At 58.2% G+C, this 230,686-nt stretch carries 204 protein-coding genes and 1 riboswitch (2 of these 205 cut by a window edge); of the genes, 113 read left to right on the top strand and 91 right to left on the bottom strand.

The window, feature by feature from the left end:
* The 3 genes from hutU to ENTCL_RS15160 form a co-directional block, all read left to right on the top strand.
* Positions 1-793: the 3' portion of a urocanate hydratase gene (hutU, locus tag ENTCL_RS15170; RefSeq protein WP_013367031.1), read on the top strand. 896 nt of this gene lie to the left of the window's left edge; the window shows 793 of its 1,689 coding nt (coding positions 897-1,689); the start codon falls outside the window, past its left edge; it ends in the stop codon at positions 791-793.
* The gene (gene hutH, locus ENTCL_RS15165; RefSeq protein WP_013367030.1) at positions 790-2,322 is read left to right on the top strand and encodes a histidine ammonia-lyase; all 1,533 of its coding nucleotides are present in this window, start codon (positions 790-792) and stop codon (positions 2,320-2,322) included. The genes hutU and hutH overlap by 4 nt, the downstream gene beginning before the upstream one ends.
* Before the next feature lie 98 nt (positions 2,323-2,420).
* Entirely contained in the window at positions 2,421-3,812 is a 1,392-nt protein-coding gene (locus ENTCL_RS15160; RefSeq protein WP_013367029.1) for an amino acid permease, read from the top strand.
* A 41-nt stretch (positions 3,813-3,853) separates the two neighbouring features.
* On the opposite strand, the gene ENTCL_RS15155 is transcribed toward ENTCL_RS15160, so the two are convergent.
* Both ENTCL_RS15155 and bioA read right to left on the bottom strand, forming a co-directional pair.
* Positions 3,854-4,330 carry a kinase inhibitor gene (locus tag ENTCL_RS15155; RefSeq protein WP_013367028.1) on the bottom strand — a complete coding sequence of 159 codons (477 nt, stop codon included), beginning with the start codon at positions 4,328-4,330 and terminating at the stop codon, positions 3,854-3,856.
* A gap of 43 nt (positions 4,331-4,373) precedes the next feature.
* On the bottom strand, positions 4,374-5,663 hold the full coding sequence (bioA, locus tag ENTCL_RS15150; protein ID WP_420805073.1) for an adenosylmethionine--8-amino-7-oxononanoate transaminase: 1,290 nt from the start codon (positions 5,661-5,663) through the stop codon (positions 4,374-4,376).
* An 86-nt stretch (positions 5,664-5,749) separates the two neighbouring features.
* Between bioA and bioB the strand changes: the two genes are divergently transcribed.
* The 5 genes from bioB (at position 5,750) to uvrB (ending at position 11,994) form a co-directional block, all read left to right on the top strand.
* Positions 5,750-6,790 (top strand): biotin synthase BioB, encoded by a 1,041-nt coding sequence (bioB, locus tag ENTCL_RS15145; protein WP_013367026.1) that lies wholly within the window; start codon positions 5,750-5,752, stop codon positions 6,788-6,790.
* Positions 6,787-7,941: an 8-amino-7-oxononanoate synthase gene (gene bioF, locus ENTCL_RS15140; RefSeq protein ID WP_013367025.1), complete on the top strand. Its 1,155-nt coding sequence runs from the start codon at positions 6,787-6,789 to the stop codon at positions 7,939-7,941. Before bioB ends, bioF begins: the two co-directional genes overlap by 4 nt.
* Positions 7,925-8,680 carry a malonyl-ACP O-methyltransferase BioC gene (bioC, locus tag ENTCL_RS15135; protein WP_013367024.1) on the top strand — a complete coding sequence of 252 codons (756 nt, stop codon included), beginning with the start codon at positions 7,925-7,927 and terminating at the stop codon, positions 8,678-8,680. The genes bioF and bioC overlap by 17 nt, the downstream gene beginning before the upstream one ends.
* A complete protein-coding gene (bioD, locus tag ENTCL_RS15130; protein ID WP_013367023.1) occupies positions 8,673-9,362 on the top strand; it encodes a dethiobiotin synthase in 690 nt (229 codons plus the stop codon). Before bioC ends, bioD begins: the two co-directional genes overlap by 8 nt.
* Before the next feature lie 610 nt (positions 9,363-9,972).
* Entirely contained in the window at positions 9,973-11,994 is a 2,022-nt protein-coding gene (gene uvrB / locus ENTCL_RS15125) for an excinuclease ABC subunit UvrB (protein ID WP_013367021.1), read from the top strand.
* A gap of 62 nt (positions 11,995-12,056) precedes the next feature.
* On the opposite strand, the gene pmrB is transcribed toward uvrB, so the two are convergent.
* From pmrB to yvcK, 4 genes are all read right to left on the bottom strand, one after another.
* Positions 12,057-13,124 carry a two-component system sensor histidine kinase PmrB gene (gene pmrB, locus ENTCL_RS15120; RefSeq protein ID WP_275249008.1) on the bottom strand — a complete coding sequence of 356 codons (1,068 nt, stop codon included), beginning with the start codon at positions 13,122-13,124 and terminating at the stop codon, positions 12,057-12,059.
* Between the two features lie 6 nt (positions 13,125-13,130).
* Positions 13,131-13,802: a two-component system response regulator PmrA gene (pmrA, locus tag ENTCL_RS15115; protein ID WP_013367019.1), complete on the bottom strand. Its 672-nt coding sequence runs from the start codon at positions 13,800-13,802 to the stop codon at positions 13,131-13,133.
* Between the two features lie 6 nt (positions 13,803-13,808).
* Complete coding sequence (gene eptA, locus ENTCL_RS15110) at positions 13,809-15,446, bottom strand: phosphoethanolamine transferase EptA (RefSeq protein ID WP_013367018.1); 1,638 nt, start codon at positions 15,444-15,446, stop codon at positions 13,809-13,811.
* 109 nt (positions 15,447-15,555) lie between these two features.
* Positions 15,556-16,464, bottom strand: coding sequence for a uridine diphosphate-N-acetylglucosamine-binding protein YvcK (yvcK, locus tag ENTCL_RS15105; protein ID WP_013367017.1), 909 nt, complete (start codon positions 16,462-16,464; stop codon positions 15,556-15,558).
* 217 nt (positions 16,465-16,681) lie between these two features.
* A riboswitch (molybdenum cofactor riboswitch) is annotated at positions 16,682-16,822 on the top strand.
* Here yvcK and moaA point away from each other — a divergent pair.
* The 7 genes from moaA (at position 16,810) to ENTCL_RS15070 (ending at position 20,878) form a co-directional block, all read left to right on the top strand.
* Positions 16,810-17,799, top strand: a complete 990-nt coding sequence (gene moaA, locus ENTCL_RS15100; RefSeq protein WP_013367016.1) for a GTP 3',8-cyclase MoaA — start codon at positions 16,810-16,812, stop codon at positions 17,797-17,799. It overlaps the preceding riboswitch by 13 nt.
* A gap of 26 nt (positions 17,800-17,825) precedes the next feature.
* Positions 17,826-18,338 carry a molybdenum cofactor biosynthesis protein B gene (gene moaB, locus ENTCL_RS15095; protein ID WP_013367015.1) on the top strand — a complete coding sequence of 171 codons (513 nt, stop codon included), beginning with the start codon at positions 17,826-17,828 and terminating at the stop codon, positions 18,336-18,338.
* A 3-nt stretch (positions 18,339-18,341) separates the two neighbouring features.
* A complete protein-coding gene (gene moaC, locus ENTCL_RS15090) occupies positions 18,342-18,827 on the top strand; it encodes a cyclic pyranopterin monophosphate synthase MoaC (protein WP_013367014.1) in 486 nt (161 codons plus the stop codon).
* Entirely contained in the window at positions 18,820-19,068 is a 249-nt protein-coding gene (moaD, locus tag ENTCL_RS15085) for a molybdopterin synthase sulfur carrier subunit (protein WP_013367013.1), read from the top strand. The genes moaC and moaD overlap by 8 nt, the downstream gene beginning before the upstream one ends.
* Position 19,069: 1 nt before the next feature.
* A complete protein-coding gene (gene moaE / locus ENTCL_RS15080) occupies positions 19,070-19,525 on the top strand; it encodes a molybdopterin synthase catalytic subunit MoaE (protein WP_013367012.1) in 456 nt (151 codons plus the stop codon).
* Positions 19,526-19,585: 60 nt separating this feature from the next.
* Positions 19,586-20,290: a Bax inhibitor-1/YccA family protein gene (locus ENTCL_RS15075; RefSeq protein WP_013367011.1), complete on the top strand. Its 705-nt coding sequence runs from the start codon at positions 19,586-19,588 to the stop codon at positions 20,288-20,290.
* Between the two features lie 177 nt (positions 20,291-20,467).
* Positions 20,468-20,878: a YbhQ family protein gene (locus ENTCL_RS15070; protein ID WP_013367010.1), complete on the top strand. Its 411-nt coding sequence runs from the start codon at positions 20,468-20,470 to the stop codon at positions 20,876-20,878.
* Here the strand turns inward: ENTCL_RS15070 and ENTCL_RS15065 are convergent.
* From ENTCL_RS15065 to cecR, 5 genes are read right to left on the bottom strand one after another with little or no spacing between them, the layout of a single operon-like run.
* Complete coding sequence (locus tag ENTCL_RS15065; protein ID WP_013367009.1) at positions 20,840-21,946, bottom strand: ABC transporter permease; 1,107 nt, start codon at positions 21,944-21,946, stop codon at positions 20,840-20,842. The two genes, ENTCL_RS15070 and ENTCL_RS15065, sit on opposite strands and share 39 nt — an antisense overlap.
* Positions 21,947-21,955: 9 nt before the next feature.
* Positions 21,956-23,089 carry an ABC transporter permease gene (locus ENTCL_RS15060; protein WP_013367008.1) on the bottom strand — a complete coding sequence of 378 codons (1,134 nt, stop codon included), beginning with the start codon at positions 23,087-23,089 and terminating at the stop codon, positions 21,956-21,958.
* A complete protein-coding gene (locus tag ENTCL_RS15055; RefSeq protein ID WP_013367007.1) occupies positions 23,079-24,818 on the bottom strand; it encodes an ATP-binding cassette domain-containing protein in 1,740 nt (579 codons plus the stop codon). The genes ENTCL_RS15060 and ENTCL_RS15055 overlap by 11 nt, the downstream gene beginning before the upstream one ends.
* Entirely contained in the window at positions 24,811-25,806 is a 996-nt protein-coding gene (gene hlyD, locus ENTCL_RS15050) for a secretion protein HlyD (protein WP_013367006.1), read from the bottom strand. The genes ENTCL_RS15055 and hlyD overlap by 8 nt, the downstream gene beginning before the upstream one ends.
* A 4-nt stretch (positions 25,807-25,810) precedes the next feature.
* Positions 25,811-26,479: a transcriptional regulator CecR gene (gene cecR / locus ENTCL_RS15045; RefSeq protein WP_013367005.1), complete on the bottom strand. Its 669-nt coding sequence runs from the start codon at positions 26,477-26,479 to the stop codon at positions 25,811-25,813.
* A 231-nt stretch (positions 26,480-26,710) separates the two neighbouring features.
* On the opposite strand from cecR, the gene rhlE reads away from it, so the two are divergent.
* On the top strand, positions 26,711-28,051 hold the full coding sequence (rhlE, locus tag ENTCL_RS15040) for an ATP-dependent RNA helicase RhlE (RefSeq protein ID WP_013367004.1): 1,341 nt from the start codon (positions 26,711-26,713) through the stop codon (positions 28,049-28,051).
* A gap of 95 nt (positions 28,052-28,146) precedes the next feature.
* Complete coding sequence (gene dinG, locus ENTCL_RS15035) at positions 28,147-30,309, top strand: ATP-dependent DNA helicase DinG (protein ID WP_013367003.1); 2,163 nt, start codon at positions 28,147-28,149, stop codon at positions 30,307-30,309.
* Positions 30,310-30,577: 268 nt separating this feature from the next.
* Here the strand turns inward: dinG and ENTCL_RS15030 are convergent, their stop codons facing one another.
* The 5 genes from ENTCL_RS15030 to ENTCL_RS15010 all read right to left on the bottom strand — a co-directional run bounded on the left by ENTCL_RS15030 (position 30,578) and on the right by ENTCL_RS15010 (position 35,922).
* Positions 30,578-31,066: a fimbrial protein gene (locus ENTCL_RS15030; protein ID WP_013367002.1), complete on the bottom strand. Its 489-nt coding sequence runs from the start codon at positions 31,064-31,066 to the stop codon at positions 30,578-30,580.
* 19 nt (positions 31,067-31,085) lie between these two features.
* Complete coding sequence (locus ENTCL_RS15025) at positions 31,086-32,066, bottom strand: fimbrial protein (protein ID WP_013367001.1); 981 nt, start codon at positions 32,064-32,066, stop codon at positions 31,086-31,088.
* Positions 32,067-32,078: 12 nt separating this feature from the next.
* Positions 32,079-34,610 (bottom strand): fimbria/pilus outer membrane usher protein, encoded by a 2,532-nt coding sequence (locus tag ENTCL_RS15020; RefSeq protein WP_013367000.1) that lies wholly within the window; start codon positions 34,608-34,610, stop codon positions 32,079-32,081.
* A gap of 36 nt (positions 34,611-34,646) precedes the next feature.
* Positions 34,647-35,321 (bottom strand): fimbrial biogenesis chaperone, encoded by a 675-nt coding sequence (locus tag ENTCL_RS15015; RefSeq protein ID WP_013366999.1) that lies wholly within the window; start codon positions 35,319-35,321, stop codon positions 34,647-34,649.
* Between the two features lie 64 nt (positions 35,322-35,385).
* Complete coding sequence (locus ENTCL_RS15010) at positions 35,386-35,922, bottom strand: fimbrial protein (protein ID WP_013366998.1); 537 nt, start codon at positions 35,920-35,922, stop codon at positions 35,386-35,388.
* A 255-nt stretch (positions 35,923-36,177) separates the two neighbouring features.
* On the opposite strand from ENTCL_RS15010, the gene ybiB reads away from it, so the two are divergent.
* Positions 36,178-37,140: a DNA-binding protein YbiB gene (gene ybiB / locus ENTCL_RS15005; protein WP_013366997.1), complete on the top strand. Its 963-nt coding sequence runs from the start codon at positions 36,178-36,180 to the stop codon at positions 37,138-37,140.
* Between the two features lie 42 nt (positions 37,141-37,182).
* On the opposite strand, the gene adeD is transcribed toward ybiB, so the two are convergent.
* The gene (adeD, locus tag ENTCL_RS15000) at positions 37,183-38,949 is read right to left on the bottom strand and encodes an adenine deaminase (protein WP_013366996.1); all 1,767 of its coding nucleotides are present in this window, start codon (positions 38,947-38,949) and stop codon (positions 37,183-37,185) included.
* A gap of 178 nt (positions 38,950-39,127) precedes the next feature.
* Here adeD and ENTCL_RS14995 point away from each other — a divergent pair, with 178 nt between their 5' ends.
* Positions 39,128-40,450: an NCS2 family permease gene (locus tag ENTCL_RS14995; protein WP_013366995.1), complete on the top strand. Its 1,323-nt coding sequence runs from the start codon at positions 39,128-39,130 to the stop codon at positions 40,448-40,450.
* 77 nt (positions 40,451-40,527) lie between these two features.
* On the opposite strand, the gene ybiJ is transcribed toward ENTCL_RS14995, so the two are convergent.
* From ybiJ to ENTCL_RS14980, 3 genes are all read right to left on the bottom strand, one after another.
* Entirely contained in the window at positions 40,528-40,788 is a 261-nt protein-coding gene (gene ybiJ / locus ENTCL_RS14990) for a DUF1471 family protein YbiJ (RefSeq protein ID WP_013366994.1), read from the bottom strand.
* A gap of 442 nt (positions 40,789-41,230) precedes the next feature.
* A complete protein-coding gene (gene mcbA, locus ENTCL_RS14985; protein WP_013366993.1) occupies positions 41,231-41,494 on the bottom strand; it encodes a DUF1471 family periplasmic protein McbA in 264 nt (87 codons plus the stop codon).
* Between the two features lie 154 nt (positions 41,495-41,648).
* Positions 41,649-42,263: a flavin reductase family protein gene (locus tag ENTCL_RS14980; RefSeq protein ID WP_013366992.1), complete on the bottom strand. Its 615-nt coding sequence runs from the start codon at positions 42,261-42,263 to the stop codon at positions 41,649-41,651.
* A 96-nt stretch (positions 42,264-42,359) separates the two neighbouring features.
* Here ENTCL_RS14980 and rlmF point away from each other — a divergent pair, with 96 nt between their 5' ends.
* On the top strand, positions 42,360-43,286 hold the full coding sequence (gene rlmF, locus ENTCL_RS14975) for a 23S rRNA (adenine(1618)-N(6))-methyltransferase RlmF (RefSeq protein ID WP_013366991.1): 927 nt from the start codon (positions 42,360-42,362) through the stop codon (positions 43,284-43,286).
* Between the two features lie 48 nt (positions 43,287-43,334).
* On the opposite strand, the gene glnQ is transcribed toward rlmF, so the two are convergent.
* The 5 genes from glnQ to rhtA form a co-directional block, all read right to left on the bottom strand.
* A complete protein-coding gene (glnQ, locus tag ENTCL_RS14970) occupies positions 43,335-44,057 on the bottom strand; it encodes a glutamine ABC transporter ATP-binding protein GlnQ (RefSeq protein WP_013366990.1) in 723 nt (240 codons plus the stop codon).
* Positions 44,054-44,713 carry a glutamine ABC transporter permease GlnP gene (gene glnP / locus ENTCL_RS14965; RefSeq protein WP_013366989.1) on the bottom strand — a complete coding sequence of 220 codons (660 nt, stop codon included), beginning with the start codon at positions 44,711-44,713 and terminating at the stop codon, positions 44,054-44,056. The genes glnQ and glnP overlap by 4 nt, the downstream gene beginning before the upstream one ends.
* A 78-nt stretch (positions 44,714-44,791) precedes the next feature.
* Positions 44,792-45,538, bottom strand: a complete 747-nt coding sequence (gene glnH, locus ENTCL_RS14960; protein ID WP_013366988.1) for a glutamine ABC transporter substrate-binding protein GlnH — start codon at positions 45,536-45,538, stop codon at positions 44,792-44,794.
* Between the two features lie 361 nt (positions 45,539-45,899).
* Positions 45,900-46,403, bottom strand: a complete 504-nt coding sequence (dps, locus tag ENTCL_RS14955; protein WP_013366987.1) for a DNA starvation/stationary phase protection protein Dps — start codon at positions 46,401-46,403, stop codon at positions 45,900-45,902.
* Between the two features lie 139 nt (positions 46,404-46,542).
* Positions 46,543-47,430 (bottom strand): threonine/homoserine exporter RhtA, encoded by an 888-nt coding sequence (gene rhtA, locus ENTCL_RS14950; RefSeq protein ID WP_013366986.1) that lies wholly within the window; start codon positions 47,428-47,430, stop codon positions 46,543-46,545.
* Between the two features lie 354 nt (positions 47,431-47,784).
* Between rhtA and ompX the strand changes: the two genes are divergently transcribed.
* Positions 47,785-48,297, top strand: coding sequence for an outer membrane protein OmpX (gene ompX, locus ENTCL_RS14945; protein WP_013366985.1), 513 nt, complete (start codon positions 47,785-47,787; stop codon positions 48,295-48,297).
* Between the two features lie 65 nt (positions 48,298-48,362).
* Here ompX and ENTCL_RS14940 read toward each other — a convergent pair whose 3' ends face one another.
* Positions 48,363-49,946, bottom strand: coding sequence for a phosphoethanolamine transferase (locus ENTCL_RS14940; protein ID WP_013366984.1), 1,584 nt, complete (start codon positions 49,944-49,946; stop codon positions 48,363-48,365).
* Positions 49,947-50,216: 270 nt separating this feature from the next.
* Positions 50,217-50,342, bottom strand: coding sequence for a manganase accumulation protein MntS (gene mntS / locus ENTCL_RS14935; protein WP_013366983.1), 126 nt, complete (start codon positions 50,340-50,342; stop codon positions 50,217-50,219).
* A gap of 186 nt (positions 50,343-50,528) precedes the next feature.
* Between mntS and mntR the strand changes: the two genes are divergently transcribed.
* The 4 genes from mntR (at position 50,529) to ENTCL_RS14915 (ending at position 54,520) form a co-directional block, all read left to right on the top strand.
* Positions 50,529-50,993: a manganese-binding transcriptional regulator MntR gene (mntR, locus tag ENTCL_RS14930; protein ID WP_013366982.1), complete on the top strand. Its 465-nt coding sequence runs from the start codon at positions 50,529-50,531 to the stop codon at positions 50,991-50,993.
* Between the two features lie 5 nt (positions 50,994-50,998).
* Positions 50,999-52,111, top strand: coding sequence for an SLC13 family permease (locus ENTCL_RS14925; protein ID WP_013366981.1), 1,113 nt, complete (start codon positions 50,999-51,001; stop codon positions 52,109-52,111).
* A gap of 161 nt (positions 52,112-52,272) precedes the next feature.
* Positions 52,273-53,646 (top strand): glycoside hydrolase family 1 protein, encoded by a 1,374-nt coding sequence (locus ENTCL_RS14920; protein ID WP_013366980.1) that lies wholly within the window; start codon positions 52,273-52,275, stop codon positions 53,644-53,646.
* Positions 53,647-53,803: 157 nt separating this feature from the next.
* The gene (locus tag ENTCL_RS14915; RefSeq protein WP_013366979.1) at positions 53,804-54,520 is read left to right on the top strand and encodes a GntR family transcriptional regulator; all 717 of its coding nucleotides are present in this window, start codon (positions 53,804-53,806) and stop codon (positions 54,518-54,520) included.
* A gap of 3 nt (positions 54,521-54,523) precedes the next feature.
* On the opposite strand, the gene ENTCL_RS22435 is transcribed toward ENTCL_RS14915, so the two are convergent.
* Both ENTCL_RS22435 and ldtB read right to left on the bottom strand, forming a co-directional pair.
* Positions 54,524-55,339 carry a glycosyltransferase gene (locus ENTCL_RS22435; RefSeq protein WP_013366978.1) on the bottom strand — a complete coding sequence of 272 codons (816 nt, stop codon included), beginning with the start codon at positions 55,337-55,339 and terminating at the stop codon, positions 54,524-54,526.
* 282 nt (positions 55,340-55,621) lie between these two features.
* A complete protein-coding gene (ldtB, locus tag ENTCL_RS14905; RefSeq protein ID WP_125451939.1) occupies positions 55,622-56,542 on the bottom strand; it encodes a L,D-transpeptidase in 921 nt (306 codons plus the stop codon).
* 218 nt (positions 56,543-56,760) lie between these two features.
* On the opposite strand from ldtB, the gene ENTCL_RS14900 reads away from it, so the two are divergent.
* On the top strand, positions 56,761-58,356 hold the full coding sequence (locus ENTCL_RS14900; RefSeq protein WP_013366976.1) for an ABC-F family ATPase: 1,596 nt from the start codon (positions 56,761-56,763) through the stop codon (positions 58,354-58,356).
* Positions 58,357-58,445: 89 nt separating this feature from the next.
* On the opposite strand, the gene ENTCL_RS14895 is transcribed toward ENTCL_RS14900, so the two are convergent.
* The gene (locus tag ENTCL_RS14895; RefSeq protein WP_013366975.1) at positions 58,446-60,809 is read right to left on the bottom strand and encodes a glycoside hydrolase family 31 protein; all 2,364 of its coding nucleotides are present in this window, start codon (positions 60,807-60,809) and stop codon (positions 58,446-58,448) included.
* A gap of 15 nt (positions 60,810-60,824) precedes the next feature.
* Entirely contained in the window at positions 60,825-62,126 is a 1,302-nt protein-coding gene (locus tag ENTCL_RS14890; RefSeq protein WP_013366974.1) for an MFS transporter, read from the bottom strand.
* Between the two features lie 286 nt (positions 62,127-62,412).
* Between ENTCL_RS14890 and ENTCL_RS14885 the strand changes: the two genes are divergently transcribed.
* On the top strand, positions 62,413-63,504 hold the full coding sequence (locus ENTCL_RS14885; RefSeq protein WP_013366973.1) for a LacI family DNA-binding transcriptional regulator: 1,092 nt from the start codon (positions 62,413-62,415) through the stop codon (positions 63,502-63,504).
* Here the strand turns inward: ENTCL_RS14885 and ENTCL_RS14880 are convergent.
* From ENTCL_RS14880 to ENTCL_RS14865, 4 genes are all read right to left on the bottom strand, one after another.
* Positions 63,501-64,766, bottom strand: coding sequence for a DUF1479 domain-containing protein (locus ENTCL_RS14880; protein WP_013366972.1), 1,266 nt, complete (start codon positions 64,764-64,766; stop codon positions 63,501-63,503). The genes ENTCL_RS14885 and ENTCL_RS14880 overlap by 4 nt on opposite strands.
* A 149-nt stretch (positions 64,767-64,915) precedes the next feature.
* Positions 64,916-65,731, bottom strand: a complete 816-nt coding sequence (locus tag ENTCL_RS14875) for a Cof-type HAD-IIB family hydrolase (protein ID WP_013366971.1) — start codon at positions 65,729-65,731, stop codon at positions 64,916-64,918.
* Between the two features lie 170 nt (positions 65,732-65,901).
* Positions 65,902-68,334 carry a formate C-acetyltransferase/glycerol dehydratase family glycyl radical enzyme gene (locus ENTCL_RS14870; RefSeq protein WP_013366970.1) on the bottom strand — a complete coding sequence of 811 codons (2,433 nt, stop codon included), beginning with the start codon at positions 68,332-68,334 and terminating at the stop codon, positions 65,902-65,904.
* A 4-nt stretch (positions 68,335-68,338) separates the two neighbouring features.
* Positions 68,339-69,238: a glycyl-radical enzyme activating protein gene (locus ENTCL_RS14865; protein WP_013366969.1), complete on the bottom strand. Its 900-nt coding sequence runs from the start codon at positions 69,236-69,238 to the stop codon at positions 68,339-68,341.
* 134 nt (positions 69,239-69,372) lie between these two features.
* Between ENTCL_RS14865 and fsa the strand changes: the two genes are divergently transcribed.
* Positions 69,373-70,035: a fructose-6-phosphate aldolase gene (gene fsa / locus ENTCL_RS14860; RefSeq protein ID WP_013366968.1), complete on the top strand. Its 663-nt coding sequence runs from the start codon at positions 69,373-69,375 to the stop codon at positions 70,033-70,035.
* Positions 70,036-70,073: 38 nt separating this feature from the next.
* Here fsa and moeB read toward each other — a convergent pair whose 3' ends face one another.
* Together moeB and moeA are read right to left on the bottom strand one after the other, a co-directional pair.
* The gene (moeB, locus tag ENTCL_RS14855; RefSeq protein WP_013366967.1) at positions 70,074-70,826 is read right to left on the bottom strand and encodes a molybdopterin-synthase adenylyltransferase MoeB; all 753 of its coding nucleotides are present in this window, start codon (positions 70,824-70,826) and stop codon (positions 70,074-70,076) included.
* The gene (gene moeA / locus ENTCL_RS14850) at positions 70,826-72,061 is read right to left on the bottom strand and encodes a molybdopterin molybdotransferase MoeA (protein ID WP_013366966.1); all 1,236 of its coding nucleotides are present in this window, start codon (positions 72,059-72,061) and stop codon (positions 70,826-70,828) included. Before moeA ends, moeB begins: the two co-directional genes overlap by 1 nt.
* Before the next feature lie 191 nt (positions 72,062-72,252).
* Between moeA and iaaA the strand changes: the two genes are divergently transcribed.
* Genes iaaA through gsiD form a run of 5 tightly spaced genes read left to right on the top strand, consistent with a single transcriptional unit; the run spans position 72,253 to position 78,461 of the window.
* Positions 72,253-73,200, top strand: a complete 948-nt coding sequence (gene iaaA / locus ENTCL_RS14845) for a beta-aspartyl-peptidase (RefSeq protein WP_013366965.1) — start codon at positions 72,253-72,255, stop codon at positions 73,198-73,200.
* Positions 73,201-73,205: 5 nt separating this feature from the next.
* Complete coding sequence (gene gsiA / locus ENTCL_RS14840; protein WP_013366964.1) at positions 73,206-75,074, top strand: glutathione ABC transporter ATP-binding protein GsiA; 1,869 nt, start codon at positions 73,206-73,208, stop codon at positions 75,072-75,074.
* Between the two features lie 15 nt (positions 75,075-75,089).
* Complete coding sequence (gene gsiB / locus ENTCL_RS14835; RefSeq protein ID WP_013366963.1) at positions 75,090-76,628, top strand: glutathione ABC transporter substrate-binding protein GsiB; 1,539 nt, start codon at positions 75,090-75,092, stop codon at positions 76,626-76,628.
* A complete protein-coding gene (gene gsiC / locus ENTCL_RS14830; protein ID WP_013366962.1) occupies positions 76,628-77,548 on the top strand; it encodes a glutathione ABC transporter permease GsiC in 921 nt (306 codons plus the stop codon). The genes gsiB and gsiC overlap by 1 nt, the downstream gene beginning before the upstream one ends.
* A 1-nt stretch (position 77,549) precedes the next feature.
* Positions 77,550-78,461: a glutathione ABC transporter permease GsiD gene (gene gsiD, locus ENTCL_RS14825; protein WP_013366961.1), complete on the top strand. Its 912-nt coding sequence runs from the start codon at positions 77,550-77,552 to the stop codon at positions 78,459-78,461.
* A gap of 40 nt (positions 78,462-78,501) precedes the next feature.
* On the opposite strand, the gene rimO is transcribed toward gsiD, so the two are convergent.
* Positions 78,502-79,827 carry a 30S ribosomal protein S12 methylthiotransferase RimO gene (rimO, locus tag ENTCL_RS14820; protein ID WP_013366960.1) on the bottom strand — a complete coding sequence of 442 codons (1,326 nt, stop codon included), beginning with the start codon at positions 79,825-79,827 and terminating at the stop codon, positions 78,502-78,504.
* A gap of 208 nt (positions 79,828-80,035) precedes the next feature.
* Between rimO and ENTCL_RS23760 the strand changes: the two genes are divergently transcribed.
* Positions 80,036-80,206: a hypothetical protein gene (locus tag ENTCL_RS23760; protein ID WP_013366959.1), complete on the top strand. Its 171-nt coding sequence runs from the start codon at positions 80,036-80,038 to the stop codon at positions 80,204-80,206.
* Between the two features lie 39 nt (positions 80,207-80,245).
* Here ENTCL_RS23760 and ENTCL_RS14815 read toward each other — a convergent pair whose 3' ends face one another.
* On the bottom strand, positions 80,246-81,166 hold the full coding sequence (locus ENTCL_RS14815) for a LysR family transcriptional regulator (protein ID WP_013366958.1): 921 nt from the start codon (positions 81,164-81,166) through the stop codon (positions 80,246-80,248).
* A 227-nt stretch (positions 81,167-81,393) separates the two neighbouring features.
* Between ENTCL_RS14815 and ampC the strand changes: the two genes are divergently transcribed.
* Positions 81,394-82,554 carry a class C beta-lactamase gene (ampC, locus tag ENTCL_RS14810; protein WP_044612151.1) on the top strand — a complete coding sequence of 387 codons (1,161 nt, stop codon included), beginning with the start codon at positions 81,394-81,396 and terminating at the stop codon, positions 82,552-82,554.
* Between the two features lie 29 nt (positions 82,555-82,583).
* Here ampC and ENTCL_RS14805 read toward each other — a convergent pair whose 3' ends face one another.
* Positions 82,584-82,814: a DUF2554 family protein gene (locus ENTCL_RS14805; RefSeq protein WP_013366956.1), complete on the bottom strand. Its 231-nt coding sequence runs from the start codon at positions 82,812-82,814 to the stop codon at positions 82,584-82,586.
* A gap of 244 nt (positions 82,815-83,058) precedes the next feature.
* On the opposite strand from ENTCL_RS14805, the gene ENTCL_RS14800 reads away from it, so the two are divergent.
* Complete coding sequence (locus tag ENTCL_RS14800) at positions 83,059-83,442, top strand: biofilm formation regulator BssR (RefSeq protein ID WP_013366955.1); 384 nt, start codon at positions 83,059-83,061, stop codon at positions 83,440-83,442.
* Positions 83,443-83,498: 56 nt separating this feature from the next.
* Here ENTCL_RS14800 and ENTCL_RS14795 read toward each other — a convergent pair whose 3' ends face one another.
* Positions 83,499-84,125: a glutathione S-transferase family protein gene (locus ENTCL_RS14795; RefSeq protein ID WP_013366954.1), complete on the bottom strand. Its 627-nt coding sequence runs from the start codon at positions 84,123-84,125 to the stop codon at positions 83,499-83,501.
* A 245-nt stretch (positions 84,126-84,370) separates the two neighbouring features.
* Here ENTCL_RS14795 and dacC point away from each other — a divergent pair, with 245 nt between their 5' ends.
* Entirely contained in the window at positions 84,371-85,579 is a 1,209-nt protein-coding gene (gene dacC / locus ENTCL_RS14790) for a serine-type D-Ala-D-Ala carboxypeptidase (protein WP_013366953.1), read from the top strand.
* On the opposite strand, the gene deoR is transcribed toward dacC, so the two are convergent.
* Positions 85,574-86,341 carry a DNA-binding transcriptional repressor DeoR gene (deoR, locus tag ENTCL_RS14785; protein WP_013366952.1) on the bottom strand — a complete coding sequence of 256 codons (768 nt, stop codon included), beginning with the start codon at positions 86,339-86,341 and terminating at the stop codon, positions 85,574-85,576. The genes dacC and deoR overlap by 6 nt on opposite strands.
* Positions 86,342-86,413: 72 nt before the next feature.
* Entirely contained in the window at positions 86,414-87,022 is a 609-nt protein-coding gene (ybjG, locus tag ENTCL_RS14780) for an undecaprenyl-diphosphate phosphatase (RefSeq protein ID WP_013366951.1), read from the bottom strand.
* 224 nt (positions 87,023-87,246) lie between these two features.
* Here ybjG and ENTCL_RS14775 point away from each other — a divergent pair, with 224 nt between their 5' ends.
* Complete coding sequence (locus tag ENTCL_RS14775; protein WP_013366950.1) at positions 87,247-88,476, top strand: MFS transporter; 1,230 nt, start codon at positions 87,247-87,249, stop codon at positions 88,474-88,476.
* Positions 88,477-88,506: 30 nt separating this feature from the next.
* On the opposite strand, the gene ENTCL_RS14770 is transcribed toward ENTCL_RS14775, so the two are convergent.
* A complete protein-coding gene (locus ENTCL_RS14770) occupies positions 88,507-89,319 on the bottom strand; it encodes a Cof-type HAD-IIB family hydrolase (protein ID WP_044612150.1) in 813 nt (270 codons plus the stop codon).
* Positions 89,319-90,521 (bottom strand): MFS transporter, encoded by a 1,203-nt coding sequence (locus tag ENTCL_RS14765; protein ID WP_013366948.1) that lies wholly within the window; start codon positions 90,519-90,521, stop codon positions 89,319-89,321. The genes ENTCL_RS14770 and ENTCL_RS14765 overlap by 1 nt, the downstream gene beginning before the upstream one ends.
* 207 nt (positions 90,522-90,728) lie before the next feature.
* Between ENTCL_RS14765 and ENTCL_RS14760 the strand changes: the two genes are divergently transcribed.
* Positions 90,729-91,295: a TetR/AcrR family transcriptional regulator gene (locus ENTCL_RS14760; protein ID WP_013366947.1), complete on the top strand. Its 567-nt coding sequence runs from the start codon at positions 90,729-90,731 to the stop codon at positions 91,293-91,295.
* Positions 91,296-91,430: 135 nt separating this feature from the next.
* Here ENTCL_RS14760 and ENTCL_RS14755 read toward each other — a convergent pair whose 3' ends face one another.
* Positions 91,431-93,116 (bottom strand): aspartate:alanine antiporter, encoded by a 1,686-nt coding sequence (locus ENTCL_RS14755; protein ID WP_013366946.1) that lies wholly within the window; start codon positions 93,114-93,116, stop codon positions 91,431-91,433.
* Between the two features lie 264 nt (positions 93,117-93,380).
* Between ENTCL_RS14755 and ENTCL_RS14750 the strand changes: the two genes are divergently transcribed.
* Positions 93,381-93,755, top strand: a complete 375-nt coding sequence (locus ENTCL_RS14750; RefSeq protein ID WP_013366945.1) for an inner membrane protein YbjM — start codon at positions 93,381-93,383, stop codon at positions 93,753-93,755.
* Between the two features lie 15 nt (positions 93,756-93,770).
* Here the strand turns inward: ENTCL_RS14750 and ENTCL_RS14745 are convergent, their stop codons facing one another.
* Entirely contained in the window at positions 93,771-94,034 is a 264-nt protein-coding gene (locus ENTCL_RS14745) for a GrxA family glutaredoxin (protein WP_013366944.1), read from the bottom strand.
* 175 nt (positions 94,035-94,209) lie between these two features.
* Here ENTCL_RS14745 and ENTCL_RS14740 point away from each other — a divergent pair, with 175 nt between their 5' ends.
* From ENTCL_RS14740 to rlmC, 10 genes are all read left to right on the top strand, one after another.
* Positions 94,210-94,500, top strand: a complete 291-nt coding sequence (locus ENTCL_RS14740) for a DUF1418 family protein (RefSeq protein WP_013366943.1) — start codon at positions 94,210-94,212, stop codon at positions 94,498-94,500.
* Entirely contained in the window at positions 94,484-95,206 is a 723-nt protein-coding gene (gene nfsA / locus ENTCL_RS14735) for an oxygen-insensitive NADPH nitroreductase (RefSeq protein ID WP_013366942.1), read from the top strand. Before ENTCL_RS14740 ends, nfsA begins: the two co-directional genes overlap by 17 nt.
* A gap of 69 nt (positions 95,207-95,275) precedes the next feature.
* Complete coding sequence (gene rimK / locus ENTCL_RS14730; protein ID WP_013366941.1) at positions 95,276-96,178, top strand: 30S ribosomal protein S6--L-glutamate ligase; 903 nt, start codon at positions 95,276-95,278, stop codon at positions 96,176-96,178.
* An 88-nt stretch (positions 96,179-96,266) separates the two neighbouring features.
* Positions 96,267-96,746, top strand: a complete 480-nt coding sequence (locus tag ENTCL_RS14725) for a type III secretion system chaperone family protein (RefSeq protein WP_013366940.1) — start codon at positions 96,267-96,269, stop codon at positions 96,744-96,746.
* Between the two features lie 407 nt (positions 96,747-97,153).
* Positions 97,154-98,266, top strand: coding sequence for a spermidine/putrescine ABC transporter substrate-binding protein PotF (gene potF / locus ENTCL_RS14720; RefSeq protein WP_013366939.1), 1,113 nt, complete (start codon positions 97,154-97,156; stop codon positions 98,264-98,266).
* A 111-nt stretch (positions 98,267-98,377) separates the two neighbouring features.
* Positions 98,378-99,511, top strand: coding sequence for a putrescine ABC transporter ATP-binding subunit PotG (potG, locus tag ENTCL_RS14715; protein ID WP_013366938.1), 1,134 nt, complete (start codon positions 98,378-98,380; stop codon positions 99,509-99,511).
* A gap of 11 nt (positions 99,512-99,522) precedes the next feature.
* Entirely contained in the window at positions 99,523-100,476 is a 954-nt protein-coding gene (gene potH, locus ENTCL_RS14710) for a putrescine ABC transporter permease PotH (protein ID WP_013366937.1), read from the top strand.
* A complete protein-coding gene (gene potI, locus ENTCL_RS14705; protein ID WP_013366936.1) occupies positions 100,473-101,318 on the top strand; it encodes a putrescine ABC transporter permease PotI in 846 nt (281 codons plus the stop codon). The genes potH and potI overlap by 4 nt, the downstream gene beginning before the upstream one ends.
* A gap of 65 nt (positions 101,319-101,383) precedes the next feature.
* The gene (locus ENTCL_RS14700) at positions 101,384-101,857 is read left to right on the top strand and encodes a YbjO family protein (RefSeq protein WP_013366935.1); all 474 of its coding nucleotides are present in this window, start codon (positions 101,384-101,386) and stop codon (positions 101,855-101,857) included.
* A 42-nt stretch (positions 101,858-101,899) separates the two neighbouring features.
* Positions 101,900-103,030, top strand: coding sequence for a 23S rRNA (uracil(747)-C(5))-methyltransferase RlmC (rlmC, locus tag ENTCL_RS14695; RefSeq protein ID WP_013366934.1), 1,131 nt, complete (start codon positions 101,900-101,902; stop codon positions 103,028-103,030).
* A gap of 46 nt (positions 103,031-103,076) precedes the next feature.
* On the opposite strand, the gene ENTCL_RS14690 is transcribed toward rlmC, so the two are convergent.
* The 3 genes from ENTCL_RS14690 to ENTCL_RS14680 are packed head-to-tail and all read right to left on the bottom strand — an operon-like array spanning position 103,077 to position 104,741.
* Positions 103,077-103,331, bottom strand: a complete 255-nt coding sequence (locus ENTCL_RS14690) for a hypothetical protein (protein WP_013366933.1) — start codon at positions 103,329-103,331, stop codon at positions 103,077-103,079.
* A 29-nt stretch (positions 103,332-103,360) separates the two neighbouring features.
* Complete coding sequence (locus ENTCL_RS14685; RefSeq protein ID WP_013366932.1) at positions 103,361-104,131, bottom strand: molybdopterin-dependent oxidoreductase; 771 nt, start codon at positions 104,129-104,131, stop codon at positions 103,361-103,363.
* A gap of 10 nt (positions 104,132-104,141) precedes the next feature.
* Positions 104,142-104,741, bottom strand: coding sequence for a cytochrome b/b6 domain-containing protein (locus ENTCL_RS14680; protein ID WP_013366931.1), 600 nt, complete (start codon positions 104,739-104,741; stop codon positions 104,142-104,144).
* A gap of 141 nt (positions 104,742-104,882) precedes the next feature.
* Here ENTCL_RS14680 and ENTCL_RS14675 point away from each other — a divergent pair, with 141 nt between their 5' ends.
* Positions 104,883-105,605, top strand: a complete 723-nt coding sequence (locus ENTCL_RS14675; RefSeq protein WP_013366930.1) for a response regulator transcription factor — start codon at positions 104,883-104,885, stop codon at positions 105,603-105,605.
* Positions 105,602-107,074 carry a sensor histidine kinase gene (locus tag ENTCL_RS14670; protein ID WP_013366929.1) on the top strand — a complete coding sequence of 491 codons (1,473 nt, stop codon included), beginning with the start codon at positions 105,602-105,604 and terminating at the stop codon, positions 107,072-107,074. The genes ENTCL_RS14675 and ENTCL_RS14670 overlap by 4 nt, the downstream gene beginning before the upstream one ends.
* Before the next feature lie 7 nt (positions 107,075-107,081).
* On the opposite strand, the gene ENTCL_RS14665 is transcribed toward ENTCL_RS14670, so the two are convergent.
* The 8 genes from ENTCL_RS14665 to ENTCL_RS14630 form a co-directional block, all read right to left on the bottom strand.
* The gene (locus tag ENTCL_RS14665) at positions 107,082-107,393 is read right to left on the bottom strand and encodes a helix-turn-helix domain-containing protein (RefSeq protein WP_013366928.1); all 312 of its coding nucleotides are present in this window, start codon (positions 107,391-107,393) and stop codon (positions 107,082-107,084) included.
* Positions 107,393-107,728, bottom strand: a complete 336-nt coding sequence (locus ENTCL_RS14660; protein WP_013366927.1) for a hypothetical protein — start codon at positions 107,726-107,728, stop codon at positions 107,393-107,395. The genes ENTCL_RS14665 and ENTCL_RS14660 overlap by 1 nt, the downstream gene beginning before the upstream one ends.
* 127 nt (positions 107,729-107,855) lie before the next feature.
* Positions 107,856-108,587: an arginine ABC transporter substrate-binding protein ArtJ gene (gene artJ / locus ENTCL_RS14655; RefSeq protein WP_013366926.1), complete on the bottom strand. Its 732-nt coding sequence runs from the start codon at positions 108,585-108,587 to the stop codon at positions 107,856-107,858.
* Between the two features lie 172 nt (positions 108,588-108,759).
* Entirely contained in the window at positions 108,760-109,428 is a 669-nt protein-coding gene (gene artM / locus ENTCL_RS14650; RefSeq protein ID WP_013366925.1) for an arginine ABC transporter permease ArtM, read from the bottom strand.
* Positions 109,428-110,144, bottom strand: a complete 717-nt coding sequence (gene artQ / locus ENTCL_RS14645) for an arginine ABC transporter permease ArtQ (RefSeq protein ID WP_013366924.1) — start codon at positions 110,142-110,144, stop codon at positions 109,428-109,430. Before artQ ends, artM begins: the two co-directional genes overlap by 1 nt.
* 6 nt (positions 110,145-110,150) lie before the next feature.
* Positions 110,151-110,882: an arginine ABC transporter substrate-binding protein ArtI gene (gene artI, locus ENTCL_RS14640; RefSeq protein WP_013366923.1), complete on the bottom strand. Its 732-nt coding sequence runs from the start codon at positions 110,880-110,882 to the stop codon at positions 110,151-110,153.
* Positions 110,883-110,899: 17 nt separating this feature from the next.
* A complete protein-coding gene (gene artP, locus ENTCL_RS14635) occupies positions 110,900-111,628 on the bottom strand; it encodes an arginine ABC transporter ATP-binding protein ArtP (protein ID WP_013366922.1) in 729 nt (242 codons plus the stop codon).
* A 200-nt stretch (positions 111,629-111,828) separates the two neighbouring features.
* Complete coding sequence (locus tag ENTCL_RS14630) at positions 111,829-112,344, bottom strand: lipoprotein (RefSeq protein ID WP_013366921.1); 516 nt, start codon at positions 112,342-112,344, stop codon at positions 111,829-111,831.
* Between the two features lie 107 nt (positions 112,345-112,451).
* On the opposite strand from ENTCL_RS14630, the gene ENTCL_RS14625 reads away from it, so the two are divergent.
* The 3 genes from ENTCL_RS14625 to ENTCL_RS14615 all read left to right on the top strand — a co-directional run bounded on the left by ENTCL_RS14625 (position 112,452) and on the right by ENTCL_RS14615 (position 114,493).
* The gene (locus ENTCL_RS14625; RefSeq protein WP_013366920.1) at positions 112,452-112,775 is read left to right on the top strand and encodes a heavy metal-binding domain-containing protein; all 324 of its coding nucleotides are present in this window, start codon (positions 112,452-112,454) and stop codon (positions 112,773-112,775) included.
* Positions 112,772-113,596, top strand: coding sequence for an N-acetylmuramoyl-L-alanine amidase (locus ENTCL_RS14620; protein WP_013366919.1), 825 nt, complete (start codon positions 112,772-112,774; stop codon positions 113,594-113,596). Before ENTCL_RS14625 ends, ENTCL_RS14620 begins: the two co-directional genes overlap by 4 nt.
* Positions 113,597-113,869: 273 nt before the next feature.
* A complete protein-coding gene (locus tag ENTCL_RS14615; protein ID WP_013366918.1) occupies positions 113,870-114,493 on the top strand; it encodes a helix-turn-helix domain-containing protein in 624 nt (207 codons plus the stop codon).
* A 48-nt stretch (positions 114,494-114,541) separates the two neighbouring features.
* On the opposite strand, the gene ENTCL_RS14610 is transcribed toward ENTCL_RS14615, so the two are convergent.
* Both ENTCL_RS14610 and ENTCL_RS14605 read right to left on the bottom strand, forming a co-directional pair.
* Positions 114,542-115,075 carry a hypothetical protein gene (locus ENTCL_RS14610; RefSeq protein WP_013366917.1) on the bottom strand — a complete coding sequence of 178 codons (534 nt, stop codon included), beginning with the start codon at positions 115,073-115,075 and terminating at the stop codon, positions 114,542-114,544.
* Positions 115,075-116,628 carry an ExeA family protein gene (locus ENTCL_RS14605; RefSeq protein ID WP_013366916.1) on the bottom strand — a complete coding sequence of 518 codons (1,554 nt, stop codon included), beginning with the start codon at positions 116,626-116,628 and terminating at the stop codon, positions 115,075-115,077. Before ENTCL_RS14605 ends, ENTCL_RS14610 begins: the two co-directional genes overlap by 1 nt.
* Before the next feature lie 334 nt (positions 116,629-116,962).
* Between ENTCL_RS14605 and gspC the strand changes: the two genes are divergently transcribed.
* The 16 genes from gspC (at position 116,963) to ENTCL_RS14525 (ending at position 135,093) form a co-directional block, all read left to right on the top strand.
* On the top strand, positions 116,963-117,736 hold the full coding sequence (gspC, locus tag ENTCL_RS14600) for a type II secretion system protein GspC (protein ID WP_013366915.1): 774 nt from the start codon (positions 116,963-116,965) through the stop codon (positions 117,734-117,736).
* Positions 117,737-117,749: 13 nt separating this feature from the next.
* Entirely contained in the window at positions 117,750-119,693 is a 1,944-nt protein-coding gene (gene gspD, locus ENTCL_RS14595; RefSeq protein WP_013366914.1) for a type II secretion system secretin GspD, read from the top strand.
* Positions 119,694-119,704: 11 nt separating this feature from the next.
* Positions 119,705-121,183 carry a type II secretion system ATPase GspE gene (gene gspE, locus ENTCL_RS14590; RefSeq protein WP_013366913.1) on the top strand — a complete coding sequence of 493 codons (1,479 nt, stop codon included), beginning with the start codon at positions 119,705-119,707 and terminating at the stop codon, positions 121,181-121,183.
* A complete protein-coding gene (gene gspF / locus ENTCL_RS14585; protein WP_013366912.1) occupies positions 121,183-122,385 on the top strand; it encodes a type II secretion system inner membrane protein GspF in 1,203 nt (400 codons plus the stop codon). Before gspE ends, gspF begins: the two co-directional genes overlap by 1 nt.
* A gap of 7 nt (positions 122,386-122,392) precedes the next feature.
* The gene (gene gspG, locus ENTCL_RS14580; RefSeq protein WP_013366911.1) at positions 122,393-122,845 is read left to right on the top strand and encodes a type II secretion system major pseudopilin GspG; all 453 of its coding nucleotides are present in this window, start codon (positions 122,393-122,395) and stop codon (positions 122,843-122,845) included.
* Positions 122,842-123,327, top strand: coding sequence for a type II secretion system minor pseudopilin GspH (gene gspH / locus ENTCL_RS14575; protein WP_157865598.1), 486 nt, complete (start codon positions 122,842-122,844; stop codon positions 123,325-123,327). The genes gspG and gspH overlap by 4 nt, the downstream gene beginning before the upstream one ends.
* Positions 123,320-123,700, top strand: a complete 381-nt coding sequence (gene gspI / locus ENTCL_RS14570; protein WP_013366909.1) for a type II secretion system minor pseudopilin GspI — start codon at positions 123,320-123,322, stop codon at positions 123,698-123,700. Before gspH ends, gspI begins: the two co-directional genes overlap by 8 nt.
* A complete protein-coding gene (locus tag ENTCL_RS14565; protein WP_013366908.1) occupies positions 123,697-124,311 on the top strand; it encodes a type II secretion system protein GspJ in 615 nt (204 codons plus the stop codon). Before gspI ends, ENTCL_RS14565 begins: the two co-directional genes overlap by 4 nt.
* Positions 124,304-125,299, top strand: a complete 996-nt coding sequence (gspK, locus tag ENTCL_RS14560; RefSeq protein ID WP_013366907.1) for a type II secretion system minor pseudopilin GspK — start codon at positions 124,304-124,306, stop codon at positions 125,297-125,299. Before ENTCL_RS14565 ends, gspK begins: the two co-directional genes overlap by 8 nt.
* Before the next feature lie 14 nt (positions 125,300-125,313).
* Positions 125,314-126,459, top strand: a complete 1,146-nt coding sequence (gspL, locus tag ENTCL_RS14555; protein ID WP_013366906.1) for a type II secretion system protein GspL — start codon at positions 125,314-125,316, stop codon at positions 126,457-126,459.
* Positions 126,456-126,938: a type II secretion system protein GspM gene (gene gspM, locus ENTCL_RS14550; RefSeq protein WP_013366905.1), complete on the top strand. Its 483-nt coding sequence runs from the start codon at positions 126,456-126,458 to the stop codon at positions 126,936-126,938. The genes gspL and gspM overlap by 4 nt, the downstream gene beginning before the upstream one ends.
* Positions 126,938-127,729, top strand: a complete 792-nt coding sequence (locus ENTCL_RS14545; RefSeq protein ID WP_013366904.1) for a prepilin peptidase — start codon at positions 126,938-126,940, stop codon at positions 127,727-127,729. The genes gspM and ENTCL_RS14545 overlap by 1 nt, the downstream gene beginning before the upstream one ends.
* Before the next feature lie 203 nt (positions 127,730-127,932).
* Positions 127,933-130,629, top strand: coding sequence for a glycosyl hydrolase family 18 protein (locus ENTCL_RS14540; protein WP_013366903.1), 2,697 nt, complete (start codon positions 127,933-127,935; stop codon positions 130,627-130,629).
* Positions 130,630-130,699: 70 nt separating this feature from the next.
* A complete protein-coding gene (iagB, locus tag ENTCL_RS14535) occupies positions 130,700-131,137 on the top strand; it encodes a type III secretion system invasion protein IagB (protein ID WP_044612149.1) in 438 nt (145 codons plus the stop codon).
* 116 nt (positions 131,138-131,253) lie between these two features.
* On the top strand, positions 131,254-133,077 hold the full coding sequence (locus ENTCL_RS14530; RefSeq protein WP_013366901.1) for a glycoside hydrolase family 19 protein: 1,824 nt from the start codon (positions 131,254-131,256) through the stop codon (positions 133,075-133,077).
* A 141-nt stretch (positions 133,078-133,218) separates the two neighbouring features.
* The gene (locus ENTCL_RS14525; protein WP_013366900.1) at positions 133,219-135,093 is read left to right on the top strand and encodes a potassium transporter Kup; all 1,875 of its coding nucleotides are present in this window, start codon (positions 133,219-133,221) and stop codon (positions 135,091-135,093) included.
* A gap of 12 nt (positions 135,094-135,105) precedes the next feature.
* On the opposite strand, the gene ENTCL_RS14520 is transcribed toward ENTCL_RS14525, so the two are convergent.
* From ENTCL_RS14520 to aqpZ, 8 genes are all read right to left on the bottom strand, one after another.
* Complete coding sequence (locus ENTCL_RS14520; RefSeq protein WP_013366899.1) at positions 135,106-136,119, bottom strand: NAD-dependent epimerase/dehydratase family protein; 1,014 nt, start codon at positions 136,117-136,119, stop codon at positions 135,106-135,108.
* A 93-nt stretch (positions 136,120-136,212) separates the two neighbouring features.
* Positions 136,213-137,649 (bottom strand): SDR family oxidoreductase, encoded by a 1,437-nt coding sequence (locus ENTCL_RS14515; RefSeq protein ID WP_013366898.1) that lies wholly within the window; start codon positions 137,647-137,649, stop codon positions 136,213-136,215.
* Between the two features lie 9 nt (positions 137,650-137,658).
* Positions 137,659-138,660, bottom strand: coding sequence for a low-specificity L-threonine aldolase (gene ltaE / locus ENTCL_RS14510; protein ID WP_013366897.1), 1,002 nt, complete (start codon positions 138,658-138,660; stop codon positions 137,659-137,661).
* 37 nt (positions 138,661-138,697) lie between these two features.
* On the bottom strand, positions 138,698-140,416 hold the full coding sequence (gene poxB / locus ENTCL_RS14505; RefSeq protein WP_013366896.1) for a ubiquinone-dependent pyruvate dehydrogenase: 1,719 nt from the start codon (positions 140,414-140,416) through the stop codon (positions 138,698-138,700).
* A gap of 147 nt (positions 140,417-140,563) precedes the next feature.
* Positions 140,564-141,535, bottom strand: a complete 972-nt coding sequence (hcr, locus tag ENTCL_RS14500) for an NADH oxidoreductase (protein WP_013366895.1) — start codon at positions 141,533-141,535, stop codon at positions 140,564-140,566.
* Between the two features lie 10 nt (positions 141,536-141,545).
* On the bottom strand, positions 141,546-143,198 hold the full coding sequence (gene hcp / locus ENTCL_RS14495; RefSeq protein ID WP_013366894.1) for a hydroxylamine reductase: 1,653 nt from the start codon (positions 143,196-143,198) through the stop codon (positions 141,546-141,548).
* Positions 143,199-143,341: 143 nt separating this feature from the next.
* On the bottom strand, positions 143,342-144,241 hold the full coding sequence (locus tag ENTCL_RS14490) for a LysO family transporter (protein ID WP_013366893.1): 900 nt from the start codon (positions 144,239-144,241) through the stop codon (positions 143,342-143,344).
* 130 nt (positions 144,242-144,371) lie between these two features.
* Positions 144,372-145,067, bottom strand: coding sequence for an aquaporin Z (gene aqpZ, locus ENTCL_RS14485; RefSeq protein ID WP_013366892.1), 696 nt, complete (start codon positions 145,065-145,067; stop codon positions 144,372-144,374).
* Between the two features lie 397 nt (positions 145,068-145,464).
* On the opposite strand from aqpZ, the gene ENTCL_RS14480 reads away from it, so the two are divergent.
* Positions 145,465-147,123, top strand: coding sequence for an ATP-dependent endonuclease (locus ENTCL_RS14480; protein ID WP_013366891.1), 1,659 nt, complete (start codon positions 145,465-145,467; stop codon positions 147,121-147,123).
* A gap of 251 nt (positions 147,124-147,374) precedes the next feature.
* Here the strand turns inward: ENTCL_RS14480 and ENTCL_RS14475 are convergent, their stop codons facing one another.
* Positions 147,375-148,352 carry a VirK/YbjX family protein gene (locus ENTCL_RS14475; protein ID WP_013366890.1) on the bottom strand — a complete coding sequence of 326 codons (978 nt, stop codon included), beginning with the start codon at positions 148,350-148,352 and terminating at the stop codon, positions 147,375-147,377.
* Between the two features lie 157 nt (positions 148,353-148,509).
* Between ENTCL_RS14475 and macA the strand changes: the two genes are divergently transcribed.
* Together macA and macB are read left to right on the top strand one after the other, a co-directional pair.
* Positions 148,510-149,625: a macrolide transporter subunit MacA gene (gene macA / locus ENTCL_RS14470; RefSeq protein ID WP_013366889.1), complete on the top strand. Its 1,116-nt coding sequence runs from the start codon at positions 148,510-148,512 to the stop codon at positions 149,623-149,625.
* Positions 149,622-151,565 carry a macrolide ABC transporter ATP-binding protein/permease MacB gene (macB, locus tag ENTCL_RS14465; protein ID WP_013366888.1) on the top strand — a complete coding sequence of 648 codons (1,944 nt, stop codon included), beginning with the start codon at positions 149,622-149,624 and terminating at the stop codon, positions 151,563-151,565. Before macA ends, macB begins: the two co-directional genes overlap by 4 nt.
* 69 nt (positions 151,566-151,634) lie before the next feature.
* Here the strand turns inward: macB and cspD are convergent, their stop codons facing one another.
* Positions 151,635-151,856 carry a cold shock-like protein CspD gene (gene cspD / locus ENTCL_RS14460; protein WP_013366887.1) on the bottom strand — a complete coding sequence of 74 codons (222 nt, stop codon included), beginning with the start codon at positions 151,854-151,856 and terminating at the stop codon, positions 151,635-151,637.
* 322 nt (positions 151,857-152,178) lie between these two features.
* Here cspD and clpS point away from each other — a divergent pair, with 322 nt between their 5' ends.
* Both clpS and clpA read left to right on the top strand, forming a co-directional pair.
* On the top strand, positions 152,179-152,499 hold the full coding sequence (clpS, locus tag ENTCL_RS14455; RefSeq protein ID WP_013366886.1) for an ATP-dependent Clp protease adapter ClpS: 321 nt from the start codon (positions 152,179-152,181) through the stop codon (positions 152,497-152,499).
* Between the two features lie 30 nt (positions 152,500-152,529).
* Positions 152,530-154,806 carry an ATP-dependent Clp protease ATP-binding subunit ClpA gene (gene clpA / locus ENTCL_RS14450; protein WP_013366885.1) on the top strand — a complete coding sequence of 759 codons (2,277 nt, stop codon included), beginning with the start codon at positions 152,530-152,532 and terminating at the stop codon, positions 154,804-154,806.
* A gap of 284 nt (positions 154,807-155,090) precedes the next feature.
* Here clpA and ENTCL_RS14445 read toward each other — a convergent pair whose 3' ends face one another.
* From ENTCL_RS14445 to trxB, 6 genes are all read right to left on the bottom strand, one after another.
* Positions 155,091-155,864: a bestrophin-like domain gene (locus ENTCL_RS14445; RefSeq protein ID WP_013366884.1), complete on the bottom strand. Its 774-nt coding sequence runs from the start codon at positions 155,862-155,864 to the stop codon at positions 155,091-155,093.
* A gap of 163 nt (positions 155,865-156,027) precedes the next feature.
* A complete protein-coding gene (gene infA / locus ENTCL_RS14440) occupies positions 156,028-156,246 on the bottom strand; it encodes a translation initiation factor IF-1 (RefSeq protein ID WP_001040187.1) in 219 nt (72 codons plus the stop codon).
* A 284-nt stretch (positions 156,247-156,530) separates the two neighbouring features.
* Entirely contained in the window at positions 156,531-157,235 is a 705-nt protein-coding gene (aat, locus tag ENTCL_RS14435) for a leucyl/phenylalanyl-tRNA--protein transferase (protein WP_013366883.1), read from the bottom strand.
* A 120-nt stretch (positions 157,236-157,355) separates the two neighbouring features.
* A complete protein-coding gene (gene cydC / locus ENTCL_RS14430; RefSeq protein ID WP_013366882.1) occupies positions 157,356-159,077 on the bottom strand; it encodes a heme ABC transporter ATP-binding protein/permease CydC in 1,722 nt (573 codons plus the stop codon).
* Positions 159,078-160,844 carry a heme ABC transporter permease/ATP-binding protein CydD gene (gene cydD / locus ENTCL_RS14425; RefSeq protein ID WP_013366881.1) on the bottom strand — a complete coding sequence of 589 codons (1,767 nt, stop codon included), beginning with the start codon at positions 160,842-160,844 and terminating at the stop codon, positions 159,078-159,080.
* A 114-nt stretch (positions 160,845-160,958) separates the two neighbouring features.
* Positions 160,959-161,927: a thioredoxin-disulfide reductase gene (gene trxB / locus ENTCL_RS14420; protein WP_044611980.1), complete on the bottom strand. Its 969-nt coding sequence runs from the start codon at positions 161,925-161,927 to the stop codon at positions 160,959-160,961.
* Positions 161,928-162,475: 548 nt separating this feature from the next.
* Here trxB and lrp point away from each other — a divergent pair.
* The 13 genes from lrp to ENTCL_RS14355 all read left to right on the top strand — a co-directional run bounded on the left by lrp (position 162,476) and on the right by ENTCL_RS14355 (position 181,774).
* On the top strand, positions 162,476-162,970 hold the full coding sequence (gene lrp / locus ENTCL_RS14415) for a leucine-responsive transcriptional regulator Lrp (protein WP_000228469.1): 495 nt from the start codon (positions 162,476-162,478) through the stop codon (positions 162,968-162,970).
* 135 nt (positions 162,971-163,105) lie between these two features.
* The gene (locus ENTCL_RS14410) at positions 163,106-166,894 is read left to right on the top strand and encodes a DNA translocase FtsK 4TM domain-containing protein (protein WP_013366879.1); all 3,789 of its coding nucleotides are present in this window, start codon (positions 163,106-163,108) and stop codon (positions 166,892-166,894) included.
* Between the two features lie 120 nt (positions 166,895-167,014).
* Entirely contained in the window at positions 167,015-167,626 is a 612-nt protein-coding gene (gene lolA, locus ENTCL_RS14405; RefSeq protein WP_013366878.1) for an outer membrane lipoprotein periplasmic chaperone LolA, read from the top strand.
* Positions 167,627-167,635: 9 nt separating this feature from the next.
* Positions 167,636-168,979, top strand: a complete 1,344-nt coding sequence (rarA, locus tag ENTCL_RS14400; protein WP_013366877.1) for a replication-associated recombination protein RarA — start codon at positions 167,636-167,638, stop codon at positions 168,977-168,979.
* 95 nt (positions 168,980-169,074) lie between these two features.
* Complete coding sequence (gene serS / locus ENTCL_RS14395) at positions 169,075-170,367, top strand: serine--tRNA ligase (RefSeq protein ID WP_013366876.1); 1,293 nt, start codon at positions 169,075-169,077, stop codon at positions 170,365-170,367.
* Positions 170,368-170,578: 211 nt separating this feature from the next.
* The gene (gene dmsA / locus ENTCL_RS14390; RefSeq protein WP_013366875.1) at positions 170,579-173,023 is read left to right on the top strand and encodes a dimethylsulfoxide reductase subunit A; all 2,445 of its coding nucleotides are present in this window, start codon (positions 170,579-170,581) and stop codon (positions 173,021-173,023) included.
* Positions 173,024-173,033: 10 nt separating this feature from the next.
* Entirely contained in the window at positions 173,034-173,651 is a 618-nt protein-coding gene (locus ENTCL_RS14385) for a DMSO/selenate family reductase complex B subunit (protein WP_013366872.1), read from the top strand.
* Position 173,652: 1 nt separating this feature from the next.
* Positions 173,653-174,516, top strand: a complete 864-nt coding sequence (locus ENTCL_RS14380; RefSeq protein WP_013366874.1) for a dimethyl sulfoxide reductase anchor subunit family protein — start codon at positions 173,653-173,655, stop codon at positions 174,514-174,516.
* Positions 174,517-174,777: 261 nt separating this feature from the next.
* Complete coding sequence (gene ynfF, locus ENTCL_RS14375; protein WP_013366873.1) at positions 174,778-177,207, top strand: selenate/tellurate reductase subunit YnfF; 2,430 nt, start codon at positions 174,778-174,780, stop codon at positions 177,205-177,207.
* A gap of 10 nt (positions 177,208-177,217) precedes the next feature.
* A complete protein-coding gene (locus tag ENTCL_RS14370; protein WP_013366872.1) occupies positions 177,218-177,835 on the top strand; it encodes a DMSO/selenate family reductase complex B subunit in 618 nt (205 codons plus the stop codon).
* 1 nt (position 177,836) lies between these two features.
* Entirely contained in the window at positions 177,837-178,700 is an 864-nt protein-coding gene (locus ENTCL_RS14365; protein ID WP_013366871.1) for a dimethyl sulfoxide reductase anchor subunit family protein, read from the top strand.
* 276 nt (positions 178,701-178,976) lie between these two features.
* On the top strand, positions 178,977-180,125 hold the full coding sequence (locus tag ENTCL_RS14360; RefSeq protein WP_013366870.1) for an MFS transporter: 1,149 nt from the start codon (positions 178,977-178,979) through the stop codon (positions 180,123-180,125).
* 227 nt (positions 180,126-180,352) lie between these two features.
* Positions 180,353-181,774, top strand: a complete 1,422-nt coding sequence (locus ENTCL_RS14355) for an APC family permease (protein ID WP_013366869.1) — start codon at positions 180,353-180,355, stop codon at positions 181,772-181,774.
* Here the strand turns inward: ENTCL_RS14355 and ENTCL_RS14350 are convergent.
* Genes ENTCL_RS14350 through ENTCL_RS14330 form a run of 5 tightly spaced genes read right to left on the bottom strand, consistent with a single transcriptional unit; the run spans position 181,740 to position 185,548 of the window.
* Positions 181,740-182,219: a PTS sugar transporter subunit IIA gene (locus ENTCL_RS14350; protein ID WP_013366868.1), complete on the bottom strand. Its 480-nt coding sequence runs from the start codon at positions 182,217-182,219 to the stop codon at positions 181,740-181,742. The genes ENTCL_RS14355 and ENTCL_RS14350 overlap by 35 nt on opposite strands.
* A 49-nt stretch (positions 182,220-182,268) precedes the next feature.
* On the bottom strand, positions 182,269-183,180 hold the full coding sequence (locus ENTCL_RS14345) for a transketolase family protein (RefSeq protein ID WP_013366867.1): 912 nt from the start codon (positions 183,178-183,180) through the stop codon (positions 182,269-182,271).
* The gene (locus tag ENTCL_RS14340; protein ID WP_013366866.1) at positions 183,180-183,977 is read right to left on the bottom strand and encodes a transketolase; all 798 of its coding nucleotides are present in this window, start codon (positions 183,975-183,977) and stop codon (positions 183,180-183,182) included. Before ENTCL_RS14340 ends, ENTCL_RS14345 begins: the two co-directional genes overlap by 1 nt.
* Before the next feature lie 12 nt (positions 183,978-183,989).
* Positions 183,990-185,255: a PTS ascorbate transporter subunit IIC gene (locus tag ENTCL_RS14335; protein WP_013366865.1), complete on the bottom strand. Its 1,266-nt coding sequence runs from the start codon at positions 185,253-185,255 to the stop codon at positions 183,990-183,992.
* Between the two features lie 17 nt (positions 185,256-185,272).
* Entirely contained in the window at positions 185,273-185,548 is a 276-nt protein-coding gene (locus tag ENTCL_RS14330) for a PTS sugar transporter subunit IIB (protein WP_013366864.1), read from the bottom strand.
* Positions 185,549-185,671: 123 nt separating this feature from the next.
* On the opposite strand from ENTCL_RS14330, the gene ENTCL_RS14325 reads away from it, so the two are divergent.
* Positions 185,672-186,520: a MurR/RpiR family transcriptional regulator gene (locus ENTCL_RS14325; RefSeq protein WP_013366863.1), complete on the top strand. Its 849-nt coding sequence runs from the start codon at positions 185,672-185,674 to the stop codon at positions 186,518-186,520.
* A gap of 50 nt (positions 186,521-186,570) precedes the next feature.
* Here the strand turns inward: ENTCL_RS14325 and pflA are convergent, their stop codons facing one another.
* From pflA to ycaO, 4 genes are all read right to left on the bottom strand, one after another.
* A complete protein-coding gene (pflA, locus tag ENTCL_RS14320) occupies positions 186,571-187,311 on the bottom strand; it encodes a pyruvate formate lyase 1-activating protein (protein WP_013366862.1) in 741 nt (246 codons plus the stop codon).
* A 185-nt stretch (positions 187,312-187,496) separates the two neighbouring features.
* The gene (pflB, locus tag ENTCL_RS14315; RefSeq protein WP_013366861.1) at positions 187,497-189,779 is read right to left on the bottom strand and encodes a formate C-acetyltransferase; all 2,283 of its coding nucleotides are present in this window, start codon (positions 189,777-189,779) and stop codon (positions 187,497-187,499) included.
* 54 nt (positions 189,780-189,833) lie between these two features.
* On the bottom strand, positions 189,834-190,691 hold the full coding sequence (gene focA, locus ENTCL_RS14310) for a formate transporter FocA (RefSeq protein ID WP_013366860.1): 858 nt from the start codon (positions 190,689-190,691) through the stop codon (positions 189,834-189,836).
* Between the two features lie 399 nt (positions 190,692-191,090).
* A complete protein-coding gene (ycaO, locus tag ENTCL_RS14305; protein WP_013366859.1) occupies positions 191,091-192,857 on the bottom strand; it encodes a 30S ribosomal protein S12 methylthiotransferase accessory factor YcaO in 1,767 nt (588 codons plus the stop codon).
* Positions 192,858-193,143: 286 nt separating this feature from the next.
* On the opposite strand from ycaO, the gene serC reads away from it, so the two are divergent.
* From serC to ENTCL_RS14245, 12 genes are all read left to right on the top strand, one after another.
* The gene (gene serC / locus ENTCL_RS14300) at positions 193,144-194,232 is read left to right on the top strand and encodes a 3-phosphoserine/phosphohydroxythreonine transaminase (RefSeq protein ID WP_013366858.1); all 1,089 of its coding nucleotides are present in this window, start codon (positions 193,144-193,146) and stop codon (positions 194,230-194,232) included.
* A 69-nt stretch (positions 194,233-194,301) separates the two neighbouring features.
* A complete protein-coding gene (gene aroA / locus ENTCL_RS14295; RefSeq protein WP_013366857.1) occupies positions 194,302-195,585 on the top strand; it encodes a 3-phosphoshikimate 1-carboxyvinyltransferase in 1,284 nt (427 codons plus the stop codon).
* 177 nt (positions 195,586-195,762) lie between these two features.
* Positions 195,763-196,446, top strand: a complete 684-nt coding sequence (gene cmk, locus ENTCL_RS14290; RefSeq protein WP_013366856.1) for a (d)CMP kinase — start codon at positions 195,763-195,765, stop codon at positions 196,444-196,446.
* 124 nt (positions 196,447-196,570) lie between these two features.
* Positions 196,571-198,244: a 30S ribosomal protein S1 gene (gene rpsA, locus ENTCL_RS14285; protein WP_013366855.1), complete on the top strand. Its 1,674-nt coding sequence runs from the start codon at positions 196,571-196,573 to the stop codon at positions 198,242-198,244.
* A gap of 153 nt (positions 198,245-198,397) precedes the next feature.
* Positions 198,398-198,682 (top strand): integration host factor subunit beta, encoded by a 285-nt coding sequence (gene ihfB, locus ENTCL_RS14280; protein WP_013366854.1) that lies wholly within the window; start codon positions 198,398-198,400, stop codon positions 198,680-198,682.
* 227 nt (positions 198,683-198,909) lie between these two features.
* A complete protein-coding gene (locus ENTCL_RS14275) occupies positions 198,910-201,165 on the top strand; it encodes a ComEC family protein (protein WP_013366853.1) in 2,256 nt (751 codons plus the stop codon).
* A 36-nt stretch (positions 201,166-201,201) separates the two neighbouring features.
* Positions 201,202-202,950, top strand: a complete 1,749-nt coding sequence (msbA, locus tag ENTCL_RS14270) for a lipid A ABC transporter ATP-binding protein/permease MsbA (protein WP_013366852.1) — start codon at positions 201,202-201,204, stop codon at positions 202,948-202,950.
* The gene (lpxK, locus tag ENTCL_RS14265) at positions 202,947-203,927 is read left to right on the top strand and encodes a tetraacyldisaccharide 4'-kinase (RefSeq protein WP_013366851.1); all 981 of its coding nucleotides are present in this window, start codon (positions 202,947-202,949) and stop codon (positions 203,925-203,927) included. Before msbA ends, lpxK begins: the two co-directional genes overlap by 4 nt.
* Before the next feature lie 39 nt (positions 203,928-203,966).
* Positions 203,967-205,196, top strand: a complete 1,230-nt coding sequence (locus ENTCL_RS14260) for a winged helix-turn-helix domain-containing protein (RefSeq protein WP_013366850.1) — start codon at positions 203,967-203,969, stop codon at positions 205,194-205,196.
* A gap of 53 nt (positions 205,197-205,249) precedes the next feature.
* Positions 205,250-205,432: a Trm112 family protein gene (locus tag ENTCL_RS14255; protein WP_013366849.1), complete on the top strand. Its 183-nt coding sequence runs from the start codon at positions 205,250-205,252 to the stop codon at positions 205,430-205,432.
* Positions 205,429-206,175, top strand: a complete 747-nt coding sequence (gene kdsB / locus ENTCL_RS14250; protein ID WP_013366848.1) for a 3-deoxy-manno-octulosonate cytidylyltransferase — start codon at positions 205,429-205,431, stop codon at positions 206,173-206,175. The genes ENTCL_RS14255 and kdsB overlap by 4 nt, the downstream gene beginning before the upstream one ends.
* Positions 206,176-206,306: 131 nt before the next feature.
* Positions 206,307-207,200, top strand: a complete 894-nt coding sequence (locus ENTCL_RS14245) for a YcbJ family phosphotransferase (protein ID WP_013366847.1) — start codon at positions 206,307-206,309, stop codon at positions 207,198-207,200.
* Here the strand turns inward: ENTCL_RS14245 and elyC are convergent.
* Positions 207,177-207,956 (bottom strand): envelope biogenesis factor ElyC, encoded by a 780-nt coding sequence (elyC, locus tag ENTCL_RS14240; RefSeq protein ID WP_013366846.1) that lies wholly within the window; start codon positions 207,954-207,956, stop codon positions 207,177-207,179. The two genes, ENTCL_RS14245 and elyC, sit on opposite strands and share 24 nt — an antisense overlap.
* 122 nt (positions 207,957-208,078) lie before the next feature.
* Between elyC and cmoM the strand changes: the two genes are divergently transcribed.
* The 7 genes from cmoM (at position 208,079) to ENTCL_RS14205 (ending at position 218,701) form a co-directional block, all read left to right on the top strand.
* On the top strand, positions 208,079-208,873 hold the full coding sequence (gene cmoM, locus ENTCL_RS14235; protein ID WP_013366845.1) for a tRNA uridine 5-oxyacetic acid(34) methyltransferase CmoM: 795 nt from the start codon (positions 208,079-208,081) through the stop codon (positions 208,871-208,873).
* Positions 208,866-210,188, top strand: a complete 1,323-nt coding sequence (gene mukF / locus ENTCL_RS14230) for a chromosome partition protein MukF (RefSeq protein WP_013366844.1) — start codon at positions 208,866-208,868, stop codon at positions 210,186-210,188. Before cmoM ends, mukF begins: the two co-directional genes overlap by 8 nt.
* Positions 210,169-210,873, top strand: coding sequence for a chromosome partition protein MukE (mukE, locus tag ENTCL_RS14225; RefSeq protein ID WP_013366843.1), 705 nt, complete (start codon positions 210,169-210,171; stop codon positions 210,871-210,873). The genes mukF and mukE overlap by 20 nt, the downstream gene beginning before the upstream one ends.
* Positions 210,873-215,321, top strand: a complete 4,449-nt coding sequence (gene mukB, locus ENTCL_RS14220; RefSeq protein WP_013366842.1) for a chromosome partition protein MukB — start codon at positions 210,873-210,875, stop codon at positions 215,319-215,321. Before mukE ends, mukB begins: the two co-directional genes overlap by 1 nt.
* A 177-nt stretch (positions 215,322-215,498) precedes the next feature.
* Positions 215,499-217,307 (top strand): L,D-transpeptidase, encoded by a 1,809-nt coding sequence (gene ldtD / locus ENTCL_RS14215; protein WP_013366841.1) that lies wholly within the window; start codon positions 215,499-215,501, stop codon positions 217,305-217,307.
* A 179-nt stretch (positions 217,308-217,486) separates the two neighbouring features.
* A complete protein-coding gene (mepK, locus tag ENTCL_RS14210) occupies positions 217,487-218,038 on the top strand; it encodes a peptidoglycan L,D-endopeptidase MepK (RefSeq protein WP_044612148.1) in 552 nt (183 codons plus the stop codon).
* A 15-nt stretch (positions 218,039-218,053) separates the two neighbouring features.
* On the top strand, positions 218,054-218,701 hold the full coding sequence (locus ENTCL_RS14205) for an MBL fold metallo-hydrolase (protein ID WP_013366839.1): 648 nt from the start codon (positions 218,054-218,056) through the stop codon (positions 218,699-218,701).
* Positions 218,702-218,746: 45 nt separating this feature from the next.
* Here ENTCL_RS14205 and ENTCL_RS14200 read toward each other — a convergent pair whose 3' ends face one another.
* The 4 genes from ENTCL_RS14200 to pncB all read right to left on the bottom strand — a co-directional run bounded on the left by ENTCL_RS14200 (position 218,747) and on the right by pncB (position 224,610).
* Positions 218,747-219,937, bottom strand: a complete 1,191-nt coding sequence (locus ENTCL_RS14200) for an amino acid aminotransferase (RefSeq protein WP_013366838.1) — start codon at positions 219,935-219,937, stop codon at positions 218,747-218,749.
* A gap of 185 nt (positions 219,938-220,122) precedes the next feature.
* Entirely contained in the window at positions 220,123-221,232 is a 1,110-nt protein-coding gene (locus ENTCL_RS14195; protein ID WP_013366837.1) for a porin, read from the bottom strand.
* A 609-nt stretch (positions 221,233-221,841) separates the two neighbouring features.
* Positions 221,842-223,242 (bottom strand): asparagine--tRNA ligase, encoded by a 1,401-nt coding sequence (gene asnS, locus ENTCL_RS14190; RefSeq protein WP_013366836.1) that lies wholly within the window; start codon positions 223,240-223,242, stop codon positions 221,842-221,844.
* Between the two features lie 165 nt (positions 223,243-223,407).
* The gene (pncB, locus tag ENTCL_RS14185) at positions 223,408-224,610 is read right to left on the bottom strand and encodes a nicotinate phosphoribosyltransferase (RefSeq protein ID WP_013366835.1); all 1,203 of its coding nucleotides are present in this window, start codon (positions 224,608-224,610) and stop codon (positions 223,408-223,410) included.
* 266 nt (positions 224,611-224,876) lie between these two features.
* Here pncB and pepN point away from each other — a divergent pair, with 266 nt between their 5' ends.
* The 3 genes from pepN to zapC all read left to right on the top strand — a co-directional run bounded on the left by pepN (position 224,877) and on the right by zapC (position 229,386).
* On the top strand, positions 224,877-227,489 hold the full coding sequence (gene pepN, locus ENTCL_RS14180; protein WP_013366834.1) for an aminopeptidase N: 2,613 nt from the start codon (positions 224,877-224,879) through the stop codon (positions 227,487-227,489).
* A gap of 178 nt (positions 227,490-227,667) precedes the next feature.
* Complete coding sequence (gene pyrD / locus ENTCL_RS14175; protein WP_013366833.1) at positions 227,668-228,678, top strand: quinone-dependent dihydroorotate dehydrogenase; 1,011 nt, start codon at positions 227,668-227,670, stop codon at positions 228,676-228,678.
* Positions 228,679-228,843: 165 nt separating this feature from the next.
* Positions 228,844-229,386, top strand: coding sequence for a cell division protein ZapC (gene zapC / locus ENTCL_RS14170; RefSeq protein WP_013366832.1), 543 nt, complete (start codon positions 228,844-228,846; stop codon positions 229,384-229,386).
* Here zapC and ENTCL_RS14165 read toward each other — a convergent pair.
* Entirely contained in the window at positions 229,383-230,492 is a 1,110-nt protein-coding gene (locus ENTCL_RS14165; protein WP_013366831.1) for a YcbX family protein, read from the bottom strand. The two genes, zapC and ENTCL_RS14165, sit on opposite strands and share 4 nt — an antisense overlap.
* A 103-nt stretch (positions 230,493-230,595) precedes the next feature.
* Between ENTCL_RS14165 and rlmKL the strand changes: the two genes are divergently transcribed.
* Positions 230,596-230,686 carry the start of a bifunctional 23S rRNA (guanine(2069)-N(7))-methyltransferase RlmK/23S rRNA (guanine(2445)-N(2))-methyltransferase RlmL gene (gene rlmKL / locus ENTCL_RS14160; RefSeq protein ID WP_013366830.1) on the top strand. The gene runs 2,015 nt beyond the window's last position, so 91 of the gene's 2,106 nt are visible here — the first part of the coding sequence; it begins with the start codon at positions 230,596-230,598; its stop codon lies off the right edge, out of view.

Below are 230,686 nucleotides of genomic sequence, written 5' to 3'. Positions count from 1 at the left end.
ACGTTCTATGGCCGAGCACGTTCAGGCGATGCTGGCCTTCAGCGAGATGGGCGTGCCGACGTTTGACTACGGCAACAACATCCGCCAGATGGCGAAGGAGATGGGCGTCGACAACGCGTTCGACTTCCCGGGCTTCGTACCGGCCTATATTCGCCCGCTGTTCTGCCGCGGTATCGGCCCGTTCCGCTGGGTCGCGCTCTCCGGCGATCCGCAGGATATTTATAAGACCGACGCTAAGGTCAAAGAGATAATCAAAGACGACAAGCATCTGCATCACTGGCTGGATATGGCCCGCGAGCGCATCAGCTTCCAGGGCCTGCCGGCGCGTATCTGCTGGGTGGGGCTGGAGTGGCGTCAAAAGCTGGGCCTGGCGTTTAACGAAATGGTGCGCAGCGGCGAAGTCTCCGCGCCGATCGTAATCGGTCGCGACCACCTTGACTCCGGCTCGGTCGCCAGCCCGAACCGTGAAACTGAAGCCATGCGCGACGGTTCTGACGCGGTCTCCGACTGGCCGCTGCTTAACGCCCTGCTGAACACCGCCAGCGGCGCGACCTGGGTGTCGCTGCATCACGGCGGCGGCGTAGGGATGGGCTTCTCCCAGCACTCTGGTATGGTTATCGTCTGCGACGGCACCGATGAGGCCGCGGCGCGTATCGCCCGCGTGCTGCATAACGACCCGGCGACCGGCGTCATGCGCCACGCCGATGCGGGTTATGAGATTGCGATTGAGTGCGCAGCAGAGCAGGGACTGAATCTTCCGATGGTAGCAGCAACGCAAGGGCACGCTAAATGAAAAACGTTACACTGATTCCTGGTCAACTGAGCCTGGCGCAGCTGCGCGAGATCTACAGCCATCCGGCGCAGATCACGCTTGATGAGTGCGCGTTCGCCGCCATCGATGAGAGCGTTGCCTGCGTCAACGCCATTCTCGCCGAAGGGCGTACCGCGTACGGCATCAATACCGGTTTTGGCCTGCTGGCGCAAACCCGTATTTCGACGGAAGATCTGGAAAACCTGCAGCGTTCGCTGGTGCTGTCCCACGCGGCGGGCGTTGGCGAACCGCTGGATGACGATATGGCGCGGCTGATCATGGTGCTGAAGATCAACAGCCTCGCCCGCGGTTTCTCCGGCATTCGTCTGAGCGTGATACAGGCGCTGATCCAGCTGGTGAACAAAGGCGTTACGCCGTGGATCCCGGCCAAAGGCTCCGTCGGCGCGTCCGGCGACCTGGCGCCGCTGGCGCATATGTCGCTGACGCTGCTGGGTGAAGGAAAGGCGCGTTTTGACGGCAAGTGGATGCCGGCGACCGAGGCGCTGAGTAAGGCCGGTCTGCAGCCGATCACGCTGGCGGCAAAAGAGGGTCTGGCGCTGCTGAACGGCACCCAGGCGTCCACTGCGTTTGCCCTGCGTGGCCTGTTTGAAGGCGAAGATCTGTTCGCCTCGGCGGTGGTGTGCGGCGCGCTGACGACCGAAGCCGCCCTTGGCTCGCGCCGTCCGTTCGATGCGCGCATTCATGACGCGCGCGGCCAGCGCGGGCAGATTGACGCCGCGGCGCTCTATCGCCATGTGCTGACCGACGACAGCGCGATTTCACAGTCGCACCACAACTGCAATAAGGTGCAGGATCCGTACTCCCTGCGCTGTCAGCCGCAGGTGATGGGCGCCTGCCTGACGCAGCTGCGCCAGGCGGCAGAAGTGCTGCTGGCGGAAGCGAACGCGGTCTCCGACAATCCGCTGGTGTTCGCCAGCGAAAATGAGGTGATTTCCGGCGGTAACTTCCACGCGGAGCCGGTGGCGATGGCGGCGGATAACATCGCGCTGGCGATTGCCGAAATCGGCTCGCTGTCCGAGCGTCGTATCGCGCTGATGATGGACAGCCATATGTCGCAGCTGCCGCCGTTCCTCGTGAAAAACGGCGGCGTGAACTCCGGCTTTATGATAGCCCAGGTGACCGCGGCGGCGCTGGCGAGCGAAAACAAAGCGCTGGCGCACCCGCACAGCGTCGACAGCCTGCCGACGTCGGCAAACCAGGAAGACCACGTCTCGATGGCGCCCGCCGCCGGACGTCGCCTGTGGGCGATGGCCGACAACACCCGCGGAGTGCTGGCGGTGGAGTGGCTGGCGGCCGCGCAGGGGCTGGATATGCGTGAAGGCCTCGCCTCCAGCCCGCTGCTGGAAGAGGCGCGCCATCTGCTGCGTGAGCGCGTGTCCCACTACACCCAGGACCGCTTCTTCGCGCCGGATATCGATAACGCCATCGAGCTTCTGGCGGCGCGTCATCTGACGCGACTGCTGCCTGCCGTACTGCCAAGCCAGATCTAATCACTGTTGTTTTCTGTACCCGCGCCGGGTGGAGTCTCTCCGCCCGGCCGTTCTACGCGCATATTGTCGTCATATAAAAACTATCAGGACACTTCTGTATGCAACAACAACCACAATCGCAACAAAAGCCTCACCTGCTGCGCGGGCTTAACGCCCGGCACATCCGCTTTATCGCGCTCGGTTCCGCCATCGGCACCGGGCTGTTTTACGGCTCGGCGGCCGCAATTCAGGCCGCAGGCCCGGCGGTGCTGCTGGCCTATCTCATCGGTGGCGCGGCGGTTTTTATCGTCATGCGCGCGCTGGGGGAAATGGCGGTACGCAACCCCGTTTCCGGTTCGTTCGGCAGCTACGCCCGGCAGTATCTCGGGCCGCTGGCGGGCTTTATCACCGGCTGGACCTATACCTTTGAGATGGTGATCGTCGCGCTTGCCGATGTCACCGCCTTCGGCATTTACATGGGGCTATGGTATCCCGATGTGCCGCGCTGGATCTGGGTGATGAGCATCATCTGCTTTATCGCCGCCATGAACCTGTGCCACGTGCGCTTTTTCGGCGAGATGGAGTTCTGGCTGTCGTTAATTAAGGTGGTGGCGATTATCGCCATGATGATTGCCGGGGCCGGTATTATCTTCTTCGGCTTTGGCCACGCGTTCCCGGCGACGGGCCTTGAGAACCTGTGGAGCCACGGCGGTTTTGCGCCGAACGGCTGGCAGGGCGTGGTGGCGTCGCTTGGCATCGTGATGTTCGCCTTTGGCGGCGTGGAGATTATCGGCGTGACGGCGGCCGAAGCGCAGAACCCGAAGAAGGTGATCCCGCAGGCGATTAACACCATCCCGCTGCGTATCGTGCTGTTCTACGTCTGCACGCTGGCGGTGCTGATGGCGATTTTTCCGTGGAACAGCTTTGGCCAGCAGGGCAGTCCGTTTGTGCTGATCTTCAGCGGCCTTGGCATTCCGTCGGCGGCCAATGTTCTCAATCTCATCGTCATCAGCGCCAGCATTTCGGCCATCAACAGCGACATCTTTGGCGCGGGCCGCATGATGTACGGCATGGCGAAAGAGGGGATGGCGCCGAAAAGCTTCCAGCGCATCGCCAGCAACGGCGTGCCGTGGATGACGGTGGTGGTAATGGGCGCAGCGCTGATGGCGGCAGTGGTGCTGAACTATCTGATGCCGGAGCAGATCTTCGTGCTGATCGCCTCGCTGGCGGCGTTTGCCACCGTGTGGGTGTGGATTATGATCCTGCTGGCGCATTTCTCCATGCGCCGCGGCCTGTCGGCGCAAGCGCGCCAGACGATTGAATTCCCGGTGCCGCTGTGGCCGGTGGCGCCGCTGCTGACCCTGCTGTTTATGGGCGTGGTGATCGCGGTGATGGGCATGTTTGAAGAGACGCGGATAGCGCTTATCGCCGGGCTGGTCTGGCTGGCGCTGCTGACGGTGGTGTGGTACGCGCGGGTGAAGAAAAACGTGACCGTTGCGGTGACGGAGTGAGGTAAATATCCCCGCCGTTTCAGGCGGGGATTGACGGCGTCTTAGTTAAACAGCGCGGTTATCGACGCGCTGTCCAGCGAATGGAAATGCACGTTGAAGCCGACCATCGCGCCGCTGGCGTCTTCGTCAACGTCCAGCTTCGCCACATCCAGCGCATGCACCGTAAAGATATAGCGGTGCCTTTCGCCTTTGGGCGGGGCGGAACCGCCGTAGCCGGCCTGACCAAAATCGGTGCGCGTCTGTAGCGCCCCCGCGGGCAGCGGCGCAATCCCTGAGCCCGCGCCTTCCGGCAGCTCGCGGGTATCCGCCGGCAGATTCACCACCACCCAGTGCCACCAGCCGGAGCCGGTCGGCGCATCGGGATCGTAACAGGTGACGACAAAGCTTTTGGTGCCGGCAGGCACCTCGTCCCAGGCGAGATGCGGGGAAATATTGTCGCCGCTGTAGCCCATGCCGTTGAACACCTGGCGGTTGGGCAGCGTGGCGCCGTCCTGTATATCATGACTGCTGATTTTCATCGTTTCACCTCATTCAATGCCCTGAATAACCTCGAAGTGTAGCTCAGACGGCGAAATGCGTGTTGTCGTTCAGAGCGGCTTTCACCGCATCGGTGAGCCGGGCGAGCTGTTCGGGGGTTATCAGATACGGCGGCATCAGGTAAATCAGCCGACCGAACGGGCGGATCCACACCCCTTGCGCAACAAAGAACTTCTGCAGCCGGGCCATATCGACCGGCTCGCGGGTTTCCACCACGCCGATAGCGCCGAGCACGCGCACGTCCGCCACCTGCGGCGCCGCTTTCAGCGGCATCAGCGCGGCGCGCAGCTGGGCTTCAATTGCCGCGACCTGGGCCTGCCACTCGCCGCTTTCCAGCAGCGCCAGGCTGGCCCCCGCCACCGCGCAGGCCAGCGGGTTGCCCATAAACGTCGGGCCGTGCATAAAGCAGCCCGCTTCGCCGTCGCTGATGGTGTCGGCGACGGTGCGGGTGGTCAGAGTGGCGGAGAGGGTCATGGTGCCGCCGGTCAGCGCTTTGCCGAGGCAGAGAATGTCAGGGGCGATGCCCGCATGCTCGCAGGCGAACAGCCTGCCGGTGCGCCCAAAGCCGGTGGCGATTTCATCGGCAATCAGCAGGATGCCTTCGCGGTCGCACATCCTGCGGATGCGTCTGAGCCACTCAGGATGATACATGCGCATCCCGCCCGCGCCCTGGACGATAGGTTCGAGGATAACCGCCGCGATTTCATGGCGATGCGCGGCCATCAGGCGGGCAAACGCCACCATATCGTGTTCGTCCCATGTGCCGTCGAAGCGGCTCTGCGGCGCTGGCGCGAACAGGTTTTCCGGCAGGTAGCCCTTCCACAGGCTGTGCATTGAGCTGTCGGGATCGCAGGCCGACATCGCACCGAAGGTATCGCCATGGTAGCCGTTGCGAAAGGTCAGGAAACGGCGTCGCGGTTCGCCTTTGGCATGCCAGTACTGCAGCGCCATTTTCATCGCCACTTCCACCGCCACCGACCCGGAGTCGGCGAGAAACACGCACTCCAGCGGCGCGGGCGTCATCGCTACCAGCCGACGGCACAGCGCGATTGCGGGCGCATGGGTGATCCCGCCGAACATGACATGGGACATCTGGTCAATCTGCGCTTTCATCGCCGCATTCAGCTGCGGGTGGTTGTAGCCGTGAATAGCCGCCCACCAGGAGGACATACCGTCCACCAGGCGCTCGCCGGTGGCCAGCGTCAGCTCGCAGCCGTGGGCGGCGGCGACCGGGTATACCGGCAGCGGAGACGTCATTGACGTATAGGGGTGCCAGATGTGGCGTTGATCGAAAGCGAGATCGTCCTGCGTCATAATCGACTTGTAAACCATTTTGAAAAGTTTTAGGTTTACGAGCTTACACGGAACCCAGAAATAAACAAAACACTTTGGAGAGGCCAATGGCTCACCACACTCGCTGGACAATGTCGCAGGTTACTGAATTATTTGAAAAGCCGCTGCTGGAACTGCTGTTTGAAGCCCAGCAGGTGCATCGTCAGCACTTCGACCCGCGGCAGGTTCAGGTCAGCACGCTGCTGTCGATTAAGACCGGCGCCTGCCCGGAGGACTGCAAATATTGCCCGCAAAGCGCCCGCTACAAAACCGGGCTGGAGACGGAGCGCCTGATGGAAGTAGAGCAGGTGCTGGATTCGGCGCGTAAAGCGAAAAACGCCGGTTCAACCCGCTTCTGCATGGGCGCCGCGTGGAAAAACCCGCACGAGCGCGACATGCCGTACCTCGAGCAAATGGTCAAAGGCGTGAAGGAGATGGGGCTGGAAGCCTGTATGACCCTGGGCACGTTGTCGGACGATCAGGCGCAGCGCCTGGCCTCTGCGGGGCTCGATTACTACAACCATAACCTGGATACGTCGCCGGAATTCTACGGCAACATCATTACCACCCGCACCTATCAGGAGCGTCTGGATACGCTCGATAAGGTGCGCGACGCCGGGATTAAGGTCTGCTCGGGCGGCATTGTGGGCCTCGGCGAGACGGTGAAGGATCGCGCCGGTCTGCTGCTGCAGCTGGCCAACCTGCCGACCCCGCCGGAAAGCGTGCCGATCAACATGCTGGTGAAGGTGAAGGGCACGCCGCTTGAGGACAACGACGATGTCGATGCGTTTGATTTTATCCGCACCATCGCCGTGGCGCGCATCATGATGCCGACCTCGCACGTCCGCCTTTCCGCCGGACGCGAGAAGATGAATGAGCAGACGCAGGCGATGTGCTTCATGGCCGGGGCGAACTCCATCTTCTACGGCTGCAAGCTGCTGACCACGCCGAACCCGGAGGAGGACAACGATCTGCTGCTGTTCCGCAAGCTCGGCATTAACCCGCAGCAAACGCAGGTGCTGGCGGGAGACAACGAGCAGCAGCAGCGTCTTGAGCAGTCGCTGATGACGCCGGATACCAGTACGTACTACAACGCGGCGGCGGTATGAGCTGGCAGCAGAAGATTGACGACAGCCTGATGCAGCGGCGCGCGGCGCAGGCGCTGCGCGTACGTCTGCCGGTAAGCCAGGGGGCAGGACGCTGGCTGCGCCAGGGCGACGCGCGCTGGCTAAATTTTTCCAGCAACGATTATCTCGGGCTCAGCCAGCATCCGCAGATCGTGGCGGCCTGGCAGCAAGGCGCGTCGCAGTACGGTACGGGCAGCGGCGGCTCCGGGCACGTGACCGGCTACAGCGTGGCGCACCAGGCGCTGGAGGCGGCGCTTGCCGACCGGCTGGGGTACCCGCGGGCGCTGCTGTTTATTTCCGGTTTTGCCGCCAACCAGGCGACGATCGCCGCATTGCTGCACAAGGGCGACCGGATTATCGCCGACAGGCTGAGCCATGCCTCGCTACTTGAAGCCGCAAGCCTCAGCCCGGCCGAACTGCGGCGGTTTACGCATAACGACGGCGAACATCTGCAGACGCTGCTGGCGAAACCGGTAGCGGGGCAGCAGCTGGTGGTGACCGAAGGTATTTTCAGCATGGACGGCGACAGCGCGCCGCTGGCCGACATCGCCGCCCGTACGCGGTCGGCGAACGGCTGGCTGATGGTGGATGACGCGCACGGCATCGGCGTTTGTGGCGACGGGCGCGGCAGCTGCGCGGCGCAGGGGGTGAAGCCCGAACTGCTGGTCGTCACCTTCGGCAAGGCGTTCGGCCTGAGCGGAGCGGCGGTGCTGTGCAGCGACAGCGTCGCCGAGTATCTGCTGCAGTTTGCCCGGCATCTGATCTACAGCACCGCGATGCCGCCCGCCCAGGCGGTGGCGCTGCAGACAGCGCTGGCGGTGGTGATGAGCGAGGAGGGCGATGCGCGCCGCGAAACGCTGCGCCAGCACATCGGTCGTTTTCGCCAGGGAGCGCAGCAGCTCGGCTGGCGGCTAACCTCCTCCGAAAGCGCGATCCAGCCGCTTATTGTCGGCGAAAATGCGCCGACGCTGGCGCTGGCAGAACGTCTTCGCCAGCAGGGCTGCTGGCTCAGCGCCATTCGTCCGCCGACGGTGCCCGCCGGTACGGCGCGCCTGCGCATTACCCTTACGGCGGCGCATTTGCAGGACGACATCGATCGGTTGCTGGAGGTGCTGGATGCCGCCGGTCGATAAACAGGCCGTCGCCGCCGCCTTTGGCCGCGCCGCGCCGCACTATCAGCAGCATAACGAGCTGCAGCGCCGCAGCGCCGACGCGCTGATGGCCCGCCTCCCGGCCCGCCGTTTTGCGCGGGTGCTGGATGCCGGCTGCGGGCCGGGCGGCATCAGCCGCTACTGGCGCGACAACGGCTGTGAGGTGACCGCGCTCGATCTCTCCGCGCAGATGCTGGCCGAAGCCCGGCGGCAGCAGGCCGCCGATCATTACGTGCAGGCGGATATTGAAGCTATTCCGCTGGCGTCGGCGCAGTTCGATCTGGTGTGGAGCAATCTGGCGGTGCAGTGGTGCGATTCGCTTCAGGATGCGGTGCAGGAGCTCTACCGCATGCTGCGCCCCGGCGGCGTGCTGGCGTTTACCACCCTGGCGGCGGATTCGCTGCCGGAACTCCGCCAGGCCTGGCGGGCGATCGACGAAAAGCCGCACGCCAATCGCTTTTTATCCCGCGAGGCGCTCGACAGCGCGCTGAGCGGGCTGCGCGGCGAATTTGCGCTACAGACGCTGAGCGTGCCGTTTGCCGATGCGCTGAGCGCCATGCGCTCGCTCAAAGGCATTGGCGCCACCCATCTGCACGAAGGACGCGCCAGCCGGACGTTGACCCGCAGCCGTTTGCAGCAGCTGCAGCTTGCCTGGCCGAAACAGCAGGGCGCCTGCCCGCTGACGTACCATATTTTTACAGGAGTGATGACACGTGACTGAACGTTATTTTGTCACCGGCACCGACACCGAGGTGGGGAAAACCGTCGCCAGCTGCGCGCTGCTGCAGGCGGCGAACCGCGCCGGAAAACGGACCGCGGGCTACAAACCGGTAGCCTCCGGCAGCGAAATGACCGCCGAGGGGCTACGCAATAGCGACGCGCTGGCGCTCCAGCGCAACAGCCGCCTGCCGCTCAGCTATGAGCAGGTGAACCCGTATACCTTTGCTGAACCCACCTCGCCGCACATCGTCGCCGCCGACGAACAGCGTCCTATCGAGGCGGCACGGCTCTCAGCCGGTTTACAGACGCTGAGCTCGCAGGCGGAGTGGGTGCTGGTGGAGGGCGCCGGGGGCTGGTTTACGCCGCTGTCGCCGACGTTGAGCTTTGCCGACTGGGTGGCGCAGGAGCGGCTGCCGGTTATCCTGGTGGTCGGCGTGAAGCTTGGCTGCATCAACCACGCGCTGCTGACCGCGCAGGCGGTGCGGCAGGCCGGGCTGCGGCTGGCCGGATGGGTCGCCAACGACGTGCAGGCGCCGGGCAAACGCCATGCGGAATACATGGCCACGCTGCAGCAGCTGATACCGGCGCCGCTGCTGGGGGAGATCCCCTGGCTGGGCGCGGAGGCTGAACGGCAGGATCTGGGGCAGTATCTGGATCTTGCAGTACTTAATACCAGCCTCTGACGTTTCTCTGATGCCGGGTGTTGTGCGCCTGGCATCATGCTTATGGATTGAAATGTGAGCAATATTCCATAACTGACCCCTTTCGCTTAGCTGATAAAAGTCAAAAAATAGCGATAAAAAATTTTTTGTCCTCATTCTTTCGGGTGAGTTTCGATTTGTGCGAGGGGCAGGGGATATGGGCTGCAGACAGTTATCCACTATTCCTGTGGATAACCTTGTGTATTAGAGTTAGAAAACACGTGGCATACGAGAGAATACGCGGCCTGCGACTAAATTGGTGCGAAACGCGGCTTTTAGGTATTTTATTTATTTATTAGTAAGTTAAATAAAAGCAATGCCTGTCAGAAAAGTGTCACCCGCTGACGCAAAAGATGCATCGCACGTCTTGACAAATGTTAAAGACGAAAAAAATTCTGGGGATAACCGCAAAGGGCTGGCGTTTTATCTTGCCGCAGCGAAAATTTCCCCGGCTTCTACGGGTCTCCTTTTCGGGTAACACGGATACCATAATACGCTACTGTTTTTTTATCCAGTATAATTTGTTGGCAAAATAGCGTCTGGCGAGTAGAATTAATCACCTGCTCGCTTATCCTTCATCAGGCCGCCATCCATGAGTAAACCGTTTACATTGCATTCCGCTTTCCGTCCTTCAGGCGATCAGCCTGAGGCTATTCGCCGCCTGGAAGAGGGGCTTGAAGACGGCCTCGCGCACCAGACGCTGCTTGGCGTGACGGGGTCGGGGAAGACGTTTACCATCGCCAATGTCATTAATAACCTGCAGCGGCCGACCATGGTGCTGGCGCCCAACAAAACGCTGGCGGCGCAGCTGTATGGCGAAATGAAGGAGTTTTTCCCTGAAAACGCGGTGGAGTACTTCGTTTCCTACTACGACTACTACCAGCCGGAAGCGTACGTGCCAAGCTCCGATACCTTCATCGAGAAGGACGCGTCGGTAAACGAGCACATCGAACAGATGCGCCTTTCGGCGACGAAAGCGCTGCTCGAGCGGCGGGACGTCGTGGTTGTGGCGTCGGTGTCCGCCATTTACGGCCTGGGCGACCCGGATCTGTACCTGAAAATGATGCTGCACATGACGGTCGGGATGATCATCGATCAGCGCGCTATTCTGCGTCGGCTGGCGGAGCTGCAGTACACCCGCAACGATCAGGCCTTCCAGCGCGGCACCTTCCGCGTGCGCGGCGAGGTGATCGATATTTTCCCGGCGGAATCGGACGATATCGCGCTGCGCGTTGAGCTGTTCGACGAGGAGGTTGAGCGCCTGTCGCTGTTCGACCCGCTCACCGGACATGTAGAGTCAACCATTCAGCGTTATACCATCTATCCGAAAACGCACTACGTGACCCCGCGTGAACGCATTCTGCAGGCGATGGAGGAGATCAAAGAGGAGCTGGTCGACCGGCGCAAAGTGCTGCTGGCGAACAACAAGCTGCTTGAAGAGCAGCGCCTGAGCCAGCGCACCCAGTTTGACCTTGAAATGATGAACGAGCTGGGCTACTGCTCGGGCATTGAAAACTACTCGCGCTTTCTGTCCGGCCGCGGCCCGGGCGAGCCGCCGCCGACGCTGTTCGACTACCTGCCTGCAGATGGCCTGCTGGTGATCGACGAATCGCATGTGACGATCCCGCAGATCGGCGGAATGTTCCGCGGCGACCGGGCGCGTAAAGAGACGCTGGTGGAGTACGGCTTTCGTCTGCCTTCGGCGCTGGATAACCGTCCGCTGAAATTTGAAGAGTTTGAAGCGCTGGCGCCGCAAACCATTTATGTTTCCGCGACGCCTGGCAACTATGAGCTGGAGAAATCCGGCGGCGAGGTGATTGACCAGGTGGTGCGTCCTACCGGTCTGCTCGATCCGATTATCGAAGTTCGCCCGGTTTCCACCCAGGTGGATGACCTGCTGTCCGAAATTCGCCTGCGCGCCGCCATCAACGAGCGCGTGCTGGTGACGACGCTGACCAAGCGCATGGCGGAAGATTTAACGGAATATCTTGAGGAGCACGGCGAGCGGGTTCGTTACCTGCACTCGGATATCGACACCGTTGAGCGGATGGAGATCATTCGCGACCTGCGCCTCGGCGAGTTTGACGTGCTGGTGGGCATCAACCTGCTGCGAGAAGGGCTGGATATGCCGGAAGTTTCGCTGGTGGCGATTCTGGATGCCGATAAAGAGGGCTTCCTGCGCTCCGAGCGCTCGCTGATTCAGACCATTGGACGCGCGGCGCGCAACGTCAACGGGAAGGCGATTCTGTACGGCGATAAAATTACGCCGTCGATGGCGAAAGCGATCGGCGAGACCGAGCGTCGTCGCGAGAAGCAGTCGCAGTACAATGAAGAACACGGCATCGTGCCGCAGGGTCTGAATAAGAAGGTGGTCGATATTCTGGCGCTCGGCGAGGGGCTGGCGAAAACGCGCGGCAAGGGCCGCGGGAAATCCCGTACGGCCGCGCAGACCGAGGCGGTGGAAAAAGCGCTGACGCCGAAAGCGCTGCAGCAAAAAATCCACGAGCTGGAAGGGCAGATGATGCAGCATGCGCAGAACCTCGAATTCGAGGAAGCCGCGCAGATCCGCGACCAGCTGCACCAGCTACGGGAGCTGTTTATCGTCGCATCCTGAAACGAAAAGAGCCTGTAATGACAGGCTCTTTCGGTTGACGGACTTTCACGCCGCGAGGGGTTTTAACGTAACCGCCGCGGAAATTTCACCCACGCGCGTGCGCCCGGCTCCGGCTTGCGGTTGTTCAAAAAGAACTGCGCATCGTGCAACTGGGCGATACGGGTCACAATGCTTAAGCCGAGCCCAATGCCGCCGTAGCGGCTGTCCATACGCACAAAGGCTTTGCTGAGCTCCCCGCTTTTGGCCTCGTCGATTCCCGGACCTTCGTCTTCGACGGCAAGCGATCCCGGCGAGACGCCGATCGTAATCACCGAGTTTTCCGGGCTGTAGCGATGGGCGTTTTCCACCAGATTGCGCAGCAGCACCCGCAGCAGCGTCGCGTCGCCGGACACCGTGACGTCGTTTACTCCGTCAGGCACCCGCAGCGTTTGCCCGCGATGGGCCAGCATCGTTTCCAGCTCGCCCTGAATCGGTAAAACGACGTCGGCGATTAGCATGACCTGCTGATAGCTTCCCGCGGAAAAGGATTGTCCAACCCGCGCCAGCTGCAGCAGCTGCGTAATGCTGTCGGTCATCTGGTCGAGACGTTGCAGCAACGGCTCGACCTTCACGCCGTGCACTTTAGCCATCAGCTCCAGATGCAGCTTCAGGCCCGCCAGCGGGGTGCGCAGCTCGTGCGCCACGTCGGCGGTAAACATGCGCTCGCGGTCCAGCGTCAGATTAAGCCGCTCAACCAGCTGGTTGATGGCGGCGGTCACCGCGTCCACTTCGCTGACCGACTCCGGCAGGGTGATGGGCTGCAGGTTGTCCGGCGTGCGGCTGTTCAGCTCCTGCTGGAGATCGTAGAGCGGGCGGGTGATGCGCTTGACCGCCTGCAGGCTTATCCACAGCGCCAGGCCGATAATCAGCAGGCTGGGAATCAGCAGGCTCGCCACCGCTTCACGCACCTCATGCTCAATGTGCTTGCGGTTGTTGTGCCCGTGGATAGCGCTTTCGACCAGCAGCTGGATCTGCTCTTTGCTCTCATGCCACAGCCAGAACACGCTGATAAGCTGGCAGACCAGCAGGATAGTCGCGATGGTCAGCAGAAGCTGGCGACGCATCGTCCATTTTTCACGGGCAGAAGGCAGCTTCACTTACTCAACGTCTCCGGATTTCACCAGCATATAGCCAAACCCGCGTACGGTGCGGATCCGCGATTTGCCAATCTTATCGCGCAGGTTATGGATATGGACTTCCAGGGTGTTGGTGGACGGTTCGTTATCCCAGCTATAAATATCGTTGTAGAGGATTTCCCGGTGTACCGGACTGCCGGCCTTGGCCATCAGGCGCGACAGCAGGGCGTACTCCTTCGGCGTCAGCTCAAGCTGGGTCTCCTCCAGCCAGACCTGGCGACGGGTGACGTTGATGCGGATATTGCCGACGCTGATTTCGTTATCGCCCTGATTGTTGTGACGGCGCAGCAGCGCGCGGACGCGGGCGTTGAGTTCTTCCAGAGCGAACGGTTTCACCAGATAGTCGTCAGCGCCGGTGTCGAGGCCCTCAATACGGTCATTGACGGTATCCCGGGCGGTCAGGATCAGAACCGGCAGGGAGAATTTCTCCCGGCGAATACGGCTGAGAAAATCCAGCCCGTCTTCGTCCGGCAGCCCGAGATCCAGCACCATCAGGCTGTAGTGGCTGTTCGCCAGGCACAGCGCCGCCTCGTGCGCGGTGGTGACGCCATCGCACACATACCCTTCGCTCTGCATCGCCAGAATGAGTCCTTGCAGCAGTAGCGAATCGTCTTCAACAACCAGCACTTTCATTTCTATTTATGCTCCTCTGCACGGCGCGATAATGTCATCGCTCGCCTGATATTCCCGGGTGCTGACCCCCAGTATACCTAACATGGTTGAGAAAAGATTATCCTGAGAGTACGCATTCTCGGCGGCGCGCTTCTTCAGGCACGAGTAATTAACGCCGTAGCGCTGCTGGTAATCGTCAGACAGCCAGATAAGCATCGGCACGTGTTTTTGCGTGTCCGGCGCGATTGACCACGGCAGGCCGTGCAGATAGACGCCGTTTTCCCCCAGCGACTCGCCGTGATCCGAGAGGTACACCAGGCTTGTGGTGAACTGCGCCTGCCGTGACTGCAGCAGCTTAATGGCCTTATCGACAACGTAATCGACGTTGACAATGGTGTTGTCGTAGGTGTTGACCAGCTGCTGCTGCGTACAGGTCTGGATTTCATTGCTGTCGCAGGTTGGGGTAAAGGTCTGCTGTTCCGGGCGATAGCGGTTGTAGTAGGTCGGGCCGTGGCTGCCGATGGTGTGCAGGACGATAACGCCGTCGCCTTTCAGGTTGTCGATGTACGTTTCCAGACCGTGGAACAGCACGTCGTCGTGGCATTCGCCGTCGATACACATGCCGGGCAGATTGAGGGCCGTCATATCCTGATGCGGTACGCGGTCGCAGGCGCCTTTGCAGCCGCCGTCGTTTTCGTTCCACAGCACCTTAACGCCGGCGCGCTGGATGACGTCCAGCAGCCCTTCCTGATGCTGCGCCAGCTCTTCGTCGTAGCGGGCGCGCGGCATGTTGGAGAACATGCAGGGAACGGAGACCGCCGTGGCGGTGCCGCAGGAGGTGGTTTTCGGGAAGTAAACCACGTTGTCCTTGGCCAGCCGCGGGGTGGTGTTGCGGGAATAGCCGCCGAGCGAGAAGTTTTCCGCCCGCGTGGTTTCCCCCACCACCAGAATCGTCAGGTTGCGGCGCGGGCCGCTCTTCATTTCGGGGCGCTGGGTAGCGTCTTCACCGATTCGGATCAGCGGCTGGTTCGCCATCTGGTGGTGCGAATACCAGGAGTTAGCGGCGACGATGCTGTTCGACGGGTTCAGGGATTTCACCAGCTCTTTGTTGTTGCGAAACAGCGAGGCGTAATCTTTATAAAACAGCAGGGCGACAACCACGATGAGCAGCGCAGAAACGCCGATGCTTCCCGCGCGAAAGGCGATGCTGCGCCAGGCCCGCGCCGGCTTCTTCATTTTGATCCACCAGGCAAGAGCGACCGCCAGCATGCCGGAAAGCAGGATGACGACGACCATTTTGGTCGACATCAGCGCAAAGCTTTCGGCCGGGGTGGTGTCGATGATGTTGGTTATCATCCCGCGATCGATAATCACGCCGAAGGTTAAGATAAAGTACTGCGCGGCGGCGCTTACCAGGATGAACAGGGTGATCAGCAGGCGATCGAGCCAGAAAAATGAGGCCAGGGTGATAAGAATATTGATGACGCTGAAGGCCACGACCGGCATCGAGAGAAAGACCAGCGCGTTATGCAGCGAGTCCACCGGCAGCAGCGCGAAGGCCTGTTTGTAAAACGCGATATTCAGAAAGAGTGCGATATAAAGGGCAAAAAGAACCAAATAGGTCAAACGCCCAAGCGCCGGACGGCGCAGGCAAAATAGAGACATCACATGAGTCCTGCATAAAATGATGCCGGTATGATGACGGCCGTTTTTTAAGACAACCTTAAGATTTTAAGCTGAGCCATCGTCCGTCACCTTCGGCAGGAAACTGCGTTTACCCCAGCAACTGAATCGCGTCTTCCAGCGCCTTGCGCAGCAGGTGGCGATCGTGGCGGTAGCGAATATCGCGGGCCTCGAGCGGCCGCTGGATGACCACGCGGTCTTCCATGCCGCGGATATCCTCATGCGGGCCGACGACCACCGCGTCGATCGCCGGTTTGCCGACGTAGTGCTCCATGGTGCTCACTCGTTCCCGTAGCGTCAGGCTGGCGGCCGCCGGGCTGAGTTCCCGCCCGAGGTTGGCGATATAGACCATCGGCGCCGGGGTGCGGCGCAGGGCCTGCGCCATCTCCGGCAGCAGCAGAATCGGCATCAGGCTGGTGTAAAAACTGCCCGGCCCAATCAGTATCAGGTCGGCCTGGGCAATGGCCTGCACCGCTTCCCGGGTCGTGGCGACGGCGGGGTAGAGCGAGAGCTCTTTTGGCGGCACCGCGAGCTGGTCGATGTTGACTTCGCCGTACACCTCGTGGCCTTCAGCATCGATAGCCATCAGATCGACGGCCATTTCCGACATCGGGATCAGCGAGGCGTCAACCTTCAGCAGGTTTTTGATTAAATTGATCGCCTCAAGAGGGCGCACGCTCAGGTGATCCAGCGCCTTTAGCATCAAATTTCCGAGGTTATGGCCGGAAAGTTCGCCATTACCGCTAAAACGGTACTCAAACATCGCCGACGCCACGCTGGGTTCGGTAATCAGCTGGTTCAGGCAATTGCGCATATCTCCCCAGGCGATACCGCCCTCCGAGCGGCGAATGCGTCCGGTGGATCCGCCGTTATCCGTGGTCGTAACAATCCCGGTTAAACGAGATCCCAGCGAAGAGAGGGAGGACATCACGCGTCCCAGACCGTGCCCGCCGCCCAGCGCGACGACGCGATCGAGATCCGCAAAAGTACGATTGCGCATAAAATTCCTTATGACTTAAACAACCTAAGAGTATCCGAACTACCCCTAAAAGACGATGCCCGGAGCCCGGCAAAATGATGCATATCAATGCAAAAGCGTGATTTATGCGTATTCTGTAGTGAAAGTGCACGATCATGTCGCTATATACAAGTTTATATAGCGTAAACGTTGAATGGCGAAAGCGCTATTTACACGCTACTATCGGCATTACCTGCTTCTGATGAAGCTACACTCTAGCCTTTGCACCTGGGTCTGCGGATACGGTGTTCTGGCCGTGGCGACGGCGACGTCGCCACCAGGGTACAGGAAGAAATGACTGTGCCTCCCGTATCTGGAAAGGTGTATATGGCCTCACAACTCACTGATGCTTTCGCACGCAAGTTTTACTATTTGCGTCTGTCGATAACCGATGTGTGCAATTTTCGTTGCACCTACTGCCTGCCGGATGGCTACAAGCCCGGCAGCGTCAGCAATAACGGTTTTCTTACCGTCGATGAAATTCGTCGCGTGACCCGCGCCTTCTCCGCGCTCGGCACGGAAAAAGTGCGCCTGACCGGCGGGGAACCGTCGCTGCGCCGCGACTTTGTCGACATTATCGCGGCGGTGCGGGAAAACCCGGTGATTCGCCAGATTGCGGTGACCACCAACGGTTATCGCCTGGCGCGCGATGCCGCGCTCTGGCGCGATGCCGGCCTGACGCACGTCAACGTCAGCGTCGACAGCCTGGATGCCCGTCAGTTTCACGCCATCACCGGGCAGGACAAGTTCCGGCAGGTGATGGACGGTATTGATGCCGCATTCGCCGCGGGCTTTGATAAAGTGAAGGTCAACACCGTGCTGATGCGCGATGTCAACCACCACCAGCTCGACACCTTTCTGGCCTGGATCAAACCGCGCCGCATTCAGTTACGCTTCATTGAGCTAATGGAAACCGGCGAGGGCAGTGACCTGTTCCGCAAGCACCATATCTCAGGCATGGTGCTGCGTGATGAACTGCTTAAGCGTGGCTGGATCCATCAACTCCGACAGCGCAGCGACGGCCCGGCGCAGGTCTTTTGTCATCCGGATTACGCCGGAGAGATCGGCTTAATCATGCCGTATGAAAAAGACTTTTGCGCCAGCTGTAACCGTCTGCGCGTCTCCTCGACGGGAAAACTGCACCTGTGCCTGTTTGGCGACGGCGGCATCAGTCTGCGCGATCTGATGGCTGACGATACCCAGCAGCAGGCGCTGGAGGCGCGGATCTCAAGCGCGCTGACCGCGAAAAAGCAGACCCATTTCCTGCATCAGGGCAATACCGGAATTACCCAGAACCTCTCATATATCGGCGGTTAACGCCGTAACGAACAAGGAGTTTTTCCATGAGTCAGGTGAGCGCTGAATTTATCCCGACCCGCATTGCGGTTCTTACCGTGTCCAGCCGCCGCGGCGAAGAAGACGATACCTCCGGCCACTATCTGCGCGATGTGGCGCATGAGGCCGGGCATCAGGTGGTCGATAAAGCCATCGTGAAAGAAAACCGCTACGCCATTCGCGCGCAGGTTTCCGCGTGGATAGCCCGCGATGACGTTCAGGTGGTGCTGATTAACGGCGGCACCGGTTTTACCGACGGCGACCAGGCGCCGGAAGCGCTGCTGCCGCTGTTCGATCGCGAAATCGAAGGTTTCGGCGAAGTGTTCCGGATGCTGTCGTTTGAAGAAATTGGCACCTCGACGCTGCAGTCCCGCGCGGTCGCGGGGGTGGCGAACCGCACGCTGATTTTCGCGATGCCGGGCTCGACCAAAGCCTGCCGCACCGCCTGGGAAAATATTATCGCGCCGCAGCTCGATGCGCGTACGCGCCCGTGTAACTTTCATCCTCATTTAAAGAAATAAGCTATGTCGCAACTGACCCACATTAACGCCGCAGGCGAAGCGCATATGGTCGACGTCTCGGCAAAGGCCGAGACGGTTCGCGAAGCCAGCGCTGAAGCCTTCGTCACCATGCTGCCGGAAACCCTCGCGATGATCGTCGACGGGCGCCATCACAAGGGCGACGTTTTCGCCACCGCGCGCATCGCCGGGATCCAGGCGGCGAAACGCACCTGGGAGCTTATCCCGCTGTGCCATCCGCTGATGCTCAGCAAGGTGGAGGTCAATCTGCAGGCGCAGCCCGAGCATAGCCGGGTGCGTGTTGAGGCGCTGTGCCGCCTGACCGGGAAAACCGGCGTCGAAATGGAAGCCTTGACCGCCGCGTCCGTGGCGGCGCTGACCATCTATGACATGTGCAAAGCGGTACAAAAGGATATGGTGATTGGCCCGGTTCGCCTGCTGGCGAAAAGCGGCGGTAAATCCGGAGATTTTAGGGCGCAACCGAATGATTAACGTACTTTTTTTCGCGCAGGTGCGCGAACTGGTCGGCACCGACAGGCTGACGTTTGAGACGCTCGCGGCGGACAATGTTGAAACCCTGCGCCAGCAGCTGGCGAGCCGCGGCGACCGCTGGGCGCTGGCGCTGGAGGAAGGCAAGCTGCTGGCCGCCGTCAATCAGACGCTGGTGGCATTCGATCATCCCCTCGCCGACGGCGATGAGGTGGCCTTCTTTCCGCCGGTGACGGGAGGCTGAAATGAGCGAAACCCGTATTATCGTCGATACCGCCGCGTTTGACGTCGGCGCGGAATACCGCTGGCTTGCCGGGCGCGACGAGGACGGCGCGGTGGTGACGTTCACCGGCAAGGTGCGTAACCACAACCTGGGCGACAGCGTAAAAGCGCTGACCCTGGAGCACTATCCCGGCATGACGGAGAAGGCGCTGGCGGAGATTGTTGAAGAAGCCCGCAGCCGCTGGCCGCTCGGGCGGGTAACGCTTATCCACCGCATCGGCGAAATGTGGCCGGGCGAAGAGATTGTCTTCGTCGGCGTGACCAGCGCGCACCGCAGCAGCGCGTTTGCCGCTGGCGAGTTTGTGATGGACTACCTGAAAACCCGGGCGCCCTTCTGGAAACGGGAAGCCACGCCGGAAGGCGAACGCTGGGTGGACGCGCGCGACAGCGATCGTGAAGCGGCAGAGCGTTGGCAGTAGAATGTGATACGCTTAGTTTTATTATCCCCTCGCGGGCGATCGTTTAATCAGGAGACCATCATGGACCGATTTCCTCGTTCCGATACTATCGTGCAGGCGCGCTCTGGCCTGCAAACCTATATGGCGCAGGTTTATGGCTGGATGACGTGCGGGCTGCTGCTGACGGCCTTTGTCGCTTGGTATGCGGCGAACACGCCGGAGGTGATGATGTTCGTCTTCTCCAGCAAAATCACCTTCTTCGGGCTGGTTATCGCTCAGCTGGCGCTGGTATTCGTACTGTCAGGCATGGTCCAGCGCTTGAGCGCGGGTCTCGCCACCACGCTGTTCATGCTCTATTCGGCGCTGACCGGGCTCACGCTCGCCAGCATTTTTCTCGTCTACACCTACAGCTCGATCGCCAGCACCTTTGTGGTTACCGCCGGGATGTTCGGCGCGATGAGCCTCTACGGCTATACCACCAAACGCGACCTGAGCGGTGTTGGCAAAATGCTGTTTATGGCGCTGATTGGCATCGTTCTGGCGTCGCTGGTCAATATCTGGCTGAAGAGCACGCCGCTGATGTGGGCCGTGACCTATATCGGCGTGCTGGTGTTTGTCGGCCTGACGGCGTACGACACCCAGAAGCTGAAGGCGATCGGCGAGCAGATTGATACCCGCGACAGCAGCACGATGCGCAAATACGCCATTCTTGGCGCGCTGACGCTGTACCTCGACTTTATCAACCTGTTCCTGATGCTGCTGCGTATTTTCGGCAACCGTCGCTGATTTCGGGCTCCGGGCGCGCCTGCGCCCGGGGCCTTTTCCGCTGCAAAATTCCTTTCTGCTGCTCTCATTTCTGCACGAAATAATGTAGTAGCCATCACAAAAAGATGCGGTATTACGGAATTTTCCGTAAAGTCCGGTACTCTGAATACGAGTCAAAAATGCTGCAGGAGAGATGCCATGAAGTGGCAACAACATGTTCGTGTCGTAACCGGCCTGAGCTGCTGGCAGATTATATTGCATCTGCTGGTGGTCGCTGTCCTGGTCATGGGATGGATGAGCGGCCTGCTGGTGCACGTCGGTCTGGGCCTGTGCGCACTATACGGCGCGACGCTGCTGACCATGCTTTTTTTGCAGCGCCATCAGGAAGCGCGTCTGCGCGATATTGGTGATTTCCTTGAAGAGCTCACCACCACCTGGTATTTCGGCAACGCGGTGATCGTGCTGTGGCTGCTGTCGCGCGTGCTGCATAACAATTTTCTGCTGGCCCTGGCCGGCGTGGTTATCCTGGCCGGGCCAGCGGTGGTTTCGCTGCTGGTGAAGGACAAAAAGTTAAGCAATCTTCCGGCGGAACATCGCGTACGCCACTGATCCCGTCGTGGCCGCTATCACCAGCAGCGGCCACAAACTTTGCCAGACGATGTCAAAGCTGGCGTCCTTGAGGTAAATCTGCTTGGTAATATCGGTAAAGTGACGAATCGGGTTAATCCACGTCACGTCCTGTAGCCATACGGGCATATTCTCCACCGGGGAAACATACCCTGACAGCAGAATGGCCGGCATCATAAAGACGAAAACGCCGATAAACGCCTGCTGCTGCGTTGAGCACAGCGACGAAATCAGCAGGCCGAAACCGACCAGCGACAGGCCGTAGACCACCATCGTGAAGTAAAACAGCAGCAGCGATCCGGCAAAGGGGATCTGATAGGCCCAGATGCCGACGCCCAGCACGATAGTGGCCTGAAAGGTGGCGACTATCAGCGCCGGAACGGCTTTGCCGACGAAAATCTGCCAGGTGGCGAGCGGAGAGACCAGCAGCTGATCCAGCGTCCCCTGTTCGCGCTCGCGCGCCACGGACAGCGAGGTCACAATCATCACGCCGATGGTGGTTATCATGGCGATAAGCGACGGCACCACGAACCACTTATAGTCCAGATTCGGGTTATACCAGTTGCGGACAACCAGCTCGCTGTTGTTGGGTTTGGCTTTCCCCTCCAGCAGCTCCTGCTGGTAGTTCTCAACGATTTGCTGCAAATAATTCGCCGCGATCTGCGCGCTGTTGGAGTTGCGCCCGTCGAGAATCAGCTGCATCGGCGCCGTTTCGAAGCGGTCGAGATTGCGCGAGAAATCCGCCGGGAAACGCACCAGCAGGAGCGCTTTTTGCGTGTCGATAGTCGGCTGGATCTCCTGCGGGCTTTTCAGCAGCAGCACGTGGGTAAACGCTTTGGCGCGGGCGAAGCGCTGGGTCAGCTCCACGGAGTGCTGGCCGTTATCTTCGTCGTAGATGGCGATGGTGGCGTTGGTCACCTCAAGGGTGGCGGCAAACGGGAACAGCAGCACCTGAATCAGCACCGGCATAATCAGAATGGCGCGGGTCTGCGGTTCGCGCAGCAGCGACTGCAGCTCTTTGCGAATTAGCGTCAGTAGTCGATAAAACATTGTCGCTCCTTAGTCCAGCCGCCGTTTGGTTTTAAGCCACGTCAGGCCAATAAACATCACCGCCGAGGCAATCAAAAACAGCGTATTGACGAAAAGCACCACCGGAATGTTGCCGGCGAGAAACAGGCTTTGCAGGGTGCTGACGAAATAGCGCGCCGGAATGATATAGGTCACTGCGCGAATCGCGGCGGGCATACTGTCTATCTGGAAAATAAAGCCGGACAGCATGATCGACGGCAAAAACGCCGCGTTCAGCGCCACCTGGGCGGCGTTAAACTGGTTGCGGGTGATGGTGGAAATAAGCAGCCCCATCCCCAGCGTGCTCAGTAAAAACAGGCTGGTTATCAGAAACAGGATAACCAGCGAGCCGCGGTACGGCACGCCGAGGATAAACACCGCCACCAGCATGCAGAGCAGCATCGCCAGCATGCCGAGAAAGTAGTAGGGGATAAGCTTGCACAACAGCAGCTCGACGCGGGTCACCTCCGTTGACAGCAGCGCCTCCATGGTGCCGCGCTCCCATTCGCGGGCGATCACCAGCGAGGTCAGGATCGCGCCGATCACCGTCATGATAATGGTTACCGCGCCGGGGATAATAAAATGCTGGCTGATGGCCGCCGGGTTGAACCAGTAGCGCAGCTGCACGTCGATCAGCGGCTCCAGGGTTTCGCCGTTGTCCTGCGCGCGCTGCTGTTGCCAGATCTGCCAGATGCCCTGGACGTAGCCCTGCACAAAGTTGGCGGTATTCGGCTCGCTGCCGTCGGTGATAACCTGGATGGGCGCGGTATCTCCGGGGCGCGCCATCTGGCTGTCGAAGTTGACCGGCACCACCACCAGGCCGCGAATGCGCCCGGCCTGCATTTTTTGAATCAGCGCCTGGCGGCTGTCGCTGATGGTGGCGTCAATATAGGGCGAGCCGGTGAGGGCGTGGGCGAAATCCAGCGCCTCCTGGCTTTGCTGCTCAAGCAGGATCCCGACCCGCAGCTTACTGGAGTCGAGGTTAATACCGTAGCCGAAGATAAACAGCAGCATCAGCGGGATCACCACCGCGATCAGCCAGCTGCTGGGGTCGCGGACAATCTGCCGGGTCTCTTTGACGCACAGGGCGCGCACCCGCCGCCAGGAGAAAAGGCTATTGCGCATCGGTATGCTCCTTATCCCAGTCGTGGATAAGCGTGATAAACGCCTGCTCCATGGTCGGGTCCGGGGTTGCGGCATCGGCCGCCTGCGCCTTTAGCGCATCGGGCGTGCCGCTGGCGATAAGCTTGCCGCGGTACACCAGCCCTATGCGGTCGCAGTATTCCGCCTCATCCATAAAGTGGGTGGTGACCATCACCGTTACCCCTTTTTCCACCATGCTGTTGATATGCAGCCAGAATTCGCGGCGGGTGAGAGGGTCGACGCCTGACGTCGGCTCATCGAGGAACAGAATATCCGGTTCGTGCATCAGCGAGCAGGCCAGCGCCAGGCGCTGCTTATAGCCGAGCGGCAGGTCGTCGGTGGCGTGGCTGGCAATGCTCTTTAAGGCGAAGGCCTCGCTCATGCGGGCGATTTTTTCGCTCTGTGCGCGGCCGCGCAGGCCGTACACGCCGGAGAAAAAGCGCAGGTTCTGCTCGACCGTCAGGTTGCCGTAGAGCGAGAATTTTTGCGCCATATAGCCCAGGTGCTGACGGGCCTTCCCGGAGCTCACTTTGAGGTCCATATCCAGCACCAGCGCCTGGCCGGAGGTGGGGACCAGCAGGCCACACATCATCTTAAAGGTGGTGGATTTCCCCGCGCCGTTGGGCCCGAGCAGGCCGAAGATCTCCCCGCGTTTTACGCTGAAGTCGACGCGATCGGTGGCGGCAAAATCGCCAAACTTTTTGGTCAGCGCTCTGGCTTCAATGACCGTCTCGTCTTTCGCGCCCTCCACGGTATGCAAAATGGCGCCCAGCGGCGATTCCGAGGTCCCGGCCCCGCCGAGCAGGTCAATAAACGCATCCTCGAAGCGCGGCGCCGTTTCGTCGAGGGTTATCTCAGGCATCGCGTCAGCGCGGCAAATATCGTCGGCGCGGGCCTCTTTCTTCAGGATCAGGCGTACCGAGCGCCCCTGGATCATCCCGTCGCTCACCTGCGGCAGCTTCAGCACCTGCTGGAGCAGGCGGCGGTTATTGACCGTCGGGCTGCTCATCAAAAAGCTGCGGCCGCGCATGGTGTCGGTCAGCGCCCTGGGCTCGCCCTGGTACAGCAGCTCGCCTTCGTTCATCAGCAGCACGTCGCGGCACTGTTCGGCTTCGTCGAGGTAGGAGGTGCTCCAGAGGATGAGCATCCCTTCGCCCGCCAGCTCGTGCACCATTTGCCACAGCTCGCGGCGTGAGATAGGGTCGACGCCGACGCCGGGCTCATCGAGCAGCAGCACCTTCGGTTCGCCCACCAGCGTACAGGCGAGCCCCAGCTTCTGCTTCATGCCGCCGGAAAGCTTCCCGGCTAAGCGACCGGTGAAGGGGCCGAGCGAGGTGAATTCCAGCAGCCGGGCGAAGGTTTTTTTCCGCGCCTCTCCGGTGACGCTGCGTAGATCGGCATAGAGATTGAGGTTTTCCATCACCGTCAGATCTTCATACAGGCCAAATTTCTGCGGCATATAGCCCAGCGCCGCGTGCAGGGCGCTGTTGTCATGGATAGGGTCGAAACCGATGACGCTGGCGCGGCCTTCGTCCGGCTTGAGCAGCCCGGCGAGCATCCGCATCAGGGTGGTTTTCCCCGCGCCGTCCGGCCCGACCAGCCCGGTGACATAGCCGGAGCGAATCGTACAGTCGAGCTTCGCGACCGCCGGTTTGTCCATACCGGCGAAGCGTTTTACAAGCCCGTCGAGCGCGATCGTCGACTCACTCATGCGCCGCTCCGCCCGTGAACTTCACCGTGACCGGCATTCCCTGGCGCAGGGCATCGTCGGCATCGGTGACGACGATGCGCAGGCGATAGACGAGGTCGGTGCGCAGATCCGGCGTTTCTACCGTTTTCGGCGTGAACTCCGCCGTTGGCGAGACAAAACCGATTTTACCGTGATACGGCGTGTTCGGACGGCCGTCGGTGTACAGCAGCAGCTCGCGGCCCGGCTGCGCCTGACCCAGGTTTTTCTCATCCACATAGGCGCGTATCCACACCGGACGCGTCAGAGAGAGCGTCAGTACGGTGCTGCCGGCGCTGAGCATGCTGCCCGGCTCCACGGCGCGGGTGAGGATCGTGCCGTCGGAGGGGGCGAGCAGGGTGGTATCCTGCAGGTCGAGCTGCGATTGCGCCAGCTGCGCCTGGGCCTGTTCCAGACCGGCTCTCGCTTCCTCAATTTCCTGCGGGCGGTTGCCGGCGTGATACTGGTTTAGCTTATCCTGTGCGGATTTCAGGCTGGCCAGCGACTGATCCCGCGAGGAGCGCGCATTCTCCAGGTCGTTGGCGGAGATGGTGCGGCTGGCCCACAGACCCTGCTGACGCTGATAAAAATTCTGCGCGTAGTCATAGGCGGCCTGCGCCTGACGCACGGCGGCCGCGGCCTGCGCTATCTCTTCATCGCGGTACCCGGCGACGGTGAGATCGTATTTCGCCTGCGCCGCCGCTACGTTGGCTTTCGCCTGCATCAGGGCGTTTTCATACGGCGCGCGATCGATTTCGCCAACGGTTTGTCCGGCCTTGACCGCATCGCCTTCATCCACCTGCAGGGCCTGCAGGCGTCCCCCTACGCGAAAGCTCATGTTCACGGTGCGAATATCCACGTTGCCGTACAGCGTCAGCCCGTTATTCTGGCGACTCTCATACCACAGCGCGCCGCCAGCGACGGCCGCGACGACCAGCACAACCGCCAGGATAACAATGACGGGTTTCTTCATGACTTCAGCTCCTTTGCGTTAAGCCCTGCAGCAGTAAATCGATATGACAGGTGATAACCTGAATAATGTGCTCCGCGTTGTCGTCGTCAAACGTCGTCCAGCCGGTGCGCAGCAAAATGGTTTCCCGACCCAGGCGAAAAGCGAGGATCTCGCCGAGGATAGCGTGGGTGTGCAGAATCATCCGGGTATCGTCGGGGTTTTGCCCGGTATAGGCGGCAATCAGCCGGGTCAGATAGCGGTGCAGCGGCGCGATCACCTGGCCGTGGATGAGCTGGTACGCGGACGTCGGCGACAGCTGCTCGCGGGAGATGAATTTGCTGAGATTGACCGTTTCATCCTGGGTGAGCAGCAGGATCATGCTGCGGCTGGCCTGCAAAATCAGCGCGCGGACGGCGGCGCGGTCGCTCGTTGGCTGCTGTAAAATCTCTTCCGCCTGTTGGGCCAGCGGCTGAAAGTTGCGGCCGATGAAATCGGCGATCCACTGGGCGCAGGCGAGGTACAGATCCTCTTTTGAGCCAAAATAGTAGGTGATGGCGGCGATGTTCTGCCCGGCCTGCGCGGCGATATCGCGCGTAGTCGCGTGAAGCCCGTATTCGCCAAACTGCGCGATGGCGGCGCTGATAAGCTGGCTCTTCGCCTGTTCGCCTTTGCTGGTGATCGGTGTCGTATTCATAGGGAGAACAGAATTAATCAATCGATTGATTAAGATTATGACCGAACGCGCAGCTTGTCCACCTCTGGCGGTAAAATGTTTTGTTGAGAAACAGCGGTGGGATATTTTATGCGGTCCGTCACAAAAACTGCTACACTCCGCTTCTTGCTGACATTGTGGTTTTTGTCCTTCTAATTGTAACTGTCACCCTGAAAACTACACCTGTCATGGTCGGGGCGGTTCGGAGTTGTTATGTCGTTTGATACCCTTGGCCTGAATCCTGAAATTCTGCGCGCCGTTGCTGAGCAGGGCTACCGCGAACCTACCCCTATTCAAAAGCAGGCGATCCCTGCCGTACTGGAAGGCCGTGACCTGATGGCCAGCGCCCAGACCGGCACCGGTAAAACCGCGGGCTTTACCCTGCCTCTGCTGCAGCGTCTGGTTCAGAACGAGCCGCATGCGAAAGGCCGTCGCCCGATCCGCGCGCTGATCCTCACCCCAACCCGCGAACTGGCGGCGCAGGTGGGCGAAAACGTGCGTGAGTACAGTAAATATCTCAACATCCGCTCGCTGGTGGTGTTTGGCGGCGTCAGCATCAACCCGCAGATGATGAAGCTGCGCGGCGGCGTGGATATTCTGGTGGCGACGCCGGGCCGTCTGCTGGATCTGGAGCATCAGAATGCCCTGAAGCTCGACAGCGTCGAGGTCCTGGTGCTGGACGAAGCCGACCGCATGCTGGATATGGGCTTCATTCACGATATCCGCCGCGTGCTGGCGAAGCTCCCGGCGAAGCGTCAGAACCTGCTGTTCTCCGCAACCTTCTCCGACGACATCAAAGCGCTTGCGGAAAAACTGCTGCGCAACCCGCTGGAAATCGAAGTTGCGCGCCGGAATACCGCCTCCGAGCAGGTGACGCAGCACGTTCACTTCGTGGACAAAAAGCGCAAGCGGGAGCTGCTGTCGCAGATGATCGGCGAGGGCAACTGGCAGCAGGTGCTGGTGTTCACCCGCACCAAGCACGGGGCCAACCATCTGGCGGAACAGCTGAATAAAGACGGCATCCGCAGCGCCGCCATCCACGGCAACAAGAGCCAGGGAGCGCGTACCCGCGCGCTGGCCGATTTTAAATCCGGCGATATCCGCGTGCTGGTCGCCACCGACATTGCCGCGCGCGGTCTGGATATTGAAGAGCTGCCGCACGTGGTGAACTACGAGCTGCCGAACGTGCCGGAAGACTACGTGCACCGTATCGGCCGTACCGGCCGCGCGGCGGCGACCGGCGAAGCGCTGTCGCTGGTGTGCGTCGATGAGCACAAGCTGCTGCGCGATATCGAACGCCTGCTGAAAAAAGAGATCCCGCGTATCGCCATTGCGGGCTATGAGCCGGACCCGAGCATCAAGGCCGAGCCGATTCAGAACGGTCGCCAGAGCCGCGGCGGCGGCGGCGGTCGCGGGCAGCAGCAGCCGCGTCGTAACGACGGTGGTCAGCAGCCGCGCCGTAGCGATAAACCGGCAGGCGGCGGCGAGCCGCGCAAATCCGGGGAAAACGCGTCGCGCCGTCGTCGTCCCCGCAAGCCGCAGGCAGCCCAGTAAACTGCGAGAATGGCCGCGAATGCGGCCATTTTTTTTGCGACTGGCGCAGTAAAATGCCAGAATAGTGGCTGTTTATACAGTATTCAGGTTTTTTCATGGCACTCACCGCCGCGCTGAAGGCGCAAATTGCGGCCTGGTATAAGGCGCTACAGGAACAGATCCCCGACTTCATTCCCCGTGCTCCGCAGCGGCAGATGATTGCCGATGTGGCGAAAACGCTCGCCGGGGAGGAGGGACGTCACCTGGCGATTGAAGCGCCGACCGGGGTAGGGAAAACGCTCTCCTATCTGATCCCCGGCATCGCCATTGCCCGTGAAGAACAAAAAACGCTGGTGGTCAGTACCGCCAACGTCGCGTTGCAGGATCAGATCTACAGTAAAGATCTGCCGCTGCTCAAAAAAATCATCCCCGATCTCCGCTTCACCGCCGCCTTTGGCCGCGGACGCTACGTTTGTCCGCGCAACCTGGCGGCGCTGGCCAGCAGCGAGCCGAACCAGCAGGATCTGCTGGCGTTTCTTGACGACGAGCTGACGCCGAATAGCCAGGAAGAGCAGAAGCGCTGCGCGAAGCTCAAGGCCGCCCTCGACGGCTATAAATGGGACGGGCTTCGCGATCACACCGATCTGGCGATTGACGACGATCTGTGGCGGCGGCTCAGCACCGACAAAGCCAGCTGCCTTAACCGCAACTGCCACTACTACCGCGAGTGTCCGTTTTTTGTCGCCCGGCGGGAAATCCAGGAGGCCGAAGTGGTCGTGGCGAACCACGCGCTGGTGATGGCGGCGCTTGAGAGCGAGGCGGTACTGCCGGAACCGAAAAACCTGCTGCTGGTGCTTGATGAAGGTCATCATCTGCCGGACGTCGCCCGCGATGCGCTGGAGATGAGCGCGGAAATCACCGCGCCCTGGTACCGCCTGCAACTGGACCTGTTCAGCAAGCTGGTGGCGACCTGCATGGAGCAGTTTCGGCCCAAAACCCTTCCGCCGCTGGCGGTGCCGGAGCGGCTTACGGAACACTGCGACGAGCTGTATGAGCTTATCGCGTCGCTGAATAACATCCTCAATCTCTATATGCCCGCCGCCCAGGAGGCGGAGCATCGCTTCGCGATGGGCGAGCTGCCTGACGAAGTGATGGTGATTTGCCAGCGTCTGGCGAAACTCACCGAGCAGCTGCGCGGCCTGGCGGAGCTGTTTCTCGGCGACCTTAGCGAGAAAACCGGCAGCCACGATATCGTGCGTCTGCACCGCGTGCTGCTGCAGATGAACCGGGCGCTGGGGATGTTTGAAGCCCAAAGCAAGCTGTGGCGGCTGGCGTCGATGGCGCAGGCCTCCGGCGCGCCGGTCAGCAAATGGGCGACCCGCGATAACCGCGACGGCCAGCCGCACGTCTGGTTTCACTGCGTCGGCATTCGCGTCAGCGATCAGCTGGAAAAACTGCTGTGGCGCAGCGTGCCGCACATCGTCGTCACCTCCGCCACGCTGCGCTCGCTGAACAGCTTTTCCCGCCTGCAGGAGCTGAGCGGGCTGAAAGAGAAAGCGGGCGATCGCTTCGTCGCGCTCGACTCGCCGTTTAACCACGTGGAGCAGGGCAAAATCGTCATCCCGCGGATGCGCTATGAGCCGCTGATTGACAACGAAGAGCAGCATATCGCCGAAATGGCGGCATTTTTCCGCCTGGCGCTGGCCGAGGAGCGGCACCGCGGCATGCTGGTGCTGTTTGCAAGCGGCAGAGCGATGCAGCGTTTCCTGGAGCATGTGACCGACCTGCGTCTGATGCTGCTGGTGCAGGGAGATCAGCCGCGCTACCGGCTGGTAGAGCTGCACCGCAAGCGGGTGGAGGGCGGCGAGCGCAGCGTGCTGGTCGGCCTGCAGTCGTTCGCGGAGGGGCTTGACCTGAAGGGCGAGCTGCTAAGCCAGGTGCATATCCATAAAATCGCCTTCCCGCCAATCGACAGCCCGGTGGTCATTACCGAAGGCGAGTGGCTGAAAAGCCTGAACCGCTATCCGTTTGAGGTGCAGAGCCTGCCGAGCGCGTCATTTAACCTGATTCAACAGGTCGGGCGCCTTATTCGCAGCCACGGCTGCTGGGGCGAGGTGGTTATCTATGACAGGCGGCTGTTGACCAAAAATTACGGTCAGCGTCTGCTTAACGCGCTGCCGGTTTTCCCGATTGAGCAGCCGGAGGCGCCGGAGGGGAAAACGCCGCCGGCGGCGAAAAAGACCGGGCGTCGGCGGGCCGCCCCGGCGAAAAAGCGCTAGGCTGTGTCCCGTAATTGCACGTGGATGGCGCTGGTGGTCATTTTTGTGCAGGACAAGGCACGAACGTTGAGGTTTGGTGGGCCAAATGCAACGTGAGTAACGCAGTTCTGCACAAAAAGGACCCCAGCCCTTCGGGACGCGTGCCAAACGCCCGTTCTCCGCGTTGTCGGATTTGGACATAGGCCCACTATGACCTGCATCCTCCGCCTTGATAACGGGCGTTTGGCTCAGCGTCGCCGCCACGGTCAATTGCGGGTCACAGCCTGGTTCACTGGTAGGTAAACGTCACCTGTACGGTGGCGCTAAACGTCCCGGCGGTGACCGGTTCGCTGGTGGCGTAATAGCGGGCGGAAAGCGGAAAATCGGCGGTGTGGTCGCTCTGGTTCACCAGCACGCTAAAGCTTGCCTGCGGCGCGAGCAATATTTTGTCCTGCCGGTCCGCAAGCTCCAGCGCCAGCCCGCCCGCTGTACCGGTATTAGCAAACTTATTGGGATGCTTGCCGTCGGCCTGGCCTTTGAACTGCGCGGTGGCCAGCGTGACGGTGGCGGGACACTGGGACAGCGTCAGGTCGAAATCCTTCCATTCGCCGGTATCGCCAATGCTGCTGAAATTGCTGGCGGAGTCCTGGCCGAGATCGACGGTGAGGCTCTGGCTGGCGCCGTCGACCGCGCAGGTGTTAGCGTAGATATTCCCCGTCATCTGTACGTCAATTGCGCTGGCTGATGCGCAAAGCAGCAGCGTACAAACCGTCAACATATTGCGTAAGATATTCATCTTATTGATAGGCCAGCGTCAGAGTGGCGACGCCGTTGGCCGGGCCCGGCGTCACGGTACCCGCGGTCTGGTAGTAGCGCGCGGTAAATGGAATCTGCAGCATCTGGTTGCTGTAGGCAAGACCTGCCGTTTTCTCGTACCGATCAAACGTGGCAACCATGCCGTCAAACGTCATCTCAATCCCCACTCCGCCTGCCGCGCCGTTTTCCGGCGTCAGCTTGACGACGCCGGGATAGCTGCTTTCATAGCCGTTGGCGCTGGAGATCATCACCTCCGGCTGGACGGTATCATTACACAATAGACTGATATCAAATTCCTTTGCCGCGGTGGTGGCGCCAACGTGGGTGAAGTCGCTTACCGGGAAGTCGCCGAGCGTGATGCTCAGGCTTTGCGGGGTGACGGCGCAGGTTACCTGGCTGAACGTGACGTTCCCCGCGTAAGAAACATGGTTCGGCGAGCCGATGCCTTCATGATCAAATACGCCGAGGCCAAATACCGTTTGCGCCTGATCTAACGCGCCGCTCCCCACCTGTGCCGATGTTTTTACCAGCGCCAGCGTTAGCGTAAAGTTGAAGCTTTTGGCGCCGTCCGTGGAGATATAACCTAATGGCGTACCGCGCGTATCGCATTTGATCCCGCTGCCGCGGATACGCTGGCCCTGAGCGTTAATCAGCGTAATACCGATACCCGCCACGCCGGTGTCATACACCCCAGGAAACCCCGCGCTTTCGGCGCCGGAGCCATAATAGCAGGCGATGACCGGCAATCCGTCGTCGGCGCTATCGCACGAACCATGCACCGTCACGGTCTGTTCGGTGCCCGGGATGGTGCTGCCGGGGGCGAGCAGGCTGGAAACCCGAATATCGGGGAGCTGGATCTGAGAGGGAATATTGGGCGATGTACAGCTCGCCCGGGCCTGCGGCATAAGCAGCCAGCTTGCGCATAGCACGATGAGCATACTGAGCAATTTTACGATCTTCATGGGTCACTCTCATTAGCGGCACAGTGCCGACAGGTTGATTATCTGGTTGCGCACGGTTGACGGCAGCGAGTATTCCGCCGTGCAGCGGCTGCGGCTGTCGGTCCCCCAGTTCGCCGTCAGGTGACCGTGGGGAGGAAGGCCGGTGATATAGGCCTGCCCGTCGTCGCCGACGATAAACTCGCTGTCCCGGTCGTCGGTGGTGACGGTCGCGCCAAAGGGCAGCGGCGTGCCGTTGCGGGTCAGGCGAATAAGCACCCGGTTGCCGATGCGCGGGTGGAAGCGGGCGCGAACCACCGCGCCCCGGGTGGGGGTGACAATCTGGTCGGCCTGGGTCACATCGACGTCGTCCGGCAGCGTTTCGGTATCCAGCGCGATGGTGGTATGACGCCAGGCGCTGACGTAGGGTACGACGGTATAGCCGCGGAAATCCGTCGCCACGCCGGTCTGGTTGGCGATGTGCGTACCGTGCGTGCCGGGCGCCTGCACCAGCGCAATGGTTTCGCCAAGCGGTTGACTCAACGTGACGCCGTGAGCGTGCACCACTACGCCGCCCTGCAGGCCGTAGTTGATGCTGCGCTGATAGCCGTCCCGGCTGTAGCCTGCGTTCACTTCGCCATAGGTGCCCTTGTAGTCGGCGTTCAGGTTCGTGGTGTTGCCCGCTCCGCTGTGGCTTATTCCCTGCTGAACGCTCCAGTTCAGGTTGTTGTCGCGCAGCGCGGTGCCGCTCAGGCCGATGTTCTGTGTGGTGCCGCTTTTACCATTATTCAGGCTATAGCTCGCCCAGGTTTTCGGCATCCACTGGTCGAGCGGTATGGAAACGTTAAGCGCCAGGACGCGATCGTCGCCGCTGCTGTCGTTATCCTCTGCGGTATTTTTATTGACGCTGTAGTTCACGCTGTAGCTGATGTTGTGCCAGCTGTTGTTGTAGCTAAAGGCGACCGAGGTCATCGGCGGCGAGCCGTCCCAGTAGCGCTCTTTCACCAGGCTCAGGGTCAGGGTTCCCCATTTGTCCCCCAGCGTCTGATCGATAGTCGCTTCTGAACGGGAGCGGCGCTGCGGCGGCGCCGACGCGTCGTTGCTATGGGTCCATGAGTCGAGGGTGTCGCCGAGGGTATAGAACCCCTGGCTGTTGTAGCGGTAGCCTGCCAGCGAGAGGTTGGTCCCGGTGGTGGCGATATCTTTGCTGTAGCGCGCCCGCCAGGCGTTCCCTCTGCTGCTGCGGCGGTTTTTTAGCAGCGCGCGGGCGCGGGTGACGTCCACGGAGAATGCCCCTAATCCGCCGAAATTCTTGCCCACGCCGAGCGCCTGCGACTGATAATGCTGGCTCTGCTGGAAGCCGCCGTAGGCGGTAAAGCCCCTGGACAGGCCGTAAATGACGCTGCTTTGCATAAAGGGCGCCTGTTCAACGCTGTCGTCATAGGCGCGATAGCGGCCTGCGGCTATCTGGTACTTCAGGTGTCCTTCACGCTGTAAAACCGGGACGGAAGCATAAGGCACCACGAAATGCTGCTCGCTGCCGTCGGTCTCCTTCACCGTGACGTTGAGGTCGCCGCTGCCGCCGGTCGGGTAGAGATCGTTAATCTCAAACGCGCCGGGGGCGATGGTATTCTGGTAGATGATATAGCCATTTTGTCGCACCACCACCTGCGCGTTACTGTGCGCGATGCCGCGTACGATGGGGGCATAGCCTTTTTCACTGTCCGGCAGCATATCGTCATCGGAAGCCATCGCGGCGCCGGTGTAGGGGACGCTGTCAAAAACGTCGGCAGGGGTGCTGCTCTGGCCAAGCGTAAGCTGGCTTTTCAGCGTAATAATGTCGCGCCGGGCGTAGGTGTAAACCGAGGAGAAATCGCTCTGGCTGCTGTTGCCGCTGGTGGTGCGGCTCCAGGTCGAATAGTTACGCAGCCGCCATGCGCCAATATTGAGCCCCGGGCGCAGGTTGACGTACTGGCTGCTGCTCTGCGCTATACCGGCCTGCAGGGCATGGCTGCGGCTTACGCTGACGCTATAGTTAAGCAGGCCGGCGTTGATTCCCTCGTCGAACTCTTCGGGAGGGATATAGCCGCGCGGGATCTGCCCGAGCGCCGACTGCGGGATACTCAACAGAAGCTGCTGCTCGCTGACGCGGAACGTGGCCGTGGCATTGGGGATCGCCTGCAGAGAGGCGCACCGGCCGCCGCGCGCCAGCGCCGGAAACTTCTCCGTCAGGACGCCAAGCTGCTTCAGGCGGTCGACGGAAAAGCAGGGCTGTAGCGATGAGTGACCATCGCCGGAGGCGACGAGCTTAAAATCAACCTGCAGGCTGTCTGTTTTTTTGTTATTGATAAACAGCGTGACACGATATTTACCCGGCGCCTGCCCCGGGCCGTTTTCGTAAACAGATAAATCGGTTTTGCTCTGACCCGGGGTATCAATATCCAGCAATGCGGGGTTGAAATAATCAGCCGCCCACGCCCGCGCGCCCGACAGCAGGGCTATCAGGCATAAAATCGCGGGCAGGAGAGAACGGGGTTTCAGCAACCGTTGAGGGTTAGCGATACGCATGATTATCTCAACAATTTTCTATGTTACGGCGTGCGATTAGTGCAGCGACGAGCTCCAGGTTTTACTGACGCTGCCGTAATCGGTAATTACCGACCAGGATACGCGGGAGCCGGAAATAGAAGAGGGCAGGGCAAACTGCGTTTCCCCCTTTGGCTTAGCCCAGGTGATGCCGCTGAGGTTTTTGCCATTCACGGCAATGGTCTGGAAGTTCATATAAAAGGGCGTAGGGTTATCGACGATCAGCATCCGGCCCTGCTGACGCCACGTCAGCCTGTGGGCCTCATCTTCCGGCTTTCCTATGACGCTCTGCGGGCGGAAAATGAGCTTGATTCGGGTTTTAATCGCAATTTGCAGCGTATTCACGCCTGCCTGACGCGTGGAGGATGGAATCGCTTTAACATTCAGCCAGAATAAGGACTCGCGGTCGGTCGGCAGGTTGCCGCCGGTGCGCACCACGCGCAGGGTGTTTTGCTGGCGGGCATCAAGGCGAAACAGCGGCGGCGTGACCAGAAACGGCGGCTTAGCGGCGCTATTATCGCTGCTGTCGGTCCAGGACTGAATAAGATAGTCCAGCGAATCTGGGTTTGTTATGCCAATGGACGCTTCTTTTTTTTCTCCCTGATAAACCAGACGGGTCCCCCCAATAATAACGCCTGCGTGTGCGGTCGCTGCTGCCAGTAAAAGCGATGTCAGAAGTAAACCGTGTCGCATAATAATTTCTCCAAAAAAGGAAGATATTAATCAGGGGTAATGATTAATATCTTCAGGTTAATATTCAGTTATAAACAACGGTAAATGTCGATACCGCGTTTGCCGGACCTGCGCTAATAGTGGACTGGGTTTGAATATAGCGGGCGGCAAATTCGAGATTATTGGTCGCGGTGCCTGACTGTAGCGTATAGGGCTGCGATGCGGTGTAGAGACTCAGCGGCTGCTGCGACGAGTCCAGCAGCTGAATACCGACGCCTGCCGCCACGCCGGTCCCGGCGGTGAGCGCCAGCACGTTATTGTTATCCGTATCCGGCGTACCGCCGAAGGTGATAGCCGCCGTACTGACGGTCTCAGGACAGTTTTTTAACTGGATGGCGAATTGGGTCGTGTCGGCCGTTGAACCAATACCGCTAAATGCGGTTTTAGAGACCTTACCTAAATTCACATTCAGCGGATTGCTCAGGTTATTAACCACTTCGCAGGCGGAATCGAGAATTTCGCCGGTAAAATTAACCTGGCCTTCGCCGTTGGTTGCTGCGAATACCGAAACGGAGCCGCATAATGATGAGGCGATCAATGCGCCAATGACTATTTTTTTCATACAAGTACCTTGCAACTATTCCATTGAACTATGACATCCATGAGAGAAACTCAATCCGCTGACTATTTAAGCAAACCCGGGAATAGAGATAATCTGTTTTGCAGATCATTAGTAATAGAATTAAGGCTTGCAAAAAAAAATTATACTGAATACAGGTGGATATATTTTAATCAGCGGCGGGCAGGGGCAAAAAAGTCATCCGCAGCCGATTCATCGGCGTTATAGTGTTTACAGGAAGTCAGAAGGAGACATCGTGTGGATTACCGCAAAATCATCAAAGAAATCGGTCGGGGAAAAAATCATGCCCGGGATCTGGATTTCGACACTGCCCGTGGCCTCTACGCGCGAATGCTTGAGGGCGATGTACCGGATCTTGAGATGGGCGGTATCCTGATTGCCCTGCGTATTAAGGGGGAAGGCGAGGCGGAAATGCGGGGCTTTTACGAGGCCATGCAGCACCACGTTATGCGCCTGACGCCGCCGCCGGGGAAGCCGATGCCGGTCGTGATCCCCAGCTATAACGGCGCGCGCAGGCAGGCCAACCTGACGCCGCTGCTGGCGATGCTGCTGCATAAGCTCGGCTTTCCGGTGATAGTCCATGGCGTCAGTGAGGACCCGACCCGCGTGCTGACCGAAACCGTGTTTGGGCTGCTGGGCGTTGAGGCGACGCGCCACGCCGGGCAGGCGCAGGCGAAGCTTGACGGCCATCAACCGGTGTACGTGCCGGTAGGGGCGCTGTGCCCGCCGCTGGAAAAGCAGCTGGCGCACCGCTGGCAGATGGGGGTGCGCAACAGCGCCCATACGCTGGCGAAGCTGGCGACGCCGTTTGCTGAAGATGCCGCCCTCCGGCTGGCCAGCGTGTCGCATCCGGAGTACCTCCCGCGGGTGGCGAAATTCTTTGCCGATATCGGCGGCAGGGCGCTGCTGATGCATGGCACCGAAGGCGAGGTTTACGCTAACCCGTCGCGCTGTCCGCAGATCAATCTGATCGACGCCACCGGAGAGCGCGTGCTGTTTGTCCGCCAGCAGGAAGATCAAAACGCCGTGCTGCCGGAATCGAAAGATCCGCTGCTGACGGCGAAGTGGATTGAGCGCTGCGTAGCTGGCGTTGAGCCGGTTCCGGCGTCGCTGAAAATCCAGCTGGCCTGCTGTCTGGTCGCCGCGGGCGAGGCCCCGACGGTGAGCGCGGGGCTGGAACGCGTGGCCGAGTGCTGGTAACGCGATAAGATAATGCGGCCGCTGTCGCAGGCCGCACAGACCTTAGCGTTCGATTTCCAGCGAGGTGAAGCAGAAACCGCGGCTGTCAAAAAGCCCCTTGCTGGTGAGCTTAAGCTCCGGGATCACCGGCAGCGACAGGAACGCCATCTGGATAAACGGCTCATCAAGCGTAATGCCGCACTCCCGGCAGGCCGCTTTCAAATCGCCAATTTGTCGGGCCAGCGTATCCGCGGACTGGTCGCTCATCAGCCCGGCGACGGGCAACGGCAGATGGCTGACGACCTCCCCGCCGCGCGCGACGCAAAGCCCGCCGCCGTCGTTAATCACCTGATTGACCGCCAGCGCCATCTCCTCGGGACTGCGGCCTGTCACCACGATATTGTGGCTGTCATGGCTGACGGTGGCGGCCACGGCGCCGTGGCGCAGGCCAAAACCGCGCAGCAGGCCGCAGGCCGCGGGGAGCTGGCGCCCGTAGCGTTCAAGCACGGCGATAAAACAGATATCGTTGTCCATCAGCCCCTGCGGCGTGTGGACATATTCCGAGGCCGGGGTAATAAGCTCGCCGGGGATAATATTCATCACCCGGTAGCGACGGCCCGGCGTCAGCGCAAAAGGGAAATCGGCCGCGCTGACCGGACGTCGGGAGACGGTATTGCCGTAGGGCGGCTGGCTGCGCTGCAGCCTGTTGCGTTCATCGGCCTGGAGCGCGGGCAGCGAAAGCGGCTCGCCTTTGATAAATACCTGCTGGATATCGACGTTGCGGACGTCGCGCAGCAGCACAATATCCGCCTGCTTGCCCGGCGCCAGCAGCCCAAGATGTTTCAGCCCAAAATGGCGGGCAGGGGACCAGCTGGCGAGTCGCCAGGCGACGTGGACCGGCACGTTGTGACGGTTGATGAGCTTGCGTACCAGCGCATCGATATGCCCTTCATGAGCAATCTCCCACGGGTTTCTGTCGTCGGTGCACAGCATGCACTGGGGGCTGTTCATCGCGGTTATCAGCGGCGCCAGGGTGTCGAGATTGCGGGCGGCGGAGCCTTCGCGGATCATCAGCGCCATGCCCGCGCGCAGCTTTTCGCGCCCCTCCTGGAGAGTCCAGGCTTCGTGGCAGTTTTCGATACCGGCGGCAATGTAGGCGCCGAGCTCCTTACCGCTGAGCCCCGGGCAGTGGCCGTCAAGCGTAAGGTGGCGAAAGGCATCCAGCTTATCCAGCAGATCGGGATTGCCGGCGATGACGCCCGGGTAGTCCATTACCTCCGCAAGCCCGGTTACGTGCGGGTGATCGCGCCATTTCAGCATGGCGGCCAGCGGAAACTCCGCGCCGTTGACGTCGCTGCCGCTCAGCGCCGGTACGCAGGAGCTGATCTGAATGTACTGATTCTGCCGCGCCTGCTCCGCGCAGCGGATGAACCACGCAAGCCCCTCTTCGCCCATGACGTTGACGATTTCGTGCGGGTCGCAGATGAGGGTCGTTAGCCCGTGCGGCAGCGTGGCGGTCTCGAAAGTCACCGGCGTCATCATGCTGGATTCAATATGCAGGTGGGCGTCGATAAACCCCGGCGCGGCGACGGCACCGGCGGCATCCACGCGATGTCTGGCCTGCGCATCGGACCACGCAGGCCCAATACCGGCGATATGCCGACCCTTAATGACAATAGGGCCCGGGATCTCCTCTCCGTTGATGACATCGAGGACGGTGACATTATCAATAATATAATCAGCGATAGCCTCACCGCGCGCGACAGCCAGTAATTCAAGATACTGCTTTCGGCTAATATCATGATATTTTACATTAATGTTTTCATCCATATTTTTCTCATTTTGATTTTATCAAATTGATTCTGTCATTATCGTCTTTATTATTTTTAGTGTAATGTCGGGGCATCGTTCATGATGTGATAAAACTCACTGAACTGATTGATGAATATACTTTAAAAGTAGGCGAGATTTATGGTTCTGGACGTGTCTCTTTATATGGATGGCAAAAATGAATAGTAACCTTGCTGAAAGTAAAAGTGATGGCACAGACTTTTTTAAGCTCAGCCAGCACGGTACGACGATACGCACTGAGGTCATCGCGGGAATGACGACCTTTCTGACGATGGTATACATCGTTTTCGTTAACCCACAGATTCTCGGCGCGGCGCATATGGATGCAAAAGTGGTGTTTGTCACCACCTGCCTGATAGCCGGTATCGGCAGTATTGCCATGGGGATGCTGGCGAACCTGCCCGTCGCCCTGGCCCCGGCGATGGGGCTTAACGCCTTTTTTGCCTTTGTCGTCGTCGGGGCGATGGGGATTAGCTGGCAGACCGGCATGGGCGCTATTTTTTGGGGGGCGGTCGGGCTGTTTTTATTAACCCTGTTCCGGATACGCTACTGGATGATCTCTAATATTCCGATAAGCCTGCGAATCGGTATTACCAGCGGCATTGGTTTATTTATTGCGATGATGGGGCTGAAAAATGCGGGGGTTATCGTTGCGAATAAGGATACGTTAGTGGCGATTGGCGATTTGACATCGCACAGCGTATTATTAGGTATCGCCGGGTTCTTTATTATCGCAGTATTATCCTCGCGCCATTTCCATGCCTCGGTGCTGGTTTCTATTGTCGTTACGTCACTTGCTGGGCTTTATTTTGGCGACGTTAAGTTTAGCGGAGTTTATTCGACGCCGCCGAACGTCTTTAGCGTGATTGGCGAAGTCGATATCTCCGGCGCGCTGTCGCTCAATTTAGCCGGGATTATTTTCTCCTTTATGCTGATAAATTTATTTGATTCATCAGGAACGCTCATTGGCGTGGCGGATAAAGCGGGATTGATCGATCGGGAAGGGCGCTTTCCGAACATGCATAAGGCGCTGTATGTCGACAGCCTGAGCTCGGTTGCCGGAGCATTTATCGGTACGTCGTCAGTGACGGCCTATATCGAGAGCACCTCCGGCGTGTCCGTTGGCGGGCGTACGGGCTTAACGGCGGTGGTCGTGGGGCTGCTGTTTTTGCTGGTGATGTTTTTCTCGCCGCTGGCGGAAATGGTGCCCGGCTATGCGACCGCAGGCGCACTGGTCTTTGTCGGGGTATTAATGACCGCGAGCCTGGCCCGCGTTGACTGGCAGGATTTTACCGAGTCGGTCCCCACCTTTATCACCGCGGTGATGATGCCGTTTACCTTCTCCATTACCGAGGGGATCGCGCTGGGATTTATGAGCTACTGCGTCATGAAGGTGTTTACCGGGCGCTGGCGGGAGCTGAACCTGTGCGTGGTCGTAGTGGCGCTGCTGTTTGTGCTGAAAATCGCGTTTGTTGATTAAAAAAAAGCCCGTCCAGCGGCGGACGGGCAAACAAAGGGCAATAAACAGGGTCAATGAGGGTAGTTCTGTCGTGGCAATTACTTATAGATAACCGCAGTACCGCTGATTTTGTTGTTGGTGTTGGCAGAGGTAATGCTGTAGCCGGTCGCGCCCGCGGCAGCCGCTTTCTCAGCAAGCTGCGCTTCCAGGCCGTCGAGGGTGCTCGCGCCTTCAGCGGAAACGGTACCGATTTTGTTCATGTCCTGAGCCTGAGACGGGGAGACCGGCTGGGCGGCAAATACGCCGAATGACAGGGCGGACAGGGTGATGGCGATAGCAGTAGCGTTAATCGTTTTCATGGTTAATCTCTCGCAGGTTATTTTGTAGGGGACGTTTTCCGTCGATGTGATGAGTATCACGTTTTTCTGCGGCAGAGAAAATCGAAGAGAATTAACAGTCTCCATCTAAAAAATTGAATGATTAATAATTTATTGATTATTAATAAATTATTGCTGATACCGCTCCGACGGCAGGCGACCTGGCGCCAGACGTCGCCAGGAAGGCACATTCTGCTACTTTATTCATCAATTTTCGTGGTCGTAAAGACAAGCGATTGCGCTGTATTTAAACGTGTTTTTTTGTCAATGCGGCTGTTTCAGGCGTCAATTTTGCATTTTTATACCCTATAAATAGAGATTGCCAGATGTTCATGACGCATTGCATCAGAGGTGTTATTGGCCTGACTAAGACAAGGCGCCCACGAGGCGTGGGCGCGTAAGGAAGGAGAAAAAATTAAACAGATTATTTGTAGATGGTGGCGGTGCCAAACATCTTGTTCTCGCCGCTTGCGGATTCAACAACATAGCCTTTCGCACCTTGTTCCCGGGCTTTTTCTGCCAGTTTGGCCTGCAAATCGTCAAGATTGTCGGCACCGGTGGCAGAAACTGTTCCTGCCGGGCGTAGCTGTCCGGTCTCACCGTTAGTCATCTGCTGAGGTGCGCCGGCGACGGAGAAAGAAAGCGTTGCCAGGACACCGATGGCGATTGCGATCAACGTTTTTTTCATATGCACATCCTCTCAGTTACAGCGGGGGCACTTAAAGTGTAGGTGGGGATGCAAAGCGAAATGCGGCAAAAAATCGCGGATGTTCTGTCTGTTTTTTGAACGAAAGCCGCAGGGAGAGCACATCGGCCAGCGCGTTCTGGCCGATGCGGCAGCGCTAGCGCGCGTCCGGGCGAATCATATCAAAGCGCTGGGCTTCTTCGATGGTGTAGTAGGCCGAAGGCCCGCCCGCGCGCAATATCGGGTTGGCTTTTGCGGTTTGGTACACGCCGTTTTCCAGCAGCATCTCATCAATATGGACGGCAACCACCTCGCCGAGCACCAGCCAGCTTTCGACTGGGCTGCCGTCCGCGGTCGTTAGCTGAATGCACTGCGACAGGCGGCATTCGAAGTTAACCGGGCTTTCCGCTACCCGGGGCGCGCGCACCAGCTGGCTTTCGGCGGGCGTCAACCCGGCGCGGACAAACTCATCCTCGCCGTGAGGCAATGAGGCCGAGGTTTCATTCATGGCGTCGGCGAGCTCGCGAGTGGCAAGGTTCCAGACGAATTCCCCGGTTTCGACAATATTGCGTACGCTGTCTTTCCAGCCGCTGCTGGCAAATCCGATAATCGGCGGGCGATAGTTAAAGCAGTTGAAAAAACTGTAGGGGGCCAGATTTCGTCTTCCGGCGGCATCCTGAGAGGCAATCCAGCCAATCGGGCGCGGGCCGATGATGGCGTTAAGCGGGTCGTGCGGTAATCCATGTCCGGCGGAGGGCTGATAAAAATACATAGCGTACCTGAAACAATGAGAAGGTTTATCCAGCCTCCCTTATTTACCTCGCCGCCGTCAACGGGTATCTTACGCCGCTGCTGACAGGAGGATGCCATGAAAACTCAAAAGCCGGGTCTGCACCCGCGTAACCGCCACCACCAACGCTACGATTTACCGGCGTTGTGCCAGATCTGCCCGGAACTTTCGGCATTTCTCCTGCTTAACCCGGCGGGGGAACAGACCGTCGATTTCTCTCGTCCGGAGGCAGTAAAAGCGCTCAACAAGGCGCTGTTGGCCTTTTTCTACGATGTTAAACAGTGGGATATCCCCGACGGTTTTCTCTGCCCGCCGGTGCCGGGGCGCGCTGACTATATCCACCATCTGGCCGATCTGCTGGCGGAAACCTGCGGCGAGATCCCCCATCAGGCGAATATCCTCGATATCGGCACCGGCGCCAACTGCATTTACCCGCTGATTGGCAGCCATGAGTACGGCTGGCGCTTTACCGGCAGCGAAGTGCATTCCCAGGCGCTCAGCAGCGCGCAGGCGATAGTCAACGCCAACCCGGGCTTAAGCCGCCAGATTCGCCTGCGTCGGCAGAAAGATCCGAAAGCGATTCTCTGCGGGATCGTGCATAAGAATGAGGTGTATGACGCCACGCTGTGCAACCCGCCGTTTCACGACTCCGCCGCCAGCGCGCAGCAGGGAAGCGAACGTAAGCGGCGTAATCTGGGGCTTGGCGATCGCGATGCACTCAATTTTGGCGGCCAGCAGCAGGAGCTCTGGTGCGAGGGGGGCGAGGTGGCGTTTATCAGCCAGATGATTGCCGAAAGCGCCCAGTTCGCGCAGCAGGTGATGTGGTTTACCTCGCTGGTCTCCCGCGGCGACAATCTGCCGGAACTTTATCGCGCGTTGACCCGCGTCGGAGCGGTAAAGGTGGTGAAAAAAGAGATGGCCCAGGGACAAAAGCAGAGCCGTTTCATCGCCTGGACCTTCCTTGACGACGACAAGCGCCGTCGTTTTGCCGCCCGCGCCCGCTAACCGGCGGCGCGTTTGTCTGGCCTCGCGGGCGAGGCCAGACGTACAGCATCAGGAGACGTGCTGCAGGAATTCCTGCAAACGCTGACTTGGCGGGTTCTGGATAAGATCGTGCGGATTACCGTCTTCCGCAATGCGCCCTTTGTCGATGAAGATCAGGCGCGACGCGACTTTCTCGGCAAAGCCGACTTCGTGCGTAACGATAACCATCGTCATCCCTTCTTCCGCCAGATCCTGCATGACCTTCAGCACCTCGTGGCGCAGCTCCGGGTCAAGCGCCGAGGTTGGCTCATCAAACAGCATCATTTTCGGTTTTACCGCCAGCGCGCGGGCGATGGCGACGCGCTGCTGCTGGCCGCCGGAAAGTTCAGACGGATAGTGGTGCGCGCGCTCGGCAAGCCCCACTTTTGCCAGCAGCTCTTTCGCCAGTTTTTCCGCCGCCTCTTTTGACGCGCCGCGCACGCGCTGCGGGCCAAACATGACGTTTTCCAGCGCCGTCAGATGCGGGAACAGATAAAACTGCTGAAACACCATACCGGCTTCCTGGCGGATCAGGCGCTCGTCCACTTTCGGGTCGTTAACCTTCAGACCGTCGACGATAAGATCGCCGCTGGTTATCTCTTCGAGCTTGTTGATACAGCGCAGCAGGGTGGATTTCCCGGAACCTGACGGCCCGATAATGACCACCACCTCACCCTTGGTGATGTGCAAATCAATATTGTGCAGCACCTGGGTTTTGCCAAAGTGCTTGGAGACGTTTTTAAATTCAATCACAGGATTTTCATCCTTCTTTCAAGACGGCGCAGAACAAAGCTCAGAACCAGAGTGATGAGGAGATAAATAACCGCAACGGCGCTCCAGATTTCCAGCGCGCGGAAGTTACCGGCGATGATCTCTTGCCCCTGACGGGTCAGCTCGGCGACGCCGATCACGATGAACAGCGAGGTGTCCTTGATGCTGATGATCCACTGGTTGCCCAGCGGCGGCAGCATACGGCGCAGCGCCAGCGGCAGGATCACGTGGCGAATGGTTTCACGACGCGACAACCCTAACGCCAGTCCGGCTTCGCTGAATCCCTTATGGATAGACAGCACCGCGCCGCGGGTGATTTCCGCGATATAGGCGCCGGAGTTGATCATGATGGTGACGACTGCCGCAGAGAAGGGGTCAATGCGCAGATCGGGCAATGCCATCGGCAGGGCGAAGTAGATGAACATCACCTGCACCACAATCGGGGTGCCGCGAATGACTTCGATGAAAACCAGTGCGATGTGGTTTGCAATCCAGCCGCCGTAGGTGCGGGCAAAACCGGCGACGAGGCCGATAATCAACCCGCCAACCAGACCGAGGACCGAAATCCACAGGGTCATTTTGGCGCCTTCAAGCAAGATAGGAATGGCAGGCCAGATGGCGCTCCAGTCAAACTGCATGATAATTTCCTGTTACCGTGGTTCAAAATAACAGGGGCGAAAGGTCGCCCCTTAGTTAACGATCGTTTTTAAGAATTATTATTTCGGTTCAGTACCGAACCACTTCTTATAGATTTCGTTATAGGTGCCGTTTTCACGCAGGGTTTTCAGCGCGCCGTTCACTTTTTCACGCAGCTCGTCGCTGCCTTTCGGGAAGGCGATACCGTACTGCTGCGCTTCCAGAGACTCGCCTACCGCTTTGAACTGACCGTTGCCGGCAGTTTTGATGAAGTAAAGAATGTTCGGCGTGTCGTGCAGGACGGCATCAGCGCGGTTGGTGCCCAGCTCCATATAGGCGTTATCGATGTTCGGGAACTGACGCAGGTCTTTCGTTTTGATGTTGGCTTTTGCGTAGTCGACAGAACCGGTGCCGCTCTTCACTGCAACGACTTTACCGTCGAGATCCTTCACGCTTTTGATGTCGTTATTGTTGGCTTTCACCATCACCAGCAGGCCGCTTTTGTAGTAGCCGTCAGAGAAGTCGATCGCTTTTTTACGTTCGTCGGTAATGGTGATGCCTGCCAGCGCGACGTCAACGTTTTTGGTCTGCAGCGCAGGGATGATGCCGCTGAAATCCATCGGCTTCATGGTGTAGTCGAGTTTCAGCTCTTTGGCGATAGCGGCCCACAGATCCACGTCGAAGCCGACGTATTTGTCGCCTTGTTTGAATTCGAAGGGAACGAACGCAGTATCGGTCGCGACCACCAGTTGCTTATTCGCGGCCTGGGACGATACCGCAAATGCCAGGGTAAGTGCAGCCAGTGAAACTTTTAATACAGACTTCATAGCATTTCCTTTTTTATCGATGGGGCGATCCCCTGCGGGAACGAATCGCATATGAAAGAATCGTGCCAGTTTTACAACCTGTTGTTTTTGCAAGGAAGTGGTTGTCAGGTGTTGCACATAAATTGTAGCAGGGCACAGGCGATGCACCACGATGGAGCACCAAAATGGTGCGCAAAGGGGACGGCGCCTTCTTCCCCGCTATTAAGCGCGCAATGTGCTGATAAAACAACCTTCCGTTAACGATTGTGTGAGGTGATTATTACAATTGTTTTACTTATTTTGGATTTTGGCGGAGTACGGGGCGCACCAGAAAAGTGCAAAGCCCCTCTGGAGAGGGGCCAGGGGGAACGCTAAGCTCAAATCACTCGATGTTGGCTTCGATAAACCACAGGAACTTATCAAGGTCCCGGGATGCCGCAGTGAAAATGTCGGCGGTGTCTTCGTCTTTTGCTTCGCTAATGGCTTTGCGGACATCGTTAGCGACGATGGCGTAGCGTTCCGCCAGTTCTTTCAGGTGATCCTGTACGCTGTGAATATCCAGCGGATAGCTTTTCAGCGGCGTTTTGCTGTTGATGACCTGGGTGGTGCCGAGGGCAACGCCGCCCAGCTGTACGGCGCGTTCTGCCATGGTGTCCAGGTGGTCGGTCAGCGCGGTGCGAAACCCATCCAGCATTTCATGGACGGCGATAAAGTTTGCGCCGCGCATATTCCAGTGAGCCTGCTTGGTGATAAGGGACAGATCGATGAACTGGATAACCTGGCGGTTCAGCAGCTCCACGGTCGCCTTCTTGTCGCTATCAGAGACATCGTTGCGGGTATAAAGCAGATTTGATGTTTTCGTTTTTACCAGTTTAGCGGTGGCCATAATCCATCTCCTCTCGATGTTATTAGTCCAGATATTTTCCGGGATTAAGTATAACAGCGCAGAGAAGGCCCGAGGCGCAGAAGGTACCTATCAATCCGATAGCGCAATTAACATCGCTCATTGCGCTAAAAATGGGCGTTTAGCCAATATCCACGTGCTCAATTTTGCTCTCCCGCCGCTGGGTCAGGGTCGAGCCCATTGACGCGGCGATGATGGCGCCAAGCGCCAGTGTTTGCGAAAAGGTCAGCACTTCGCCGAGAAAAATCATGCCGGAAATCGCCGCCAGCGCGGGCTCCATGCTCATTAATGTGCCGAACGTGCGGGTGGGCAAACGGGTGAGAGCGATCATTTCCAGCGAGTAGGGCAGCGCCGTCGACAAAATAGCGATAGCCAGCCCTAACGGCAGTATTGACCAGTGCCACAGGGCGTCGCCCGCCTGCAGCGCGCCGATGGGGACGAAAACCAGCGCCGCGATCAGCGAGCCCATGGCGACCGTCGCCGGGCCGTGCTCCTCCCCGGCGCGTTGGCCTGCCAGAATATAGACGGCCCAGCAGGCGCCTGCCGCCAGCGCTAACGCGGCCCCGGCCAGGTCCACGTGCGCGACGTTCTGGCCGAGCGGCAGCAAAAACCATAGCCCCAGCACCGCCAGCGCGACCCAGATAAAATCGACCAGTCGCCGCGAGGCGAACAGGGCGACCGCCAGCGGACCGGTAAACTCAAGGGCAACGGCTATCCCTAACGGAATACGCTGAATCGACAGGTAGAACAGATAGTTCATGGCGCCAAGCGACAGGCCGTAAAACAGCAGCGGCAGGCGCTGTTCACGGGCAAAGCGCAGACGCCAGGGTTTAAAGATGCAGACCAGGATAAGGGTGCCGAGCGCCAGGCGCAGTGCGGTTACGCCGGGCGCGCCGACAACCGGAAAGAGCGATTTAGCAAGCGATGCGCCGCTCTGAATTGACGCCATGGCGATCAGTAAAACAAGGACTGGTAACCACGCAGGCACCTTACGAGACAACCCTGGCATCCTTTCTCCTGTCAGATTTTGTCAAAAGAGGTAAAACCCGCAGTGTAAATGAATTACCCCTCTCCGGTTTAGCGTTTGTTGAAAAAAAAGCGCCGGGAAGCTCGTAGAATGTTTGACCGTTAGTGGAATATTTCACTACCAGATTAGGATTAATCTGGATGAGCGTGTCGTTCCTTAGGCGCCATAATGGCGAATCATGCGTGAAAGTGGCTGATATTTGAAAGGGATAGTCAATCATGGAAACATTTAGTTACACGAAAGCCCCCCTTAGACAACATCAATCACAAAGAGTTTCTTAACAATTTTTGATATATTTAAAACTTAGGATTTACTTGAAGCACATTTGAGGTGGTTATGAAAAAAATTGCATGTCTTTCAGCACTGGCCGCAGTTCTGGCTGTTTCCGCAGGTTCCGCAGTAGCAGGCACTTCTACCGTTACCGGCGGTTACGCTCAGAGCGATATGCAGGGCGTTGTTAACAAAGCGAACGGTTTCAACCTGAAATACCGCTACGAGCAGGACAACAGCCCGCTTGGCGTGATCGGTTCCTTCACCTACACCGAGAAAAACAACACCGACGGCGGCTCTTACAACAAGTCTCAGTACTACGGCATCACTGCGGGTCCGGCTTATCGCATCAACGATTGGGCGAGCATCTACGGCGTAGTGGGTCTGGGCTACGGTAAATTCCAGTCCACCGACTTCCCGACTGCAAAAGCTGACACCAGCGACTACGGTTTCTCCTACGGCGCGGGCGTTCAGTTCAACCCGATCGAAAACGTTGCTCTGGACTTCTCCTACGAGCAGTCTCGCATTCGTAGCGTTGACGTTGGCACCTGGATCGCAGGCGTTGGTTACCGTTTCTAATCACTTCGGTGATAATAAAAAATCCGCCCGTTGGGCGGATTTTTTTTGCCTGTAAAACCGGAGCGTTACCGGCTTTTGGTGGAGAAAGGGTCGGTGCCGAGATGGTTAAAGTCCACTTTCTGCAGCTGGAAGTTGGTGATATAGACCGGGCTGGCCTTCTGCTCTGAGATGAAACGGTACGGGCTCGCGATTTCTTTTGCCTGAATGCCGGTCCACTGCGAGAAAAAGCGCAGGAAATCATTCGCCGAACGGCGCGCCTTGATGACGCGGTGGGTTTTATCATCGCTGGAGAGCACCATAAACGGCACCTGGAAGTTCTGCTGGAACTTGTCGTCGTGCGCCAGATACTGCACCTCTTTACCGCGTTCTTTGAACGCCAGACCATGGTCGGAGAAGTAGACCATGGAGAAACTTTCGCCGGTATTACGCAGCTGCTCATACAGTTTGCTGAGCAGATCGTCGGTTTGCGTCATGCTGTACAAGTAACAGGATGTTTCTTTCGACTGTACGAAAACGTCATACTTTCCCTGGGTGCGATCGCAGGCCTGAGGGTGCGAACCCATCAGGTGTAAAACGATCATCTGCGGCTGCGTACGCGGCGTCGACAGCACCTGGGCGGTCATTTTCAACAGGTCCTCATCACGGGTATTTTTATCCGCTTCGAAATCGCCGCTTTTCAGAAAATGGGCCTCATCGGCGCGCTTGGCGATGCTGGCTATCGCCGTATCGTACTGGCCGATTTGCCCCTGGTTGGAGAACCACCAGGTCTGGAAACCGGCGCGGTTGGCGAGGGTGACAAAGTTATCCTGATACTGCGGCTTGCCGTCCACGACCCGGTTGAGGGTCAGGCCCAGCGATTTTTGCGTTGAGCCGCTGGCGGCAATGTAGTCGGTAAACAGCGTGCCGTTGACGTGGCTGGCAAACGGCGTGTTGTCCCAGTGACCGCCGAACGCGCCGAGCGCATCGCGGCGCGCGCTTTCGCCGATGACCACGACATAGGTGTGATACTTCGGTTTTACCGCCACCACGTTCCAGGTATCTTTTTGGTTGGCAAACTGCGCCAGGCGCGCCTGTTCGTCCAGCACCTGCCGGTTGCTGGTAACAACGTCATGCGCAAAGCGCACGACCGGATAGCCAATTTTGCTGATCCGAAAAACGCCATCCCACGCGATTTCCTGCACCGGTCTGACAAAGGCGACGCCAATACAAAACGCCAGGCACAGTAGTTCGATTTTGCTCCATGCCCGTTTTTCTTCGTGCTTGCGGCGAAAGGCAATGACGCCAAGGACGAAAATAAAGACCGCAATAAAATAGCTGTACCACGGAAATATTGTCAGGATCTCGGTGGATTCTTCAACGTTTGTGGAATGCAGCGCCAGCAGCGTATTAAAGTTAGGCGCGCCGTAGGCCTGAGCAAACGGGTAATAAAAGGCGGCAATCAGGGAGACGGCAGCGAGCAGAACTTTCTGCGCGCGCGGGGCCGCACGCCACAGCAGGTGCAGTACGCAGGCAAAAGCGACGGTATACAGCAGGCTGAAAGGGTACCCTAATGCCAGATTAATCAATAAGGACTGTAAAACGTAAAATCCGGTCCACGGGCTTAACGCCAGGCCACGCGCAGCCAGCGATTCTTTCAGCGTAATATTCATAGGTCACAATCAAAAAAACCGCCATGTGCGTCCCCTGGCGTCAAGGGATTAAAAACTGCCGGGTAGTGCGTGTAGAAGGGGTTCAACGAGGCGCAGAAGCAGCAGGTTGCAAGAAGATAGATTTGATAGAAGAGAAGATCAACTGTCTATAACAAATTGTTTTGCGAGGAAGATTGCAAATCCAGAAAAAAAGAGGGGTTTTGTGGGAAAAACGGTCAGTATTTCACGTTCAGATGACAGAAAAATGAAGCGGCGTACCGCGACGCCGCATTAGTGGGATGGCTTATTTTGCTGCGGTTTGCCGTTGATGATGTCGCACAGCATGTTGACCAGCATCAGGCGTACCTTAAAGGGAGAATGGCTAAACACGCGTAAGCACCTCTTCAGTTCGTTCATAGGGCCTCCTGAACCTTTCTGCTCCTTCGTTCCGTGAAGGAATGTTCGTATTACATACAGATATAGCATAGGCTATATTATATAGCTATGGCTAAAACGTTAAATTTTTGTGCTCTGAGCCCAATCCTTTACAATGGGGGTACCTTTATAAGATGCTTTGACGCGTCACCATGATGAGGAAGCATAATGAGCCGTCGCCCGGGCACGCCAGGAATAAAAAAAGTGACGCAATTAGTGAATGTCGAAGAGCATGTCGAAGGTTTTCGCCAGGTGCGCGAAGCGCATCGCCGCGAACTGATTGATGATTACGTTGAGCTGATTTCCGATCTTATCCGCGAAGTGGGTGAAGCGCGCCAGGTGGATATGGCGGCGCGTTTAGGCGTTTCGCAGCCTACCGTCGCCAAAATGCTCAAGCGACTTGCCGGCGTAGGGCTTATCGAGCAGATTCCCTGGCGCGGCGTCTTCCTGACCCCGGAAGGCGAAAAGCTGGCGCAGGAAAGCCGCGAGCGTCATCAGATAGTGGAAAACTTCTTACTGGCGATCGGCGTGAGCCCGGAGATTGCCCGCCGGGACGCCGAGGGGATGGAGCACCACGTCAGCGGAGAGACGCTTGAGCGTTTTCGCCAGTTCACCCTCGCCGCTGACCAATAATCGCCATGACGCTGCCGTTTGTGCGGTCGTTACTCCATGACCGCTTTTTGCATCTGCTGGTGCTGACGGGCGTACTGCTCAGCGTCTGGCAGCCGTTTCATCCCGCTGCATGGCTGACCGCCATCGACTGGCATACCATCGTGACCCTGAGCGGCCTGATGCTGCTCACCAAAGGCGTTGAGCTGAGCGGCTATTTTGACGTCGTGGGACGGAAAATGGTGCGGCGTTTCGTTACCGAACGCCAGCTGGCGCTGTTTCTGCTGCTCGCCGCGGCGCTGTTGTCGACGTTTCTGACCAACGACGTGGCGCTGTTTATCGTGGTGCCGTTAACCATTACCCTCAAGAAATGGTGTGCGATACCGATCAACCGGCTGATTATCTTTGAAGCCCTGGCCGTGAATGCCGGATCGCTGCTGACGCCGATCGGCAACCCGCAAAACATTTTACTCTGGGGACGCTCCGGGCTGTCGTTTACCGCCTTCAGCTGGCAGATGGCGCCGCTGGCGCTGGCGATGGTGCTGACCCTGGTCGCGCTGTGTTGGCTTTGCTTTCCGGCAAAAGCGCTGCACTACCAGAGCGCCGACCGTACGCCGCCCTGGCAGCCGAAGCTGGTAGGGTGCTGTCTGGCTTTCTACCTTATTTTTCTGCTGGCGCTGGAGCTCCGCCTGGAGCTTTGGGGGCTGGCTCTGCTGGTGGCAGGCTTCCTGGCGCTGGAAAGAAAAGTGGTGTTCAGCGTCGACTGGACGCTGCTGCTGGTCTTTATGGCGATGTTCATTGATGTCTATCTGCTCACCCGGCTTTCCCTGCTGCAGACGCTGCTGGGCGGTATCGGCCAGTATGGCGACGTCCGGCTGTGGCTGACGGCGATTGGGCTGTCGCAGGTGATAAGCAATGTGCCATCAACTATCCTGCTGCTGAACTATGTTTCTCCTTCCCTGCTGCTGGCATGGGCGGTCAACGTTGGCGGGTTCGGCCTGCTGCCGGGGTCGCTTGCGAACCTGATAGCGCTTCGCATGGCTAACGACCGCCGCATCTGGTGGCGTTTTCACCTCTATTCGTTACCGATGCTGCTGTGGGCTGCCACGGTAGGGTATCTGCTGCTCGTCTGCCTTCGTTAGGGCCAGGCTCGCCCTGCCGCGAGCCTGAATATCGGCAAAACCGGCTTTCTCTTTTCGAAACTGCTCACACATCCCGCACAATGTCTTTGCCTGCGCCGTCATTTTTGTTTATATGACTAGTCATTAAATGCAGATGACTAGTCATATGGAGGGGCGACAGAATGAACGCATTGCCAGCAGGATTTTTATGGGGCAACTCGGTTTCCAGTATGCAGACCGAAGGCGCGTGGAATGAGGGAGGAAAGGGAATGTCGGTCTACGATATTCGCGAACCCGGCGAGTTTACCTCCGACTGGAAGGTGGCCACCGATTCGTACCACCGCTATCAGCAGGATTTCGACCTGATGAAAGATCTCGGGATGAACTGCTACCGCTTTCAGATATCCTGGAGCCGCGTCTGTCCGACCGGCGACGGTGAGTTCAATGAAGAGGGTATCGCATTTTATCACCGCTTCATCGACGACCTGATCGCCCGCGGCATTGAACCGATGATCTGCCTGTACCACTTCGATATGCCGCTGCACCTTGCACAAACCTACAACGGTTTTACCGATCGCCGGGTCATGGAGGCGTTTGTCCGCTACGGCCAGAAGATGATCGACTGCTACGGCGACAAAGTGAAATGGTGGCTGACCTTTAACGAACAGAACCTTTACCACATGCCGGAGGCGTTTCGTATTTCCGGTTATATGCGCGGAGAACAAACCCTGCGCGACCTTTACGCCATCCAGCACCACGTGATGATGGCCCACGCCCATCTGACCGATTATCTGCATCAGCACAAGCCGGGACAGCTGATGGGCGGCATGCTGGCGCATGCGCTGGTCTACCCGGCGACCTGTAAGCCGCGGGACATCTTTTGCGCCCAGCAGGTCGATGAATTCTTTAACCAGAACCTGCTGCGGGTATTCGCTGGCGAAGGATACAGCCCAGAGGTCATGGCGCTGGTCGAGCGCGAAGGTTTCCGCTGCCTGTATCGCGATGAGGATCTGGCGCTACTGGCGCAGATCAAAAACGACTATCTTGCGTTTAGCTACTATGCCAGCAGATCTCTCGACAGCGACGCGATTCCACCCGATACCGCAGTCAACAACTACATGCTGTATGGCGATAAACGCAACCCGTATCTGCAGGCGACCGAATGGAGCTGGCAGATAGATCCGCTGGGTTTTCGCACCATTATCACCCGCTATTACAACGACTGGCGGCTGCCGGTGTTCCCCATCGAGAACGGCATCGGGGTGATTGAGCGCTGGGATGGCGTTAATCCGGTGGAGGATGATTACCGCATTGCGTACCACCGCGATCATATCAACGCCATGAAGGACGCCATGTTTGAGGATGGCGCTCAGGTTATCGGCTATCTCGGCTGGGGGCTTATCGACATTCTCAGCTCACAGGGCGATATGCGTAAGCGCTACGGCGTGGTTTACGTTAACCGCGAAAACCATGACCTGAAAGATCTTAAGCGCGTGCCGAAGAAGAGCTACGCGTGGTTAAAACGGGCGATTCACAGCAACGGCGAAGCGCTGTAAGGTGCCGCTGTCGAACCGCGTTCAGCTGGGTTCGCGGTCCGGCGGCTCAGTTGATAATCATCCTCTTTGGTGTATTCTTCTACCTGCCTTTTCGCCACGTTTCTGCGAGACAGGCATTAAAAACAATGGGATAACCAAGTAAAAGAAGGAAGGGGCAATGGCGGCGAAGTATCTGACGATTGCGCGCGAAATTAAGAAACGCATTATCAGCCAGCGGTATCCCGCAACCGAGCCATTGCCCGACCAGTTTGCGCTGGCGGCCGAGTTTCAGACCAGCAGGATGACCATCCAGCAGGCGATGCGCCAGCTTATCGTTGAAGGGCTGATTTACACCCGCCAGGGGCAGGGCACTTTTGTGCGCAAGAATTTTCTGCAGCTCTCACAGTGGGATCTTGCCGGCAGCGACTACTTCGGCGCGACCAAAACCTGGGAGCATCTGGGGACGGTCGCCAGCCGGGTTATCCGCTTTGAGCTGCGTTTCCCCAGCGAAAAAGAGCAGTCGTCGCTGCTTATCAATGCGGATGCGCCGGTGTACGACTTCGTGCGCCTGCGGTTATTAAACGACGAGCCGGTGTCGCTGGATGCCACCGTCATGCCGGTCAATCTGGTGCCGGGCCTGAATAAAAGCCACCTCGAAAGCTCGGTGTTCCGCTACGTGCAGGAGAGCGTGGGGCTGAAAATTATGGGCTCTTATCGGGTGGTGCGCGCAATCAAACCGGATGCGCTGGACCAGCAGCATCTTATCTGCAGCGACAGTGACCCGGTACTGGAGGTGGAGCAGGTGATTTATCTGGAGGACGGCACGCCGCTGGAGTATGCGCACTGCCATTACCGTTACGATCACGGCGGCATTGTGATTGTGAATAACGGCTGAGGTTTATACCTCAGTCAGAATCTCAAAATAGCTGTCCGTTTCTTTTATATAGAAATCGTTCAGGCAGCGCGCCGCAATTTTATTGCTGCGAAACAGCGAGCCTAATTTACGGATAGGTGAATATTTTATTTTACTGGTATTCACTCGCGACAGACCATAGTCGTGCTCGAGCTCGCGAACATATTGAATAGTTTGCGCTGAAACGTAGACAGAGGCTTGAGATAGCAGGAAAAGCTTACTGATCCAAATATCATCGGCACGTGGACATACCGTCAGGTAATCTTCGTTATTAAGATAAGTCTGCTTAATATGCGACTTTTTTAATACCACACCGCCGAGGCCCGTAATAATATAGTCGCTATCTACCACACCAGATGTACGAATCAGTGGAAACTTGCGATAGGTATCAAGAAGGTTATTTTTCTTCTTTACTATTTTTCTTACGCGCGCGGCGACAACGTACTGCTGGTTGTGCTGATAAAAATCATTCAGCAGACTTTCGGTCCACTGTTCATTATAAATTGCGTCGTCATCGGCATAGATCAGAATGTCATCCGGCATTGCCGCATGCAGCGCGGGGAAAAGCTTGCGGTAGGGGCCGGTATTTTTGACCCATTCAAAAACCACGTTGGTACCCGATTTGCGGATTTTTTCAGCCCAGGCGGGTTCTTCACGAATGCCTTCATCGCTGAGGTAGGCTTCCCGGGAAACCCATACGACGATTTTATCTACAGGCACAGACTGATTAGCCAGAGACCAGACGGTTTGCGAGCACAGATACAGGCGCGATTTTGTGGTGGTTAAATTAATGCTGATCATCTCGTACCTGCCTGCTGCCCTGAAACCTGACATAATCCGCAAAAGTGGATTTTTCCTCTTGTATTAGATCGTAAGACTATCATTTACATTGTAGATTGTAACCGAAGCACCGCACGAAGTGTTCCTTTATAATGTGCACCAGGTTGAGAATTTACCTATCTTTGCGTTAGCGTGCAAAGCACCTGTTTATTTGTTATTTATTCTTACAATTAAATATAAATAAACAAAAAAATACCCCGGAAAAATCCGAGGTATTTAATATTACGTTACATATATTGAGTATTAATTCAGACGTACCGGCATACCGGAGCGGTTCTGGACGGCCTGATTCAGCACGTTCTGGTCAACGTCGGCCTGACCGGTCACGGCCTGCACCGTCTTGTTCAGCGTTACCGGCACGGTTTCACCGCCGGTGAACTGGGCTTCAGTGGTGGACAGCGGGTTGTGAACTTCAATATAGCGACTGCCGTCCGGCTCCGTGGTGGCTTTCACCGCTTCATCAATAAACTGTACGCGGGTGCCGACCGGCACGTTCTGGAACAGGAATTTGATGTCATCGTTACGCAGGCGCACGCAGCCGTGGCTTACGCGCAGACCGATACCGAAGTTGGCGTTGGTGCCGTGAATAGCGTACAGACGGCCAATGTACAGCGCGTACAGGCCCATCGGGTTATCCGGGCCGGCAGGAACAACGGACGGCAGCGGATTGCCTGCGGCAATATATTCCGCATGCATTTTCGCCGTCGGCGTCCAGGTCGGGCCTGCTTTCTTACGCTCTACTGCGGTTGTCCAGTTGATCGGCGTATCTTTGCCCAACTGGCCGATACCGATCGGCAGCACGATTACCGTGTTGGTGCCTTTCGGGTAGTAGTACAGGCGCATTTCGGCGCTGTTGATGACGATACCTTCATGCGGCGTGTCCGGCAGGATCAGCTGCTGCGGAATGTTCAGCACGCTACCGCCCTTCGGCAGATACACATCGATGCCCGGATTGGCTTCGGTCATGTTGGACAGACCCATCTGATACTCGGCAGCAAAGTACTCCAGCGGCTGCTTGTTATCTTCCGGGATGGTGATCACCTGGTTCTGACCAATCAGACGACTGCCATCTGTCGGTAGCGGGTAAGTGACGGCTGATGCACTATTGCAAAAGCCCACTACGGCGAACGCCGCCGCAAAAAACATCGATAGTTTCATTTTCATGTTAAGTGAAGTATCAGAGCCTTACAGGCTGTTGGTGGTTAAATCGGGCGTTAGATGGGAGCGCATTATATGTGCATTCCTTCCAACAGGGAAATCAGATGTGGATTAAATCACACTTTTTTCGCGTTACTGTCAGTATAGCCGCGCGAAAGGCGGGGCGATTTTAATTCAGAACTGTGGCAAAATACGGCGTTTGTCACATCTTTCAGGATATGCCCGTGTTAGTTACCAGCAACGTTACCATGCAATTCGGCAGTAAGCCGCTGTTTGAAAACATCTCCGTTAAATTTGGCGGCGGCAACCGTTACGGCCTGATTGGCGCCAACGGCAGCGGTAAATCCACCTTTATGAAAATCCTCGGCGGCGATTTAGAACCGACGCTGGGCAACGTTTCCCTCGATCCTAATGAGCGCATCGGCAAGCTGCGTCAGGATCAGTTCGCGTTCGAAGCCTTCACCGTTCTGGATACCGTGATTATGGGCCACGGCGAACTGTGGGAAGTGAAGCAGGAGCGCGACCGCATTTACGGCCTCGCCGAAATGAGCGAAGAGGATGGCTACAAGGTGGCCGATCTGGAAGTGAAATACGGTGAAATGGACGGTTATTCCGCCGAAGCGCGCGCCGGCGAACTGCTGCTGGGCGTGGGGATTCCGGTTGAACAACACTACGGCCCGATGAGCGAAGTGGCGCCAGGCTGGAAACTGCGCGTGCTTCTGGCGCAGGCGCTGTTCTCGAACCCGGACATTCTGCTGCTCGATGAACCAACCAACAACCTGGATATCGACACCATCCGCTGGCTGGAGCAGACGCTGAACGATCGTGACAGCACCATGATCATCATTTCGCACGACCGCCACTTCCTGAATATGGTCTGCACCCACATGGCGGATCTCGACTACGGCGAGCTGCGCGTCTATCCGGGCAACTACGATGAGTACATGACCGCCGCGACCCAGGCGCGCGAACGCCTGCTGGCCGATAACGCCAAGAAAAAGGCGCAGATTGCCGACCTGCAGTCGTTCGTCAGCCGCTTTAGCGCCAACGCCTCGAAATCCCGTCAGGCAACCTCGCGCGCCCGTCAGATTGACAAGATTAAGCTCGAAGAGGTGAAAGCCTCCAGCCGCCAGAACCCGTTCATCCGCTTTGAGCAGGACAAAAAGCTGTTCCGCAACGCGCTGGAAGTGGAGGCGCTGGCCAAAGGGTTCGATGAAGGCCCGCTGTTCAAAAACTTCAACCTGCTGCTGGAAGTGGGCGAAAAGATTGCCATTCTCGGCGCTAACGGCGTGGGTAAATCCACCATGCTGAAAACGCTGGTGGGCGAGCTGACGCCGGATAACGGTACCGTGAAATGGTCTGAAAACGCACAGATTGGCTACTATGCGCAGGATCATGAGTACGAATTCGAAAATGACCTGACCGTTTTCGACTGGATGAGCCAGTGGAAGCAGGAAGGCGACGACGAGCAGGCGGTACGCAGCATCCTTGGCCGTCTGCTGTTCAGCCAGGACGATATCAAGAAACCGGCGAAAGTGCTTTCCGGCGGTGAGAAGGGCCGTATGCTGTTCGGCAAGCTGATGATGGAAAAACCGAACATTCTGGTGATGGACGAACCGACCAACCACCTGGATATGGAATCCATTGAATCGCTGAACATGGCGCTGGAGCTGTATCAGGGTACGCTGGTCTTCGTTTCTCACGACCGTGAGTTCGTTTCATCGCTGGCGACCCGCGTCATTGAGATTACGCCAGAGCGCGTGGTGGACTTCAGCGGCAACTACGAAGATTATCTGCGCAGCAAAGGTATCGACAATTAAAAAAGCCGGGTGGCGGCTTCGCCTTACCCGGCCTACGTTCTATCCCCTCTCCCGGTGGGAGAGGGTTAGGGTGAGGGCATCAGGCCGCACTAAATCACCCACTCGCCCCCTTCAATCCCGTTCACCAGCAGCCTGCGTTTTTCCCCCGCCGGTAATGACACCTTCAGGGCTTTCCACGCCGGACGATAGTCCCCGCGCGCGTTGACCTTCAGGTTGATGGTGGCGCTGTCACACACCATTTCCCATTCCACCCACAGCGCATTGCCGTGCTGATAACCCCAGCTTTCGCCGTCATCCTCAAACAGCAGGCCGGACGTACGGCCGACGCCTTTCACCGGGAACAGTTGCAGCGCGCGGGTATCGTCTTTTTCAGCGGACACGTGGGTAATACGCTCGCTCTGCGGCAGACCGGCCCCCGCGCGCACCAGCAGCGGCAGTTTTTCCAGCGGCGCATCGACGGTTATCCACTGGCCGCCGGAGTGCCACGCGTGCGTATAAAAATCGTACCAGCCGGTTTCGTTATCCGGCAGCCAGACCCGGCGCCGGCGCTGTCCTGGTTCCACTACGCTTGCCACCAGGATATCGCGCCCCAGCAGGAAGTCGTCGCACTCCTCGAAGGTTTGCGCATCATGCTCATGATCGAGGAACGTCGGGCGCAGCATTGGCTCATCGTCGGCGTGCGCCTGCCACAGCAGGGTGTACAGATACGGCAGCAGGCGGTAGCGCAGTTCAATGGCGCTGCGAATCGCCGGGGTGATGGCCGGATACATCCACGGCTCGTTGACGGTCTGGTCGTCGTTCCAGGAGTGAATGGTAAAGCGCGGATGCATTACGCCGTTTTGCACCCAGCGTACGAACAGCTCGGCGTCCGGCTTATCGCCGGAAAACCCGCCGACATCGTGACCGACGTTAAACAGCCCAGACAGACTCATGCCGACGCCCATGCGGGTGTTATAGCGCAAGGTATCCCAACTGGTGCGGTTATCGCCGCTCCAGGTCTGCACGTAGCGCTGCATCCCGGCGCAGCCGGAACGGGAGATCAGGTACGGGCGTTTGTCCGGCGCAAAGCGCTGCTGCGCCTCCATCGAGGCCCGCATCATCAGCAGCGGCATTACCGGGCGAATATGCTTGATGGCGATCGCGTTGCCGAATCCATGGCAGCGCGCCTCGCCGTCCCACACTTCGAACTCGTTGTTGTCGTTCCAGGTCGCGTCGATGCCCATTTCCAGCAGCTGGCTGGTGACGCCGTCCTGCCACCAGGCCACGGTCTCCGGGTTGGTGAAGTCGAGGTGCGAACCTTCGTCATCCCAGAAGCTGGAACGTTCCGGCGCATCGGATTCGGAATCGCGAATGAATAGCCCGCGGCTGGCCACGTCCTGATAGCGCGGATGGTCCTGCAGCAGGCACGGCTTAATATTGGCGGCCAGCTTCAGCCCCGCGTCGTGAAATGCCTGGCTCATCACCTTCGGCTGCGGCACCTTGTCGTAGTTCCAGTTAAAGACGTAGCGCTTGCCGTTAATCGAGGTGTAGCCGGAGGAGAGCTGGAACGAGTCGCACGGAATCGCGTGTTCCTGGCACAGGCGAATAAAGTGCATCAGCTGGTTCTGGGCGTCCGGCGCGTCGGTGTAGTGCATGGTCGAGCCGCTGTAGCCGAGGCTCCATTTCGGTCCGAACAGCGTCTTGCCGGTCAGGCGGACAAACGCTTTGGTGACGTCCAGCACCCGTTTGCCGGTGAAGATGTAGTAATCGATATCGCCCGCTTCCGCCTGCCAGCGACGGTAGGCGGTGTGGTAGTTATCGATCTCGTTACCCAGGTCCAGCCAGCTGCTGCTGAGGTTATCGTAGAACAGACCGTAGCTCACCTCATCGCAGCGGGCGATGGTGAACGGAATATGCTTGTACAGCGGGTCGGTGCTGACGGCGTTATAGCCCATGGCGTCGAGGTTGCGCATCTCGTAGCGCTTACCGGTACGCTGCAGGTCGCCTGCTTTCTCGCCCAGGCCGTAGAAGCGCTCATCCCTGCGGCGGCTCATATAGTGCGCGACGCCGTCGCCGTGCGCGTTTTGCAGATAGGCGCTGGTCGGGCGGTCGCGGGTCAGGAACTGCCATTCGCCCGCCGCGTCGCGGTAGTGCCATTCCAGCCATAGCGGCTGGTGGACGGTGACCCGCAGCTGCGAGGTGGCGATACTCAGACCGTCATCCCGCTTTTCCAGCGTCCAGCCTGGCAGGGTGAAACCGCTGAGATCGTCGCGGGAGCGGCCTTGCCACGGCACGTCCTGCGCGGGCGCAATGCTCCAGGTTCTGTCCAGCGCCAGCCCGCCTTTGCGTTTGAGCAGCACGCGGAACAGGTTGTCTTCGAGCACATACAGGCACAGCGTGTGCTGCACGTCGACCAGCAGCTCGACGTGATGAGCCGACTGTTTTTCAAAACTCCAGTGTTTAAGCGTCTTCATTTTCTACTTCCACTCTCAGGCGCGCGTGGCGCGGCGTTCAGCGATAAATGCAACCAGGAAAAAGGCGCCAATCAGGTCAAAGAAGCCCATGGCGATAAACAGCGGGTTGAAGCCTATCTTGTCGGCGGTCACCCCGATTAACAGCGAAAACAGGAAGCTGGCGATCCACGCCGCCGAGCCGCGCATACCGTTAACCGTCGCCATCTGGCCTTTATCGAAGGACTCCACCACCAGCGCGCTCAGCATGCAGGAGATGATCTGGTGGCCAAAACCGCCGATGGAGATAAGGATGATGGTGATGTACGGATCGCGGGTAATGGCGACGATGGCCAGCGAGATCATCAGGAATGCGCCTGTGACGGAGCTGGCGATAACCGAATTCACGCGCGAGCAGCCGAACAGGCGGGTATAGAGTTTGGTCAAATAGCCGCTGGCGATGCTGCCGAGATCGGCGGCGAGAAACGGCAGCCAGGCGAACATGGCGATCTGCTTCAGATCCATGCCGTGCTCTTTTGCCAGATACAGCGGCACCCAGAAGCTCAGCACGGCCCAGGCGGGTTCGGCCATAAATGCCGGGATGGCGATACCGTAGAAGCGTTTATTTTTCGAGACGGTTTTCAGCGCGGTCAGGAAGGGCAGCTTCACCGCAGGCGGTTCGTGGTCCTGCTTGATATAGCTCAGCTCGTCCTCGCTCAGGTTCGGGTGTTTTTCCGGATTGTGGTAAAACGCCCACCACAGGACGACCCACACCAGCGCCAGCACGCCGGTAAACATAAACGCGCCCTGCCAGCCGAAAGAGGCGTGGGCAAAATAGATAATTGGCGGCGCCAGCATCGCGCCGATGGAAAAGCCAACGCCCGCCCAGCCCGCAGCGACAGGGCGTTCTGATTTCGGGAACCACTCGCCTATCGTTTTGGCGTTAGCGGGCGTTGCGGCGGCTTCCGCGCCGCCCATAAAGAAGCGCAGGAGGGCCAGATGCAGCCAGTTTCCCGCCCCGGCATGGGCGATACAGGCGATGGCCCACAGTACCGCGCAAATCATAAAGCCGAGCTTCAGACCGATGACGTCAATCAGCCATCCGCAAAGCGGCTGGAAGAGGGTATAGGCGAGCTGAAACGCGCCGACGATCCACGAATACTGCTCGGTGGTGATGCCAAGGCTGGTTTTCAGCTCCGGCGCCAGAATACCCAGCGAGTTGCGCGTGATGTAGTTAACGGTCACCCCGAGTAAGAAAAGAATAAGCACCCACCAGCGCAGGTTTTTCACTACCCGACGGGTTTTGCTGACCGTCATATTGTTGTTAACGCCTTGGCTCATAGAAATCTCCAGAAGACGGTTTGTAGGAGGTAATAATGACCAACCCGATCCAGAAGTTGTCACACCAGTTTTTTTATTTCATTGAAACTTATTGGTTTTATTTTAATTATCTTCCAGATAACTAGTATGGAAGCTGTCAGGCCAATTCAGGTTAAGACAGAAAAAAGGCGGGCAGTAGTCCAATTTATGTAATTTTTTTCATAGTGTGGCGATATGCTGCGGTAATATTGTTTTGCAGGCCGTATTAACAGCCAAAATTTGCTGTGAAAATTCTTTCATTTTCAAAATGGAGACAGATCACAATTTGGACAAAAAGCTAAAAATCGCCGAAATCGCCGGGCGTACCGGGCTGTCGGCCAGCACCGTATCGCGCGTGCTGGCGGGGAAAGCGAATACCAGCGAAAGGGCGCGCAAACGGGTGTTGGCGTGCGCGCGCGAACTGGGCGTAATGGACGGCATGGCGGCGGGGCGCATGCTGCTCAACAGCCTGGTGGTCTTTGCGCCGCAGCGGGCCTTCGACGAGCGGTCCGACATCTTTTACTATCGCGTGATCCAGAGCATCAACAAAGCGCTCTCGGCTCATGAGGTGCGGTTGCGCTACTGCGCGCTGGAGGAAAACGACAGCGACGCGAACCTGTTTCTGGCGCGAATGAACGAGGCGGAGACCCAGGCGGCGGTGCTGCTCGGCATCGACGACCCCCATATCCACACGCTGGCCGCTGATTTCGCCAAGCCCTGCGTGCTGATCAACTGTCGCGATGAACACATGCGCCTGCCGTCGATTGCGCCGGATCACCGGCTGATCGGCCAGTGCGCCGCCCGCTACCTGTTTGCGATGGGGCACCGGGCGGTGATGAACGTGATGTGCCTGCGTCGCTACACCATGGATCTTCGGCTGGTGGGGATTAAAGAGGCCTGGCGCGCGCAGAACCTGCGCTTTCTGGACGCCCGGGATCTCATTACCGTGCCGAGCTTCAGCGCCCGGGAAACGGAAGAAAGCGTCGGTCACTGGCTGGACGCGCAAAAGGGCAAGCCGCTGCCGACCGCATTTCTGGTCGGCGGCGATTTTATGGCGGCGGGGACGATTAACGCCCTGCAGCAGCGCGGCCTGCGGGTACCGCAGGATGTGTCGGTCATGAGCATCGACGGCTTTAACCTCGCGGCCATCCAGGATGTGCCGCTGACGGCGGTGCATGTCCCGCGCGACGAGCTGGGAACCGAAGCGGTGCATATGCTGCAGCAGCGGCTGATCCGCCCGCAGGCGCCGTGCGGTTCGCTGCTGCTGCACGGCGAGTTGGCGGTGAGGGATTCGGTGCGGCGGATACGCCCGGGCAACCGACGCACCGCCGTTCAGGGGGAAGGGCTTTACGACGACTAAGCGTCCATACCTAACGCACGTTTGCCGTGGTGGTTAAGGTCGGCAAGGGTGAATCGCCCCTGCCAGTCAGCCTCATAGTCCTCGCGCGGGAAGTCGCCAGGAGACGCGCCTTTTTCCAGCGCGGCCCTGACCTTGTGGGCATAGGCCCGGTTTTTATCGCACATCGGGGCGGCCGGAATGTACATCACATTCCCCCAGCCCTGCTGGTCGGCGACCGGCGCCACGGAATGAATCACGTCGCAATGCCACCAGACCGAGTCCCCCGCCTCCAGCGCCGGAATGGAGGTTAGCGCGCGGATAAGCAGCGGGTGCCACTGCTCGGAAACCGGCAGAACGCGGCCCGGCGCCACGCCGCAAAGTTCGTCCTCCGGCACATCGTCCAGCAGAGGGCGCAGCAGGATATAAGCCATCGCTTCCGGGATAGGCACCACGTGCAGCAATCCCTGATGTGGGATCATATCCGACAGCGCTGTCCAGCCCTGGAAGGTGCGGAATACCGAACATTTGGTGGTGTTATCCACGGTGTACTCTTCGACGTCCGTGCGGTGGGCGGCATCCCACGGATCGTAGCGGGCGATATCGCCGTTAAAGACGTTTTTGAACACCTGCTGATAGGCTGGCAGCAGCCAGCGTTCCAGCGCGCCGGAGTCGGTGTGCGCGCCCAGTCCTTTCGAGGTGGTTCCCGGCGGGCGGCGGCGGATGCGGTCCGGGTAAATCACGCTGACGTCCGGGTCAAACCACCGTTTACCGTCGGCCTCGAAGCGCCACAGGCGGTTGAGGAATGACTGCACCGTCGCCATCTCGTCGCTTTGTCGCGCCTGCATCTGCGCCTGGGACCAGTAGATCGGATAGATTTCCGGGCGGGATGCCGTCAGGGTACCGAAAAAGTTATCACCAGGCCCTTTATAGACATCGTCAAAATGGTTGTCATCGAGATACTGCAGCATAGCGCTGTCCCAACCCAGCGCCTGTTCGCGGGGAAAGTGGCCTTTGATAACCGCGCATCCGCGACGTTTTACCGCCTCGCGCTGCGCTTCGGTGACGTGGCCACCGGCGAGGTCGGCAAACGGAATCACCGGCCATACCGGGTCACCCGCCGCTTTCAGGCGGTCGATTTCTGCCAGCCGGGATTCGATATGGGTTGTCAGCTTGTCAAATACCGCCTGTACGTCGCCAATCTGCGCGCGCAGGATCGTTTTCATTTCACGGATCGCCGCTTTGTGATCGGCGGGCAGGGTGTCGTGGGTAAAGGTAAGCGCCATGATGACCTCTCAATCTTTCATTCGAAAGTGATTTAACTTGCAAATGCTACTTTAAGTTAAAATTAGGTTAATGCAAGTTAAAAGATCTGATGAAAGCACAATCGCGAGAAATAAGGAGGCTGCCGGAGCGTAAGCCCCGGCGGGCAGGGTCAGATGTCGAACGGAGAGGCGTTATCCAGTACGGCCTGAATGACGTTCAGCGCGCCGTCGTGGTTGTTGTCATCGGTCTGGTAGCGGGCGATATCCTTAATGCTTTGCCCCGCGTTGCCCATGGCGAACGCGTATTTCACCAGCCTGAGCATCTCCGCGTCGTTGCCGCTGTCGCCAATCGCCACGCACTGCTGCGGCGACAGCTGCCAGCGCTTGAGCAGGCGGCTGATGCCGTTGGCCTTATGCAGGCCGGGGATAATCAGGTCGACGAAGCCGAAACCGCTGGTCACCGGCTTCATAATGCCGTCGAGCGAGACGTGGAGTTTATCGATAAGCTGCGGAATATCGCTGTCCGGCAGGTTCAGCGAGAATTTAAACAGCTTGTCGTTAATCTCGCCGTAGCTGGCGACGCGCTGCAGGCGGTGGTAGTGCTTTGCCATCAGCGCCACGAACGCTTCCGGCGCGCGGTCGCTGATGTACGCGCTTTCCAGACCGCAGGCCACGAAGTTGAGCTGCGGGTCTTTCAGCAGTTCGCCGATGACAATCTGGGATTCATGGCGCGTCAGCTCGCCGTGGAACAGCTCCTGCCCGTGCATGTACACCAGCGCGCCGTTCTCCGCCACAAAGGAGATGCGATCGCGGATGTCGGGAAAGAAGGAGATAAGCTGGTAGTACTGGTTGCCGCTGGCGACGACGAATTCAATGCCGCGCTGCGTTAACTGTTCGAACTGCGCCAAAAAGCGTTCACGGTGGTACTGCTTGGCATCATTAAGAAAAGTTCCGTCCATGTCGGTGACGATAACTTTAACGGTCATACGAAGGCTCCTGGCTGTGACTGCGACCAGCAACATTCTAATTACAAGGTGATGGGATTCACAAATTTATTTCGAATGAAAGTACGAAAGCCAGGAGGCGATTGCGCCTTACCCGGCCTACAGAAGGACTTAACGATCGGCCCGGCAAGCGTGGCTGCCGGGCCGACGGACTACAGCGTGTGCTCCGTACGGGCGATGATATCGTCCTGCGCATCCGGGGACAGCGCGGTGAAGAAGGCCGAGTATCCCGCCACGCGCACCACCAGATCGCGATACTGGTCCGGATGTTTTTTCGCGTCCAGCAGCGTTTCGCGCGAGACGATGTTGTACTGGATATGCCAGCCCTTATGCACCTCAAAGAAGGTGCGCAGCAGCGCCATCAGCTTCTGGCGGTCGCTGTCGTTATCCAGCGTCGCCGGGTTCAGCTTCTGGTTGAGCAGCACGCCGCCGAGGATAGCCGACGTCGGCAGCTTACCGACAGAGCCAATAACCGCCGTCGGCCCCAGGTGGTCGGTGCCGGAGGCCGGGCTTGCGCCTTCCGCCAGCGGCGTTCTGGCCTTACGGCCGTCCGGCGTGGCCATGGTGGCGGCGCCAAACGGCACGTTTGCGGAAATGGACGAGGTCCCGGCGTAGTAATTGCCGCCAATCGGGCCGCGACCGTAGCGCGGGTTGTGGTACTGCCTGAGCTCATCGATATAGGTCTGATAGGCGCGAACCAGCAGAGCGTCAACGCTGTCATCGTCGTTGCCGTACTTCGGCGCGCCGTTGATCAGGCGCTGGCGCAGCTGTTCGTGGGTCAGGCCGTCAAAATCATCGGCCAGCGCCGCCGCCAGCTGCTGCTGGCCGATAGCGCCCTGTTCGAAGACCAGTTTTTTTACCGCCGCGAGGCTGTTGCCGAGGTTGGCGATCCCGACCTGCAGGCCGGAAACCCAGTCGTACTTCGCGCCGCCCTGCTTGATGCTCTTCGCCCGCTCGATGCAGTCGTCGACCAGCGCCGAGCAGAGAATATCGTGCACGTTCTCCTCCAGCATGGTGTCGACCACATATTCAATCTCAATCGACTTACGGGTGTAGTAGCGGATCTGCGTGTCCCACGCCGCCATCACCTCGTCGAAGCCCGTGAAGTTGCCCGCCGACAGCGCTTTCGCCTGCGGCAGGAAAATCTCGCCGCTGGTGGCGTCGCGTCCGCCTTCCAGCGCCGCCAGCATCACGCGGGCGAAGTTGATAAAGCTCATCCCGGTGCAGCGATAGCCCCATTTACCGCCGACGGCGGTTTCGATACAGCCGATAGCCGCGTAGTCGTAAGCGTCCTGCGGCTCAACGCCCAGCTTGATGAATTCCGGAATGACGATTTCATCGTTGTTGAAGGCCGGCATGCCGAAGCCGCAGCGGATCACCTGCACGCAGGCGTCGAGGAAGTCGTTGCTCATCCCGGCATGGTAGCGCACGCTCAGGTTCGGCTGGGTCGAGCGCAGGCGGCCGCAGGACTCCAGAATAGCGTAAGAAAGCGGGTTGACGGCGTCCTGCGGCTTGCCGTCCACCAGCCGCTGGCCGCCGATAGTGACGTTCTGGTACAGCGGGCTGCCGGCGGAGGCTTTCGAGTGCGAGCCGGAGCGAATTTTGTTCACCTCCAGCAGCTTCAGCCAGCAGCTGTGCAGCAGCTCGATGGCGTGTTCGCGATCGAGCGATTGATCGAGCTCGACGTCGCGGCGGTAGTACGGATACAGGTACTGATCCATTCGGCCAAACGACACCGAGTGGCCGTTGGATTCAATCTGCAGAATCAGCTGGATGAAGTAGCACAGCTGCAGCGCCTGCCAGAAGGTTTTCGGCGGCTCGTGGGCGATGATGTCGCAGTTTTCCACCATCGCCAGCAGCTCATCGCGGCGGGCTTTGCGCGCTTCGTCGGCGGCCATCGCGCGGGCGAGGTCGGCAAAGCGGGTGATGTGCAGGCTGACGGCCTCCAGTACGATATCAATGCCCTTCAGGAACTGCTCGCCGTGCAGATCGTCCAGCACCGTCAGGTTAATGCGCGAGCGGCGCTCGGCGACTTTCTCGCGCAGGCCGTCGAGCCCTTTCTCCAGCAGCAGCGGGAAGTTCACCGCCAGGTGCGCATCGCCGGAGGTCATATTGCCTTCGGCTTTGATGATGCCGGTCGCCAGCAGCGCCTTTTGCTCGTCGGTAAACATGCCGTAGCAGCGGTCCTGTACGGTTTGTCCGCGCCACCATGGGCATACCTCATGCAGCACGCGCTTATTTTCCTCACTGACGGAGAAACCGGCGCCCGGGCGATCGGCGAGATCGTCAATCTCTTTTTCTATCCAGCTGACGGTGTATTCCGGGAAGATGGGCGCGGCGCGCACTTCGCTTGCCTGGTTGCCGATGATGAGCTCGTCATGCTTGATCCAGATGGTTCGCTCGGCCAGGTGATGCGCCAGCGCCAGCGCGCGGCGTACCGGGACAGGCTTGTCCATGTGCTGCTGATACATGTCGGTATAGTGCTTTGCGCGCTCGGTGCACACCGGCGGTTTTACAATATGCACCAGCGCGTTTTTATGCGCCTTAATGCGGTCGGTCAGTTTATCAAGAATCAGCGTGGTCATGATGTTATCCTCGTAAGGTCGCGGTCAGCCCTTTTTCCCGGGCGATGCGCTGGGCAGCGTCCAGCAGTTCCGGGGCATTGAGCGGCTTGTCAGGGGCGGAATAGGGAAGGCCGAGCAGGTTGTATTTATTCATGCCCAGCGTGTGATACGGTAAAAAGTGAATATCCTGCGCGTGCAGTTCATCGGCGGCGAACGCGGTAATGGCGCGGATCGACGCTTCATCGGCGTTAAATCCCTGAATCAGCGGCACGCGGATGGTCATTGGCTTACCGGCAGCGGCGATGCGCCGGAGGTTATCGAGCACCCGCTTCGCTGAACCGTCCGTCCATTGCCGGAACACCGCGGGATCGACGTGCTTAAGGTCGGCAAGAAACAGGTCGATATAGGGTAGCGCCGGTTCAATATAGCGCCACGGCACGTGCAGGCAGGTCTCCACGGCGGTATGAATACCTGCGTCGTGGCTGGCTTTTAGCAGCGCAATGGCAAGCGTGGGGTTCATGAACGGCTCGCCGCCGGAGAGGGTCAGACCGCCGCCGCTGCGATCGTAGAACGGCTTATCGCGCAGCACGGTCGCCATTATTTCATCGACGCTTTTTTCTTCGCCGCAGACGGTCAACGCCTGGGTTGGGCAGCACTCTCTGAGCGCGGTAATATGCGTTTCGTTTAGCTTTTCGCGGTGGATGATGACCCCATTCAGCGCGCGCTCGATAACGCCGGGCGCCGCCTTCTGGCACAGACTGCAGCCGTCGAGGCACAGGCGCGGGTCGAGGAGCACATCCTCCGTTCGGGCGCGGCTTTCCGGGTTCTGGCACCAGCGGCAGCCCAGCGAGCAGCCTTTCATGAAGACCACGGTGCGAATACCGGGGCCGTCATGGGTGGAGTAGCGCTGAATATTGAAGATCATAGCTCACCTCATTTCTTTCGTATAAAGATTAAATTACTTTCGAATGAAAGTTATCTTGACGTGAGTCAACTAAGTGAGAGGTTTTGCTATGGTAGGGTTAAAGCATGCAGAATCTCACAGTTTGAGGAATGACCATGGAACTCTATCTTGATACGTCCGACGTGGCGGCAGTGAAAACATTGGCGCGCGTGTTCCCGCTGGCGGGGGTGACGACCAACCCCAGCATTGTCGCGGCAGGTAAAAAGCCGCTGGATGTCCTGTTGCCGGAGCTTCATGAGGCGCTGGGCGGTAAGGGCCGTCTGTTTGCCCAGGTGATGGCAACGACCGCCGAAGGGATGGTTGAGGACGCGCGTAAGCTGCGGGCTATCGTCAGTAATCTGGTGGTGAAAGTGCCCGTCACCGCAGAAGGGCTGGCGGCAATCAAAATGCTGAAGGCCGAAGGGATCCCGACGCTGGGCACCGCGGTGTACGGCGCGGCGCAGGGCATGCTTTCGGCGCTGGCCGGGGCGGAGTACGTAGCGCCTTACGTTAACCGCGTGGATGCGCAGGGCGGCGATGGTATTCAGACGGTGATGGAGCTGCAGCAACTGCTGACGCTGCATGCGCCGCAGTCGAAGGTGCTGGCCGCGAGCTTCAAGACGCCGCGTCAGGCGCTGGATTGTCTGCTGGCGGGCTGCGAGTCGATCACGCTGCCGCTGGATGTGGCGCAGCAGTTTATGACTTCACCGGCGGTAGATGCGGCGGTCGCGAAGTTTGAGCAGGACTGGCTGGGGGCATTTGGCAGAACGTCGATTTAACGCTGTTGCCGGGTAAGCGTAAGCGCCACCCGGCTTTTTTATTGGCCGCAGATGTCGCAATTTGGATTGCGCATCAGCTTCATCTCCCGGAACTGACAGGTCATCGCGTCATACATCACGATTTTTCCCGCCGCCGGGGTGCCGTACCCGCTCAGCAGCTTGATAGCTTCCATCGCCTGCAGCGAACCTATCACCCCGACCAGCGGCGCCATCACGCCCGCTTCGACGCAGGTCAGCGCATTCTCGCCGAACAGGCGGCTCAGACAGCGGTAGCACGGCTCGCCGTCGGCGTAGCGGAAGACGCTGATCTGACCCTCCATGCGGATCGCGGCGCCGGAAACCAGCGGCGTCTTGTGCTGAAAACAGCCGGCGTTGAGCTGGTTGCGGATCTGCACGTTGTCGGTACAGTCGAGCACCAGATCGTGGGCGGCGATTTCCGCCGCCAGCCCGTCGTCGTCTAACAGCGCGTTGATGCAGGTAAGCTTCACGTGCGGGTTGATGGCGCTGAGCGCCGCGCGCGCCGAGTCGACTTTCGGCTGGCCGAGGGTCGCTTCGCTGTGCAGCGTCTGGCGCTGCAGGTTAGAGAGCGAGACGGTGTCGAAGTCGAGCAGCGTCATGGCGCCGACGCCCGCCGCCGCCAGATACTGCGCGGCGGCGCAGCCGAGCCCGCCGAGCCCGACCACCAGAACGCGCGCGGCCTTGAGCGCCTCCTGACCGTCAAAATCAAACCCCCGCAGGATGATTTGCCGGTTGTAGCGCAGCATCTCCTGGTCGCTCAGCGCCTCCGTCATCACAGGCCTCCGAACAGCGGATTAAACGGCTCCACTTCGACCCATTCGCCCACTTCAACGTTGCCGCGGTCGCGCTCCAGCACGATAAAGCAGTTGCCCTGGCTAAAGGAGCTGAAAATGTGCGAGCCCTGATGACCGGTCGTCGAGACGCTCAGGTCGCCTTCGGCGTTGCGCGCGAGAATGCCGCGCTGGAAGTCGAGACGCCCCGGCGATTTTTTCAGCCGCGTGGCGGCGCGCACCCGCAGTCGCGGCGCCACGCCGGAGGCCGGATTGCCGCTCAGCGTCGCCAGCAGCGGCTGCACCAGCTGATAAAACGTCAGCGCCGCAGAGACCGGGTTGCCCGGCAGGCCGCAGAACCAGCTGTGCCTGAGCCTGCCGAAAGCGAACGGCTTGCCGGGCTTGATGGCCAGCTTCCAGAAGGCGATTTCCCCCAGCTCTTCCAGAATCGCTTTGGTGTAATCCGCTTCGCCCACCGAAACGCCGCCGGAGCTTATCACCACATCGGCCTGCGCATCGGCGCGGATAAACGCCTCGCGCAGCTGTTCCGGGGAGTCGGGGATAATGCCGAGATTAATCACCTCGCAGCCGAGCTGCTCCAGCATCAGGTGTACGGCAAGGCGGTTGGTATCGTAAATCTGTCCGGCTGCCAGCGGCCTGCCCGGCAGCTGCAGCTCGTCGCCGGTCGAGAACACCGCCACGCGGGTTTTGCGTACCACCTCGACGTCGGCGATGCCGAGCGAGGCCAGCACCGGCAGCTCCGCTACGGTCAGGCGGGTGCCGCGCGGGAAGACCACGCTGTCGGCGGCAATATCCTCACCGCGCAGGCGAATGTTTTGTCCTGGCTGGACGCTGGCGGTAAAGCGCACGCCGGCGTCGCTCTGTTCAGTCTCTTCCTGCATCACGACGGCGTCGCAGCCGACGGGCACCGGCGCGCCGGTCATGATGCGCACGCAGGTGCCTGCCGGCCACTCGCCGGAGAAGGGCTGTCCGGCGAAGGCTTTACCGGCGACCGGCAGCGGCTTATCGCTCTGCGCATCGGCCAGGCGTACCGCGTAACCGTCCATCGCCGAGTTATCAAAACCCGGCACGTCCAGCGGCGAAACGACCTCCCGGGCCGTGACGCGGCCAAAGGCCTGCGCCAGCGGCAGGGTTTCCGTATCGGTCAGCGGCGCGACCCGCGCAAGCATCTCCGCGAGCGCCGTTTCAAGCGGCATCAGTCCGGCATTAAAATCCATCAAATTTACTCCTGCGACCATTCGTCTAATCCGCCCATTATGGCAGAAAAAACCGCCGGACTGTATGCCACCTGCGGCGTAACCTTTACATCAGCAACGGCTCTTTCTATATTCAAAAATCGTCTAGGAGTGTCCGCACAATAATGATATTCATAGAAAAATGCGGGCCGGGATCTGAAGGGAATACGACGATGATAAAAGCGGTGATTGCGATTCATGGGGGGGCTGGCGCCATTAGCCGGGCGATGCTGACGCCCGCGCGCGAACAGGAATATGTGCAGGCGCTGTTTACGATTGTCCGCGCCGGGCAGTCAATGCTGGAAAACGGCGCCAGCGCGCTGGACTGCGTGACCGAAGCGGTGCGGCTGCTGGAGGAGTGTCCGCTGTTCAACGCCGGAATCGGATCCGTTTTTACCGCCGATGAAACCCACGAACTTGACGCCTGCGTGATGGACGGTTACTCCCTGCAGGCGGGCGCGGTGGCCGGGATCCAGCATTTGCGTAACCCGGTGCTGGCGGCGCGGCTGGTGCTGGAAAAGAGCCCGCACGTGCTGCTGATCGGCGCAGGCGCGGAAACGTTCGCCATCCGTCACGGCATGGCGCGCGTCGACAATGCGCTGTTTTCCACGGACGCGCGCTATGCTCAGCTGCTACAGGCCCGCGAGGCGCAGCAGGTGGCGCTCGACCACAGCGGCGCACCGCTCGACGAGCGCAGCAAAATGGGGACCGTCGGCGCGGTGGCGCTGGATTATGCCGGTAATCTGGCCGCCGCGACTTCGACCGGCGGCATGACCAACAAGCTGCCGGGACGGGTGGGCGACAGCCCAATCGTCGGCGCGGGCTGCTATGCCAACAACGCTAGCGTGGCGGTCTCCTGTACCGGCACGGGGGAGGTGTTTATGCGTACGCTGGCGGCGTATGACCTCTCCGCTCTGATGGAGTACGGCAATCTGAGCTTGCAGGAGGCCTGCGAGCGGGTGATTCTGGAAAAACTTCCGGCCCTTGGCGGCAGCGGTGGCGCTATCGCCATCGATCGCGAAGGCAATGTGGCGCTGCCGTTTAACAGCGAAGGTATGTACCGCGCATACGCTTACGCGGGCGACACGCCTTCCGTCGGCATTTACCGGGACCAGGAGTAGCCGCTGTGCCGCACAGTCATGAAATCGATGCCAGCGATGTGCTGGTGGTGCGCGATCTCAGTATCCGCTTTCAGCAGGAGCGGCAGGCCGTGTCCGCGGTCCGTCATCTCTCTTTTTCGCTTAAACGCGGCGAAACGCTGGCGATTGTCGGCGAGTCGGGGTCGGGCAAATCGGTCACCGCGCTGGCGCTGATGCGCCTGCTGGATAACACCGCGGCGGACGTCGACTGCGAGAGCGTGCTGCTGCGGCGGCGCAATCGCGAGGTGATTGAGCTCAACGCGCAGTCGCCTTCGCAAATGCGCCGCGTACGCGGAGCCGATATCGCCATGGTGTTTCAGGAGCCGATGACGTCGCTAAACCCGGTGTTTACCGTCGGCGCGCAGATTGCGGAATCCGTCCGGCTGCACCAGGGGCTCGGGCGGGACGAGGCCCTGAAGGAAGCGAAAAAGATGCTCGACCTGGTGCGTATTCCGGAGGCGGAAACCGTACTTTCCCGCTACCCGCACCAGCTCTCCGGCGGGATGCGCCAGCGGGTGATGATCGCCATGGCGCTCTCGTGCCGCCCGGCGGTGCTGATCGCCGATGAGCCGACCACGGCGCTGGATGTCACCATTCAGGCGCAGATCCTCCAGCTTATCGATGTGCTGCAAAAAGAGATGTCGATGGGGGTGATTTTTATCACCCACGATATGGGCGTGGTGGCGGATATTGCCGATCGCGTGCTGGTGATGTACCAGGGCGAGGCGGTGGAAACCGGCAGCGTGGAGCAGATCTTCAGCGCGCCGCAGCATCCCTATACCCGCGACCTGCTGGCGGCGGTGCCGCGGCTGGGGGCGATGCGGGGCTGCGACCTGCCGCGCCGATTCCCGCTTATCAATGCGGCGACGCACGCGCCCGAGCGCGAGCCGGAGCAGAATACCGTTATCCCCGGCGAGCCTGTCCTGCAGGTGCGCGACCTTGTGACCCGCTTTCCCCTGCGCAGCGGGCTGTTAAACCGCATTACCCGCGAAGTTCATGCGGTGGAGAAGGTGAGCTTCGATCTCTGGCCCGGGGAAACGCTGTCGCTGGTGGGCGAGTCCGGGTGCGGTAAATCCACCACCGGGCGCGCGCTGCTGCGGCTGGTGGACTCGCAGAGCGGCACGATAGTCTTCAACGGCGAGCGCATCGATACGCTGAAAGCCGGACAGCTTCAGCCGCTGCGCCGCGATATTCAGTTTATTTTCCAGGACCCGTGGGCGTCGCTCGACCCGCGCCAGACGGTGGGCTACTCGGTGATGGAGCCGCTGCGGGTGCACGGGGTGATGTCGCAGGAAGATGCCCAGCGGCGGGTGGCGTGGCTGCTGGAGCGCGTCGGCCTGCTGCCGGAGCATGCCTGGCGCTATCCGCACGAGTTTTCCGGTGGCCAGCGTCAGCGGATTTGCATTGCCAGAGCGCTGGCGCTCAACCCGAAGGTGGTGATCGCCGACGAGGCCGTTTCGGCGCTGGACGTGTCGATTCGCGCGCAAATCATCAACCTGCTGCTGGATTTGCAGCGGGAGATGGGCATGGCGTACCTGTTTATTTCCCACGATATGGCGGTGGTCGAACGCATCAGCCATCGCGTGGCGGTGATGTACCGCGGGCGGATCGTGGAGATGGGGCCGCGCCGCGCCGTATTTGAGAACCCGCAGCACCCGTATACCCGCAAACTGATGGCGGCCGTTCCGGTGGCCGACCCGACGCACCAGCGTCCGCAGCGCGTGCTGCTGTCGGACGAGCTGCCCGGAAACATCTATCGGCGGGGGGAAGAGATTGCCAGCGTTCCGCTGCAGCAGGTCAGCCCCGGCCACTTTGTGGCGCGTGAGGATGCCGTCAGCGCGCTGTCGCGCTTATAACTTCAGGAGAACAACATGACACAACGCGTTTCTGGTAAATGGCTGCTGGCGCTCGGCGCACTCTCCGCGCTGGCGGCATCCCCGGCGTTTGCGGCCAAAGATGTGGTGGTGGCGGTGGGCTCGAACTTCACCACCCTGGACCCATATGACGCCAACGATACGCTGTCGCAGGCGGTGGCCAAATCGTTCTATCAGGGGCTGTTTGGTCTCGATAAAGACATGAAGCTGATTAACGTGCTGGCCGACAGCTACACCGTATCGGCGGATGGCCTGGTGTATACCATCAGGCTGCGTCAGGGGGTGAAGTTCCAGGACGGCACCGATTTTAACGCCGGGGCGGTGAAGGCGAACCTCGATCGCGCCAGCAATCCGGACAGCCACCTTAAGCGCTACAACCTGTACAAAGACATCGCCAGCACTGAGGCGGTCGACCCGTCGACGGTAAAAGTGACCCTTAAGCAGCCGTTCTCCGCGTTTATCAATATTCTTGCCCATCCGGCAACGGCGATGATCTCACCGGCGGCGCTGAAGAAATATGGCAATGAAATCGGCTTTCATCCGGTCGGCACCGGGCCCTATCAGCTCGACACCTGGAACCAGACCGATTTTGTGAAGGTGAAGAAATTCCCCGGCTACTGGCAGCAGGGGCTGCCGAAGCTGGACACCATCACCTGGCGTCCGGTTGTCGATAACAATACCCGCGCGGCGATGCTGCAGACCGGCGAGGCGCAGTTTGCCTTCCCCATCCCTTATGAGCAGGCGGCGCTGCTGGCGAACAACAGCAAACTGGAGCTGGTGGCGAGCCCCTCTATCATGCAGCGCTATATCAGCATGAACGTGACGCAAAAGCCGTTTGATAATCCGAAGGTGCGCGAGGCCATCAACTACGCCATCAACCGCCAGGCGCTGGTGAAAGTCGCCTTCGCCGGTTACGCCACGCCGGCGACCGGCGTGGTGCCGCCGTCGATTGCCTACGCCCAGCAGTATCAGCCGTGGCCGTACGATCCGGCGAAAGCGCGGGCGCTGCTGAAAGAGGCGGGCTACCCGGACGGCTTTAGCACCACGCTGTGGTCGTCGCATAACCACAGCACCGCGCAGAAGGTGCTGCAGTTTACCCAGCAGCAGCTGGCGCAGGTGGGGATTAAGGCGCAGGTGACCGCAATGGATGCCGGCCAGCGCGCGGCGCAGGTTGAGGGTAAGGACCAGAAAGAGAGCGGCGTCAGGATGTTCTATACCGGCTGGTCGGCCTCCACCGGAGAGGCAGACTGGGCGCTGTCGCCGCTGTTCGCCTCGCAAAACTGGCCGCCGACGCTGTTTAACACCGCGTTTTACAGCAATCCGCAGGTGGATAAAGACCTGACCGACGCGCTGAAAACCAGCGATCCGCAGGCGAAGGCGCAACTGTATAAAGCCGCTCAGGATATCATCTGGAAAGAATCGCCGTGGGTGCCGCTGGTGGTGGAGAAACTGGTGTCCGCGCACAGTAAAAACCTCACCGGCTTTTACATTATGCCGGATACCGGGTTTAGCTTTGAGGAGGCCGACCTGAAGTAATGCTCAACTATGTCATTAAGCGACTGCTGGGGCTGATCCCGACCCTGCTGATTGTGGCGGTGCTGGTGTTTTTGTTTGTGCACATGCTGCCGGGCGATCCGGCGCGGCTGGCGGCCGGGCCGGAGGCTGACGCCCAGGTGGTAGCACTGGTGCGGCACCAGCTGGGGCTGGATCAGCCGCTGCACGTCCAGTTCTGGAACTATATCGGCAACGTTCTGCAGGGGGATTTCGGCATTTCGATGGTCTCGCGCAGGCCCGTTTCCGAAGAGATAGCCAGCCGCTTTCTGCCGACGCTCTGGCTGACGCTGACCAGTATGGCGTGGGCGGTGATTTTCGGCATGGCGATGGGGGTGGCCGCTGCGGTCTGGCGCAACCGCTGGCCCGATCGTCTGGGCATGGCGATCGCGGTCACCGGCATCTCTTTCCCGGCCTTTGCGCTCGGCATGCTGCTGATGCAGGTGTTTTCGGTCGAGCTGGGCTGGCTGCCGACGGTCGGCGCCGACGGCTGGCGGCACTACATCCTCCCCTCCATTACGCTCGGCGCAGCGGTCGCGGCGGTAATGGCGCGCTTTACCCGCGCGTCGTTCGTTGAGGTGCTGAATGAGGACTATATGCGCACCGCCCGGGCGAAAGGGGTGAGCGAAACGCGGGTGGTGCTCAAACATGGCCTGCGCAATGCGATGATTCCGGTGGTGACGATGATGGGGCTGCAGTTCGGTTTTCTGCTCGGCGGCTCTATCGTGGTGGAAAAGGTGTTTAACTGGCCGGGACTCGGGCGTTTGCTGGTGGACTCGGTGGAAATGCGCGATTATCCGGTGATCCAGGCGGAAGTGCTGCTGTTTTCGCTGGAGTTTATTCTTATTAATCTGGTGGTGGACGTGCTCTATGCGGCCATCAACCCGACGATCAGGTACAAGTAAGGTGCGACTGTTTAACTGGCGGCGCCAGGCGGTAATGAACGCGATGCCGATGCTGACATCGGGCCAGGTGCGAACGCCGTGGCATGAGTTCTGGCGGCGTTTTCGCCGCCAGCCCGTGGCGATGGCGGCGGGGATCTTTGTCCTGCTGCTGATTGTGGTGGCGATCATCGCCCCGTGGATAGCGCCGTTCGATGCCGAAAACTATTTTGACTATGACCGTCTGAACGAAGGGCCGTCGCTGCTGCACTGGTTCGGCGTCGATTCGCTGGGGCGGGATATCTTCAGCCGGGTGCTGGTCGGCGCGCAGATCTCGCTGGCCGCCGGGGTGTTTGCGGTGCTGATCGGCGCGGCGATAGGTACGGTGCTGGGGCTGGTGGCCGGATACTACGAGGGCTGGTGGGATCGCATTATCATGCGTCTGTGCGACGTGCTGTTCGCCTTTCCCGGCATTCTGCTGGCGATTGCGGTGGTGGCCGTGATGGGCAGCGGCATGGCGAACGTGATCGTCGCGGTGGCGATTTTCTCGGTACCGGCCTTTGCCCGCCTGGTGCGCGGCAACACGCTGGTGCTTAAGCAGCAGACGTTTATCGAGTCAGCGCGCAGCATCGGCGCCAGCGACGGCGTCATTCTGTTCCACCATATTCTGCCCGGAACGGTGTCGTCGATTGTGGTCTATTTCACCATGCGCATCGGGGTGTCGATTATCTCCGCCGCCAGCCTGTCGTTTCTCGGGCTGGGCGCGCAACCGCCGACGCCGGAGTGGGGCGCGATGCTGAACGAGGCGCGGGCCGATATGGTGATTGCGCCGCACGTTGCGCTGTTTCCGGCGCTGGCGATTTTTCTGACGGTGCTGGCGTTCAATTTGCTGGGGGATGGGCTGCGCGACGCGCTGGACCCGAAGATTAAGGGGTAGGGTGTAAACCCTCTCCGGGGGAGAGGGTTTACAGAGGGGGTCAGGCCCGGCTACCCCACAGATCGTACTCGTCGGCGTGTTCGACCTTAACGCGCAGCACGTCGCCCGGCTTGACGCGCGTTTCACCGTTCAGGTACACCGCGCCGTCGATTTCCGGGGCATCCGCCATGCTGCGGCCGATGGCGCCTTCTTCGTCGACTTCATCAATGATAACCATGATTTCGCGACCGATCTTCTCCTGCAGGCGCTCGGCGGAAATTTGCTGCTGCAGCTGCATGAAGCGGTTCCAGCGTTCCTCTTTTACCTCTTCCGGCACCTGGTCGGCCAGCTCGTTCGCGGCGGCGCCTTCGACCGGGCTGTACTTAAAGCAGCCGACGCGGTCCAGGCGCGCTTCTTTGAGGAAATCGAGCAGCATCTGGAAATCGTCTTCCGTTTCGCCCGGGAAGCCGACGATAAAGGTCGAGCGCAGGGTCAGTTCCGGGCAGATTTCGCGCCACTGCTTAATGCGCGCGAGCTGACGGTCAACGGAGCCCGGGCGCTTCATCAGCTTCAGGATACGCGGGCTGGCGTGCTGCAGCGGGATGTCGAGGTACGGCAGGATTTTGCCTTCGGCCATCAGCGGGATCACGTCGTCCACGTGCGGGTACGGATAGACGTAGTGCAGACGCACCCAGACGCCGAGTTTCGCCAGCTGCTCACACAGGCTGACCATGCTGGTTTTCACCGGCTCGCCGTTGTAAAAGCCGGTACGGTGCTTCACGTCGACGCCGTAGGCTGAAGTATCCTGAGAGATGACCAGCAGCTCTTTGACGCCAGCGTCCGCCAGGCGTTTGGCTTCGGCCAGCACATCGCCGATCGGGCGGCTGTCGAGGTCGCCGCGCATGGACGGAATGATGCAGAAGGTGCAGCGATGGTTGCAGCCTTCGGAAATCTTAAGATAAGCGTAGTGACGCGGCGTCAGCTTCACGCCCTGTTCCGGCACCAGGCTCAGGAACGGGTTGTGCTGCGGCTTCGGCACGTAGTGATGCACGTGCTGCAGTACCTGCTCGTAGCTGTGCGGCCCGGTTATCTCCAGCACTTTCGGATGCACTTCGCGGATTTGATCCTCTTTGGCGCCCAGGCAGCCGGTGACGATCACTTTGCCGTTCTCTTTCAGCGCTTCGCCGATAGCCTCCAGGGACTCCTGCACCGCGCTGTCGATAAAGCCGCAGGTGTTAACGATAACCATATCGGCGTTATCGTAGCTTGGCACCACGTCGTAGCCTTCGGTACGCAGCTCGGTGAGGATGCGCTCAGAGTCGACGAGGTTTTTGGGACAGCCCAGGGAGACGAAGCCGATCTTCGGCTGCTGCGTTACATTGCTCATAGCTTAAAAAATGTTCAATTATTGGAATGGTCAGGGCAGGGATTGTACAGATTTCCTCGTCGGATTTATACAGGATCTGTGTGCTTGCGGACGGTGCCTGTCCCGCATAGCCCATTAGTGTTACTAATCCCAGCTTTAAGCGCTGCTTATTGGATGGAGTGGTCAAATATTGTACTATTGTTGCTCATTAACTATCATGAGGCACCCAATGAGAGATATTTATTTACAGTCAAAGTTGCAAATGGCAAAAACGCTGCATGCAAACGGCGTTGATTTACTTTGTATCGTTGTCGCCACCGGACTGACTCGTCCGAAACTTATCGCCGAGTTAAACATCGTCAACAAGACAAACAAACCGCAGAAAATAAAGATGTACTAAGCGTTACACCACCATACTCAGTTATTTTACCCAACGACATCATCCGGGTACCGCCGCCAGCATATCGACCAGCACTGAAAAGAGCAGTTTATTTATTTCCTTCCTTGATGCGGCATAAATACTGAATTGTGGTAATGGAAAAGGTGGCTCTAATTTCTTTAAGTGGTACATGTCAGCATAGGTCGCAAACGCTTTTTCGGGAATGATACCTAAACAATTGGTTTTCGAGACGATCATTAAAATAGAGGCAAAGGACGTCGTGAGCAGGCAACGCTCATTGGAACGGAATTTTTTATCAAAGAGAGTCCTATAATAAATGATCTTCTCATTTTTCGTATTATAACCCACCAGACAGGCATCTCTGATCATCGCTTCGGTGATGGTATCGTCATAGAGCGTATTGTGTTGAGAGGCGACCAGCACCAGCTTGATGTTGCTGACCTTCTGGCAGCTGATATTGCCGTTCTCAATGTCAAAAATTGAAAAAACAACGTCCGCCTGTCGCATATTGAGCAGCTCGATAATCCGCGCTTCGCTCAGGTCATCGGTGCGGTGCAGCAGGCTGATATTGGCATCCATCGAGATAATCTTTTCGGTCAATTCAGGGACAATAAGCGGAGAGATAAAGGATTCTGTATATAATGTCAGCCTTTTCTTTGGGGCCAGTGAAGATATCGGTAATACAGCAGATAATTCGTCAATGAGCGGGATGATATTATCATAAAGCTCATCAGAGAATACGGTAGGTAAAAGAATATTACCGCGGCGGACAAATAAATTATCACCCATCATTTCACGCAGCTTTCGCAATGACTGGCTGATCGCAGAGGGGGAAATCTCCAGCATATCGGCCACCTTGCTAATGCTTCCTGCGCTATATATCAGGCAAAAAATAGTCAGCAAATTCAGATCAATTTTGCTCAGTGAACAAATTTTTTCCGAAACGGGAATCGTAGACATAAAACCCCTGAGCGTCAGCATAGCCACCGTGAGCGTCTATCAAAAATAGCATGCAGCAGACGCTTATGCGTACCGCCCCACAGCGCGTGGGCGGGGCGCGGGGCAATCAGCAGGAAAATTTCACGTAAGAATTGCGCCCGGGCGGGCTTTTCGGCTTAATGGCGCAGGCAACATGCGTTCACATGAGAATTCGAGGAGAAAAGATGACGAACACACAGGGCAGCGCTATGTGGAGTACACGACCTGTCGCCCCGCTGGTGATGGCCGCCGCGCTGCTGATGGCGTCAAACACCGCGATGGCGGAAAAGACGCAAAACCTCGATGAGCTGGTGAACAGCACCATTACGCCGCTGATGAAACAGCAGGACATCCCGGGGATGGCGGTTGCCGTGATCGTGGACGGTAAAACGCACATTTACCATTACGGACTGGCCGACGTGAAAAACCAGCGTCCGGTCACGGACGATACGCTGTTTGAGCTGGGGTCGGTCAGTAAAACCTTTACCGGCATTGCCGGCGGTTACGCCGTACAAAGCGGTATTCTGCGTCTCAATGACCCCGTCGCCCGCTATGCGCCGCAGCTGACCTCGCCGCAGTGGCGGAAGATAACCATGCTGCAGCTGGCCACCTATACCGCAGGCGGTCTGCCGCTTCAGGTGCCGGATGATGTCGATAATACCGACGCGCTATGGCTCTACTACCAGCACTGGCGACCCCAGTGGACGCCAGGAACCCAGCGCCAGTATTCCAATGCCAGTATCGGCCTGTTTGGCGCTCTGGCGGTGAAGAACAGCGGTCTGTCGTTTGACGCGTTCATGAAGCAGCACGTTTTCACGCCGCTGCAGCTGAACCATACCTGGATAAACGTACCGGCAGAGGCGGAAAAAGACTATGCCTGGGGATATCGTAACGGCCAGCCTGTGCGGGTGAGCCCGGGCATGCTTGACGCGGAGGCCTACGGCGTCAAAACCACCGTGAAGGATATGGCGGCGTTTATGCAGGCGAATATCGACCCTGAGGCGCTGGCGGCGAAAGAAGCGGGGCTGGCGAAGGCTATCGCTATTGCGCAAACGGGGTACTACAAAATTGGCGATATGTACCAGGGACTGGGCTGGGAAATGTATCCGTGGCCTGCCGATGCCGAAAAGGTGATTACCGCCAGCGGTAACGATTTGGCGCTCAAAGCGCGCCCGGCGAAACGGCTGTCGCCGTCGCGTCCGGTAACGGCGGCGACCTGGCTGCACAAAACCGGCAGTACCAACGGTTTTGGCGCCTACATCGTTTTCATCCCGGAAAAGAAAGTCGGTATTGTGATGCTGGCGAATAAGAATTATCCGAATCCGGCGCGGGTGAGCGCCGCCTGGCAGATCCTGCAAAAGCTGCCGTAAGACGACGCCTCCCGGCATCGGGGGGCGGGTCAGAGAGAGTGCGTTTCTGGTTTGCGGGATTTGACCCAGTGATGATTCTCCCGCAGATCGTCGGCGACCTCCTGAGCGCGGGCGCGAATATCATCGCTGTCCGCGCTGTGCCGCAGCTGATGGTCGGCATTCTGAATTTTGTAATACTCATGCCCCTGGCGATTCGCCAGCACTTGCCCGGAGAACAGCGCGCCCAGCAGCAGCATGACCGATAACCCTTTCTTGAACATTTCAGCACCGTCGGAACAGGAGACGGGGGCACTATACCAATAGTTTCGTAAAGTAACTATTCAACTACCCAAATGAATCCTCAACGAATGTTGATAATATCGACAGGTCGTTAATAACTTACTCTGTAATAAAGACTTTTTATAAAATTGTTAATCAATGATTAAATATTGACCTTGCGCATCATTCTGTTCAGAAAATGACCATACTATAACAGTGGTAATGGACAACACAGGAGGGAAATGCATGAACGTTGACAGACTGAAACGCAACCTCATGGACAAGCTGGTGAACGCCCGTATCGATATTGCAGCGTACCTCCAGCTCCGGCGTGCGAAAGGATATATGTCAGTCAGCGAGAATGACCATCTGCGTGATAACTTGTTTGAGCTCTGTGCTGAACTGCGCGATAAACGCGCGCTCATTGCACCCTCGGTAACGCCGCAGCAGCAAGAGGCGTTACATATGGCCGGAGAGGCCATGGCGTCTGCCGCCGTTTGTCTGATGACCGGGCACCATGATTGCCCTTTGTATATTGCTGTTAACGTAGAGACACTCGGGCGCTGCCTGACCACATTGGATAACAGCATTCAGGATATGAATGCTCCCGCGCCGATGGTGCGGGTGTAACGTCAAGGGGGAGCGAGCTCCCCCTTGTTTTGTCGTATTGATGCTTAACGCACGCCTCAGGATACCGGGATCATCACGACGTTCTGGTAAGCCGGGCGGCGGGCCAACTGCTGGTACCAGCGCTGCAGGTTAGGGTGCGGCTGCCAGCGGTGAACGGTTTCCAGCAGGTTGTAGATAAAGGGCGCGACGGCGAGGTCGCCGAGACCGAATTCGCGACCGGAGAGCCATGGCGATTGCGCCAGCGCATCATCCAGCATGACGAACAGCGATTCACACTGCGCGATGGCGGCGTCAATTGCGGCCATGTCGCGTTTTTCCGGCGGAGTTCTGACCAGCCCCATCAGAATCACCCTGTGCGCAGGCGACAGCGTCTGATTCGCCCAGTCCATCCACTTTTCACCTTCGGCGCGCTGTGCCGGAGACTCCACCCACAGGCGATTTTGCCCGTACTGAGCGGCGAGATAGCGGACGATGGTATTTGATTCCCACAGGGTTATCTGCGTTTCGTCATCCACCAGCAGCGGCACCAGGCCGTTGGGGTTTTTGGATAAAAACGCCGGGTCATGATTGAGACCAAACTGACCTCCCGCCAGGATCTGGTTATACGGCAGTTCCAGCTCTTCCAGAATCCAGCGCACCTTTTTGACGTTCGTCGAATTGTTTCTGCCCCACAGCGTAATCATGAATCACTCCCGGTTGCGTAACGATGTTGTTGAGCGCCCATGGTGGGGTAAAGTAAATTCTCAGGCAACCATCACGAAAAAAATTGTGTGTAATTCAGCACAAGGCGGCGTTATTGCGTAAACTTTAAAAACTTTACCAACGCATTGTTTCTTTAAGGTCATTTGTACGCTATTACTCACCGTTTGCTGTAGCACGGTTTCGGTGACGTGGCGTGTTTTTTGGAATGGATACTTGGGTGGCTCTTATGACGCGTAATGTTGTTTCTTTTCGCGGCCTGGCGGCAGGCTCTCTTTTATTACTCTTCGTTGCCCCTGCGGTGCAGGCGGCAGAGCAGGTTCAGATGCCTGCCCCTCCCCCGGTGGACGCAAAAGCCTGGATCCTGATGGATTACGCCAGCGGGAAAGTCCTGAGCGAAGGAAGCGCTGACGAAAAACTCGATCCGGCAAGCCTGACGAAGATCATGACCAGCTATGTGGTAGGCCAGGCATTAAAAGCAGGGAAAATTAAGCTGACGGACAGCGTCACCATCGGGCGCGACGCCTGGGCGACCGGCAACCCGGCGCTGCGCGGTTCGTCGGTGATGTTCCTCAAACCCGGCGATCAGGTGTCGGTTGAGGACCTGAATAAAGGGGTAATTATCCAGTCGGGTAACGATGCCAGCATTGCGATTGCGGACTATGTCGCCGGCAGCCAGGACTCCTTTGTCGGCCTGATGAACAGCTATGCGCAGAAGCTTGGCCTGACCAATACCACCTTCCAGACCGTCCATGGCCTGGACGCGCCGGGGCAGTTCAGCACCGCCCGCGATATGGCGCTGCTGACCCGGGCGATGATCCACGACGTACCGGATGAGTACGCTATCCACAAAGAAAAAGAGTTCACCTTTAACAAGATTCGCCAGCCAAACCGCAACCGTCTGTTGTGGAACGCCAGCCTGAATGCGGACGGGGTGAAAACCGGGACGACGGCCGGGGCGGGTTATAACCTGGTTTCTTCCGCCATACAGGGCGATATGCGCCTGATCGCGGTGGTGCTTGGCACCAAAACGGACCGTATCCGCTTTAATGAATCTGAAAAGCTGCTGACCTGGGGCTTCCGCTTCTTCGAAACCGTGACGCCGATTAAACCGGACGCGACCTTCGTTGAGCAGCGCGTCTGGTATGGCGATGCCAGTCAGGCCAAGCTGGGCGCCGGGGAAGCGGGGTCGATTACGCTACCGCGCGGGCAGCTGAAAAACCTGAAGGCCAGCTACACGCTCAATGAAACGCAGCTCACCGCGCCGCTGGCGAAGGGGCAGGTCGTCGGCACCATCGACTTTAAACTCAACGACCAGACCGTTGAACAGCGCCCGCTCATCGTGATGGAAGCGGTCAAGGAAGGCGGTTTCTTCAGCCGGATGGTTGATTTCGTGCTGATGAAATTCCACCAGTGGTTCGGCAGCTGGTTCTCATGATGGATCGAACAGCAGCGTAATCTTGTGCTGCTTAGCCAGCGCCGTCAGCGCCTCATCGGGGCTGCGGTCGCTGGCGATTACGTTAAAGCTCTGCAGCGCCCCCATTCTCGCCGGACGTACTTTGCCAAATTTGCTGTGATCCACGACCAGCACGTGATACTGCGCGCGGCGCAGGGCCCACTGTTTAACCGGCAGCTCCTCCAGATTAAAGCAGGTCGCACCCTGCTCAACATGCGCGCCCGCGGCCGAGTAGAAGGCGATATCCGGGCACAGGTGGTTGAGCGTGTCCTCAAGGCTGAGGGGTTTAAAGATGGCGTTGCTGGCGTGAAACTCGCCGCCGCAGAGTACGGCGCGACACAGCGGTTTCTCCTGCAGGGCCAGAAAGGTATTCAGCGAATAGCAGACGCCGGTAAAAGGGATGTCGTTATCAATGGCGTCAATAATCCACGGGGTGGTGGTGCCGCAGTCGAAAAAGGCCATCTGGTGCGGTTTAAGCAGCTTCGCCGCCAGGCGGGCGGCCCGGCGTTTTTCTTCGACAAGGCGGGTTTTTTGATCGCTGAGCAGGTAGTGGCTTGCGCTTCGCGGCTCCAGCACGATATAGCCGCCGAGCAGCACGGCAGGCCCCTCAAGGCTGTTGAGGTCGCGGCGGACGGTCATCTCGGAGACGCCAAGCAGGGCCGCAGCCTCTTTCAGATGCAGCTTATCGCTGCGTTTGAGTGCCTGAATAAGCTGCGTGATTCGCTCTTCGCGCCGAGTTTCCATATCGCCCCTGTTTCTACAATTGCCCTCGCGGCAGGCGAGGGCCAGGCGGTAATTTTACCTGCGCGTCAGAGGTTAGTCACGCACCCATCCTTTACGAATCGGCAGGGAAAACAGCAGGCGGTAGAGCTGCTGCAGGCGCTGGTACAGCGCGGTGCCGAAGGAGAGCCACAGCCACTGCGCTATCAGGCAGCCGCTCAGGCCGGAGAGGAACCCGCCCACCATATCCATCGGCCAGTGGACGCCAAGGTACACGCGGGACCAGGCGATGGCGACGCCGACGACCAGCAGCGCCAGGCCTGACCACAGGCGATGCCAGAACAAAAAGGCCAGTGAAAAAGCAAAAATGGCGGTGCCGTGATCGCTGGGGAAGGAGTTATCCGGCGCGTGCTGCAGGAAGGTATGACCCACACCGTCAACGAACGGTCGGTTATGCGGGTAGACGTGGCCGATGACCCACGACAGCGCCATACTGATGACCAGCGCCATCGCGACCTTAATGACCAGCTGACGACGCGCGCTTATCTGCGCCTGGGGTCCCCACAGCCAGAGTACGACGGTCAGCGCCGGAATAATGAAAATCAGATCCTGGGCGATAAACGTCGCCAGCGACAGGCTCCACTGCGGCGACGCAGGCGTGGCATTAATCCAGTTAAACAATGAATGATTCAAATTTTCCAGCATACCTTGCGCACTCTTACAGTTGGATGACGGTACGTACGATAAAAATCGCATCCCGGGCAGTAAACCAGCTTTATCTTAATTGTCAGGAGTATAGAGGGGCGAACTTAAGCGAACCTTAAACAAGTCTATTTGTGCTGTAACAGAGTGTGTCATGCACTTTTCACTATCGTCGCTGATAATCATTGATTACACTTCACGCGCTTTTTTTATTGCTAAGAGATTGCATGCAAAACCAGTTAATTTCCGGTAAGCGCCTCGGACGTCAGGCGCTGCTTTTCCCTCTCTGTCTGGTGCTTTACGAATTCTCCACCTATATCGGCAACGACATGATCCAGCCGGGCATGCTGGTGGTGGTTGAGCAGTTTCAGGCGGGGAACGAATGGGTTCCTACCTCAATGACGGCGTATCTGGCGGGCGGTATGTTCCTGCAGTGGCTGTTAGGCCCGCTGTCGGACCGTATCGGGCGCCGCCCGGTGATGCTGACCGGCGTGGTGTGGTTTATCCTCACCTGCCTCGCGACGCTGCTGGCGCAAAACATTGAGCAGTTTACGGCGCTGCGTTTTCTACAGGGCATCAGCCTGTGCTTTATCGGCGCCGTCGGCTATGCCGCCATTCAGGAGTCGTTTGATGAGGCGGTATGCATCAAGATAACCGCGCTGATGGCCAACGTTGCGCTGATAGCGCCGCTGCTGGGGCCGCTGGTGGGCGCCGCCTGGATCCACATCGCCCCGTGGGAGACCATGTTCGTGCTGTTCGCCGCGCTGGCGACGGTGTCGTTTTTCGGCCTGCAGAAAGCGATGCCCGAAACGGCGACGCGGATGGGCGAGACCCTGTCAATCAAGGCGCTGGGCCGCGATTACGCGCTGGTGCTGAAAAACTATCGCTTTGTGGCAGGCGCTCTGGCGACCGGATTTGTGAGCCTGCCGCTGCTGGCGTGGATTGCGCAGTCGCCGGTGATTATCATCAGCGGCGAGCAGGCCAGTACCTACGAGTACGGCATGCTGCAGGTGCCGATTTTCGGCGCGCTGATCGTCGGTAACTTGGTGCTGGCGAAGCTGACCTCGCGCCGTACGGTACGCTGGCTGATTATCGCGGGTGGCTGGCCGATTGCCGCCGGGCTGATCCTGGCCGCCGCGGCCACGGTGGTGTCCAGCCATGCTTATCTGTGGATGACCGCCGGTCTGAGCCTCTACGCGTTCGGCATTGGGTTGGCGAACGCGGGCCTGGTGCGCCTGACGCTGTTTGCCAGCGATATGAGTAAAGGCACGGTTTCTGCGGCGATGGGTATGCTGCAGATGCTGATTTTTACCGTCGGCATCGAGGTGAGCAAACACGCGTATCAACTGGGCGGCAACGGGCTGTTCAGCCTGTTTAACCTGCTCAACGGCGTGATATGGCTGGGGCTGATGACCTATTTCCTGTGGAATAAATCGGTCGGTAATTCGCAGCAGTAATCAATAAGCCCGGCGTCGCCGGGCTTAGCATCAGGCGAAAGGCGTTTCCCGCTTCAGAATTTTATCGATAACCTCCAGCACTCCTTCCTCGTTGTTATGCGGCGCGCGATAGCCCGCAGCCGCCTTCACCGGCGCGGCGGCGTTGGCCATCGCAAAGCCAAACCCGGCCTGTCGCAGCATTTCGAGATCGTTACCGCTGTCGCCGAAGGCGACCACCTCGGCGTCGTGAATTCCCCAGCGCTGCTGCAGCAGGCGCAAACCGTTGGCTTTGTGAATGCCGGGCATGATGAGGTCAATATTGCCGTGGCCGGTGGTGACCGCGGTCATGACGTCGCCCAGCGCTTCATGCAGCGCGGCCTGGACATCCGGCACCAGGCGGTCCGGCAGATTGAGGCCGAACTTCAGGAAGGTATCGTCCAGATTGTCGAAGGTATCTACCAGCTCAAGTCGATGGTAATAGAGGGGCGCCATGGCCTTCAGCGCGTCGTCATAGCGGTTCAGGGTATAGGCGCTACGCTTGCCGCAGGCGATGATCTCCACCTCGGGCAGGGTATGCAGGAAGTCCACAACGGTGCGAAAGTGGTCATGCGGCAGCGCGCAGTTAAAGACCTCTTCGCCCGCGTCCACTACCCAGCCGCCGTTCTCCGCCACAAAGGCTATCTCCGCGACAATGTCCGGGAAGAAGGAGATAAGCTGCCAGTACTGGTTGCCGCTGGCGACCACAAAGCGAATGCCCTGGGCTTTCATATGCTGATACTGCGCGAGAAACCGCGCGCGGTTGTAGCGCTTTTCATCGCTCAGGAAGGTGCCATCCATATCTACTGCAATCAGTTTTACGCTCATCATGCATTCTCCATTACCGGTTGAGATTCAGGTTTCGCGACCGCACGGGCGACAAACGCCGCCACGATGACCAGCGCCAGCACGGCCAGCATCGCGCTGCGCAGGCCGAAATGCTCGCCGAGGAAGCCGAGCAGCGGCGGGCCGACCAGGAACGCCAGGTAGCCAGTGGTGGCGACCACGCTGACGCGGCCAGGCGCGTCCGGCCCGGTGTCGCTGGCGGCGGAGATGGTCAGCGGGAAGCCGAGCGAGGCGCCAAGCCCCCACAGGATAACCGACACGCCCGCAATCCAGTCGACGTCGACAAAGATAATCAGCCCGATGCCCAGCGCGCCCATCATGGCGCTGGCGCGCACCACCGCCACACGGCTGTAGCGGTCGATAAACCAGCCGCCGGTAAAGCGCCCGACGGTCATTCCAAGGGTGAAACCGGCGTAAATCAGCGAGCCGGAGGTGGGGCTGAAGCCGTGCCCGTCGACCATCAGCAGCGGCAGCCAGTCGTTAGCCGACCCTTCGGCAAAGGCCATCGCCAGGACGATGACGCCGATCAGCATTAGCTGGATATCGCGGTAGAACGGTACGCCTTTATCGCCATGGACAGCGCTGTCGTCGCGGTTCTTCCCGGTGCCGTCGGGAATGGCTTTAATCGCAATCATGATAGGCAGTATGCCCGCCAGCGCCGCCAGCAGGATGTGCAGCGTCGCGGACAGGCCAAAGGCGGTCAGCGCCATTCCGATTCCCGCCCCGACGAGGGTGCCGAAGCTGTAAAAGCCGTGCATCATCGGCAGCACGGTTTTGTTCATTTCGCGCTCAACCGCGGCGCCTTCAACGTTGATGGCGACTTCCGCCGCGCCAAAACTGCCGCCGAAAATCATCAGACCAAAGGCGAACAGCAGGGGAGAGGCCAGCCACAGCGCGCCGCTCAGGATGGCCATACCCAGCACCGCGCAGGACATGGTGGTGCGGATAACCCTGCGGGTGCCAAAGCGTTTTACCAGCCAGGCTGAACAGAGGATGCCGCTCATCGAGCCGACCGAGAGCCCAAACAGCACCACGCCCATCCCGGCGGTGGACAGCGAGAGAATATCGCGGATAGCCGGCGTGCGCGTAGCCCAGGAGGCCATCAGCAGCCCGGGTAAAAAGAAGAACATAAACAGCGCCCACATGCGAAGCTGCAGGGCGCTACGGGAAGAAAGCGATGTCATCCATTCATGGCCTGTACAAAGAGAAGCAGAGACAACACTAACAAGGTTGTGTACATTTGTACACATACACTTTATCCTTCGCGTTGTCTCTGCGTTGACCGCACGCGTTCACCCCAGTCACTTACTTGAGTAAGCTCCCGGGGATTCTCTCGTTTGCCGCCTTGATACAACCCGAATGATTTTGTGTATGAACCAGAGAGGAAAAATATGGCTCGCCGACCCAACGATCCGCTGCGCCGGGAACGTATTATCCAGGCCACGCTCGACACCATCGCCCGCCACGGCATTCAGGCTGTGACGCACCGTAAAATCGCCCAGTGCGCCGATGTGCCGCTGGGGTCGATGACCTATTACTTCAGCGGCATCGATGCGCTGCTTGAGGAAGCGTTCACCAGCTTTACCGCGCAGATGTCGCGGCAGTACCAGGCCTTTTTTACCGACGTCCTCACGCCAGACGACGCCTGCGACGCTATCACCCGGCTGATTTCCGGCGCTGAGGTCACTACCGCGCGCAATATGGAGCTGATGTACCAGATGTATGCCTTTACCAGCTGCAAACCGGCGCTGAAAGGGGTGATGCAGGACTGGATGCAGCGCAGCCAGCAGACGCTTGAGCGCTGGTTCGATGCGCCGACGGCGCGGGCGCTGGATGCGTTTATCGAGGGCATGACGCTGCACTTTGTCACCGACCGCGCGCCGCTTGGCCGCGATGAGATTCGTCAGATGGTGGGGAGAATCGCCGGGGAGCAGAAACAAAAAACCCATCAACCTTGAACCAAAGATGGCGGGGTTGATGGGCTCCACAAAATGGGGACATCAAAGAAAAGCAGTGGCACTACTTATGACTGATGCCTGATTAAAAAGTTCTGCACATCACAGAAATTTTTTTTGCCGGTTGCAATCTTCGTTTTATCCAAGACCCGGCCAGATGATGATTATCAGCGTACCTGCCAATGTTAACAAAACGTTAGCGATAGCGTAGGTGCCCGCGTAACCCAGCGCCGGAATGTTGCTGCGCGCGGTATCGCTGATAATTTCCATCGCCGGAGCGCAGGTTCGCGCCCCCATCATCGCGCCAAACAGCAGCGCGCGGTTCATGCGCAGCACGTAGGCGCCGAACAGGAAGCAGATGACGACCGGCACCAGGCTTACGATCAGGCCCGCGACCAGCATCTGGCCGCCCACGGCGCCAAGCCCGTGGCCGATGCCGCTGCCCGCGCTCAGGCCGACGCCCGCCATAAACACCATCAGACCAAACTCTTTCACCATATTCAGCGCCCCCTGCGGGATGTAGCCGAAGGTCGGGTGGTTGGCGCGCAGAAAGCCCAGCATGATGCCTGCGAACAGCAGTCCTGCGGCGTTGCCGATACCGAAGCTGAATGAGCTGAACTGGAAGGAGATCATGCCGATCATCAGGCCGACGATGAAAAAGGCACAAAATGCTAAAAGATCGGTCACCTGGCTGTGGATGGAAATAAAGCCGATGCGGTCGGCGATGGTCTTAACGCGCCGGGCGTCGCCGCTGATCTGGAGCACATCGCCTTTGTTCAGCAGAATGTTATCGTCGATCGGCATTTCAATCTGGCTGCGGATGACGCGGTTGAGAAAGCAGCCGTGATCGGTGAGCTTCAGCTGCGCCAGGCGGCGGCCGACCACGTTGTGGTTTTTCACCACCACCTCTTCGGTGACGATGCGCATGTCCAGCAGGTCGCGGTCAAACACCTCTTTGCCGTTGCGAAAGCTCGGGTCGAGGCGGGCGTGGGCGTCAGGGTAACCCACCAGCGCGATTTCATCGCCCATCTGCAGCACCGCGTCGCCGTCCGGGTTCGCCAGAATGCCGTTGCGGCGAATACGTTCGATATAGCAGCCGGTCTGGCGGTAGATGCCAAGCTCGCGCAGGTTCTTCCCGTCGGCCCAGGCCACCAGCTCCGGCCCGACGCGGTAGGCGCGGATCACCGGCAAATAAACCTTGCGGTTGGAGTCGGCGTCCAGACCGCGCTCGCGGGCGATCTGCTGGGCGCTGGTCTGCAGATCCTGATGCTGGAGCTTCGGCAAATACCGCGCGCCGAGGATCAGGCTCACCAGGCCAATCAGATAGGTCAGGGCGTAGCCGAGGCTCAGGTGGTCGAGGGCTGAGGTCAGCTCGCTCCCCGACATGCCGGAATGCCGCAGGGTATCGCCTGCGCCGACCAGCACCGGGGTGGAGGTCATGGAGCCAGCGAGCATACCGGCGGTCAGGCCGATATCCCAGCCGAACAGCTTACCGAGACCTAACGCAATCACTAGCGCTGAGCCGACCATCACCAACGCCAGCATCAGATAATTCTTACCGTCACGAAAGAAAATAGAAAAAAAGTTAGGGCCAGCTTCCACGCCGACGCAAAAAATAAACAGCATAAAACCGAGATTCAATGCATCAGTGTTAATACTGAAATGCTGTTGGCCTAATAACAGAGAGACCACTAAAACGCCAATGGAATTACCCAGTTGGATGGAGCCAAGACGCAATTTACCCAGACACAGGCCCAGCGCCAGCACCACGAATAATAACAGGATGTAATTCCCATTTAACAAATCTGCGACGTTTATATTCACGGAAGCTAACTTCTTGTTTACTAGTAACGTGTTGAAAGGAATGGTTATTTGGGCTAAGGTTTTTCCCAGGTACGGCGGAAAACGGTAACGTTCTTCTGCCTGCCGATAACCTTCAAATTAAGGCCGTTAGTTTAATCGTTCCTGTAGACAACGGCTAGTAACAATCGTTTGTAATCACGTGGGTGCTTTCAGGCATGGAATGCCGGAAAACTTTATCTGACTGGACGTAGTGGAAGTTCGATAGAGACAAAGTCAGGAGGAATTTTGAAGACTGAACGTGGCTGGGCGGGCGTTATCTGTTGTTTTGTCCTGTTTATTATCGTGTGCTTTTTTCTGACCCTGCGCATAGGCGACGCATTTCGCACGTCCGGCCATTCGGAGCTGGGGCTGCTTTTCTTTGTGATTCCGGGCGTTATTGCCAGCGTCATATCGCCAAAACGACAGCTGATGCTGCCTCTGCTGGGCGCGGTGCTGGCGATGCCGGTATGTCTGGTGCTGATGCGCCAGGGGTTTTTTTCCACCCGCTCTTTCTGGCAGGAGCTGGCGTGGCTGTTTAGCGCGGTGTTCTGGTGCGGATTGGGGGCACTGTTCTGGCAGTTTATCCGGGTTATCGCCGGAGCGAAGCGTGGACGCCAGTAGCGCCCACGCAGTGGCTTACGCGTACAGGCCGAGGTTGGCTTTCGCCCAGGCTTCGAAATCGGTAAAGCCGCCGATGTGCTGCTGATCGACGAAAATCTGCGGTACGGTTTCAACCGGTTTGCCGACGGTTTTCTGCAAATCTTCTTTGCTGATCCCTTCGGCGTGGATATCCACGTAGCGGTAGTTGAAGTCATCGCGCTCGTTGGTCAGTTTTTCTGCCAGCTCTTTTGCACGTACGCAGTAAGGGCATCCTGGACGACCAAAAATAACGGTAAACATATTTCTCTCCTGAGATGAGTCTGAGCCTGACGGCGAATAGGGTTATGATGCCGCGAGTAGAGCGCAGAAGAAAGAAGATTCTGCCTGTTGCTTTGATGGTTCTGGGCTATTTTCGTTAAATACAGCCTGCATTTGCCTCGCTATAATCATTCATCTTTATGGATGGAGAAGGACTATGCGTTCGCTTGGATCGTTACCGAAAAGCGTGCTGATACTGGAAGGCATTGGCATGGCGCTGCTGGCGCTGGCCTGGCTTTCGCTCAAGCAGTACGTCTCGCTGCCTGCGCCGTTTGACGGCGAGCTTGCCGGCATCATCATGATTTTCGCGGGTATTGTGCTGATGCTCCCGGCGGCGGTTGCGCTGATGTGGGAGATGGCGCAAACCGTCGCGCCGCAGCTGATGCGCCGTAACGATAAACCTTCTTCATCGTCAGACCAGGAAAAACGAGATGACGCCGACCATTGATCTGCTGCGCAGCCACCGCTCCATTCGCCACTTTACCGATAAACCCATCAGCGCCGCGCAGCGTGAGGCGATCATCGCCAGCGCTCAGGCGGCCTCCAGCTCCAGCTTTTTGCAGTGCAGCTCCATTATTCGCATTACCGACCCGGCGCTGCGCGAACAGCTGGTGACGCTGAGCGGCGGTCAAAAGCACGTCGCCCAGGCGGCGGAGTTCTGGGTTTTCTGCGCGGATTTTAACCGTCATCTGCAGATTTGCCCGCAGGCGCAGCTGGGGCTGGCGGAGCAGCTGCTGCTCGGCGTGGTGGATACGGCGATGATGGGGCAGAACGCCATGGCGGCGGCGGAGTCGCTCGGGCTTGGCGGCGTCTATATCGGCGGAATTCGCAACAATATTGAGGCCGTCACCGGGCTGCTGAAGCTGCCCACGCACGTGCTGCCGCTGTTCGGCCTGTGCCTGGGGTGGCCTGCGGACGACCCGGGCGTCAAACCGCGCCTGCCGGCAAGCCTGGTGGTGCACGAAAACCAGTATCAGGCGGTCGATGCGGCGGAGCTGGCCCGCTACGATGAAGAGATGGCGAACTACTATCTTTCCCGCGGCAGCAATACCCGCCGCGATACCTGGAGCGATCACATCCGTCGCACCATCGTGAAGGAGAGCCGTCCGTTTATTCTGGACTATTTGCATAAACAGGGCTGGGCCGTACGCTGAGGCCATTCATCCTGAGTCAGACTATGTGTATGATACGCCTGCTTTCAGGTCTTCATTGCGAGGTGCAGGGTGAAAATTGCCATATTGTCCCGGGACGGAACGCTCTGGTCCTGTAAACGTCTTCGTGAGGCCGCCATGCAGCGCGGCCACCTGGTCGATATCCTCGACCCGCTGTCCTGCTATATGAACATCAGCCCGGCGGCTTCGTCGATTCACTATAAAGGCCATCAGCTGCCGCATTACGATGCGGTGATCCCGCGGATTGGCTCCGCCATTACCTTTTACGGCACGGCGTCGCTGCGCCAGTTCGAAATGCTGGGCAGCTACCCGCTCAATGAATCCGTTGCTATCACCCGCGCCCGCGACAAGCTGCGCTCGCTGCAGCTGATGGCGCGTCAGGGCATTGACCTGCCGATCACCGGCATCGCCCACTCGCCGGACGACACCAGCGATCTTATCGATATGGTCGGCGGCGCGCCGCTGGTGGTGAAGCTGGTCGAAGGCACCCAGGGCATCGGCGTGGTACTGGCGGAAACCCGCCAGGCGGCGGAGAGCGTGATTGACGCCTTTCGCGGGCTCAATGCCCATATTCTGGTGCAGGAATATATCCAGGAGGCCAAAGGCTGCGACATCCGCTGCCTGGTGGTGGGCGATGAGGTGGTTGCCGCGATTGAGCGGCGCGCGAAGGACGGCGATTTTCGCTCCAACCTGCACCGCGGCGGCGTGGCGACGGTTGCCAGCATCACCCCGCAGGAGCGGGCCATTGCGCTGAAGGCGGCGAGCACGCTGGGGCTTGACGTGGCGGGGGTCGATATTCTGCGGGCCAACCGCGGTCCGCTGGTGATGGAGGTCAACGCCTCGCCGGGCCTGGAGGGGATTGAGAAAACCACCGGTATCGATATCGCGGGCAAGATGATCCAGTGGATAGAACGTAGCGCGCATCCCGGCTATTGCCTGAAAACGGGCGGGTGATCGCCATTTTCGCCCGTTTCGTAGCGTCAAACGGGTTTTTTGCGTACTCTATGGCGGTTTACTTTCATAGCAAGAGGTCTCAGGTATTATGGATTCACTCGTCGTTCCGGGTCTGGATACGTTACGTCAATGGCTCGACGAAATGGGCATCAGCTTCTTTGAGTGCGATACCTGTCAGGCGCTTCATCTTCCGCACATGCAAAATTTCGACGGCATTTTCGATGCCAAGCTCGATCTTGTCGACAACGTGCTGCTGTTCTCGGCGCTGGCGGAGATAAAACCTTCGGCGCTGCTGGCGCTGGCCGCCGATCTTTCCGCGATTAACGCCAGTTCGCTGACGGTGAAAGCGTTTATCGATATCCAGGACGACAACCTGCCGAAGCTGGTGGTCTGCCAGTCGCTGTCGGTAGGCGTGGGCGTAACCCGGGAACAGTTTGAGTGGTTCTTCCGTCAGAGCGAAGAGCAGGTCTCCATGGTTATCCTCGAAGCGGCGGCGCATCAGCTGCTGTTTAAGCCGGAAGATGAGGAGCCGGCAGGGGAAGAGATTCAATACCATTTTCTCCACTGATCCCGCGAGTAATTAGCGCAGCCGCTGCCAGCGCGGCTGCGTAAAACCCCCCGTATATTCTGTTTTTAACCTCTTCTTAAAGAATTTTTCACCACCTCCCTGGCGCTGTTGGCTTGCGCCATAAAGTGATCTTGCATAAAAAATTGATAAAAGGCGGTTTTTAACCCGGGCCAGGGTTTCAATCCCTGGCTAAAGTTATTCTTGCGGAACCTGAAAACGGGCCGCGTGAAAACCTGCGATTATCGCGATGTAACGCGGAATATCCTGCGGCAATCGCGAGCAATACGCGCCGGGAGAGAACCTCTCTCCTTTTCTTTGCAGACTGACAAAATATGCATGAATTTTGCATGCGTAAAAGTGCGTATGTTTAGTCCGAATGTTAACGGACGTCGATAAGGAAAAGAGATATGACCGCCTTGAGTAAGAAATGGTTAACGGGTCTGGTTGCGGGTGCGCTGATGGCCGTCTCTGCCGGCTCGCTCGCTGATGAACAAAAAACGCTGCACATCTATAACTGGTCAGACTATATCGCGCCGGACACGGTGGCGAACTTCGAAAAAGAAACCGGTATTAAAGTCGTTTACGACGTCTTCGATTCCAACGAAGTGCTGGAAGGAAAGCTGATGGCGGGAAGCACCGGCTTTGATCTGGTGGTGCCGTCGGCAAGCTTCCTTGAGCGTCAGCTTACCGCGGGCGTCTTCCAGCCGCTGGATAAAAGCAAGCTGCCGAACTGGAAAAACCTCGATCCTGAACTGCTGAAGCTGATTGCCCGCCACGATCCGGAAAACAAATACGCGATGCCTTACATGTGGGCGACCACCGGTATCGGCTATAACGTGGATAAGGTGAAGGCGGTGCTCGGTAAAGATGCGCCGGTCAACAGCTGGGATCTGGTGATGAAGCCGGAGAACCTCCAAAAACTGAAAAGCTGCGGCGTCTCCTTCCTTGACGCGCCGGAAGAAATTTTCGCCACCGTGCTGAATTATCTCGGTAAAGACCCGAACAGCACCAAAGCGGACGACTACACCGGCCCGGCGACCGACCTGCTGCTGAAGCTGCGTCCTGACATTCGCTACTTCCACTCCTCGCAGTACATCAACGACCTGGCGAACGGCGACATCTGCGTGGCGATCGGCTGGGCAGGGGACGTATGGCAGGCGGCGAACCGTGCGAAAGAGGCGAAGAACGGCGTAAATATCTCTTACTCCATTCCGAAAGAAGGGGCGCTGGCTTTCTTTGATGTTTTCGCGATGCCTGCTGATGCGAAAAACAAAGATGAAGCCTATCAGTTCCTCAACTACCTGCTGCGTCCGGACGTGATTGCCCATATCTCCGATCACGTTTTCTACGCCAACGTCAACAAAGAGGCGACGGCGCTGGTCAGCCCGGCAGTCCGCGATAACCCGGGGATCTACCCGCCGGCCGATGTACGCGCCAAGCTCTTCACCCTGAAGGTTCAGGATCCGAAGATTGACCGCGTGCGCACCCGTGCGTGGACGAAAGTAAAAAGCGGTAAGTAATGACATAGGGCACCAGGGCAGGGCAATGCGCCCGGCCCTGGTGCATAAAGTCGATGATTAGTATGGCGCTCAGACCATACGAAGTGTTTTTTTATGCCGGAGAGCACTGCTGTGAATGACGCTATCCCACGCCCGCAGGCGAAAACCCGCAAGGCGCTGACCCCGCTGCTGGAAATCCGTAACCTGACCAAATCATTTGACGGCCAACACGCCGTTGATGACGTCAGCCTCACCATTTATAAAGGCGAAATTTTTGCACTGCTTGGCGCATCAGGCTGCGGGAAATCGACGCTGCTGCGCATGCTGGCGGGCTTTGAACAGCCCTCCGTCGGGCAGATTGTGCTGGACGGCGTTGACCTCTCGCAGGTACCGCCGTATCAGCGTCCGATCAACATGATGTTCCAGTCCTACGCGCTGTTCCCTCACATGACCGTGGAGCAGAACATCGCTTTTGGCCTGAAGCAGGACAAACTGCCGAAAGCCGAAATCACCGCCCGGGTACAGGAGATGCTGGGCATTGTCCACATGCAGGAGTTCGCCAAACGCAAGCCGCACCAGCTTTCCGGCGGCCAGCGTCAGCGCGTGGCGCTGGCGCGCAGCCTGGCCAAGCGGCCAAAGCTGCTGCTGCTTGACGAGCCGATGGGCGCGCTGGACAAAAAGCTGCGCGACCGTATGCAACTGGAGGTGGTGGATATTCTTGAGCGCGTCGGCGTAACCTGCGTGATGGTGACCCACGATCAGGAAGAAGCCATGACCATGGCCGGGCGTATCGCCATCATGAACCGCGGTAAATTCGTGCAGATTGGCGAGCCGGAGGAGATTTACGAGCACCCGACGACCCGCTACAGCGCCGAGTTTATCGGCTCCGTCAACGTTTTCGAAGGCCTGCTGAAAGACCGTCAGGAGGATGGTCTGGTCATTGACTCGCCGGGGCTGAGCCATCCGCTGAAGGTGGATGTCGACGCTTCGGTTGTGGATAACGTACCGGTTTACGTGGCGCTGCGTCCGGAAAAAATATCGCTCTGCGAGGAGCCGCCCGCCGATGGCTATAACTTTGCCGTCGGGGAGGTTATCCATATCGCCTATTTAGGCGATCTCTCTGTTTATCATGTGCGTCTGAAAAGTGGTCAGATGATCAGCGCCCAGCTGCAGAACGAACATCGCTATCGCCGGGGGTTGCCGACCTGGGGCGATGAGGTGCGTCTGTGCTGGGATGCCGACAGCTGTGTGGTCCTGACGGTATAAGGAGAGGGTAAATGAGTGTCTTAGAATCACCGGCTCGCGCCCGCCAGCCGGGCGGTTTTGCGCTGACTCTGGCGCAGCTGCAAATGAAGTACGGCCGTAAGCTGGTCATTGCGCTGCCGTACGTCTGGCTTATTTTGCTGTTTATGCTGCCGTTCCTGATTGTGTTCAAAATCAGCCTTGCGGATATGGCGCGCACGATCCCGCCCTACACCAACCTGCTGGAGTGGGCGGATGACCAGGTCACCCTGACGCTTAACATCGGCAACTTCCTGCAGCTTACGGGCGACCCGCTCTATTTCGAGGCCTACCTGCAGTCGCTGCAGGTGGCGGCGATTTCGACGGCCTGCTGTCTGCTGCTCGGGTATCCACTGGCGTGGGCGGTGGCGCACAGCAAGCCGTCGACGCGCAATATTCTGCTGCTGCTGGTTATCCTGCCGTCGTGGACGTCGTTTTTAATCCGCGTCTACGCGTGGATGGGGATCCTGAAAAACAACGGCTTACTGAATAACTTCCTGATGTGGCTTGGGGTTATCGATCAGCCGTTGACCATTCTGCATACCAACCTTGCGGTGTATATCGGTATTGTGTACGCCTATCTGCCGTTTATGGTGCTGCCGATTTATACCGCCCTGACGCGCATCGACTATTCGCTGGTGGAAGCCTCGCTCGATCTCGGTGCGAAGCCGCTGAAAACCTTCTTCAGCGTCATTGTGCCGCTAACCAAAGGCGGAATTATCGCTGGCTCGATGCTGGTGTTTATTCCGGCGGTGGGCGAGTTCGTTATCCCGGAGCTGTTGGGCGGCCCGGACAGCATCATGATAGGCCGCGTGCTGTGGCAGGAGTTCTTTAACAACCGCGACTGGCCGGTCGCCGCCGCCGTCGCCATTGTGATGCTGCTGCTGCTGATCGTCCCAATCATGTGGTTCCACAAGCATCAGCAGAAACAGATGGGAGAACACGGATGAACAACTTACCGGTAGTCCGCTCTCCCTGGCGTCTGGTGATTCTGTCGCTGGGGTTCTTCTTTCTCTACGCGCCGATGCTGATGCTGGTGATTTACTCGTTCAACAGCTCCAAACTGGTGACGGTGTGGGCAGGGTGGTCCACGCGCTGGTACAGCGAGCTGTTCCACGATGATGCGATGATGAGCGCGGTGGGGCTGAGCCTGACCATCGCCGCCTGTGCGGCGACGATGGCGGCGATCCTCGGCACCATCGCGGCCGTGGTGATGGTGCGCTTCGGGCGTTTTAGCGGTTCGAACGGCTTTGCCTTTATGATCACCGCGCCGCTGGTGATGCCTGACGTGATAACCGGCCTGTCGCTGCTGCTGCTGTTTGTCGCGCTCGGCCATGCGATCGGCTGGCCGTCGGACAGGGGGATGCTGACCATCTGGCTGGCTCACGTCACCTTCTGTACGGCGTACGTGGCGGTGGTTATCTCCTCGCGCCTGCGCGAGCTCGACCGCTCTATTGAGGAGGCGGCGATGGATCTTGGCGCAACGCCGCTCAAGGTCTTTTTCATCATCACGCTGCCGATGATTATGCCGGCGGTGATCTCGGGCTGGCTGCTGGCCTTCACGCTGTCGCTGGATGATCTGGTTATCGCAAGCTTCGTCTCCGGCCCGGGGGCGACGACGCTGCCGATGCTGGTCTTCTCCAGCGTACGTATGGGGGTGAACCCGGAAATTAACGCCCTGGCGACGCTTATCCTCGGCGTGGTCGGTATTGTTGGTTTTATCGCCTGGTACCTGATGGCCCGTACAGAAAAGCAGCGGCTGCGCGATATCCAGCGTGCAAGACGCATCTGAAGGATTTAAAATCTGCTGCAAAGTGCCGCGCGTGCCGCGGCACTGTTTTTCAGGGAAGTGAAACAGTGGGATTTTTTTCGAAAACGCGTCGTTCGCATGCCAGTCTCAACGTTCCTGCGCTGGTGCAGGTGGCGGCGCTCGCTATTATTTTAATCCGCGCTCTCGATTTGCTGATGATCTTCAACCTGCTGGGGGTTGGGGGCATGGAGGAGTTCGTCCATCGCAGCGTGCAGACCTGGACGCTGACGCTGGTGTTTCTCGCAAGCCTGGTGCTGGTGTTTGTCGAAATCTGGTGCGCGTTTTCGGTGGTCAAAGGCCGCAACTGGGCGCGCTGGCTGTACCTGCTGACCCAGGTGATTGCCGCAGGCTACCTGTGGGCGGCGTCGCTAGGGTACGGCTATCCTGAGCTGTTCAGCATTGCCGGTGAGTCGAAGCGGGAAATTTTCCGCTCGCTGGTGATGCAAAAACTGCCGGATCTGCTGGTGCTGTTCCTGCTTTTTGTTCCTGCCAGCAGCCGCCGCTTTTTCCGTTTACAATAACGGTGATACAATCCCCGCCCCTGGAATTCTGAAGGTCTTTGTATGCAGTGCGCACTCTATGACGCCGGTCGTTGCCGCTCCTGTCAGTGGATTGAACAACCGGTTTCGCAACAGCTCTTAGCCAAAATGTCCGACCTGCAGGCGCTGCTGTCTGACCTGCCGGTTCAGGAGTGGCACGCGCCGGTGAGCGGCCCGGAGCAGGGCTTTCGCAATAAGGCCAAAATGGTGGTCAGCGGCAGCGTGGAGAAACCGCTGCTCGGGATGCTGCGCCGTGACGGCACCCCGGAAGATCTGACCCACTGCCCGCTGTACCCGCCCGCGTTTGCGGCGGTCTTCGCCGTCCTGAAGCCGTTCATCGCCCGCGCCGGACTGACGCCGTACAATGTTGCCCGCAGGCGCGGCGAGCTCAAATACCTGCTGTTGACCGAAAGCCAGCTCGACGGCGGCATGATGCTGCGCTTTGTGCTGCGTTCGACCGGCAAGCTTGAGCAGCTTCGCGCCGCGCTGCCGTGGCTGCAGCAGCAGCTGCCGCAGCTGAAGGTTATTTCCGTGAATATCCAGCCGGTGCATATGGCCATTATGGAAGGCGACGAAGAGATCTTTCTGACCGGGGCGCAGGCGCTGGCGGAAAACTTTAACGGCGTACCGCTGTGGATCCGCCCGCAGAGCTTCTTTCAGACTAACCCGACCGTTGCCACCAGCCTGTATGCCACCGCTCGCGACTGGGTGCGCGGCCTTCCGGTAACGCATATGTGGGATCTGTTCTGCGGCGTCGGAGGGTTTGGCCTGCACTGCGCAACGCCTGCAATGACGCTGACCGGCATTGAAATCGCGCCGGAAGCTATCGCCTGCGCGAAGCAGTCGGCGGCGGAGCTTGGGCTCACCAACCTGCGCTTTCAGGCGCTCGACTCCACGCAGTTTGCCGTCGGGCAGGGCGAGGCGCCCGGGCTGGTGCTGGTGAACCCGCCGCGTCGCGGCATCGGCGAAGCGCTTTGCGCGTATCTGGATCGGATGGCGCCGGACTATATCGTCTATTCGAGCTGCAACGCGCAGTCGATGGCGAAGGATATCGCCCGCCTGCCGCATTACCGGATTGAACGTGTGCAGCTGTTCGATATGTTTCCGCATACCGCGCATTATGAGGTGTTAACGCTTCTGGTCAGGGAACGCTGATGCAGCGTGCCGGGACGACCAGTAGCGCCCCGGCAGCCGTGACGTATTACTGGCTCATGGCGTCTTTTTTGCCCATCTCATCCTTTTTCATATTGTCCATTTTGCCCATTTTGTCTTTCCCCATATGATCCTTACTCATGGTGTCTTTGCACATGCCGTCTTTGCTGTCCTTGCACATTTTATCGTGCGGCTTAGACATGGTGTCTTTCGCCATACTGTCTTTGCTCATGGAGTCCGCCGCCTGGACGTTGGCCATAAACAGCGCTGAAAGCACAGCGGCCGCGATGATCATCTTTTTCATGGTATTGCCTCGTCGTTTACGTTGTTGTGTTAACTGCCACCAAACCAGTTGTAACCCTGATCTTCCCAGTAACCGCCCGGGAAACGATTGGTGATTTCAATGACCTGAATATGCTTGGGATTTTTGTACCCCAGCTTGGTCGGGATGCGTAATTTCATGGGATAGCCATATTCCGGAGGAAGGATCTGGTTATCCCACGTCAGCGCCAGCAGCGTCTGCGGATGCAGCGCGGTGGCCATATCAATGCTGGTGTAGTACTCGTCCGCACAGCGGAAGCTGACGTACTTCGCGCGCATATCGGCGCCGATCAGCGTCAAAAAGTGGCGAAACGGCACGCCGCCCCATTTGCCTATGGCGCTCCAGCCTTCAACGCAGATATGGCGGGTTATCTGGCTCACCTGCTGCATGCGGTACAGCTCGGGCAGGCTCCAGCGGCGGGTGTCACGCACCAGCCCGCGGATCTCCAGCCGGTAGTCGCGTCCATCCACCTGCGGGATATCCGCAGGCCCGTAAAAGGCGTTGAAGGGAAAGGGGCGGGTAATTTCGGCGGCGGTATATTCCGGCGCCAGATTGCGGTCGCTGAACAGGAAACCCTGTACCCGGTCATTAAAGCGCGACATTCGCGACAGGACGTTTTCCACATCGGCGTTATCGCTGATGTCGCAGCCGGTCAGCATCATAATGCCGCCGAGGGTCAGCCCCTGACGCAGCAGGCGGCGGCGATCCGGGCTCAGCAGTTTTTCGGCATCCTTCACCAGATAATGCGCATCGCTGTCGGAGAGAATACGGGTTTTTTTCATTATCAGTTCCTTAGCGGCCGCGCAGCATAGCCAGCAGCGTACGTGGCACCAGCAGCACCATCAGCAGGTGAATGACGATAAACAGCGCCATGGCGCTCATGCAGAAAAAATGGATATAACGCGCCGCCTCATAGCCGCCGAGCAGCGTGCGCAGCAGCGGAAACTGGACGGATTTCCACAGCACCAGGCCTGACAGCACCAGGCCGACGCCGTCGAGAAGAACCAGCAGATAGGCGATTTTTTGCACCATGTTGTAATGGCGCAGGTCGGCATGCTGAAGCTTGCCGCGCAGCGCCTGGGAGAGGTCTTCTTTCAGCTGGCCCAGCGACAGCGGAAAGAATTTGCGCCGAAAGCGCCCGCTGACCAACCCCAGTGAGAAATAGACCGCGCCGTTGATAACCAGCACCCACATCATGGCGAAATGCCACTGCAGCGCGCCGCCGAGCCAGCCGCCGAGGGTCAGCGACGCCGGAAAAGAAAAGGGGAACAGGGGAGAGGCGTTATAAATGCGCCAGCCGCTGAACAGCATGCCCGCAATGGCCACGACATTAACCCAGTGGCAGCAGCGCAGCCACAGCGGGTGTACCGGTTCTGAATGTGATGGTTGCATGGCGCGCTCTCCGTGAATGGCATGAGCGCATCATGGCGGCTTTATGGTCACCACATCCTCACGGAAGTTTAAATAAAATGTGATAACTTGCCGCGCCAGCCTGCGGTAAGCTTTTGGTAAAGACTTCGTGGGTAACTCGCTATGAATAACGCAAAGAAAATACTGCTGGTGGAAGACGATCGCGATATCGCCACCCTGCTGCGGCTGAATCTGCAGGATGAGGGGTACAAGATTGTCCATGAGGCGGACGGCGCCCGGGCGCTGGCGTTACTCGATAAGCAGGTCTGGGACGCGGTGATCCTCGACCTGATGCTGCCCCACGTCGACGGTCTCGAGATTTGTCGCCGCATTCGTCAGATGGCGCGCTATCTGCCGGTGATCATCATCAGCGCCCGCACCAGCGAAACCCACCGGGTGCTGGGGCTGGAGATGGGGGCGGACGACTACCTGCCGAAGCCGTTTTCCGTGCTGGAGCTCATTGCCCGCGTCAAAGCGCTGTTTCGCCGCCAGGAGGCGATGGGGCAGAACATCCGTCTGGAAGGCGGCATGATTAGCTGCCACGGCCTGGCTATCGACCCGCTGGCGCGCGAAGTGCGTCTGCGCGGCGAGCTGGTCGATCTTACGCCGCGCGAGTTTGACCTGCTTTACTGGTTCGCCCGTCATCCCGGCGAGGTGTTTTCCCGCCTGTCGCTGCTGGACAACGTCTGGGGCTATCAGCACGAAGGGTACGAGCATACGGTGAATACGCATATCAACCGCCTGCGGACTAAAATCGAGCGCGATGCCGCCGAGCCGGAGGTCATCCTCACCGTCTGGGGCAAAGGCTATAAATTTGCCGTCGAGAAACCGGAGGCGCAGCCATGATCCGCCGCCTTACCCTCAGCCAGCGGCTGACGCTGGTGTTTACCGCCATTCTTCTGCTTTGCGCGGCGGCCGCCTGCGGCGTGCAGCTCTACAGCAGCAGCCAGTACGGGAATGCGATGGTGCAGCGCTTGTCCGCCGGGCTGGCTCAGCAGATAGTTCGCAGCGAGCCGCTGCTGGACGGCGGCGGGCAGGTGAATCGCCAGACGCTAAAAACGTTGTTCGACCGGCTGATGACCCTGAATCCCAGCGTGGAGCTGTACCTGATATCGCCGGAGGGCCAGCTGCTGGCCGATGCCGCGCCGCCGGGGCACCTGAAACGCCAGCGCGTCGACATTGCGCCGCTGCAAACGTTTCTCGCCGGCAGCGTCTGGCCGGTGTACGGCGACGACCCCAGGAGCCTGGATAAGCAAAAAGTGTTCAGCGTGGCGCCTATTCGCCTCGACGGCGAGCTGCGCGGGTATCTGTATATCATTTTGCAGGGCGAGGAGCTAAACGCGCTGGCCGACGCGGCGTGGCAAAAGGCGCTGTGGAGCGCGCTGCTCTGGACGCTGCTGCTGGTGGCGCTGTTTGGCCTGCTGGCAGGCATGCTGGTCTGGTTCTGGGTCACGCGTCCGGTAAAACAGCTGACGGCCGACGTCAGCGGGCTTGAGCAGGACAGCATCAGCGCGATTAAACAGCTGGCGCTGCAGCCGCCGGAACCGCAGCCCGGCAATGAGGTGGCGGTACTGCGCAATACCTTTATCGAGCTGGCGCGTAAAATCGCCTGCCAGTGGGATCAGCTGGCCGACAGCGACCGCCAGCGCCGCGAGTTTATTGCCAACATCTCGCACGATCTGCGCACGCCGCTGACGTCGCTGCTCGGGTATCTGGAAACGCTGTCGATGAAGGCGGAGACGCTGTCGCCGGAGGATAACCGTCAGTATCTGGCGATTGCCCTGCGTCAGGGGCATAAGGTGCGGCACTTGTCCCAGCAGCTTTTTGAGCTGGCGCGGCTTGAGCACGGCGGCATCAAGCCGCAGCTGGAGCGTTTTGCCATCGGCGAGCTGATACAGGACGTGGCGCAGAAATTCGACCTGACGATAGAAACCCGGCAGCTGCATCTGCAGGTCGATATGCCGCACTCTCTGCCGCTTATCAATGCCGACGTCTCAATGATTGAGCGCGTGGTGACGAACCTGCTGGATAACGCCGTGCGCCATACGCCGCAGGGCGGCACCATCCGGCTCAGGGTCTGGCAGGAAAATACGCAGCTGCAGGTAGAGGTGGCCGACAGCGGGCCGGGCGTGGAGGCGGCGATGCGCGAGCAGCTGTTCCAGCGGCCGTCCGCGCTCAGCCAGAAGGCGTCGCGCGAGGCGCGGGGCGGCCTTGGGCTGCTTATTGTACGCCGGATGCTGGAGCTGCACGGCGGCGGTATCCGCCTGATGGACGCCGCGTCCGGCGCCTGCTTCCGCTTTTTTGTGCCGTTATGATGCTGGCTTAGCTCAGAGTGGCAAGCAGATGCAGCGCCGCAGGTTGTTTTTCCACAATGCGCAGCAGCAGCATAGCCTGCTTGTTCGGTCTCGCGACGCCCTGTTCCCAGTTCTGATAGGTTTTCAGCGCGGTATGCAGATAGCGCGCAAACAACGCCTGTGAAAGATTCAGACGGCGGCGGATGCCTCTGATATCTTCCGCTGTTAGCAGAATATCCTGCGTCGCCAGACGATGTGTTTTCAGGGTACGCTTACCTTCATTGGACTCCTGCCAGGCGTGCATTCCTTCGGTAAGCTCAGTAAAAAGATCCCGGCTCATTATTCCCCCCGGATTCGTTGTTCCAGCATTTGATGAAGTATCTCACATTGGGTCTGGGTCAGATCGACCATCTCATTTTTGTTATAGAGGGTAAACAGCAGGAACTGCCATTTGCTCTGCCACCAGTAATAGATAACGCGAAGTCCGCCTCTTTGACCTTTGCCGCGTTTGATATCGACAAAGCGCAATTTTCTGAGGCCGCCCGTATGCTTAATCACATCGCCCGCAAGCGGATTGATCATCAGCAGTTGCTGCAATTCACCAAATGACTCATCACTAAGATAGTAAGCACGATGCCGCTCAAAAGGGGGCATCTCGACAAACACCGCGTCCATAGGCATATCTTCCCGATTAAAAGGAAGTATACTATACCCATTATGGGGATAGTAGCGGCGTGGGGCTGATAATTCGGAAAAAATAAAGGCCAGCGCGATGGCTGGCCTTGCGGTTAGTGCTGAGCCGTCACTCAGGGAACCACTGGTCGCTGATTTTCTTATAGGTGCCGTCGGCTTTGATGGCCTTCAGCGCGTTGTTAAGCTGTGCCAGCAGCGCCTGGTTATCCGGACGTACCGCGATGCCAAGACCGGTGCCGAAGTACTGCGGATCGGTCACTTTCGGCGTGGCGGTGCCGAGCTGCGGGTTGGTTTTCAGCCACTCGTTGACCACGGCGGTATCGCCGAATACGCCGTCAATACGGCCGTTTTTCAGGTCGATAATCGCGTTCTGGTAGCTGTCATAGGCCACGGTTTTCACCTCAGGATGTTTGTCCTGCAGGTATTTCTGGTGCGTGGTGCCGTTTTCCATTCCGATGCGTTTGCCCTTCAGGTCATCAAACGATTTGAATTCCCCTTTTTTGGCAATCACCAGCGCGGAGTTGGCGTAGTACGGGTCGGTAAACGATACCTGCTTGCTCCGCTCCGGGGTAATGTCCATACCGGAAATGACCGCGTCATACTTTTTAAATTTCAGCGACGGGATCAGGCTGTCAAAGGCGTGGTTGGTAAAGGTGCAGTCGGCCTGCATCTGTTTGCATAACGCTTTCGCCAGATCGATATCGAAGCCGACAATTTGGTTACTGGCATCCATGGATTCAAACGGCGGGTAGGTAGCGGAAACGCCGAAGTTAATTTTCTCCGCTGCGCTGGCGCCGACGGCAAAGGAAGCAAGCAGTGCGGCCAGAATGACTTTTTTCATCGTTGAACTCCTGTGTTCATTCTTATGATGTTGTGCCGTGTCTGAGGCATGAAACGAACAATGCCATCAAATGAATTTATATGCAATATAAATGGATAATTATTTTTTTAATATTAATAAAAAAGGCGGATAACTAAATAGTTATCCGCCTGGTGGTGATATTTTATGCAGACTAGTTGCGGCGTTCGAAGGCCAGCGCTTTGCGCTCAATCAGGCGCATCAGCAGCGTCAGCAGACCGTTGACGATGAGGTAAATCACCCCGGCGGCGCCAAACACCATCACATCATAGGTGCGTCCGTACAGCAGCTGGCCGTGGCCCATCACTTCCATCAGGGTAATGGTGTAAGCCAGAGAGGTGCTCTTAAATACCAGCACCACTTCGTTAGAGTACGACGACAGCGCGCGCTTGAAGGCGTAGGGCAGCAGGATAGCGAGCGTATCCTTTTTGCTCATCCCCAGCGCGCCGCAGGACTGCCACTGTCCGTCGGGGATTGCGCGGATAGCCCCGTAGAACAGCTGCGTGGTATAGGCCGCGCTGTTCAGCGACAGCGCAATCATCGCGCACAGCCACGGCTCGGACAGCAGGTGCCACAGCACCGGATACTCCTGCAGCGACGGAAACTGCCCCGGGCCGTAGTAGATCAGGAAGATCTGCACCAGCAGCGGCGTCCCGGTGAACAGCGTAATGTAGCCGCGAACGATCCACACCAGCACCGGCGTTTTCAGCGTCAGGATGATGGTGAAGATCAGCGCCAGGATCAGCGCCACCACGATAGACGCGACGGTCAGCGTCAGGCTGGTGTGCAGCCCTTTCATCAGTTCGGGTAAATACTCAAGCATCAGCCTGGTCTCCGTTCAAAGCGGGTCGCGCGCAGGTCAATGCGTTTGAGGATGTACTGACTGAGCAAAGTAATCACCAGGTAGATAGCCGCCGCCACAATGTACCAGGTAAACGGCTCCTGGGTACGGGTGGCGATACTTTTGGTCTGCAGCATCAGGTCGTTGACGCTGATAAGCGAAACCAGCGCGGTATCCTTCAGCAGCACCAGCCACTGGTTGCCCAGCCCCGGCAGCGCATGACGCCACATCTGCGGCATCACCAGACGGAAGAAAATCGCGCTTTTCGACAGGCCCAGCGCCTGGCCGGATTCCCACTGCCCGATCGGCACCGCCTTCAGCGCGCCGCGCAGGGTCTGCGAAGCGTAGGCGGAGTAGAGCAGGGACAGCGCGATCACGCCGCACAGGAAGGGGCTGACGTCGAAGTTTTCAATTTGCATCTGAACCGGGATCTTGACGATGCCCAGGTTAAGAGTAAACCCGTCGGACAGCAGTAACAGCAGCTGCGACGAGCCGAAATAGATAAACAGGACCACCAGAATTTCCGGTAATCCGCGCAGAATAGTCACCCAGGCTGAGCCGATCCATGCGACAGGACGCCATTTCGCTGACTCCCAGACCGCAAAGATCATCGCTAATACCAGCCCGATGACCAGCGCACAAACGGCAAGGCCGACGGTCATCCCGGCGGCGCTTGCTAATGGAAACATTTCGTTCATCAAGAATTACTTCTGGAACCATTTGTTGTAGATGGTCTGATACGTCCCATCCTGTTTAACTTTATCCAGCGCGGCGTTGAATTTCTGCTGCAGCTCGGTGTTGCCCTGACGTACGGCGATGCCGAGGCCGGTGCCGAAGTAATCTTTATCCGTTACCTTATCGCCAACCGACGCCAGCTTATCGTTAGACTTCAGCCATTCGGTGACCACGGCGGTGTCGCCGAACACGGCGTCGATACGGCCGTTTTGCAGGTCAAGTTTGGCGTTCTGATAGCTGTCGTAAGGGACGGTGGTGATTTCCGGGTGCTTATCGGTAATGAATTTCTGGTGGGTTGTCCCGTTCTGCACGCCGACTTTTTTGCCTTTCAGCTGATCGATGGTGGCGTACTTACCTTTCTGGCCGATAAACAGCGCTGAGTTATCGTAGTACGGCTTAGAAAACAGCACCTGCTTTTCACGCTCCGGCGTGATGTCCATACCGGCCATCACCGCGTCGATACGGCGGAATTTCAGGCTCGGGATCAGGCTGTCGAAGGCCTGGTTGGTGAAGGTGCAGGTTGCGTCGATCTCTTTACACAGCGCGTTCGCCAGGTCGACATCGAAACCAACAATCTTGTTGCTCGCGTCCATGGACTCAAACGGAGGGTAAGACGCTTCGGTCGCGAAACGAATGGTTTCTGCTGCTGTGGCAGAAAGGCTGACGCTTGCAAGCAGCGCGGCAATCAGAACTTTTTTCATTGTCATTGTCCCGGGTGTCAGTGTGAAAGATAGTGTTTAAACGCTTCGGTCTGCGGCGCGGTAAAGCAGCCCGCATCCCCTTGCTCAATGATGTGACCGTTTTCCATATACACCACACGGCTGGCGGTTTTACGCGCCACTTCCACTTCATGGGTGACGATCACCTGAGTAATGTTGGTTTCCGCCAGTTCGCGGATGATGCTGACTATCTGCGCGGTGATTTCAGGGTCCAGCGCGGCGGTCGGCTCGTCAAACAACAGCACCTGCGGCTCCATCATCAGCGCGCGGGCAATCGCCACACGCTGCTGCTGGCCGCCGGAAAGGTGCAGCGGATAGCGGTCGCTATAGGGTTTGAGGCGCAGACGCTCAAGCAGTTTTTCCGCGCGGGCCAGCGCCTGGTCTTTGGACAGGCCCAGCACGCGGCAGGGCGCCTCAATCAGGTTTTGCTGTACGGTCAGGTGCGGCCACAGATTGTACTGCTGGAACACCATGCCGACGTTCTGGCGCAGGTCGCGAATGGCTTTATCAGACGGCGTCCTGGCAAAGTCGAATTGATTCCCGGCGATTGAGAGCGTTCCTGAACGCGGCATCTCCAGCAGGTTAAGCACGCGCAGCAGAGAGCTTTTCCCCGCGCCGCTTGGGCCAAGAAGCACCAGCGTCTCGCCCTGCGGGCAGTCAAGCGTGATGTCGAACAGCGCCTGGTGTGCGCCATAGAAGCAGTTAATGCCGTTTAGTCTGATACTCATCCGGATAATCTGATACTGATAGCTATTGAGGCCGCAAATAGTAACGTTGACAGAATAGTTATGCAATATTTATGCGTTAAAACTTAAATGTAAACCATGTTTACTCTTAAAGTTAGCACAAAATAGCGGTGGTTGAGGGCGGGCAAGACAAATGTCGGCATCCGCAGCGGAATGCCAGACATTTTAGCGGGGTTACTACTTTAGCGCTGTTCCAGCGACTGGCGCAGCGTACCGGCCGGCGCGTGGACGCTGCCGCCGAGGTAGCGTACGTCATCCACGGCCCAGCACTGGCCTTCGCGGATCATCAGCACTTCATCCTGCCAGCTCTGCGTCCCCTGCTTCAGGGAGACGCGCAGCGGAATGTTGCGGGCGTCGGTATTCGGGATGGTTGACGCGCTGGCGACGTCCGCGCTGTCCGGCAGCGTCGTGCGGCTGGAGAACGGATCGGTCTGCAGCAGGGCGCGTTTGTTCGGATCGCGGCTGGTGTCGTTAAGCAGTTTTGCCAGCGAGTCGCTCAGATACGGGCGCAGCGCGGCGAGATCGCTGTTACGCTGCTGAATGCGGTAATCATAAAATTTCTGCGCCACCGTGTCCGGGCCGCCCTCGATGCAAGGACCGCTGCGGGTGCCGATATCTTTAAACGCGGGCGTGACGGTGGTGCAGGCGCTGAGGACCAGCGCGCACGGAACAAGAAGGGCTGCAACGGAGTAGCGCATGGTGATTTCCTTATAAACGGACTACGGTATTTAGTGTTTTCAAGCATAGCGTATTGCTACAATTGTGTGTTTGATTAACAGAGCTAAGGCATTGAAGGAGAAATAGTATGCAATTCTCTACCACTCCAACCCTGGAAGGGCAGACCATTGTGGAATACTGCGGCGTTGTGACCGGGGAAGCTATCCTTGGCGCCAATATTTTCCGTGATTTTTTTGCCGGTATTCGCGATATCGTCGGCGGGCGTTCCGGCGCATATGAAAAAGAGCTGCGTAAAGCGCGGGAAATCGCTTTTCAGGAGCTGGGCGAGCAGGCGAAAGCGCTGGGCGCCGATGCGGTCGTCGGAATCGATATCGACTACGAAACGGTCGGTAAAGACAGCAGCATGCTGATGGTGAGCGTCAGCGGCACGGCGGTAAAAGTACGCCGATGAAAAAGGCGCTGCTGCTGCTCGCGCTGCTGCTCGCCGGGTGCGCCAGCGAGAAAGGGATCGTCGATAAAGACGGTTATCAGCTGGACACCCGCCACCCCGCGCAGGCAGCCTTCCCGCGCATTAAAATCCTCGTCATTCACTATACGGCGGGAGATTTTGACGCGTCGCTGGCGACCTTAACCGACCGCCAGGTCAGCGCCCATTACCTGATCCCCGAAGCCCCGCCGGTGCATCACGGCAAACCCCGTATCTGGCAGCTGGTGGCGGAGGACGAACTCGCCTGGCATGCCGGCGTCAGCTTCTGGCGCGGCGCGACCCGTATTAACGACACCTCTATCGGCATTGAGCTGGAAAACCGCGGCTGGCAGAAGACCGCAGGCGCGAAAAGCTTCGCGCCGTTTGCGCCCGCGCAGATTGATGCGCTGATCCCGCTGGCGAAGGACATCATCGCCCGCTACCGCATTGCGCCGCAAAACGTTGTCGCCCATGCCGACATCGCGCCGCAGCGCAAGGACGATCCCGGCCCGCTGTTCCCCTGGCAGACGCTGGCGCGCCAGGGCATCGGCGCGTGGCCGGACCCCGCTCGCGTGGCGTTTTATCTGGGCGGACGTGCGCCCTCCGCGCCGGTCGATACGGCATCGCTGCTCGATCTTCTCGCCCGCTATGGCTATGAGGTGCCGCCGGGTATGACGCCCGCGCAGCAGCAGCGGGTCATCATGGCGTTTCAGATGCATTTCCGCCCCGAGCGCTGGGACGGCGTTGCCGATGCGCAAACCCAGGCCATTGCCGAAGCACTGCTGGAGAAATACGGGCAGGGGTAGGCCGCAGGCCGCTTGTTGTTACCCGCTATCGATATATTTGTGAAATCTATTGGTTTTAACAAAAGTATATGATGAATTAATTTTTTCTTAATTGACTATAAACTGCCCTGATTTAACATGTGCTTCGTTGTTAAGATAATTCTTAAATAAAAATACTCCCAATATTCTCATTTCTGGCAAGAAAACGGCTCCCGGTGAAAGTAGCATCATCGAGTATTTTCATTTTTGCCCATTTCACTCCAACTCATTTTTATGGTTTTAAAAGGTGGTATAATGTTAAGCATTTACAGAAATAAACTGAAGCCAGCCGAAGAAATTGATTATCTGATCTCATTGACGAACGGCTTTCCTGAGAAAAACATCAAAAAATGGCAGCGTTTAAACTATGTTAATTCCGAGTATATTTATGTCATTATCAGCGGTGAGTTTGAGTACCGCCGTCTCTGTGACGACCTTTGCCTGTTCAGCGCCAGAAATCAGTTTATTTTTGGCGTGACCAGCCTGTTTTACGATGTCGGCCATATCTATGGTGTTGCCAAAAGCAACATTGTTGTCCGGATGGTCAAAAAGACAGAGTTCATGACCTTATTGACGCAGGCAAGCGCCTGGCCGCAAATGACGAAGATCCTGGCCTGGTATTTACTGATTTTTAATAAGCGCGACGATATTCTGGTGGCCCGCAGCGCGTACGACGTGATTCGCGAATTTCTGCTGGAAATTAACGATATGATTATTAACCATCAGCGTGAAATTAATATTTATGACTACATTCAGGAATACACCAGCCTGGCGCGCAGCACCATTGTTAAAATCCTCTCCGACCTGAAAAGGGGGCACTATATCGAAGTCGATAAGGGCCGCTTAATAAAAATTAACTCATTACCGGTTAAGTATTAACGGGTGTGGCTGTGGCGCTTAAGTGTCCTGAACGGTAACGAAGGACACTTAGCCATCCTGATAGCCATGGGATTTATTCTCATCGACAGCATCGCCCTGCTCAGGGGGCGGCGGTATTTTTCCCTGTGAGTACTCCTGCTGCTGTTCTTTCAGCGCCTGCATAAAGCGCGCTCTCAACGACGGTTCCTGCCCGGAAGCCTCATTTGCGTCCTGCATGTCAGGCAGCGCTTTTGTCGCCAGGTCGCCGTCAGGCGTATGCGTCCAGTCGCTATCGTTTTCGCGGGTGGAGTTGTCAGCCTGCGGCGCGTTTAACGGCGGAAAGGGTTTAGCGACATAGACATAATGCATATCCGACAGCTGCGCGCCGCCGTTGTTTTTGGCTTTAACGGCGGCAGTCGGCGCGGGGTGACGGTATTGCCAGTAAAGATGAGCATACACGCCGCCCGCCAGAAGCGCCGACGCGCAGGCCAGCCATACCAGCAGGCGGGTAAACAGCGCCTGCCATGACGGCAGCCGCCAGGTAAAATAAACGGCCTCATCGCAGGCATAGCTGCGCTGTGCGGCCAGACAGATAGTCGACATTATGCGGCTTTTCCTTTTGCTGGCGTGGCGGTCTCTGCGGCGGGTATGACGACCGAGGGCGTCATATTTACGCTACGCATCAGTTGAATCAGGGTTTCTTCACCGGCAATACCGTCAACGCCGATTCCGGCCTTGCTCTGGAAATCGCGGGTGCGCTGCATCAGCTCGGCGGTCCAGCGCGTGGACTGCGTGGGCGGTTTACCCAGCGCCTGGCCCAGCGCGTCGTCAAGCCAGCGGATGTCTTTGCTGCCGCTGGCGGCGGAGATGGCCTCTTTCCCTTCCGGCGTCAGGCGATGCAGCAGGGTGTAGCGACCGGTAGCGTGCTGCTGGTACCACTGGCGGGTCACCTGCCAGGTGCGGTTATTGAGCAGCAGATCCAGCGAATTCTGGCCCACGCGCGCGACGACCGCATAGTTCATGCGGCTGCCGGTTTTCAGCTCCGCGACCCAGGGGTATCCCTCCGCCTGCAGGGCCGCCAGCGTGGCGCTGCCCGTCTTGCACATCAGGGCGACGCGCGAGGCGTTCTGGCACAGCGCCTCATCGGCAGAGGCATCGTATCCCCACATTTTATACAGCTGATGCATGGCATCCGGCTGGCTGATTACGTCGCTGCCCATGTCCGGGACGGCGGGTGGCGCTTTGGGGATGGCGGCCGTGGCCCAGCGGGCGGGCTGCGGTAGCGAGAACGGTAATCGGGCGGTCAGCGTTGCACAATAAAGCCACCCCGCCGTCGCGCAGGTCAGCACGGCGGCCGTGGCGATCGCTATCCGGCGTTTAAGCGGGCGCGGGCGGGGCAGCACTTCGCCTGCCGCCAGCCGCAGATGGCGGGCGCTGACCTGCGACGCACGCTCGGTCCAGGCGGCCAGCAGCGCCAGATGGGCGATGCTGTTCATGGCGGTGATATTACCCCGCGTCAGGCGATACGCTTGACGGATACGGGCCGGGGAAAAGGGCCTGGCGTCCGCACCGTGCGCCGCCAGCTGCGCCAGCCAGTAGCGCTGGCATTCGCGGCCCGTCAGCGGGCGCAGCTGATGCTGGGTATGTACCCGCGGCGGCAATCCCGCCTCCCGCAGAAAGCACCGCGTCTCGTCCGGCGTGCCGGTGAGCATCACGGTCAGGGGAATGTCCAGCTCTTCGGCGCGCATCAGCAGCATACCGAGCAGCGGGCCGCATTTTGCCCGCGCCTGCTGCACGGCGTTGATGATAAGCAGCTTTCCGGACGTTTTCCTCCAGCGCTGGAGCACCGTATCGATGCCGTGCAGAAGCGATTTCCCTTCCGCCGGGCCGCCGTTGAGCTTATGCAGTAGCGCCTCCGCGCTCAGGTGAGGGAAGGCGCCGAGGGTCAGGCTGTCCGCGTGCTGGCGCGCGAGCATCGCGCTGAAGGCCGCGAGCAGCGGCTCATCGTCGGAAACGAGCGCGATAATCCCGGCGCGGCGAGATTTTTCCGCCAGCAGTGCAAAAACATCCCGGTGGTAATCCACCAGAAAATGACCATCGGGCGCCGTGACCCGCTGAAAGGGATGCGCGTCGAAATGAAAATGATTCAGATACATAGTAAAGCCGCTATTTCATCTACCGTACGTTAGCACTGCCGGTGTCGATATATTTCACCGGCGCGAATATTTACATGATGAGAAAACCGAGAGGGATTGTGTTTTCCTTCGCAAGAGTACGAAGTGCGCGCGGCGGAAACAATCGACGCCTTGAGTAAAAATATTCTCAGGGTCCGGGAGGCATAAGGCTGATGTCGGGTCAATTCTTTTTTGCATCAAAGTTAATGTCAGCATGCCTGGTTCAGTGAATACCGCCCCTTTATTATTTTGCCAAATCATTGGTCTTCTTTTTAGAAAGCGCGGAAATTTACAACTACGGTAAGGTTTATTCACCATGCGGATGCCGCTTTACTCCCGGCTCGTTGCGCCCTGTATTTTGTTTATATTGCTCATTATCGGCGGGCAGCAGGGGTACGTTGCTTATAAAGGTTATAAAAAGGTGGCGAAGACGATAGCCGACGCGACGGATGCAAAGCCCGCAGCCGCCGGGCAGGACGCGTCGTCGTTTTCGCTGTTCAGCGCCGCCGAATCGGCGACGCCGGCCGTGACCGACGCCGTCGCGCCGCTGAATGCCGAAGTGGAGGGCATTGTGCGCAGCGATGAGCCGTGGCGCTCTTTCGCCGTCATCAAAACCGGCGCCCAGCAGCAGAGCTACCGGGAAGGAGAGGCGCTTGCCGGCTACGACGACGCCTGGATTGACGAGATCAACGCTGACGGCGTGGTGGTGAACTACCGGGGCGTTTCGCAGGTGCTGGCGCTCAGTAAACCAGATTATTTCAAAGGCGGCGACACGTCGCCGCCGGAAAAACCGCGTGCCGATACCCGCCTGGCTCAGCTTAATCTCAATGATTATTTTGTGCTGAAACCGCTGCGCGAACAGGGGCGACTGGAAGGGTATTTAATTAATCCGCGCAACACCTCGGCGGTATTTGCGCGAAGCGGCGTTGAGCAAGGCGATGTGGTGGTCAAAGTGAATGCGGTCGATATGACGCAGGCGGCGCAGGCGCACAGCATTATTACCAGCTGGAGCAAAATGAAAACCGCAGAGCTTGTGGTTCGGCGCCACAATCGTCTCAAAAATATTCGGCTTGATGTTTTAGCTAATTAACAAGTGTACTGAAATGAAAAAACTACCGTGGGCTTGTGCAGCTCTGACGGCGCTCTCGTTATATTCTGGCTCAGTCATGTCAGCAAGCTTCAGCGCCAGCTTTAAAAATACGGATATTCGTGAATTTATTGACACGGTCAGCCGTAATTTAAATAAAACGATTCTTGTCGACCCGTCCGTGCAGGGAACGGTTTCGGTGCGGACCTACAACGTGCTGAATGAGGATGAATATTATCAGTTCTTCCTGAGCGTGCTGGATTTGTACGGGCTGTCGGTGATCCCCATGGATAACGGCATGATTAAAGTCGTGCGCGCAAGCGTAGCGCGCACGGCGGGCGTACCGGTGGTGGACGGCAAAAGTAACGCTAAAGGCGACATGATCATCACCCGGGTGGTGCGCATGGAAAACGTGCCGGTCCGCGAGCTGGCGCCGCTGTTGCGCCAGCTTAATGACGCCTCCGGCATCGGCAACGTGGTGCATTTTGAGCCCTCCAACGTCCTGCTGCTCACCGGTAAAGCGTCGGTGGTAAACCGGCTGGTGGATCTGGTCGAGCGCGTCGACAGAGTCGGGATGCAGCGGCGGGAAATTGTACCGCTGCGCTATGCCTCCGCGAAAGCGCTGGCGGAAGAGCTGAACAGCCTCAACAACGAAGAGCAGAAGGGGCAGAACGCGCCGCAGCTGGCGACCAAAGTGGTGGCCGATGAGGAGACCAACAGTCTGGTCATCAGCGGTACCGAAGAGGCGCGCACCCGCACCCGTCAGCTGATCTCCCGTCTCGATCGCGAACAGGATAATCAGGGCAATACCCGCGTCTTTTACCTGAAGTACGCCAGCGCCAGCAAAATTGTGCCGGTGCTGACCGGCATTGGCGAACAGATGAAGGATAAAAGCGGCGCGCCAAAGGGCAAAAGCAGCCCCAGCGGCAATGACCTGAGCATTACGGCGGATGAATCGACCAACTCGCTGGTGATCACCGCCCAGCCAAACGTGATGAACTCGCTGGAAAAGGTGATTGATAAGCTGGATATCCGCCGCGCGCAGGTGCTGGTTGAAGCGATCATCGCCGAGGTGCAGGACGGCAGCGGCCTGGACGTCGGGGTGCAGTGGACCAGCCAGCACGGCGGCACGCAGTTTACCTCCACCGGTTTACCGATTGGCCAGGTGAAAAATGGCAAGAATACCGGCATCGGGTTTAACGGCCTGGCGACCGGCTTCTTCAACGGCGATTTCGGCGCGCTGATGACGGCGCTCTCCACCGACGGTAAAAACGATATCCTCTCGACGCCGAGCGTGGTGACGCTGGATAACAAAGAGGCGTCGTTCAACGTCGGCCAGGACGTGCCGGTGCTTTCCGGGTCGCAAACCACCAGCGGCGATAACGTGTTTAACACCGTTGAGCGTAAAACCGTCGGCACCAAGCTGAAAATTGTGCCGCAGATCAACGATGGCGACATGATCCATCTGAAGATTGAGCAGGAGGTGTCAAGCGTCGACAGCAATGCCACCGAAGACGCCTCGCTTGGCCCAACGTTTAATACCCGCACCATCAATAACGAGGTGATGGTCCACAGCGGGCAGACCGTGGTGCTGGGCGGGCTGATTGAAAGCAACACCAAACAGTCGGTCTCTAAGGTGCCGCTGCTGGGGGATATCCCGCTGGTGGGCCAGCTGTTCCGCTATACCTCGCAGGACACCTCAAAGCGCAACCTGATGGTGTTTATCCATACCACCGTACTGCGCGATGACGACAGCTACAGCGCGGCCAGTAAAGAGCACTACGACCAGATCCGCGTCAGGCAGCAGCAGCGTCTGGAGGAGAAAAAGCTCGGTATTATCGCGCCTGACGGTCAGGCCGTGTTGCCGGGTTGGTCCGCGGCGCCCGCCGCCACGGCGGCATCCGCCAGTGCGCCGGTGAGCGTGCCGGTCGCGCCCCGTAACCCGTTTACCGGCAAGTAGAGGGGGTGAATGTGGACCAGCTGAGTCAGTATTTGTGCGCCAGCGGCTACGCCAAAACGCACGGCGTGCTGGTGTGGGAAAACACCGTGTATCTTCGCGACGATGCGCCCGCCTTTGCGCTGCTCGAAATTCGCCGGGCGCTGGGGCAGGCCCCCGCGCCGGTGGTGGTGAGCCCGGAGGCCTTTGATGAGCTGCTGGCAAAAGCGTGGCAGAACAGCAGCGGCGTGTCGCAGCAGCTGGTGGACGATATGGATGCCGATATCGACCTGCTGGCGCTGACCGAAGAGATCCCCGACAACGAAGACCTGCTGGATAACGACGAAAACTCGCCGGTTATCCGGCTTATCAACGCCATTCTCGGCGAAGCGGTGAAAGAGGGCGCTTCGGATATTCATATCGAAACCTTTGAGCGCGCGCTGAGCATTCGCTTTCGCGTCGACGGCGTGCTGCGCCCGGTGCTGCAGCCCGCGCGCAAGCTGGCGCCGCTGCTGGTTTCGCGCATCAAGGTGATGTCGAAGCTGGATATTGCGGAAAAACGCCTGCCGCAGGATGGCCGTATTTCGCTGCGTATCGGGCGTAAAGCGATTGATGTGCGCGTGTCGACCATTCCGTCGCAGTACGGCGAGCGGGTGGTTATGCGCCTGCTCGATAAAAGCAACCTGCGCCCGGACATCGACAAGCTGGGGCTTATCGACGAGGAGCTGGCGCAGCTGAAGGGGCTGATTGCGCGTCCCCACGGCATTATTCTGGTCACCGGTCCGACCGGTTCGGGGAAAAGCACCACCCTGTATGCGATTTTGTCGGCGTTAAACGGCCATGAGCGCAATATCCTGACCGTTGAAGATCCCATCGAATACGAACTGGAGGGCGTCGGGCAGACGCAGGTCAATCCGCGCGTCGACATGACCTTCGCCCGCGGCCTGCGCGCGATCCTGCGCCAGGATCCGGACGTAGTGATGATCGGTGAAATTCGCGACGGCGAAACGGCGCAGATCGCGGTGCAGGCGTCGCTCACCGGACATCTGGTGATGTCCACGCTGCATACCAACAGCGCGGCAGGCGCCATTACGCGCTTACGCGACATGGGGCTGGAGCCGTTTTTGATAGGCTCGTCGCTGCTCGGGGTTATCGCCCAGCGGCTGGTGCGCCGCCTGTGTCCGCACTGCCGGACGCAAAGCCTCCTTACCGACAGCGAGCGCGCGCTGTTCGGCTTCATGCCGACGCCGCCGAAGGCGATTTATCGCGCCGTCGGCTGCGAGCAGTGCCGCCAGAGCGGCTATCAGGGGCGGGCGGGCATCCATGAGTTTCTGGTGGTCGACAGCGCAATCCGCCGGGCCATCCATGAAGATGTCGATGAGATGGCGCTGGAGGCGCAGTTCTTTAAACAGGCCAACAGCCTGCGGGAGAACGGTCTGCTGAAGGTGGTCGGCGGCGTGACCTCGCTTGAGGAAGTGATGCGGGTCACCGCAGAACGCGGGGGAGACGACTAATGGCCTGGTTTGCCTGGACCGCCGTGGACGGCGGCGGTAAGAAGCGGCGCGGAACCCTGCAGGCGGAAAGCATGAAGCAGGTTCGCCAGATGCTGCGCGAACAGCAGCTGCAGCCGCTTGCCATTGCGCCCGCGCGGGCGGCAGGTGCGCCCGCCGGGAAAAGCGTCAAAATTTCCGCAGTGTCGCTGACGCTGTTCACCCGCCAGCTTTCCACGCTGGTGAATGCGGCGCTGCCGCTGGAAAGCGCGCTGAAGGCTATCTCCCGGCAGTCGGAGGACAAAAAGCTCTCCGCGCTGGTGAGCGATATTCGCGACAAAGTGGTGGAGGGCCACACGCTTAACGAGGCGTTCGGCCAGTTTCCCCGTATTTTCGACAAGCTGTACTGCACGCTGGTGATGGCCGGTGAAAAGTCCGGGGCGCTGGGCCAGGTGCTGGAGAAGCTCGCCGACTATAACGAGCAGCGGCAGAAAATGAAAAGCCAGCTCAGCCAGGCGATGGTCTATCCCATCACCCTGACGGTCGTCGCGATTGCGGTGATCGGTATTTTGCTGGTGGCGGTGGTGCCGCAGGTGATTGACCAGTTCACCCACATGAAGCAGCAGCTGCCGATCACCACCCGCACGCTTATCGCGGTCAGCGATTTCCTGCAGGCCTGGGGGCTGTATATCGGCGGAGCGCTGGCGGGGTTTGGCATCGGCGCGAAATTCTGGCTGCGCCATGCGAAAAACCGCTTTATCTGGCACCGCTGGCTGGTCACCGCGTCGCCGCTGCAAAAGCTGGTGCGGGCTATCAACAGCGCGCGCTACATCCGTACGCTCAGTATTTTACAGGCCAGCAGCGTACCGCTGCTCGACGGCATGTATATCGCCATGGAGGGGCTGGAAAACGGCTACGCCAGGCAGATGCTGGCTCAGGCGGCGGACAGCGTACGGCAGGGGGCTTCGCTGCAGGCCTCGCTGGAGCAAACGAAGCTATTTCCACCGACCATGCTGTACATGATCGCCTCCGGCGAAGAGAGCGGAGAGCTTGGCCCGCTGATGGACCGTGCGGCGGAAAACCAGGAGTCGGCGCTACAGCACCGCATTACGCTCACGCTGTCGGTATTCGAACCGGCGCTGGTGGTCACCATGGCGACGGTGGTGCTGTTTATTGTGCTCTCTATTTTACAACCCATTCTTCAACTTAATAACATGGTGGGGTAATACACCTATGAATATCATTCTTAATAAACGCGCCGTGCGGCAAAAAGGTTTTACGCTGCTGGAACTGATGGTGGTCATCGTTATTCTCGGCGTGCTCGCCAGTATGGTGGTGCCAAATTTAATGGGCAATAAGGAACGGGCCGATAAGCAAAAAGCCGTCAGCGATATTGTCGCGCTCGAAGGCTCGCTGGATATGTATAAGCTCGATAACCATCGCTACCCGACGACCGAGCAGGGGCTGCAGGCGCTGGTCACTAAGCCGGAGGTTTCCCCCATTCCGTCAAATTACCGCGCGGACGGCTATATTCGCCGCCTGCCGCAGGACCCGTGGGGCAATGAGTATCTGCTGGCAAGCCCCGGCGAGCACGGCGCCGTCGACGTCTTTTCCGCCGGTCCGGACGGCGAAGCCAATACTGCGGATGATATTACGAACTGGTCTCTCGATAAAAAAGAGAAATAATGAAACAGCGCGGATTTACCTTGCTGGAAGTCATTCTGGCGGTGGTTATTTTTGCCGCCAGCGCCATGATGGTTATCTCCACCCTTCCTTCACGCAGCGGCGCGGATATTTTCGGACAGCAGTTTGCCTCGCTGGTGGAATATGGGTCTGACCGCGCGGTAATGGATGGCAATATTATGGGATTAGTCATTACGCCCGCAGGGTTTCAGCTGGTGCGCGCTGAGCTAAAAAATAATATGACGCGCTGGACGCCGTTAATCGCCGCACGGATCGCAACCGGCGGGGCATTTCCTGACGATCTGCACGTGTCGCTGGCACCGCAGCGGCTGGCGGCCACGCTGGAGAACGCCCCGCAGATCCTGTTCCTGCCCGACGGCGAAATCGGGCGCTTTACCCTCACGCTCGAGAGCCGCGATAAGCAGCACCATTTTCGGGTGGCGTCGCAGGGCAGCGCGCCGGTGACGGTGGAAAACGATGGCTAAGCGCATTAACGCCCAGCGCGGCATGACGCTGCTGGAGGTGATGGTGGCGCTGGCTATCTTTTCCACCGCGGCGATAGCGCTGATGAACGCGGTGTCGCTGAACGTGCGCTACACCCACGGGCTGGGGGAAACCCTGCAGGCGAGCTGGGTTGCGGAGAACCAGCTTGCCCAGGCGCTGCTGGAGAAACGCGATTTTCCCGACGCCGCCCTGGAGGGCGAAGAGGAGATGGGCGGGCGCACGTGGCGGTGGCGCGCACAGCGCGTGGATGTCGCTAAGGTCGGCGCCGTTAACCAGATAGCGGTTTTTGCCCAGGGAGATGACCGCCAGCCGGTGGTTTCGCTGCGCGTGATGCCGCCGGAGGCGATGCCATGACGCGACGCGATGGCCAGCGCGGGTTCACCCTGCTTGAGGTAATGATCGCCCTGATGGTGTTCGCCATCATCAGTTCGCTGGCGTGGCAAATCCTCGACGGGGCGATGAGGTCCACCCGCGCAACGGATGCGGATACCGCCCGTTTAAACCAGCTGCAGCGGGCCTACAACCTGCTGCAGCGCGACTTTTTTCAGCTGCAGGCGCGCGCGCCGCGCAACGGTACGGCGACGTTTGTTCAGGCCGGCGGCCGCCTTGAGCTGACCACGCTAAGCGGCGTGAGCGGGACGGTGCAGCTCGAGCGGGTAGCGTGGCGTTTGCACGACGGTCGCCTGTGGCGCGACGTCTGGCCCGCCATTGATGGTCCGGAAAACGCCGCGGCGGAGGAGGTGCCCGTCCTGTCACAGGTCAAAACGGTGAGCTGGCGCTTTTTCCACCAGACCTGGCGGACGGCATGGGAAGACAGCCGTCAGATACCGGACGGCGTGGAGCTGTCGTTAACGCTGGACGACGGGCAAACCTGGCGCTGGGTGTTTGTCACCCCGGGGCAGGCGGAAGACGCGTCCGCGGAGTCCGCCGCGCCGCCTGCGGCGCCGGAGGCGAAACATGAATAACGCGCAGACGCGTCAGCGCGGCGTGGCGCTGCTGGTGGTGCTGATCCTGCTGGTGATGATGTCGGTGCTTGCCGGGCGCATCAGCCAGCAGTTCTGCCGCAGCCTGCAAAAAACGCGCTATCAGCTCAGCCAGCAGCAGCTGCGCTGGGGGATACAGGCGCAGGAAAAGGTCATTGGGCAGAAGCTGCAAACCCTGACGGGGGACAAGTCGCTGGCGTCAGACGGCGACTGGCGCGATCCGGTGATCACCCGCGGCGAGTTTTATACCGTAGAGAGTGCCGTCACGGATGCGCAGACCTGCTTTAACGTTAACAGCCTGCTGGCTGAAGAACCTGCGCAGAGCGGCGCGGCCCCGGAGAAAGCGCAAAAAGAGCGGATCGTGGAGGCGCTGTTCGCCCGGGCGGGCATCAGCGAGCAGACGGCGCAAACGCTCTACGGGCAGCTGCGCGATTATCTTGACGCTGATGATGTCGCCGACGGCGGGCGCAAGGAAAGCGAAGCGTGGGCGGGGCTGACGCCTGCCCGTTTTCCGGCGAATCAGATGATGCGTACGCCCGGCGAGATTCGCGCGCTGCCCGCGTTTCCCGCTGCGGCGTGGCCGGTCCTCAGCCGGTTGATGTGCGCTCTGCCTGCGACGACCGGGGCGGTGGACGTCAATACGCTTGCGCCGGAACAGGCGCCGCTGCTGGCGGCGGTGTATGACGGCGTGCTTAGCGACGATGAGGCCGCGCGGCTGATCGCATCCCGCCCGGAAGCCGGGTGGGAAAGCGTACAGGCCTTTGAAGAACAGCTGCTCCGGCAGCTTCCGGTGAAGAAAGAGGATCTGGAGCGAAGCCGGGAGTTTGTCAGCGTTTCCAGCCGCTATTTTCGCGTCGACAGCCGCGCCACCACCGATGACCTGACGCTCAGGGTGGTGACGCAGCTGCAGGTCAACAGCAGCACTGGCGACGTCGCCGCCTGGCAGCGCCGCTACAGAATAGTTGAATAACGGAAGATGATGAGATGAAACAGGTGCTTTTTGTGCGCCCCGGCCGCGAGGGCGACGCCAGAGTGTGGTGGCGCGAGTCCGGCAGCCTGCAGGTGGGCGAACTGGCGGGGTGGGACGATATCGCCACGCTCGGCGATCATGCGCTGGCGGATCGCGTCTGCCTGCTGCTACCCGCCAGCGAGATGATTTTTCGTCGCTTCACTCTTACCGGGAAGCGGCTTCGCGGCCAGGCCGCGTCGTTCTCCTGGCTGGCGGAAGAGACGGTGATTGGCGACGTAGACGAGCTGCACTGGACGGTGCTGCAAAAGCGCGGCGGCGACGTGGATGCGGTCGCCATTGCGCGTACGCGGCTGGCGGACTGGCTGACGCGCTGCGCCGATGCCGGTCTGACGGTCGTGCAGGTGTTGCCCGATGCGTATCTGCTGCCGGAAACGGCCGGGGGCTGCACGCTGGCGAGCGCGGAGAGCGAATACTGGCTGCGGATGTCGCCGCCCGGAGCCTGCCAAAGCGATGCGCAGTGGCTGCCGCTGCTGCTGCAAAAGGGCGCGATTAACGGTGTGACCTGCTATGGCGACGCGCCAGCGGGCGTCGCCGTCGGAATACAGGAGGCGTGGCAGCACCCGCTGCTGCTTATTCAGGCGCAGTGGGAGGCCTGTCGCATCAGCCTGCTGCACGGCGAGTTCGCGCTGCGCGCGGGTTCTGAGCAAAGCCGCCGGCGCTATCGGCGGTGGCTGCTGGCCGCCGCGGCGCTGGTCTGCTGCCTGTTTTTGCTGCCGCCCGCGCTGCGCGGCTGGCTGCTGGTGCAGCAGGAAAACCGGCTGCAGGACGAGATGATGCAGCTTACGCAGCACCATTTCCCCAGCCTTCGACAGGCCAGCAATCTCAAATACCACTTCGGTCAGAGCGTGAAAAAAGAAAAAAAAGGGCTGTTTTTGCAGCTTGAGGTGCTGAATGCCCTGAGGCAGCGCGTACCCGGCGTGCAGGTAAACCGCATTGAATATGACGATCGCAGCCAGAGAATCACCCTGCTGGTGGCGTCATCTCAGCAGCGGGCGCTGGAGCAGTTTGTCGGGCAGGCGGAGGCGCAGTTTACGTTTGCGCTGCAGCCCGTATCAACGGTCGCGCCCTATACCGCGATGATGACAGGAACCTGGAAATGAACGCGCAGATAATGAAGCTTGATGCGCGCTGGCAGGCGATGAGCGTCCGCGAGCGCGGGCTGGCTCTGCTGTGCGCGCTGGCGATCGGTCTGGCCGCGCTGTGGTACGGCGTCTGGCAGCCGCTGGCGGCGATAAACCGGAACAGCCAGCAGACGATTGAACGCCAGCTGGAGACGATTCGCTGGATGCGCAGCGAAATCACCCGGATGCATATTCCTGTGCGCCAGACGATCACCGAAAATGTGCGTACGGTCGTGGAGGACAGCGCCAGTGAGCTGCAGATCCCGCTGAGCCAGGTTCAGCAGCAGGGTAAAACCCTCTCGTTTTCGGTCACGCAGGTGGATTTTGCTGTGCTTAAAAACTGGATGCGGGAGGTGAATTTAGCGTCCGGCGCCAGGATTGAAAAAATAACCCTCACGCCGGTCGACCGACGCCAGCAGGTCAGCGCGGAGGTTCTGTTATCGTGGGGGACGCCGTGATGGTCCTGACGCTTTTGCGCCATGCGTACCTGCTGCCGTTTTGCCTGTTGAGCGCCGTACTGGGGGCGATATGGGGCAGCTTTCTCGGCGTGATTATCGACCGCCTGCCGGCGATGATCGTCGCGGACGGCTGCGCCGATAAAAACCTGTTTTATCCGCCGTCGCATTGTACGCACTGCCAGCATACGCTGCGCTGGTGGCAAAATATTCCCCTGCTGAGCTGGCTGCTGCTGCGCGGGCAATGCGCCCACTGTCGGCAGCCCATTCCCCTGCTGTGGTTTCTTCTGGAAGCATTGAGCGCGCTTTTTTTTGCCGCGACGGTCTGGGTGTTCCCGCAGCCGCAGGCGTGGCTGGCGCTGTGGCTGCTGTGGTCGGCGCTGCTTCCGCTGGCGGTGATTGATGCCCGCCATATGCTGCTGCCGGATTGTCTGACGCTGCCGCTGCTGTGGTGCGGCCTGCTGCTGAACCTGCGCGGCGGCTGGCTTTCCCTGCAGGATGCGGTGGTGGGGGCGGCGGCGGGATACGTTTTTCTGTGGCTGCTGTACTGGGGGTACCGCCTTCTGCGAGGCCGGGAGGGTATCGGTCAGGGAGATCTTAAGCTGGTGGCGGCATTTGGCGCCTGGCTCGGCTGGCAGGTACTACCCCAGCTATTATTGTTCGCCGCTTTTTTGGCCATTCTTCTTTTTCTGTTGCCCCGACGCGACGCCGCCGCCGCTCAACCCTTTGGTCCCAGCCTGTGCATTGCTGGCGGCGGTATTTTTATTTTGCATTCGCTGTTATTTATTTTCTGAAAGTGAAGTCAAGTTTTTTTATCAGTTTTTTCGCCGCTGAAACGAAATGCCAAAACAGAACCATGCGGATATCGTTATTTCCCGTGGGGATGCTGAAAATCTCTGCGCTTATATTTTAATGAATGCTCTGTGTTCAGGTGCCATGTTTTAAGGAATACATGGTGTATCAATTTTCTTATAATCAAGGTTGATGGAATTTAATAATGAAATTAATGAAGCCAAAATATCTGGCGTTATTTGTCGCTACTGTTGCCGGTAGTTCCGCATTTGCGGCAGTACCGGGAAAACCGATGCTGAGCTATGGCAATGATAAATTCGCCATCGTTGAGGTTGACCAGGCGGCGCAGGACTATAACAGCCTGGTAAAAGTGCATGACGGCGCCGATGTGACCGTCGAGTGGAACGTCTGGAGCGGCGATGCGCCGACCTCCGCGAAGGTGCTGCTTGACGGCCAGACCGTCTGGAGCGGCGCCGGTAGCGCCTCCGGCAAAGCGACCTTCAAAGTGAAAAAAGGCGGCCGCTACCAGGAGCAGGTCGAGCTGTGCAACGCCAGCGGCTGTAGCAAAAGCGACAGTAAGCTGATTATCGTTGCCGACACCGACGGCAGCCATCTGCTGCCGCTGAATGCTCCGCTGCAGGAAAACAACAAGGCGTTCAGCAAGCATACCGACAAGGTGGTGGCGGCCTATTTCCCGGAGTGGGGCGTGTATGGCCGTAATTTCCCGGTCGACAAAATTCCGGCGGCGAACCTGAACCATATTCTGTACGGCTTTATTCCGATTTGCGGCGGCGACGGGATAAACGACAGCCTGAAGTCCGTGGAGGGGGGCAACAGCTTCGAAGCGCTCAAACGCGCCTGTAACGGCCGTCAGGACTATCAGGTCGCTATTCACGACCCGTGGGCGGCGCTGCAAAAACCGCAGTCCGGCGTCGCGGCATGGGACGACCCGTATAAGGGCAACTTCGGCCAGCTGATGGCGTTGAAAAAAGCGCACCCGGACCTGAAAATACTGCCGTCCATCGGCGGCTGGACCATGTCCGATCCGTTCTTCAAAATGCATGACAAGGTTATCCGCGATCGCTTTGTCGCCTCGGTGAAGGATTTCCTCAAAACCTGGAAGTTCTTTGACGGTGTCGATATTGACTGGGAGTTTCCGGGCGGCGGCGGCCAGAACGAAGCCCTGGGCAACCCGCAGCAGGATAAAGAGACCTACACCCTGCTGATGCAGGATCTGCGCGCAATGCTGAACAGCCTCTCTCAGGAGACGGGCCGTCAGTACGAACTGACCACGGCGATTGGCTCCGGCAAAGATAAAATCGAAGACGTGGATTATACCGCCGCGCAGCAGTACCTCGACCATATCTTCCTGATGAGCTACGACTTCTACGGCGCGTGGAGCAACACCGAGCTGGGCCACCAGGCCGCGCTGTATGCGCCCGCGTGGCGACCGGATACCCATTACACCACCGACAACGGCGTGCAGGCGCTGCTCGACCAGGGCGTGAAGCCCGGCAAAATCGTGGTCGGGGCAGGGATGTACGGCCGCGGCTGGACCGGCGTACACGGCTATAGCGGCGATAATCCGTTTAGCGGAACGGCCACCGGCGCGGTAAAAGGCACCTGGGAGCCGGGCGTGGTGGACTACCGGCAGATTGTCAATGAATACAAGGGAAAACCGGGTTGGGAGTACGGCTATGACGCTGCCGCCGAAGCGCCTTACGTCTTCAACAAATCCACCGGCGAACTTATCTCCTACGATGACGCCCGCTCCGTGGCGGCCAAAGGCAAGTACGTGCTGGCGAAGAACCTCGGCGGCCTGTTCGCGTGGTCCATTGACTCCGATAACGGCGATATTCTGAATGCGATGAACGAAAGCCTGCTCGGCGGCAGTACCCCGGTCGACCCGGTGGCGACCAACCACCCGCCGGTCGCGACGGCCTCTGATGTGACGGTAACCGGCCCGGCGACCGTGACGCTGGACGGTTCAGCCTCCAGCGATCCCGATGGGGATGCGATAACCTACAAATGGACGCAGATTTCCGGGCCTGCGGTGACGCTGACCAACAGCGCTAAGGCAAAAGCGACCTTCAGCGTTGCCGCAGCCGCCAGCGACCAGTCCAGCGCGTTCCGCCTGACCGTGACGGATACGAAGGGGCTGAGCCATTCCGTTGATGTACAGGTCATCAACAAAACGCCGAAGGCAAACCAGGCGCCGGTGATCCGCCAGATGGATGCGGTGACGCTGGAGGCCGGGCAGACCTATACCCTGCATGCTCAGGCCTCCGACCCGGACGGCGATACGCTGACCTACGCCTGGAGCGTGCCTGGCGATATGAACGCGGCCGACACCAGCAGCAGCGATCTGACCATCACCGCGCCGGACGTCAGCGCCCAGACCACCCGCACCCTGAGCGTGGTGGTGAGCGACGGTAAAACCAGCGTGCAGTCGGGCGTGGTGGTGACCGTGACGCCAAAGGCGGCGCAGGACGACGCGAATGTGCCATCCGACGACGTAACTCCGCCATCCGACGACGTAACTCCGCCTGCCGACGAGGGTACCCCAACCGGCAGCTGCGACCATCCGGTTGACGCCAATGCCAGCAAATATGCCGCGTGGAACGCGACGACGGTCTACAACAGCGGCGACACCGTCAGCGTCGACAACCTGGTATGGAAAGCCAAATACTGGACCCAGGGCAACAAGCCGGGGTTCGGCGCCGATCAGTGGCAGCTGGTAAGCAACGTGAAGTTCGGCTGGCGCGCCGAGGTGGTCTACAACGGCGGCGATACCACCACCTATAACGGCTCTACCTGGCGCGCTAAATGGTGGACGCAGGGCGATAAGCCGGGCAACAGCGATGTCTGGGTAAAAGAGGGCGCATCGGCCGACTGTAAGTAAACCATCTCCCGAGAAATAACCGCCTGCGCAGCAGAGCGCGCAGGCAGCCGGAGAGCTGAACGTGAAAAAGATAAAATACGCGCTGTTGATCGTTCTGGCCCTCAGCCAGCCGGTTTTGGCCAACTGCTGGAAGAGAGCCGGGGAATATTATCATGTCGATCCGTGGTTATTACTGGCAATCGCCAACGTGGAGTCGGGAATGAACCCGCGCGCTATTGGCTGGAACCACGACGGTACGCATGACGTTGGGCTAATGCAAATCAACAGCGTGCATTTTCCCGAACTCGCCCCGTTGGGGATTGATGAGCAGCGGCTGATGGCCGAACCCTGCACCTCAATTATGGTCGGCGCCTCTATTTTATCCAACATGATTAAGGTCTACGGCAATAACTGGGAAGCGGTTGGCGCTTATAACGCGGGAGTGAAAAAGGAACGCTATCCGCAGCGAATGGTATATGCCCGACAGGTATGGAATAAATATCAGCAGCTCAGGCTGGCTTCCCGATAATGTGCGGTAACGCTGAAGTGAATTTCAGATAATGCCTGCGACGTTCAGGCGTTATTGACAAGTTTCTTTTCAGGGTTATTTGTTTAAGCGAAATAAATAAAGAAGACACAGATAAAATGAATAAAAGGACATTATTAAGCGTATTGGTCGCTGGCGCCTGCGTGGCGCCCTGGATGGCCCAGGCGGCGATGCTGCAGGCAGGCGGCGAACCCTACACCCTGAAAGCCAGCGATCTGGCGCAGAAGGAAAAAACGCTGACCGATTTTCCGCTGATGCAGTCGGTGAAAGACACGATTCGCACCCTGGATAACAGCGTGGTCGAGCAGATTGAGCCGGGGAAAGCCTCCAACCCGGAGAACGTGAAGCGGGTAGAAGGGATAGTGAAAGCCAGCGACTGGGAGTATCTGTTCCCGCTGCGGGCCAAAGAGTATACCTACAGCAACTTCCTGAAGGCGGTCGGCAAGTTTCCGGCCCTGTGTCAGACCTACAGCGACGGCCGCGACAGCGACGCCATTTGCCGTAAGGAGCTGGCGACCATGTTTGCCCACTTCGCCCAGGAAACCGGCGGCCATGAAAGCTGGCGTCCGGAGGCCGAATGGCGTCAGGCGCTGGTCTATGTGCGCGAAATGGGCTGGAGCGAAGGGCAGAAGGGCGGCTATAACGGCGAATGCAACCCGAACGTCTGGCAGGGACAAACCTGGCCGTGCGGGAAAGATAAAGACGGCGACTTCGTCAGCTACTTTGGCCGCGGCGCCAAGCAGCTCTCGTACAACTATAACTACGGTCCGTTCTCGGAGGCGATGTTTGGCGATGTCCGTCCGCTGCTGGATAAACCCGAGCTGGTGGCGGACACCTGGCTGAACCTGGCCAGCGCCATCTTCTTCTTCGCCTATCCGCAGCCGCCGAAACCGAGCATGCTGCAGGTGATTGACGGCTCCTGGCAACCTAACGCTCACGATAAGGCCAACGGTCTGGTGCCGGGCTTTGGCGTGACCACGCAGATTATCAACGGCGGCGTGGAGTGCGGCGGCCCGACCGAGAACGCCCAGTCGGAAAACCGCATCAAGTACTATAAAGAGTTCGCGAAATACCTGAAGGTGCCGGTCGGGGCCAGTGAGGTGATGGGCTGCGCGAACATGAAGCAGTTTGATGAGGGCGGTTCCGGCGCGCTGAAAATCTACTGGGAGCAGGACTGGGGCTGGAGTGCGGATACGCCGGACGGCAAAACCTACGCCTGTCAGCTGGTCGGCTATCAGACGCCGTTTAGCGCGTTTAAGCAGGGGGATTACACCAAATGCGTTCAGCATTTCTACAATGTGAAGATTGTGAATGACGATGGCTCCGCGCTGACGCCGGGCGAGGAGGTCAAACCCGCGCCGTCCGACGACGTGCCGCCGCCGGTCCCGGCGGATGAAACGCCTGCGCCGACGCCGGAAGAGCCGACCACCGTTAACCACGCGCCGGTCGCCCATATCGCCGGGCCGATCGGCGCCGTCGAAGCCGGGGCGCACGTTTCGCTGAGCGCGGAGGGGTCGACCGATGCCGACGGCAATAAGCTGACCTACACCTGGCGCGCTCAGGATGGTCAGACCGTCAGCGGTGAAGATAAGGCGGTTATCACCTTTACCGCGCCGGAAGCCGCCGCCGCGCAGCAGTATGAGGTCAGCCTGACCGTCAGCGACGGAGAGCTCAGCAGTACGACCTCGTATCTGCTGAACGTCAACGCCAAAGCGCAGACGCCGGCGGGTGATGACGGTCATGCGGGCAGCTACCCGGCATGGAGCGCGAATGCGAAGTACAGCGCCGGGGATATCGTCAATAACCACGGCAAGCTGTTCCAGTGCAAGCCGTTCCCGTACAGCGGCTGGTGCAGCCAGGCGCCTGCCTACTACGAGCCGGGCGCCGGGCAGGCCTGGCAGGATGCGTGGAACGCGCTGTAATCTCAGCAAAACGGCAGCCGCAGGGCTGCCGTTTTTTGTATGCGTTACGCCTTTGATGAACGTGCATACGCGCTATACTGATGAAAGCGATACGCTTTTTGCGGTCCGGGAATCTGTTTTCGCGTCAATAAGGGATAACGTATGTCGCACGCAAACGTCTCCGATTCGTCTACCCGCTCGCCGCTGTTTTTACTGGCGATTGGGGCGCTGGGTATTGTGTTTGGCGACATCGGCACCAGCCCGCTGTATACCTTCAACGCGGTGCTTCAGCTCGCGGGCGACAACACCCAGCCGGAGACAGTCCTCGGCGCGCTGTCGCTGCTGTTCTGGACGCTGATCCTCATTACCTCGGTGAAATACGTCATGCTCGCCATGCGCATCGACAACAACGGCGAGGGCGGCATTCTGGCGCTAATGTCGCTGCTCACCGGCAAGGAGAAGCAGCATCGCCTGATTATCTTTGCCGGACTGTTTGGCGCGGCGCTGGTGTATGGCGACGGCGCGGTCACCCCGGCGATTTCCGTCCTCTCCGCGCTGGAGGGGATGGAGCTTATTATCCCCGGCGTCTCGCCCTATATTCTGCCGATCACTATTGCGATTCTTATCGCCATCTTTTCCGTCCAGCATTTTGGTACCGCGCGGATCAGCAAATGGTTTGCGCCGGTGATGGTGGTCTGGTTTATGAGCATGGCGATGCTCGGCGTTCACGGCATCATTCTGAACCCTGAAGTGCTAAAAGCGCTGAACCCCTGGTACAGCGTGCATTTTTTGTTCTCTAACGGCTATGCCAGCTTCGTGATTCTGGGCGGCGTCTTTTTGTGCGTCACCGGCGCGGAGGCGCTGTATGCCGACATGGGTCACTTTGGTAAGCGGCCGGTGTGGCTGGCCTGGTTTGGGCTGGTGTTTCCCTGCCTGCTGCTCAACTACGCCGGGCAGGCGGCGTTTATTCTGGCGAACCCGCACCTGACCGATAATATTTTCTACCGTCTGGCGCCGTCGGTGCTGCGCGGGCCGCTGATCGTGCTGGCGACGCTGGCGACCATTATCGCCAGCCAGGCCATTATCACCGGCGCGTTTTCGATGACCCGCCAGGCGATTCAGCTCGGCTGGCTGCCGCGGATGCGGATCACCCAAACGGCGGAAGATAACTACGGGCAGATTTATATCGGCGCGGTGAACTGGGCGCTGATGGTGGCGACGCTGGCGCTGGTGCTCTTTTTCCGCTCATCGGCCGCGCTGGCCTCGGCCTACGGGATAGCCGTGTCGCTGACCATGCTGATGACTACCTGCCTGCTGTTTATCGCGATGCGGCAAATCTGGAACTGGGGACGCGTGCCCTGCGCGCTGGTGGCCGGCGCGTTTCTGGTGATCGACAGCAGCTTTGTGGCGGCGAATATGGCGAAGCTGATGAACGGCGGCTATATCCCGCTGCTGCTCGCCGCCGCGCTCTGCATGCTGATGATTATCTGGCGCCGGGGAACCACGCAGATCGTCCGCAATATCAACGAGCACCCGGTTTCGATGACCGCCTTTTTACAGACCATCCGCGAGAGCGCGGTTTCCCGGGTGCCGGGCACCGGCATTTTCCTGTCCAAACAGCCGGATATCACGCCAGCGGTGATGTCCTGGCACGTAGCCCGCAACCATGCGCTGCAAAAAAATCTGATCGTGACGACCATCGAAATTGCCATGGTGCCGCGAATTGCCAGCGAGGAGCGGGTACGGGTGCAGCAGGTCGACGAGAGCGTCTACCGGGTGATGGCGCGCTATGGCTTTATGGAGTCGCCGAACATTCCGCAGCTGTTGCAGGGGATTGAACTGTTCGCGCAGGTGGATTTCACCGACGCAACCTGGTACATCGGCCATGAGTCGGTGGTGGGCGCGCCGCATAACGGGCTGCCGGCCTGGCAGCGCAAGCTGTTTGTGTTTATGAAGCGCAACAGTTCGCACGTCACCGATTACTACTCGCTGCCGCATAACCAGGTTATCGAGATCGGGCGCCAGGTGAGTATCTGACGCCCCGACGGCTCAGCGGTGCAGTTTTCCGTGATCTTTCAGCCAGTGCGCGGTGCGCACAATGCCTTCATCCAGCGTGACGACGGGCTGGTAGCCCAGCTCTTCGCGGGCGCGGGTGATATCGAGGGTAAAATCGAAGTTCAGCTTCGATACGCCGTAGTGGGTGAAGGAGGGTTCTTTCGCCGACTTGTTGCCAAAGCGCTCCATGCTGCGGGCGACCATGTCCAGCATCGGGTAGGGCACCGAGCGAATACGGCAGGTGATGTCGAGCTCGTCAATCAGCTTCTGCACGATGCTTTTCAGGCTGCACGGTTCGCCGTTGGTGATGTTATAGGCGCGGGCCGAGGCGAGCGAATCGCAGGCGGGCTGGCTTGCCAGCCACATGGCGTGGACGGCGTTTTCGTAGTAGGTCATATCCACCTGCGCGGCGCCGCCGCGCGGCAGCAGCACGCTGCCGTAGTGGTGCATCATCTGCGCCAGACGCGGGATAAACACCTTGTCGTGCGGCCCAAACAGGCTCTGTGGGCGCAAAATGGTGAAGCGGGTGTTGGGGTTAGCCTGCGCCAGCAGGTGGATCACCTCTTCACCGGCCGCTTTGCTGCGGGCGAACTCGTTGGCGAAACGGCGCGGGCGGAAATCCTCGGTAATACCGCGGTGGTGGTGATAGTCGAAATAGAGCGACGGCGACGAGATATGGATAAAGTTGCGCACGCCCCAGGCCACCGACCACTCGCCGAGACGGCGGGTGGCGCGGACGTTGGCCAGGTCAAACGCTTCCTGCGTTCCCCAGGGGGAGGTGAAGCTGGAGCAGTGCCACAGCGTGTCGATTCCGGCCAGCATCACCTTGGCCTGTGAGGAAACCAGCTCGGTTAAATCCGCATGCACGAACTCGGCGCCCATTTTTTCCAGCAGCCGACCCATCGCCTCGTTGCGCCCGGTAGCCCGGACGCTGATGCCTTTGCGACGCAGATATTCCACCGCATTGCGGCCTAAACCGCTGGTGGCCCCGGTGACCAGTACCTTCATATCAATCCACTGTGTCCGAAAAGAATTTCGTGCGCATTTTTCCGTGAATTCCTCTGAGTTGCAATGGGAAACTGTGAAGAAAAACACATGGATTTAGACTTTGTCTGTGATTTCCTCTGCAAGCTTCGCAATTCGTTTTGCCATCCCGCGGAAAATAAACAGGTGCGCGGGGATCATAAACAGCCAGTAAAACAGCCCCGGCATACCGTGCGGATGCCACCAGGCGCGGACGTCGAGCTCGCGGTGGTCGCCCTTATCAATAAGCGAAAAGGTCAGCCGCCCCAGCCCGGGTGCCTTCATGCCGAACAGTAGCGACAGCTGCTTTTCCGGTTCGACGATGATCACCTTCCAGCTATCGACCGTATCGCCGGTTTGCAGGTACTCGTGGGACGGACGGCCTTTTTCCAGCCGGTGCCCGACCAGCAGGTCGAGCCAGCCGCGGATCTGCCAGAGAATATTGCCGAAGAAATAGCGCTCTTTACCGCCGATGCGGTTAATGATTTTCCATAACGCGCTCAGGCTGGCGGAGGTTTTCACCGTGCATCCGGCCTGTTTGGGGTAATAGCCATATTCCGGCCGCCAGCGGGCGAAGGCCTGAGCGTCATAGCCCCAGTCGCTGGAGTTGGCCAGATGCTCTTCTTCTTTCAGCGTGCTGCGTACCGCATCGTCAAATGGAATCAGTCGCTGGGGAATCAGCGCCCTCAGGGCGCGATCGTCCGCCAGCAGATCGTGGCGTAGCCCCTGAATCAGCGCTTTAGCGGTGGTCGGCGGCACGGAGGTGATAACGTTCAAAAACCACACTGAAATCCAGCGGGTGGGAAACGGCACAGGCACCAGCAGACGGTGGCGGCCGCTTATTGCCATAAAATGTTCGAACTGCTGCTGGTAGCTCAGCACGTCAGGGCCTGCCGCCTCAAACACCCGGCTGCTGTTGCCCGGGTGGTGAAGCAGCTCCAGCAGGTAGTGCATCAGGTTTTCCAGCGCGATGGGCGTGGTGCGCGAGCGCACCCAGCGCGGCGGCGTGAGCACCGGCAGGTTGTAGACCATATCGCGCATCACCTCGAAGGCGGCGGACCCGGCGCCGACGATGATCCCGGCGCGCAGCTCCGTCACCGGGATCCCGGTTTCGCGCAGGATATCGCCGGTTATCTGGCGGGCGCGCAGATGGTCTGACTGCTCATGTTCGGGCGCCTGCAGCGAGCTCAGGAAGATAATCTGTTTCACCGGCGCGTCGCGCAGCGCGTCGCGGACGTTAAGCGCCACCTGGCGTTCATGGGCGACAAAGTTACCGCCTTCGCCCATGCCGTGGACCAGGTAGTACAGCGTATCGATACCGCGCAGCAGCGCAGGCAGGCCCTGCGGCCAGTTAAGGTCGATGTGATGACAGCTGACGCCCGGCAGCGCCAGCTTTTGCAGGCGGTCAATGCGCCGTGCCGCCGCCCGGACGGTGTAGCCCCGCTGGCTCAGCTCGGTAACCAGATGCTGACCGATATAGCCGCTGGCGCCCAGCACCAGAATGGGTTGCGACACGAGTGCTCCTTAGCGCTGTAAAAAGGCCTGCCAGTGGCGGACGACATCGGCCAGCTGCTCGCGGTTAACGTCAAGATGCATCACCAGACGAACGATGGGCGAGGCGTTGATCAGCACGCCGCGCTCGCGCAGGTACTCGCCAAGCGGCGCCGCATGCGCATCGCCAACGCGTACGAACAGCATATTGGTGTCATGGCGCATAACGTCGGCGCCGATCGCCGACAGCTGTTCCGCCATCCAGGCGGCGTTGTCGTGGTCTTCCTGCAGGCGCTGTACGTTGTTTTTGAGCGCATACAGGCCCGCCGCCGCGAGGATACCGGCCTGGCGCATACCGCCGCCGGTCATTTTCCGCCAGCGGGTGGCGCGCTTGATATACTCCGCGGAGCCGACCAGCAGCGAGCCCACCGGCGTTCCCAGCCCTTTGGACAGGCAGATGGTGAACGAGTCACAGTAGCGGGTTATCTCTTGCAGCTTGCAGCCGTAGGCCACCACGGCGTTAAAGATGCGCGCGCCGTCGACGTGCAGCGCCAGGTTGCGCTCGCGGGTGAATTCCCACGCCGCCTGCAGGTAGTCGCGCGGCAGCACTTTGCCGTTATGGGTGTTTTCCAGGCTCAGCAGCTTCGTGCGCGCAAAGTGGATATCGTCCGCTTTGATTTTGGCGGCGACTTTATCGAGCGGCAGCGTGCCGTCGGCGGCGGCATCAATCGGCTGCGGCTGGATGCTGCCGAGCACCGCGGCGCCGCCCGCCTCGTACAGATAGTTATGCGCGCCCTGGCCGACGATATACTCTTCGCCGCGCTCGCAGTGGCTCAGCAGCGCCACCAGGTTCGCCTGGGTGCCGGTAGGCAGGAAGAGGGCGGCTTCTTTGCCGCTCAGCGCTGCGGCATAGCGCTGAAGTTCATTAACGGTCGGGTCGTCCCCGTACACGTCGTCCCCGACCGGGGCGGCCATCATCTGTTCCAGCATGGCGCGCCCCGGGCGGGTTACGGTATCACTACGTAAATCGATCACGGCATTTCCTTTTTGGCATCAGGGGTATGCCTCCTTTTTACCTGAGCCAGTTGGTTTTCGCCAGTTGGATTACTTCATCGCCGCGTCCGCTAATGATGGCGCGCAGCATATACAGGCTAAAACCTTTGGCCTGCTCAAGCTTAATCTGCGGCGGGATCGCCAGCTCCTCCTTCGCCACCACCACGTCGACCAGCACCGGGCCGTCGCTGCTGAAGGCGCGCTGCAGGGCGTCGTCAAGCTCGGCGGCTTTCTCCACGCGAATGCCGGTGATGCCGCAGGCCTCGGCGATACGGGCAAAGTTGGTGTCGTGCAGCTCGGTGCCGTCGGTCAGGTAGCCGCCCGCTTTCATCTCCATCGCGACAAAGCCCAGCACGCTGTTGTTAAAGACGACAATTTTCAGCGGCAGCTTCATCTGCACCACCGACAGGAAATCGCCCATCAGCATGCTGAAACCTCCGTCGCCGCACATCGCCACGACCTGGCGCCCCGGCAACGTTGCCTGCGCGCCCAGCGCCTGCGGCATGGCGTTGGCCATCGATCCGTGGTTGAACGACCCCAGCAGGCGGCGTTTACCGTTCATTTTCAGATAGCGCGCCGCCCAGACGGTAGGCGTGCCAACGTCGCAGGTGAAGATAGCGTCATCGTCGGCGAAGCGGCTTATCTGCTGCGCCAGGTACTGCGGGTGGATGGCGCTTTCACTCGGTTTTGCAAGATCGTCAAGCCCTTTACGGGCGTCGCGGTAGTGCGCCAGCGCCTTGTCGAGGAACTGGCGATCGGTTTTTTCTTCAAGATGCGGCAGCAGCGCCGTCAGGGTGGCTTTGATATCGCCGACCAGCGCCATATCGACTTTGCTGTGCGCGCCGATACTGGCCGGGTTGATATCTATCTGAATGATTTTGGCATCGGTCGGGTAGAAGGCGCGGTAGGGGAACTGGGTGCCCAGCAGCACCAGGGTATCGGCATTCATCATGGTATGAAAACCGGAGGAGAAACCGATAAGCCCGGTCATGCCGACATCATAGGGGTTATCGTACTCGACGTGCTCCTTGCCGCGCATGGCGTGGACAATAGGCGCTTTCAGCTTACCGGCAAACGCCACCAGTTCCTGATGCGCGCCGGCGCAGCCGCTGCCGCACATCAGCGCAACGTTGCTGGCGTAGCGCAGCACCTGCGCCAGCTTTTTCAGCTCCTCTTCGGTAGGCGTGACCACCGGCTGCGGCGCGTGATACCAGTGGGGGTTCGCGCTTTCCGGCGCCGGTTTGAGCGCCACATCGCCCGGCAGCACAATCACCGATACGCCGCGGTTCAGCACCGCTTTGCGCATCGCAATCGCCAGCACCTGCGGGATCTGCTCCGGCGTGGAGACCAGCTCGCAGTAGTGGCTGCACTCGCGAAACAGCTCCTGGGGATGGGTTTCCTGGAAATAGCCGCTGCCAATTTCGCTCGATGGGATATGGGCGGCGATGGCCAGCACCGGCACGTGGTTGCGGTGGCAGTCGAACAGGCCGTTAATCAGGTGCAGGTTTCCCGGCCCGCAGGAGCCTGCGCACACCGCCAGCTCTCCGGTCAGCTGCGCTTCAGCGCCCGCGGCGAAGGCTGCGACTTCCTCATGGCGGGTGGACATCCAGTCGATCGTCCCCATGCGGTTGAGGCTGTCGCTCAGCCCGTTCAGGGAGTCGCCCGTGACGCCCCAGATGCGTTTTACCCCGGCCTGCTCAAGCGTTTTGGCAATATAGGCAGCAACGGTTTGTTTCATGGTTGTCCATCTCCGTTTGGTGATATCGCTAACAAGCTTAGATGATACGACTCGTTGTGCCCGATTTTTACGCGGGCTGCGGGGAGGGAGAAATGAAAAAGGCCAGCGCTGGGCTGGCCTTGAGGGGGAAGAGGAAAGGGCTGTCCGCTATGCCAGCACCAAATCTCCCTGCGGATGACAGGAGCAGGCCAGAACGTAACCGTCGGCGATTTCCGCGTCGCTCAGCGTCATTGTGCTGCTGACGCTGTACTCGCCGGAGACCACGCGGGTTTTGCAGCTGCCGCAGACGCCCGCGCGGCAGGCGGCGTTAACCGGCACCTTATTGCTTTCCAGCGCCTCCAGCAGCGTGGTGCCGACCCGGCCGTAAAACTCCCGGGCGGGCTGCAGCTTGGTGAACTTAAGCCCGCTGGTGGCGGCTTCGGCGACCGGCGTAAAGAACTGCTCTTTAAAGAAGCGGGTCGCGCCGAGCGCTTTGACGTCCTGCTCGACGATGTCCATGTACGGCGCCGGGCCGCAGGTCATCACCGTGCGTGAGGCAATATCCGGGACGCGCTGTCGCAGCAGTTCGCGGGTCAGACGACCGGCGATAAAGCCGTGGGTGGCATTGTTTTCCGCCACCAGCGTTACCGGGTAATCGCGCCATGCGTCGGCAAAAATCACATCCTGCGGCGAACGGACGCTGAAGATAACCTGCACGTCGACCTGCGGGCGATACTTCGCCAGCCAGCGGCGCATGGACATCACCGGCGTCACGCCGCAGCCAGCCGCCAGCAACAGCAGCTTATCGTCCGGCTTATCGTCGCAGGTGAAATCCCCCTGCGCATCCGACAGCCACAGATAGTCGCCGCGTTTGACGTCGCGGGTCAGCCAGCCGGAGCCTGCGCCGTCGTCCAGGCGGCGAATGGTCAGCGTAATGTATTCGCTGATCCCCGGCGTGGACGAGAGGGTATAGGCCCGCAGCGTTTCCGCTGAGTTGCGGATACTCACCAGCGCATACTGCCCGGCGCGGTACGGGTAGTAATCGTGACACAGCAGCGACAGCGTCCAGACATCCGGCGTTTCCTGGTGGATGTGGTGAACCTGCATGCGCCACGGACACTGCGGAGTTGGCATGGTCATGGCGGTCTCCTTACGCGCTCAGCAGCTGCTGCATGTCTTGTTCAACGTTGGTGATGGAACGTAAACCAAATTTCTCATTCAGGACAGCCAGCAGATCCGGGGTCAGGAAGCCTGGTGCCGTCGGCCCGGTGACGATGTTCTTCACGCCCAGCGACAGCAGCGTCAGCAGGATAACGATAGCCTTCTGCTCGAACCACGAGAGCACCAGCGACAGCGGCAGGTCATTCACGCCGCAGCCCAGTTTTTCCGCCAGGGTGACGGCAAGGATAATCGCGGAGTAGGCGTCGTTGCACTGACCGGCGTCGACCAGGCGCGGCAGGCCTTCGATGCTGCCGAAGTCCAGCTTGTTGAAACGGTATTTACCGCAGGCCAGCGTCATGATCAGGCAGTCATCCGGCACGCTGGTGGCAAAGTCGGTGAAGTAGGAACGCTCGCCGCGTTCGCCGTCGCAGCCGCCGACGAGGAAGATGTGGCGCAGTTTCTCACGGCTGACCAGGTCGATCAGGGTGTCAGCGGCGCCCAGCAGGGTCTGACGACCAAAGCCGACGGTGATCAGGTGCTCGATTTCGCTGTACGGGAAGCCCGCCATCTGCTGCGCCTGCTGGATAACCGGCGTGAAGTCGTCGCCTTCCAGATGGTTCACGCCCGGCCAGCCGACAATGCTGCGCGTCCAGATACGGTCGTCGTACTGGCCGACGGTGGGATCGATGATGCAGTTTGAGGTCATCACCACCGGCCCCGGGAAGCGGGCGAACTCGACCTGTTGATTCTGCCAGCCGCTGCCGTAGTTACCGACCAGGTGCTTAAATTTGCGCAGTTCCGGGTAGCCGTGCGCCGGCAGCATTTCGCCGTGGGTATAGACGTTAACGCCGGTGCCTTCGGTCTGCAGCAGCAGGTTATAGAGGTCTTTCAGGTCGTGGCCGGAAATCAGAATACATTTCCCTTCGGTCGCTTTCACGTTGACCTGGCTTGGGGTCGGGTGACCGTAGGTGCTGGTCTCGCCGGCGTCCAGAATGCTCATCACTTTGAAGTTCATCTGGCCGATTTCCATCGCGCATTCCAGCAGCGCGTTCATATCGGAAGGCCAGGTGCCGAGCCATGCCATGATGTTGTGGTACTGGGCGTAGATATCGTTGTCGTACTGGCCCAGTACGTGGGCGTGCTCCATATAGGCCGCGGCCCCTTTCAGGCCGTACAGGCACAGCAGGCGCAGGCCGAGGATGTTTTCACCAATATCGAGCTTGTCTTTATTCGGGGTAAACGCGGCGGCCTGGCGCTGGAGTTCGCCCAGGTCGTCGCTGACCAGCTGCAGGCCGGCCATGGGGTTATCGACGGCGGCGTTGGCGTCGATAGCGCGGCACTGCGCTTTTAGCGCTTCGCGCATCACGATAGCCTCGCGGGCGTAGCCCACGATGCGTGGAGAATCGAAATTGACGTTGGTCAGCGTGGAGAAAAACGCGCGCGGCGCGAAGTTGTCAATGTCGTGGTTGATGATGCCGTATTCACGCGCTTTTACCGCCCAGGCGGACAGCCCCTGCAGCGTGGCGATCAGCAGATCCTGTAAGTCTGATGTCTGCGCCGTTTTACCGCACATGCCTTGCGCGTACGCACAGCCATTGCCAGCCGGAGTACGAATTGTTTGTTCACATTGCACACAGAACATAGTCACGCCCTTTAAAGTTATATTTGATATACATGTTTAAGGGTAAGCTTGTGCAACAGGGCTGAAAAGGGATTTGTGATACAACTTACAGGGATATTGATATAGCGCAATTTTGGCGGTAGCTGTCTACCGCCAAAGGGGGGTCAGGCCGAGAAGAATGCCATCAGCAGCGGGACGAGCAGGCTAAGAAGAAAGCCGTGAACAATGGCGGCAGGCACGATTTCCAGCCCGCCGGAGCGCTGCAGCACCGGGAGGGTGAAGTCCATCGACGTCGCGCCGCACAGGCCCAGCGCGGTGGAGCGGCTGCGCTGCACCATGCCCGGAATCAGCATGATGGCGATCAGCTCGCGCGCCAGATCGTTAAAGAAGGCGGCGCTGCCGATAACCGGGCCAAACGATTCGGTCAGCAGGATCCCCGACAGCGAATACCAGCCAAAACCGGAGGCCATCGCCAGCGCGGTTTTGAGCGGCAGGTCGAGAATAAAGGCGTTAATCACGCCGCCTGCCATGGAGCTGGCGACAACCATTATCGCCACAATCATTCCCCGACGATTAAGGACTATCTGTTTCAGGGTCATACCGTTATTACGCAGCTGAATACCGACCAGGAACAGCAGGAAAATAAGCGTATATTCGCTGGCTTCCGTCGCATGCTGTAAAAAAGAGAAGCCGGTCAGCCCCAGCGCAACGCCGGCGACAACCACGCCGCACAGTTTTAAAGATTCCAGCGCCATTGCAATTCGTGAAGGTAATTTTTCCTGCTGGTGCTGATGACGCCAGGGAAGGGAGCGTTCAAGCCACAGCAGCGCCGCAATATTACACAGCAGAATAACCACAATGCTGACGACGGAATAATGCAGAATAGCCAGCAGGCTATTCGCCAGATTATCCAGAAACGCCAGGCTTATCCCCATAAAGAAGAGAATGACGTAAACAATCCAGCTCAGCAGCTGGTTAATCAGTTTTAATGCTGCCGTCTGACGCAGCGGAATCAGGTATCCCACCACCAGCGGTATAAGAATGATCAATAATCCCGAGAACATGAACCGCGCGCACCCTGTGAGTAAAAATAGCGCAGATGACACTACTCAATTCATGCGGTGCAGTAAACAGGAAAATAAAAAACGCCCGACGGATTTTCATCACCGGGCGTTTTTTCGTAGCACAAAGGACTTAGCGACGTTTTTCCAGCAGCGTACGGTACAGTACGCCGCCGAGGATCCCGCCGATAATCGGCATTACCCAGAACAGCCACAGCTGCTGCAGCGCCCAGCCGCCCTGGAAGAGCGCGACCGCGGTGCTGCGCGCCGGGTTTACGGAGGTATTGGTGATCGGAATGCTGATCAGGTGAATCAGGGTCAGCGCCAGGCCGATGGCGACAGGCGCAAAGCCCGCCGGAGCGTTTTTATCCGTCGCGCCGTGGATAACCAGCAGGAAGCCGCAGGTCAGGACGATTTCAATCACGATAGCGGAGAACATGGAGTAACCGCCCGGAGAGTGTTCGCCATACCCGTTCGAGGCGAAACCGCTGGCGGCGGCGTCAAAGCCGGCCTTACCGCTGGCAATCACGTACAGCACCGCGGCGGCGATAATCCCGCCGACGACCTGAGCGATAATATAGCCGATAACCTCTTTAGCCGGGAAACGACCGCCGGCCCACAGGCCTAATGTGACCGCCGGGTTAAAGTGGCCGCCGGAAATATGACCGACGGCGAACGCCATGGTCAGTACGGTTAAACCAAATGCCAGCGCAACGCCCGCGAAACCAATTCCCAACTGCGGAAATGCCGCCGCCAGAACGGCGCTGCCGCAACCCCCAAATACAAGCCAGAATGTGCCAAAGCACTCTGCTGCCAGTTTTCTGAACATAACCACCTCAAAAAATAACGGTGACGGTAATCCCGCACCGGATCTTATTTATCGTCATAAAGGGATGACGACACAATTAAAACGGTCGTTATTTTAAGAAAGAAATGCACCCCTTTACCAGATAATTTGTATAAATAAATTTGCTTTAGGGTTTTTTGCCGTTATTTCTTGTACTGAATAACGACGATCTCAGTATCGTGTAATTTATGGTAATCAAAGAACCGTTCGAATTAATAACAATTAAGCCGATAAACTACTAGCAGACTTATTTTTTATGCGCTGTCACGTTTCCCGGAAATTTTTTGCAATAACATTACATTAATGCAGGTGTCGTCCGGGGAGTCATCCCGCTATACTGCTGTTAACGAAAGGGAATGTTTTGACTGGCGGAGGGCGCATGCTTCTCGAAAGAGTGGAAATAGTCGGGTTTCGCGGTATCAACCGGATGTCGTTGATGCTGGAGCAGAACAATGTCCTGATAGGGGAGAACGCCTGGGGCAAGTCCAGCCTGCTGGATGCGCTGACGCTGCTGCTGTCGCCGGAGTCTGACCTCTATCATTTTGTTCGCGATGATTTTTGGTTCCCGCCGGGCGACCTCCAGGGCCGCGAACATCATCTGCATATCGTTCTCACCTTCCGCGAGCTGGAGCCGGGGCGCCACCGGGTGCGCCGCTACCGCCCGCTGTCGGACGGCTGGGTACCCTGCGACGACGGCTTTCAGCGTATTTTCTACCGCCTTGAGGGCGAGCTGGCGGAAGACGGCAGCGTGATGACGCTGCGCAGCTTTATCGACAGCGAAGGCGAAGCGCTGGCGCTTGATGATATTGATGCTCTCGCCCGGCACCTGGTGAGGCTGATGCCGGTCCTGCGCCTTCGCGACGCGCGCTTTATGCGCCGTATTCGCAACGGCACGGTGCCGCACGTGCCGGAAATCGAGATAACCGCCCGCCAGCTCGATTTTCTCTCGCGCGAGCTGGTCACCAGCCCGCAAAATTTAACCGACGGGCAGATTCGCCAGGGGCTGTCGGCGATGGTACAGCTGCTGGAGCACTATTTCTCCGAGCAGGGCAGCGCCGAATCGCGCCACCGTCTGATGCGTCGCCGTTCTCACGATGAGCAGCGCAGCTGGCGCTATCTCGATATCATTAACCGGATGATCGACAAACCGGGCGGCCGCAGCCACCGGGTTATTCTCCTTGGGCTGTTCGCTACGCTGCTGCAGGCTAAGGGCACGATCCGGCTGGACAGAGACGCAAGACCGCTGCTGCTGGTGGAAGATCCTGAAACGCGCCTGCACCCGATTATGCTGTCGGTGGCCTGGAATTTACTCAATCTGCTGCCGCTACAGCGGGTGACCACTACCAACTCGGGCGAGCTGCTGTCGATGACGCCGGTCGAGGAGGTCTGTCGCCTGGTGCGCGACTCGTCGCGCGTTTCTGCCTGGCGCCTGGGGCCCGGAGGGCTCAGCGCCGAAGACGGGCGCCGCATTGCCTTTCACATCCGCTTTAACCGCGCCTCCTCGCTATTCTCCCGCTGCTGGCTGCTGGTGGAAGGAGAGACCGAGACCTGGGTTATCAACGAATTTGCGCGCCAGTGCGGCCACCATTTCGATGCCGAAGGGATCAAGGTTATCGAGTTTGCCCAGTCGGGCCTCAAGCCGCTCATCAAATTTGCCCGGCGGATGGGGATTGAGTGGCATGTGCTGGTGGATGGCGATGAGGCGGGGAAAAAGTATGCCGCGACGGTGCGCAGTCTGCTGAATAACGACCGGGAGCTTGAGCACCATCATTTGACTACGCTGCCCGCCATGGATATGGAGCATTTTCTGTATCGGCAGGGGTTTGATGACGTCTATCACCGGATTGCGCAGCTACCGGACAATATTCCGATGAATATGCGCCGGGTGATCACCAAGGCGATTCACCGCTCGTCGAAACCGGATCTGGCCATTGAGGTGGCGATGGAAGCCGGACGACGCGGGGTTGATGCCGTACCGACGCTGCTGAAGAAAATGTTCTCCCGCGTGCTGTGGCTTGCCCGCGGGAGAGCGGATTAGTATCAGGCTGTGTCCCACCATTGCACGTGGATGGCGCTGACGGTCATTTTTGCGCAGGGCAAGGCGCGAACGTTGACGTTTGGTGGGCCAAATGAAACGTGAGCAACACAGTCCTGCGTAAAAATGACCTCAGCCCTTCGGGACGCGTGCCAAACGCCCGTTCTCCGCGTTGTCGGATTTGGACATAGTCCCACTATGCCCTGTATCCTCCGCCTTGATAACGGGCGTTTGGCGCAGCGTCGCCGCCACGGTCAATGGTGGGACACAGCCTTGTGAGCGCAGAGCTGCTCGGTCTGCGCCTGCAGGCTGTCGAGCAGCTCGTAGCGGCGGCGGTACTCCGAACGTTTCTTACTGGCGATCTCTTCCATCGGCTTGCGCGGCATCACCAGCGGCAGGAGAAAATCGGCGTGGCCGTCAACGCTGCCGCCCAGGGACTCCCAGAAGCTGTTGTAGTCCGCGTGCAGCTTATCCTGCTTCTTCTTGCGGTAGCGGATGCTGCGATAAATATGCGTCTCGTTGCTGACGGCGCGAATCGACTCCACGCCGAGCTGCTTGCCGATAATCATCGCCGTTTCAACCAGCAGGCGTTTCGGGAACAGCCCGTTACAGGATTTCGTGGCGACCTGAATCAGCTCATGCGACACGTGCGCTTTCGCGCCCTGTAACCCGCCGATATACATTGTGTGCTTGCCGTCAAACTGGCACAGGGTAAAGGTCATTTCCGCCAGCACGGTCTTTTCGCTGTCGCAGAAGATCAGCGTCGCTTCACCTTCTTTGTCCAGCATTGCGTCGGCACGCAGACGAATGGCGAAGGTCTGCTCGTCGCGACCGGTCAGGGTGGCGAGCGTAATACCCGCTTTGCTCAGATAGCCGTTCAGCACCTGCGCCGGTAAGCGCTGGGCCATGGTCTGATAGTGCCAGTTCAGCGCATCGATCGTGCTCTGACGCTGCATGTTCATCGACAGCCACGGACGGTGCAGGCGGCACGGCAGACCCGGCTGTACCTTCAGCATCTGCATCAGGCCCGGCTGCTTCGCCAGAGCATCCAGCAGCCGTTTGGTCGAAAACGGGGTCGCCAGAGAACGCAGCATGAATTTGCGACGGTAGGCCGGGTTCTGCCACGCAAGGCCTGGGGTTAACAAACCCTTTCTCAGCAGGTTAAATAAATCCCAGCCTGATTTCGGCTGCGGCAGGTTGGTATCGTGTGGAGCGTCAGCGATGAGTGACATGGTGAAAACCCGGTATGTATTATTCGATTAACCGGTATTCCAGCAGAGCATTTCTCAACATCTATTCAACAAACAGATAATTACTTAGTCCAAAGAGGGTTTCGTTGATGAAATGTTTAGATACAATCACCGCAGGACCTTATTATCTGGAATTTTTATGAACCTTAAGGGAAAAGGCAAAAAGCGTTATTTCGTCATTGTCGTGCTGGTGCTTCTGGCGGGAGGCTGGGTGTGGCGGACGTTGAACGCGCCAGTCCCGCAGTATCAGACGCTGATTGTCCGTAAGGGCGACCTGCAGCAAAGCGTGCTGGCGACCGGCAAGCTGGATGCGCTGCGCAAGGTCGACGTTGGGGCGCAGGTCAGCGGACAGTTGAAAACCTTGTCGGTGAACATCGGCGATAAGGTAAAGAAAGATCAGCTATTGGGGGTTATTGACCCCGAACAGGCACAAAACCAGATCAAGGAAGTCGAGGCGACGCTGATGGAGCTGCGCGCGCAGCGTCTGCAGGCCGTGGCCGAACGTAAGCTGGCTCAGGTGACGCTGGCGCGTAATCAGCAGCTGGCGAAAACTCAGCTGATCTCCCGTCAGGATCTTGATACCTCGGCGACGGATCTGGCGGTAAAAGAGGCGCAGATCGGCACGATCGATGCGCAAATCAAGCGCAATCAGGCGACGCTGGATACGGCGAAAACCAACCTCGATTACACCCGCATTCTGGCGCCGATGGCCGGTGAAGTGACGCAAATCACCACCCTGCAGGGGCAGACGGTGATCGCCGCGCAGCAGGCGCCTAACATCCTGACGCTGGCCGACCTTAGCACCATGCTGGTAAAAGCGCAGGTGTCCGAAGCCGACGTGATTCACCTGACGCCCGGGCAGAAGGCCTGGTTTACCGTGCTCGGCGACCCGCTGACCCGCTACGAGGGACGCCTGAAGGACATTCTGCCGACGCCGGAAAAAGTCAACGACGCCATCTTCTATTATGCCCGTTTTGAAGTACCGAATCCGCAGGGCGTGCTGCGTCTTGAAATGACCGCGCAGGTGCATATTCAACTGTCCGGAGTGAATAACGTGCTGACTATTCCGCTGTCGGCGCTGGGCGACGCCGTGGGCGATAATCGCTACAGCGTGCGGCTGCTGCGTAACGGCGATGTGAAAGACCGGGAAGTGACCATCGGCGCGCGTAACGATACCGAGGTGGAAATCGTCAAGGGGCTGGAAGAGGGCGACGAGGTTATTACCGGCGAAAGCAGGCCCGGAGCGGCGAAATGACGACGCTGCTTGAGCTGAAGGATATCCGCCGCAGCTATCCTTCCGGCGACGGCAGCGTCGAGGTGCTCAAGGGCATTACGCTTTCCGTGAATGCCGGGGAGATGGTGGCGATCGTCGGCGCCTCCGGTTCCGGGAAGTCGACGCTGATGAATATCCTTGGCTGTCTGGACAAGCCGACGTCCGGTACCTATCGCGTGGAGGGCGTCGATATCGCCACGCTGGACGGCGATGCGCTGGCGCGGCTGCGGCGCGATCATTTCGGCTTTATCTTCCAGCGCTACCATCTGCTGCCGCACCTGACGGCGGCGCAAAACGTTGAAGTGCCTGCCGTCTACGCGGGCAGAGGTCGTCAGCAGCGTCTGGCAAGGGCGCGCGAACTGCTCGGGCGGCTCGGCCTTCACGAGCGCGTTGATTACCGCCCGTCGCAGCTTTCGGGTGGCCAGCAGCAGCGCGTCAGCATCGCCCGCGCGCTGATGAACGGCGGTCAGGTGATCCTCGCGGACGAGCCCACCGGCGCGCTCGACAGCGCTTCCGGCGAAGAGGTGATGGCGATTTTGCACCAGCTCAGGGAGCAGGGGCATACGGTGATCGTCGTGACGCACGATCCGGAGGTGGCGGCGCAAGCGGAGCGGATCGTTGAGATCCGCGACGGTGAGCTCATCAGCAATCCGCCGGCGAAACCTGCCGCCGCTGCGCGCGTGGGCGCTGAAAAGACGCTACCCGCCTCCGGCTGGCGGCAGTTCAGCGGCGGCTTTCGGGAAGCGCTGACCATGGCGTGGCGGGCGCTGGCGGCAAATAAAATGCGCACGCTGCTCACTATGCTCGGCATTATCATCGGCATCGCCTCGGTGGTGTCTATTGTGATTGTCGGCGATGCGGCCAAACAGAGGGTGCTGGCGGATATCCGCGCGATGGGCACCAACACCATTGATGTCTATCCGGGCAAAGATTTCGGCGATGACGATCCGCAGTACCAGCAGGCGCTGAAGTATGACGATCTGCTGGCCATTCAGAAGCAGCCGTGGGTCAGCTCCGCGACGCCGGCGGTCTCTAAAAACCTGCGCCTGCGGATGAACAACACCGACGTAGCGGCAAGCGCTAACGGCGTCGGGCCGCAGTATTTCAACGTCTATGGCATGACCTTCAGCGAAGGCAGCACCTTTAACGACGTGCAGCTGCGCGGGCGGGCGCAGGTGGTGGTGCTTGACGGCAACACCCGGCGCCAGCTGTTCCCGCACAAGGCCAGCGTGGTGGGCGAAATCATTCTGGTTGGCAACATGCCCGCCACCGTTGTCGGCGTGGCGGATGAGAAGCAGTCGATGTTCGGCAGCAGTAAAATTCTGCGCGTCTGGCTGCCTTATACCACCATGGCGGGACGCGTGATAGGGCAGTCGTGGCTCAACTCGATCACGGTACGGGTTAAAGAGGGTTATGACAGCACGTTGGCGGAGCAGCAGCTCGCCCGGCTGCTGAACCTGCGCCACGGCAAGAAAGATATCTTTACCTGGAACATGGACAGCATCTTGAAAACGGCGGAACGGACCACACATACACTTCAGCTGTTTCTGACGCTGGTGGCGGTGATTTCGCTGGTGGTGGGCGGTATCGGAGTGATGAACATCATGCTGGTGTCGGTGACCGAACGCACGCGGGAGATTGGCATCCGCATGGCCGTTGGCGCGCGAGCGGCCGACGTGCTGCAGCAGTTTTTAATCGAAGCGGTGCTGGTGTGCCTGGTAGGCGGCGCGTTGGGCGTTGGGCTGTCGCTGATGATCGCCTTCACCCTGCAGCTGTTATTGCCGGGCTGGGAGATTGGCTTTTCCCCGCTGGCGCTGCTGATGGCGTTTGTCTGCTCGACGCTGACCGGCGTGCTGTTTGGCTGGCTGCCGGCGCGCAACGCGGCGCGGCTGGATCCGGTGGATGCGCTGGCGCGCGAATAGCGATAATAAAAATGCCAGTCATCAGGACTGGCATTTTGTCTGCAGGATGTACACAATGAAGCAGGAGCACTATGCTGCTGTTTCTGCTTCCACAGGGATAATCACGCTGGCGTGGTTGCCTTTTGGTCCCTGGTGAACATCAAACCGAACGGGCTGTCCGGCTTTTAACGTTCTGTAACCATCCATCTGGATGGTAGAATAGTGAGCGAAAATATCTTCGCCGCCGCCCTCAGGGCAGATGAAGCCGAACCCTTTGGCATTGTTGAACCACTTAACAGTACCCATTTCCATACTTCGACATCCTTCGTAAATCTTTATAATCAGATGGAATGAACCGGTGGTGGAGCCGGATGGCTGTACAAAACCTCGCCAACTCTCGCCTGTACAATTTAGATAAATCAGGCAACGCGTCAAGCGGCAGATGGGGGAAAGCGGTGGAAAATGCATCAAAATTTGAAGCAGTTAACGCTATTGCGCGGTTTGTGACAGGCGTCGCGGATGGGAACAATAGATGATAGTTATCTATGATCTAATGTAGATTCAAATTGTGTATAGACTCTGGTCAGCGACGGGAAAATCCCGCCGGAGTCGTAACCTAAGATGAACACTGACAATGAGTAAGACGCGTGATTGGCTGGATTTTGACCAGCTGACAAAAGACCAGGTTCGCGATGCGCTAAAACCGCCAGCGATGTATAAAGTGATATTAGTCAATGATGATTACACTCCAATGGAGTTTGTTATTGACGTGTTACAGAAATTCTTTTCTTATGATGTTGAACGTGCAACGCAACTGATGCTTACGGTTCACTATCAGGGGAAAGCTATCTGCGGCGTGTTTACTGCCGAAGTGGCCGAAACCAAAGTCGCCATGGTGAACCAGTACGCGAGGGAGAACGAGCATCCGTTGCTGTGTACGCTGGAACAGGCCTGAAGACAGGCATATAAATTGGGGGAGGTGCCTATGCTCAATCAAGAACTGGAACTCAGTTTAAACATGGCTTTCGCCAGAGCGCGCGAGCACCGTCATGAGTTTATGACCGTCGAGCACTTACTGCTGGCGTTGCTCAGCAACCCATCCGCCCGCGAAGCGCTGGAAGCCTGCTCCGTGGATCTGGTGGCTCTGCGTCAGGAACTCGAAGCCTTCATCGAACAAACCACGCCCGTGCTGCCTGCCAGCGAAGAAGAGCGCGATACGCAGCCGACGCTCAGCTTCCAGCGCGTGCTGCAGCGCGCGGTATTTCACGTTCAGTCTTCCGGCCGTAGCGAAGTCACCGGGGCCAACGTTCTGGTCGCGATTTTCAGCGAGCAGGAGTCCCAGGCGGCCTATCTGCTGCGCAAACATGAGGTCAGCCGCCTTGACGTGGTGAACTTCATCTCTCACGGCACGCGTAAAGACGAGCCGAGCCAGTCTTCCGATTCCGGAAGCCAACCGAATAATGAAGAGCAAGCAGGCGGGGAGGAACGTATGGAAAACTTCACCACCAACCTTAACCAGCTTGCGCGCGTCGGCGGTATAGACCCGCTGATTGGCCGCGACAAAGAGCTTGAGCGTGCCGTTCAGGTGCTGTGCCGTCGCCGTAAAAACAACCCGCTGCTGGTCGGTGAATCCGGCGTCGGTAAAACCGCTATCGCCGAAGGGCTGGCCTGGCGCATCGTCCAGGGCGACGTGCCGGAGGTGATCGCCGATTGCACCATCTACGCGCTGGATATCGGATCGCTGCTGGCGGGCACCAAATACCGCGGCGATTTTGAAAAACGCTTTAAGGCGCTGCTCAAACAGCTGGAGCAGGATACCAACAGCATCCTGTTTATCGACGAGATCCACACCATTATCGGTGCGGGTGCGGCGTCCGGCGGGCAGGTGGATGCGGCTAACCTGATCAAACCGCTGCTCTCCAGCGGTAAGATCCGCGTCATCGGTTCGACAACCTATCAGGAGTTCAGCAACATTTTCGAAAAAGACCGCGCGCTGGCGCGTCGCTTCCAGAAAATCGACATTACTGAACCGTCGGTTGAAGAAACCGTGCAGATCATCAACGGCCTGAAGCCGAAGTACGAGGCGCATCACGACGTGCGCTATACCGCGAAGGCGGTGCGTGCGGCGGTGGAGCTGGCGGTGAAATACATTAATGACCGCCACCTGCCGGATAAAGCGATCGACGTTATCGACGAAGCGGGCGCGCGCGCGCGTCTGATGCCGGTGAGCCGTCGCAAGAAAACCATCAACGTGGCGGATATCGAGTCCGTGGTGGCGCGTATCGCGCGTATCCCGGAGAAGAGCGTGTCGCAGAGCGACCGTGACACGCTGAAAAATCTCGGCGATCGCCTGAAAATGCTGGTCTTTGGCCAGGATAAAGCCATTGAGGCCTTAACCGAAGCCATTAAGATGAGCCGCGCGGGTCTCGGCCAGGATCATAAACCTGTCGGGTCGTTCCTGTTCGCCGGTCCGACCGGGGTCGGGAAAACCGAGGTCACGGTACAGCTGTCGAAAGCGCTGGGTATCGAGCTGCTGCGTTTTGATATGTCCGAATATATGGAACGCCATACGGTGAGCCGCCTGATTGGCGCGCCTCCGGGCTATGTGGGCTTCGATCAGGGCGGTCTGCTCACCGACGCGGTGATCAAGCATCCGCACGCGGTGCTGCTGCTTGATGAAATCGAAAAAGCGCATCCGGACGTCTTCAACCTGCTGCTGCAGGTGATGGACAACGGCACGCTCACCGATAACAACGGGCGTAAAGCGGACTTCCGCAACGTCGTGCTGGTGATGACCACCAATGCCGGGGTACGGGAAACCGAGCGTAAATCCATCGGCCTCATCCAGCAGGATAACAGCATCGATGCGATGGAAGAGATCAAGAAGATCTTTACGCCGGAGTTCCGTAACCGTCTGGACAACATTATCTGGTTCGATCACCTCTCTACCGATGTGATCCACCAGGTGGTCGACAAGTTTATTGTCGAGCTGCAGGTCCAGCTGGATCAGAAAGGCGTGTCGCTGGAGGTGAGCCAGGAAGCTCGCGACTGGCTGGCGGAAAAAGGCTACGACCGGGCGATGGGCGCCCGTCCGATGGCGCGCGTTATTCAGGACAACCTGAAAAAACCTCTGGCCAACGAGCTGCTGTTTGGAACGCTTGTGGACGGCGGCCAGGTGACCGTGGGTCTCGATACCGGGAAGAACGAGCTCACCTACGGTTTTCAGGCTGCGCAGAAGCATAAGCCGGAAGCCGCGCACTAAGGCGTTTTTGCTGTCTAAAAACGTAACGGAAGCCGGGCGGATGCCCGGCTTTTTTATGCTCTTCTCTGGGGATCTTGCGATGGGTTATCGGGGGTATGAACCGTAATCGCAGTTTAACACCGCAGGCAGATACATAGCGCTTAAGGGTGGTCCACGTCGCACGATCGATATTACGCTCCAGGCGACTCATTGCTGGTGCGCTAACCCCCATTTAGTATGGAGGTGTCCCGGGAAATCCTCCCGGCGCGTCAAACGTCATGAAAAATGAGCAGTCGCCCATCGCGTCAGGATGATGGCTTCTCCGGGGGCAGCGACTCCGCCAGCGACAGCAGGTTCTGCGGCTGGATGCGAATAATGCCGCCGCGCGGGCTGTCAATATCGGCGATAAGCGCAAAGGCAACGGAAAAGACGATGGGCAACAGCCACGGAAAAGTGGCTTTCTTCAGCGCGTTGTTGCGAAAACCAATCATCACAATACAGAACATCGCCAGGATAAACAGCAGCGCCCAGGCGGAGCGCGGTATGCGGTTCCACCAGGCGGCCTGGGTGTAACCGGCGGTATTGAACACGTCGTTCATGCCGACGATGACAATCTGCATGACAGGGGTCTGATGGGCCCGGGCCTCGGTGCTGACTATCTTCCACAGCTTATCCTGAAGCTCGTTGGTATCGCGATTTATCTTATCGACGTCGTCAAGATGGCCCGCCTGATAATAGAGAATTCGCTGATCGAGGTAGCTTCGCAGCAGCCGCTTCGCCAGCACGGACTCTTCGCCGGGGAGCAGGTCCATGCGCAACCACTCTGTGCCAATCGCGTTCGCCTCTTCTTCTTCATAGTTTTTGCGCATATCGTAGCGGCTGACGGCCATCGAAAAGGTAAACCCGATAATGAGCCCGAGAATACTCAGCACCGCGCCGAGCAGCAGCGAGTAATTATCACCATCCGGCTCTTTATCGCGATAGCGGCGATAAAGCATACGCGCAATCAAACCGGCCAGCCAAAACAGGAGCAGGCAGACCACAAATATAAGCGCCGGGTAGTCGGAAAGACGAGGCATAATATTACCGTTTTACAGACAGATGGAGGTACCTGTAATAACAGTCGGTGAAGAGGAAGTTAGCAAGGCGGGGCTATAAAAAAACTGCCCTGACGCGATGCAGGGCAGTTAACACCAGGCGATTCCCGGCAATGCAGCGCCAGGAATTCGTTATCTGCGGAGATTAGCGACTACGGAAGACAATGCGGCCTTTGCTCAGGTCGTACGGGGTCAGTTCAACAGTCACTTTGTCGCCCGTCAGAATGCGGATGTAGTTTTTACGCATTTTTCCGGAGATATGCGCAGTGACCACGTGACCGTTTTCCAGTTCTACGCGGAACATAGTGTTAGGCAACGTTTCAAGAACGGTGCCCTGCATTTCAATATTGTCTTCTTTGGCCATCTAGTCCTCTGGGGTATCACTACCATAGTTTTGAACCGGCAAGATAATGCCGAAGTTCATCAAGTAAGTAAAGATTTACCCGTCTTCTTTCGCGTGTCCTCTTGATGCAGGCGAAATTCACAGGTTAAGGGAAGGCCGTTTTTGCGCATTACCCGAGGTTCACGCGAAAACACCGTATGACGCACCAAACGTAAAGGGGAATTCCTGAAACGGCGGCAGGGCAACAGGCAGAAACGACTTCCGGCACAATTATATCATCCTGATGACCATTGTGCCGAAAACATTTATCGCTCAGGCGCAAACAGCGTACGCGGGACCCAGAAATGGGTGGGGAGACGTTCAGTGCGAAGGGCGTCAAGCGCGTCGAGATAGTGCCGACGCGGCATTTCCACGGCCCCAAGCGAGGCGGTATGGTCGTTCAGCACCTGGCAGTCGATGAGTTTGCCGCCCTGGCGCGTAAATTCGTTGCAGAATACCAGCAGCGCGGTTTTAGAGGCGTTTACCGCCCGGCTGAACATGGACTCTCCGCAGAACAGGGTGCCCTGCGCCACGCCGTACATGCCGCCGACAAGCTCATCGTCGCGCCAGACCTCAATCGAGTGCGCATGCCCCAGCTCGTGGAGGCGGTGATAGGCCAGCACGATGCTGTCGGTGATCCAGGTGCCTTCATCGCGATCGCCCGCGCAGCCTTCAATCACTTTTCCGAACGCGTGGTTCAGGGTAACCCGGTAGGGCGAGGTTTTGTGAAACCGCTTCATGCTGCGGCTGACGTGAAACGCGTCCGGCCACAGCACCGCACGCGGATCGGGCGACCACCACAGAATAGGGTCGCCGGGCGAGAACCATGGAAAAATACCGCGCTGATAGGCCATCAGCAGCCGCGCGGGGCTGAGATCGCCGCCGAGGGCCAGCAGGCCGTTGGGCTCGCGCAGAGCACCCTCCGGCGACGGAAAGGCGATGGAGTGACGGGACAACTGGACCAGACGCATATACTACAACTCCTGCACGCCCATTAACGGTTCAATTCAAATATACACGCCATTCCTCAGGCGGCTTCTGCGCGGGCCTGCGCCCTGATGCAACCTGAGTGATTTTGTGTATTGTAGCTTCTACAAACGCTGTCTGAACTGGTAATAACGCCCCTGTTTCTCCAGTAATTCAGCGTGATTACCTTGCTCAATTATTTGTCCGTTGTCCATCACAATTATCTGATTAAAACGCGCCAGCCCGCGCAGGCGGTGGGTGACCATCAGCAGCGTTTTATCGCGCATCACGTCGGCCAGCAAATCAAGGATTTGCCGTTCGGTGGCGGCATCCAGTCCTTCAGTTGGCTCATCGAGCAGCATCAGCGGCGCATCGTGCAGCAGGGCGCGGGCGATCGCCAGTCGGCGGAGCTCGCCGCCGGAGAGCTGGCGGCCGCCTTCTCCCAGCCAGCTGTTGAGCCCGGCGTCTTCCAGCAGTTTCTCAAGCCCGGTACGCATCAGCACGTCGGCCAGCGCTTCGTCGCTGGCGCCAGGCGCGGCCAGCAGCAGGTTGTCGCGCAGCGTGGCGCTGAACAGATGTACGCGCTGGGGCACCACGCTCATGGCGCGGCGCAGCGTCGGCTCATCCAGTACGGAAAGCGGGCTGTCGTTGAGCAGCAGCTCGCCCTGCTGCGGGTCCCAGGCGCGGGTCAGCAGCTGTAGCAGCGTGGACTTCCCGCAGCCGGTGCGGCCAAGAATGGCGACGTGCTCGCCTGCGGCAACCTGCAGGCTAATCGCGTTGAGCGCCGGTTGCGCCTGCGGCGAGTACGCAAAGGTCACATTGCGCAGCCTCAGGCTGACCTGCGTCGGCGTAACGGATGCGGTCTGCGGAAACTGCACTTCCGGCTGCTGTTCGGTAATTTGGCTAATGCGCAGCGCCGACGCCATAACCTGGCCGAGGTGCTGAAACGCGCCGGTGACCGGCGCCAGCGCTTCAAAGGCGGCAAGGGCGCAGAAGACGAACAGGGCGATCAGGGCGCCAGGGCGCGCGTTGTCGCCGACGCCGCCTGCGGCCATCCACAGCATGGCGATAATGGCGATACCGCCAATCAGCATCATCAGCGCCTGGGATAGCGCGGTAAGCTCGGACTGGCGGCGCTGGGCTTCATGCCAGCTCAGCTCCGTTTGCTCCATCTGGTCGCGATAGCGGGTGGCGGCGCCGAAAATCGACAGTTCGGCCTGGCCGTGCAGCCATGCCGTCAGCTGCTGGCGATAGTGTCCGCGCAGCTGCGTTAGGCTTTCGCCGGTAGGTTTACCGGCGCGATAAAACAGCGGCGGCAGCACAAACAGCGTCAGCAGCATAATACCGCCGAGGGTCAGCGCCAGCGTGACGTCAAGGAAGCTCAAACCGAAGGTTACCGCCAGGATCACCACCAGCGCGCCGATCAGCGGGGAGATGACGCGCAGGTAGAGGTGATCCAGCGTATCAACATCCGCCACCACGCGGTTCAGCAGCTCGCCCTGACGAAAACGCGCCAGACCGGCGGGGGAGAGGGGCAGCAGCTTGCTGAAGGTGAAGACCCGCAGATGCTGAAGCACGCGGAAGGTGGCGTCGTGGCTGACCAGACGTTCGAAATAGCGCCCGGCGGTGCGAATAATGGCGGCGCCGCGGACGCCAGCGGCGGGCAGCATGTAGTTAAAGCTGTAGGCGCCGGCAAAACCGACCACGGCCGACGCTGACAGGAACCAGCCGGAGAGCGTCAGCAGACCGATGCTGGCGAGCAGGGTCACGATAGCCAGTACGACGCCGAGCGACAGCAGCCATTTGTGGCGCTTATAGAGCGCCAGATAGGGGGCTAATACGCGCATTTAAATCTCCTCCTGACGATGCGCCAGCAGGCGGGTAAAGTGCCCCTGCGCCGCGGCAAGCTGGTCATACGGCCCTTGCTCAACAATTTGTCCGTCGTGCATGACCCAAATCGCATCCCATGCCTGAAGGTCTTCCAGCTGATGGGTCACCATCAGGGTGGTTTGCTGGGTCGAGGCATCGGTCAGCGCCTGCATGACCCGCTGCTCGCTGTGCGCGTCGAGGCTGGCGGCTGGCTCATCAAGCAGCAGCAGACGGCAGGGCGTCAGCAGCGCGCGGGCGACCGCGACGCGCTGGGCCTGACCTACCGACAGGCGGCTCGCCTGATCGCCCGTGGCGGTATCAATGCCCTGCGGCAGCTGATCGACGAATTCGCTGACCCAGGCCCTGTCCAGCGCGCGCTGCAGCTGCGCGTCGTCGGCGTCAGGCGCGGCGATCAGCACGTTTTCCCGCAGCGTAGCGGCAGGCAGCTGGGGGTTTTGCCCCACCCAGCTCAGCAGGCGGCGCCAGCTTTCCGGGTTCAGGTCGCGCAGCTCAACGCCGTTGACGCGCAGCGAGCCGTCATAAGGCAGGAAGCCCGCCAGCGCGTTCAGCAGCGAGCTTTTACCCGAGCCGCTTTGTCCAACCAGCACCGCGCGCTGGCCTGCCTCCAGGGTGAACGTCAGCGGGCCGGCCAGCGTGCGGCCTTCCGGCGATTTCACGATAAGGGCGTTCGCCTCCAGAGCAACCATGGCGTTTTCGTCGGCCATGATCTCCCCCTGCTGCGGCTGCGCCAGCGGCGCTTCCATAAAGGTCTTCAGGCTGTCGGCGGCGCCAACGGCCTGGGCCTTAGCGTGATAGAAAGTGCCAAGGTCGCGCAGGGGCTGGAAAAATTCAGGGGCGAGGATCAGCGCCAGAAAGCCCGACAGCAGCGTCACGCTGGTGCCGTAATGGCCAAAATTCAGCTCGCCGAGGTAGGAGAAACCAAAATAGACCGCCACCAGGGCGATAGACAGCGAGGTAAAAAATTCGAGCACCCCGGAGGAGAGAAACGCGAGGCGCAGAACCTCCATCGTACGCTGGCGGAAATCCTCCGAGGCCTGGCGAATGTTCTCCGTTTCCGCAGTACCGCGGTCGAAGATACGCAGCGTCTCCATACCGCGCAGGCGGTCGAGAAAGTGGCCGCTTAAGCGCGCCAGCGCCTGAAAGTTACGGCGGTTGGCGTCTGCCGCGCCCATCCCGACCAGCGCCATAAAAATCGGTATCAGCGGCGCGGTGCCGAGCAATATCAGCGCCGCCGCCCAGTTGGAGGGAAAAATCGCCAGCACAATCAGCAAAGGCACGCACGCGGCCAGCGCCATCTGCGGCAGATAGCGGGCATAGTAGTCGTGCATGTCGTCAATTTGTTCCAGAATGAGCGTCGCCCAGCTTCCCGCCGGTTTCCCCTGAATCCAGGCCGGTCCTGCCTGCTGCAGGCGATCCAGCACCTGGCGGCGGATTTCGAAGCGGATATGCTGTCCGGCGTGAAAACCGACCCGTTCGCGCAGCCACACCACCCAGGCGCGTAAAACAAACACCAGCACCAGCAGGATGAACGGCATCAGCAGCGCTTCACGCGGAATGTTCTCCATGATCATATGGTGAAGAAGGCGGGCCATTATCCAGGCCTGCGCGACAATCAGCAGGCCGCTCACGACGCCGAGTCCGCGGGAGATTGCCAGCCAGCGGCGGGAAATAACGCTTTGCTGTTTTAACCAGCGGGTAAGCTCTTGTTGACGGGTTTTATTCATTGCGTGCTTATGCAGGTGTCATCTGAGTATATTGGGCCCGGCAATGTTACAACGTCGCAAAAATAAAGGCGACTTATCGTCGCCTTTTTTACCTTTGTTACTGAGTTGTAAAGATTATTTTGCTTTATCAGCTAAACCGTCGAGGTAACGCTCAGCATCCAGCGCAGCCATACAACCCGTACCGGCGGAGGTAATCGCCTGGCGGTAAATGTGGTCCATCACGTCGCCTGCGGCAAAGACGCCAGGAATGCTGGTCTGGGTCGCGTTGCCGTGAATGCCGGACTGCACCTTGATGTAGCCGTTTTCCAGCTCCAGCTGACCGTCAAAGACAGCCGTGTTCGGGCTGTGGCCGATAGCGACGAACAGGCCGGCGACCTCCAGCGATTCCACGATATCGCTGTTTTGCGTATCGCGAATGCGCAGACCGCTGACGCCCATCTGGTCGCCGGTGACTTCTTCCAGCGTGCGGTTGGTGTGCAGCACAATGTTGCCGCTTTCCACTTTATCCATCAGGCGTTTGATCAGAATTTTCTCCGCGCGGAAGGTGTCGCGACGGTGGATCAAATGCACTTCAGCGGCGATGTTGGCAAGATACAGCGCTTCTTCCACCGCCGTGTTGCCGCCGCCGATGACTGCGACCTTCTGATTACGGTAGAAGAAGCCGTCGCAGGTGGCGCAGGCGGAAACGCCGCGGCCTTTGAACGCCTCTTCAGACGGCAGGCCGAGATAGCGCGCCGATGCGCCGGTGGCGATGATTAAGGCATCGCAGGTGTACTCGCCGCTGTCGCCGGTCAGACGGAACGGACGGTTCTGCAGGTCAACCTTGCTGATATGGTCGAAGATGATTTCGGTATCGAACTTCGTCGCATGCTCATGCATGCGCTCCATCAGCAGCGGACCGGTCAGGTCGTGCGGATCGCCAGGCCAGTTTTCCACTTCCGTGGTCGTGGTCAGCTGACCGCCTTTTTCCATGCCGGTAATCAGCACCGGCTGCAGGTTTGCGCGCGCAGCATAGACCGCAGCGGTGTATCCCGCAGGTCCAGAACCAAGAATAAGCAGTTTACTGTGTTTGGCCGTGCCCATGAGATCCCCATAATTGTTGGCAGACATTGGCCGGGATTGTAGGGAATTTGCGGGAGTAATAAAAGGGTGATGGGATTTTGTTAACGATATGTGCAATAGAGTTTGTCTATGAATCGGCGATTTTATCAGCGATTGCTATAACTCATTCTACTGTGATTAGGGCAATTATAAGGAGATAACATGAGGATCAACCCACAGTGATAATGAATATCCGGCATGTTGTACTAAAAATCGATGTTTTGCTTTGACAATCACCTGTGCTTTTGCGAAAACATTGGAGGGAGAAAAAGCAGTGTTTCGTGTGTGGTGAATTTTCATTCACGGAAATACCATTTTTACCCGGGTCAACGTTTTCGACGCATGGCGTGGACAGACGCCATGCGTGATGTCGGTGGCTGCCTTCAGGCAACGGGCTTCTCAACGCGTACCCTTGGGTTTGGCGACATAACGGGTAGCAGAAATATGTCGCAAACAGCGGGCAGGCTCTGAACAGTGAAGTGCACAGGGTCAAGACAGGAGTAGGGAAGGAATACAGAGAGACAATAATAATGGTAGATAGCAAGAAGCGCCCAGGCAAAGATCTCGACCGCATCGATCGTAACATTTTGAACGAGTTGCAAAAGGATGGGCGTATTTCCAACGTCGAGCTTTCTAAGCGAGTGGGACTTTCTCCGACACCTTGCCTCGAGCGTGTGCGTCGGCTGGAAAGACAAGGGTTTATTCAGGGCTATACCGCGCTGCTGAACCCGCATTATCTGGATGCATCACTTCTGGTTTTTGTTGAGATTACTCTGAATCGTGGCGCGCCGGATGTGTTTGAGCAATTTAACGCCGCTGTACAGAAACTTGAAGAAATTCAAGAATGTCATCTGGTTTCCGGTGATTTCGACTACCTGTTGAAAACCCGCGTGCCGGATATGTCAGCGTACCGTAAGTTGTTGGGCGAGACCCTGTTGCGCCTGCCGGGCGTGAACGACACCCGTACCTACGTGGTTATGGAAGAAGTCAAACAGAGTAATCGTCTGGTTATTAAGACTCGCTAATACGGAACAGGTGCAAAATCAGCACAAGTTGATTACACTCCTGTTAATCCATACAGCAACAGTGCCGGGGAGACCCGGCGCTGTTGTCCGTTTTAGCATCAGGCAGGAAAGCGCCTGGAACCTGGAGAGCCTTTCTTGAGCCAGGAATATACTGAAGACAAAGAAGTCACATTTACCAAGTTAAGCAGCGGGCGCCGACTTCTGGAGGCGTTACTGCTCTTATGTTCCCTTTTTGCCGTCTGGCTGATGGCCGCTCTGCTCAGCTTTAACCCTTCAGATCCCAGCTGGTCGCAGACCGCCTGGCATGAGCCTATTCATAATCTTTGCGGAGCGCCCGGCGCCTGGCTTGCCGACACGCTGTTCTTTATTTTCGGCGTGATGGCGTACACCATTCCGGTGATCATCATCGGCGGCTGCTGGTTCGCCTGGCGCCACCGCGCCAGCGACGAGTACGTCGACTATTTTGCCGTTTCGCTACGCCTGATTGGCGTGCTGGCGCTGATCCTGACCTCCTGCGGCCTGGCGGCCATTAATGCCGATGATATCTGGTATTTCGCCTCCGGCGGCGTGATTGGCAGCCTGCTGAGCACGGCGCTGCAGCCGATGCTGCACAGCAGCGGCGGTACGATTGCGCTGCTTTGCATCTGGGCCGCCGGTCTGACGCTGTTTACCGGCTGGTCATGGGTCAGCATCGCGGAAAAACTCGGCAGCCTGATCCTCAATATTCTCACCTTCGCCAGCAACAGAACCCGTCGTGACGACACCTGGGTTGATGACGAAGAGTATGAGGACGACGAAGACGAGCAGGCGCCGCCGCGCAAAGAAGCGCGGCGTACGCGGATCCTGCGCGGCGCGCTGGCCCGCCGCAAGCGTATGGCCGAGAAGTTTATTAACCCGATGGGCCGTCACACCGACGCGGCGCTGTTTTCCGGCAAACGTATGGACGACCCCGACGATGAGGCGCGCTATGTCGCGCAGGGGCAGTCTGTCGATCCGGACGACGTGCTGTTTTCCGGCCATAGCGCTACGCGCCAGCCGGACGCGGACGACGTACTGTTTTCAGGACAAAGCGCGGCGCGTCCGGCGGCGGCCTGGGATGAAAACGATCCGCTGCTTAACGGCCATTCGATTACCGGCGCAGTGACGGCCGCGGCGGCGACAGCGGGCGCGATTCCGGGCGTTGCCGCGCCGATTGCGCCAGCGATGCCTGCTGGCAGCGATGCTGAGCTCATGCAGCCCGCCGTGGAATGGCAGCCGGTGCCTGGCCCGCAAACCGCCGAGCCGGCCATCGCGCCGTCCCCGGACAGCTGGCCGCCGCAGGCTGCGCCTGCGAAACCCGAGTACGTGCAGCCTGAAGCGTTCTGGCAGGAGCCGGTTGTTGAACAGCCTGCGCAGCCTGAATACTGGCAGCAGCCGGAACAGCCGGTGTATCAGGCCGAGCCGCCGACGTATTATCAGCCGGAACCGGAATATCCGCCGCATCAGGAACCTGTGTTTGCGCAGCCGGTAGCACCGGAGATGCCGGAGCCAGAGCCGGTGGAAGAGGTTAAACCGCAGCGTCCGCCGCTCTATTATTTCGAAGAAGTGGAAGAAAAACGCGCGCGCGAGCGTGAACAGCTGGCGGCCTGGTATCAGCCTGTGCCGGAGCCCGCCGCGATAAAACCGGCCGTTGCGCCGTCAGTCGTGCCCGCTATCGATCCGACGGTCGCGGTTGCGCCCGTGGCGGCAAGCGTTAAGCAGGCGGCGGGCGTCGCAGCGGTAACGGCTGCCGCCTCCGCGCCGTTGTTCAGCCCGGCCGAAGGGCCGCGCGCGCAGGTGAAGGAGGGCATCGGCCCTCAGCTGCCGCGTCCGAATCGCGTGCGGGTGCCGACGCGCCGCGAGCTGGCCTCCGCCTCTTTTGGCATCAAAATACCGTCGCAGCGCATGGCGGACGAGCGAGCCCGCGAAGCGGAACGTCATCAGCACTATTCCGATGAGCCGATCGGCGACGAGGAGGCCGAGGCGCAGCAGCAGGATGAGCTGGCCCGCCAGTTCGCCGCCTCTCAGCACCAGCGCTACGGCGAGGAATATGAAGACGATGCGGTGGAAGACGACGATACCGCGGAGCAGGCCGAGCTGGCGCGTCAGTTTGCCGCCCAGCAGCAGGCGCGCTATGCCGGGGATCAGCCGGCTGGCGCCAACCCGTTCTCGCTGGCGGATTTTGAATTTTCACCAATGAAAACGCTGGTAGACGACGGCCCGAAAGCGCCGCTCTTTACCCCGGGCGTTGCGCCGCAGGAGCCGCCTGTGCAGCAGTACGCCCAGCAGGCGCATCCGCAGCAGGTACAGCAGCCCGCATATCAACAGCCGCCGCAGCCCGCGCCGCAGCCGCAGCCGCAGGAGAGCCTGATTCACCCGCTGCTGATGCGTAATGGCGATTCGCGTCCGCTGAATAAGCCGACCACGCCGCTGCCGTCGCTGGATCTGTTAACCCCGCCGCCGACGGAAATCGAGCCGGTAGACACCTTCGCGCTAGAGCAGATGGCGCGACTGGTGGAAGCTCGTCTGGCGGATTTCCGCATTAAAGCGGATGTCGTTAACTATTCGCCGGGGCCGGTTATCACCCGCTTCGAGCTGAATCTGGCGCCGGGGGTGAAAGCCGCCCGTATCTCCAACCTGTCCCGCGATCTCGCCCGTTCACTGTCGACCGTTGCCGTTCGCGTGGTGGAAGTGATCCCCGGCAGACCGTACGTCGGGCTGGAGCTGCCGAACAAGAAACGCCAGACCGTGTATCTGCGAGAAGTGCTGGACTGCGCGAAATTCCGCGAGAGCCCGTCGCCGCTGACCGTGGTGCTGGGGAAAGATATCGCCGGTGAACCGGTGATTGCCGATCTGGCGAAAATGCCGCACCTGCTGGTTGCCGGGACGACCGGTTCCGGTAAGTCGGTTGGCGTCAACGCCATGATCCTCAGCATGCTCTACAAAGCGCAGCCGGAAGATGTGCGTTTCATCATGATCGACCCGAAAATGCTGGAGCTTTCGGTCTATGAAGGCATCCCGCATCTGCTGACGGAAGTCGTCACCGACATGAAGGACGCCGCCAACGCCCTGCGCTGGAGCGTCAACGAAATGGAGCGCCGCTACAAGCTGATGTCCGCGCTGGGCGTACGTAATCTGGCGGGGTATAACGAAAAAATCGCCGAGGCGGCACGTATGGGACGTCCGATTCCGGACCCATACTGGAAGCCGGGCGACAGCATGGATGCCGTGCATCCGACGCTGGAAAAACTGCCGTATATCGTGGTGATGGTGGACGAATTCGCCGACCTGATGATGACCGTCGGTAAAAAAGTGGAAGAGCTTATCGCCCGTCTGGCGCAGAAAGCGCGCGCTGCTGGTATTCACCTGGTGCTGGCGACGCAGCGTCCGTCGGTTGACGTGATCACGGGCCTGATTAAAGCCAACATTCCGACCCGTATCGCCTTTACCGTTTCCAGTAAGATTGACTCCCGTACGATCCTCGATCAGGGCGGGGCGGAATCGCTGCTCGGGATGGGGGACATGCTGTATGCCGGGCCGAACTCCAGCGCCGCGCCGGTGCGCGTTCACGGCGCATTTGTTCGCGATCAGGAAGTACACGCCGTGGTGCAGGACTGGAAGGCGCGCGGTCGTCCGCAGTACGTTGACGGCATTACCTCCGACAGCGAAAGCGAAGGCGGCGGCGGTGGTTTTGACAGCGGCGAGGAGCTCGACCCGCTGTTCGACCAGGCCGTTAACTTCGTGACGGAAAAACGCAAAGCGTCCATTTCCGGCGTCCAGCGCCAGTTCCGCATCGGCTACAACCGCGCGGCGCGCATCATTGAGCAAATGGAAGCGCAGGGCATCGTCAGCGAGGCCGGTCATAACGGCAACCGTGAGGTGCTGGCGCCGCCGCCGTTTGACTGATGTGCAAAGTTGGGTAAATAACCAAAGAATCAGCATTTTCTTCTGTTCCCCTGTGGGCGCGAGGCCTACAGTGGGGACAAGAGGCTCCCGCGTCGGGAGTGACGCATTTAAGGAATCAAGATGAAAAAAATCGCCATCACCTGTGCTTTACTGACCAGCTTTGTTGCCAGCAGCGTTTGGGCCGATGCGGCAAGCGACCTGAAAAGCCGTCTGGATAAGGTGAGCAGCTTCCACGCCAGCTTCACGCAGAAGGTGACCGACGGCAGCGGCAACGCGGTGCAGGACGGACAGGGCGATCTGTGGGTAAAACGTCCTAACCTGTTCAACTGGCATATGACGCAGCCGGATGAAAGCGTGCTGGTCTCTGACGGTAAAACCCTGTGGTTCTACAACCCGTTCGTTGAGCAGGCGACGGCTACCTGGCTGAAAGATGCGACCAGCAACACGCCGTTTATGCTGATCGCCCGCAACCAGTCCAGCGACTGGCAGCAGTACAATATTAAGCAGAACGGCGATGACTTCGTGCTGACGCCGAAAGGCTCCAGCGGCAATCTGAAACAGTTTACGATTAACGTCGGCCGTGACGGCACCATTCACCAGTTCAGCGCGGTGGAGCAGGACGAGCAGCGCAGCAGCTATCAGCTGAAGTCGCAGCAGAACGGCGCGGTGGATGCGTCTAAGTTCTCCTTCACCCCGCCGAAGGGCGTCACCGTGGATGACCAACGCAAGTAAGAGGCACGCGTGAGCAACCTGTCGCTCGATTTTTCCGATAATGCCTTTCAACCTCTGGCCGCGCGTATGCGGCCAGAAACGTTAGCGCAGTACATCGGCCAGCAGCACCTGCTGGCGCCGGGTAAACCTCTGCCGCGCGCCATCGAGGCCGGACATCTGCATTCGATGATCCTCTGGGGGCCGCCCGGTACCGGAAAAACGACGCTGGCGGAGGTTATCGCCCGTTATGCCAGCGCCGACGTTGAGCGGATCTCCGCCGTGACGTCCGGCGTGAAGGAGATTCGCGAAGCGATCGAGCGGGCCCGTCAGAACCGCAACGCGGGCCGCCGTACGATTTTGTTCGTCGACGAAGTCCACCGCTTTAATAAAAGCCAGCAGGATGCATTCCTGCCGCATATTGAAGACGGCACGATCACCTTCATCGGCGCGACCACGGAAAACCCCTCTTTTGAGCTCAACTCGGCGCTGCTGTCGCGCGCCCGCGTATATCTGCTGAAATCCCTGTCCGTCGACGATATCGAGCTGGTATTGACCCAGGCGATGGACGATACGTCGCGCGGCTACGGCGGCCAGAACATCGTGCTGCCGGACGATACCCGGCGGGCTATCGCTGAGCTGGTCAACGGCGATGCGCGCCGGGCGCTGAACACGCTGGAAATGATGGCTGATATGGCCGAGAGCGACGATGCCGGTAAGCGCGTGCTGAAGGCCGGGCTGCTGACTGAAATCGCCGGCGAGCGCAGCGCGCGTTTTGATAATAAGGGCGATCGGTTTTACGATCTTATTTCGGCGCTGCATAAGTCGGTACGCGGCAGCGCGCCGGATGCCGCGCTGTACTGGTATGCGCGCATCATCACCGCCGGCGGCGACCCGCTGTACGTCGCCCGCCGCTGCCTGGCTATCGCTTCTGAAGATGTCGGTAACGCCGACCCACGCGCCATGCAGGTGGCGCTTTCCGCCTGGGACTGTTTTACCCGCGTGGGGCCTGCTGAGGGCGAGCGGGCTATCGCGCAGGCCATTGTCTATCTCGCCTGCGCGCCGAAAAGCAATGCCGTCTATACCGCCTTTAAGGCCGCGATGGCCGACGCCCGCGAGCGTCCGGATTACGACGTGCCGGTGCATCTGCGCAATGCGCCGACGAAGCTGATGAAGGAAATGGGCTACGGACAGGAGTACCGCTACGCGCACGATGAGCCCAACGCCTACGCGGCGGGGGAGGAGTATTTCCCGCAGGAGCTGGCACAAACGCGCTATTATCACCCGACAAACAGAGGTCTTGAAGGCAAGATTGGCGAAAAGCTCGCCTGGCTCGCCGGACAGGATCAAAATAGCCCTATAAAACGCTACCGTTAGGCCTGACGTTGCGGTAATGTTGGTAAGGTATCTCTGTGACCGCAGGCTGCGGTCATTTCCTCCTATTTTATTAATTCGATAAGCACAGGATAAGCATGCTCGATCCCAATCTGCTGCGTAACGAGCCAGACGCAGTCGCAGAAAAACTGGCACGCCGGGGCTTTAAGCTGGATGTAGATAAACTGCGCGCTCTTGAAGAGCGTCGTAAAGTTCTGCAGGTTCAAACCGAAAACCTGCAGGCTGAACGCAACTCGCGATCGAAATCCATTGGCCAGGCGAAAGCGCGTGGGGAAGACATCGAGCCGTTACGCCTGGAAGTGAACAAGCTTGGCGAAGAACTGGATCAGGCGAAAGCCGAGCTGGACGTGCTGCAGGCGGAAATCCGCGATATCGCGCTCGCAATCCCGAACATTCCTGACGACAGCGTGCCGGTAGGTAAAGACGAAAACGACAACGTTGAAGTGAAACGCTGGGGTACCCCGCGCGAGTTTGACTTCGACGTTCGCGACCATGTGACGCTCGGCGAAATGCACGCGGGGCTGGATTTTGCCGCCGCTGTGAAGCTGACCGGCTCCCGTTTTGTGGTGATGAAAGGGCAAATCGCCCATCTGCACCGCGCGCTGGCGCAGTTTATGCTGGATCTGCACACTGAACAGCACGGCTACAGCGAAACCTACGTGCCGTATCTGGTGAACCACGACACCCTGTACGGTACCGGCCAGCTGCCGAAATTTGCCGGCGACCTGTTCCACACGCGTCCGCTGGAAGAAGAAGCGGACAGCAGCAACTATGCGCTGATCCCAACCGCAGAAGTGCCGCTGACCAACCTTGTTCGCGACGAAATTCTTGATGAAGACGATCTGCCGATCAAGCTGACCGCGCATTCGCCGTGCTTCCGTTCTGAAGCCGGTTCCTACGGTCGCGATACCCGCGGTCTTATCCGTATGCACCAGTTTGACAAGGTCGAGATGGTGCAGATAGTCCGTCCGGAAGATTCTATGGACGCGCTGGAAGAGATGACCAGCCACGCCGAGAAGGTACTGGAGCTGCTGGGTCTGCCGTATCGCCGTGTGGCGCTGTGTACGGGCGATATGGGCTTCGGCGCCTGCAAAACGTTCGATCTGGAAGTCTGGGTTCCGGCGCAGAATACCTATCGCGAAATTTCCTCCTGCTCTAACGTCTGGGACTTCCAGGCCCGTCGTATGCAGGCCCGCTGCCGCAGCAAGTCTGACAAGAAGACCCGTCTGGTTCACACCCTGAACGGTTCTGGTCTGGCGGTTGGCCGTACGCTGGTGGCGGTGATGGAAAACTATCAGCAGGCGGACGGTCGTATCGCTATCCCGGAAGTACTGCGTCCTTATATGAAAGGACTAGAGTTCATCGGATAAGTTTTCCGAATGACATACTAAAAACGTCATAAAAAGCGCCTCCGGGCGCTTTTTTTATGCCCACATTGACGTTGAACAATAACCACAATGTTGAAAGTGGTAATACTCCCTTCGAATAGCATGTAGCACAAACGACTAAAAAAAAGTGATTCCGTTATATAATTAACTATATAGCGGTGGTTCATTTCACTGAGCAATGAAGTGAGTATCCATGAAAATTAAAGCCCCCGATGCTTTACTGGCTGCCGAGGTAAGCCGCCGCGGTCTGATGAAGACCACGGCGATAGGCGGCCTGGCGATGGCCAGCAGCGCCTTTACTTTACCCTTTACGCGCATAGCCAGTGCCGCAGATGCCATCTCCCCCGCAGGCGCGCCAGAGAAAGTCGTCTGGAGCGCCTGTACCGTTAACTGTGGTAGCCGTTGTCCGCTACGGATGCACGTCGTCGACGGCGAAATTAAGTATGTCGAAACCGATAACACCGGTGACGATAACTATGAAGGGTTACATCAGGTTCGCGCCTGCCTGCGCGGGCGGTCAATGCGCCGTCGCGTCTATAACCCCGATCGTCTGAAATATCCGATGAAACGCGTGGGTAAACGCGGCGAAGGCAAATTTGAGCGTATCAGCTGGGAAGAGGCCTTCGATACCATTGCCAGCAATATGCAGCGCCTGATTAAGGACTATGGCAATGAGTCCATCTACCTGAACTATGGCACCGGTACGCTGGGCGGCACCATGACCCGCTCCTGGCCGCCGGGAAAAACCCTGGTGGCGCGGCTGATGAACTGCTGCGGCGGTTATCTGAACCACTACGGCGACTACTCCTCGGCGCAGATTGCCGCCGGTCTGAACTACACCTACGGCGGCTGGGCCGACGGCAACAGCCCGTCGGATATTGAAAACAGCAAGCTGGTCGTACTGTTTGGCAATAACCCGGGCGAAACACGGATGAGCGGCGGCGGGGTGACCTACTACCTCGAACAGGCGCGGCAGAAATCCAACGCCCGCATGATCATTGTCGACCCGCGCTATACCGACACCGGAGCCGGTCGTGAGGATGAGTGGATCCCGATTCGTCCGGGCACCGATGCGGCGCTGGTTAACGGCATTGCGTGGGTGCTCATTACCGAAAACCTGGTCGATCAACCGTTTCTTGATAAGTACTGCGTCGGCTACGACGAGAAAACGCTGCCAGCCAGCGCTCCGGCGAACGGCCACTACAAGGCCTATATCCTGGGGCAGGGCAAAGACGGTATCGCCAAAACGCCGGAATGGGCGTCAACCATTACCGGGATCCCGGCTGACCGTATTGTGAAACTGGCGCGCGAAATCGGCAGCACTAAGCCAGCCTTTATCAGCCAGGGCTGGGGGCCGCAGCGTCACGCCAACGGTGAAATCGCCACCCGCGCTATCTCAATGCTCTCCATTCTGACCGGCAACGTCGGTATTCACGGCGGTAACACCGGCGCGCGCGAAGGCTCTTACGATCTGCCGTTTGAGCGTATGCCGACGCTGGAAAACCCGGTTGAAACCAGTATCTCCATGTTTATGTGGACCGATGCGATTGAACGCGGACCGGAAATGACGGCGCTGCGCGATGGCGTTCGCGGTAAAGATAAGCTGGACGTGCCGATCAAGATGATCTGGAACTATGCCGGCAACTGCATTATCAACCAGCACTCCGAGATTAACCGCACCCACGACATCCTGCAGGATGACAAGAAGTGCGAGCTTATCGTGGTCATCGACTGCCATATGACGTCGTCGGCGAAATATGCCGATATTCTGCTGCCGGACTGTACGGCGTCGGAGCAGATGGACTTCGCGCTTGATGCCTCCTGCGGCAACATGTCCTACGTCATCTTTACCGACCAGGCTATCAAACCGCGTTTCGAATGCAAAAATATCTACGACATGATGTCTGCCCTGGCGAAACGTCTTGGCGTTGAAGAAAAATTCACGGAAGGGCGTACTCAGGAAGAGTGGATGCGCCATCTGCACGAGCTTTCGCGTAAGGCGATTCCTGACCTGCCGGATTTCGACACCTTCCGTCAGCAGGGGATGTTCAAACAGCGCGATCCGGAAGGGCATCACGTGGCGTACAAAGCGTTCCGCGAGGATCCGCACGCCAACCCGCTGACCACGGCGTCGGGCAAAATCGAAATTTACTCTGAGGCGCTGGCTAACATTGCCGCAACCTGGGAGCTGCCGGAAGGCGACGTTATCGATCCGCTGCCGATCTACACGCCAGGGTTCGAAAACTATAACGATCCGCTGACGGAGAAATTCCCGCTGCAGCTGACCGGTTTCCATTATAAGTCGCGCGTTCACTCGACCTACGGCAACGTTGACGTGCTGAAAGCGGCCTGTCGTCAGGAAATGTGGATCAACCCGATGGATGCGAAAGCGCGCGGTATTGCTAACGGCGATCGCGTCCGCATCTTCAACGACCGCGGCGAGGTGCATATCGAAGCAAAAGTGACGCCGCGCATGATGCCGGGCGTTGTGGCGTTAGGCGAGGGGGCATGGTATGCGCCGGATGCCAAAGGCGTTGACCAGGCGGGCTGCATTAACGTGCTGACGACGCAGCGGCCTTCACCGCTGGCGAAGGGCAACCCGTCGCACACCAACCTTGTTCAGGTCACGAAGGCGTAAGGAGTAACCGATGACGACCCAGTATGGATTTTTTATTGACTCCAGCCGTTGCACCGGTTGTAAAACCTGTGAGCTGGCCTGTAAGGACTACAAAGATCTGACGCCGGACGTCAGCTTCCGCCGCATTTACGAGTATGCAGGCGGCGACTGGCAGGAGGATAACGGCGTCTGGCACCAGGACGTCTTTGCCTACTATTTATCCATTGCCTGTAACCACTGCGAGGACCCGGCCTGTACCAAGGTGTGTCCGAGCGGTGCGATGCACAAGCGCGAAGATGGCTTTGTGGTGGTGGACGAAGACGTGTGCATCGGCTGCCGCTACTGTCATATGGCCTGCCCGTACGGCGCGCCACAGTACAACGCGGCGAAGGGTCACATGACCAAATGCGACGGCTGTCATGAGCGCGTGGCCGACGGCAAAAAACCGATTTGCGTCGAGTCCTGTCCGCTGCGGGCGCTGGACTTCGGGCCGATTGAAGAGCTGCGTCAGAAGCACGGTCAGCTGGCCGCGGTAGCGCCGCTGCCGTCTGCGCATTTCACCAAACCGTGCATTGTAATTAAACCCAACGCCAACAGCCGCCCGACCGGGGATACCACGGGCTACCTGGCAAACCCGAAGGAGGTGTGAGATGGGAAGTGGATGGCATGAATGGCCGCTGATGATCTTCACGGTCTTCGGACAGTGCGTGGCGGGCGGGTTCATCGTTCTGGCGCTGGCGCTGATGAAAGGCTCGCTGAGCCGGGAGCAGCAGCAGCGCGTGGTGATGAGCATGTTCGGGCTGTGGGTGCTGATGGGGATTGGCTTTGTCGCCTCGACGCTGCACCTTGGCTCGCCGCTGCGCGCGTTCAACTCGCTGAACCGCGTGGGGGCCTCCTCGCTGAGTAACGAAATCGCCAGCGGCGCTGTCTTCTTTGCGATTGGCGGGCTGGGCTGGCTGCTGGCGGTGGTGAATAAACTGCCCCAGGGGCTGCGCAGCCTGTGGCTGACGGTGACGATGGTGCTGGGCGTGGTGTTCGTGTGGATGATGGCGCGGGTGTACAGCACCATCGATACCGTACCGACCTGGTACAGCGTCTGGACGCCGGTGAGCTTCTTCCTGACGCTGTTTATCGGCGGGCCGCTGCTGGGCTGTCTGCTGCTGCGTCTGGCGGGGGTCGAAGGGTGGGCGATGCGCCTGCTGCCGGCGGTAACGCTGCTGGCGCTGCTGGCCAGCGCGGTGGTGACCGTGATGCAGGGGAGCGAACTGGCGACGATCCACAGCTCTGTCCAGCAGGCGGCCGCGCTGGTGCCGGACTACGGCTCGCTGATGTCATGGCGGCTGGTGGCGATAGCGCTGGCGCTGGCGTGCTGGGTGGCGCCGCAGCTTAAGGGCTATCAGCCGGCGCTGCCGCTGCTGAGCCTGGCGTTCGCGCTGGTGGTGGCCGGTGAGCTTATCGGCCGCGGCGTGTTCTATGGCCTGCACATGACCGTGGGTATGGCTGTCGCCAGCTAAACTGTCATACGGATGCCAGACAGCCTCTGGCATCCGTATAAAAACGATAATTCGTTATCGCATATAATATTCAATGTGATACTTGTCACGATTCTTCGGTTATTGAACCGCCTATACTTCTGGCATGTTTTTAGTTTTAAATAATTAGAAATGTGCTTTATCAATATTTTCTGCAGCAATGAAAGATATATTCATGAGGTTTATTTGTAGCCTCTGTTTATTATTTAACAGAAATATTTCACGGAAGACTGGATGGGAATTATGGCAAGTAATGAAGATGATCATCTTATATGTTTGCAGGTAACAAGACGCAGGTTAATTCAGGCGGGGGTATCCAGTGGTCTGGTCGCCGCTGCGGGAGGCCTTTCGTTACCTTTCTGTGTGCGAAGTATTGCGGCGGAAAACGCGATTCAGCCAGAAGAAAAAGCGGTTTGGAGCTCGTGCACCGTTAACTGCGGTAGTCGCTGTCTTTTGCGCTTACATGTGCGCGATGATGAGGTCTATTGGGTTGAGTCAGATACGACCGGCAATGATTCATATGGTCAGCATCAGGTCCGGGCCTGCCTGCGGGGCCGTTCGATCCGGCGCAGAATGAATCATCCGGATCGATTAAAATATCCGATGAAACGGGTGGGCAAGCGAGGAGAAGGGAAGTTTGAGCGTATTAGCTGGGATGAAGCATTAAATATTATCTCAGAAAACCTGAAGCGAATATTAAATGATTATGGCAATGAGGCCGTGCACGTTCTTTATGGCACCGGTGTCGATGGTGGAAACATCACTAACTCAAATGTCCCTTATCGGTTGATGAATTCCTGTGGCGGTTATTTGAGCCGCTACGGGAGTTATAGTACGGCTCAAATTAGTGCGGCGATGACTTATCTATATGGCGCGAATGAAGGCAACAGCCCTGACGATATAGAAAATAGTAGGCTTGTTGTCATGTTTGGCAATAATCCTGCTGAAACACGAATGAGCGGCGGTGGGGTGACATATTATGTTGAACAGGCGCGCGAACGCTCTAATGCAAGAATGATTATTATTGACCCTCGCTATAGTGATACGGCAGCCGGACGAGAAGATGAGTGGATTCCGATTCTTCCAGGGACAGATGCTGCTCTCGCTGCAGGGATTGCGTGGGTGTTAATTACCGAGAACTTAGTGGATCAGGCGTTTCTCGATAAATATTGCATTGGTTATGATGAAAAAACACTCCCTGCCACGGCACCGGCTAATGGGCACTACAAAGCTTATATCCTGGGGGATGGACCCGATCGTGTAGCAAAAACACCGCAGTGGGCATCAACAATTACCGGGATACCGGAAGATAAAATTATTAAGCTGGCGAATGAGATTGGAGCGGCTAAACCCGCCTATATTTGTCAGGGATGGGGGCCGCAGCGCCATTCTAATGGTGAACAAACGGCAAGGGCTATCGCTATGCTGGCGATTCTGACGGGGAATGTCGGAGTTAACGGAGGAAATACAGGGTTACGTGAAGGGACATACGATCTCGGCGCTGAGTGGTTCTCGCTGCTTGAAAATCCGGTGAAAACTAAAATTTCTGTCTTCACGTGGCCGGATGCAATTGCCAGAGGCGCGGAAATGACGGCGACGCGTGATGGCGTCAGAGGGAAAGATAAACTGGATGTTCCGGTTAAGTTTATGTGGTGCTATGCCAGCAATACCCTGATTAATCAGAATAGCGATATTGCCAGGACGCATGAGATTCTGCAGGATGATCAAAAATGTGAAATGATTGTCGGCATAGATCATTTTCTGACATCGTCAGCAAAGTATTACGATATTCTTTTGCCCGATTTGATGCCTACCGAACAAGAAGATCTCATCCCTCATGAGTCGGCTGGAAACATGGCCTATGTTATTTTAGGGCAACCAGCAACTTCGCCTAAATTTGAACGTAAGCCCATCTATTGGATGCTGAGTGAAGTGGCCAGACGTCTGGGGCCTGATGTCTGGCAGACCTTTACGGAAGGCAGAACCCAACATGAGTGGGTCAGGTATCTGTGTGAAAAAACCAAAGAGCGCAACCCGGATATGCCGGATTATGAACAGATGAAAACAGTGGGCATCTATAAACGAAAATGCCCAGATAATCATGTTGTTGCATTCAAGTCGTTCCGCGAAGATCCTGTTGCCAACCCACTGAGTACACCGTCCGGGAAAATTGAAATTTTTTCCGAGCGCCTTGCAAATATTGCCAACACCTGGGAGCTCAAAGCGGATGAGATTATTAATCCATTACCGGTTTATGCACCTGGATTTGAAGGACATGAAGACCCCGCTCGTGAAGAGTTTCCCCTTCAGCTCACTGGATTTCACTATAAAGGCCGTACACATTCCACTTACGGGAACATTGATGTACTTCAGCAAGCATGCCCGCAGGAAATCTGGATTAATCCGTTAGATGCGCGCGCCAGGGGAATTGAAAATGGTGATGTTGTTAATGTTTTCAATAAACGAGGCCAAATGCAGATTCGGGCAAAAGTGACGCCACGAATTATTCCTGGGGTGACGGCTATGGGTCAGGGCGCATGGCTCAAGGCCGATATGTTTGGGGATAAGGTCGATCATGGTGGCTCAATAAATATTTTGACATCTCCGCGGCCTTCACCGCTGGCGAAGGGCAACCCCTCTCACAGCAACCTTGTTCAGGTCACGAAGGCGTAAGGAGTAACCGATGACAACCCAGTATGGATTTTTTATTGACTCCAGCCGTTGCACCGGTTGTAAAACCTGTGAGCTGGCCTGTAAGGACTACAAAGATCTGACGCCGGACGTCAGCTTCCGCCGCATTTACGAGTATGCGGGCGGCGACTGGCAGGAGGATAACGGCGTCTGGCATCAGGACGTCTTTGCCTACTATTTATCCATTGCCTGTAACCACTGCGAGGACCCGGCCTGTACCAAGGTGTGCCCGAGCGGCGCGATGCACAAGCGCGAGGATGGCTTTGTGGTGGTGGACGAAGACGTGTGCATCGGCTGCCGCTACTGTCATATGGCCTGCCCGTACGGCGCGCCGCAGTACAACGCGGCGAAGGGTCACATGACCAAATGCGACGGCTGTCATGAGCGCGTGGCCGACGGCAAAAAACCGATTTGCGTCGAGTCCTGTCCGCTGCGGGCGCTGGACTTCGGGCCGATTGAAGAGCTGCGTCAGAAGCACGGTCAGCTGGCCGCGGTAGCGCCGCTGCCGTCTGCGCATTTCACCAAACCGTGCATTGTAATTAAACCCAACGCCAACAGCCGCCCGACCGGGGATACCACGGGCTACCTGGCAAACCCGAAGGAGGTGTGAGATGGGAAGTGGATGGCATGAATGGCCGCTGATGATCTTCACGGTCTTCGGACAGTGCGTGGCGGGCGGGTTCATCGTTCTGGCGCTGGCGCTGATGAAAGGCTCGCTGAGCCGGGAGCAGCAGCAGCGCGTGGTGATGAGCATGTTCGGGCTGTGGGTGCTGATGGGGATTGGCTTTGTCGCCTCGACGCTGCACCTTGGCTCGCCGCTGCGCGCGTTCAACTCGCTGAACCGCGTGGGGGCCTCCTCGCTGAGTAACGAAATCGCCAGCGGCGCTGTCTTCTTTGCGATTGGCGGGCTGGGCTGGCTGCTGGCGGTGGTGAATAAACTGCCCCAGGGGCTGCGCAGCCTGTGGCTGACGGTGACGATGGTGCTGGGCGTGGTGTTCGTGTGGATGATGGCGCGGGTGTACAGCACCATCGATACCGTACCGACCTGGTACAGCGTCTGGACGCCGGTGAGCTTCTTCCTGACGCTGTTTATCGGCGGGCCGCTGCTGGGCTGTCTGCTGCTGCGTCTGGCGGGGGTCGAAGGGTGGGCGATGCGCCTGCTGCCGGCGGTAACGCTGCTGGCGCTGCTGGCCAGCGCGGTGGTGACCGTGATGCAGGGGAGCGAACTGGCGACGATCCACAGCTCTGTCCAGCAGGCGGCCGCGCTGGTGCCGGACTACGGCTCGCTGATGTCATGGCGGCTGGTGGCGATAGCGCTGGCGCTGGCGTGCTGGGTGGCGCCGCAGCTTAAGGGGTATCAGCCGGCGCTGCCGCTGCTGAGCCTGGCGTTCGTGCTGGTGGTGGCCGGTGAGCTTATTGGCCGCGGCGTGTTCTATGGCCTGCACATGACCGTGGGTATGGCTGTCGCCAGCTAAACCCTGACTGCGCCGGGGCTATTGCGTCGGCGCAGTTTACAAAAAATGCGCTCCCTCCATGAAATTTTTCTACCGACCGTTTTCAGCTATTTTCCAGATTAATGAATAAAAACAATGGAATAATTAAATGATATATTCCGTTCCCGTCTCGCTGCATAAAAAACTTCAATTGTCGCGCTGAAAACCGCGCTGTTACTGGCCTGGCGCCGATTGACTTTGTTTCAGGCGGTGGCATGATGCGCTCGAAATATGAACTTCCTCACGGTTTTTTGATTCATGTCCACCTATACCCGGCCGGTGCTGCTTCTGCTCTGCGGCCTGCTTTTGTTGACGCTGGCGATTGCGGTATTAAACACGCTTGTCCCGCTGTGGCTTGCCCATGAAAATTTGCCTACCTGGCAGGTTGGTATGGTCGGTTCGTCCTATTTCACCGGTAATCTGGTTGGTACGCTGTTGACCGGCGGGCTGATCAAGCGTCTCGGGTTTAACCGCTGTTACTATATTGCGTCGCTGATTTTCGCCGCTGGCTGTGTCGGTCTGGGGATGACCATTGGTTTCTGGAGCTGGATGAGCTGGCGTTTCGTCGCGGGCGTCGGCTGCGCGATGATCTGGGTGGTGGTGGAAAGCGCCCTGATGTGCAGCGGTACGTCGCGCAATCGTGGTCGCCTGCTGGCGGCCTATATGATGGTTTACTACGTCGGTACGATGCTTGGCCAACTGCTGGTCAGTAAGGTTCCGACCGAACTGATGAGCGTGCTGCCGTGGGTGACCGGGATGGCGCTGGCGGCTATTCTGCCGCTGCTGTTTACCCGCATCGTCAGCCAGCGCGACGGGCACCAGGGCGCGACGCACGTCTGGCCGATGCTGAAGCTGCGTCAGGCGCGCCTTGGCATTAACGGCTGCGTGATTTCCGGTATTGTGCTGGGGTCGCTGTATGGCCTGATGCCGCTGTATCTGAACCACCAGGGCGTCAGCGACGCCGGGATCGGTTTCTGGATGGCGGTAATGGTGAGCGCCGGTATTATCGGCCAATGGCCGGTAGGGCGGCTTGCCGACCGCTTCGGGCGCCTGCTGGTGCTGCGTGTACAGGTGTTTGTCGTGATCCTCGGCTGCCTGGCGATGCTGAGCAACGCGGCGATGGCGCCTGCGCTGTTCGTGCTTGGCGCGTCCGGCTTTACGCTTTATCCGGTGGCGATGGCCTGGGCCTGTGAAAAAGTTGAACACCATCAGCTGGTGGCAATGAACCAGGCGCTGCTGCTGAGCTACACCATCGGCAGTCTGCTGGGGCCGACGTTTACCGCGATGCTGATGCAGAATTATTCCGATAACCTGCTGTTCGTCATGATTGCCAGCGTATCGTTTATCTACCTGCTGATGCTTCTGCGCAAAGCCGGTCAGCATCCGACGCCGGTGGCGCACGCCTGACGCTTCTCTCTGCGCGCGGCGGTCCTGCGGCGCGCTTTCCTGACGCACACTTTTGTTGACGATTCTGCTGCTATACGCTGATTTTTCGCTAAATTCTGGTGAGAAATGTCAAACCTGTGCGAAACCTTAAAGTTTCGCACTGTGGCGTTATTCTTTCGCTGCTGCGGTCTGCATAATCTTTGCCTGTTTGACGATTCGTAAAAAATAACGTTCAAGGAACTGAGCTTATGGCAGGTGAGCAAGAGAAGCAGTTACGGTGGTATAACATCGCGCTGATGTCGTTTATTACGGTGTGGGGTTTTGGCAACGTAGTGAATAACTACGCCAACCAGGGGCTGGTGGTCGTCTTTTCCTGGATCTTTATTTTTGCCCTCTATTTCACGCCTTACGCCCTGATTGTGGGGCAGTTAGGGTCGACGTTTAAGGATGGCAAAGGCGGCGTCAGCACCTGGATTAAGCACACGATGGGGCCAGGGCTGGCCTACCTCGCGGCGTGGACCTACTGGGTGGTGCATATTCCCTATCTGGCGCAAAAGCCGCAGGCTATCCTGATAGCGCTGGGCTGGGCGTTCAAAGGCGACGGTTCGCTTATCAAAGAGTATGGCGTTGTGGCGCTGCAGGGGCTGACGCTGCTGCTGTTTGTCTTTTTTATGTGGGTCGCGTCGCGCGGCATGAAGTCGCTAAAAGTGGTGGGATCGGTCGCCGGGATTGCGATGTTCGTGATGTCGCTGCTTTACGTTGTGATGGCGGTCACCGCGCCAGCGATTACGGAAGTGCATATTGCGACCACGAATATTACCTGGGAAACCTTTATCCCGCATTTTGATTTCACCTACATCACCACCATTTCCATGCTGGTTTTCGCCGTCGGCGGAGCGGAAAAGATTTCGCCGTATGTGAACAATACGCGCAACCCGGGTAAGGAGTTTCCCCGCGGGATGCTTTTTCTTGCCGTGATGGTGGCGGTGTGCGCGATCCTCGGCTCATTGGCGATGGGGATGATGTTCGATTCCCGGCATATTCCAGACGATCTGATGACCAACGGCCAGTATTATGCGTTTCAGAAACTGGGCGAATATTACCATATGGGTAATTCGCTGATGGTTGTCTATGCCATCGCCAATACGCTGGGGCAGGTGGCGGCGCTGGTGTTCTCGATTGATGCGCCGCTGAAAGTACTGCTGGCGGATGCGGATAAAAAGTATGTACCGGAAAAGCTGTGTCGCCTGAATGAAAAGGGAACGCCGGTTAACGGCTATCTGCTGACGCTGGGGCTGGTGGCGGTGCTTATTATGTTACCGACGCTGGGTATTGGCGACATGAACAACCTGTATAAGTGGTTGCTGAACCTCAACTCCGTGGTGATGCCGTTGCGCTATCTGTGGGTGTTTGTCGCTTTTATGGCCGTACTGCGCATGGCGGAAAAATTCAAACCGGAGTATGTCTTTATCCGCAATCGCCGCCTGGCCTTTACCGTCGGGCTATGGTGCTTCGCGTTCACCGCCTTTGCCTGTCTGACCGGTATCTTTCCAAAGATGCAGGCCTTTACCCCTGAATGGACGTTCCAGCTCTCGCTGAATATCGTGACGCCGTTTGTGCTGGTTGGATTGGGACTTATTTTCCCGCTGCTGGCGCGTCGGAAAGCATAACCTCTTTCGTGACTTCGAGAACGGAGCGAAGTTGTGCAGGGCTGGTAATACGGGTTAACTGCGATAAATGCTCCGCTTCGTCCAGCCAGCACACCAGACGCTGAATCATCTCCAGGTGTTGGATACTGCTGGCGGCGGCCAGCACGATGACAAGCCGTACCTCCGGATGTTCAGGAAAGGCTACGGCTTCTTTCAGGCACAGCAGCGACAGGTGCGTCTTATCGCTGATAACGCCTTCCTCCGGGCGGGCATGCGGCAGGGCGAAAGCCGGGCTCAGGATGTACCACGGACCCTGTTGCTCCGTTTCGCGGATGATGGCCTGAGCATAGGCTGGTGTCACCATTCCTCGCGCTTCCAGCGGCAAACAGGCCTGTTTTACCGCCTCCTGCCATGTACCGCAGCGTTCGCGAAACTGGCAGGCGGAAAATAACAGCGTTTGTTCCATTGTCTTCTCCCAGGTAGAGGGCAGACCGGTTAACGGTCTGCCCGTTTCGTTAGCTAAGCGCTTCGTAGAGCGCTGTCGCAGAAATACCATACTTCTCTTTCAGTTGGCGGCTGTTGCCGGATTCCGTAAAGGTGTCCTGGGTACCGAGACGGGTCAATGCGGTACTCAGACCTTCCTCTGCCAGCACTTCGGCAATTTGTCCCCCCAGACCGCCGTTTATGGTGTGATTTTCAATAGTCGCAATACGCGGGCAGCCTGCGATAAGCTGCAGAAATCGCTGGCGGTTAAACGGTTTGAGCGTGGCGACGTGGATAAGCTTTCCCTGAATACCTGCAGAACAAAGTCGGTTGTAACCCTCGCTGGCCTGCTCCAGCACGGTGCCCTCATAGAGGATGGCAAAATCGTTACCGGTGTCAGCCACAGCCGCAATATCGCAGACGCGGGGAATCTGAGTTTTATCCCGTATCGGCATTGGCTCTCGCGCGACGCGGATGTAGACAGGACCGTGAATGTTCACTGCCTGCTCAAACGCCGCTGCAATTTCCTCGGCGTCGGCGGGCGTCAGGATCGTGATCCCAGGCAGAACGCGGGTCAGCGCCAGGTCCTCCAGCGCGTGATGAGAAGCGCCATCCGGGCCGTCGTCCATGCCGGGGTGGCTGCCGACCAGTTTGATATTCGCCTTCGCGTAGCACGCCTGGCGTAGCTGCGTCCAGGCGGTACCGGTGACAAACATGGCGAAGTTGACGTAGAAGGGGATATTTCCTTCCAGCGCCTGGCCGACGGCAAAACTCATGGCGGAACCTTCGGCAATCCCCATCTCAAAAAATGCGTCGGGGAAGGACGCCTGGAATTGATCGGTGCGCGTGGAGCTGGCGAGATCGCTGTCAATGGCGACGATTGGATACCCTTTGTTTCTAAGCGCAATCAGCGCGTTGCCAATTTCATCACGAGGTGCTTTCATCACTGGAGTTCCTCCATTGCCTGCTGATATTGTTCTGCGCTTGGGGTTTTTGAATGCCACTCGCCGTTGTTTTCCATGTAGCTGACGCCGCAGCCTTTGACGGTATGGGCGATAATCGCGATGGGCTTGCCCTTCAGATGTCGCGAGAGCATCAGCGTGTCGGCAACCTGACACATATCGTTGCCATCGTGTAGCTCCAGTACATGCCAGCCGAAGCAGCGGATTTTATCCGCCAGCGGCTCAAGGTTAACGACGCTATTAACCGGGTCGTGCGACGAAAAACCGTTGTAGTCGACGATGGCCACCAGGTTATCCATTTTCATGTGGCCTGCTTGCTGCAAAGATTCCCAGACCTGGCCCTCATGCATTTCGCCATCGCCCAGAATGGCGAAAACGCGGCAAGGGTCGGCGGCATGCTTTTTGGCGGCCGCCATACCTAACGCCACCGACAGCCCCTGACCGAGCAGCCCGGTAGTGGCATCGACTTCAGGTAGAGACTTGATGCTGGGGTGTCCCTGTAGACGAGAGTTTATCTGCCGGAAGGTGCTAAACTCACTGCGATCGATTCTTCCCATCTGGTGCAGCAGCGCATACTGCGCCGCGACGGCATGCCCCTTGCTCATGACGATGCGCGCACGTGGTGAGGCATTGAGGTCGACTTCGTTGTAGTAGAGCCAGGTCAGGATATCGATAATGGATAACGCGCCGCCGGGATGACCAATACCAGATTCATAAATCATGCTGACAATATCGCGCCGCGCCGCTAGCGCCAGGGCTTTAAGTTGCTCAATAGTCATAATCACTCCTTATCACGGCAGCATTTTGCCGATGTAGTAAACGACGAGGCCGAGGGCGACAAAGTCCGTTTCCGGGAAGCTGGTGCCTGAGAGGCCAACTGACTCCATGATCGGATAGATGAGCGCCGGGCCAATACCTATCAGAATGCCGGTGATAAAGCTTCCGGCAATGGCGCCTTTCCAGCCGCCTGAAGCATTGCCAAATACCGCCGCCGTCGCCCCAATAAAGAAATAGGGAATGGCTACGGGAATAATGACCGTCTGGCCGATCATCGCCAGCACGCCCATCACCACCAGGCCGCCGACAAATGAGGAGATAAAGCCCAGCACCGTTGCCGTCGGGGCATAGGGAAAGACAACGGGGCAATCGAGCGCCGGTTTGGCGTTAGGAATAAACTTCTCAGAAATCCCCAAGAAGGCAGGCACAATTTCTGACAGCAGAAGGCGTACGCCGGTGATGATGATGTACAGAGACGCGGTGAATGTCAGTGACTGAAACAGAGGATAAACCAGCCAATGCATACCGCCAGCGGCGGCGGTTACGGCGTTTTTTCCGGCCGCCAGCGCGGCAATGTAGTAAAAGATGCTCACCGAGATAGAAACCGAGACAATGTAGTCTTTAAAGATCCCTAGCCAGCCGGGAAGATTGAGCTTTTCCGTCGACTGCTTCGGATCGCCGACTTTTGAGCCAATCCAGCCGGAGGCGGCGTAGGCCAGCGTTACATAGTGTCCCATCGCAATTTCATCGTTGCCGGTTATCTTGCGCATCCACGGTTGGGCAATGGCCGGATAAATACAGGCTGCCAGCCCCAGCAAAATAGAGCCGGTGATAATGGTCACGAGATCGCTGTAGCCGAGCGCTTTTAGCGTCACGGTGAGTAGCGCTGAGAGGTAAAGGTTATGCTGACCGGTCAGAAAGATGTACTTGAACGGCGTGATGCGGGCAAAAAGCAGATTCCAGCCGAAGCCTATTACCATGATAAGCGATACGCACATGGCAAACTTTGTCTGCGCAAGCCCGGTTAGCGCCTCAGCCAGCGGCATAACGCCTTTCAGGCCAAAACCCTGGCTGAACAACGTTTGGAAGTTGCCTAAAGAGGTGACAGCAAGTCCGGCGCCGCCAGCAAAAACCAGAAAACCGACGATGGTTTTGAACGTTCCGGAGAGTACTTTTTCTATCGGTTTACGTTGGATAAGAAGGCCAATTAGCGCAATAAAACCAACTAAAAGTGGGGTTACGCCCAGAATGTCGAATACAATAAACCTGAGGAGTTCCATATTTCCTCCGCGAGGGATCAGTGAGTGTGTATGACGCTGGTCAGTGCAGCTTCCATTTCATCACTGTTCATTAGATCGGTGATGCCAATGGCTTTGAATCCCGCCGCTTCGATTTCATCAGTGAGGTCACGCATGGTCAGTACAAAGTCGATATCCCGCCAGGTGTTTAGCCCTGAAAGGACATCATGCTCAAGTTCAATGTCCCAGCCGTGTTTATCAATAACTTTCTGGGCTTTGATTTTTAGCATCAGGGAGCTGCCCATACCCGTACGACAGACGATAAGACCTTTCATGTTGTTTTCTCCTGTTGTGTAAAAATAATTATTTTCCTGTAACTGCAATTCAAAAATAATTATTATCGAGTCATGGCAGGAAATGATGTGACGTTGCTTGCATTTTGTGCAAAAAGGCTAAAAATGAGTCAGTCAGAAATTAATTTATTGATAAACATAAGAAATAACTCTTCAAACCTCAGTCCGATACTGGAGCGGGTAGGGCGTTTTATTACCGAAAATCCTGACTACGTGATGCGTCACACTATCTCCGAGCTGGCGGACTCTATTGATACCAGCGAGGGGAGCATTACCCGTTTTTGTCGGGCGTTTGGTTTTAAAGGTTTTTCAGATTTTCGCACTGCACTGGCGCTGGAGCAGGGCGCAGCACGCCCGGATAATGCGGGTAGTGATGAAATTTCCGCCGTGATCGCCAGCATTCGTGACAGCAATGCTATTATCGACAGTCAGGAGTTGCAGGCCGCGGCAGTATGGCTCAATCAGCTTGATCAGGTCGCTATCTATGCGGTGGGGACGGCGGTACCGGTGGCTCTGTTTTTGCAGATGAATCTGATGCGCATGGGAAAAGCAGCCAGCTTTATTGATCGGTTCTACTCCGCTGCGGCCCCTATCTACAGCAGCGAACAAAAAGCGGGTATTATTGCGATTCATACCGAGCAGGCCTCAGCCGATCTTCTGCAAATGCTGGCGTTGGCAAAACAGCAGGGTATTGAGATATTGTCGATAACCCGCGGCACCTTTACCCCGTTAGGGCGCTTATCCGACCGTAACCTGCAGGCGGCGGTGGCGCTGAAGGGCGAAGGCGAATTTGGTTTTGCCGAAGTTGCGGGAGCGATGATGGTCGCCGATCGCCTTTTGCTGGCGCTGGAAGAGCAGGACGAACGTTATGCGGCGTGCCGCAGATCGCAGCAAAAAAGTATTTTCTCGATTGAGAGCGTGGCGAATAAGCTGTCTGAGTACTTTATGTCGTAGGGCTGATGCGATGAGACAACCCCGGCGAAGCAAGCGCCGGGGTAGAAAAATTAATACATCACTTTGTGACCATACTGCTCAAGAATGCCCTTAACGCGCTCCATGGTCTCTTTTTTCGGCGGTTTTACGCCATCAAGCTTGTACTCTTCGCCCATCGCCACCCACTTGTGTTTGCCCAGCTCGTGGTACGGCAGCAGCTCAATCTTCTCGACGTTGCCCATATCGCGGGTGAACTCGCCCAGACGGTGCGCGGAGTCGTCATCGTCGGACCAGCCCGGGACGACCACATAGCGAATCCAGGTCTTGATGCCTTTCGCCGAAATGTATTTAGCAAACTCCAGCGTACGGTGGTTGGAAACGCCGACCAGGTTCTGGTGGATTTCGTCATTCATCTGCTTAAGGTCAAGCATCACCAGGTCGGTCACTTCCAGCAGCTCGTCGATCACCGGATCGTAGCGGCGCACGAAGCCGTTGGTATCAAGGCAGGTGTGGATCCCTTCTTTCCTGCAGGCCCGGAACCAGTCGCGAACAAATTCCGCCTGCAGAATAGCTTCGCCGCCGGACGCCGTAACGCCGCCGCCGGAAGCATTCATAAAGTGGCGATAGGTCACTACCTCTTTCATCAGCTCGTCAACGGTTACCTCTTTGCCGCCGTGCGTGTCCCAAGTGTCACGGTTGTGGCAGTACAGGCAGCGCATCAGGCAGCCCTGGAAAAACGTAATGAAACGGATACCCGGCCCATCGACGGTGCCACAGGATTCAAAGGAGTGAATGCGACCATTAACTGACATTGCGGTGTTTCTCCAGATGTGGCCCATCCGGGGCCAGTGTTAGTGCACAGTTATTAACTGTGTCGAGTCTGTTTTGGCTGTTATCCATAAGTATAGATAGCTGACAAAGCAGGCTATTAAAAAGGCCCCACTTACGTGGAGCCTTTATTGTACGCTTTTTAAAGTACGATTTCAGTCAAAACCAATTACATGGTCTGAGTGAAGGTACGAGTAATAACGTCCTGCTGCTGTTCTTTAGTCAGGGAGTTAAAACGTACTGCGTAGCCAGAAACACGGATGGTCAGCTGCGGATATTTTTCCGGGTGCTCCATCGCATCCAGCAGCATTTCACGGTTCATGACGTTCACGTTCAGGTGCTGACCGCCTTCGATGGACGCTTCGTGATGGAAGTAACCGTCCATCAGGCCCGCCAGGTTGGTCTTACGCACTTCGTCATCTTTACCCAGCGCGTTCGGAACGATAGAGAAGGTGTAAGAGATACCATCTTTAGCGTAAGCAAACGGCAGTTTAGCAACGGAGGTCAGAGAGGCAACAGCACCTTTCTGGTCACGGCCGTGCATCGGGTTAGCACCTGGTCCGAACGGCGCGCCAGCGCGACGACCGTCTGGGGTGTTACCGGTTTTCTTACCATAAACCACGTTAGAGGTGATGGTCAGAACAGACTGAGTCGGGATAGCGTTACGGTAAGTAGTCAGTTTCTGAATTTTCTTCATGAAACGTTCTACCAGGTCAACCGCCATGTCATCAACGCGAGAGTCGTTGTTACCAAACTGCGGGTATTCGCCTTCGATTTCGAAGTCAACAGCCAGGCCGTCTTCGTCACGAATCGGTTTAACTTTCGCATATTTGATTGCAGACAGGGAGTCAGCCGCAACGGACAGACCTGCGATACCACACGCCATAGTGCGGATAACGTCACGGTCGTGCAGCGCCATCAGAGAGGCTTCGTAGCTGTACTTGTCGTGCATGTAGTGGATAACGTTCAGCGCGGTGACATACTGCTTAGCCAGCCAGTCCATGAAGTGATCCATGCGGTCCATGACTTCGTCGAATTTCAGAACGTCGCCTTTGATCGGTTCAGATTTCGGACCCACCTGCATTTTCAGTTTTTCGTCAACGCCGCCGTTGATCGCGTACAGCATGGTTTTCGCGAGGTTAGCGCGAGCGCCGAAGAACTGCATTTGCTTACCAACGATCATCGGGCTTACGCAGCAAGCGATAGCGTAGTCGTCGTTGTTGAAGTCCGGGCGCATCAGGTCATCGTTCTCATACTGCAGAGAAGAGGTGTCGATGGACACTTTAGCGGCGAATTTCTTGAAGTTCAGCGGCAGTTTTTCAGACCACAGAACGGTGATGTTCGGCTCCGGAGACGGCCCCATGGTGTACAGGGTGTTCAGGAAGCGGAAGCTGTTTTTGGTTACCAGAGTACGGCCGTCAACGCCCATACCGCCGATAGATTCGGTTGCCCAGATCGGGTCGCCGGAGAACAGCTCATCGTACTCAGGGGTACGCAGGAAGCGAACCATACGCAGTTTCATGACCAGGTGGTCAATCATTTCCTGAGCGTCTTGTTCGGTGATTTTGCCTGCTTTCAGGTCACGTTCGATGTAGGCATCCAGGAAGGTGGATACGCGACCGAAGGACATTGCAGCGCCGTTCTGAGACTTAACAGCGGCCAGGTAGCCGAAGTAGGTCCACTGGATAGCTTCCTGAGCGTTGGTAGCCGGACCAGAGATATCGCAGCCGTATTTAGCCGCCATTTCTTTGATCTGACCCAGCGCGCGGTGCTGTTCAGCGATTTCTTCACGCAGACGGATGGTCGCTTCCAGGTTTACGCCGTTTTCCAGGTCAGACTGCAGGGAAACGAACTGTGCGTACTTGTCTTTCAGCAGGAAGTCGATACCGTACAGCGCAACGCGACGGTAGTCACCGATGATACGGCCACGGCCGTAAGCATCCGGCAGACCGGTCAGAACGCCGGATTTACGGCAGTTCAGGATGTCTTTGGTGTAAACGTCGAATACGCCCTGGTTGTGGGTTTTACGGTATTCGGTGAAGATTTTTTTCAGTGCCGGGTCCAGCTCGCGGTTGTACGCTTTGCAGGAACCTTCAACCATTTTGATGCCGCCGAACGGGATGATCGCACGTTTCAGCGGAGCTTCGGTCTGCAGACCAACGATTTTCTCCAGCGCTTTGCTGATGTAGCCAGCGTCGTGAGAAGTGATGGTGGATGCAACGGAGGTGTCAAAATCAACTGGCGCGTGAGTGCGGTTTTCCAGTTTAACGCCTTCCATGACTTTGTCCCACAGGGTGGTAGTCGCTTCGGTAGCGCCAGCCAGGAAGGACTCGTCACCTTCATATGGGGTGTAGTTTTTCTGGATAAAGTCACGGACGTTGACTTCTTTCTGCCAGTCACCTTTGGCAAAACCTTCCCAGGCTGTGGCTAACTTTTCATTAAGTTCGGACATGTAACACCTACCTTCTTAAGTGGATTTTTTATTTACTGCCTGAAGCAACCATCATTAATGACGATCGCCGCCACGCAGGTAAATGACCCAGTATGTCAACCCGACTAACAGACCCCCACCGATAATGTTCCCGATAGTGACCGGAATCAGGTTATCGGTGATGAAGTTCATCACAGTCAGGTGTGAAAAACTGTCCGGATTCGAACCAACGGCGGTCCAGAACTCCGGGCTGGCAAAGTTACGGATTACGATACCCATCGGGATCATAAACATGTTAGCGATACTGTGCTCAAAACCGCTGGCGACGAACATCGCTACCGGGAGAACCATAATCATCGCTTTATCCATCAGGCTGCGGCCGGAGTAGCTCATCCACACCGCCAGACAGACCATCAGGTTTGCCAGAATACCGAGGCTCACAGCCTCAATAAAAGTATGATGCATTTTGTGGTCGGCGGTTTGCAGAACGTTGAGTCCCCAGCCGCCGTTCGCGGCCATGTACTCGCCGGATAGCCACATCAGCAGAACAAAGAGCAGCGCGCCAATCAGGTTACCAACATAGACGTTTAACCAGTTTCGCGCCAGTTGACCCCAGGTGATACGGCCGCTGGCTTTCGCGACGACGATAAGTACCGTGGAGGTGAACAGATCTGCGCCGCAAATCACGCACAGAATCAGGCCCAGTGAGAAGCAGATACCGCCAATCAGCTTTGCGATGCCGAACGGCATTGCGGCGGTGCCTGTGGTAGCAGTGATATAGAAGACAAAGGCAATCGAGATAAACACACCCGCCGTAATCGCCAGATAAAAGGTCTTCATCGGGTGTTTCGTTGCTTTATAGACACCTGCTTCTTCGGCAACTTTCGCCATTGCAGCAGGGAGTAAAAGATCAAAAGGGTTGTCAGCTTTCACACTAACTCTCTCTTTATTAAGTCGGCGACGAGATACTAACAAAGCATTATAGAAGAGAATTTGATATAGATCATATCTCGCCTGGCTTATAGGCCCGCAAATCGTATGGTTTTTCAACAATTGCGGCGTAACTTTTTGATTATCAAAATAAAAATAAATTTTAAAAATTACAAATGAAGTTGAATTTTTTCCGTAACCCTCCGTTCTGCCGGTTAATTAAAATGGGGTAATATGCATTAAAATTAACAATACTGATAAGCTACTAATAATAGTATTTACGCATAATTAACTTTATTATTACAAATTAATGTCGGGCGCCGGATAAATAAAAACGGGGCCCGCAATGTGGCCCCGTAATATAGCGCAGGCGAATATTTTCGCCATACATTTGTTGTGTCTTTACGCCTGGTCCGCCCAGAAGCGGGCCTTAGCGCGCTGCAGCTTTTCATAAGCCTTCAGCAGCCCCTGATGCGCCGGGAACGCGGTAAGATCGCTATCGACAGGCTGCAGGCCGTAGAACGGCGCTTCACCGCTCAGCGCAGCGCTTGCGGCTTCAACGGCCTCTGCGCCGTACATGCGAACAAAGGCGTTCAGGTACTGCAGCGGCTCGCGCTCTTCTTCCTGCGCCAGCAGCAGCAGGGTTTGCAGGCAGCGGTAGTAGTTGGCGCGCTCGGCGCTGAAGATAGACGCGTTAAACTCCATGGTCCACTCGGTCCAGATAAGCGCCTGCTCCAGGTCGCCGCCCGCCAGCGCCAGCATGGCTTTCAGTTCGCCAATGCGCAGGGTATACCAGCCGTTATCTTTACCGGTCGCCAGGCCTAGCAGCTCGCGTACGCGGGTGAAGTCGTCCAGGCCTTCGTCGTCCATTTGCTCAATGAGCGACAGATAGTCTTCTTTTTCCCATTCGCTGGTTGGCAAAGAGAGAATCGTCTCGCGCAGATGGCTGCCCATATTATTGTTGGCAAGCCACAGGTCTTCCGCCGGATAAATATCGGACATGCCCGGCACCAGAATACGGCAGGCGTAGACGCCAAGGTGCTCGTAGTCGGCAATATAGACGTCTTTATCTTCCGCCTGGAAAATAGCCATCAACGTGGCGAACTCTTCTTCGGTAGTGCCGGAGAAATTCCAGTCAGCGAACGGATAGTCTGCATCCTTCTTGAACATATCCCAGGAGATCAGGCCGCTGGAGTCGATAAAGTGCGTTTCGAGGTTTGCGTGTTCCGCGACCTCTTCATCGTCGAAGGTCGGCGGCGTAAAGACGTCGAGATCCTTAAGTCCACGGCCCTGCAGCAGCTCGGTGACGGTGCGCTCCAGCGCGACGCCGAAGTCCGGGTGGGCGCCGAAGGAAGCAAAGCAGGTGCCGTTGGCCGGGTTAAACAGCACCACGCAGATTACCGGGTATTTACCGCCCAGCGAACCGTCGTAGGCAAAAATGGGGAACCCTTCCGCTTCCAGCATCGCGATGGATTCGACAACGCCCGGATAGCGCGCCATGACCTCGGCCGGGATTTCCGGCAGGCTGATGCTTTCGGCAATGATGCGGTTCTTGATGTGGCGTTCGAAGACTTCGGACAGCCCCTGCACGCGCGCTTCATTACGGGTGTTGCCCGCAGACATGCCGTTAGAAACGTACAGGTTGCCGACGATATTCATCGGGATATAGACCGTTTTGCCATCGGACTGACGGGTGAACGGCAGGCCGCAGATGCCGCGATCGTCGTTACCGGACTGCAGATCCACCAGCTGGCTTGCGGTCAGCTGATCGTCAGGATCGTAAAAGGCGCGCAGGCGGGCATCAAGAATACCCTCCGGCAGCTCGTCATCCTCGGTCAGCGGGAACCATTTTTCGTTCGGGTAGTGGACGAACGGGCCGTTCGCGATGGTTTCACCCAGCCAGAAATCGGCAAAGAAGTAGTTAGTGGACAGGCGCTCGAAATATTCGCCAAGCGCGGAGGCCAGGGCTGCTTTTTTGGTTGCGCCTTTACCGTTGGTAAAGCACAGCGCGGACTCTTTGTCGCGAATATGCACCGACCACACGTTCGGCACCGGGTTCAGCCAGGAGGCTTCCTCGATATGGAAACCCAGATCGAGCAACTTCTGCTGGAAGCGGGCGATGGAGTCTTCCAGCGCGGCGTCTTTGCCGGGAATAAAGGTTTGGGTCATGGCAGTCACTTTTGTCGTACGGAAAGCGCGCAATCATACGGGGTTTATGTGTCAGGCGCTATCATCCCGGCCGGGGGGAATAAAATAAAGGTCTGCGGGGGTGGCGGATAGCGCGAGCCGCCGATAGCGAAAATGTCGGTATTCACCCGTCAAGATGGCAGATTCTGTTGTGTGATGGCGAGCACATTTCACCGCGGATGACGTTTAGCCATTGCGGCGCGTGTCACTGAATGATAAAACCGATATCCACAGACATATCATATTGCTTTTAGCGTGGTGAGGGGAAATGGCTCAGGTTTTCAATTTCAGTTCAGGTCCGGCAATGCTTCCGGCAGATGTTCTTAAACTGGCGCAACAGGAACTGTGCGACTGGCACGGTTTAGGCACCTCGGTAATGGAAATCAGTCACCGTGGTAAAGAATTCATCCAGGTGGCGGAAGAAGCGGAAAGAGATTTCCGTGATTTGCTGAACATTCCTTCCAACTACAAAGTGCTGTTCTGCCACGGCGGCGGCCGCGGCCAGTTTGCCGGCGTGCCGCTCAACCTGCTGGGCGACAAAAAGACGGCTGACTACGTGGACGCCGGCTACTGGGCCGAGAGCGCCATTAAGGAAGCGCATAAATACTGTACGCCGCACGTGATTGACGCAAAGGTGACGGTAGACGGTAAGCGTGCGGTAAAACCGATGCGCGAATGGCAGCTGTCTGATAACGCCGCCTATATGCACTACTGCCCGAATGAAACGATCGACGGTATCGCGATTGCGGAAATGCCGGATTTCGGCCGCGACGTTGTTGTGACCGCTGACTTTTCCTCTTCCATTCTGTCAGGGCCGATCGACGTGAGCCGTTTTGGCGTCATCTATGCAGGTGCGCAGAAAAACATCGGCCCGGCTGGCCTGACGTTAGTCATCGTACGCGAAGATTTGCTGGGCAAAGCGCATACTGCATGCCCGTCCATCCTCGACTACACGGTACTGAGTAATAACGATTCCATGTTCAATACCCCGCCGACGTTTGCCTGGTATCTGTCCGGCCTGGTGTTCAAATGGCTGAAAGAGCAGGGCGGCGTTGCGGCGATGGATCGCATTAACCAGCAAAAAGCAGAACTGCTGTACGGTGCCATCGATAACAGCGATTTCTACCGTAACGACGTAGCGCAAGCGAACCGTTCCCGCATGAACGTGCCGTTCCAGCTGGCGGACAGCGCGCTGGACAAGCTGTTCCTTGAAGAGTCCTTCGCCGCGGGGCTGCATGCGCTGAAAGGCCACCGCGTCGTGGGCGGCATGCGTGCTTCTATCTATAACGCGATGCCGCTGGCAGGCGTGAAGGCGCTGACGGACTTTATGCAGGATTTCGAGCGCCGCCGCGGTTAATCGATATTCTTTTTCATCCCCGCAGCGGGTCTGCGGGGTTTTTATTTCTGTTTTTGAGAGTTGAGTTTCATGGAATTCCTGACGTTACAACCCATCGCGCGGGTGGATGGCACCATCAATTTACCGGGGTCTAAAAGTGTCTCGAACCGCGCTCTGCTGCTGGCGGCGTTAGCCCGCGGCACGACGGTGCTGACCAACCTGCTGGATAGCGACGACGTGCGCCATATGCTGAATGCGTTGAGTGCGCTGGGAGTTCATTACACCCTGTCGGCCGATCGCACCCGCTGTGAAGTGACCGGCAACGGCGGCCCGCTGCAGGCTGGCGATGCGCTTGAGCTGTTTCTGGGCAACGCCGGGACCGCTATGCGCCCGCTGGCGGCTGCGCTGTGCCTGGGGCACAACGATATCGTGCTGACCGGCGAGCCGCGCATGAAGGAGCGCCCGATCGGCCATCTGGTCGATGCCCTGCGTCAGGGCGGCGCGCAGATTGAGTATCTGGAGCAGGAAAATTATCCGCCGCTGCGCCTGAAAGGCGGTTTCACCGGCGGCAGCGTTGCCGTTGACGGCAGCGTCTCCAGCCAGTTCCTGACCGCGCTGCTGATGACCGCGCCGCTGGCGGAGCAGGATACCGTGATCGCCATCAAAGGCGATCTGGTATCGAAACCGTATATCGACATTACGCTGCATCTGATGAAAACCTTCGGCGTGACGGTAGACAACCAGAGCTATCAGCGTTTCGTGGTGAAGGGCGGGCAGCACTATCAGTCGCCGGGCAGCTACCTGGTTGAGGGGGATGCCTCGTCGGCGTCGTATTTCCTCGCCGCGGCGGCAATTAAAGGCGGTACGGTGAAGGTGACCGGGATCGGCCGCAGCAGCGTGCAGGGCGATATTCGTTTCGCCGATGTGCTGGAGAAGATGGGCGCGACCATCGTCTGGGGGGCGGATTTTATTTCCTGTACCCGCGGCGAACTGAACGCCATTGATATGGATATGAACCACATTCCTGACGCGGCGATGACGATCGCAACTACCGCGCTGTTTGCAAAAGGCACGACGACGATGCGCAATATCTATAACTGGCGCGTCAAGGAGACCGATCGCCTGTTCGCCATGGCGACGGAGCTGCGTAAAGTCGGCGCTGAGGTGGAGGAGGGCGAGGATTTCATTCGCGTGACGCCGCCCGCCCGGCTGAATACCGCAGAGATTGGCACATACAACGATCACCGCATGGCGATGTGCTTCTCGCTGGTGGCGCTGTCGGATACTCCGGTGACTATTCTTGACCCGAAATGTACGGCTAAGACCTTCCCGGACTATTTCGAACAGCTGGCCCGCATCAGCACGCTCGCCTGACCCTGCTGCGCTGCGCCGTCCGGCGCAGCGTCGCGCTTTTCGACATCTCCCCTGCGCATTTCTTCTACACTCACCTTCAATCAGTCTGTTATTTGCAACCAGTATTAACGGTCAAAGGCAATGACGCGTATAATGCGCGGCGTTTATGCAACCGATGCCTTAGTGAAGGAGAAAAAGATGACGGCAATTGCCCCGGTAATCACCATTGATGGCCCAAGCGGTGCTGGAAAAGGCACTCTGTGCAAGGCAATGGCGGAAGCGCTGCAGTGGCACCTGCTGGATTCTGGCGCTATCTACCGCGTGCTGGCGCTGGCCGCGCTGCATCACCATGTTGATGTTACCTCCGAAGACGTCCTGGTTCCGCTGGCTGCGCATCTGGACGTCCGCTTCGTCTCGACGAATGGCAATCTTGAGGTCATTCTTGAAGGTGAGGACGTCAGCGCAGAAATCCGCACCCAGGAAGTGGCCAATGCCGCTTCGCAGGTTGCCGCCTTCCCGCGCGTGCGCGAAGCGCTGCTGCGTCGCCAGCGCGCGTTTCGCGACGCGCCGGGCCTGATTGCCGACGGACGTGATATGGGCACCGTGGTGTTCCCCGATGCGCCGGTGAAAATTTTCCTCGACGCCTCCTCGGAAGAGCGCGCCCACCGCCGTATGCTACAGTTGCAGGAGAAGGGCTTTAGTGTTAACTTTGAGCGCCTTTTGGCCGAGATAAAGGAACGCGACGACCGTGACCGCAACCGTGCGGTAGCTCCGTTGGTTCCCGCTGCCGATGCTTTAGTGCTGGATTCCACACGATTAAGTATTGAGCAAGTGATTGAAAAAGCGCTACAATACGCGCGCCAAAAACTGGCTGCTGCCTGATCTACACTCGCAGCGCCTCTGAATTTGTAGTACCCCCGCTGCAACGGAGTGTGAGCGGGTATGTGAAACAACCCCATCCGACATGAAGTCAGATGGACGTTAATCTAACTTTTGAAGATTAAACATGACTGAATCTTTTGCTCAACTATTTGAAGAATCCTTAAAAACTATCGAAACCCGCCCGGGTTCCATCGTTCGTGGCGTTGTTGTTGCTATCGACAAAGACGTAGTCCTGGTTGATGCGGGCCTGAAATCTGAATCTGCAATCCCTGCAGAGCAGTTCAAGAACGCAGCCGGCGAACTGGAAATTCAGGTTGGCGACGAAGTTGACGTTGCTCTGGATGCAGTAGAAGACGGCTTCGGTGAAACCCTGCTGTCCCGTGAGAAAGCTAAACGTCACGAAGCATGGATCACGCTGGAAAAAGCTTACGAAGACGCTGAAACTGTTACCGGTGTTATCAACGGCAAAGTTAAGGGTGGCTTCACTGTTGAGCTGAACGGTATTCGTGCGTTCCTGCCGGGTTCCCTGGTAGACGTGCGTCCGGTGCGTGACACGCTGCACCTGGAAGGCAAAGAGCTTGAATTCAAAGTAATCAAGCTGGACCAGAAGCGTAACAACGTTGTTGTTTCTCGTCGCGCCGTTATCGAATCCGAAAACAGCGCAGAACGCGATCAGCTGCTGGAAAACCTGCAGGAAGGCATGGAAGTTAAAGGTATCGTTAAGAACCTCACTGACTACGGTGCATTCGTTGATCTGGGCGGCGTAGACGGCCTGCTGCACATCACTGATATGGCCTGGAAACGCGTTAAGCATCCGAGCGAAATCGTGAACGTTGGCGACGAAATCACTGTTAAAGTGCTGAAGTTCGACCGCGAGCGTACCCGTGTTTCTCTGGGTCTGAAACAGCTGGGCGAAGATCCGTGGGTCGCTATCGCTAAGCGTTACCCGGAAGGTACCAAGCTGACCGGCCGCGTGACCAACCTGACCGACTACGGCTGCTTCGTTGAAATCGAAGAAGGCGTTGAAGGCCTGGTACACGTTTCCGAAATGGACTGGACCAACAAAAACATCCACCCGTCCAAAGTTGTTAACGTTGGCGACGTAGTGGAAGTTATGGTTCTGGACATCGACGAAGAACGTCGTCGTATCTCCCTGGGTCTGAAGCAGTGCAAATCTAACCCGTGGCAGCAGTTCGCAGAAACCCACAACAAGGGCGATCGCGTTGAAGGTAAAATCAAGTCTATCACTGACTTCGGTATCTTCATCGGCCTGGACGGTGGCATCGACGGTCTGGTTCACCTGTCTGATATCTCCTGGAACGTTGCAGGCGAAGAAGCAGTTCGTGAATACAAGAAAGGCGACGAAATCGCTGCCGTTGTTCTGCAGGTTGACGCAGAGCGTGAGCGTATCTCCCTGGGCGTTAAACAGCTCGCTGAAGATCCGTTCAACAACTGGGTTGCACTGAACAAGAAAGGCGCAATCGTAAACGGTAAAGTCACTGCAGTTGACGCTAAAGGCGCAACCGTAGAACTGGCTGACGGCGTTGAAGGTTACCTGCGCGCTTCTGAAGCTTCCCGCGACCGCGTTGAAGATGCGACTCTGGTTCTGAACGTTGGCGATGACGTTGAAGCTAAATTCACCGGCGTTGATCGTAAGAACCGCGCAATCAGCCTGTCTGTTCGTGCTAAAGACGAAGCTGACGAGAAAGATGCAATCGCTTCTGTGAACAACAAGCAGGAAGACGGCAACTTCTCCAACGCAATGGCTGAAGCGTTCAAAGCAGCGAAAGGCGAGTAATTTACTCTTAATCGTTCGGGTTTCGACCCGAACGATGAGTAGAGGACTTGACAGATTACAGGATTCGTCCTGTAATCAATGACAAAGGGCGGCTGCGGCCGCCCTTGTGCAAGCTGTTAGCTATTACTTTCCTGAAAGGAAACCGGAGGAATCATGACCAAGTCAGAGCTCATTGAAAGACTTGCTAGCCAGCAATCTCACATTCCTGCGAAAGCGGTCGAAGATGCTGTTAAAGAGATGCTGGAACATATGGCCTCTACGCTGGCCCAGGGTGAGCGCATTGAAATCCGCGGTTTCGGCAGCTTCTCTTTGCATTACCGTGCCCCACGCGTCGGGCGCAACCCGAAAACAGGCGATAAAGTCGAGCTGGAAGGTAAATACGTTCCGCACTTTAAGCCGGGTAAAGAATTGCGCGATCGCGCCAATATTTACGGTTGAGTTATTGTCAGCGCGCTGCTGTTAAAACTTGAGCGAGAAAAAAGCACCTGCGGGTGCTTTTTTCATTTCTGCCGGCAGCTTACGGTGTATTGGAACCACCGCTGCGCAGGCACTGCAACTTTCTGTAATGGGGTTTTATTTCTTTCGCGCAGCGCCGCAACCTGTTGAAAACGCACCAGACATTATCCTGCTGACGCCGGACACTTGCCCATGGAGGAGGGAGTGTCATGCGTTTACCATCGCTTGCCGTCTGCGTTATCGGCGGTATTTCACCGCTTATCGTTTTGCCCATACTTCCCGGCGTCACTCTCACCGGCGGATTTATCCTGCTCGCCTGCCTGCTGGCCTTTTACCCGAAGCCCGTTCTGCGCTATACGGGGGTGACGCTGCTGTGCTTTTGCTGGGCCGTTTTGTCGGCTCAGCAGGTGCTATGGCCGGTGTCGCGGCTAACGGGAAAAGCGCAAACGGTGGATGTTGTTATCCGCAGCACGGACGGACAAACCGTCCATCAGGCGGAGATTGTTCGCCACCGCGGGAAACGGTTGTTTCCGGCGCCTGGTATCACCCTGTACGGCGGGCCTCTGACGCCGTCGGCATGCGCGGGCCAGCGCTGGAGAATGACGGTTCGCGCCCGGGCGGTGCATGGGCAATTAAATGACGGCGCGTTTGATTCACAGCGCTACGCGTTTTCCCGGCACAGTATACTCAGCGGCGCCATCCTGGCCGCCACGCCGCTCAACGCCTCCTGCTCCTGGCGGGCGCACTACCTGGCATCGCTGCAGCAGACGCTGGCGCCATTTTCCTGGCGCCAGGTCATCATCGCTCTGGGAATGGGGGAGCGCCTGTCGCTCCCGCCTGAGGTCAACGCCATCATGCAGCAAACGGGAACCATGCATCTGATGGCGATTTCCGGCCTGCATATTGCGTTAGGCGCGCTGCTCGGGTCGCTGCTGGTTCGGGGAGCACAGCGCCTGCTGCCGGGGCGCTGGATAAACTGGCGGCTACCGCTGGTTGCCGGGTTTCTCGGGGCATTTCTGTATGCCGCCTTAACCGGGCTTCAGCCGCCGGCGCTGCGGACGGTTGTCGGCATTGGCGTCTGGAATGCGCTGCGCCTGCAGGGGCGTCGATGGTCATCGTGGGAGGTCTGGCTGTGCGGCATGGCCGCTATCCTGGCGATGGACCCGCTGGCGGTGCTGTCGCAAAGCCTGTGGCTGTCGTGTTTTGCCGTTGCGGCGCTTATCTTCTGGTATCAGTGGGTACCGGCGCCGCGCTGGACGCGGGGCGGGTGGCTACTGAATCTTCTGCATCTGCAGGTTGGGCTGATGTTTTTGCTGCTGCCGCTGCAGGTTTTGCTTTTTCACGGCGTCAGCACGGTGTCGGTGGCGGCAAATCTGTTCGCGGTACCGCTGGTGACGCTGCTGATTGTTCCGCTGATCTTAACCGGTATGCTGCTGCACCTCACCGGACCCGCCATAGTTGAGTTCGGCGTCTGGCAAATTACCGATGCGCTGATGGCGGGGCTTTTCTGGCTGTTGCACCACCTTCCGGCGGGCTGGCTCAACGTTGATGCGCGCGGTCTCTGGCTGACGCTGCTGCCGTGGCTGCTGATCGCCGTCTGGCGCTTTCATGCCTGGGCGACCGCGCCGGCGCTGTGGGGGACGCTGTGCATACTGCTGACTTTTCCGTTCTGGCGGTTTACCGTGGGCCACCCGTGGCGCGTTACCATGCTGGACGTCGGACAGGGGCTGGCGATGGTTATCGAGCGAAACGGCAGGGCCATCCTTTACGATACCGGGCTTGCCTGGCCTGGCGGCGACAGTGCTCAGCAGCTGATCGTCCCCTGGCTGCGCTGGCACCATCTGGTTCCCGACGGGATTATCATCAGCCATGAGCATCTCGACCATCGCGGCGGTCTGAATACGCTGGCGCGAACGTGGCCGAAGGCGTGGGTTCGCAGCCCGCTCGGCTGGAAAGGGCATCTGCCGTGTCAGCGAGGGGAACGCTGGCACTGGCAGGGGCTGCGCTTTCAGGCGCTCTGGCCGCTGCCGGAAGGACAGGAACGCGGCAACAATCTCTCCTGCGTCGTCAGAGTTGACGACGGCCGTTTCAGTATTTTGCTCACCGGAGACATTGAATTAGCCGCGGAAAAAATGCTGATAAGCCATTACTGGCGACATGTGGCATCTACAGTAATCCAGGTTCCCCATCACGGCAGCCTGACCTCGTCTGGCGTCACGCTGCTACAGCGCGTGAATGGCACGCTGGCGCTGGCTTCCGCGGCGCGCTACAACGCCTGGCATTTTCCGGCCCCAAAGGTGATAAAACGCTATCAGCGGCAGGGCTACCGCTGGCAGGATACGCCGCATCAGGGGCAAATTACGCTCACTTTTGATACAGAGAGTTGGCAAATCCATAGCTTACGCGATCAATATTTCCGCCGTTGGTATCATCAGTGGTTTGGCGATGCTCATGATAACGGGTAGAATATGCGGCTATTTCAACATGAGCTGGTTTTTTGAATGCAGAACGACAAAGATCTCACCACGTGGCAGACCTTCCGCAGACTTTGGCCTTTGATTGCGCCTTTTAAAGCGGGGTTGATCGTGGCGGCTGTGGCGTTAATTCTTAACGCAGCCAGCGATACCTTCATGCTATCGCTGCTTAAACCATTACTGGATGATGGTTTTGGTAAAACGGATCGCTCAGTGCTGTTGTGGATGCCGCTGGTGGTCATAGGGCTGATGATCCTGCGCGGTGTTACCAGCTATATCTCCAGCTATTGCATTTCCTGGGTGTCCGGCAAGGTCGTCATGACCATGCGTCGCCGCTTATTCGGCCACATGATGGGCATGCCGGTTTCCTTTTTCGACAAGCAGTCGACCGGGACGCTGCTGTCACGCATTACCTATGACTCTGAGCAGGTTGCCTCATCCTCGTCCAGCGCGCTGATTACGGTGGTGCGCGAAGGCGCGTCCATCATCGGCCTGTTCGCGATGATGTTCTGGTACAGCTGGCAGCTCTCTATCATTCTTATCGTGCTGGCGCCGATTGTGTCGATTGCTATTCGTCTGGTATCGAAGCGTTTTCGTAATATCAGTAAGAACATGCAAAACACCATGGGACAGGTCACCACCAGCGCGGAGCAGATGCTCAAGGGGCATAAAGAAGTACTGATGTTCGGCGGCCAGGAGGTAGAAACCCACCGCTTCGAAAAGGTCAGCAATAAAATGCGCCTGCAGGGCATGAAGATGGTGTCCGCGTCCTCAATTTCCGATCCGGTGATTCAGCTCATTGCCTCGCTGGCGCTGGCGTTTGTACTGTATGCCGCGAGCTTCCCAAGCGTCATGGAGACCCTGACCGCCGGTACCATTACCGTGGTTTTCTCCTCGATGATTGCGCTGATGCGTCCGCTGAAATCGCTGACTAACGTGAACGCCCAGTTCCAGCGCGGTATGGCGGCGTGCCAGACGCTGTTTGCGATTCTTGATAGCGAGCAGGAAAAAGATGAAGGCACGCGCGTGGTTGAACGCGCGAAAGGCGACGTTGAGTTCCGCCATGTGACCTTTACCTATCCAGGCCGTGAAGTGCCGGCGCTGCGCGATATCAACCTGCATATTCCTGAGGGCAAGACGGTGGCGCTGGTGGGTCGTTCCGGCTCGGGCAAATCCACCATGGCAAGCCTGATTACCCGTTTCTACGATATCAATGAAGGCTCCATTCTGCTCGACGGACACGATCTGCGTGAATACAAGCTGACGTCGCTGCGCGATCAGGTGGCGCTGGTGTCGCAGAACGTACACCTGTTTAACGATACCGTCGCCAACAATATCGCTTACGCGCGAACCGATGAGTACAGCCGCGAGGATATCGAAAAAGCGGCGAAGATGGCCTACGCCATGGACTTTATCAACAAGATGGATAATGGCCTGGATACCGTCATCGGCGAGAATGGCGTACTGCTCTCCGGCGGCCAGCGTCAGCGTATAGCCATTGCCCGCGCGCTGCTGCGTAACAGTCCGATCCTGATTCTGGATGAAGCGACGTCGGCGCTGGATACCGAATCCGAGCGCGCTATTCAGGCGGCGCTGGACGAGCTGCAGAAAAACCGCACCTCGCTGGTTATCGCTCACCGTCTCTCCACCATCGAGAAGGCCGACGAAATTGTGGTCGTTGAGGATGGTTGCATCGTCGAACGCGGCAGCCACGAGGATTTGCTGGCGCACCGCGGCGTTTATGCGCAGCTGCATAAGATGCAATTCGGCCAATGATCTCCCGCATCTGGTCCGGTGAATCGCGGCTCTGGCTGCTGCTCTGGCCGCTATCTTTGCTTTATGGCCTGATAAGCGCGCTGATTCGCCTCAGCTACCGGCTGGGGCTGAAAAAAGCCTGGCGTTCACCGGTTCCGGTTGTGGTGGTCGGCAACCTGACCGCCGGCGGCAACGGGAAAACGCCCGTGGTCATCTGGCTGGTAGAGCAGCTTCAGCAGCACGGCATTCGCGCAGGCGTCGTCTCCCGGGGCTACGGCGGTAAAGCAGGGCGCTACCCGCTGGTGCTTGACGCGCACACCTCTACCTCTGAAGCTGGTGATGAGCCGGTGCTGATTTACCAGCGTACCGGCGCCCCGGTTGCGGTTTCTCCGGCGCGCAGCGAAGCGGTGCAGGCGCTGCTCGCGGCGCACGATCTGCACATTATCATCACCGACGACGGACTACAGCACTACCGGCTGGCGCGCGATAAAGAGATCGTAGTGATCGACGGCGTGCGTCGTTTTGGCAACGGCTGGTGGCTTCCTGCCGGGCCGATGCGGGAGCGCGCTTCCCGGCTGCGTACCGTGGATGCGGTTATTGTCAACGGCGGAGTGCCGGGTAAAGGCGAGCTGGCGATGCAGCTTAAACCCGGTCTGGCGGTGAATCTTAAGACCGGCGAGAAGCGTGATGTCGCCGCGTTAACGAACGTCGTTGCGATGGCCGGGATTGGTCATCCTCCGCGTTTCTTTGCCACACTGGAAAGCAGCGGCGTCGTGCTGCAAAAAAGCGTCGCGCTTGCCGATCATCAGTCGCTAACGGCGGCCGACGTTCGCGCGCTGACGCAGCCGGGGCAGACGCTTATCATGACCGAAAAAGATGCCGTGAAGTGCCGGGCGTTTGCCGAGGCGTGCTGGTGGTATCTGCCGGTTGACGCCTCTTTTGCCGACGACGGCGCGCAGCAGCTTATTCAGCAACTTGTCACTCTGGCGCGGCGGTAGCTTCGGTTTCGGGCGGCCGCGCAATGATGGGGAACCCACATGTCCGCACGGAAACTGTCGCTCACTGCCGCACGCCATCTACACCTCCACGCGCAAGGGCTATTAAAAAAGCCCCGTCGCCGCCCACAGCCTGACGATATTCTGCGCACTATCGAGCGCATGTCTCTGCTCCAGATAGATACCATCAATGTGGTGGCCCGCAGCCCTTACCTGGTGCTGTTCAGCCGCCTGGGCGCTTATCCTCAGGACTGGCTGGATGCGTCGCTAAAGCGCGGCGAGCTGATGGAGTATTGGGCGCATGAGGCCTGCTTCCTGCCCAGGAGCGATTTTCCCTTGGTGCGTCACCGCATGCTCGCGCCTGAAAACATGGGCTGGAAATACCGTGAATCGTGGATGGAGGAGCATGCGCAAGAGATAGCAGAACTGCTGGCGCTGATTGAAAAAAACGGACCGGTGCGCTCCACGGATTTTGAGCATCCCCGCAAAGGCGCAAGCGGATGGTGGGAGTGGAAACCGCATAAACGCCATCTGGAAGGGCTGTTTACCGCCGGGCAGGTGATGGTGACCGGGCGACATAACTTTCAGCGTATCTACGATCTGACCTCCCGGGTCATGCCCCACTGGGACGACGAGCGGGACATGTTAAGCCAGCAGGACGCCGAAGACGTCATGCTGCAAAACAGCGCCCGCAGCCTGGGGCTGTTTCGCGCGCAGTGGCTGGCCGACTACTATCGTCTGCGCAGGCCCGCGATCCCGGCGCTGCTGGCGCGCTGGCAGACCGAAGGACAGGTCATCCCGGTGGAGGTCGAAGGGCTGGGGGAGATGTGGGTGCACGCTTCTCTCTCGCAGCCGCTCGACGAGGCGCTGGCGGGGAAACTGCGGGCTACCCATAGCGCGGTGCTCTCGCCGTTCGACCCGGTGGTATGGGATCGCAAACGCGCCGAACAGCTGTTTGATTTCAGCTACCGGCTGGAGTGCTACACGCCGGCGCCAAAACGCCAGTACGGCTATTTTGTCCTGCCGCTGCTGCATCAGGGAAAACTGGTCGGCCGCATGGACAGCAAAATCCACCGTAAAACCGGCGTGCTGGAGGTTTTCGCCCTCTATCTGCAGGAAGGCGTGCGCGTCAGCGGCGCGCTGGAGCAGGGACTTAAGCAGGCCATCGATGATTTTGCCCTCTGGCAGGGGGCGCAGCGCGTGGAAATCCGCCAGCTGCCCGCCACGATCTTTGCCCGTCAGCGTACGGGGTGGGAAATTGCGGCCGCATAAGCTGCCGCTGTGGTATGCTTCACCGATACTTTTTCGGTCCATCTGGAGGAACTATGGATCACCGCTTACTTGAAATCATTGCCTGTCCCGTGTGCAACGGCAAGCTGTATTACAGCCAGGATAAGCAAGAACTTATCTGCAAACTCGACGCTCTGGCATTTCCCCTGCGCGAAGGCATTCCCGTGCTGCTGGAAACCGAAGCCCGTCCTATGAGCGTAGAAGAGAGCCATCCATGAGCTTTGTCGTCATTATCCCCGCCCGCTACGCCTCCACGCGCCTGCCGGGCAAACCGCTGCAGGACATCAACGGTAAACCGATGATCGTCCACGTCCTCGAGCGCGCGCGGGAATCCGGCGCGGCGCGGATCATCGTGGCGACGGATCACGACGATGTCGCCCGCGCCGTTGAGGCCGTAGGCGGTGAGGTCTGCATGACCCGCGCCGATCATCAGTCCGGTACTGAGCGTCTGGCAGAGGTTGTCGAGAAATGCGGCTTTAGCGACGACACCCTGATCGTCAACGTGCAGGGCGACGAGCCGATGATCCCTCCGGTGATTATCCGCCAGGTGGCGGAAAATCTGGCGGCGAGCAAATCCGGTATGGCGACCCTCGCGGTGCCGATTCATGATGCCGAAGAAGCCTTTAACCCGAACGCCGTGAAGGTGGTGATGGACGCGCAGGGCTACGCGCTCTATTTTTCGCGGGCCACCATTCCGTGGGATCGCGATCGTTTTGCGCAAAGCCGCGAGGCTATCGGCGATACGCTGCTGCGTCATATTGGCATTTACGGCTACCGCGCGGGGTTCATTCGCCGGTACGTCGGATGGGCGCCGAGCCCGCTTGAGCAGATTGAAATGCTCGAACAGCTGCGCGTGCTGTGGTATGGCGAAAAAATCCATGTCGCCGTCGCCCGACAGGTTCCTGGCACCGGCGTCGATACGCCTGAAGACCTGGCCCGCGTGCGCGCCGAACTTCGTTGATTTTCCTGCCCCTTCCGTGAAGGGGCAAATCTAGCGCCTCGTTTTTCCTCGTTTTTTTTGATCTTACCCGGGTGACATCTCAGCCTGCGACGCTCATTATAAAAACAGTAGTCTTCATAGGGGTAACCGATATGGAACAACTGCGAGCGGAACTGAGCCACCTGTTGGGTGAGCGTCTCAGCCGTGTGGAGTGCGTCAGCGAAAAAGCCGATTCAGCGCTGTGGTCGCTGTATGATGCACAGGGAAACCCTATGCCGCTACTGGCACGCAGCTTCTCAACGTCGGGGGTTGCGCAGCAGCTGGCATGGAAAATATCAATGCTGGCCCGTAGCGGCACCGTGCGAATGCCGGTGGTTTATGGGGTGATGACCCATGAAGAGCACCCGGGGCCGGATGTTTTGCTGATCGAGCGCCTGCGCGGGGTCTCCGTCGAAGCGCCCGCCCGCACGCCCGAGCGCTGGGATCAGCTTAAAGATCAAATCGTCGAAGGGCTGCTCGCCTGGCACCGCCAGGACAGCCGGGGCTGCGTCGGCACCGTCGACAGCACGCAGGAAAACCTTTGGCCGATGTGGTATCGCCAGCGGGTCGAGGTGCTGTGGGGGACGCTGAACATGTACCACAACACCGGACTGACCATGCAGGATAAACGCATCCTGTTCCGCACTCGCGAGTGTCTGCCCGCGCTGTTTGACGGTTTTAACGATAACTGCGTGCTGGTACACGGCAACTTCACCTTGCGCAGTATGCTCAAAGACTCCCGCAGCGACCAGCTGCTGGCGATGGTGGGGCCGGGCGTCATGCTGTGGGCGCCCCGCGAGTACGAGCTGTTTCGCCTGGCGGACAGCGGTCTTGCGGAGGATCTGCTGTGGCACTACCTCCAGCGCGCGCCGGTGGCGGAGTCTTTCCTCTGGCGGCGCTGGCTCTATCTGCTGTGGGATGAAGTCGCCCAGTTGGTCAATACCGGGCGTTTCAACCGCGCCAACTTTTCGCTGGCGGCAAAATCACTCCTGCCCTGGCTCGCCTGACGCGCCTTTTAACCATTGCCACAGGCGACCCAGGGTTTCGTACCCGACCCGGTCGCTGTGCATCAGCCACACCGGCGACGGGATCATCCGCTCCCATGGGTTTAGCGGTGATTCAATCGCCAGCTGGTTCGCGGGCGCCGGCAGCGGGTTAAGCCCGGCATGGCGAAAGAAGATCATCGCCCGCGGCAGGTGTGAGGCGGAGGTCACCAGCAAGAACGGCGCATCGCCGACCGTCGCCTTTACGGCGGCAGCCTCCTCTTCGGTATCCTTCGGCGTCTCCAGTACGATGATGGCGCTGCGCGGAACGCCGAGACTTTCCGCGACTCTGGCGCCAGCTTCTGCGGTACTGACCGGGTTAGTGCGCGCCGCCGCGCCGGTAAAGATAAGTCGGGCGCCGGGGTTGGCCTGCCACAGACGAACGCCTTCCGTCAGGCGCGGCAGGCTGTTGTTGATAAGGTTAGAGCTTGGCGCCCACGCCGGGTTCCAGGTATAGCCGCCGCCCAGCACCACAACGTAGCGTACCGGCGTCGCGCCGCGCCATGTCGGGTAGCGGCTTTCGATGGGTTTCAGCAGCGCGTCAGCCACCGGCTGCAGGCTGAGCAGCAGGAGAAACAGCCAGCTAAAACTCAGACAAATCTTACCTGCGCGCTGAAAACGGCTGAACCAGAGCAGTCCCAATCCCAACGCCATCAGCAATAGCAGCAACGGCAGCGGCAACAGCATGCCGCCGACAACCTTTTTCAGCGTAAAAAGCATCCTGACTGGTTCCTTTTTTGACCATCTGACCGGGGATATGCAGCGATATTACACCAGATAGCTTCCCTCTCGCTGTGGGTGTGACAAAATAGACGTTTTGTCACGGGCGGGTGGAGTCGGTCATGCAGGATCGCAATTTTGATGACATTGCGGAAAAGTTTACACGCAATATCTATGGCACCACCAAAGGCCAGCTGCGTCAGGCTATCCTGTGGCAGGATCTCGATGCGCTGCTGGCGACGTTTGGCTCCCGGCCGTTGCGTATTCTGGATGCCGGCGGCGGCGCCGGGCAGACCGCCATTCAGATGGCGGAGCGCGGGCACCACGTGACGCTGTGCGATCTTTCCGCGGCGATGATAGCCCAGGCCGAACAGGCGGCGCGGGATAAAGGTGTGAGCCGCAACATGCATTTTGTACAATGCGCGGCTCAGGATATTGCACAGCATTTGGAAAGCCCGGTTGATCTGATATTGTTTCATGCGGTGCTGGAGTGGGTGGCGGAGCCGCAGGCGGTATTGCGCACCCTGTGGTCGGCGCTACGCCCGGGCGGCGCGTTATCATTAATGTTCTACAATGCTAACGGTCTGCTGATGCACAATATGGTGGCCGGGAACCTCGAGTACGTACAGGCAGGCATGCCGAAAAAGAAAAAACGCACGCTGTCGCCGGATTATCCCCGCGATCCGCAGCGGGTTTATCGCTGGCTGGAAGAGATGGGCTGGCGGATAACCGGCAAGACCGGCGTACGGGTGTTTCATGATTACCTGCGTGAGAAGCACCAGCAGCGAGAGAAGTATGACGATCTGCTGGCATTAGAAACGCGTTATTGCCGCCAGGAACCCTGGGTCAGCCTTGGGCGGTATATTCATGTCACAGCGCTAAAGCCGCAGGTAGATACAAGGATAAACGATGAGTGATTTTTCCCAGACAGTCCCCGAACTGGTTGCCTGGGCCAGAAAAAATGATTTTTCTATCGCGCTGCCGGTGGACAGGCTCTCGTTCCTGTTGGCCGTCGCAACGCTGAACGGCGAACGGCTTGAAGGGGAACTCACCGAAGGCGAACTGGTGGACGCGTTTCGCCACGTCAGTGATGCGTTTGAGCAAACCAGCGAAACCATTAGCGTACGCGCCAATAACGCGATCAACGACATGGTGCGTCAACGTCTGCTGAACCGCTTTACCAGTGAGCTGACGGAAGGCAATGCCATCTACCGCCTGACGCCGCTGGGCATCGGCATCACGGATTATTACATCCGCCAGCGCGAATTTTCGACGCTGCGCCTCTCAATGCAGCTCTCCATTGTGGCAGGGGAGCTCAAACGCGCCGCCGATGCGGCCGAAGAGGAGGGGGATGAGTTTCACTGGCATCGCAACGTGTATGCGCCGCTGAAGTATTCCGTCGCGGAAATTTTTGACAGTATCGATCTTACCCAGCGCCTGATGGACGAACAGCAGCAGCAGGTGAAGGACGATATCGCCCAGCTGTTGAACAAAGACTGGCGGGCGGCGATTTCCAGCTGCGAACTGCTGCTTTCCGAAACCTCGGGCACGCTGCGCGAGCTGCAGGACACCCTCGAGGCGGCGGGCGATAAGCTGCAGGCCAACCTGCTGCGGATTCAGGACGCCACGCTGACGCACGACGATCTGCATTTTGTCGACAGGCTGGTGTTTGACCTGCAAAGCAAGCTTGACCGTATCGTCAGCTGGGGCCAGCAGGCTATCGATCTATGGATCGGCTATGACCGCCATGTGCATAAGTTTATTCGTACCGCTATCGATATGGATAAAAACCGCGTCTTCGCCCAGCGCCTGCGCCAGTCGGTGCAAAACTACTTTGATGCGCCGTGGGCGCTGATCCACGCCAATGCCGATCGTCTTCTGGATATGCGCGACGAAGAGATGACGCTGCGTGATGAAGAAGTGACCGGCGAGCTGCCGCCGGACCTGGAATACGAAGAGTTTAACGAAATTCGCGAGCAGCTTGCGGCGCTGATTGAGCAGCAGCTCGCCGTTTATAAAGATAAATCGCTGCCGCTGGATCTGGGTCTGGTGGTGCGTGAATATCTGGCGCAGTATCCGCGAGCCCGCCACTTCGACGTGGCGCGTATTGTGGTGGACCAGGCGGTACGACTGGGCGTTGCGCAAGCAGACTTCACCGGACTGCCGCCGAAGTGGCAGCCGATTAATGATTACGGAGCCAAGGTACAGGCACATGTCATCGACAAATATTGAACACGTGATGCCAGTTAAGCTGGCGCAGGCCCTGGCCAACCCGTTATTTCCGGCGCTGGACAGCGCGCTGCGCTCAGGCCGTCACATCGGCCTCGACGAGCTGGATAATCACGCCTTTTTGATGGATTTCCAGGAGTATCTGGAAGAGTTTTACGCGCGCTATAACGTAGAGCTGATTCGCGCGCCGGAAGGGTTCTTCTATTTGCGCCCGCGCTCCACCACGCTTATCCCGCGCTCGGTGCTGTCTGAGCTGGATATGATGGTTGGCAAGATCCTCTGCTATCTCTACCTCAGCCCGGAGCGCCTGGCCAATGAAGGCATCTTCACGCAGCAGGAGCTGTATGACGAGCTGCTGACGCTGGCGGATGAGGCCAAGCTGCTGAAGCTGGTGAATAACCGTTCGACGGGGTCCGACCTCGACAGGCAGAAGCTGCAGGAGAAGGTGCGCTCGTCGCTGAACCGCCTGCGCCGTCTGGGAATGGTGTGGTTTATGGGACACGACAGCAGCAAATTCCGCATCACGGAGTCGGTGTTTCGTTTCGGCGCCGATGTGCGCTCAGGCGATGACCCGCGCGAAGCACAGCTGCGTATGATCCGCGACGGCGAGGCGATGGCCATTGAAAACCACCTGCAGCTCAATGACGAGAATGAAGACAACCAGCCGGATAGCGGGGAGGAAGAGTAATGATTGAACGCGGAAAGTTTCGTTCGCTAACCCTGATTAACTGGAACGGTTTTTTTGCCCGCACCTTTGACCTTGACGAGCTGGTGACTACGCTCTCGGGCGGCAACGGCGCCGGGAAATCCACCACCATGGCGGCGTTTGTTACGGCGCTGATCCCGGATTTGACGCTGCTGCACTTTCGTAACACCACCGAGGCGGGCGCCACCAGCGGCTCCCGCGATAAGGGCCTGCACGGTAAGCTGAAGGCGGGCGTCTGTTATTCAATGCTCGATGTGGTGAACTCTCGCCACCAGCGCGTGCTGGTCGGCGTGCGCCTGCAGCAGGTCGCGGGGCGCGATCGCAAGGTTGATATCAAGCCGTTTGCGATTCAGGGGCTGCCAATGTCGGTGCAGCCAACGCAGTTGGTCACCGAAACGCTCAGCGATCGCCAGGCGCGCGTACTGACCCTCCAGGAGCTGAAAGACAAGCTCGATACCATGGAAGGCGTGCAGTTCAAGATGTTCAACTCCATTACCGATTATCACTCGCTGATGTTCGATTTAGGGGTTGTTGCTCGCCGTCTGCGCTCGGCTTCCGACCGTAGTAAATATTACCGTCTGATTGAAGCCTCGCTCTACGGCGGTATTTCCAGCGCCATCACCCGTTCGCTGCGCGACTACCTGCTGCCGGAAAACAGCGGCGTGCGTAAGGCATTCCAGGATATGGAAGCGGCGCTGCGCGAAAACCGCATGACGCTGGAAGCGATTCGCGTCACGCAGTCCGACCGCGATCTGTTTAAGCACCTGATTTCCGAGGCCACCGACTATGTGGCGGCGGACTATATGCGCCATGCCAACGAGCGGCGGATCCACCTCGACAAGGCGCTGGAGTTCCGCCGCGAGCTGCTGACCTCGCGCCAGAAGCTGGCGGCCGAGCAGTATAAGCACGTCGATATGGCGCGCGAGCTGCAGGAGCATAACGGGGCGGAAGGGGATCTGGAGGCCGATTACCAGGCCGCCAGCGATCACCTGAACCTGGTGCAAACCGCGCTGCGCCAGCAGGAAAAGATCGAGCGCTATGAGGCCGATCTCGACGAGCTGCAGATTCGCCTGGAAGAACAGAATGAAGTGGTGGCGGAAGCCGCCGATCTTCAGGAAACAAACGAAGCCCGGGCGGAAGCCGCCGAGCTGGAAGTGGATGAGCTGAAAAGCCAGCTTGCGGACTACCAGCAGGCGCTGGACGTGCAGCAAACCCGCGCTATCCAGTACACCCAGGCGCTGCAGGCGCTGGAGCGCGCGAAGGCGCTGTGCCATCTGCCGGACCTGACGCCGGAAAGCGCCGACGAATGGCTGGAAACGTTCCAGGCTAAAGAACAGGAAGCGACCGAAAAGCTGCTGTCTCTCGACCAGAAAATGAGCGTGGCGCAAACGGCCCACAGCCAGTTTGAGCAGGCCTACCAGCTGGTGGCGGCGATTAACGGCCCGGTTGCGCGCGATGAGGCCTGGGACGTGGCCCGCGACCTGCTGCGCGAAGGCATGAAGGCGCGCCATCTGGCGGAGCAGGCGCCGTCGCTGCGCGGCCGTCTGAACGAGCTGGAGCAGCGTCTGCGTGAACAGCAGGACGCCGAGCGTCTGCTGGCTGAATTCTGCAAGCGTCAGGGCAAGCAGTACGATATTGACGAGCTGGAGACGCTGCATCAGGAGCTGGAAGCGCGTATCGCCTCCTTGTCCGATACCGTGTCTTCCGCCAGCGAAAAACGCATGGCGCTGCGCCAGGAGCTGGAGCAGCTGCAGAGCCGTATTCAGGTGCTGCAGCAGCGCGCGCCCGTCTGGCTGCAGGCGCAAAGCAGCCTGACGCAGCTTTCCGAGCAGTGCGGCGAGCAGTTCGAATCCGGTCAGGACGTGACGGAATACCTGCAGCAGCTGCTGGAGCGCGAGCGTGAAGCGATTGTTGAGCGTGATGAAGTCGGGGCGCGTAAGCGCGCCGTCGACGATGAAATTGAGCGTTTAAGCCAGCCGGGCGGCTCTGAAGACCCGCGTCTTAACGCGCTGGCGGAGCGTTTTGGCGGCGTGCTGCTGTCGGAAATCTACGACGACGTCAGCCTTGAAGATGCGCCGTACTTCTCGGCGCTGTACGGCCCGTCGCGCCACGCGATCGTGGTGCCGGACCTGTCGCTTATCGCCGAGCAGCTGGAAGGGCTGGAAGACTGCCCGGAAGACCTGTACCTCATCGAAGGGGACCCGCAGTCGTTTGACGACAGCGTCTTTAGCGTCGACGAGCTGGAAAAAGCGGTGGTGGTGAAAGTCGCCGATCGCCAGTGGCGCTATTCGCGCTTCCCGGCGGTACCGCTGTTCGGCCGCGCGGCGCGGGAAAACCGCATCGAGGGCCTGCATGCGGAGCGTGAAACGCTGTCTGAACGTTTCGCCACGCTGTCCTTCGACGTACAGAAAACCCAGCGTTTGCACCAGGCGTTCAGCCGCTTTATCGGCAGCCATCTGGCCGTTGCGTTTGATGCCGACCCGGAAGCGGAAATCCGCAAGCTGAACAGCCGCCGCGGCGAGCTGGAGCGTGCCATCAGCACGCATGAGAGCGATAACCAGCAGAGCCGGATGCAGTTCGATCAGGCGAAAGAGGGCGTGGCTCAGCTTAACCGCCTGCTGCCGCGCCTTAATCTGCTGGCCGACGACACGCTGGCCGATCGGGTCGATGAGATTCGCGAGCGTCTGGACGAGGCGCAGGAGGCCGCGCGCTTTGTGCAGCAGCACGGCAACCAGCTGGCGAAGCTGGAGCCGATTGCCAGCGTCCTGCAAAGCGATCCGGAGCAGTTTGAACAGCTGAAAGAAGATTACGCGTATTCCCAGCAGGTTCAGCGCGATGCCCGCCAGCAGGCGTTCGCACTGACCGAAGTGGTGCAGCGTCGCGCTCACTTTGGCTACAGCGACTCAGCGGAAATGCTGAGCGGCAACAGCGATCTGAACGAAAAGCTGCGCCAGCGCCTTGAACAGGCCGAAGCGGAGCGCGCGCGCGCGCGCGAAGCGATGCGTAACCACGCCGCGCAGCTGAGCCAGTACAGCCAGGTGCTGGCATCGCTTAAGAGTTCGTTCGATACCAAGAAAGAGCTGCTGACCGACCTGCAGCGCGAACTGCAGGACATCGGCGTACGCGCCGACAGCGGGGCGGAAGAGCGGGCGCGTTCGCGTCGCGATGAGCTGCATGCTCAGCTCTCCAATAATCGCGCCCGCCGCAATCAGCTGGAAAAAGCGCTGACCTTCTGCGAAGCCGAAATGGACGGACTGACGCGTAAGCTGCGTCAGCTGGAGCGCAGCTATCTGGAAATGCGTGAACAGGTGGTGAGCGCGAAAGCAGGCTGGTGCGCAGTCATGCGGATGGTGAAAGATAACGGCGTTGAGCGCCGCCTGCACCGTCGCGAGCTGGCCTACCTTTCCGCCGACGAGCTCCGTTCAATGTCGGATAAGGCGCTGGGCGCGCTGCGTCTGGCGGTGTCCGATAACGAACATCTGCGCGATGTGCTGCGTATGTCGGAAGATCCCAAGCGTCCGGAGCGCAAGATTCAGTTCTTCGTGGCCGTATACCAGCATCTGCGCGAGCGTATCCGCCAGGATATCATCCGCACCGACGATCCGGTGGAAGCCATCGAACAGATGGAGATTGAACTGAGCCGCCTGACGGAAGAGCTGACGGCGCGCGAACAGAAGCTGGCCATCAGCTCGCGCAGCGTGGCGAACATCATTCGCAAGACCATTCAGCGCGAACAGAACCGTATCCGGATGCTCAACCAGGGGCTGCAGAGCGTCTCCTTCGGGCAGGTTAACAGCGTGCGTCTGAACGTGAACGTCCGCGAAACCCATGCGACGCTGCTTGAGGTGCTTTCAGAGCAGCACGAGCAGCATCAGGATCTGTTTAACAGCAATCGCCTGACCTTCTCGGAAGCGCTGGCGAAGCTGTACCAGCGCCTGAACCCGCAGATTGATATGGGGCAGCGCACGCCGCAAACCATCGGCGAGGAGCTGCTGGATTACCGCAACTATCTGGAGATGGAGGTTGAGGTTAACCGCGGCTCCGATGGCTGGCTGCGTGCGGAGTCCGGCGCGCTGTCCACCGGGGAGGCTATCGGTACCGGTATGTCTATCCTGGTGATGGTGGTGCAGAGCTGGGAGGACGAAGCGCGTCGCCTGCGCGGCAAGGATATTTCGCCATGCCGACTGCTGTTCCTTGACGAAGCGGCGCGTCTTGACGCCCGCTCTATCGCCACGTTGTTCGAGCTGTGCGAGCGTCTGGAGATGCAGCTGATTATCGCGGCGCCGGAAAATATCAGTCCGGAAAAAGGCACGACCTACAAGCTGGTGCGTAAAGTGTTCCAGAACCACGAACATGTGCATGTGGTGGGTCTGCGCGGTTTTGCCGCGCAGCTACCGGAAACGCTGCCCGGTACGGCAGACGCCTCCTGACGAGGCGTGGGGCAAAAAGGGCGACAGCGATGTCGCCTTTTTTGTTATTCCCTCTGCCGCTGCGTTGTATTATCTTTAAACTTCTTTACATTTGGTCAGGCAAAAGTATTTTTGTCTTTATATACTGAGAGCAAGCCCCGGTGGGTGTGGGCAGTAACGATTAACAGGGGGCAAGGGATGTTGCTGAAGAATAGTTATGGTCGTCGATTGTCAGCGCTGAGTTTATGCCTGACGCTCGCATTTGCTCCGCTGTTTAGCGCTCAGGCCGATGAGCCTGAGCTGGTGCCAACGGACGGCTCCGCAACGCTTGGCGATCCTTCGCAGGCGCTGGCGCAAACGGAAGGGCAATCCCCAACGGTCGCGATGATGGCGGGAGAGAAAGCCATGCCTGCCGATGTCGTCGCGAAAAGCCGTACGGAAATCCTCTCTCTTTTGCCAAAAGGTTTCACTCCGGCGTTTATTAATCCGCTGGTGGCGCTCTATGCCGCCCGCGATATGAAGCCGATGTGGGACAACCGCGATGCCGTCCAGGCGTTCCAGCAGCAGCTGGCGGAAGTGGCTATCGCCGGGTTTCAGCCGCAGTTTACCCGCTGGGTTGAACTGCTTACCGATCCGAACGTCAGCGGTATGGCGCGCGACATCGTCCTGTCTGATGCCATGCTGGGTTACCTGCACTTTATCAGCAATATCGCCCTGCAGGGAAACCGCTGGCTGTATAGCGACAAGCCTTATGGCATGTCGACGCCGCCGCTGTCGGTCATCAACCAGTGGCAGCTGGCGCTGGATAACGGGTCGCTGCCGCGGTTTATCGCCGGGCTTGCGCCGCAGCATCCGCAGTATGCCGCGATGCATCAGGCGCTGCTGGCGCTGGTGACCGATTCGCGTCCGTGGCCGCAGATGGCGTCCTCCGGGAAGCTGAATCCGGGGCAGTGGAGTAAAGATGTTCCGGCCCTGCGCGAAATTTTGCAGCGAACCGGGATGCTGGATAATACGCCGAATATCGCACTGCCGGGCGACAGCGGCGCGGTCAGCCCGTCGGCGGCGCCGGTGAAAAAGGTTAAAGCCGCGAGCAGCGCGCCCGCAGTTTACGATCGCCAGCTGGTTGAGGCGGTAAAACGCTTTCAGGCTTCGCAAGGACTGGGGGCGGACGGCGTGATTGGGCAGTCGACGCGCGACGCGCTTAACGTCAGTTCGGCGCAGCGCGCGGGCGTGCTGGCGCTCAACATTCAGCGCCTGCGTCTGCTGCCGGGGAAACTGTCTACCGGCATCATGGTCAATATCCCGGCCTATTCGCTGGTGTATTACCAGAACGGCAGCCAGGTGCTGGCCTCGCGGGTGATAGTCGGCCGTCCGGATCGTAAAACGCCGATGATGAGCAGCGCCCTGAACAACGTGGTGGTGAATCCGCCGTGGAACGTGCCGCCAACGCTTGCGCGTAAAGACATTCTGCCGAAAGTGTGGAATGACCCGGGATACCTGGAACGCCACGGCTATACGGTTTTGCGCGGCTGGAACAGCAAAGAGACCATTAACCCGTATCACGTCGACTGGTCAACCATCACGCCGTCGAACCTGCCGTTCCGTTTCCAGCAGGCGCCGGGCGCGAAGAACTCGCTGGGACGCTACAAATTCAATATGCCGAGCTCTGAGGCGATTTACCTGCACGATACGCCGAACCACAACCTGTTCCAGAAAGATACCCGCGCGCTGAGCTCGGGCTGCGTCCGCGTCAATAAGGCGCCGGAGCTGGCAAGTATGCTGCTGCAGGACGCTGGCTGGAACGATACGCGGATTTCGGATGCGCTGAAGCAGGGGGATACCCGCTATGTCAATATTCGTCAGAACATCCCGGTGAACCTCTACTACCTGACCGCGTTTGTTGGTCCTGACGGGCGTACCCAGTATCGTACAGATATTTACAATTACGATCTCATGGCGCGATCTGGCGCACAAATCCTGCCAAAAGCAGAGCAATTAATCAGGTAAATGAAGCAGTTCAGATAATTCAGGTGTCGTATGAGTGGGTAAAAACGGGCCAGTTCGTCTGCAGGGCCTGTATTTACTGGGGTTGGGCCACCTTGACGTCGGCTGCGATGACGGTTAAGGTGCCCTTCGTGCGCCAGAAGTGCATAAATTACGATCATTTACTTGTAGACCTGATTATCATGGACAAATTTGACGCTAATCGCCGCAAACTGCTGGCGTTGGGTGGTGTTGCGTTCGGCGCAGCGGCCATCCTGCCGACGCCAGCATTTGCCACCCTCTCGACACCTCGTCCGCGTATTTTGACGCTCAACAACCTGCATACCGGTGAGTCAATCAAAGCGGAGTTCTTCGATGGCAGAGGCTATATTCAGGATGAATTAGCAAAACTTAACCATTTTTTCCGTGATTTTCGCGCGAATAAAATAAAATCCATCGATCCAAAACTCTTTGATCAACTCTACCGTCTCCAGGGACTGCTTGGCACCAATAAGCCCGTTCAACTCGTTTCCGGTTATCGCTCCCTGGATACCAACAACGAGCTGCGCGAGCGTAGCCGTGGGGTGGCGAAACACAGCTACCACACTAAGGGCCAGGCGATGGATTTTCATATTGAAGGCATTTCGTTAAGCAATGTTCGCAAAGCGGCGTTATCTATGCGCGCGGGTGGTGTAGGATATTACCCAAGTAGCAACTTTGTGCACATTGATACCGGTCCAACCCGGCACTGGTAACGACCTAGGAGCATCATGAACTATCGTATTATTCCGGTTACCGCTTTCGCCCAGAACTGTTCGCTTATCTGGTGTGAGCAAACCAAACTCGCCGCGCTGGTGGACCCGGGCGGCGACGCTGAACATATCAAACAGGAAGTCGCGGCAGCTGGCGTGACGTTGATGCAGATCCTGCTTACGCATGGCCATCTTGACCATGTGGGAGCAGCAGCGGAACTGGCGCAGCATTACGGTGTGCCGGTTATCGGACCGGAAAAAGAAGATGAGTTCTGGCTGCAAGGGCTACCGGCGCAAAGCCGGATGTTCGGCCTTGAGGACTGCCCGCCGCTGACGCCGGATCGCTGGCTTAACGAAGGCGATACGGTGAGCGTAGGCAATGTGAGTCTGCAGGTGCTGCACTGTCCGGGGCATACGCCGGGCCATGTCGTGTTCTTTGATGATGCGTCGCGGCTGTTGATTTCTGGCGACGTGATTTTCAAAGGTGGAGTAGGGCGGAGCGATTTCCCGCGCGGTAACCACGCTGAGCTTATTGCCTCTATTAAGCAAAAGCTGATGCCGCTTGGCGATGACGTGACCTTTATTCCCGGCCACGGCCCGCTGTCGACGCTCGGCTATGAGCGCCAGCACAACCCGTTCCTGCAGGACGAAATGCCCGTCTGGTAAACGTAAAAAAGGCCGCGATAGCGGCCTTTTTCTTTGGTCGTGGACTTAAAGCACCGCGACAATCGCCTCGCACAGCGGTGCCATATTGTCAGGCGTCATCCCGGCGACGTTAATACGTCCGGACGCAACGGCATAAATGCCGAACTCCTCGCGCAGACGCAGAACCTGCTCTTTGGTCAGCCCGCTGAAAGAGAACATCCCATTTTGACGGGTAATGAAGCTGAAATCGCGGCTGGCGCCTTTCTCAGCCAGCGTGTTGACGAACAGCAGACGCATGCGCTGAATGCGCTGGCGCATGTCGGTCAGCTCTTGTTCCCAGATAGCGCGCAGCGCGTCATTGCTCAGAATAGTGGCGACAACGGATGCCCCATGCGCTGGCGGGTTGGAGTAGTTGGCGCGAATGACGGACTTCATCTGGCTGAACGCGCGATCGGCGGCGTCAGCGTCGGCGGCAACCAGTGTACAGGCGCCTACGCGCTCGTTGTACAAGCCAAAGTTTTTCGAGAAGGAGCTGGCGACCAGCAGCTCTTTATGCAGCGCCGCAAACGCGCGCAAGCCTTCCGCATCCTCTTCCAGACCGCGGGCAAAACCCTGGTAGGCGAAGTCAAACAGCGGTAACCAGCCTTTTTCGACGGACATCGCCGCCAGCTGCTGCCACTGCTCGAAGGTTGGGTCAATACCGGTTGGGTTATGGCAGCAGCCGTGGAACAGCACCACGTCGCCTGCCTGGGCCTCGTTCAGGCTTGCCAGCAGCCCGTTGAAATCAAGGGCGTGATTCTCAGCGTCATAATAAGCGTATTCGCACACTTCCAGACCGGCGGAGTTAAACACGCCTTTGTGGTTCGGCCAGCTCGGATTGCTGACCCACACGCGCTTCGCGGAGGTATTTTTTGCGAGGAAATCGGCGGCGACGCGCAGGCCGCCGGTGCCGCCCGGCGTTTGCGCGGTGCGGGCACGTTTATCGTTGATAATGGCGTTGCCTTTACCGAACAGCAGTTCCTGAGTGCAGCGGCCAAATTCCGGGATCCCGTCAATGCTGAGATAATTTTTCGTGGTTTCATTTTCCAGCAAATAGAGTTCTGCTTTTTTTACGCTGGTCAGTACCGGGGTTTTCCCGGTCTCATCTTTGTAAACACCAATCCCGAGGTTAATTTTCGTCGGACGGTCATCGGCACGAAACAGGTCGGCCAGGCCCAGAATTGGGTCGGCAGGGGCGGCAGTTATGTTCTCAAACATGACGAGGTTCCATTGTGATTACTGAGGGGAAAATCCACTCTCAGGTTAACGGTAGATTCATAAAAAGCCAACCGTTTGCGACGAAAAGCGAGCGGCTTTTTGAAAGTCGCTATTTTTAACTGGCAGACATAAAAAAACAGGGCCGGAGCCCTGTTTTTCAAGCATATAACAAAGTGGCGTACTGATTAGAACTGGTAAGTCACACCGACTGCAGCCATGTCGTCGTTGCCGTTGATGCCGCCAACAGACTCTGCATAGGCGCTGTTTTTGTCCAGCAGGTTGATGTAGTAGTCAGCCCAGACGTTGAAGTTCTTGTTGAAGTAGTAAGTACCGCCGATCTGGATGAATTTCGACAGGTCAGCATCACCGCCTTTGAAGGAGCCTGATGGGGACAGGTCTTTACCTTTGGTCTGCACGTAGGAGATTGCCGGACGCAGGCCGAAGTCGAACTGGTACTGAGCAACAACTTCGAAGTTCTGAGTTTTGTTAGCGAAGCCAGCGTCGCCGCTAGAACCAGTACGGGTGGTGTTGCGGGTTTCAGCATAAACGGTTGCCAGGTATACGTTGTTGGCATCGTATTTCGCGCCCAGTGCCCATGCTTCAGCTTTGCTGCCTTTGCCGTCAGCTTCCTGTTTCAGGGTACGGTTGGCGTTGCTGTAAGAACCGATTACGCCGAAGCCTTCGCCGAAGTCGTAACCCAGGGAGTAGCCGAAGCCGTCGCCGTTAGCGGTGTTAACGTCGGTACGCTCGTTTTTGCCCTGATACTGAACGCCGAAGTGCAGGCCATCAGCCAGACCGAAGAAATCGCTGTTACGGTAGGTCAGCATGCCGGTGCCGCGGCTGGTCATGAAGTTGTCTACGTAGTTACCGCCCCAGGTCATACCGGAGAAGGACGGCGCCATATCGGTGTAGGACTCAACGTCGTACACGATACCGTAGTTACGGCCGTAGTCGATGCTGCCGTAATCGCCCGCTTTCAGACCCGCGAAGGCCAGACGGTTTTTGCTAGCCTGAGCACCTTCCGGGGTGTTAGCCATCATACGGTATTCCCACTGGCCGTAACCCACCAGCAAGTCGTTGATCTGAGTTTCGCCTTTGAAACCGATCTGCGCGTAGGTACCGTCTTTGCTGTTGTTGTTACCGTCGTTACCGGTGGTAACGAAATCGTGCTCGCCGTTAACTTTACCGTAGAAGTCCAGCTTGTTGCCGTTCTTGTTATAGATTTCTGCTGCGTTGGCCGCACCAGCTACCAGCAGGGCAGGGATAACCACTGCCAGGATATTGCGCTTCATCATTATTTATTACCCTCATTAGGTTTTTTATGGACACCTGCCACTGCCGCCAATAGTTTTCGTCAATAAAAATTTACGGAACTATTGATGAGAGTTTGGTGTCTTTCTGTGTCTGACAGGCATATTTCCATTCAAACCAACGTTTCGCTAGCCTGAAAGTGCTACAAATATCCTGAAAGAGTTACAAAAAGAAATAATGTGTAAAAATTTGTGTATTTACGGGAACTTTGTGAACGACCTCAAACTTCCTGTCTGGTTGTCGAAAAAGTATGCGCTATAACATTTATCTATATGAAATAATTATATTTAATTCTTAGTGGTTCATTTATTGCGCAAAAACAGAACGGAAAAGAGTATTTCTGAGGAATGTGTCTGGACGTCCGGAGAGCCGCGCTATAGCTCAAATTTTATGCTATTAGAACAAGCGGTACTTAAGTGCAATCGCTGGTGCGGTGGTTTTTTGTGCAGAATTGTGTCGCGAAACGGAGTGTAACATTTAGGGCAGGAATGCCGGTTGACGTTTAAATTTGAAGAAATTTATTCACAAAACCTGACAAAAATGTAAAAAAGCCAACCCGCGGGTTGGCTTTTATGCTTACATCGTTCAGGCAATCAGAAGCTGGCGTTACGCGGGGTACGCGGGAACGGGATCACGTCGCGAACGTTCTGTACGCCGGTGACATAGGCAATCAGACGCTCGAAGCCGAGACCGAAGCCGGCATGCGGTACGGTGCCGTAACGGCGCAGATCGCGATACCAGGCGTAGTCTTCTTTATTCAGGCCCATTTCAGCGAGACGCGCATCCAGTACGTCAAGACGCTCTTCACGCTGGGAACCCCCGATAATTTCGCCGATACCCGGCGCCAGTACGTCCATCGCGGCAACGGTTTTGCCGTCATCGTTAAGGCGCATATAAAACGCCTTGATATCTTTCGGGTAGTTCTTCACGACAACCGGCGCCTTGAAGTGCTGCTCGGCCAGATAACGCTCATGCTCGGAAGAGAGGTCAACGCCCCAGAACACCGGGTTCTCGAAGGTTTTACCGCAGTTTTCCAGAATCGTAACCGCATCGGTGTAATCCACCTGGGCGAAATCAGCGTTGATAAAACGCTCCAGACGGCTGACGGCTTCGCTGTCGACGCGTTCTGCAAAGAACTTCATATCGTCAGGGCGCTCTTCCAGCACCGCCTTAAAGACATACTTCAGCATGGCTTCCGCCAGACGGGCGTTGTCTTCCAGATCGGCAAACGCGACTTCCGGCTCCAGCATCCAGAACTCCGCCAGGTGACGGCTGGTATTGGAGTTTTCCGCACGGAATGTCGGGCCGAAGGTGTAGATCTTCGACAGCGCGCAGGCATAGGTCTCGCCGTTCAGCTGCCCGGAAACGGTCAGGAAGGCTTCTTTACCAAAGAAGTCTTTGTCGAAATCGACTTTGCCCTGATCGTTACGCGGCAGGTTTTCCAGATCCAGCGTCGATACGCGGAACATCTCGCCGGCGCCTTCGGTATCCGAGGCGGTGATAAGCGGTGTGGAAACCCAGAAAAACCCTTGTTCGTCAAAGAAACGGTGCAGAGCCTGCGCCAGAGTATGGCGAACGCGGGCTACCGCGCCAATCAGGTTGGTGCGCGGACGCAGGTGCGCGACTTCACGCAGATATTCGATGCTGTGACGCTTCGCCGCCATAGGGTAGGTATCCGGATCGTCAACCCAACCGGTGACTTCCACGGACGTCGCCTGGAGTTCATACGCCTGGCCCTGACCCTGAGAAGCAACGATTTTGCCCGTGACGATAACCGAACAGCCGGTGGTCAAACGCAGCACTTCCTGATTGTAATTGGGCAGAGAATTATTGATAACGGCCTGTACAGGATCAAAGCAGGAACCATCATAGATGGCGAGGAAGGAAAAGCCAGCTTTTGAATCTCGGCGAGTACGCACCCATCCGCGCACGGTGACTTCGCTGTCAACGGCGACACGGCCCTGGAGTACGTCGGCTACAGGCACAACGCTCATAGTAATCTCTCTGTTAATAGTCCAATAGAAATGTCATTGCTCCCCAAAAAGGGAGTTATCTATGTTACCTGTCATCTGTCATCAGACAAGTAGATTTCGCAGCGCGGCGAAGAGAATTGGTAAATAAATAAAGAAGAAGGGAGCCTTCAGGGCTCCCTTTGTCGATTAACTGGCCTTTTTCACCTGAGGAAGGTCAAAGGCTTTGCGCAGCGCCCGGACAAACGCCTTGTCGTGGCAGATGGTTTTCCCCGGGCTGTCTGACAGTTTGGCAACCGGCTTACCGTTACATTCAACCAGTTTAATGACAATATTCAGTGGTTTCACCTGGGGAAGATCGCAGGTTAAACGGGTGCCAATACCGAAACTCAGGTTCACGCGGGAGGAGAAGTGTCGGTACAGCTCAACGGCCTTGCCTAAATCCAGATTATCCGAAAATACCAGCACTTTGCTCAGCGGATCGATGCCCAGCTTTTCATAATGGGCGATGGCTTTTTCACCCCATTCCACCGGGTCGCCGGAGTCATGGCGCAGGCCCTGATAGCGCTGCGCGAATTCAGGACCGAAATCACGCAAAAACGCATCCATGGTGATGCAGTCGGTGAGGGCGATCCCCAGCTGGTTGGGGTATTCCTCAAGCCAGGCCGCCAGCGCCACGCGTTGGCTGGTGGCAAGCTCCGGGCTAATTTGCTGGTGCGCCTGGAACCATTCGTGCGCCTGGGTGCCCATCGGCGTCAGCGACAGACGGCGCGCCAGATCGTAATTGCTGGTGCCGACAAACCACGGCTCCTGCTGCAGGCGCTCAACGATAGCCTGCTGCACGTCGCGGGAGAAGCGGCGGCGGGTGCCGAAATCCATCAACCGGAAGGCCGATGTGTCGATGTCGGCCGTCATGCGGGAAAAATCAGCAAGCTTATGTTCAAGCGTTTCCAGCGCCAGCGGGATGCCGACGTCCGGCGAGCGGTAGCGGTGAACCAGCTCGCTGATTACCGCCAGCAGCGGGACCTCCCACATAATGACTTCACGCCACGGCCCTTCGAGCCGGATATTCAGCTTGCCGTTGTCATTGCTGACGGTGACCTGACGCGGGTCATAGCGGAATTCGCGCAGCCAGTTGAGGTAATCCTGCTTAAAGAAAGGAAGCCCGGACAGCCACTGGTATTCGTCATCCTGCAATTTGAGCGATTGCATCGTCTCAACCTGCTCGCGAATGGCGTCTGCATAAATGCCGAGCAGATCGTCGCCGCGGCAGCGGAATTCCGCCGCCACATGTACATCATAATAATGATGGAAGACAGCCTGCTGCATATGCAGCTTGTAAGCATCCGTATCTAGCATCGAGTGCAGAACAGGGGAAGCGAATAGTGTCATGGTGCGCAAATAGCATCCTCGTCAAGGAGCGTTTAGTACAATAAACAACGAGTGAAAACCGCTGGAGTATACCTTGTTTATCGATTTATTGAACCCCGATCACACCACAAGCCTAAAGAAGGGTCGAGGGCATTTCGTGCCTCATGTTATATAAATGTAGCATTTTGCGCCTTTGCCCCTGAAAAGATGAAGATTCTGCATAGCGCGAAATGCACAACAGGAATAGACTGGGTTCGACACTTTACAAAAGATGCTAAAGGTTTTTTATGACACAACAGCCCCAAGCCAAGTACCGCCACGACTACCGTGCGCCGGATTACCTGATCAGCGATATTGACCTGACCTTTGACCTGGATGCCGCAAAAACCGTCGTGACGGCAGAAAGCCAGGTTACCCGTCACGCAGCGTCTGACGTTCCGCTATGCCTTAATGGCGAAGATTTGACGCTGGTGTCAGTGCAGGTAAACGACCAGCCGTGGAATGACTATAAAGAAGAAAATCATCAGCTGGTGATTCGCGGGCTGCCCGAGCGCTTCACGCTGAAAATCGTTAACGAAATTAGCCCGGCGACAAACACGGCGCTGGAAGGCCTCTATCAGTCAGGCGAGGCGTTGTGCACCCAGTGTGAAGCGGAAGGCTTCCGTCACATCACCTGGTACCTGGACCGCCCGGACGTGCTGGCGCGTTTTACCACCAAAATCATCGCCGATAAAACCAAATATCCGTTCCTGCTTTCTAACGGCAACCGTATCGCGCAGGGCGAACTGGAGAATGGACGTCACTGGGTGCAGTGGCAGGATCCGTTCCCGAAACCGTGTTACCTGTTTGCGCTGGTCGCCGGCGATTTCGACGTCCTGCGTGATACCTATACCACCCGCTCTGGCCGGGACGTCGCGCTTGAGCTGTACGTTGACCGCGGCAATCTCGATCGCGCGCCGTGGGCGATGACGTCGCTGAAAAATTCAATGAAGTGGGATGAAGATCGTTTCGGTCTCGAATACGATCTCGACATCTATATGATCGTCGCCGTCGACTTCTTTAATATGGGCGCTATGGAAAATAAAGGTCTGAACATCTTTAACTCCAAGTATGTTCTGGCGCGCACCGATACGGCGACCGATAAAGACTACCTTGATATCGAACGCGTGATCGGCCATGAGTATTTCCATAACTGGACCGGCAACCGCGTCACCTGCCGCGACTGGTTCCAGCTCAGCCTGAAAGAGGGCCTGACGGTGTTCCGCGATCAGGAGTTTAGCTCCGACCTCGGCTCCCGCGCGGTAAACCGTATCAGCAATGTGCGCACCATGCGCGGCATGCAGTTCGCGGAAGACGCCAGCCCGATGGCGCACCCGATTCGCCCCGACATGGTTATCGAAATGAATAACTTCTATACCCTGACCGTCTACGAGAAGGGGTCGGAGGTGATTCGGATGCTGCATACGCTGCTTGGGGAGACCAACTTCCAGAAGGGCATGCAGCTCTACTTTGAACGCCACGACGGCAGCGCCGCCACCTGCGATGATTTCGTGCAGGCGATGGAAGATGCTTCTAACGTCGATCTGTCCCATTTCCGCCGCTGGTACAGCCAGTCCGGTACGCCGATCGTATCCGTACACGACGATTACAATCCGGAAACGGAGCAGTACACTTTAACCATCAAACAGCGTACGCCGCCGACGGCGGACCAGCCGGAAAAACTGCCGCTGCATATTCCGTTTGATATCGAACTGTACGACAACCAGGGGCAGGTGATCCCGCTGCAGAAGGGCGGTCATCCGGTGCATAACGTGCTGAACGTCACCCAGGCGGAACAAACGTTTGTGTTTGACAACGTCTGGTTCCAGCCGGTGCCTTCGCTGCTGCGCGAATTCTCGGCGCCGGTGAAGCTGGAATATAAGTGGAGCGATCAGCAGCTGACGTTCCTGATGCGCCACGCCCGTAACGACTTCTCCCGCTGGGATGCTGCGCAAAGCCTGCTGGCCACCTACATTAAGCTCAACGTCGCCCGTCACCAGCAGGGGCAGCCGCTGTCGCTGCCGGTCCATGTTGCCGATGCGTTCCGCGCCATTCTGCTGGATGAAAAAATCGACCCGGCGCTGGCGGCGGAAATCCTCACGCTGCCGTCGGCAAACGAAATTGCCGAACTGTTTGAGATTATCGACCCGATCGCCATCGCGGCGGTGCGTGATGCGCTGACCCGCACGCTGGCGGCCGAGCTGGCGGATGAGTTCCTTGCGATATATAACGCCAACAAGCTGGCGGAGTACCGCGTTGAGCATGCCGACATCGGCAAACGCGCGCTGCGCAATACCTGTCTGCGCTATCTGGCGTTCGGCGATGCGGATCTTGCGGATAAGCTGGTGAGCCATCAGTATCATGACGCGGACAACATGACCGACGCGCTGGCCGCGCTGGCCGCCGCGGTGGCGGCGCAGCTGCCGTGTCGCGATGCGCTGATGCAGGAGTATGATGACAAGTGGCATCACGACGGTCTGGTAATGGATAAATGGTTTATTCTGCAGTCCACCAGCCCGGCGGATAACGTGCTGACAACCGTTCGCAGCCTGCTGGGGCATCGCTCGTTCAGCATGAATAACCCGAACCGTCTGCGTTCGCTGATCGGCGCCTTTGCCAGCAGCAACCCGGCGGCGTTCCACGCCCCGGACGGCAGCGGCTATCAGTTCCTCGCCGAAATGCTGACCGAACTGAACAGCCGCAACCCGCAGGTGGCCTCTCGCCTGATCGAGCCGCTGATCCGCCTCAAGCGCTATGACGCAAAACGTCAGGAGAAGATGCGTGCCGCGCTTGAGCAGCTTAAAGGGCTGGAAAACCTTTCCGGCGATCTGTTCGAAAAAATCACCAAAGCGCTGGCCTGATCCGTGTTTGTTGACCAACCCCTCTCCGGCAGAGAGGGGTTTTTCTTTTTAAGCGGGAGATAACTGAAAGAAAACGATTGCCTTACTGCGGTTTTTTTTGCCGCAGGTCAATTCCCTTTCTGCGCCGGATAGAACATAATACGCCCCCGGTTTGCACACCGGGAATCCAGGAGAGTTCATGTACTACCCCTTCGTTCGTAAAGCCCTTTTCCAGCTCGACCCAGAGCGCGCTCATGAATTTACGTTTCAGCAATTACGCCGTGTTACCGGTACGCCGCTCGAGGCGCTGGTGCGCCAGAAGGTGCCGTCAAAACCGGTGACCTGCATGGGACTGACCTTTAAAAACCCGCTGGGTCTGGCGGCAGGTCTGGATAAGAACGGCGAGTGCATTGATGCGCTTGGCGCAATGGGATTTGGCTCCATTGAGATAGGTACGGTAACGCCGCGCCCGCAGCCGGGTAACGACAAGCCGAGGATCTTCCGCCTGGTGGATGCCGAGGGGCTTATCAACCGAATGGGCTTCAATAACCACGGGGTTGATAACCTGGTCGAGAACGTTAAAAAGGCGCATTTTGACGGTATTCTCGGTATTAATATCGGTAAAAATAAAGATACGCCGGTGGAGCAGGGTAAAGATGACTATCTGATTTGTATGGAAAAAGTCTATGCCTATGCCGGTTATATTGCGATTAATATTTCATCGCCGAATACCCCAGGCTTGCGTACGCTACAATATGGCGAAGCGCTGGATGATTTACTGTCGGCGATAAAAAATAAACAAAGCGAGCTGCAGGCGAAGCACCAGAAATATGTCCCGGTGGCCGTCAAGATCGCCCCGGATCTTTTGCCTGAAGAATTGATCCAGGTTGCCGATAGTTTAGTCCGTCATAATATCGATGGCGTTATTGCGACCAATACAACGCTCGACCGCTCCCTCGTCCAGGGAATGAAACACTGTGATGAAACCGGCGGCTTAAGCGGTCGTCCGCTGCAGCTGAAAAGTACAGAAATTATTCGTTTACTGTCGACAGAATTAAATGGTCGTTTGCCGATTATTGGCGTTGGAGGCATTGACTCGGTGATTGCCGCACGCGAGAAGCTGGCGGCTGGCGCGACGCTGGTGCAGATTTATTCCGGGTTTATTTTTAAAGGCCCGCCGCTGATTAAAGAAATCGTCACGCACATCTAATCTTTCCCTCGCAATTGACAACCAGGGCTTTATTTCCTGCCCTGGTTGTTTTATATTCCCTTACTGTTGCTTATTTAAACATTTTGGTCTTTTATTATTTTAGCAATAAACGAAGCGGGAAAGGACACGCGAGCATCTGGATGCTTGAATGAACGGGGGAGAGAAATGCGAATTAAACCTGACGATAACTGGCGCTGGTATTTTGATGAAGAGCATGATCGAATGATGCTCGATTTAGCCAATGGCATGTTGTTTCGTTCGCGTTTTGCCCGCCGGATGCTGACGCCGGATGCGTTTGACCCTTCAGGTTTTTGCGTTGACGACGCCGCGCTCTATTTTTCCTTTGAAGAAAAATGCCGTGATTTAGAGCTATCCAAAGAGCATCGCGCCGAACTGGTGCTGAACGCGCTGGTGGCCATTCGTTTTCTGAAGCCGCAGATGCCCAAAAGCTGGCATTTTGTCGCGCATTCCGAAGGCTGGCAGCCGTCTACCGGAGATGCGGCGGCGGTATGGCTCAGCGACAGCGGCGATAAGGTCAACCTGCTGGTGGTGGAAACCGGCGACAACGCCGCGCTGTGTCTGCTGGCGCAGCCGGGGCTGCAGCTGGCGGGGCGCACGATGCAGCTTGGCGATGCGATAAAGGTGATGAACGATCGCCTGCAGCCGCAGGCGCCACAGGCAAGCTACCGTTTCGAACAGGCGGTTTAGCGCGTCAGGCGTAATGCCGTTTTCGGTACACAGCTACAGCTGAGGATGGTTCCGTCCTCGCCAATCGCGCTTTTCTTTAGCGCGCTGACCTCTCCCTCCAGCAGCGTAATACGACAGCTTCCGCATATCCCCGCACGACAGGAGTAAGGTACGCGAATTCCCTGTTGTTCAAGCTGCTCCAGCAGAACCTGTTGGTTATTCCCGCTGAACATCTCGCCCTGCCAGTCGATATTAACTACCGCATCCGGATGCGTCTCCTGAGGCTCCGCGTCGCCGCTGGCGCCTGCGCCATAGGATTTCGCCGGGCCGGTGGCGAGGATTTCCACCTCATCCCCGACGCGCACTACGCCGCTGTTGCGGGCAATCAGATTCTGGCCGAAGTCGACGTCGCCATTATCCGGCGCGGTGCGGAATTTTTGCAGCGTGGCTAACGGCTCGCCGGAGGGGTGTTTCTGCCCGCGCTCGGGGCTGACGGTGGTGAAAATGCAGCGGCTGCAGGGCTTAACGACGTCGAAAATGACTTCGCCGATACGGATAACCTTCCAGCTGTCCTCCGCCCAGGCGGGAACGCCGGTTACCACGAGGTTAGGGCGAAACTGCTCCATCTGTACGCCCGCCGGGCAGCGCTGCTGCAAATCGCGCAGCGAGGCGTCGTTGGTCAACAGATAGGGGAAACCGTCGGCAAAGGAGAGGGGAACGGCATCGTGGCGCTTGACCCGGCGGGTTAATTCCGCGCCGACCCAGCGAAGCTGAACATCGCGGTTAAAAAAGCCCGACAGCCAGCGGTTAATCGCGTCGGGCGCGACCCGCGCGGTAAAATGGTTGCCCCAGACCTCCGTCGGTTCAGGCGGGCGCGTGAAATCGGTAAAGCGCACCAGCGCGCTGCTGCCGTCCGGTGCGGTCAGGTGGAGACCATCATGCACCGGAACCGGGGTGAAACGCACCATCTGCGGAAACTGACGCGCGGTAATAAAGGTGCCATCGGTTTCGGTAACCATAAAAATCCGGTCAAAGGCCAGACCGCTGACGTCCGCCAGCGCATGTGTGAGGCCGATACCACGCATGGATTTTACCGGATGTATAAATAACCGTGATAACGTCGCCATTCCACTTCCCTCTGCGCGAAAAAAATTAGCCCTCAACTTTATGATATGAAGTCCGGATTGGCTATAATGCGCAACAATTTTCTTTGAGTAATGAAGTGACGATATGAATTCTCTGTTTGCCAGTACGGCCCGTGGGCTGGAAGAGCTGTTAAAAACTGAACTTGAAGGCCTCGGCGCATCCGGGTGCCAGGTCG

It is taken from the genome of [Enterobacter] lignolyticus SCF1 (genome assembly GCF_000164865.1).
Lineage (GTDB): Bacteria > Pseudomonadota > Gammaproteobacteria > Enterobacterales > Enterobacteriaceae > Enterobacter_B > Enterobacter_B lignolyticus.
This window is presented reverse-complemented; position numbering and strand designations above follow the sequence as displayed.

What these genes read in the sequence shown, in the direction of transcription:
- hutH (WP_013367030.1), top strand. Translation starts at nt 790, where the DNA reads ATGAAAAACGTTACACTGATTCCTGGTCAACTGAGCCTGGCGCAGCTG.
- ENTCL_RS15160 (WP_013367029.1), top strand. Translation starts at nt 2,421, where the DNA reads ATGCAACAACAACCACAATCGCAACAAAAGCCTCACCTGCTGCGCGGG.
- ENTCL_RS15155 (WP_013367028.1), bottom strand. Translation starts at nt 4,330, where the DNA reads ATGAAAATCAGCAGTCATGATATACAGGACGGCGCCACGCTGCCCAAC.
- bioA (WP_420805073.1), bottom strand. Translation starts at nt 5,663, where the DNA reads ATGACGCAGGACGATCTCGCTTTCGATCAACGCCACATCTGGCACCCC.
- bioB (WP_013367026.1), top strand. Translation starts at nt 5,750, where the DNA reads ATGGCTCACCACACTCGCTGGACAATGTCGCAGGTTACTGAATTATTT.
- bioF (WP_013367025.1), top strand. Translation starts at nt 6,787, where the DNA reads ATGAGCTGGCAGCAGAAGATTGACGACAGCCTGATGCAGCGGCGCGCG.
- bioC (WP_013367024.1), top strand. Translation starts at nt 7,925, where the DNA reads ATGCCGCCGGTCGATAAACAGGCCGTCGCCGCCGCCTTTGGCCGCGCC.
- uvrB (WP_013367021.1), top strand. Translation starts at nt 9,973, where the DNA reads ATGAGTAAACCGTTTACATTGCATTCCGCTTTCCGTCCTTCAGGCGAT.
- pmrA (WP_013367019.1), bottom strand. Translation starts at nt 13,802, where the DNA reads ATGAAAGTGCTGGTTGTTGAAGACGATTCGCTACTGCTGCAAGGACTC.
- eptA (WP_013367018.1), bottom strand. Translation starts at nt 15,446, where the DNA reads ATGTCTCTATTTTGCCTGCGCCGTCCGGCGCTTGGGCGTTTGACCTAT.
- yvcK (WP_013367017.1), bottom strand. Translation starts at nt 16,464, where the DNA reads ATGCGCAATCGTACTTTTGCGGATCTCGATCGCGTCGTCGCGCTGGGC.
- moaA (WP_013367016.1), top strand. Translation starts at nt 16,810, where the DNA reads ATGGCCTCACAACTCACTGATGCTTTCGCACGCAAGTTTTACTATTTG.
- moaB (WP_013367015.1), top strand. Translation starts at nt 17,826, where the DNA reads ATGAGTCAGGTGAGCGCTGAATTTATCCCGACCCGCATTGCGGTTCTT.
- moaC (WP_013367014.1), top strand. Translation starts at nt 18,342, where the DNA reads ATGTCGCAACTGACCCACATTAACGCCGCAGGCGAAGCGCATATGGTC.
- moaD (WP_013367013.1), top strand. Translation starts at nt 18,820, where the DNA reads ATGATTAACGTACTTTTTTTCGCGCAGGTGCGCGAACTGGTCGGCACC.
- moaE (WP_013367012.1), top strand. Translation starts at nt 19,070, where the DNA reads ATGAGCGAAACCCGTATTATCGTCGATACCGCCGCGTTTGACGTCGGC.
- ENTCL_RS15075 (WP_013367011.1), top strand. Translation starts at nt 19,586, where the DNA reads ATGGACCGATTTCCTCGTTCCGATACTATCGTGCAGGCGCGCTCTGGC.
- ENTCL_RS15070 (WP_013367010.1), top strand. Translation starts at nt 20,468, where the DNA reads ATGAAGTGGCAACAACATGTTCGTGTCGTAACCGGCCTGAGCTGCTGG.
- ENTCL_RS15065 (WP_013367009.1), bottom strand. Translation starts at nt 21,946, where the DNA reads ATGTTTTATCGACTACTGACGCTAATTCGCAAAGAGCTGCAGTCGCTG.
- ENTCL_RS15060 (WP_013367008.1), bottom strand. Translation starts at nt 23,089, where the DNA reads ATGCGCAATAGCCTTTTCTCCTGGCGGCGGGTGCGCGCCCTGTGCGTC.
- ENTCL_RS15055 (WP_013367007.1), bottom strand. Translation starts at nt 24,818, where the DNA reads ATGAGTGAGTCGACGATCGCGCTCGACGGGCTTGTAAAACGCTTCGCC.
- hlyD (WP_013367006.1), bottom strand. Translation starts at nt 25,806, where the DNA reads ATGAAGAAACCCGTCATTGTTATCCTGGCGGTTGTGCTGGTCGTCGCG.
- cecR (WP_013367005.1), bottom strand. Translation starts at nt 26,479, where the DNA reads ATGAATACGACACCGATCACCAGCAAAGGCGAACAGGCGAAGAGCCAG.
- rhlE (WP_013367004.1), top strand. Translation starts at nt 26,711, where the DNA reads ATGTCGTTTGATACCCTTGGCCTGAATCCTGAAATTCTGCGCGCCGTT.
- dinG (WP_013367003.1), top strand. Translation starts at nt 28,147, where the DNA reads ATGGCACTCACCGCCGCGCTGAAGGCGCAAATTGCGGCCTGGTATAAG.
- ENTCL_RS15030 (WP_013367002.1), bottom strand. Translation starts at nt 31,066, where the DNA reads ATGTTGACGGTTTGTACGCTGCTGCTTTGCGCATCAGCCAGCGCAATT.
- ENTCL_RS15025 (WP_013367001.1), bottom strand. Translation starts at nt 32,066, where the DNA reads ATGAAGATCGTAAAATTGCTCAGTATGCTCATCGTGCTATGCGCAAGC.
- ENTCL_RS15020 (WP_013367000.1), bottom strand. Translation starts at nt 34,610, where the DNA reads ATGCGTATCGCTAACCCTCAACGGTTGCTGAAACCCCGTTCTCTCCTG.
- ENTCL_RS15015 (WP_013366999.1), bottom strand. Translation starts at nt 35,321, where the DNA reads ATGCGACACGGTTTACTTCTGACATCGCTTTTACTGGCAGCAGCGACC.
- ENTCL_RS15010 (WP_013366998.1), bottom strand. Translation starts at nt 35,922, where the DNA reads ATGAAAAAAATAGTCATTGGCGCATTGATCGCCTCATCATTATGCGGC.
- adeD (WP_013366996.1), bottom strand. Translation starts at nt 38,949, where the DNA reads ATGGATGAAAACATTAATGTAAAATATCATGATATTAGCCGAAAGCAG.
- ENTCL_RS14995 (WP_013366995.1), top strand. Translation starts at nt 39,128, where the DNA reads ATGAATAGTAACCTTGCTGAAAGTAAAAGTGATGGCACAGACTTTTTT.
- ybiJ (WP_013366994.1), bottom strand. Translation starts at nt 40,788, where the DNA reads ATGAAAACGATTAACGCTACTGCTATCGCCATCACCCTGTCCGCCCTG.
- mcbA (WP_013366993.1), bottom strand. Translation starts at nt 41,494, where the DNA reads ATGAAAAAAACGTTGATCGCAATCGCCATCGGTGTCCTGGCAACGCTT.
- ENTCL_RS14980 (WP_013366992.1), bottom strand. Translation starts at nt 42,263, where the DNA reads ATGTATTTTTATCAGCCCTCCGCCGGACATGGATTACCGCACGACCCG.
- rlmF (WP_013366991.1), top strand. Translation starts at nt 42,360, where the DNA reads ATGAAAACTCAAAAGCCGGGTCTGCACCCGCGTAACCGCCACCACCAA.
- glnP (WP_013366989.1), bottom strand. Translation starts at nt 44,713, where the DNA reads ATGCAGTTTGACTGGAGCGCCATCTGGCCTGCCATTCCTATCTTGCTT.
- glnH (WP_013366988.1), bottom strand. Translation starts at nt 45,538, where the DNA reads ATGAAGTCTGTATTAAAAGTTTCACTGGCTGCACTTACCCTGGCATTT.
- dps (WP_013366987.1), bottom strand. Translation starts at nt 46,403, where the DNA reads ATGGCCACCGCTAAACTGGTAAAAACGAAAACATCAAATCTGCTTTAT.
- rhtA (WP_013366986.1), bottom strand. Translation starts at nt 47,430, where the DNA reads ATGCCAGGGTTGTCTCGTAAGGTGCCTGCGTGGTTACCAGTCCTTGTT.
- ompX (WP_013366985.1), top strand. Translation starts at nt 47,785, where the DNA reads ATGAAAAAAATTGCATGTCTTTCAGCACTGGCCGCAGTTCTGGCTGTT.
- ENTCL_RS14940 (WP_013366984.1), bottom strand. Translation starts at nt 49,946, where the DNA reads ATGAATATTACGCTGAAAGAATCGCTGGCTGCGCGTGGCCTGGCGTTA.
- mntS (WP_013366983.1), bottom strand. Translation starts at nt 50,342, where the DNA reads ATGAACGAACTGAAGAGGTGCTTACGCGTGTTTAGCCATTCTCCCTTT.
- mntR (WP_013366982.1), top strand. Translation starts at nt 50,529, where the DNA reads ATGAGCCGTCGCCCGGGCACGCCAGGAATAAAAAAAGTGACGCAATTA.
- ENTCL_RS14925 (WP_013366981.1), top strand. Translation starts at nt 50,999, where the DNA reads ATGACGCTGCCGTTTGTGCGGTCGTTACTCCATGACCGCTTTTTGCAT.
- ENTCL_RS14920 (WP_013366980.1), top strand. Translation starts at nt 52,273, where the DNA reads ATGAACGCATTGCCAGCAGGATTTTTATGGGGCAACTCGGTTTCCAGT.
- ENTCL_RS14915 (WP_013366979.1), top strand. Translation starts at nt 53,804, where the DNA reads ATGGCGGCGAAGTATCTGACGATTGCGCGCGAAATTAAGAAACGCATT.
- ENTCL_RS22435 (WP_013366978.1), bottom strand. Translation starts at nt 55,339, where the DNA reads ATGATCAGCATTAATTTAACCACCACAAAATCGCGCCTGTATCTGTGC.
- ldtB (WP_125451939.1), bottom strand. Translation starts at nt 56,542, where the DNA reads ATGAAAATGAAACTATCGATGTTTTTTGCGGCGGCGTTCGCCGTAGTG.
- ENTCL_RS14895 (WP_013366975.1), bottom strand. Translation starts at nt 60,809, where the DNA reads ATGAAGACGCTTAAACACTGGAGTTTTGAAAAACAGTCGGCTCATCAC.
- ENTCL_RS14890 (WP_013366974.1), bottom strand. Translation starts at nt 62,126, where the DNA reads ATGAGCCAAGGCGTTAACAACAATATGACGGTCAGCAAAACCCGTCGG.
- ENTCL_RS14885 (WP_013366973.1), top strand. Translation starts at nt 62,413, where the DNA reads ATGGAGACAGATCACAATTTGGACAAAAAGCTAAAAATCGCCGAAATC.
- ENTCL_RS14880 (WP_013366972.1), bottom strand. Translation starts at nt 64,766, where the DNA reads ATGGCGCTTACCTTTACCCACGACACCCTGCCCGCCGATCACAAAGCG.
- ENTCL_RS14875 (WP_013366971.1), bottom strand. Translation starts at nt 65,731, where the DNA reads ATGACCGTTAAAGTTATCGTCACCGACATGGACGGAACTTTTCTTAAT.
- ENTCL_RS14870 (WP_013366970.1), bottom strand. Translation starts at nt 68,334, where the DNA reads ATGACCACGCTGATTCTTGATAAACTGACCGACCGCATTAAGGCGCAT.
- ENTCL_RS14865 (WP_013366969.1), bottom strand. Translation starts at nt 69,238, where the DNA reads ATGATCTTCAATATTCAGCGCTACTCCACCCATGACGGCCCCGGTATT.
- fsa (WP_013366968.1), top strand. Translation starts at nt 69,373, where the DNA reads ATGGAACTCTATCTTGATACGTCCGACGTGGCGGCAGTGAAAACATTG.
- moeB (WP_013366967.1), bottom strand. Translation starts at nt 70,826, where the DNA reads ATGACGGAGGCGCTGAGCGACCAGGAGATGCTGCGCTACAACCGGCAA.
- moeA (WP_013366966.1), bottom strand. Translation starts at nt 72,061, where the DNA reads ATGGATTTTAATGCCGGACTGATGCCGCTTGAAACGGCGCTCGCGGAG.
- iaaA (WP_013366965.1), top strand. Translation starts at nt 72,253, where the DNA reads ATGATAAAAGCGGTGATTGCGATTCATGGGGGGGCTGGCGCCATTAGC.
- gsiB (WP_013366963.1), top strand. Translation starts at nt 75,090, where the DNA reads ATGACACAACGCGTTTCTGGTAAATGGCTGCTGGCGCTCGGCGCACTC.
- gsiC (WP_013366962.1), top strand. Translation starts at nt 76,628, where the DNA reads ATGCTCAACTATGTCATTAAGCGACTGCTGGGGCTGATCCCGACCCTG.
- rimO (WP_013366960.1), bottom strand. Translation starts at nt 79,827, where the DNA reads ATGAGCAATGTAACGCAGCAGCCGAAGATCGGCTTCGTCTCCCTGGGC.
- ENTCL_RS23760 (WP_013366959.1), top strand. Translation starts at nt 80,036, where the DNA reads ATGAGAGATATTTATTTACAGTCAAAGTTGCAAATGGCAAAAACGCTG.
- ENTCL_RS14815 (WP_013366958.1), bottom strand. Translation starts at nt 81,166, where the DNA reads ATGTCTACGATTCCCGTTTCGGAAAAAATTTGTTCACTGAGCAAAATT.
- ampC (WP_044612151.1), top strand. Translation starts at nt 81,394, where the DNA reads ATGTGGAGTACACGACCTGTCGCCCCGCTGGTGATGGCCGCCGCGCTG.
- ENTCL_RS14805 (WP_013366956.1), bottom strand. Translation starts at nt 82,814, where the DNA reads ATGTTCAAGAAAGGGTTATCGGTCATGCTGCTGCTGGGCGCGCTGTTC.
- ENTCL_RS14800 (WP_013366955.1), top strand. Translation starts at nt 83,059, where the DNA reads ATGAACGTTGACAGACTGAAACGCAACCTCATGGACAAGCTGGTGAAC.
- ENTCL_RS14795 (WP_013366954.1), bottom strand. Translation starts at nt 84,125, where the DNA reads ATGATTACGCTGTGGGGCAGAAACAATTCGACGAACGTCAAAAAGGTG.
- dacC (WP_013366953.1), top strand. Translation starts at nt 84,371, where the DNA reads ATGACGCGTAATGTTGTTTCTTTTCGCGGCCTGGCGGCAGGCTCTCTT.
- deoR (WP_013366952.1), bottom strand. Translation starts at nt 86,341, where the DNA reads ATGGAAACTCGGCGCGAAGAGCGAATCACGCAGCTTATTCAGGCACTC.
- ybjG (WP_013366951.1), bottom strand. Translation starts at nt 87,022, where the DNA reads ATGCTGGAAAATTTGAATCATTCATTGTTTAACTGGATTAATGCCACG.
- ENTCL_RS14775 (WP_013366950.1), top strand. Translation starts at nt 87,247, where the DNA reads ATGCAAAACCAGTTAATTTCCGGTAAGCGCCTCGGACGTCAGGCGCTG.
- ENTCL_RS14770 (WP_044612150.1), bottom strand. Translation starts at nt 89,319, where the DNA reads ATGAGCGTAAAACTGATTGCAGTAGATATGGATGGCACCTTCCTGAGC.
- ENTCL_RS14765 (WP_013366948.1), bottom strand. Translation starts at nt 90,521, where the DNA reads ATGACATCGCTTTCTTCCCGTAGCGCCCTGCAGCTTCGCATGTGGGCG.
- ENTCL_RS14760 (WP_013366947.1), top strand. Translation starts at nt 90,729, where the DNA reads ATGGCTCGCCGACCCAACGATCCGCTGCGCCGGGAACGTATTATCCAG.
- ENTCL_RS14745 (WP_013366944.1), bottom strand. Translation starts at nt 94,034, where the DNA reads ATGTTTACCGTTATTTTTGGTCGTCCAGGATGCCCTTACTGCGTACGT.
- ENTCL_RS14740 (WP_013366943.1), top strand. Translation starts at nt 94,210, where the DNA reads ATGCGTTCGCTTGGATCGTTACCGAAAAGCGTGCTGATACTGGAAGGC.
- nfsA (WP_013366942.1), top strand. Translation starts at nt 94,484, where the DNA reads ATGACGCCGACCATTGATCTGCTGCGCAGCCACCGCTCCATTCGCCAC.
- ENTCL_RS14725 (WP_013366940.1), top strand. Translation starts at nt 96,267, where the DNA reads ATGGATTCACTCGTCGTTCCGGGTCTGGATACGTTACGTCAATGGCTC.
- potF (WP_013366939.1), top strand. Translation starts at nt 97,154, where the DNA reads ATGACCGCCTTGAGTAAGAAATGGTTAACGGGTCTGGTTGCGGGTGCG.
- potH (WP_013366937.1), top strand. Translation starts at nt 99,523, where the DNA reads ATGAGTGTCTTAGAATCACCGGCTCGCGCCCGCCAGCCGGGCGGTTTT.
- potI (WP_013366936.1), top strand. Translation starts at nt 100,473, where the DNA reads ATGAACAACTTACCGGTAGTCCGCTCTCCCTGGCGTCTGGTGATTCTG.
- rlmC (WP_013366934.1), top strand. Translation starts at nt 101,900, where the DNA reads ATGCAGTGCGCACTCTATGACGCCGGTCGTTGCCGCTCCTGTCAGTGG.
- ENTCL_RS14690 (WP_013366933.1), bottom strand. Translation starts at nt 103,331, where the DNA reads ATGAAAAAGATGATCATCGCGGCCGCTGTGCTTTCAGCGCTGTTTATG.
- ENTCL_RS14685 (WP_013366932.1), bottom strand. Translation starts at nt 104,131, where the DNA reads ATGAAAAAAACCCGTATTCTCTCCGACAGCGATGCGCATTATCTGGTG.
- ENTCL_RS14680 (WP_013366931.1), bottom strand. Translation starts at nt 104,741, where the DNA reads ATGCAACCATCACATTCAGAACCGGTACACCCGCTGTGGCTGCGCTGC.
- ENTCL_RS14675 (WP_013366930.1), top strand. Translation starts at nt 104,883, where the DNA reads ATGAATAACGCAAAGAAAATACTGCTGGTGGAAGACGATCGCGATATC.
- ENTCL_RS14670 (WP_013366929.1), top strand. Translation starts at nt 105,602, where the DNA reads ATGATCCGCCGCCTTACCCTCAGCCAGCGGCTGACGCTGGTGTTTACC.
- ENTCL_RS14665 (WP_013366928.1), bottom strand. Translation starts at nt 107,393, where the DNA reads ATGAGCCGGGATCTTTTTACTGAGCTTACCGAAGGAATGCACGCCTGG.
- ENTCL_RS14660 (WP_013366927.1), bottom strand. Translation starts at nt 107,728, where the DNA reads ATGGACGCGGTGTTTGTCGAGATGCCCCCTTTTGAGCGGCATCGTGCT.
- artJ (WP_013366926.1), bottom strand. Translation starts at nt 108,587, where the DNA reads ATGAAAAAAGTCATTCTGGCCGCACTGCTTGCTTCCTTTGCCGTCGGC.
- artM (WP_013366925.1), bottom strand. Translation starts at nt 109,428, where the DNA reads ATGCTTGAGTATTTACCCGAACTGATGAAAGGGCTGCACACCAGCCTG.
- artQ (WP_013366924.1), bottom strand. Translation starts at nt 110,144, where the DNA reads ATGAACGAAATGTTTCCATTAGCAAGCGCCGCCGGGATGACCGTCGGC.
- artI (WP_013366923.1), bottom strand. Translation starts at nt 110,882, where the DNA reads ATGAAAAAAGTTCTGATTGCCGCGCTGCTTGCAAGCGTCAGCCTTTCT.
- artP (WP_013366922.1), bottom strand. Translation starts at nt 111,628, where the DNA reads ATGAGTATCAGACTAAACGGCATTAACTGCTTCTATGGCGCACACCAG.
- ENTCL_RS14630 (WP_013366921.1), bottom strand. Translation starts at nt 112,344, where the DNA reads ATGCGCTACTCCGTTGCAGCCCTTCTTGTTCCGTGCGCGCTGGTCCTC.
- ENTCL_RS14625 (WP_013366920.1), top strand. Translation starts at nt 112,452, where the DNA reads ATGCAATTCTCTACCACTCCAACCCTGGAAGGGCAGACCATTGTGGAA.
- ENTCL_RS14620 (WP_013366919.1), top strand. Translation starts at nt 112,772, where the DNA reads ATGAAAAAGGCGCTGCTGCTGCTCGCGCTGCTGCTCGCCGGGTGCGCC.
- ENTCL_RS14615 (WP_013366918.1), top strand. Translation starts at nt 113,870, where the DNA reads ATGTTAAGCATTTACAGAAATAAACTGAAGCCAGCCGAAGAAATTGAT.
- ENTCL_RS14610 (WP_013366917.1), bottom strand. Translation starts at nt 115,075, where the DNA reads ATGTCGACTATCTGTCTGGCCGCACAGCGCAGCTATGCCTGCGATGAG.
- ENTCL_RS14605 (WP_013366916.1), bottom strand. Translation starts at nt 116,628, where the DNA reads ATGTATCTGAATCATTTTCATTTCGACGCGCATCCCTTTCAGCGGGTC.
- gspC (WP_013366915.1), top strand. Translation starts at nt 116,963, where the DNA reads ATGCGGATGCCGCTTTACTCCCGGCTCGTTGCGCCCTGTATTTTGTTT.
- gspD (WP_013366914.1), top strand. Translation starts at nt 117,750, where the DNA reads ATGAAAAAACTACCGTGGGCTTGTGCAGCTCTGACGGCGCTCTCGTTA.
- gspF (WP_013366912.1), top strand. Translation starts at nt 121,183, where the DNA reads ATGGCCTGGTTTGCCTGGACCGCCGTGGACGGCGGCGGTAAGAAGCGG.
- gspG (WP_013366911.1), top strand. Translation starts at nt 122,393, where the DNA reads ATGAATATCATTCTTAATAAACGCGCCGTGCGGCAAAAAGGTTTTACG.
- gspI (WP_013366909.1), top strand. Translation starts at nt 123,320, where the DNA reads ATGGCTAAGCGCATTAACGCCCAGCGCGGCATGACGCTGCTGGAGGTG.
- ENTCL_RS14565 (WP_013366908.1), top strand. Translation starts at nt 123,697, where the DNA reads ATGACGCGACGCGATGGCCAGCGCGGGTTCACCCTGCTTGAGGTAATG.
- gspK (WP_013366907.1), top strand. Translation starts at nt 124,304, where the DNA reads ATGAATAACGCGCAGACGCGTCAGCGCGGCGTGGCGCTGCTGGTGGTG.
- gspL (WP_013366906.1), top strand. Translation starts at nt 125,314, where the DNA reads ATGAAACAGGTGCTTTTTGTGCGCCCCGGCCGCGAGGGCGACGCCAGA.
- gspM (WP_013366905.1), top strand. Translation starts at nt 126,456, where the DNA reads ATGAACGCGCAGATAATGAAGCTTGATGCGCGCTGGCAGGCGATGAGC.
- ENTCL_RS14545 (WP_013366904.1), top strand. Translation starts at nt 126,938, where the DNA reads ATGGTCCTGACGCTTTTGCGCCATGCGTACCTGCTGCCGTTTTGCCTG.
- ENTCL_RS14540 (WP_013366903.1), top strand. Translation starts at nt 127,933, where the DNA reads ATGAAATTAATGAAGCCAAAATATCTGGCGTTATTTGTCGCTACTGTT.
- ENTCL_RS14530 (WP_013366901.1), top strand. Translation starts at nt 131,254, where the DNA reads ATGAATAAAAGGACATTATTAAGCGTATTGGTCGCTGGCGCCTGCGTG.
- ENTCL_RS14525 (WP_013366900.1), top strand. Translation starts at nt 133,219, where the DNA reads ATGTCGCACGCAAACGTCTCCGATTCGTCTACCCGCTCGCCGCTGTTT.
- ENTCL_RS14520 (WP_013366899.1), bottom strand. Translation starts at nt 136,119, where the DNA reads ATGAAGGTACTGGTCACCGGGGCCACCAGCGGTTTAGGCCGCAATGCG.
- poxB (WP_013366896.1), bottom strand. Translation starts at nt 140,416, where the DNA reads ATGAAACAAACCGTTGCTGCCTATATTGCCAAAACGCTTGAGCAGGCC.
- hcr (WP_013366895.1), bottom strand. Translation starts at nt 141,535, where the DNA reads ATGACCATGCCAACTCCGCAGTGTCCGTGGCGCATGCAGGTTCACCAC.
- hcp (WP_013366894.1), bottom strand. Translation starts at nt 143,198, where the DNA reads ATGTTCTGTGTGCAATGTGAACAAACAATTCGTACTCCGGCTGGCAAT.
- ENTCL_RS14490 (WP_013366893.1), bottom strand. Translation starts at nt 144,241, where the DNA reads ATGTTCTCGGGATTATTGATCATTCTTATACCGCTGGTGGTGGGATAC.
- aqpZ (WP_013366892.1), bottom strand. Translation starts at nt 145,067, where the DNA reads ATGTTCAGAAAACTGGCAGCAGAGTGCTTTGGCACATTCTGGCTTGTA.
- ENTCL_RS14480 (WP_013366891.1), top strand. Translation starts at nt 145,465, where the DNA reads ATGCTTCTCGAAAGAGTGGAAATAGTCGGGTTTCGCGGTATCAACCGG.
- ENTCL_RS14475 (WP_013366890.1), bottom strand. Translation starts at nt 148,352, where the DNA reads ATGTCACTCATCGCTGACGCTCCACACGATACCAACCTGCCGCAGCCG.
- macA (WP_013366889.1), top strand. Translation starts at nt 148,510, where the DNA reads ATGAACCTTAAGGGAAAAGGCAAAAAGCGTTATTTCGTCATTGTCGTG.
- macB (WP_013366888.1), top strand. Translation starts at nt 149,622, where the DNA reads ATGACGACGCTGCTTGAGCTGAAGGATATCCGCCGCAGCTATCCTTCC.
- cspD (WP_013366887.1), bottom strand. Translation starts at nt 151,856, where the DNA reads ATGGAAATGGGTACTGTTAAGTGGTTCAACAATGCCAAAGGGTTCGGC.
- clpS (WP_013366886.1), top strand. Translation starts at nt 152,179, where the DNA reads ATGAGTAAGACGCGTGATTGGCTGGATTTTGACCAGCTGACAAAAGAC.
- clpA (WP_013366885.1), top strand. Translation starts at nt 152,530, where the DNA reads ATGCTCAATCAAGAACTGGAACTCAGTTTAAACATGGCTTTCGCCAGA.
- ENTCL_RS14445 (WP_013366884.1), bottom strand. Translation starts at nt 155,864, where the DNA reads ATGCCTCGTCTTTCCGACTACCCGGCGCTTATATTTGTGGTCTGCCTG.
- infA (WP_001040187.1), bottom strand. Translation starts at nt 156,246, where the DNA reads ATGGCCAAAGAAGACAATATTGAAATGCAGGGCACCGTTCTTGAAACG.
- aat (WP_013366883.1), bottom strand. Translation starts at nt 157,235, where the DNA reads ATGCGTCTGGTCCAGTTGTCCCGTCACTCCATCGCCTTTCCGTCGCCG.
- cydC (WP_013366882.1), bottom strand. Translation starts at nt 159,077, where the DNA reads ATGCGCGTATTAGCCCCCTATCTGGCGCTCTATAAGCGCCACAAATGG.
- cydD (WP_013366881.1), bottom strand. Translation starts at nt 160,844, where the DNA reads ATGAATAAAACCCGTCAACAAGAGCTTACCCGCTGGTTAAAACAGCAA.
- trxB (WP_044611980.1), bottom strand. Translation starts at nt 161,927, where the DNA reads ATGGGCACGGCCAAACACAGTAAACTGCTTATTCTTGGTTCTGGACCT.
- lrp (WP_000228469.1), top strand. Translation starts at nt 162,476, where the DNA reads ATGGTAGATAGCAAGAAGCGCCCAGGCAAAGATCTCGACCGCATCGAT.
- lolA (WP_013366878.1), top strand. Translation starts at nt 167,015, where the DNA reads ATGAAAAAAATCGCCATCACCTGTGCTTTACTGACCAGCTTTGTTGCC.
- serS (WP_013366876.1), top strand. Translation starts at nt 169,075, where the DNA reads ATGCTCGATCCCAATCTGCTGCGTAACGAGCCAGACGCAGTCGCAGAA.
- dmsA (WP_013366875.1), top strand. Translation starts at nt 170,579, where the DNA reads ATGAAAATTAAAGCCCCCGATGCTTTACTGGCTGCCGAGGTAAGCCGC.
- ENTCL_RS14385 (WP_013366872.1), top strand. Translation starts at nt 173,034, where the DNA reads ATGACGACCCAGTATGGATTTTTTATTGACTCCAGCCGTTGCACCGGT.
- ENTCL_RS14380 (WP_013366874.1), top strand. Translation starts at nt 173,653, where the DNA reads ATGGGAAGTGGATGGCATGAATGGCCGCTGATGATCTTCACGGTCTTC.
- ynfF (WP_013366873.1), top strand. Translation starts at nt 174,778, where the DNA reads ATGGCAAGTAATGAAGATGATCATCTTATATGTTTGCAGGTAACAAGA.
- ENTCL_RS14370 (WP_013366872.1), top strand. Translation starts at nt 177,218, where the DNA reads ATGACAACCCAGTATGGATTTTTTATTGACTCCAGCCGTTGCACCGGT.
- ENTCL_RS14365 (WP_013366871.1), top strand. Translation starts at nt 177,837, where the DNA reads ATGGGAAGTGGATGGCATGAATGGCCGCTGATGATCTTCACGGTCTTC.
- ENTCL_RS14360 (WP_013366870.1), top strand. Translation starts at nt 178,977, where the DNA reads ATGTCCACCTATACCCGGCCGGTGCTGCTTCTGCTCTGCGGCCTGCTT.
- ENTCL_RS14355 (WP_013366869.1), top strand. Translation starts at nt 180,353, where the DNA reads ATGGCAGGTGAGCAAGAGAAGCAGTTACGGTGGTATAACATCGCGCTG.
- ENTCL_RS14350 (WP_013366868.1), bottom strand. Translation starts at nt 182,219, where the DNA reads ATGGAACAAACGCTGTTATTTTCCGCCTGCCAGTTTCGCGAACGCTGC.
- ENTCL_RS14345 (WP_013366867.1), bottom strand. Translation starts at nt 183,180, where the DNA reads ATGAAAGCACCTCGTGATGAAATTGGCAACGCGCTGATTGCGCTTAGA.
- ENTCL_RS14340 (WP_013366866.1), bottom strand. Translation starts at nt 183,977, where the DNA reads ATGACTATTGAGCAACTTAAAGCCCTGGCGCTAGCGGCGCGGCGCGAT.
- ENTCL_RS14335 (WP_013366865.1), bottom strand. Translation starts at nt 185,255, where the DNA reads ATGGAACTCCTCAGGTTTATTGTATTCGACATTCTGGGCGTAACCCCA.
- ENTCL_RS14330 (WP_013366864.1), bottom strand. Translation starts at nt 185,548, where the DNA reads ATGAAAGGTCTTATCGTCTGTCGTACGGGTATGGGCAGCTCCCTGATG.
- ENTCL_RS14325 (WP_013366863.1), top strand. Translation starts at nt 185,672, where the DNA reads ATGAGTCAGTCAGAAATTAATTTATTGATAAACATAAGAAATAACTCT.
- pflA (WP_013366862.1), bottom strand. Translation starts at nt 187,311, where the DNA reads ATGTCAGTTAATGGTCGCATTCACTCCTTTGAATCCTGTGGCACCGTC.
- pflB (WP_013366861.1), bottom strand. Translation starts at nt 189,779, where the DNA reads ATGTCCGAACTTAATGAAAAGTTAGCCACAGCCTGGGAAGGTTTTGCC.
- ycaO (WP_013366859.1), bottom strand. Translation starts at nt 192,857, where the DNA reads ATGACCCAAACCTTTATTCCCGGCAAAGACGCCGCGCTGGAAGACTCC.
- serC (WP_013366858.1), top strand. Translation starts at nt 193,144, where the DNA reads ATGGCTCAGGTTTTCAATTTCAGTTCAGGTCCGGCAATGCTTCCGGCA.
- aroA (WP_013366857.1), top strand. Translation starts at nt 194,302, where the DNA reads ATGGAATTCCTGACGTTACAACCCATCGCGCGGGTGGATGGCACCATC.
- cmk (WP_013366856.1), top strand. Translation starts at nt 195,763, where the DNA reads ATGACGGCAATTGCCCCGGTAATCACCATTGATGGCCCAAGCGGTGCT.
- rpsA (WP_013366855.1), top strand. Translation starts at nt 196,571, where the DNA reads ATGACTGAATCTTTTGCTCAACTATTTGAAGAATCCTTAAAAACTATC.
- ihfB (WP_013366854.1), top strand. Translation starts at nt 198,398, where the DNA reads ATGACCAAGTCAGAGCTCATTGAAAGACTTGCTAGCCAGCAATCTCAC.
- ENTCL_RS14275 (WP_013366853.1), top strand. Translation starts at nt 198,910, where the DNA reads ATGCGTTTACCATCGCTTGCCGTCTGCGTTATCGGCGGTATTTCACCG.
- msbA (WP_013366852.1), top strand. Translation starts at nt 201,202, where the DNA reads ATGCAGAACGACAAAGATCTCACCACGTGGCAGACCTTCCGCAGACTT.
- lpxK (WP_013366851.1), top strand. Translation starts at nt 202,947, where the DNA reads ATGATCTCCCGCATCTGGTCCGGTGAATCGCGGCTCTGGCTGCTGCTC.
- ENTCL_RS14260 (WP_013366850.1), top strand. Translation starts at nt 203,967, where the DNA reads ATGTCCGCACGGAAACTGTCGCTCACTGCCGCACGCCATCTACACCTC.
- ENTCL_RS14255 (WP_013366849.1), top strand. Translation starts at nt 205,250, where the DNA reads ATGGATCACCGCTTACTTGAAATCATTGCCTGTCCCGTGTGCAACGGC.
- kdsB (WP_013366848.1), top strand. Translation starts at nt 205,429, where the DNA reads ATGAGCTTTGTCGTCATTATCCCCGCCCGCTACGCCTCCACGCGCCTG.
- ENTCL_RS14245 (WP_013366847.1), top strand. Translation starts at nt 206,307, where the DNA reads ATGGAACAACTGCGAGCGGAACTGAGCCACCTGTTGGGTGAGCGTCTC.
- elyC (WP_013366846.1), bottom strand. Translation starts at nt 207,956, where the DNA reads ATGCTTTTTACGCTGAAAAAGGTTGTCGGCGGCATGCTGTTGCCGCTG.
- cmoM (WP_013366845.1), top strand. Translation starts at nt 208,079, where the DNA reads ATGCAGGATCGCAATTTTGATGACATTGCGGAAAAGTTTACACGCAAT.
- mukF (WP_013366844.1), top strand. Translation starts at nt 208,866, where the DNA reads ATGAGTGATTTTTCCCAGACAGTCCCCGAACTGGTTGCCTGGGCCAGA.
- mukE (WP_013366843.1), top strand. Translation starts at nt 210,169, where the DNA reads ATGTCATCGACAAATATTGAACACGTGATGCCAGTTAAGCTGGCGCAG.
- mukB (WP_013366842.1), top strand. Translation starts at nt 210,873, where the DNA reads ATGATTGAACGCGGAAAGTTTCGTTCGCTAACCCTGATTAACTGGAAC.
- ldtD (WP_013366841.1), top strand. Translation starts at nt 215,499, where the DNA reads ATGTTGCTGAAGAATAGTTATGGTCGTCGATTGTCAGCGCTGAGTTTA.
- mepK (WP_044612148.1), top strand. Translation starts at nt 217,487, where the DNA reads ATGGACAAATTTGACGCTAATCGCCGCAAACTGCTGGCGTTGGGTGGT.
- ENTCL_RS14205 (WP_013366839.1), top strand. Translation starts at nt 218,054, where the DNA reads ATGAACTATCGTATTATTCCGGTTACCGCTTTCGCCCAGAACTGTTCG.
- ENTCL_RS14200 (WP_013366838.1), bottom strand. Translation starts at nt 219,937, where the DNA reads ATGTTTGAGAACATAACTGCCGCCCCTGCCGACCCAATTCTGGGCCTG.
- ENTCL_RS14195 (WP_013366837.1), bottom strand. Translation starts at nt 221,232, where the DNA reads ATGATGAAGCGCAATATCCTGGCAGTGGTTATCCCTGCCCTGCTGGTA.
- asnS (WP_013366836.1), bottom strand. Translation starts at nt 223,242, where the DNA reads ATGAGCGTTGTGCCTGTAGCCGACGTACTCCAGGGCCGTGTCGCCGTT.
- pncB (WP_013366835.1), bottom strand. Translation starts at nt 224,610, where the DNA reads ATGACACTATTCGCTTCCCCTGTTCTGCACTCGATGCTAGATACGGAT.
- pepN (WP_013366834.1), top strand. Translation starts at nt 224,877, where the DNA reads ATGACACAACAGCCCCAAGCCAAGTACCGCCACGACTACCGTGCGCCG.
- pyrD (WP_013366833.1), top strand. Translation starts at nt 227,668, where the DNA reads ATGTACTACCCCTTCGTTCGTAAAGCCCTTTTCCAGCTCGACCCAGAG.
- zapC (WP_013366832.1), top strand. Translation starts at nt 228,844, where the DNA reads ATGCGAATTAAACCTGACGATAACTGGCGCTGGTATTTTGATGAAGAG.
- ENTCL_RS14165 (WP_013366831.1), bottom strand. Translation starts at nt 230,492, where the DNA reads ATGGCGACGTTATCACGGTTATTTATACATCCGGTAAAATCCATGCGT.